This is a genomic window from Enterobacter cloacae complex sp. 2024EL-00227, assembly GCF_043945315.1.
GTDB classification, from domain to species: Bacteria; Pseudomonadota; Gammaproteobacteria; order Enterobacterales; family Enterobacteriaceae; genus Enterobacter; species Enterobacter roggenkampii.
In genome coordinates this window covers 57,018-285,583 of record NZ_JBIMQP010000006.1, presented here as the reverse complement: position 1 = coordinate 285,583, position 228,566 = coordinate 57,018, and the positions used below count along the sequence as shown (strand labels likewise).

Annotated in this window: 211 protein-coding genes, 1 tRNA gene, 1 other RNA gene, 2 pseudogenes and 1 other annotated feature (2 of these 216 cut by a window edge); of the genes and pseudogenes, 88 read left to right on the top strand and 127 right to left on the bottom strand. The window is 57.0% G+C overall.

Going from position 1 to position 228,566, the window contains the following annotated elements; genetic code table 11:
- From ACHH0Z_RS13330 to ACHH0Z_RS13310, 5 genes are all read left to right on the top strand, one after another.
- Positions 1-832: the 3' portion of an ABC transporter substrate-binding protein gene (locus ACHH0Z_RS13330; RefSeq protein WP_045407873.1), read on the top strand. 737 nt of this gene lie to the left of the window's left edge; 832 of the gene's 1,569 nt are visible here — the last part of the coding sequence; its start codon lies off the left edge, out of view; its stop codon occupies positions 830-832.
- Between the two features lie 98 nt (positions 833-930).
- Entirely contained in the window at positions 931-1,944 is a 1,014-nt protein-coding gene (locus tag ACHH0Z_RS13325; protein ID WP_045407876.1) for an ABC transporter permease, read from the top strand.
- On the top strand, positions 1,944-2,777 hold the full coding sequence (locus ACHH0Z_RS13320; protein WP_045407879.1) for an ABC transporter permease: 834 nt from the start codon (positions 1,944-1,946) through the stop codon (positions 2,775-2,777). Before ACHH0Z_RS13325 ends, ACHH0Z_RS13320 begins: the two co-directional genes overlap by 1 nt.
- On the top strand, positions 2,770-3,606 hold the full coding sequence (locus ACHH0Z_RS13315) for an ABC transporter ATP-binding protein (RefSeq protein WP_045407881.1): 837 nt from the start codon (positions 2,770-2,772) through the stop codon (positions 3,604-3,606). Before ACHH0Z_RS13320 ends, ACHH0Z_RS13315 begins: the two co-directional genes overlap by 8 nt.
- A complete protein-coding gene (locus ACHH0Z_RS13310; protein WP_031275270.1) occupies positions 3,593-4,297 on the top strand; it encodes an ABC transporter ATP-binding protein in 705 nt (234 codons plus the stop codon). The genes ACHH0Z_RS13315 and ACHH0Z_RS13310 overlap by 14 nt, the downstream gene beginning before the upstream one ends.
- Positions 4,298-4,404: 107 nt before the next feature.
- Here the strand turns inward: ACHH0Z_RS13310 and ACHH0Z_RS13305 are convergent, their stop codons facing one another.
- The 4 genes from ACHH0Z_RS13305 to budA all read right to left on the bottom strand — a co-directional run bounded on the left by ACHH0Z_RS13305 (position 4,405) and on the right by budA (position 8,273).
- Positions 4,405-4,878: a cold-shock protein gene (locus ACHH0Z_RS13305; protein WP_008499407.1), complete on the bottom strand. Its 474-nt coding sequence runs from the start codon at positions 4,876-4,878 to the stop codon at positions 4,405-4,407.
- Positions 4,879-5,009: 131 nt separating this feature from the next.
- Positions 5,010-5,780, bottom strand: coding sequence for a (S)-acetoin forming diacetyl reductase (locus tag ACHH0Z_RS13300; protein ID WP_008499406.1), 771 nt, complete (start codon positions 5,778-5,780; stop codon positions 5,010-5,012).
- Positions 5,781-5,800: 20 nt separating this feature from the next.
- Positions 5,801-7,522, bottom strand: coding sequence for an acetolactate synthase AlsS (gene alsS / locus ACHH0Z_RS13295; RefSeq protein ID WP_230861554.1), 1,722 nt, complete (start codon positions 7,520-7,522; stop codon positions 5,801-5,803).
- Positions 7,494-8,273 (bottom strand): acetolactate decarboxylase, encoded by a 780-nt coding sequence (gene budA / locus ACHH0Z_RS13290; protein ID WP_031275271.1) that lies wholly within the window; start codon positions 8,271-8,273, stop codon positions 7,494-7,496. The genes alsS and budA overlap by 29 nt, the downstream gene beginning before the upstream one ends.
- Positions 8,274-8,378: 105 nt before the next feature.
- Between budA and ACHH0Z_RS13285 the strand changes: the two genes are divergently transcribed.
- The 4 genes from ACHH0Z_RS13285 to ACHH0Z_RS13270 all read left to right on the top strand — a co-directional run bounded on the left by ACHH0Z_RS13285 (position 8,379) and on the right by ACHH0Z_RS13270 (position 11,461).
- Positions 8,379-9,260: a LysR family transcriptional regulator gene (locus tag ACHH0Z_RS13285; protein ID WP_021242639.1), complete on the top strand. Its 882-nt coding sequence runs from the start codon at positions 8,379-8,381 to the stop codon at positions 9,258-9,260.
- A gap of 229 nt (positions 9,261-9,489) precedes the next feature.
- Entirely contained in the window at positions 9,490-9,945 is a 456-nt protein-coding gene (locus tag ACHH0Z_RS13280; RefSeq protein WP_045407884.1) for a hypothetical protein, read from the top strand.
- A gap of 139 nt (positions 9,946-10,084) precedes the next feature.
- The gene (locus ACHH0Z_RS13275) at positions 10,085-10,675 is read left to right on the top strand and encodes a hypothetical protein (protein ID WP_045407886.1); all 591 of its coding nucleotides are present in this window, start codon (positions 10,085-10,087) and stop codon (positions 10,673-10,675) included.
- A 282-nt stretch (positions 10,676-10,957) separates the two neighbouring features.
- Positions 10,958-11,461, top strand: coding sequence for a DUF2569 family protein (locus tag ACHH0Z_RS13270; protein ID WP_023326851.1), 504 nt, complete (start codon positions 10,958-10,960; stop codon positions 11,459-11,461).
- 207 nt (positions 11,462-11,668) lie between these two features.
- Here ACHH0Z_RS13270 and ACHH0Z_RS13265 read toward each other — a convergent pair whose 3' ends face one another.
- The 3 genes and pseudogenes from ACHH0Z_RS13265 to ACHH0Z_RS13255 all read right to left on the bottom strand — a co-directional run bounded on the left by ACHH0Z_RS13265 (position 11,669) and on the right by ACHH0Z_RS13255 (position 12,985).
- Complete coding sequence (locus tag ACHH0Z_RS13265; protein WP_052672914.1) at positions 11,669-11,935, bottom strand: tetratricopeptide repeat protein; 267 nt, start codon at positions 11,933-11,935, stop codon at positions 11,669-11,671.
- Entirely contained in the window at positions 11,920-12,198 is a 279-nt protein-coding gene (locus ACHH0Z_RS13260; RefSeq protein WP_052672915.1) for a tetratricopeptide repeat protein, read from the bottom strand. Before ACHH0Z_RS13260 ends, ACHH0Z_RS13265 begins: the two co-directional genes overlap by 16 nt.
- 97 nt (positions 12,199-12,295) lie before the next feature.
- A pseudogene (locus ACHH0Z_RS13255) lies at positions 12,296-12,985 on the bottom strand (DUF2625 domain-containing protein).
- 625 nt (positions 12,986-13,610) lie between these two features.
- On the opposite strand from ACHH0Z_RS13255, the gene ACHH0Z_RS13250 reads away from it, so the two are divergent.
- On the top strand, positions 13,611-14,045 hold the full coding sequence (locus tag ACHH0Z_RS13250) for a hypothetical protein (RefSeq protein ID WP_239519677.1): 435 nt from the start codon (positions 13,611-13,613) through the stop codon (positions 14,043-14,045).
- A 716-nt stretch (positions 14,046-14,761) separates the two neighbouring features.
- On the opposite strand, the gene ACHH0Z_RS13245 is transcribed toward ACHH0Z_RS13250, so the two are convergent.
- A complete protein-coding gene (locus ACHH0Z_RS13245; RefSeq protein ID WP_008499397.1) occupies positions 14,762-15,652 on the bottom strand; it encodes an oxidoreductase in 891 nt (296 codons plus the stop codon).
- A gap of 104 nt (positions 15,653-15,756) precedes the next feature.
- On the opposite strand from ACHH0Z_RS13245, the gene ACHH0Z_RS13240 reads away from it, so the two are divergent.
- Positions 15,757-16,878 carry a YbdK family carboxylate-amine ligase gene (locus ACHH0Z_RS13240; protein WP_045407890.1) on the top strand — a complete coding sequence of 374 codons (1,122 nt, stop codon included), beginning with the start codon at positions 15,757-15,759 and terminating at the stop codon, positions 16,876-16,878.
- Here the strand turns inward: ACHH0Z_RS13240 and ACHH0Z_RS13235 are convergent.
- The 3 genes from ACHH0Z_RS13235 to ACHH0Z_RS13225 all read right to left on the bottom strand — a co-directional run bounded on the left by ACHH0Z_RS13235 (position 16,808) and on the right by ACHH0Z_RS13225 (position 23,819).
- Positions 16,808-19,963, bottom strand: a complete 3,156-nt coding sequence (locus ACHH0Z_RS13235) for an efflux RND transporter permease subunit (protein ID WP_045407892.1) — start codon at positions 19,961-19,963, stop codon at positions 16,808-16,810. The genes ACHH0Z_RS13240 and ACHH0Z_RS13235 overlap by 71 nt on opposite strands.
- A 9-nt stretch (positions 19,964-19,972) precedes the next feature.
- The gene (locus tag ACHH0Z_RS13230) at positions 19,973-21,037 is read right to left on the bottom strand and encodes an efflux RND transporter periplasmic adaptor subunit (protein WP_045407894.1); all 1,065 of its coding nucleotides are present in this window, start codon (positions 21,035-21,037) and stop codon (positions 19,973-19,975) included.
- A gap of 73 nt (positions 21,038-21,110) precedes the next feature.
- Complete coding sequence (locus ACHH0Z_RS13225; RefSeq protein WP_045407897.1) at positions 21,111-23,819, bottom strand: cation-transporting P-type ATPase; 2,709 nt, start codon at positions 23,817-23,819, stop codon at positions 21,111-21,113.
- Positions 23,820-24,307: 488 nt separating this feature from the next.
- Here ACHH0Z_RS13225 and ACHH0Z_RS13220 point away from each other — a divergent pair, with 488 nt between their 5' ends.
- A complete protein-coding gene (locus ACHH0Z_RS13220; RefSeq protein WP_013097677.1) occupies positions 24,308-24,556 on the top strand; it encodes a DUF1158 domain-containing protein in 249 nt (82 codons plus the stop codon).
- Positions 24,557-24,610: 54 nt separating this feature from the next.
- On the opposite strand, the gene ACHH0Z_RS13215 is transcribed toward ACHH0Z_RS13220, so the two are convergent.
- Together ACHH0Z_RS13215 and ACHH0Z_RS13210 are read right to left on the bottom strand one after the other, a co-directional pair.
- Positions 24,611-24,952, bottom strand: coding sequence for a RamA family antibiotic efflux transcriptional regulator (locus ACHH0Z_RS13215; RefSeq protein WP_010428317.1), 342 nt, complete (start codon positions 24,950-24,952; stop codon positions 24,611-24,613).
- Positions 24,953-24,984: 32 nt separating this feature from the next.
- Positions 24,985-26,088, bottom strand: coding sequence for an MBL fold metallo-hydrolase (locus ACHH0Z_RS13210; RefSeq protein ID WP_021241583.1), 1,104 nt, complete (start codon positions 26,086-26,088; stop codon positions 24,985-24,987).
- Between the two features lie 190 nt (positions 26,089-26,278).
- On the opposite strand from ACHH0Z_RS13210, the gene ACHH0Z_RS13205 reads away from it, so the two are divergent.
- The 3 genes from ACHH0Z_RS13205 to nfsB all read left to right on the top strand — a co-directional run bounded on the left by ACHH0Z_RS13205 (position 26,279) and on the right by nfsB (position 28,001).
- Entirely contained in the window at positions 26,279-26,869 is a 591-nt protein-coding gene (locus ACHH0Z_RS13205) for a TetR/AcrR family transcriptional regulator (RefSeq protein ID WP_008499387.1), read from the top strand.
- Positions 26,859-27,227, top strand: coding sequence for an MmcQ/YjbR family DNA-binding protein (locus ACHH0Z_RS13200; protein ID WP_045407899.1), 369 nt, complete (start codon positions 26,859-26,861; stop codon positions 27,225-27,227). The genes ACHH0Z_RS13205 and ACHH0Z_RS13200 overlap by 11 nt, the downstream gene beginning before the upstream one ends.
- 120 nt (positions 27,228-27,347) lie before the next feature.
- On the top strand, positions 27,348-28,001 hold the full coding sequence (gene nfsB / locus ACHH0Z_RS13195) for an oxygen-insensitive NAD(P)H nitroreductase (protein ID WP_045407902.1): 654 nt from the start codon (positions 27,348-27,350) through the stop codon (positions 27,999-28,001).
- Positions 28,002-28,028: 27 nt separating this feature from the next.
- Here the strand turns inward: nfsB and ACHH0Z_RS13190 are convergent, their stop codons facing one another.
- Entirely contained in the window at positions 28,029-28,631 is a 603-nt protein-coding gene (locus ACHH0Z_RS13190; protein ID WP_032663988.1) for a hypothetical protein, read from the bottom strand.
- A 149-nt stretch (positions 28,632-28,780) separates the two neighbouring features.
- The gene (locus ACHH0Z_RS13185) at positions 28,781-29,650 is read right to left on the bottom strand and encodes a helix-turn-helix transcriptional regulator (RefSeq protein ID WP_008499383.1); all 870 of its coding nucleotides are present in this window, start codon (positions 29,648-29,650) and stop codon (positions 28,781-28,783) included.
- Between the two features lie 107 nt (positions 29,651-29,757).
- Between ACHH0Z_RS13185 and ACHH0Z_RS13180 the strand changes: the two genes are divergently transcribed.
- Both ACHH0Z_RS13180 and ACHH0Z_RS13175 read left to right on the top strand, forming a co-directional pair.
- On the top strand, positions 29,758-31,194 hold the full coding sequence (locus ACHH0Z_RS13180) for an MFS transporter (protein WP_045407904.1): 1,437 nt from the start codon (positions 29,758-29,760) through the stop codon (positions 31,192-31,194).
- Between the two features lie 65 nt (positions 31,195-31,259).
- Complete coding sequence (locus tag ACHH0Z_RS13175) at positions 31,260-32,504, top strand: mechanosensitive ion channel family protein (RefSeq protein WP_021241588.1); 1,245 nt, start codon at positions 31,260-31,262, stop codon at positions 32,502-32,504.
- On the opposite strand, the gene ACHH0Z_RS13170 is transcribed toward ACHH0Z_RS13175, so the two are convergent.
- The 13 genes from ACHH0Z_RS13170 to ACHH0Z_RS13110 all read right to left on the bottom strand — a co-directional run bounded on the left by ACHH0Z_RS13170 (position 32,505) and on the right by ACHH0Z_RS13110 (position 48,610).
- Positions 32,505-33,476, bottom strand: coding sequence for a LacI family DNA-binding transcriptional regulator (locus ACHH0Z_RS13170; RefSeq protein ID WP_008499380.1), 972 nt, complete (start codon positions 33,474-33,476; stop codon positions 32,505-32,507).
- 75 nt (positions 33,477-33,551) lie between these two features.
- Complete coding sequence (locus ACHH0Z_RS13165) at positions 33,552-34,694, bottom strand: Gfo/Idh/MocA family protein (RefSeq protein WP_045407907.1); 1,143 nt, start codon at positions 34,692-34,694, stop codon at positions 33,552-33,554.
- The gene (locus ACHH0Z_RS13160) at positions 34,687-35,712 is read right to left on the bottom strand and encodes a sugar phosphate isomerase/epimerase (protein ID WP_045407910.1); all 1,026 of its coding nucleotides are present in this window, start codon (positions 35,710-35,712) and stop codon (positions 34,687-34,689) included. The genes ACHH0Z_RS13165 and ACHH0Z_RS13160 overlap by 8 nt, the downstream gene beginning before the upstream one ends.
- Before the next feature lie 15 nt (positions 35,713-35,727).
- Positions 35,728-36,963: an MFS transporter gene (locus ACHH0Z_RS13155; RefSeq protein ID WP_032663994.1), complete on the bottom strand. Its 1,236-nt coding sequence runs from the start codon at positions 36,961-36,963 to the stop codon at positions 35,728-35,730.
- Positions 36,964-37,207: 244 nt separating this feature from the next.
- Positions 37,208-38,596 carry a phenylalanine transporter gene (gene pheP / locus ACHH0Z_RS13150; protein WP_003858894.1) on the bottom strand — a complete coding sequence of 463 codons (1,389 nt, stop codon included), beginning with the start codon at positions 38,594-38,596 and terminating at the stop codon, positions 37,208-37,210.
- A 103-nt stretch (positions 38,597-38,699) separates the two neighbouring features.
- Positions 38,700-40,673 carry a PhoX family phosphatase gene (locus tag ACHH0Z_RS13145; protein ID WP_045407911.1) on the bottom strand — a complete coding sequence of 658 codons (1,974 nt, stop codon included), beginning with the start codon at positions 40,671-40,673 and terminating at the stop codon, positions 38,700-38,702.
- A 126-nt stretch (positions 40,674-40,799) separates the two neighbouring features.
- Complete coding sequence (locus ACHH0Z_RS13140; RefSeq protein WP_045407913.1) at positions 40,800-42,983, bottom strand: TonB-dependent siderophore receptor; 2,184 nt, start codon at positions 42,981-42,983, stop codon at positions 40,800-40,802.
- 185 nt (positions 42,984-43,168) lie between these two features.
- A complete protein-coding gene (gene yahO / locus ACHH0Z_RS13135; protein ID WP_021241596.1) occupies positions 43,169-43,444 on the bottom strand; it encodes a DUF1471 family periplasmic protein YahO in 276 nt (91 codons plus the stop codon).
- Positions 43,445-43,593: 149 nt separating this feature from the next.
- Positions 43,594-44,625, bottom strand: coding sequence for an ABC transporter ATP-binding protein (locus tag ACHH0Z_RS13130; protein ID WP_045407916.1), 1,032 nt, complete (start codon positions 44,623-44,625; stop codon positions 43,594-43,596).
- A gap of 1 nt (position 44,626) precedes the next feature.
- A complete protein-coding gene (locus tag ACHH0Z_RS13125; protein ID WP_021241598.1) occupies positions 44,627-46,201 on the bottom strand; it encodes an iron ABC transporter permease in 1,575 nt (524 codons plus the stop codon).
- A gap of 24 nt (positions 46,202-46,225) precedes the next feature.
- Positions 46,226-47,242: an iron ABC transporter substrate-binding protein gene (locus ACHH0Z_RS13120; protein WP_045407918.1), complete on the bottom strand. Its 1,017-nt coding sequence runs from the start codon at positions 47,240-47,242 to the stop codon at positions 46,226-46,228.
- Positions 47,243-47,600: 358 nt separating this feature from the next.
- Positions 47,601-48,431, bottom strand: a complete 831-nt coding sequence (locus ACHH0Z_RS13115; RefSeq protein WP_021241600.1) for a CPBP family intramembrane glutamic endopeptidase — start codon at positions 48,429-48,431, stop codon at positions 47,601-47,603.
- Between the two features lie 102 nt (positions 48,432-48,533).
- A tRNA-Arg gene (locus tag ACHH0Z_RS13110) sits at positions 48,534-48,610 on the bottom strand.
- 278 nt (positions 48,611-48,888) lie between these two features.
- On the opposite strand from ACHH0Z_RS13110, the gene ACHH0Z_RS13105 reads away from it, so the two are divergent.
- The 3 genes from ACHH0Z_RS13105 to fimZ all read left to right on the top strand — a co-directional run bounded on the left by ACHH0Z_RS13105 (position 48,889) and on the right by fimZ (position 51,773).
- Positions 48,889-49,587 carry an EAL domain-containing protein gene (locus ACHH0Z_RS13105; RefSeq protein WP_045407921.1) on the top strand — a complete coding sequence of 233 codons (699 nt, stop codon included), beginning with the start codon at positions 48,889-48,891 and terminating at the stop codon, positions 49,585-49,587.
- A 24-nt stretch (positions 49,588-49,611) separates the two neighbouring features.
- Positions 49,612-50,340, top strand: coding sequence for a response regulator transcription factor (locus ACHH0Z_RS13100; RefSeq protein ID WP_045407924.1), 729 nt, complete (start codon positions 49,612-49,614; stop codon positions 50,338-50,340).
- Positions 50,341-51,140: 800 nt separating this feature from the next.
- On the top strand, positions 51,141-51,773 hold the full coding sequence (gene fimZ / locus ACHH0Z_RS13095; protein WP_045407926.1) for a fimbria biosynthesis transcriptional regulator FimZ: 633 nt from the start codon (positions 51,141-51,143) through the stop codon (positions 51,771-51,773).
- A 51-nt stretch (positions 51,774-51,824) separates the two neighbouring features.
- On the opposite strand, the gene sfmF is transcribed toward fimZ, so the two are convergent.
- From sfmF to fimA, 6 genes are all read right to left on the bottom strand, one after another.
- Positions 51,825-52,346 (bottom strand): fimbria assembly protein, encoded by a 522-nt coding sequence (sfmF, locus tag ACHH0Z_RS13090; protein WP_008499338.1) that lies wholly within the window; start codon positions 52,344-52,346, stop codon positions 51,825-51,827.
- Positions 52,347-52,355: 9 nt separating this feature from the next.
- Entirely contained in the window at positions 52,356-53,363 is a 1,008-nt protein-coding gene (gene fimH / locus ACHH0Z_RS13085) for a type 1 fimbria D-mannose specific adhesin FimH (RefSeq protein ID WP_045407928.1), read from the bottom strand.
- Positions 53,356-55,917: a fimbrial biogenesis usher protein gene (locus ACHH0Z_RS13080; protein ID WP_045407931.1), complete on the bottom strand. Its 2,562-nt coding sequence runs from the start codon at positions 55,915-55,917 to the stop codon at positions 53,356-53,358. The genes fimH and ACHH0Z_RS13080 overlap by 8 nt, the downstream gene beginning before the upstream one ends.
- A gap of 14 nt (positions 55,918-55,931) precedes the next feature.
- Positions 55,932-56,624 carry a type 1 fimbria chaperone FimC gene (fimC, locus tag ACHH0Z_RS13075; protein WP_008499335.1) on the bottom strand — a complete coding sequence of 231 codons (693 nt, stop codon included), beginning with the start codon at positions 56,622-56,624 and terminating at the stop codon, positions 55,932-55,934.
- 34 nt (positions 56,625-56,658) lie between these two features.
- Positions 56,659-57,204, bottom strand: a complete 546-nt coding sequence (gene fimI / locus ACHH0Z_RS13070) for a type 1 fimbrial protein subunit FimI (RefSeq protein WP_008499334.1) — start codon at positions 57,202-57,204, stop codon at positions 56,659-56,661.
- 68 nt (positions 57,205-57,272) lie between these two features.
- Entirely contained in the window at positions 57,273-57,836 is a 564-nt protein-coding gene (fimA, locus tag ACHH0Z_RS13065) for a type 1 fimbrial major subunit FimA (protein ID WP_008499333.1), read from the bottom strand.
- A 309-nt stretch (positions 57,837-58,145) separates the two neighbouring features.
- Here fimA and folD point away from each other — a divergent pair, with 309 nt between their 5' ends.
- The 5 genes from folD (at position 58,146) to ACHH0Z_RS13040 (ending at position 62,704) form a co-directional block, all read left to right on the top strand.
- Positions 58,146-59,012 carry a bifunctional methylenetetrahydrofolate dehydrogenase/methenyltetrahydrofolate cyclohydrolase FolD gene (gene folD, locus ACHH0Z_RS13060; protein ID WP_008499332.1) on the top strand — a complete coding sequence of 289 codons (867 nt, stop codon included), beginning with the start codon at positions 58,146-58,148 and terminating at the stop codon, positions 59,010-59,012.
- Position 59,013: 1 nt separating this feature from the next.
- Positions 59,014-59,226, top strand: coding sequence for a ribosome-associated protein YbcJ (ybcJ, locus tag ACHH0Z_RS13055; protein ID WP_004143016.1), 213 nt, complete (start codon positions 59,014-59,016; stop codon positions 59,224-59,226).
- Between the two features lie 283 nt (positions 59,227-59,509).
- Positions 59,510-61,009 carry a PTS transporter subunit EIIC gene (locus tag ACHH0Z_RS13050; RefSeq protein WP_045407933.1) on the top strand — a complete coding sequence of 500 codons (1,500 nt, stop codon included), beginning with the start codon at positions 59,510-59,512 and terminating at the stop codon, positions 61,007-61,009.
- 83 nt (positions 61,010-61,092) lie between these two features.
- Positions 61,093-62,109, top strand: coding sequence for a Mal regulon transcriptional regulator MalI (gene malI, locus ACHH0Z_RS13045; protein ID WP_008499330.1), 1,017 nt, complete (start codon positions 61,093-61,095; stop codon positions 62,107-62,109).
- A gap of 73 nt (positions 62,110-62,182) precedes the next feature.
- A complete protein-coding gene (locus ACHH0Z_RS13040; protein WP_045407935.1) occupies positions 62,183-62,704 on the top strand; it encodes a metal-dependent hydrolase in 522 nt (173 codons plus the stop codon).
- A gap of 86 nt (positions 62,705-62,790) precedes the next feature.
- Here ACHH0Z_RS13040 and cysS read toward each other — a convergent pair whose 3' ends face one another.
- Entirely contained in the window at positions 62,791-64,176 is a 1,386-nt protein-coding gene (gene cysS / locus ACHH0Z_RS13035) for a cysteine--tRNA ligase (RefSeq protein WP_032674291.1), read from the bottom strand.
- Positions 64,177-64,350: 174 nt separating this feature from the next.
- On the opposite strand from cysS, the gene ppiB reads away from it, so the two are divergent.
- From ppiB to mnmH, 6 genes are all read left to right on the top strand, one after another.
- The gene (ppiB, locus tag ACHH0Z_RS13030) at positions 64,351-64,845 is read left to right on the top strand and encodes a peptidylprolyl isomerase B (RefSeq protein WP_008499327.1); all 495 of its coding nucleotides are present in this window, start codon (positions 64,351-64,353) and stop codon (positions 64,843-64,845) included.
- A gap of 3 nt (positions 64,846-64,848) precedes the next feature.
- Entirely contained in the window at positions 64,849-65,571 is a 723-nt protein-coding gene (gene lpxH / locus ACHH0Z_RS13025) for a UDP-2,3-diacylglucosamine diphosphatase (RefSeq protein WP_023293120.1), read from the top strand.
- Positions 65,572-65,706: 135 nt separating this feature from the next.
- Positions 65,707-65,916: a YdgH/BhsA/McbA-like domain containing protein gene (locus ACHH0Z_RS13020; RefSeq protein WP_045407937.1), complete on the top strand. Its 210-nt coding sequence runs from the start codon at positions 65,707-65,709 to the stop codon at positions 65,914-65,916.
- A gap of 171 nt (positions 65,917-66,087) precedes the next feature.
- Positions 66,088-66,597 (top strand): 5-(carboxyamino)imidazole ribonucleotide mutase, encoded by a 510-nt coding sequence (gene purE / locus ACHH0Z_RS13015; RefSeq protein WP_021241611.1) that lies wholly within the window; start codon positions 66,088-66,090, stop codon positions 66,595-66,597.
- Positions 66,594-67,661: a 5-(carboxyamino)imidazole ribonucleotide synthase gene (gene purK / locus ACHH0Z_RS13010; protein WP_039023762.1), complete on the top strand. Its 1,068-nt coding sequence runs from the start codon at positions 66,594-66,596 to the stop codon at positions 67,659-67,661. Before purE ends, purK begins: the two co-directional genes overlap by 4 nt.
- Positions 67,662-67,746: 85 nt before the next feature.
- Complete coding sequence (gene mnmH, locus ACHH0Z_RS13005) at positions 67,747-68,817, top strand: tRNA 2-selenouridine(34) synthase MnmH (protein WP_045407939.1); 1,071 nt, start codon at positions 67,747-67,749, stop codon at positions 68,815-68,817.
- 90 nt (positions 68,818-68,907) lie between these two features.
- On the opposite strand, the gene ACHH0Z_RS13000 is transcribed toward mnmH, so the two are convergent.
- From ACHH0Z_RS13000 to ybbA, 3 genes are all read right to left on the bottom strand, one after another.
- On the bottom strand, positions 68,908-70,053 hold the full coding sequence (locus ACHH0Z_RS13000) for a porin (protein WP_023293123.1): 1,146 nt from the start codon (positions 70,051-70,053) through the stop codon (positions 68,908-68,910).
- A 183-nt stretch (positions 70,054-70,236) separates the two neighbouring features.
- The gene (gene ybbP, locus ACHH0Z_RS12995; protein WP_045407941.1) at positions 70,237-72,651 is read right to left on the bottom strand and encodes a putative ABC transporter permease subunit YbbP; all 2,415 of its coding nucleotides are present in this window, start codon (positions 72,649-72,651) and stop codon (positions 70,237-70,239) included.
- Positions 72,648-73,334, bottom strand: coding sequence for a putative ABC transporter ATP-binding protein YbbA (gene ybbA / locus ACHH0Z_RS12990; protein WP_008499319.1), 687 nt, complete (start codon positions 73,332-73,334; stop codon positions 72,648-72,650). The genes ybbP and ybbA overlap by 4 nt, the downstream gene beginning before the upstream one ends.
- On the opposite strand from ybbA, the gene tesA reads away from it, so the two are divergent.
- From tesA to ACHH0Z_RS12975, 3 genes are read left to right on the top strand one after another with little or no spacing between them, the layout of a single operon-like run.
- Complete coding sequence (tesA, locus tag ACHH0Z_RS12985; RefSeq protein ID WP_122008371.1) at positions 73,302-73,928, top strand: multifunctional acyl-CoA thioesterase I/protease I/lysophospholipase L1; 627 nt, start codon at positions 73,302-73,304, stop codon at positions 73,926-73,928. The genes ybbA and tesA overlap by 33 nt on opposite strands.
- A gap of 28 nt (positions 73,929-73,956) precedes the next feature.
- Entirely contained in the window at positions 73,957-74,727 is a 771-nt protein-coding gene (locus ACHH0Z_RS12980; protein ID WP_008499317.1) for an SDR family oxidoreductase, read from the top strand.
- 58 nt (positions 74,728-74,785) lie between these two features.
- Complete coding sequence (locus tag ACHH0Z_RS12975; RefSeq protein ID WP_023293125.1) at positions 74,786-75,640, top strand: co-chaperone YbbN; 855 nt, start codon at positions 74,786-74,788, stop codon at positions 75,638-75,640.
- 49 nt (positions 75,641-75,689) lie between these two features.
- On the opposite strand, the gene fetB is transcribed toward ACHH0Z_RS12975, so the two are convergent.
- On the bottom strand, positions 75,690-76,472 hold the full coding sequence (fetB, locus tag ACHH0Z_RS12970) for an iron efflux ABC transporter permease subunit FetB (protein ID WP_023293126.1): 783 nt from the start codon (positions 76,470-76,472) through the stop codon (positions 75,690-75,692).
- Complete coding sequence (gene fetA, locus ACHH0Z_RS12965) at positions 76,465-77,136, bottom strand: iron efflux ABC transporter ATP-binding subunit FetA (protein ID WP_023343513.1); 672 nt, start codon at positions 77,134-77,136, stop codon at positions 76,465-76,467. The genes fetB and fetA overlap by 8 nt, the downstream gene beginning before the upstream one ends.
- 143 nt (positions 77,137-77,279) lie before the next feature.
- On the opposite strand from fetA, the gene ACHH0Z_RS12960 reads away from it, so the two are divergent.
- The 3 genes from ACHH0Z_RS12960 to ACHH0Z_RS12950 are packed head-to-tail and all read left to right on the top strand — an operon-like array spanning position 77,280 to position 79,539.
- On the top strand, positions 77,280-78,131 hold the full coding sequence (locus tag ACHH0Z_RS12960) for a hypothetical protein (RefSeq protein ID WP_045407944.1): 852 nt from the start codon (positions 77,280-77,282) through the stop codon (positions 78,129-78,131).
- A 44-nt stretch (positions 78,132-78,175) separates the two neighbouring features.
- Positions 78,176-79,090: an SPFH domain-containing protein gene (locus tag ACHH0Z_RS12955; protein ID WP_008499312.1), complete on the top strand. Its 915-nt coding sequence runs from the start codon at positions 78,176-78,178 to the stop codon at positions 79,088-79,090.
- Positions 79,087-79,539 carry an NfeD family protein gene (locus ACHH0Z_RS12950; protein WP_008499311.1) on the top strand — a complete coding sequence of 151 codons (453 nt, stop codon included), beginning with the start codon at positions 79,087-79,089 and terminating at the stop codon, positions 79,537-79,539. Before ACHH0Z_RS12955 ends, ACHH0Z_RS12950 begins: the two co-directional genes overlap by 4 nt.
- On the opposite strand, the gene cueR is transcribed toward ACHH0Z_RS12950, so the two are convergent.
- Entirely contained in the window at positions 79,536-79,946 is a 411-nt protein-coding gene (gene cueR / locus ACHH0Z_RS12945) for a Cu(I)-responsive transcriptional regulator (protein WP_008499310.1), read from the bottom strand. The genes ACHH0Z_RS12950 and cueR overlap by 4 nt on opposite strands.
- A gap of 108 nt (positions 79,947-80,054) precedes the next feature.
- Between cueR and copA the strand changes: the two genes are divergently transcribed.
- From copA to ybaK, 3 genes are all read left to right on the top strand, one after another.
- Positions 80,055-82,553, top strand: coding sequence for a copper-exporting P-type ATPase CopA (gene copA / locus ACHH0Z_RS12940; protein WP_045407946.1), 2,499 nt, complete (start codon positions 80,055-80,057; stop codon positions 82,551-82,553).
- Between the two features lie 50 nt (positions 82,554-82,603).
- Positions 82,604-83,398: a TraB/GumN family protein gene (locus ACHH0Z_RS12935; RefSeq protein ID WP_021241622.1), complete on the top strand. Its 795-nt coding sequence runs from the start codon at positions 82,604-82,606 to the stop codon at positions 83,396-83,398.
- Between the two features lie 198 nt (positions 83,399-83,596).
- A complete protein-coding gene (gene ybaK, locus ACHH0Z_RS12930) occupies positions 83,597-84,076 on the top strand; it encodes a Cys-tRNA(Pro)/Cys-tRNA(Cys) deacylase YbaK (protein ID WP_045407948.1) in 480 nt (159 codons plus the stop codon).
- 91 nt (positions 84,077-84,167) lie between these two features.
- Here the strand turns inward: ybaK and ushA are convergent, their stop codons facing one another.
- Positions 84,168-85,820: a bifunctional UDP-sugar hydrolase/5'-nucleotidase UshA gene (gene ushA, locus ACHH0Z_RS12925; RefSeq protein ID WP_045407950.1), complete on the bottom strand. Its 1,653-nt coding sequence runs from the start codon at positions 85,818-85,820 to the stop codon at positions 84,168-84,170.
- 169 nt (positions 85,821-85,989) lie between these two features.
- On the opposite strand from ushA, the gene ACHH0Z_RS12920 reads away from it, so the two are divergent.
- Both ACHH0Z_RS12920 and ybaL read left to right on the top strand, forming a co-directional pair.
- On the top strand, positions 85,990-87,198 hold the full coding sequence (locus ACHH0Z_RS12920; RefSeq protein WP_045407951.1) for an MFS transporter: 1,209 nt from the start codon (positions 85,990-85,992) through the stop codon (positions 87,196-87,198).
- A 232-nt stretch (positions 87,199-87,430) separates the two neighbouring features.
- Positions 87,431-89,107 carry a YbaL family putative K(+) efflux transporter gene (gene ybaL / locus ACHH0Z_RS12915; protein WP_008499303.1) on the top strand — a complete coding sequence of 559 codons (1,677 nt, stop codon included), beginning with the start codon at positions 87,431-87,433 and terminating at the stop codon, positions 89,105-89,107.
- 93 nt (positions 89,108-89,200) lie between these two features.
- Here ybaL and ACHH0Z_RS12910 read toward each other — a convergent pair whose 3' ends face one another.
- From ACHH0Z_RS12910 to ACHH0Z_RS12870, 9 genes are all read right to left on the bottom strand, one after another.
- The gene (locus ACHH0Z_RS12910) at positions 89,201-90,505 is read right to left on the bottom strand and encodes an inosine/guanosine kinase (protein ID WP_021241626.1); all 1,305 of its coding nucleotides are present in this window, start codon (positions 90,503-90,505) and stop codon (positions 89,201-89,203) included.
- Positions 90,506-90,567: 62 nt separating this feature from the next.
- Positions 90,568-91,530, bottom strand: coding sequence for a ferrochelatase (gene hemH, locus ACHH0Z_RS12905; protein ID WP_023343508.1), 963 nt, complete (start codon positions 91,528-91,530; stop codon positions 90,568-90,570).
- Positions 91,531-91,654: 124 nt separating this feature from the next.
- Positions 91,655-92,299: an adenylate kinase gene (gene adk / locus ACHH0Z_RS12900; RefSeq protein WP_006809841.1), complete on the bottom strand. Its 645-nt coding sequence runs from the start codon at positions 92,297-92,299 to the stop codon at positions 91,655-91,657.
- Positions 92,300-92,494: 195 nt separating this feature from the next.
- A complete protein-coding gene (gene htpG, locus ACHH0Z_RS12895) occupies positions 92,495-94,369 on the bottom strand; it encodes a molecular chaperone HtpG (protein ID WP_045407954.1) in 1,875 nt (624 codons plus the stop codon).
- Between the two features lie 110 nt (positions 94,370-94,479).
- Positions 94,480-95,085 carry a recombination mediator RecR gene (gene recR, locus ACHH0Z_RS12890; RefSeq protein WP_008499298.1) on the bottom strand — a complete coding sequence of 202 codons (606 nt, stop codon included), beginning with the start codon at positions 95,083-95,085 and terminating at the stop codon, positions 94,480-94,482.
- On the bottom strand, positions 95,085-95,417 hold the full coding sequence (locus ACHH0Z_RS12885) for a YbaB/EbfC family nucleoid-associated protein (protein ID WP_003858972.1): 333 nt from the start codon (positions 95,415-95,417) through the stop codon (positions 95,085-95,087). Before ACHH0Z_RS12885 ends, recR begins: the two co-directional genes overlap by 1 nt.
- Positions 95,418-95,471: 54 nt before the next feature.
- A complete protein-coding gene (dnaX, locus tag ACHH0Z_RS12880) occupies positions 95,472-97,400 on the bottom strand; it encodes a DNA polymerase III subunit gamma/tau (protein WP_045407956.1) in 1,929 nt (642 codons plus the stop codon).
- Positions 96,078-96,142: a sequence feature (DnaX frameshifting element), on the bottom strand. (Overlaps the previous gene by 65 nt.)
- Before the next feature lie 88 nt (positions 97,401-97,488).
- Entirely contained in the window at positions 97,489-98,040 is a 552-nt protein-coding gene (gene apt, locus ACHH0Z_RS12875) for an adenine phosphoribosyltransferase (RefSeq protein ID WP_000127359.1), read from the bottom strand.
- 151 nt (positions 98,041-98,191) lie between these two features.
- Positions 98,192-98,569 carry a DUF454 family protein gene (locus ACHH0Z_RS12870; RefSeq protein ID WP_008499296.1) on the bottom strand — a complete coding sequence of 126 codons (378 nt, stop codon included), beginning with the start codon at positions 98,567-98,569 and terminating at the stop codon, positions 98,192-98,194.
- Between the two features lie 50 nt (positions 98,570-98,619).
- Here ACHH0Z_RS12870 and priC point away from each other — a divergent pair, with 50 nt between their 5' ends.
- Both priC and rsmS read left to right on the top strand, forming a co-directional pair.
- Positions 98,620-99,147 (top strand): primosomal replication protein N'', encoded by a 528-nt coding sequence (gene priC / locus ACHH0Z_RS12865; protein ID WP_021241631.1) that lies wholly within the window; start codon positions 98,620-98,622, stop codon positions 99,145-99,147.
- Between the two features lie 14 nt (positions 99,148-99,161).
- Complete coding sequence (rsmS, locus tag ACHH0Z_RS12860; RefSeq protein ID WP_023326812.1) at positions 99,162-99,344, top strand: pleiotropic regulatory protein RsmS; 183 nt, start codon at positions 99,162-99,164, stop codon at positions 99,342-99,344.
- Here rsmS and mscK read toward each other — a convergent pair.
- On the bottom strand, positions 99,341-102,688 hold the full coding sequence (gene mscK, locus ACHH0Z_RS12855; protein ID WP_023293140.1) for a mechanosensitive channel MscK: 3,348 nt from the start codon (positions 102,686-102,688) through the stop codon (positions 99,341-99,343). The two genes, rsmS and mscK, sit on opposite strands and share 4 nt — an antisense overlap.
- Positions 102,689-102,801: 113 nt before the next feature.
- Positions 102,802-103,455, bottom strand: a complete 654-nt coding sequence (acrR, locus tag ACHH0Z_RS12850; RefSeq protein WP_008499291.1) for a multidrug efflux transporter transcriptional repressor AcrR — start codon at positions 103,453-103,455, stop codon at positions 102,802-102,804.
- A 140-nt stretch (positions 103,456-103,595) separates the two neighbouring features.
- Here acrR and acrA point away from each other — a divergent pair, with 140 nt between their 5' ends.
- From acrA to ACHH0Z_RS12820, 6 genes are all read left to right on the top strand, one after another.
- Positions 103,596-104,789 carry a multidrug efflux RND transporter periplasmic adaptor subunit AcrA gene (acrA, locus tag ACHH0Z_RS12845; RefSeq protein WP_021241633.1) on the top strand — a complete coding sequence of 398 codons (1,194 nt, stop codon included), beginning with the start codon at positions 103,596-103,598 and terminating at the stop codon, positions 104,787-104,789.
- Between the two features lie 22 nt (positions 104,790-104,811).
- The gene (gene acrB / locus ACHH0Z_RS12840) at positions 104,812-107,958 is read left to right on the top strand and encodes a multidrug efflux RND transporter permease subunit AcrB (protein WP_008499289.1); all 3,147 of its coding nucleotides are present in this window, start codon (positions 104,812-104,814) and stop codon (positions 107,956-107,958) included.
- Between the two features lie 509 nt (positions 107,959-108,467).
- Positions 108,468-108,842: an Hha toxicity modulator TomB gene (gene tomB, locus ACHH0Z_RS12835; RefSeq protein ID WP_008499288.1), complete on the top strand. Its 375-nt coding sequence runs from the start codon at positions 108,468-108,470 to the stop codon at positions 108,840-108,842.
- Between the two features lie 27 nt (positions 108,843-108,869).
- Complete coding sequence (locus ACHH0Z_RS12830; RefSeq protein WP_008499287.1) at positions 108,870-109,088, top strand: HHA domain-containing protein; 219 nt, start codon at positions 108,870-108,872, stop codon at positions 109,086-109,088.
- 206 nt (positions 109,089-109,294) lie between these two features.
- Positions 109,295-109,846 carry a maltose O-acetyltransferase gene (maa, locus tag ACHH0Z_RS12825; protein ID WP_045407958.1) on the top strand — a complete coding sequence of 184 codons (552 nt, stop codon included), beginning with the start codon at positions 109,295-109,297 and terminating at the stop codon, positions 109,844-109,846.
- 117 nt (positions 109,847-109,963) lie between these two features.
- The gene (locus tag ACHH0Z_RS12820) at positions 109,964-110,431 is read left to right on the top strand and encodes a YlaC family protein (protein WP_008499285.1); all 468 of its coding nucleotides are present in this window, start codon (positions 109,964-109,966) and stop codon (positions 110,429-110,431) included.
- Here ACHH0Z_RS12820 and ACHH0Z_RS12815 read toward each other — a convergent pair.
- Positions 110,403-111,863 (bottom strand): PLP-dependent aminotransferase family protein, encoded by a 1,461-nt coding sequence (locus ACHH0Z_RS12815; RefSeq protein ID WP_045407960.1) that lies wholly within the window; start codon positions 111,861-111,863, stop codon positions 110,403-110,405. The genes ACHH0Z_RS12820 and ACHH0Z_RS12815 overlap by 29 nt on opposite strands.
- Positions 111,864-111,964: 101 nt before the next feature.
- On the opposite strand from ACHH0Z_RS12815, the gene ACHH0Z_RS12810 reads away from it, so the two are divergent.
- Positions 111,965-112,675 carry a GNAT family N-acetyltransferase gene (locus tag ACHH0Z_RS12810; protein WP_032656573.1) on the top strand — a complete coding sequence of 237 codons (711 nt, stop codon included), beginning with the start codon at positions 111,965-111,967 and terminating at the stop codon, positions 112,673-112,675.
- On the opposite strand, the gene ykgO is transcribed toward ACHH0Z_RS12810, so the two are convergent.
- Positions 112,672-112,812 (bottom strand): type B 50S ribosomal protein L36, encoded by a 141-nt coding sequence (gene ykgO, locus ACHH0Z_RS12805; protein ID WP_003859006.1) that lies wholly within the window; start codon positions 112,810-112,812, stop codon positions 112,672-112,674. The genes ACHH0Z_RS12810 and ykgO overlap by 4 nt on opposite strands.
- 2 nt (positions 112,813-112,814) lie before the next feature.
- Positions 112,815-113,075, bottom strand: a complete 261-nt coding sequence (locus tag ACHH0Z_RS12800; protein ID WP_006176933.1) for a type B 50S ribosomal protein L31 — start codon at positions 113,073-113,075, stop codon at positions 112,815-112,817.
- A 219-nt stretch (positions 113,076-113,294) separates the two neighbouring features.
- On the opposite strand from ACHH0Z_RS12800, the gene ACHH0Z_RS12795 reads away from it, so the two are divergent.
- Positions 113,295-114,860, top strand: a complete 1,566-nt coding sequence (locus ACHH0Z_RS12795; RefSeq protein ID WP_008499281.1) for an EAL domain-containing protein — start codon at positions 113,295-113,297, stop codon at positions 114,858-114,860.
- On the opposite strand, the gene ACHH0Z_RS12790 is transcribed toward ACHH0Z_RS12795, so the two are convergent.
- Positions 114,853-115,125 (bottom strand): metal-sensing transcriptional repressor, encoded by a 273-nt coding sequence (locus tag ACHH0Z_RS12790; protein WP_008499280.1) that lies wholly within the window; start codon positions 115,123-115,125, stop codon positions 114,853-114,855. The two genes, ACHH0Z_RS12795 and ACHH0Z_RS12790, sit on opposite strands and share 8 nt — an antisense overlap.
- A gap of 132 nt (positions 115,126-115,257) precedes the next feature.
- Here ACHH0Z_RS12790 and ACHH0Z_RS12785 point away from each other — a divergent pair, with 132 nt between their 5' ends.
- Positions 115,258-116,091, top strand: coding sequence for a nickel/cobalt efflux protein RcnA (locus ACHH0Z_RS12785; protein WP_045407962.1), 834 nt, complete (start codon positions 115,258-115,260; stop codon positions 116,089-116,091).
- Between the two features lie 39 nt (positions 116,092-116,130).
- Here ACHH0Z_RS12785 and ACHH0Z_RS12780 read toward each other — a convergent pair whose 3' ends face one another.
- The 3 genes from ACHH0Z_RS12780 to ACHH0Z_RS12770 form a co-directional block, all read right to left on the bottom strand.
- Complete coding sequence (locus tag ACHH0Z_RS12780) at positions 116,131-119,220, bottom strand: beta-galactosidase (protein WP_045407964.1); 3,090 nt, start codon at positions 119,218-119,220, stop codon at positions 116,131-116,133.
- A gap of 103 nt (positions 119,221-119,323) precedes the next feature.
- Positions 119,324-120,394, bottom strand: a complete 1,071-nt coding sequence (locus ACHH0Z_RS12775; protein WP_032664019.1) for a LacI family DNA-binding transcriptional regulator — start codon at positions 120,392-120,394, stop codon at positions 119,324-119,326.
- 78 nt (positions 120,395-120,472) lie between these two features.
- On the bottom strand, positions 120,473-121,084 hold the full coding sequence (locus tag ACHH0Z_RS12770) for a YitT family protein (RefSeq protein ID WP_045407966.1): 612 nt from the start codon (positions 121,082-121,084) through the stop codon (positions 120,473-120,475).
- Between the two features lie 86 nt (positions 121,085-121,170).
- Between ACHH0Z_RS12770 and ACHH0Z_RS12765 the strand changes: the two genes are divergently transcribed.
- Positions 121,171-122,592 carry a PLP-dependent aminotransferase family protein gene (locus ACHH0Z_RS12765; RefSeq protein ID WP_045407968.1) on the top strand — a complete coding sequence of 474 codons (1,422 nt, stop codon included), beginning with the start codon at positions 121,171-121,173 and terminating at the stop codon, positions 122,590-122,592.
- Between the two features lie 83 nt (positions 122,593-122,675).
- On the opposite strand, the gene ACHH0Z_RS12760 is transcribed toward ACHH0Z_RS12765, so the two are convergent.
- The 3 genes from ACHH0Z_RS12760 to ffs form a co-directional block, all read right to left on the bottom strand.
- Complete coding sequence (locus ACHH0Z_RS12760) at positions 122,676-122,891, bottom strand: hypothetical protein (protein ID WP_008503298.1); 216 nt, start codon at positions 122,889-122,891, stop codon at positions 122,676-122,678.
- Positions 122,888-123,139, bottom strand: a complete 252-nt coding sequence (locus ACHH0Z_RS12755) for a hypothetical protein (RefSeq protein ID WP_021241644.1) — start codon at positions 123,137-123,139, stop codon at positions 122,888-122,890. Before ACHH0Z_RS12755 ends, ACHH0Z_RS12760 begins: the two co-directional genes overlap by 4 nt.
- Positions 123,140-123,401: 262 nt before the next feature.
- Positions 123,402-123,498, bottom strand: an RNA gene (gene ffs, locus ACHH0Z_RS12750) — signal recognition particle sRNA small type.
- An 84-nt stretch (positions 123,499-123,582) separates the two neighbouring features.
- Here ffs and ACHH0Z_RS12745 point away from each other — a divergent pair.
- Positions 123,583-123,980, top strand: a pseudogene (locus tag ACHH0Z_RS12745) (MGMT family protein).
- Between the two features lie 32 nt (positions 123,981-124,012).
- Here ACHH0Z_RS12745 and ACHH0Z_RS12740 read toward each other — a convergent pair.
- Positions 124,013-124,540 (bottom strand): YbaY family lipoprotein, encoded by a 528-nt coding sequence (locus tag ACHH0Z_RS12740; RefSeq protein ID WP_008503301.1) that lies wholly within the window; start codon positions 124,538-124,540, stop codon positions 124,013-124,015.
- A gap of 203 nt (positions 124,541-124,743) precedes the next feature.
- Between ACHH0Z_RS12740 and tesB the strand changes: the two genes are divergently transcribed.
- Complete coding sequence (gene tesB / locus ACHH0Z_RS12735; protein ID WP_023293157.1) at positions 124,744-125,604, top strand: acyl-CoA thioesterase II; 861 nt, start codon at positions 124,744-124,746, stop codon at positions 125,602-125,604.
- Positions 125,605-125,699: 95 nt separating this feature from the next.
- Here tesB and amtB read toward each other — a convergent pair whose 3' ends face one another.
- From amtB to ACHH0Z_RS12710, 5 genes are all read right to left on the bottom strand, one after another.
- Complete coding sequence (gene amtB / locus ACHH0Z_RS12730) at positions 125,700-126,989, bottom strand: ammonium transporter AmtB (protein WP_008503303.1); 1,290 nt, start codon at positions 126,987-126,989, stop codon at positions 125,700-125,702.
- A gap of 35 nt (positions 126,990-127,024) precedes the next feature.
- Positions 127,025-127,363 carry a P-II family nitrogen regulator gene (glnK, locus tag ACHH0Z_RS12725; RefSeq protein ID WP_008503304.1) on the bottom strand — a complete coding sequence of 113 codons (339 nt, stop codon included), beginning with the start codon at positions 127,361-127,363 and terminating at the stop codon, positions 127,025-127,027.
- Between the two features lie 220 nt (positions 127,364-127,583).
- Positions 127,584-129,365, bottom strand: coding sequence for a SmdB family multidrug efflux ABC transporter permease/ATP-binding protein (locus tag ACHH0Z_RS12720; protein ID WP_045407972.1), 1,782 nt, complete (start codon positions 129,363-129,365; stop codon positions 127,584-127,586).
- Entirely contained in the window at positions 129,358-131,130 is a 1,773-nt protein-coding gene (locus ACHH0Z_RS12715; protein WP_045407974.1) for a SmdA family multidrug ABC transporter permease/ATP-binding protein, read from the bottom strand. Before ACHH0Z_RS12715 ends, ACHH0Z_RS12720 begins: the two co-directional genes overlap by 8 nt.
- A gap of 30 nt (positions 131,131-131,160) precedes the next feature.
- Complete coding sequence (locus tag ACHH0Z_RS12710; RefSeq protein ID WP_008503307.1) at positions 131,161-131,619, bottom strand: Lrp/AsnC family transcriptional regulator; 459 nt, start codon at positions 131,617-131,619, stop codon at positions 131,161-131,163.
- Between the two features lie 115 nt (positions 131,620-131,734).
- Between ACHH0Z_RS12710 and ACHH0Z_RS12705 the strand changes: the two genes are divergently transcribed.
- Complete coding sequence (locus ACHH0Z_RS12705) at positions 131,735-132,781, top strand: PLP-dependent cysteine synthase family protein (RefSeq protein ID WP_008503308.1); 1,047 nt, start codon at positions 131,735-131,737, stop codon at positions 132,779-132,781.
- A gap of 40 nt (positions 132,782-132,821) precedes the next feature.
- Here ACHH0Z_RS12705 and cof read toward each other — a convergent pair whose 3' ends face one another.
- On the bottom strand, positions 132,822-133,640 hold the full coding sequence (gene cof, locus ACHH0Z_RS12700; RefSeq protein WP_008503309.1) for an HMP-PP phosphatase: 819 nt from the start codon (positions 133,638-133,640) through the stop codon (positions 132,822-132,824).
- Positions 133,641-133,741: 101 nt separating this feature from the next.
- Here cof and ACHH0Z_RS12695 point away from each other — a divergent pair, with 101 nt between their 5' ends.
- Positions 133,742-135,442: an SgrR family transcriptional regulator gene (locus tag ACHH0Z_RS12695; protein ID WP_045407976.1), complete on the top strand. Its 1,701-nt coding sequence runs from the start codon at positions 133,742-133,744 to the stop codon at positions 135,440-135,442.
- A 66-nt stretch (positions 135,443-135,508) separates the two neighbouring features.
- The gene (queC, locus tag ACHH0Z_RS12690) at positions 135,509-136,204 is read left to right on the top strand and encodes a 7-cyano-7-deazaguanine synthase QueC (protein WP_025912627.1); all 696 of its coding nucleotides are present in this window, start codon (positions 135,509-135,511) and stop codon (positions 136,202-136,204) included.
- Between the two features lie 61 nt (positions 136,205-136,265).
- Here the strand turns inward: queC and ACHH0Z_RS12685 are convergent, their stop codons facing one another.
- The 9 genes from ACHH0Z_RS12685 to bolA all read right to left on the bottom strand — a co-directional run bounded on the left by ACHH0Z_RS12685 (position 136,266) and on the right by bolA (position 146,628).
- Complete coding sequence (locus tag ACHH0Z_RS12685; RefSeq protein WP_021241651.1) at positions 136,266-136,664, bottom strand: YbgC/FadM family acyl-CoA thioesterase; 399 nt, start codon at positions 136,662-136,664, stop codon at positions 136,266-136,268.
- Positions 136,665-136,763: 99 nt separating this feature from the next.
- Positions 136,764-137,144: a helix-hairpin-helix domain-containing protein gene (locus tag ACHH0Z_RS12680; protein WP_045407977.1), complete on the bottom strand. Its 381-nt coding sequence runs from the start codon at positions 137,142-137,144 to the stop codon at positions 136,764-136,766.
- Between the two features lie 148 nt (positions 137,145-137,292).
- Entirely contained in the window at positions 137,293-139,164 is a 1,872-nt protein-coding gene (ppiD, locus tag ACHH0Z_RS12675; protein WP_023326792.1) for a peptidylprolyl isomerase, read from the bottom strand.
- A 212-nt stretch (positions 139,165-139,376) separates the two neighbouring features.
- A complete protein-coding gene (gene hupB / locus ACHH0Z_RS12670) occupies positions 139,377-139,649 on the bottom strand; it encodes a nucleoid-associated protein HU-beta (RefSeq protein ID WP_002444653.1) in 273 nt (90 codons plus the stop codon).
- Positions 139,650-139,859: 210 nt separating this feature from the next.
- Positions 139,860-142,214: an endopeptidase La gene (gene lon, locus ACHH0Z_RS12665; protein WP_045407979.1), complete on the bottom strand. Its 2,355-nt coding sequence runs from the start codon at positions 142,212-142,214 to the stop codon at positions 139,860-139,862.
- Positions 142,215-142,396: 182 nt separating this feature from the next.
- Positions 142,397-143,671 carry an ATP-dependent protease ATP-binding subunit ClpX gene (gene clpX, locus ACHH0Z_RS12660; protein ID WP_008503316.1) on the bottom strand — a complete coding sequence of 425 codons (1,275 nt, stop codon included), beginning with the start codon at positions 143,669-143,671 and terminating at the stop codon, positions 142,397-142,399.
- Between the two features lie 126 nt (positions 143,672-143,797).
- On the bottom strand, positions 143,798-144,421 hold the full coding sequence (clpP, locus tag ACHH0Z_RS12655) for an ATP-dependent Clp endopeptidase proteolytic subunit ClpP (RefSeq protein ID WP_008503317.1): 624 nt from the start codon (positions 144,419-144,421) through the stop codon (positions 143,798-143,800).
- A 260-nt stretch (positions 144,422-144,681) separates the two neighbouring features.
- Positions 144,682-145,980, bottom strand: a complete 1,299-nt coding sequence (gene tig, locus ACHH0Z_RS12650) for a trigger factor (protein WP_008503318.1) — start codon at positions 145,978-145,980, stop codon at positions 144,682-144,684.
- Positions 145,981-146,310: 330 nt separating this feature from the next.
- The gene (bolA, locus tag ACHH0Z_RS12645) at positions 146,311-146,628 is read right to left on the bottom strand and encodes a transcriptional regulator BolA (RefSeq protein WP_021241655.1); all 318 of its coding nucleotides are present in this window, start codon (positions 146,626-146,628) and stop codon (positions 146,311-146,313) included.
- Positions 146,629-146,933: 305 nt separating this feature from the next.
- Between bolA and ACHH0Z_RS12640 the strand changes: the two genes are divergently transcribed.
- The 8 genes from ACHH0Z_RS12640 to ACHH0Z_RS12605 all read left to right on the top strand — a co-directional run bounded on the left by ACHH0Z_RS12640 (position 146,934) and on the right by ACHH0Z_RS12605 (position 155,809).
- Positions 146,934-147,512, top strand: coding sequence for a lipoprotein (locus ACHH0Z_RS12640; RefSeq protein ID WP_023310568.1), 579 nt, complete (start codon positions 146,934-146,936; stop codon positions 147,510-147,512).
- Between the two features lie 46 nt (positions 147,513-147,558).
- Positions 147,559-149,034: a muropeptide MFS transporter AmpG gene (gene ampG / locus ACHH0Z_RS12635; protein ID WP_045407981.1), complete on the top strand. Its 1,476-nt coding sequence runs from the start codon at positions 147,559-147,561 to the stop codon at positions 149,032-149,034.
- Between the two features lie 479 nt (positions 149,035-149,513).
- Entirely contained in the window at positions 149,514-150,461 is a 948-nt protein-coding gene (gene cyoA / locus ACHH0Z_RS12630; protein WP_008503322.1) for a cytochrome o ubiquinol oxidase subunit II, read from the top strand.
- A gap of 16 nt (positions 150,462-150,477) precedes the next feature.
- Entirely contained in the window at positions 150,478-152,469 is a 1,992-nt protein-coding gene (gene cyoB / locus ACHH0Z_RS12625; RefSeq protein WP_023326790.1) for a cytochrome o ubiquinol oxidase subunit I, read from the top strand.
- Positions 152,459-153,073, top strand: a complete 615-nt coding sequence (locus ACHH0Z_RS12620) for a cytochrome o ubiquinol oxidase subunit III (protein ID WP_008503324.1) — start codon at positions 152,459-152,461, stop codon at positions 153,071-153,073. The genes cyoB and ACHH0Z_RS12620 overlap by 11 nt, the downstream gene beginning before the upstream one ends.
- Positions 153,073-153,399 carry a cytochrome o ubiquinol oxidase subunit IV gene (locus ACHH0Z_RS12615; RefSeq protein WP_006176899.1) on the top strand — a complete coding sequence of 109 codons (327 nt, stop codon included), beginning with the start codon at positions 153,073-153,075 and terminating at the stop codon, positions 153,397-153,399. The genes ACHH0Z_RS12620 and ACHH0Z_RS12615 overlap by 1 nt, the downstream gene beginning before the upstream one ends.
- An 11-nt stretch (positions 153,400-153,410) precedes the next feature.
- The gene (cyoE, locus tag ACHH0Z_RS12610) at positions 153,411-154,298 is read left to right on the top strand and encodes a heme o synthase (RefSeq protein ID WP_008503325.1); all 888 of its coding nucleotides are present in this window, start codon (positions 153,411-153,413) and stop codon (positions 154,296-154,298) included.
- Between the two features lie 149 nt (positions 154,299-154,447).
- On the top strand, positions 154,448-155,809 hold the full coding sequence (locus ACHH0Z_RS12605) for an MFS transporter (protein WP_008503326.1): 1,362 nt from the start codon (positions 154,448-154,450) through the stop codon (positions 155,807-155,809).
- 31 nt (positions 155,810-155,840) lie between these two features.
- Here ACHH0Z_RS12605 and ACHH0Z_RS12600 read toward each other — a convergent pair whose 3' ends face one another.
- A complete protein-coding gene (locus tag ACHH0Z_RS12600) occupies positions 155,841-156,332 on the bottom strand; it encodes a YajQ family cyclic di-GMP-binding protein (protein ID WP_023293165.1) in 492 nt (163 codons plus the stop codon).
- A 121-nt stretch (positions 156,333-156,453) separates the two neighbouring features.
- Between ACHH0Z_RS12600 and panE the strand changes: the two genes are divergently transcribed.
- Together panE and yajL are read left to right on the top strand one after the other, a co-directional pair.
- Entirely contained in the window at positions 156,454-157,365 is a 912-nt protein-coding gene (panE, locus tag ACHH0Z_RS12595; protein ID WP_008503328.1) for a 2-dehydropantoate 2-reductase, read from the top strand.
- The gene (yajL, locus tag ACHH0Z_RS12590) at positions 157,328-157,921 is read left to right on the top strand and encodes a protein deglycase YajL (protein ID WP_008503329.1); all 594 of its coding nucleotides are present in this window, start codon (positions 157,328-157,330) and stop codon (positions 157,919-157,921) included. Before panE ends, yajL begins: the two co-directional genes overlap by 38 nt.
- A gap of 94 nt (positions 157,922-158,015) precedes the next feature.
- On the opposite strand, the gene thiI is transcribed toward yajL, so the two are convergent.
- A complete protein-coding gene (gene thiI, locus ACHH0Z_RS12585; protein WP_023343485.1) occupies positions 158,016-159,464 on the bottom strand; it encodes a tRNA uracil 4-sulfurtransferase ThiI in 1,449 nt (482 codons plus the stop codon).
- Between the two features lie 191 nt (positions 159,465-159,655).
- On the opposite strand from thiI, the gene xseB reads away from it, so the two are divergent.
- From xseB to ACHH0Z_RS12565, 4 genes are all read left to right on the top strand, one after another.
- Positions 159,656-159,898 (top strand): exodeoxyribonuclease VII small subunit, encoded by a 243-nt coding sequence (gene xseB, locus ACHH0Z_RS12580; RefSeq protein ID WP_008503331.1) that lies wholly within the window; start codon positions 159,656-159,658, stop codon positions 159,896-159,898.
- The gene (gene ispA / locus ACHH0Z_RS12575) at positions 159,899-160,798 is read left to right on the top strand and encodes a (2E,6E)-farnesyl diphosphate synthase (RefSeq protein WP_008503332.1); all 900 of its coding nucleotides are present in this window, start codon (positions 159,899-159,901) and stop codon (positions 160,796-160,798) included.
- Positions 160,799-160,822: 24 nt separating this feature from the next.
- Positions 160,823-162,685, top strand: coding sequence for a 1-deoxy-D-xylulose-5-phosphate synthase (gene dxs / locus ACHH0Z_RS12570; RefSeq protein ID WP_395149539.1), 1,863 nt, complete (start codon positions 160,823-160,825; stop codon positions 162,683-162,685).
- Positions 162,686-162,749: 64 nt separating this feature from the next.
- Positions 162,750-163,724, top strand: coding sequence for an aldo/keto reductase (locus tag ACHH0Z_RS12565; RefSeq protein WP_045407984.1), 975 nt, complete (start codon positions 162,750-162,752; stop codon positions 163,722-163,724).
- A gap of 62 nt (positions 163,725-163,786) precedes the next feature.
- Here the strand turns inward: ACHH0Z_RS12565 and thiL are convergent, their stop codons facing one another.
- The 5 genes from thiL to nrdR all read right to left on the bottom strand — a co-directional run bounded on the left by thiL (position 163,787) and on the right by nrdR (position 167,392).
- Positions 163,787-164,758, bottom strand: coding sequence for a thiamine-phosphate kinase (thiL, locus tag ACHH0Z_RS12560; RefSeq protein ID WP_021241664.1), 972 nt, complete (start codon positions 164,756-164,758; stop codon positions 163,787-163,789).
- A gap of 77 nt (positions 164,759-164,835) precedes the next feature.
- A complete protein-coding gene (gene nusB / locus ACHH0Z_RS12555) occupies positions 164,836-165,255 on the bottom strand; it encodes a transcription antitermination factor NusB (RefSeq protein ID WP_006809908.1) in 420 nt (139 codons plus the stop codon).
- 21 nt (positions 165,256-165,276) lie between these two features.
- Positions 165,277-165,747 carry a 6,7-dimethyl-8-ribityllumazine synthase gene (ribE, locus tag ACHH0Z_RS12550; protein WP_003859098.1) on the bottom strand — a complete coding sequence of 157 codons (471 nt, stop codon included), beginning with the start codon at positions 165,745-165,747 and terminating at the stop codon, positions 165,277-165,279.
- Positions 165,748-165,834: 87 nt separating this feature from the next.
- Entirely contained in the window at positions 165,835-166,938 is a 1,104-nt protein-coding gene (gene ribD, locus ACHH0Z_RS12545; protein ID WP_008503336.1) for a bifunctional diaminohydroxyphosphoribosylaminopyrimidine deaminase/5-amino-6-(5-phosphoribosylamino)uracil reductase RibD, read from the bottom strand.
- 4 nt (positions 166,939-166,942) lie between these two features.
- Complete coding sequence (gene nrdR / locus ACHH0Z_RS12540; RefSeq protein ID WP_008503337.1) at positions 166,943-167,392, bottom strand: transcriptional regulator NrdR; 450 nt, start codon at positions 167,390-167,392, stop codon at positions 166,943-166,945.
- Between the two features lie 152 nt (positions 167,393-167,544).
- Between nrdR and ACHH0Z_RS12535 the strand changes: the two genes are divergently transcribed.
- Both ACHH0Z_RS12535 and ACHH0Z_RS12530 read left to right on the top strand, forming a co-directional pair.
- A complete protein-coding gene (locus tag ACHH0Z_RS12535) occupies positions 167,545-168,084 on the top strand; it encodes a DUF3251 domain-containing protein (RefSeq protein ID WP_008503338.1) in 540 nt (179 codons plus the stop codon).
- 270 nt (positions 168,085-168,354) lie between these two features.
- Positions 168,355-169,239, top strand: coding sequence for a nucleoside-specific channel-forming protein Tsx (locus ACHH0Z_RS12530; protein WP_031275068.1), 885 nt, complete (start codon positions 168,355-168,357; stop codon positions 169,237-169,239).
- Between the two features lie 88 nt (positions 169,240-169,327).
- Here ACHH0Z_RS12530 and ACHH0Z_RS12525 read toward each other — a convergent pair whose 3' ends face one another.
- The 7 genes from ACHH0Z_RS12525 to queA form a co-directional block, all read right to left on the bottom strand.
- Positions 169,328-170,008 carry a YafY family protein gene (locus ACHH0Z_RS12525; RefSeq protein WP_008503340.1) on the bottom strand — a complete coding sequence of 227 codons (681 nt, stop codon included), beginning with the start codon at positions 170,006-170,008 and terminating at the stop codon, positions 169,328-169,330.
- Positions 170,009-170,022: 14 nt separating this feature from the next.
- Complete coding sequence (locus ACHH0Z_RS12520) at positions 170,023-170,388, bottom strand: VOC family protein (protein WP_045407986.1); 366 nt, start codon at positions 170,386-170,388, stop codon at positions 170,023-170,025.
- A 141-nt stretch (positions 170,389-170,529) separates the two neighbouring features.
- Positions 170,530-171,501 (bottom strand): protein translocase subunit SecF, encoded by a 972-nt coding sequence (gene secF, locus ACHH0Z_RS12515; RefSeq protein ID WP_008503342.1) that lies wholly within the window; start codon positions 171,499-171,501, stop codon positions 170,530-170,532.
- Between the two features lie 10 nt (positions 171,502-171,511).
- Positions 171,512-173,359, bottom strand: coding sequence for a protein translocase subunit SecD (gene secD, locus ACHH0Z_RS12510; RefSeq protein WP_021241665.1), 1,848 nt, complete (start codon positions 173,357-173,359; stop codon positions 171,512-171,514).
- A gap of 27 nt (positions 173,360-173,386) precedes the next feature.
- The gene (gene yajC / locus ACHH0Z_RS12505; protein ID WP_000007630.1) at positions 173,387-173,719 is read right to left on the bottom strand and encodes a preprotein translocase subunit YajC; all 333 of its coding nucleotides are present in this window, start codon (positions 173,717-173,719) and stop codon (positions 173,387-173,389) included.
- Positions 173,720-173,741: 22 nt separating this feature from the next.
- Positions 173,742-174,869, bottom strand: a complete 1,128-nt coding sequence (gene tgt / locus ACHH0Z_RS12500) for a tRNA guanosine(34) transglycosylase Tgt (RefSeq protein WP_045407989.1) — start codon at positions 174,867-174,869, stop codon at positions 173,742-173,744.
- Between the two features lie 53 nt (positions 174,870-174,922).
- Entirely contained in the window at positions 174,923-175,993 is a 1,071-nt protein-coding gene (gene queA / locus ACHH0Z_RS12495; protein WP_023326778.1) for a tRNA preQ1(34) S-adenosylmethionine ribosyltransferase-isomerase QueA, read from the bottom strand.
- 92 nt (positions 175,994-176,085) lie between these two features.
- On the opposite strand from queA, the gene acpH reads away from it, so the two are divergent.
- Both acpH and ACHH0Z_RS12485 read left to right on the top strand, forming a co-directional pair.
- Positions 176,086-176,667, top strand: coding sequence for an ACP phosphodiesterase (gene acpH / locus ACHH0Z_RS12490; protein WP_021241667.1), 582 nt, complete (start codon positions 176,086-176,088; stop codon positions 176,665-176,667).
- A gap of 127 nt (positions 176,668-176,794) precedes the next feature.
- Positions 176,795-177,397 carry a peroxiredoxin gene (locus tag ACHH0Z_RS12485; RefSeq protein WP_008503347.1) on the top strand — a complete coding sequence of 201 codons (603 nt, stop codon included), beginning with the start codon at positions 176,795-176,797 and terminating at the stop codon, positions 177,395-177,397.
- A 43-nt stretch (positions 177,398-177,440) separates the two neighbouring features.
- On the opposite strand, the gene ACHH0Z_RS12480 is transcribed toward ACHH0Z_RS12485, so the two are convergent.
- The 7 genes from ACHH0Z_RS12480 to phoB form a co-directional block, all read right to left on the bottom strand.
- Complete coding sequence (locus ACHH0Z_RS12480) at positions 177,441-178,826, bottom strand: DUF3999 domain-containing protein (RefSeq protein WP_045407991.1); 1,386 nt, start codon at positions 178,824-178,826, stop codon at positions 177,441-177,443.
- The gene (locus tag ACHH0Z_RS12475) at positions 178,823-181,444 is read right to left on the bottom strand and encodes a DUF2339 domain-containing protein (RefSeq protein ID WP_045407993.1); all 2,622 of its coding nucleotides are present in this window, start codon (positions 181,442-181,444) and stop codon (positions 178,823-178,825) included. The genes ACHH0Z_RS12480 and ACHH0Z_RS12475 overlap by 4 nt, the downstream gene beginning before the upstream one ends.
- Before the next feature lie 85 nt (positions 181,445-181,529).
- Positions 181,530-183,347, bottom strand: coding sequence for a maltodextrin glucosidase (malZ, locus tag ACHH0Z_RS12470; protein ID WP_045407995.1), 1,818 nt, complete (start codon positions 183,345-183,347; stop codon positions 181,530-181,532).
- Positions 183,348-183,510: 163 nt separating this feature from the next.
- Positions 183,511-184,884 (bottom strand): proline-specific permease ProY, encoded by a 1,374-nt coding sequence (gene proY / locus ACHH0Z_RS12465; protein WP_008503261.1) that lies wholly within the window; start codon positions 184,882-184,884, stop codon positions 183,511-183,513.
- Between the two features lie 81 nt (positions 184,885-184,965).
- A complete protein-coding gene (gene brnQ, locus ACHH0Z_RS12460) occupies positions 184,966-186,285 on the bottom strand; it encodes a branched-chain amino acid transporter carrier protein BrnQ (protein WP_008503262.1) in 1,320 nt (439 codons plus the stop codon).
- A gap of 409 nt (positions 186,286-186,694) precedes the next feature.
- Positions 186,695-187,990 carry a phosphate regulon sensor histidine kinase PhoR gene (gene phoR, locus ACHH0Z_RS12455; RefSeq protein WP_045371764.1) on the bottom strand — a complete coding sequence of 432 codons (1,296 nt, stop codon included), beginning with the start codon at positions 187,988-187,990 and terminating at the stop codon, positions 186,695-186,697.
- 21 nt (positions 187,991-188,011) lie between these two features.
- Positions 188,012-188,701, bottom strand: coding sequence for a phosphate response regulator transcription factor PhoB (gene phoB / locus ACHH0Z_RS12450; protein ID WP_008503265.1), 690 nt, complete (start codon positions 188,699-188,701; stop codon positions 188,012-188,014).
- Between the two features lie 187 nt (positions 188,702-188,888).
- Between phoB and sbcD the strand changes: the two genes are divergently transcribed.
- Positions 188,889-190,094 carry an exonuclease subunit SbcD gene (gene sbcD / locus ACHH0Z_RS12445; RefSeq protein ID WP_039023723.1) on the top strand — a complete coding sequence of 402 codons (1,206 nt, stop codon included), beginning with the start codon at positions 188,889-188,891 and terminating at the stop codon, positions 190,092-190,094.
- Entirely contained in the window at positions 190,091-193,222 is a 3,132-nt protein-coding gene (gene sbcC / locus ACHH0Z_RS12440) for an exonuclease subunit SbcC (RefSeq protein ID WP_045407997.1), read from the top strand. Before sbcD ends, sbcC begins: the two co-directional genes overlap by 4 nt.
- A gap of 110 nt (positions 193,223-193,332) precedes the next feature.
- Here sbcC and mak read toward each other — a convergent pair whose 3' ends face one another.
- Positions 193,333-194,238, bottom strand: a complete 906-nt coding sequence (gene mak, locus ACHH0Z_RS12435) for a fructokinase (protein ID WP_045407998.1) — start codon at positions 194,236-194,238, stop codon at positions 193,333-193,335.
- A 123-nt stretch (positions 194,239-194,361) separates the two neighbouring features.
- Here mak and rdgC point away from each other — a divergent pair, with 123 nt between their 5' ends.
- On the top strand, positions 194,362-195,276 hold the full coding sequence (gene rdgC / locus ACHH0Z_RS12430; RefSeq protein WP_008503269.1) for a recombination-associated protein RdgC: 915 nt from the start codon (positions 194,362-194,364) through the stop codon (positions 195,274-195,276).
- 48 nt (positions 195,277-195,324) lie between these two features.
- Here rdgC and ppnP read toward each other — a convergent pair whose 3' ends face one another.
- From ppnP to ACHH0Z_RS12405, 5 genes are all read right to left on the bottom strand, one after another.
- Positions 195,325-195,612 carry a pyrimidine/purine nucleoside phosphorylase gene (gene ppnP, locus ACHH0Z_RS12425; RefSeq protein WP_008503270.1) on the bottom strand — a complete coding sequence of 96 codons (288 nt, stop codon included), beginning with the start codon at positions 195,610-195,612 and terminating at the stop codon, positions 195,325-195,327.
- Between the two features lie 71 nt (positions 195,613-195,683).
- Positions 195,684-196,361: an AroM family protein gene (locus ACHH0Z_RS12420; RefSeq protein WP_008503271.1), complete on the bottom strand. Its 678-nt coding sequence runs from the start codon at positions 196,359-196,361 to the stop codon at positions 195,684-195,686.
- Positions 196,362-196,598: 237 nt separating this feature from the next.
- Positions 196,599-196,790, bottom strand: a complete 192-nt coding sequence (gene yaiA / locus ACHH0Z_RS12415) for a protein YaiA (RefSeq protein WP_008503272.1) — start codon at positions 196,788-196,790, stop codon at positions 196,599-196,601.
- A 44-nt stretch (positions 196,791-196,834) separates the two neighbouring features.
- A complete protein-coding gene (gene aroL, locus ACHH0Z_RS12410) occupies positions 196,835-197,359 on the bottom strand; it encodes a shikimate kinase AroL (protein ID WP_008503273.1) in 525 nt (174 codons plus the stop codon).
- Positions 197,360-197,502: 143 nt separating this feature from the next.
- Complete coding sequence (locus ACHH0Z_RS12405) at positions 197,503-197,964, bottom strand: YaiI/YqxD family protein (RefSeq protein ID WP_021241674.1); 462 nt, start codon at positions 197,962-197,964, stop codon at positions 197,503-197,505.
- A 97-nt stretch (positions 197,965-198,061) separates the two neighbouring features.
- On the opposite strand from ACHH0Z_RS12405, the gene proC reads away from it, so the two are divergent.
- Positions 198,062-198,871, top strand: coding sequence for a pyrroline-5-carboxylate reductase (proC, locus tag ACHH0Z_RS12400; protein ID WP_021241675.1), 810 nt, complete (start codon positions 198,062-198,064; stop codon positions 198,869-198,871).
- Between the two features lie 16 nt (positions 198,872-198,887).
- Here proC and adrA read toward each other — a convergent pair whose 3' ends face one another.
- The 6 genes from adrA to ACHH0Z_RS12370 form a co-directional block, all read right to left on the bottom strand.
- Entirely contained in the window at positions 198,888-199,991 is a 1,104-nt protein-coding gene (adrA, locus tag ACHH0Z_RS12395) for a diguanylate cyclase AdrA (protein ID WP_045408000.1), read from the bottom strand.
- Between the two features lie 102 nt (positions 199,992-200,093).
- Positions 200,094-200,414, bottom strand: coding sequence for a phosphate starvation-inducible protein PsiF (gene psiF / locus ACHH0Z_RS12390; protein ID WP_008503278.1), 321 nt, complete (start codon positions 200,412-200,414; stop codon positions 200,094-200,096).
- 89 nt (positions 200,415-200,503) lie between these two features.
- A complete protein-coding gene (gene phoA / locus ACHH0Z_RS12385) occupies positions 200,504-201,919 on the bottom strand; it encodes an alkaline phosphatase (RefSeq protein WP_045408001.1) in 1,416 nt (471 codons plus the stop codon).
- A gap of 99 nt (positions 201,920-202,018) precedes the next feature.
- Entirely contained in the window at positions 202,019-202,279 is a 261-nt protein-coding gene (gene iraP / locus ACHH0Z_RS12380) for an anti-adapter protein IraP (RefSeq protein ID WP_023293178.1), read from the bottom strand.
- 209 nt (positions 202,280-202,488) lie between these two features.
- Complete coding sequence (locus tag ACHH0Z_RS12375) at positions 202,489-203,703, bottom strand: multidrug efflux MFS transporter (RefSeq protein WP_008503282.1); 1,215 nt, start codon at positions 203,701-203,703, stop codon at positions 202,489-202,491.
- A 167-nt stretch (positions 203,704-203,870) separates the two neighbouring features.
- On the bottom strand, positions 203,871-204,554 hold the full coding sequence (locus ACHH0Z_RS12370) for an extensin family protein (protein ID WP_045408003.1): 684 nt from the start codon (positions 204,552-204,554) through the stop codon (positions 203,871-203,873).
- 103 nt (positions 204,555-204,657) lie between these two features.
- Here ACHH0Z_RS12370 and ddlA point away from each other — a divergent pair, with 103 nt between their 5' ends.
- Positions 204,658-205,758 carry a D-alanine--D-alanine ligase gene (ddlA, locus tag ACHH0Z_RS12365; RefSeq protein WP_021241680.1) on the top strand — a complete coding sequence of 367 codons (1,101 nt, stop codon included), beginning with the start codon at positions 204,658-204,660 and terminating at the stop codon, positions 205,756-205,758.
- Here ddlA and ACHH0Z_RS12360 read toward each other — a convergent pair.
- A complete protein-coding gene (locus ACHH0Z_RS12360) occupies positions 205,755-205,991 on the bottom strand; it encodes a DUF2754 domain-containing protein (protein WP_008503286.1) in 237 nt (78 codons plus the stop codon). The two genes, ddlA and ACHH0Z_RS12360, sit on opposite strands and share 4 nt — an antisense overlap.
- A gap of 247 nt (positions 205,992-206,238) precedes the next feature.
- Here ACHH0Z_RS12360 and ACHH0Z_RS12355 point away from each other — a divergent pair, with 247 nt between their 5' ends.
- Positions 206,239-206,538, top strand: coding sequence for a DUF2755 family protein (locus tag ACHH0Z_RS12355; protein WP_008503287.1), 300 nt, complete (start codon positions 206,239-206,241; stop codon positions 206,536-206,538).
- Here the strand turns inward: ACHH0Z_RS12355 and ACHH0Z_RS12350 are convergent.
- From ACHH0Z_RS12350 to ACHH0Z_RS12340, 3 genes are all read right to left on the bottom strand, one after another.
- The gene (locus tag ACHH0Z_RS12350) at positions 206,535-207,632 is read right to left on the bottom strand and encodes a DUF1615 domain-containing protein (RefSeq protein ID WP_045408005.1); all 1,098 of its coding nucleotides are present in this window, start codon (positions 207,630-207,632) and stop codon (positions 206,535-206,537) included. The two genes, ACHH0Z_RS12355 and ACHH0Z_RS12350, sit on opposite strands and share 4 nt — an antisense overlap.
- 14 nt (positions 207,633-207,646) lie before the next feature.
- A complete protein-coding gene (sbmA, locus tag ACHH0Z_RS12345; RefSeq protein ID WP_021241683.1) occupies positions 207,647-208,867 on the bottom strand; it encodes a peptide antibiotic transporter SbmA in 1,221 nt (406 codons plus the stop codon).
- 114 nt (positions 208,868-208,981) lie between these two features.
- Positions 208,982-209,515, bottom strand: coding sequence for an isochorismatase family protein (locus tag ACHH0Z_RS12340; RefSeq protein WP_023343468.1), 534 nt, complete (start codon positions 209,513-209,515; stop codon positions 208,982-208,984).
- A gap of 203 nt (positions 209,516-209,718) precedes the next feature.
- Here ACHH0Z_RS12340 and ampH point away from each other — a divergent pair, with 203 nt between their 5' ends.
- Positions 209,719-210,879: a D-alanyl-D-alanine-carboxypeptidase/endopeptidase AmpH gene (ampH, locus tag ACHH0Z_RS12335; protein WP_008503291.1), complete on the top strand. Its 1,161-nt coding sequence runs from the start codon at positions 209,719-209,721 to the stop codon at positions 210,877-210,879.
- 2 nt (positions 210,880-210,881) lie between these two features.
- On the opposite strand, the gene ACHH0Z_RS12330 is transcribed toward ampH, so the two are convergent.
- Positions 210,882-211,505, bottom strand: a complete 624-nt coding sequence (locus tag ACHH0Z_RS12330; protein WP_008503292.1) for a helix-turn-helix domain-containing protein — start codon at positions 211,503-211,505, stop codon at positions 210,882-210,884.
- A gap of 93 nt (positions 211,506-211,598) precedes the next feature.
- Positions 211,599-214,373: an autotransporter outer membrane beta-barrel domain-containing protein gene (locus ACHH0Z_RS12325; protein ID WP_025912606.1), complete on the bottom strand. Its 2,775-nt coding sequence runs from the start codon at positions 214,371-214,373 to the stop codon at positions 211,599-211,601.
- 453 nt (positions 214,374-214,826) lie between these two features.
- On the opposite strand from ACHH0Z_RS12325, the gene hemB reads away from it, so the two are divergent.
- Positions 214,827-215,801: a porphobilinogen synthase gene (gene hemB / locus ACHH0Z_RS12320; RefSeq protein WP_021241687.1), complete on the top strand. Its 975-nt coding sequence runs from the start codon at positions 214,827-214,829 to the stop codon at positions 215,799-215,801.
- Positions 215,802-215,928: 127 nt separating this feature from the next.
- Positions 215,929-217,629: a lysophospholipid acyltransferase family protein gene (locus ACHH0Z_RS12315; protein WP_045408011.1), complete on the top strand. Its 1,701-nt coding sequence runs from the start codon at positions 215,929-215,931 to the stop codon at positions 217,627-217,629.
- A gap of 106 nt (positions 217,630-217,735) precedes the next feature.
- Here ACHH0Z_RS12315 and tauD read toward each other — a convergent pair whose 3' ends face one another.
- The 6 genes from tauD to mmuP all read right to left on the bottom strand — a co-directional run bounded on the left by tauD (position 217,736) and on the right by mmuP (position 223,688).
- Complete coding sequence (gene tauD, locus ACHH0Z_RS12310) at positions 217,736-218,584, bottom strand: taurine dioxygenase (protein ID WP_045408014.1); 849 nt, start codon at positions 218,582-218,584, stop codon at positions 217,736-217,738.
- The gene (gene tauC / locus ACHH0Z_RS12305; RefSeq protein ID WP_045408016.1) at positions 218,581-219,408 is read right to left on the bottom strand and encodes a taurine ABC transporter permease TauC; all 828 of its coding nucleotides are present in this window, start codon (positions 219,406-219,408) and stop codon (positions 218,581-218,583) included. The genes tauD and tauC overlap by 4 nt, the downstream gene beginning before the upstream one ends.
- Positions 219,405-220,172 carry a taurine ABC transporter ATP-binding subunit gene (gene tauB, locus ACHH0Z_RS12300; RefSeq protein ID WP_045408019.1) on the bottom strand — a complete coding sequence of 256 codons (768 nt, stop codon included), beginning with the start codon at positions 220,170-220,172 and terminating at the stop codon, positions 219,405-219,407. Before tauB ends, tauC begins: the two co-directional genes overlap by 4 nt.
- A gap of 10 nt (positions 220,173-220,182) precedes the next feature.
- Positions 220,183-221,145: a taurine ABC transporter substrate-binding protein gene (gene tauA, locus ACHH0Z_RS12295; RefSeq protein ID WP_023293188.1), complete on the bottom strand. Its 963-nt coding sequence runs from the start codon at positions 221,143-221,145 to the stop codon at positions 220,183-220,185.
- A 223-nt stretch (positions 221,146-221,368) separates the two neighbouring features.
- Positions 221,369-222,301: a homocysteine S-methyltransferase gene (gene mmuM / locus ACHH0Z_RS12290; RefSeq protein WP_045408022.1), complete on the bottom strand. Its 933-nt coding sequence runs from the start codon at positions 222,299-222,301 to the stop codon at positions 221,369-221,371.
- A complete protein-coding gene (gene mmuP, locus ACHH0Z_RS12285; protein WP_008503244.1) occupies positions 222,288-223,688 on the bottom strand; it encodes an S-methylmethionine permease in 1,401 nt (466 codons plus the stop codon). The genes mmuM and mmuP overlap by 14 nt, the downstream gene beginning before the upstream one ends.
- A gap of 363 nt (positions 223,689-224,051) precedes the next feature.
- Between mmuP and ACHH0Z_RS12280 the strand changes: the two genes are divergently transcribed.
- Both ACHH0Z_RS12280 and ACHH0Z_RS12275 read left to right on the top strand, forming a co-directional pair.
- Entirely contained in the window at positions 224,052-225,161 is a 1,110-nt protein-coding gene (locus tag ACHH0Z_RS12280; protein WP_008503245.1) for an AI-2E family transporter, read from the top strand.
- Positions 225,162-225,280: 119 nt separating this feature from the next.
- Positions 225,281-227,065 (top strand): diguanylate cyclase, encoded by a 1,785-nt coding sequence (locus ACHH0Z_RS12275; RefSeq protein WP_045408024.1) that lies wholly within the window; start codon positions 225,281-225,283, stop codon positions 227,063-227,065.
- A 32-nt stretch (positions 227,066-227,097) separates the two neighbouring features.
- On the opposite strand, the gene ACHH0Z_RS12270 is transcribed toward ACHH0Z_RS12275, so the two are convergent.
- From ACHH0Z_RS12270 to ACHH0Z_RS12260, 3 genes are all read right to left on the bottom strand, one after another.
- Positions 227,098-227,607: a hypothetical protein gene (locus ACHH0Z_RS12270; RefSeq protein WP_025912602.1), complete on the bottom strand. Its 510-nt coding sequence runs from the start codon at positions 227,605-227,607 to the stop codon at positions 227,098-227,100.
- Between the two features lie 200 nt (positions 227,608-227,807).
- Entirely contained in the window at positions 227,808-228,212 is a 405-nt protein-coding gene (locus tag ACHH0Z_RS12265; RefSeq protein ID WP_045408027.1) for an AraC family transcriptional regulator, read from the bottom strand.
- A gap of 124 nt (positions 228,213-228,336) precedes the next feature.
- Positions 228,337-228,566, bottom strand: the 3' end of a protein-coding gene (locus ACHH0Z_RS12260) for a TetR/AcrR family transcriptional regulator (protein ID WP_023343460.1). It continues 415 nt past the right edge of the window; 230 of the gene's 645 nt are visible here — the last part of the coding sequence; its start codon lies off the right edge, out of view; the stop codon is at positions 228,337-228,339.

Below are 228,566 nucleotides of genomic sequence, written 5' to 3'. Positions count from 1 at the left end.
GATCCAGCAGGGGGATGCGGACGTGGCGCGCGATCTGGGTGCAGATCAGATAAGCGCCCTGGACGGCAAGCCGGGCGTGAAGGTGCTGAGCATTCCGTCCGCCGAGCAGAATTACCTGGTGTTTAACACCGGCAACAGCGCCAATCCGCTGCTGAACAACCCGGCGTTCTGGGAAGCGTCGCGCTGGCTGGTCGACTATGACGGCATCACGAAGAACCTGCTGAAAGGCCAGTATTTTGTTCACCAGAGCTTCCTGCCGGTCGGCCTGCCGGGCGCGCTGGAAGACAATCCGTTTAAATTTGACCCGGCAAAAGCGAAGGCAATCCTCGCCAAAGCGGGCATTAAGGACGCGCACTTCACGCTGGACGTGGAGAACAAGCCGCCGTTTATCACCATCGCCCAGTCGATGCAGGCGAGCTTTGCGCAGGGTGGCGTGAAGGTGGATCTGCTGCCTGCCGCCGGGAGCCAGGTCTATGCCCGCGTGCGCGCGAAGCAGCATCAGGCGGCGATCCGTCTGTGGATCCCGGACTACTTCGACGCGCACTCCAACGCCAGCGCCTTCGCGTGGAACGACGGGAAGTCCAGCACCGTGGCCGGTCTGAACGGCTGGAAAATTCCGGAGCTGAACAAGGCCACGCTGGCGGCGGTTGCCGAACCGGATCCGGCGAAACGTCTGGATCTGTACAAGAAGATGCAGGAACAGCTGCAGCAGAGCTCGCCGTACGTCTTCGTCGATCAGGGCAAAACCCAGATCGTGGTGCGCGATAACGTGAAGGGGTATCAGCAGGGGCTGAACGCGGATATGGTCTGGTACGATCGCGTCACGAAGTAGCCCTTGTTGCCGGGTGGCGCTGCGCTTACCCGGCCTGTGTTCTCGGTTTTTGTAGGCCGGGTAAGGCGAAGCCGCCACCCGGCATGAAGAGATTTTCCATGCCACATCTTTCCACCCGCGTGCTTCAGGGTCTTCTGACCCTGCTGCTCACGCTCTTCGGGCTGCTGCTCGTCACGTTTGCGCTCTCGGCGTTTTCACCGGTCGATCGCGTGCTGCAGATCGTCGGCGATCACGCCAGCCAGTCAACGTACGATCAGGTTCGCCACCAGCTCGGGCTGGATCGTCCCCTGCCCGTGCAGTTCTGGCACTACCTGCAAAACCTTGCCCACGGAGATTTAGGCATCGCCAGCGCCACCGGGCAGCCGGTGCTGCAGGATCTGCTGCACGCCTTCCCCGCCACGCTGGAGCTGGCGACCCTGGCGTTAATCATCGGGTCCGTGCTCGGCGTGACGGCCGGGGTGCTGTGCGCCCGCTACGCCGGTTCGCCGCTCGATTTAGCGATCAGAACGCTCACCCTGCTCGGCAACTCGGTGCCGATTTTCTGGCTCGGCCTGCTGATGCTGGCTCTGTTCTACGCGAAGCTGCAGTGGAGCGCGGGCCCCGGCAGGCTGGACGATATCTGGCAGTTCACCGTCGAGCCGCGCACCGGCTTTGCGCTGATAGATACCTGGCTTTCCGGCGATCGCGAGGCATTCCGCAACGCCATCAGCCACCTGGTGCTGCCGGTGGTGCTGCTGGCCTACTACTCGCTGGCGAGCATTACCCGTCTGACCCGCTCCGCCTGCCTCAGCGAAATGAACAAGGAGTACATCCTGCTTGCCCGCGCCAAGGGTGCCGGGGAGATGGCCATTCTGCTGCGCCACGTGCTGCCGAACATTCGCAGCACCCTGCTGACGGTGATTGCCCTGGCCTATACCAGCATGCTGGAAGGTGCGGTATTAACCGAAACCGTCTTCTCGTGGCCGGGCATCGGACGCTATCTCACCACCGCCCTGTTCGCCGGAGACACCACCGCGGTCATGGGCGGCACGCTGCTGATCGGCGTCTGCTTTGTCCTGATCAATAACCTTACCGACCTGCTTGTGCGGGCGACCGATCCCAGGGTGCGCTGATGCCGTTTTATCTCTTCTTACGCCGCCTGCGCCGCTCCCCTGCCGCCGTTTGCGGGCTGATTGCCCTGGCGCTGCTGGTGTTTATTGCCCTGTTCGCGCCCTGGCTGGCACCGGTTGATCCGAACTGGCAGGACGCCGCCGCGCGCCTGCAGGCACCGAACGGCCAGCACTGGCTGGGCACCGACGGCTACGGGCGCGATCTGCTCTCGCGCCTGATTTACGGCACCCGTCCGGCGCTCGGGCTGGTGGCCCTGGTGACGGTCATTACCCTGCCCGCCGGGCTGCTGGTGGGGATCCTGTCCGGCTACTACGGCGGCTGGCTGGAGCGAGTCCTGATGCGCTTTACCGACGTGGTGATGTCGATGCCGCGCCTGATCCTCGCCTTCGCGTTTGTGGCGATGCTCGGCCCGGGGCTGGTCAACGGCGCGCTGGCGCTGGCCTTAACCAGCTGGCCCGCCTACGCGCGTCAGGCCCGGAGCGAGATTCAGCGTCTGCGCCACAGCGATTATCTGGCCGCCGCGGAGATGATGGGGATCCGCGGCCCGCGCCTGCTGGTCGGCCATATTCTGCCCCTGTGCCTGCCGTCCGCGATTGTGCGGCTGGCGCTGGATCTGGCGGGGATTATTCTGGCCGCCGCTGGTCTCGGCTTCCTCGGCCTTGGCGCACGGCCGCCCATGGCCGAATGGGGCGCGATGATTGCCGACGGCATGCAGGTGATTTTCGACCAGTGGTGGATTGCCGCTATTCCGGGCGGAGCGATTCTGTTTGCCAGCCTGGCGTTTAACCTGCTGGGCGATGGCCTGCGCGATGTACTGGAGCCACAGCATGACTGAACACCGCGTCATCGTCGATGCGCTGAATATCGACTACCCCGCCTCACGCGTGGTCAACAACCTGAGCTTTACGCTTGGCAACGAGCGGCTGGCGCTGGTGGGGGAATCCGGCTCCGGCAAGTCCATGTCCGCCCGCGCCCTGATGGGTCTGGTGCGTAAACCCGGTATCGTAAGCGCCAACCGGCTTAACGTGCTGGGCAACGATCTGCTGACCCTGAACGCCCGCCGCTGGCAGTCGCTGCGCGGCAACGGGATTGCGATGGTCCTGCAGGACCCGCGCTACGCCCTTAACCCTGTGAAAAGCGTCGCCGCGCAGCTTGATGAGGCGCTGACCCTGCATCAGCGCCTGCCGCGTCCGGAGCGTACGGCGCGTATTCACGACATCCTCCGCGCCGTCGGGCTGAGCGAGAACGTGCTGTCACGCTATCCCGGCGAACTTTCCGGAGGCATGGGCCAGCGGGTGATGATTGCGATGGCGCTGATCAACAACCCGCAGGTGCTGATTGCCGACGAACCGACCTCCGCGCTGGACGCCCGCCTGCGCAACCAGATCCTCGAGCTGCTGGTGCAGCAGTGCGAAGAACGCCAGATGGCGATGCTGCTCATCAGCCACGATCTGCCGCTGGTGGCGGAGCACTGCGACCGCGTGCTGGTGATGTATCAGGGCGAAAAGGTGGATGAGATGACAGCGAGCCAGCTCCCGCTGGCGACGCATCCGTACACGCGAACCCTGTGGACCTGTCGTCCAGACGCCCATACCTATGGGCAGATGCTGCCGACGCTCGACCGTTCGCAGCCGTGGAAGGAGGCCAGCGATGGCGATCGTTGAGGTTAACCAGGTGCAGGTCGCCTTCGGGGAAAAAACGGCGGTTTCGGCCGCCAGCTTTAGCATTGAGAAAGGCGAGACGTTCAGCCTGATCGGTGAATCCGGCTGCGGGAAATCGACTATTCTGCGCGTGCTGGCGGGGCTGCAGCGCGAGTGGCGCGGCAGTATTGCGATGCTGGGAGAAGCGTTAACGCCAGGGCGACGCTTTGAAGGCGAGCTTCGCCGCAACGTGCAGATGGTGTTTCAGGATCCGTGGGCGTCGCTGCATCCCAACCACACGATTTCTCGCACGCTGTCGGAGCCGTTGAACATTCGCGGCGAGACGCAGGTCGCGGAGAAGGTGGCCAATGCGCTGCACGAAGTGGGGCTCTCCGCCGACGCGGGCAGGCGCTATCCGCACCAGCTTTCCGGCGGCCAGCGTCAGCGCGTTGCCATTGCCCGCGCGCTGCTGCTGCGCCCGCAGCTACTGCTGCTGGACGAGCCGACCTCGGCGCTGGATATGTCGGTGCAGGCGGAAATCCTGAACCTGCTTAATCGCCTGAAGGCCGAGCATGAGATGACCTATCTGCTGGTGAGTCACGACGCGGACGTGATTGCCCATATGTCCGACCGGGCGGCATTGATGGCGCACGGGAAGATCCAGAAGGTGTTTGACCGTGAGGCGATGTTACGGGGCGAGCACAGGATGGGTTAAGTGCGTGCGGCGGTGCCCGGTGGCGCTGCGCTTACCGGGCCTACGTTTCGTGCCGCGTTGATGGTTCTTCGTAGGCCGGGTAAGGCGTGCCGCCACCCGGCAAACAATTACTTCAGCAGCTTCACCGTGGCATCGATGTCGATCTCATCTTCGGTGAAGATCAGCGTCGTATTCTGGAAGGTGGTGATCGCCAGCTTCTTCACCGTGCGCATTTCGCCCGGCTTTTTATCGGATTTTGGCTTGATGCTGTTCATCAGCAGGCCCACCGACAGCACCGCGTTCTCTTTGTCGATTTTGGTATCAACGGGCTCTTCTTCGCTGAACACCACGAAGGATTTGATCGAGGTGAGCTTTACGCGCTCGCCTGCGATATAGAGATGTTTGCTTTCGGGGATCACCTTCACCGCATAGGCGGAAAGGCCTTTGTTGTTGGTGGTAGGCTCGAAGGTCACCGCGGCATCTTTCTTAATCAGATCGGGGTTCGCGACCTTAATCACATGAAAATAGCGGTTGTCGCCGTTTTCATCTTTGATAAATCCAAAGCCTTTATCTTTAAACCACGTTGTGATTGTACCGTTCATCGCTGTTACCGCCTGTCAGATCGTAATGACTAAAGTTTTGCAGCGCGCAGTGTAATGCACAATGACGGAGGAGACAAAAAAAAGCCCCTGCACGGGGGCAGGGGAAAACTCATGTCAGAGCTTATTAGAATTTAGTTGAACACCATCCCACCATCGATGAGCAGAGACTGGCCTGTCATGTAGTCAGAGTCCGGTCCTGCCAGGTATGAGACGCAGGCGGCGACATCTTCCGGTTCGGACAGGCGGCCAAGCGTAATGCGTTTGGCAAAAGTCTCGGTTCCGTAGCCGAGCGGTTTACCCGCCGCCTCGGAGACCTGACGGTCGATCTCCGCCCACATCGGCGTTTTCACGATGCCCGGGCAGTAGGCGTTAACGGTGATCCCCAGCGGAGCAAGATCCCGCGCGGCGGTCTGGGTTAGGCCGCGCACCGCGAATTTACTGGAACTGTAGACGGCCAGCTCCGGGTTACCGGTGTGGCCCGCCTGGGAGCAGGCGTTGATGATTTTCCCGCCGTGCCCTTCTTTACGAAACGCGTCAATCGCGGCCTGAATGCCCCAGATCACCCCTTTCACGTTGATGTTGTAGACTTTGTCGACAATCTCCGGCGTGATGGATTCGATTGGCGTGGATGGCGCGACCCCGGCGTTATTGACGATCACGTGGAAACCGCCCAGCGCGGTGCGGGCTTTCTCCACCGCCGCAAATACCTGCTCGCGGTCAGAAACGTCTACCTTCACGGCGACGGCGTTACCGCCGTTACGGATAATTTCATCGGCCACGGCTCTGGCCGTTTCCGCGTTATAGTCGGCGATGGCGACGGCAAAGCCATCCTTCACCAGGCGAAGCGCAATCGCTTTACCAATCCCCTGGCCTGAGCCTGTTACGAGAGCAACTTTTTGCATTTCTCTGTCCTTATGTTGAGTCACAAAATCTGGCTGAGATGGAGCTGGCCCATCAGCAGCGGGTTATCGCTGTAGTCGACGGGAATGGCCACCACGGCCGGGCCATCCACATCCATTGCCGCGCGCAGCGTGGGTTCGAGCGCGTCGGCGCTCTCCACGGCAAAGCCTTTCGCGCCAAAGGCGTCGGCATAGACTTTGAAATCGACCGGGCCGAACTCGACGCCGGAAAGACGCTGGTATTTTTTCTCTTCCTGAATGGCAACCATGTTGTAGCCGTTATCCACCCAGATGATGTGCAGCACGTTAGCGTTGAGGCGCACCGCGGTTTCCAGTTCCATGCTCGACTGCAGGAAGCCGCCATCACCGGAGACCGACACCACCTTGCGGCCCGGGTTGACCAGCCACGCGCCAATGGCCCACGGCAGCGCGACGCCCATGGTCTGCTGGCCGTTAGAGATCATCACCTGACGCGCCCGGAAGCTGTAGAGGTAGCGGGCGATCCAGATGTGGAAGCTGCCCATGTCGACGGTCAGGGTCACGTCGTTATTCACGATGTCCTGCATGGCCCGCACGATACGCAGCGGATGCAGGGCGAACTGATTAAGCGAGGCGCCGCGGCGATCGAGCAGATCGCGCTGATGCTGGCGATCGACCAGAATTTCGGAGGCCCGCTGGCTCAGCTCCAGCTTGTGGTCGATCCGGTTCGCGAGCTGATTCAGCGTTTCGGCGATGTCCCCCACCAGCTCCAGATCCGGCACGTAGTTACGTTCTTCATAGGCAGGCAGCACGTCGATGTGCACCAGCGTGGCGTCGCCGCTGTTCCACATGGACGGCTCGTACTCCACCGGGCTGTAGCCGATGCAGATAATCAGGTCCGCCAGATGGAGCAGCCTGTCGCCCGCCTGGTTATTGAACAGACCGACGCGTCCGGCGAAGCGGGTGAAGTGCTCCTGGTTCACCGCCCCGGCGGCCTGATAGGTGCTGGTGACCGGAATACGGCTTTTCTCCAGCAGCTTGCGCAGCGCCGCGCTGTTGGCGGGCTGGCTCGCCATCAGCCCCAGCAGGATGACCGGGTTTTTGGCCTTTTCGATAAGCTTCGCCACATCGTTGATAGCGGATTCCGGTGCCGGGCCCATCAGCGCGGGACCGCTGGCGGGTAAAATCGCCCCCGTAGCGGGCTGGTCGACAATATCCTGCGGCAGGCTGACGAACGCGCCCCCCGGCCTGCCGTGCTCGGCGGCGCGAAACGCATTCGATACCACCTCGGCAATCGCGTCCGGCGCACTCACCTCCACGGCGTATTTGGTGACCGGGCTGAACATGGCGACGGTGTCCATGCTCTGGTGCACCAGCTTGGCTTTATCCGCCCGCTTCACCGCCCCGCCCAGCGCCACCACCGGGTCGCCTTCGCTGTTGGCGGTAGCAATGCCGGTGATCAGGTTCGAGCAGCCCGGCCCGGAAGTGACCAGCGCCACCCCGGCCTTGCCGGTCAACCGCCCTACCGCCGCCGCCATAAACGCCGCGTTCGCCTCGTGACGCACCGGGATGATCTCAATGGAGGAGTCCAGCAGAGAGTCAAAGACCTTGTCGATTTTCGCCCCCGGGATCCCGAACACCTGCTTCACGCCCTGCGCTTCCAGCTGGCCGACAACCAAATCGGCGCCGTGCGCCCACTGACGTGACTGTTTCTCACTGTTCACGGTAGTTCTCCTGTTAGTTTTCGACGGCACGGATAGCCGCATCCAGATTGCTGGGGTGAAGGTTGGCCTGTAAGAACGCGCTGTCGGCGGGCAGGTCAATCATCAGCTTGTGAATTTCACCGAAGGTGAGCACGCCGCTCTCCAGCTGGTAGTCAAGCAGATGGCCCCCGCCCTGACGGTCGTCGGTGATGAAGTGTTCGTGGTAACCCGCCACGTTGATCCCCTGCATATGCTGCGGCGTGCGGAACCCGACCAGCACCCCTTCGCGCTGGTTAAAGCGGAACACCGGCTGGTCGTCCAGCACGTCGGTCATCGCGCGGTACGGCGGCGTCTGGCGCGGTACGGTGCGGGTGTGGGCATGGCGGAAGTTGCCGTCAATGCGCAGCGCGCAGAACAGGTTATCGGAGGGGATCTGCTGGTCGATGACGTCGTGGATCTGCTGACGGCTGACCGGCGCGTCGAAGGTTTTACGGTACTGCGGCTGGAACCAGGTCATCACCGCGAACGGCGTTTTCTGCTCCGGCTTCGCGGCCCGGGCGCTGCCGTCGGCGCGCAGCTGGTACACCTGGCTGCTGAAGGCAATCATTTCGCCGTCCAGCTCGTTGAAGGTGCCCAGACCAAAATCACCGTGTGCCAGCAGATCGGCGATGGTGGTCTCTCCTTCATACACGCCGCTTAGCAGGGCGCTCATTAGCGATGTCTGATAGATCACGCTGTCAGGATGCTGGGCGGAGAACCCGCGCAGGGTCTCGCACAAGCTGGCTTCACAGTCGCAGGCAGATGAATGCACCATCATGCTCGTCCTCTTCAACTTTATTTAGAAAGGTTAAATAAATGTTGACCCGATTCAGCAGAGAGTTCCAATATAGAAACCATGCTGGTTTGAGACGTTTTAGATATGGAACTTCGTTATCTGCGGTATTTTGTCGCGGTTGCACGCGAGCGACACTTCACCAGGGCGGCCGAAGCGCTGGGTATTTCGCAGCCTCCTCTGAGTCAGCAGATCAAACGGCTCGAAGAGGAAGTGGGCACGCCGCTGTTCAGACGCCTGACGCGGGGCGTGGAGCTGACCGAAGCGGGAGAAGCCTTCTACGAGGACGCCTGCAAGATCCTGGCGCTGAGCGACGCCGCGCTGGAGAAAGCCCGCGGCATCGCGCGCGGGCTGAACGGTAATCTGTCGATTGGCATCACCAGCTCCGATGCTTTTCATCCCAAAATTTTCGCGCTGATTCGCCAGTTTCAGGTGCAGAACATGGCGGTGCAGGTTCACCAGGTGGAAGCCAATATGTCGTCGCTGACGACGATGCTGGCGGAGGGCGAACTGGATATCGCCTTCGTGCGCCTGCCGTGCGAGAGCAGCAAGGCGTTCGAGTTAACCATCCTCGATCGGGAGCCGATGGTGGTGGCGCTGCATCGCGACCATCCGCTGGCGGCGTGCGATTCGCTGGCGTTAGAGCAGCTTCGGGATACGCCGGTGGTGCTGTTCCCGCAGGAGGTCGCGCCCGGCCTGTACGACCGGGTTCACGGCTGCTGCGAGCGGGCCGGGATCGACGTGCAGCACGCGCTGCAGTCGTCACAGCTTTCATCCTCCCTGAGCATGGTTTCCGCGGGCGGCGGGTTTGCGCTGGTGCCGAAATCCATGGCGGCCATTTCTCCGCCTAATGTCACCTACCACGCGCTGAGCTCGCCCGAGCTTTACACCGATATCGCGCTCTGCTGGCGCCGTTTTGAACGCTCGCGGACGGTGAAGCGGTTTCTGGCGATGATGAGCGAGGGGTAGCGGCCGGTTTGGTTGGTGGTTTTTGTAGGCCGGGTAAGGCGTAGCCGCCACCCGGCAATGCCCTTCTGGAAGCCGCCTCGCAAACCTGCAAGCAACCTTATGTAATTCAGGGGCATCCCCTTTCCTTCCTTTTTTCACCGCCGTAAAGTGCCTGCGTTGCGGCCCATCCGTAACCGGGCGTAGGAACCCGTTAGCATAACGTGACATTTTTACCTAAAGAGGATGCTAAATGGCTACTGTCCCTGAGTTTTCTTATGCGCCCTCTGAAGAAAGCGCCGTTCACCACCTCATCGACCTTCAACTTTGCGATTCCGCAGATCTCTTCGAACTGGCTGACACCTGCGCCGCCTGCGTGAGCGTGCTGGTTGAAACTGACGATCCTGTGACATTTTCTATACTTTGCGAGCGCTTGCTGGCACTGCTTAAACGCCTGCGTGAATGTTGCGATACAGAACTTCCCCCGCATCTGGTTGAACGGCTTATCGCAGGAGAAAAGATCGTTTCCTGCGTGCCAGACTGCTGGCAGGAGACGACGTTGCAGGTGGATTATGCCGTGGCGTTAACGCTGGCGGTGATGGGCGGGACACTGCCTGCGCGCGTGGCGAAAGAACTCACCGGGCTACTGCATGATATGGTCTGGCTGTTGGCGGAGTTTGTGAAGGAGCCGTATATCGCGACGCACTGAGGCGGGTGATGGAAGGCCGGAATTCTGCTGCTGCGGACGGGGGACGATTTCGGCCAGATACCCCTCTCTTTTCCTGGTAATTGCTTGCGGAACGCCATCTGATACTCTGGCTGCACTCAAGGGATGACAAGGAAGAGAAATGCTGAATCCTGGATTCGTGACCCGCAAAGCGCTTGCTCAGTGGCAGGATGTCCCCGCTTTTTTACCTCAGTTCCAGTTTCATGAAAAACACCGAACGGTCATTCATACTGCGCATCCCGAACATATTCTGCCGTTGATTGCAAACTTTGACGTCCGGCAAGATGTCGTCATTCGGCGGCTGATGTTTTTACGGCAATTACCGCAGAAATTTCTGCATAATCAGCAGGCTAACTCCATCGGCAACTTTGGCCTGCACAGTTTTACCCTTTTGAAAAACTCAGCATCTGAGCTCTGCTATGGCTTGCGAGGACAGTTCTGGCGTTCAGATTTTGGTCTGGAAAAAGTACCGGATGTCAGCGCTTTTCAGACGTCAGTGACGCCGGGCAGCGCGACATTGTTGCTGCGCTATCAGGTAACGGAATTGGCCCCAGGCCAGCATGAACTCAGTACAGAAACGTTCGTCGATTGCCCGGACAGAAGCACCCGGCTCAGAATGGCGGCTTACTGGCTGATAATCCGGGCGGGCAGCGGCTGGATCCGCAGGAGAACGCTGAAAGCGGTTAGGTTGAATATCGAGAAGCTGGACTGAAGTGCAACAGATAACCTTATGGCGTTCAGCGTTAGCACTTCGCTTTAAATATCCGTTTCCGGACGAGAACTGCCGGGAAGAAATGTTTGAGGAGCGGTTATTAGCAAAAAGCGGTACCGATCAACCGCCTTTAAAATGAATACCTGCGCGGCGGATATTCACCCTTAACACAAATTTACGCGGAAAATTACCTGTACAGTACAATTATTTATCGGTCAGTTGTGTTTGTAATAGACTTCGTTTAATCTATTGTTAATTATAAAATTTACCAAAGGTCCATATATGGAATGGGGATGCATAAAGTGTGGGGTCGAAATACCTCAGGACAGAGAGTTTTGCGACAGTTGCGAAGATAAAAACTTCAGGAAAATTGGAGGCTTTCTTTTTCTCCCTCTTATAGGATTAGTGGTCACTGCTGCTTCCTATCTTTTTGCAATGACAGATGCATTTAAATTTACGATAGAAAACTATTCGCATTTGAATGCAAATGCAAAAATCTTCTTCATGCTTTCCCTGGTTATTTATATAGGCGAATTTCTTTTTACAGTCACCGTTCTTTCATTTTTCCTAAAAAAGAAGAAATCGCTACCAAAGCTTTATATTTTGTTTTTAATATCAATCGTGACGACAATGTCATTTAATACCTACTTGCTTTACATATTAATTCCTGGCGCTGAAATTGGCTATAATGAACTTGTGCCAATTTTTAGAAACGTGATAACAGCTTTGATTTGGATTCCTTATTTCATAACATCTGTTCGCGTAAAAAGAACGTTTATCCGATAAAAGCACGTGTGGCTTCATCATTTGATGCCTGTGCATGCAGAGCTCTATTGTTCAACGTCCCGACATCAAAACTGAGCGGAGGCTATCACCCTCCGCTCATGATAGGGAAAGGGCAGAAAAGCGGGCAAGGTCCGCTTTTAGCAAAGAAAGGACATACCTCAATAACTGAAACTATTTCCATCCAGGCAAACTGCATGGGGAAGCTTATCACTCTGGTAAATAAATATCAGTGTTTTTAATGCTTTCATACCACTCCATAGCTTTTGCATAATCTTGCGGCACTCCTTTCCCGTAGTAATAAAGATTTCCAATATTTTTTTTAGCATTGGCATTACCGTTACTGGCCGCTTTAAGATACCACTTCATAGCCTGAGCATAATCTTGCGGTATACCCTCTGCTTTTTCATACATGACGCCAATGTTATTTTGAGCTTCAGCATGGTTTTGTTGTGCGGCTTTTAAATACCACTGCATCGCTTTTGAATAATTTTTTTAACCCCTTGCCCAGAAACATAACAAAATGCCACATTATTTTGGGCTTGAGCATAATTTCGAAGAGCTGATTTCATATAAAATTCAAAAGCTTTATGGTAATCCACCTCAACACCTAGCCCTTTCGCGTACATAACTCCCATTTTATTTTGCAGTTCAGGGCTTATATCACTTTGGTTACTTTTCTCGACAGCGCAAGAAGTTAACACCAGAGTAATAAAAAGCATGCGAATTATTTTTCCCATTTCTGGTTCCGTTTAGGTTTAAATCAACTTACTCATTCAATAAAAATCATTTATATAAAAATTAGCTTATTCTCTAAACATTTATCACGTTGATTAATCAAGGAGGAGGTAAATCGTCGCTCTGCATGTTGGTTAATTGATGTTGTAAATCCAGGCAAAGTGCCCAGTGCTTTTCAACAGGTATCGTAACTCGCGAACGCTTTTCTACAGACAACTGCTGTTCAGTCCAGAGAAAAGGATAGAAAGAATAAACGAGATTACAATTCATTAAAGCCATCTCTTCGCGCCAACCCGTCCAGCGTACATTTTTATAGAATAAATCCAAATCTCCGCAAAGTGCCCAATGCAGAAAACCTGAATAGTGGGTATCGAGGCTCTCCCATTCAAGAGCATCCGGAGCAAAGTAATATATCCCACCGAGATCTTTACCTAATTCTCCCCCGTTAAGTGCAAAAAAACCTCCAGATGCATCATCAGCAATTAATAATGCCTGAAATGTCTGACCAGCAGTTACCAATTGCGTCCATGAAGCCAGACTTCTTGACAGTCTGGTGTGACCTGAGCCTAAAATTCGCAACCAACCATTATCAATGAGTATTCCTCCCGTTTCATATGAAATTGCCCCAAGCGGAGAGAAAGTAGTTATCTGAAGCTGATGTAAATCAGCGCGAGCTTGCGCAAGGTTACAAGGTAAGACTTCATAGCTATTGCTTGCTTCTTGCAGCCATTATTTCACTAAATGCCAGCCAGATCTCTTTTTATCAATTAATTCAGCTAGTTCCCTCATCCTTTTCCCTCATTCAAACTACGCTAGTTTACATTATTTATCGGACGCTAAACCGATAACATGAGCATGAAATCAGAGAATTTGGTCGGCAACGGCCGTTATGTTTGAAGAGCGGACACGATCACCAACTTCAGCTATTATGGTTTACGAAGTTTTATTTGAGGCGCTCTTTCCCCTTCAGGTAGAAGCTCGCAAGAAACATCAATTTTTTTCTTATCGCATCATGCCTGATTGGACAGCAATTTCGATTAAAGGAGGAATCAATGTCACATTCATCATCAAAAAGAAAAGTCTTAGACATAGAAGCTCCTCTTGCGCATAGAGCATCACACGCACGGAGTTGCGCAAACCACGTAGCGAATAGATTGGGAATCACCCGCAGCGAGCTACTGATGAAGGTTGAGAGTGATACAGGCGCAAGTCTGATATCGCCACTCACAGAAGATGAGTTAATGAATGCGTTTTATTATATGGAAAACCTTTAAGAGCGACAGCTTTGAGCGAAAAACGGTCCTTTAATCCATTCTGTATCAGATGCAGGACTAACACTAGCATGTGATAATCAACCGGGGATAGGTCATCGCATCCGGTTAGGTACTGGCGATGTGATTCTACGTTTTGAGAAATGAAAAAAGATATTTGGTGTAAAAAAATGACGGAAATGGACGATGACTTTTTAGAATATGATCTGGACTGGTTTTTGTCCAGCCAGGAAGGGTACTTAGCGCATTTTGCAACAGCAGGTCAGGGGCCGATTCCTGAAAGGATCAAGTCATCTGTCGAGGACTTTAATTTTATTCTTGATTATATTTACTCGCTGGAACCCTTGTCAGAGGTGTATGTGATAGAAGGCAATTTGCCTGCATTTTCAAATGACAATCAACGTTCTTCCTATCTGCGCTCATTTGTTGAGATGTCAAGTAAAGGATTGTTCAGCTACGACTATGAACAAGGTGGATATAAATTAATTTCGAAACCAAAAACACCATTGAAATATGAAATATTGCCAAATGAAGCGAAAGGCGTGATTTATGTTGCAGATAGAGAAATTGACTTATAGATATGATGTACTGATGCGACCTGTGCTCAATTTTTTTTACACAAAATAGCCATAGAAAGATCCGATTTTGTCACTGCGCGGATCGGCTCGAAGATCGATGTCCGCTGTGAGCGAAAAGCAGACATCAAAATTATGAGGTTGGGATGTTATGCCACACTAGAGATAACGTTTTTAGAAGCATTTTGCAGCCCGTTGTGTTTTAATTACAAAAAACAAAACTACGGGTACCAAAAATGACAACAATGCAAATTTTCTTCGCTACATGCTTACTCGCATTTATACCTTTAATTTTCAATTTCTTAGAAGCACGTAAAGCGAAAGAAACAAGCGTGTTTAGGATTGTTTCTATAATCTGCAATGGCGCTATCGGTATAGCTTCATTAGTACTTTTTGTTATAGGCCTAAATTAAACTCTTAATATTATCATAAGAGTTCTTTCCGGCACTGCCAGGGAGGCCCTCAACGCGTTTCTTCCGCGTGCGGGCCTTTTTCGGCACCATTCCCAGCCTAAATCTCTTAAAATACTCTTGATGATTTCTGCTCAATTGCATGGCTATGCAATGACAGCTCTTCTCCAAAAATTAATGCATTCAGATGTTGAAAGCGTCCGCTTTTGGCACAAAGCAGACATTCATATTCACATCTATCATCTTCCCCCTCTTTCGCCCCACAGCCACGCTTGCCCATTATTTTGCCGAACGGAAAAACAGTAACCGTTAACCCGGCCCCTCGCTCCCCGCCGCCAGCAGCGGCACCACCACGTCGCTGATGGGCACCGCAATCCCGTGTTTGCGGCCGTAGCGCTGGATCACGCCGTTGCGGATGTCCCACTCCATCGGGCGATCCGCCTGACGGTCAGCGAGAATCGACGTGCCGAGGTCCTCAGGCGCGCGCTGGAAGTTCGCCAGAATCTCCTGCGCAACGTCATCGGCCAGCTTCGCCCCCTCGGCGCGGGCGACAGTAAGCCCTTCCCGCAGATAGGCCAGCGAAAGTTCGCTGATATCCTCGCGCCTGAACATCCCGGCACGGCGGTTAGCGAGCACCATCAGCCCGGCGACCGCGTTTTGCAGCAGCTTGCGCCAGGCGACGGTGGGGAAATCAGCCGAGAGTTCAACTTCACAGTGCGTACCGCGAAGCGCCTCCACCACCCGCTGCGCCTGCGGCACGTCCGGCAGCGTCAGGCGCGGCTTCGCCCGTAGCCAGACGGAGGCATCCGGCTCGCGCTGCGCCGGGAACCAGACCACCGACGGCAGCACCGTTGCGCCACTGACCAAAGGCTCAAGCTGCGCCTTCTGCTCTACGCCATTTTGCAGCGCGCAGACCACGGTATTTTCATCGCAAAGGGCGCGCAGCCACCCGGCGCTGTCGGCATTTTGCGTCGTTTTTACCGCGATAAACACAAGGTCAACGGGGCGCGTGATGGCCGTCGGATCGGTGAATACCGGACCGGGCACCACCGTTTCACCCTCATCGTGACGCAGGCGTAATTCCGGATGCGCGGTGCGTCCGCAGAGCAGCGGCGTGCGGCCCGCGTCATGCAACACCGCGGCAATGGTGGTGCCAATCGCACCGGGACCAATCAGCGCAATGGTTGGATAGTCAGACATGAGTCACTCCCCTTTTGCTAAGCCTGCTATCAGTTATACCACCCTGAGACGAGCGCGCCACACCCGTTGTCTATACTCAACATTCACAGACAACGGAGTGCGCCATGCCTTTACCCGATTTTAAATCCTCTGAACCGTTCACCCTTGGCATCGAGCTCGAACTGCAGGTGGTTAACCCGCCGGGGTACGATCTCAGCCAGGACTCCTCCGCGCTCATCGCCGCCGTCAAAGACGACATCAAAGGCGGTGAAGTCAAACACGACATCACCGAAAGCATGCTCGAAATCGCCACCGGCGTGTGTCAGACCATCGACCAGGCGGCGGCGCAGTTCTCGGTGATGCAGCAGAGCATCCTGCGCGCGGCGGCGGAGCAGCACATTCAGATCTGCGGCGGCGGGACGCACCCGTTCCAGAAGTGGCAGCGTCAGGAGGTGTGCGACGACGAGCGCTATAACGTCACGCTGGAGCGCTTTGGCTATCTGATTTTGCAGGCGACGGTATTCGGCCAGCACGTGCACGTCGGCTGCCGGACCGGGGATGACGCCATTTACCTCCTGCACGGCCTGTCGCGCTTTGTACCGCACTTTATTGCCCTGGCGGCCGCCTCGCCGTACATGCAGGGCACCGACACGAAGTTCTCCTCGTCGCGGCTCAATATCTTCTCCGGGTTCCCGGATAACGGACAGATGCCGTGGGTCAACAGCTGGCAGGAGTTTGAAGGGCTGTTCCGCCGCCTGAGCGCCACCAGCATGATCGACAGCATCAAAGATCTGCACTGGGATATTCGCCCCAGCCCGCATTTTGGCACCGTGGAGGTGCGGGTGATGGATACGCCGCTGACGCTCGGCCACGCGATTAACATCGCCGGGCTGATTCAGGCCACGTCGCACTGGCTGCTGACCACGCGGCCGTATAAGCATCAGGGACGGGATTTTCTGCTCTACCGTTTTAACCGTTTTCAGGCGTGTCGCTACGGGCTGGAGGGGATCCTGACGGACGTGCACACCGGCGAGCACAAAACCGTGGCGGAAGATATCGCCTGGCTGCTGGAGCAGGTGGCGCCGTCGGCCGAGAAGCTCGGCGCGACAACCGCAATCAATGAAATTGCCCTGCTGTTAAAGCAGGGCAAGAGCGAGGCGCAGCGCATGCGGGACTTTATCGCCGACGGCGGCTCGCTGATTTCTCTGGTGCAGAAGCACTGCGAGCTGTGGGCGACGAGTCCGTAAGGCCGTGGCCCCACTCCCGCAGGCGCTGGAACAGCACGAACAGGGCCGGGATGAACAGAATCCCCACCACGGTCGCCACCAGCATGCCGCTGAAGACCGTGGTGCCGATGATGCGGCGGCTCTGGGCGCCCGCCCCGGTCGCCAGCATCATCGGCAATACGCCGATAATGAACGACACGGCGGTCATCATCACCGCCCGGAAGCGGCGCGAGGCCCCTTCCCGCGCGGCATCGACAATCGCCATTCCGTCCATGCGCCGCGCGCGGGCGAACTCGACGATAAGAATCGCGTTCTTGGCCGCTAACGCGATCAGCAATACCAGACCAATCTGCACGTACACGTCGTTGGCGTAGCCCGCCAGCCACAGCCAGACCAGCGCCCCACCGAGGGCGAACAGCACCGAGAGCATCACGCTTGCCGGGAGCGTCCAGCTCTCGTACTGGGCGACGAGGAACAGCCACGCCATCACCACCGCCGCCAGCACGATCCAGATCGCCTGATTGCCGGTCTGCTGTTCCTGGTACGACATGCCGCTCCAGGCGTAGTCGTAGCCGGCCGGCAGGCTCTGCGCCAGAATCTCGCCCATCGCCGCCATGGCGGTGCTGCTGCTCACCCCAGCGGCTGCCGAGCCGCTCACCGTCACCGAGGAAAACTGGTTGTACTGCTGCAGGAACGGCGCGCCGACGGTTGGCGTGATGGTGACGAGGTTGCTCAGGCGCACCCGCTCGCCGCTGTTGCTGCGCACGAACAGCTCGCCGATCTGCTCGGCGCGCTCGCGCCACGGCATCTCGTTCTGCATTACCACGTGATAGACGCGGTTGTTGATGCTGAAATCCCCGGCGCGGGTGCCGCCAAAGGCGGTTTGCAGGCTGCTGAAGATGCGCGATACCGGCACGTCGAGGCGGGCGGCGCGCTCGCGGTCAACGGTCAGCGTCAGCTGCGGCACGTTGCTGCTCCAGGTGGTGAACACGCGGGTCAGCTGCGGGTGCTGGTTGGCTTTCATCAGCACCTCGCGGGTGACGCGCTCCAGCTCCGCCGGGCTCTGCCCCGCCTGAGACTGGATACGCAGGTCGAAGCCCGAGGCGTTGCCCAGCCCCGGCAGCGTCGGCGGCGCGAAGGTCATGATGGTCGCCTCCGGCAGGGCCAGCAGCTGGCGCTGCAGGGTACCCATCACCTCATCCAGCGGCGGACGCTCGCTCCAGTCTTTGAGCATGATGGAGATAAACCCGCCGTTGGAGGCGCTGGTGCCGTTGAGGATGTTAAACCCGGAGACCTGAATCACGTCTTCCACCGCCGGATTTTGGGCGATCAGCTCCCGCGCGGTGGTCATCACCGCTTCGGTGCGCTCCAGCGAAGCCGCTTCCGGCAGCTGAACGCTGGCGAAGAAGTAGCCCTGGTCCTCCTGCGGCAGGAAGCCTTTTGGCATCGACATAAAGCTGAACAGCACGACTGCCGACGCGCCAGCGGTGGCCAGCAGCGCCAGCCACGGACGGAGGTTGAACACGCTCACGATCCGGGTGTAAAGCGTGCGCGTGGCGTCCAGCCCGCGGTTGAACCCACGGAAAACGGCGGCGGGCTGTGCCGGACGCGGGCGCAGCAGCAGCGCGCAGAGCGCGGGCGTCAGGGTCAGCGCCACCAGGCTTGAGAGCGTCACGGCCGTCGAGAGCGTCACCGCGAACTGGCGGTACAGCTCGCCGACAATCCCCGGCAGCAGCGCCACCGGCACAAACACCGCCAGCAGCACCAGCGTGGTGGCAATCACCGGCCCGGCAATCTGGCGCAGCGCCAGCGCGGTCGCCGCCGTGCGGCTCTGCCCTTCCGCCATCAGCGTTTCGACGCTTTCCACCACCACGATGGCGTCATCCACCACCATGGTCAGCGCCAGAATGATGGCGAACAGGCTCAGCGTGTTGGCGGAGTAGCCGAGCGCGTAGAGCACCGCGAAGGTGCCCACCAGCGACACCGGAATGGCAAGGGCGACAATCAGCGTCGCGCGCCAGCTTTGCAGGAACAGGGACACCACGACCACCACCGCCAGCATCGTCAGCGCCAGCGAGACGCCAATCTCTTTGATGGTGGCGGCCACAAACGAGGTGGTGTCGAATTTGACTTCATAGACCAGATCGTCCGGGAAGCGCGTGGATAACCGTTCCAGCTCCGCGCGCACCGCGTCGGCCACGCGCAGGGCGTTGGCGGACGGCGTCGGGTAGATACCCAAATAGGCGGAGTCGTGCCCGTTCAGCTGCGCGCCGGAGCTGTAGCTGCGCGAGCCGAGCTCGATGGTGGCGACGTCCTTCAGGCGCACCAGCTGGCCCATCTCCCCGGCGCGGATGATGATGTCGGCAAACTCGTCGGCCTGGCTTAAGCGCCCCAGCCCGTTGATGGTCAGGGTCTGCTGCTGGCCGTTAAACACCGGCGGCGTGCCCACCTGACCCGCCGCGCCCTGTACGTTCTGCTCGCGCAGCGCCTGCGCCACGTCATCGGTGGTGACGTTCAGGGCGTTCATGCGGTCCGGGCGCAGCCAGATGCGCATGCTGTAGTCGCGCGCGCCGAACATCTGCACCTGCCCCACGCCGGGCAGACGCGACAGCGCCTCGCGCACCTGGGTGCTGGCGTAGTTGCTGACGAACAGCGGCGTGTGGGTGTTATTCGGTGAGTAAAGACTTACCCCCATCATCAGGTTGGTGGCCCGCTTGCGCACCTGCACGCCGTTTTGCTGCGCCTCGGTCGGCAGCTGCGCCACGGCCTGGGCCACGCGGTTTTGCACGTCGATGGCCGCGAGATCCTGATCGGTGCCCGCCGCAAAGGTAATGTTCAGGCTGTAAGTGCCTTCGTCCGAACTGGTGGACTCCATGTAGAGCATATGGTCCACGCCGTTCAGCTGCGTCTCCAGCGGCGTGGCGATGGCCTCCGCCACGTCAGCGGAGCTGGCACCGGGCCAGCTGGCAGAGACGTTCACCACCGGCGGCGCGATCTGCGGGTACTGCTCCACCGGAATAATCCTCAGCGCAATGGCCCCCAGCAGGGTGATGACCAGCGCAATCACTATCGCGAAGCGCGGGCGTTTGATGAAAAACGTCAGCATGATGGCTCCTTAGTTGAGTATCTGGACGGCAGCGGCGGGCTGCACGCGCTGCGCGCCGTCAGTAATCGCTCGCTCGCCGGGCTTCACGCCGGAGGTAATCTGGAACTGCTGGCCAATCTGTCCGGCTATCTTCAGCGGGCGCATTTCGGCGTTGCCGTCGGCGTTAACCACCCAGGCAAAGAACCCGTCGCCGTTCTGCTGGACTGCGGCGGCGGGGAGGGTCAGCACCGGCTGCTCGCTTGCCGGGCGCAAAAACACGTTCACATTGCCGCCGGGCAGCAGCTGATGGCGCGGATTGGCAAACTCGGCGCGCAGCATCACGCTGGCGGTGCGCGGGTCAACGCGGTTATCCACTGACGTCAGCTCGCCGCTGACGCGCTGGCCGTTGCTGTCGATCAGCGCCTGCCAGGCACGCTTCATGGCGTTGATATCCGCATGCTGTCCGGCTTTGGCGGCAAACGCCCCCTCTTCCAGCGCAAAGGCGATGCGGATCGGGTCAAGCTGCACCACCTCCACCAAAACGCCGCTCGCCGGGTTGACCAGGCTACCCACGTGGAAGCTGCTGTGCCCCACGCGGCCGTCAATCGGCGAGGTGATGCGGGTGTAGCCCAGGGTGACACGGCGGGCGTCGAGCCGGGCCTTCGCCTGCTCGAGAGCGGCGCTGGCGACGTCGCGCTGCATGCGGGCGTTGTCCACGTCGTGACGGCTGATGGCGTTGCTGCTGCCGAGGCTTTCAAAGCGGGAAAGCTGCTGCTGCGCCTGGCGCAGCGTGGCTTCGGCGCTTTTCACTTCGGCCTGCGCCAGGCGCAGGGCGGCACGCGGCTCGGCGTCGTCCAGCTCAAACAGCACGTCGCCTTTTTTCACGTACTGCCCGTCGCGGAAATGGATTTTGGCGATCGCGCCCTCCGTGCGTGCGCGTAGCTCAACGGTGTGAATGGCTTCGATGCGGCCCGGGATCTGGCGCTCGGCGGCGTGGGCGGTTTGCTCCACGGTGGCGACGCGAACGGGAATGGCGGCAGCGAATGCGGGGTGCAGAGTGCAGGCGAGAAGCGCGAACAGGAGTGGGAGTTTCATGGGAGTACCTCAGGGTTGTTGCCCTCACCCCGGCCCTCTCCCAAAGGGAGAGGGTTAGGGTGAGGGCAAAAGGTTATGCAGCCTTACGGAACCTGCGGGTCAGCCGCTTCTCGATTTCGACGACGAAGAACATCACGCCTGCAACGGCCAGGGTCACAAACCAGTAACGCAGCGGCAGGGCTTCGGTACCGAACAGCATCTGCATAAACGGCAGGTAGATAATCGCCGCCTGGAGCAGGAACAGCACGCCCGTCACCAGCCAGATCCCTTTGTTCGCCAGCAGGCCACGGTTGAGGGAGAACCCTTCGGTGTTGCGGCAGTTAATCATGTATACCCACTGGGCGCAGACCAGCATCTGCAGCAGCACGGTGCGGATGAACTCCGCGCTGTGGCCGCGCGGGGCCAGCCAGGCTTCCAGCGCAAAGGCGGCGATGGCAATCATGGTGCCGACGAAGGCCACGCGCCAGACGGCGTAGGCGTCCATCACGTGCTGCCCGGTCTGACGCGGCGGACGGCGCATGATGTTGCGCTCGGCGGCTTCAAAGGCCAGGCCGAAGGAGAGCGTGGCGGAGGTCGCCATGTTCATCCACAGAATCAGCACCGGCGTCAGCGGAATGATGTTCCCCGCCAGCAGCGCAATCACAATCAGCAGCCCCTGCGCCAGGTTGGTCGGCATGATGAACAGGATGGTCTTCTTCAGGTTGTCGTAAACGCGACGCCCCTCTTTCACCGCGCTGGCGATGGTGGCGAAGTTATCGTCCGTCAGGACCATGTCCGCCGCCTCTTTGGTCACTTCCGTGCCCTTAATGCCCATCGCAATACCCACGTCCGCCTGACGCAGCGCCGGGGCATCGTTCACGCCGTCGCCGGTCATGCCGACGATTTCGCCTTTGTCCTGCAGCGCTTTCACCAGGCGCAGCTTATGCTCAGGGCTGGTACGGGCGAAGATGTCATACTTCACTGCCGCGTCCGCCAAGGCGGCATCGTCCATCTTCTCCAGCTCATAGCCGGTGACCGCCTGCTCGCTGTTGCTGATCCCCAGCATCTGCCCGATGCTCATTGCCGTCTGCGGGTGATCGCCGGTGATCATCTTCACGCGGATCCCCGCCTGCTGGCAGGCGTTAATCGCGTCAATCGCTTCCGGGCGCGGCGGATCCATCATCCCGGCGATGCCGAGGAAGATCAGGCCGTGGCTCAGGTCATCGTGCGTCAGTTCCTGCTCGCCGTTCGCCGGCTTGAACGCCGCGGCGACCATCCGCAGCCCCTGACGCGCATAGCGCTCCATCTCACTTTCCCAGTACGCGCGGTTGAAGGCTTCCGCACCGTGACGGGTCTGCTGCTCGGCGCACAGGGCGAAAATGACGTCCGGCGCCCCGGTGATCAGGATCTGCTCCTCACCGCCAATCTGGTAGTGGGTGCTCATGTACTTGTACTGCGAGTCGAACGGGATTTTGTTAACCAGCGTGGTCTTGACCGGCTCAAGGTTGGCCTTCGCCGCCAGCACCTTCAGCGCGCCCTCGGTCGGCCCACCGGTAATGCCCCACAGGCCGCGCTCGTCCTGAATCAGCTGGCTGTCGTTACACAGGTCGATGGTGCGCAGATACTGCTCCAGCACGGTGCCCGGCTGGATGTGGACCGGCTCGTCGCTGCCTTCCAGGTAGAGGTTACCCACCGGCTCGTAGCTGTTGCCGTCCACGCGGTAGCAGGCGTCGGCGGTGATGATGGCTTTGACCGTCATCTCGTTCATGGTCAGGGTGCCGGTTTTATCCGAGCAGACCACGGTCATCGCACCGAGCGTTTCCACCGTCGGCAGCTTGCGGATGATGGCCCGCTTGCGCGCCATTGCCTGCACGCCCAGGGAGAGGATGATGGAGATAATCGCCGGCAGACCTTCCGGTACGGAGGCGACCGCCAGGCTGATCAGGGAGAGCAGCAGCTCGCCCATCGGGATCTCGCGGAACGCCAGGCTGAAGACAAACAGCGCGGCCATCATCGCCAGAATAATCGCGAAGATCGCCTTACCCAGCTTGTCCATCTGCACCAGCAGCGGCGTACGGTGCTTCTCGATACCCGCCATCATCTGGTTGATGTGGCCGAGTTCCGTATCCTGACCGGTGGCGGTGACCACGCCGATGCCGCCGCCCGCGCTGACGGTCGTCCCGGAGAAGACCATATTGGTGCGATCGCCCAGCGGTAATTCGCCGCTCAGCGGATTAACGTGTTTATCCACCACGGTGGATTCACCGGTCAGAATCGCCTCTTCCACGCGTAAATTATGCGCTTCAATTAAACGCATATCCGCCGGAATACGATCTCCCGCGCGTAATACAATAATATCGCCCGGGACTATTTCAGTTGTGGGAATTGTTTCATGGTTGCCGTTACGAATAACGCGCGCCTCGCTGGCGAGCATATTACGAATACTCTTCAGGGATTTTTCCGCGTTGCTTTCCTGAATATGACCAATTAATGCATTGATTACCGCCACGCCCAAAATAACCAGCGTATCGACCCAGTGGCCCATTACTGCCGTTAATACGGCGGCGGCCAGCAGGACATAAATCAGGACATCATTAAAATGGGCCAGGAAACGCAGCCAGGCGGGTTTCCCTTTTTTCTCCGGCAGCGCGTTCGGCCCTGTTTTTTGCAGACGCGCCTGCGCCTCTGCACGGTCCAGACCGCTGGCCTGGCTCTGCGCGTGAGCAAGCACCTGCTCTACGGTCTGCTGGTATGCCAGCCCGCCGGAAGGCGGCACGTTCGGAATCACTTTTTTTTCAGTCATCGTATTTTTCCTTCAATTTCCGGTGAACAGAAGCCTGAATTCCTTTCGGGCTTAAATAAATTCATTTTAAAGTCTTGCGGGTAAAATTGATCTACCGCAATATAATGACTTCTCGGTTATTCAAAACTGATTAAAACTATTTCGATGATCTGATTTTTACAAAATATTTCTAAACCAAAACTAAACGAGGGGGAACCATGTGGGGTATTTATCGCGGGCGCAGACTGGTGTTATACGTTATCGCGGCCATTGTTATTGCCACGTTAATTGGTTATAGCACCTATACATTTGTAAAATTATTTTCCTGAGACGGACGTTTATTTACACTACGCGATAATTATTTAATCGCGTCTGGGATATTTATCTTTTTCTGTTAATTATTCACAGAATAGCGCATTCGTTTTATCCGTAAACGTGCGCCGGGTTTATATTGCTTTACGTTCCGGGATGCCGGACAATGACATTTTTAACTGACGATTAACATTACGATGAAACACCCGCTAGAGTCGCTGCTCACCGCAGGCGGCATTTTATTGCTGGCACTGCTTTCATGCCTGCTGCTCCCTGCGCCTTCGCTTGGGCTGGTACTGGCGCAGAAGCTGGTTCAGACCTTTCACATGGTCGATCTTAACCAGCTCTATACCATTCTGTTCTGCGTGTGGTTTTTACTGCTTGGGGCGATTGAATTCTTCGTGCTGCGTTTCGTCTGGCGACGCTGGTTTTCACTGGCGTCGTGAGCCCATAAAAAGGCCGGGTGGCGGCTACGCCTTACCCGGCCTACACGCGACAGGTTAATGTGTCTGGCTATGGTTCTCTTTACGGTACGCGCCAGGCGGCTGGTTGAACGTGCGGGTAAAGATGCGGGTAAACGTCTGCTGCGAGTCAAACCCGTAACGCAGGCAGATGTCGTACACCCGGGCGTCGGATTCACGCAGATCGCGCGCCGCCAGCAGCAGCTTGCGTTCACGGATATAGCGCCCCAGACTCTCCCCTTTGTACTGCATAAACAGCCGCTGCAGGTGCCACTTCGAGTAACCCGCGTGGCGGGCAATCTCTTCTATTCGTAATGGCTGGTGCAGATTGTCGTCGATCCATTCGACGATAGTGTCGATGACTTGAGCGGAAATGGTCATACTGCTGTCCCCCTCTGCTTCTCGCTTAAACATTATTCCCACCACGCACGAAAGGTTTGCGCGGTGTCGCTTACCCGGACGGGCTCGCCCAGTTCCGGCGTCAGCAACCGATAATTTTTATCCTGGCTGGCTTTTGCCAGCTGGATCAGCGGATCGTTCCAGGCGTGTTTCGCCAGCACGAAGCGTCCGTTATGCCCGGGCACCACGGCTTTCGCGTTCAGATCCGCCGAGGCCTGCGCCGTTTCCTCCGGCAGCATGTGGATGTACTTCCAGTCCTGGTCGTACTGGCCGTTTTCCATGATGGCGACGTCCACTTCGCCAAACTGTTCACCGATGGCCCTGAAGTGCGGGCCGTAACCGGAATCCCCGCTGTAGTAAACCTTCTGCTCTGGCGTGACGAACATGAAGCTGCCCCACAAGGTGCGATCGCGTTTGATGCCGCGGCCGGAGAAGTGACGCGCCGGCAGAACGTGCACCGTCAACGCATCGCTGATGCGCACCGACTGGTTCCAGTCACGCTCGTCAATAATCTCGGGCTTCATCCCCCAGTAACGCAGGTGGGAGCCGACGCCCAGCGGCGTCACCACCCGCTTCACCTTCGGCAGTAGCGCCCTGATGGTGGCGTAATCCAGATGATCGTAGTGATCGTGCGAGATAATCAGCAGGTCGATCGCCGGCATAATTTCTGCCCGCCACGGATACTCGCCGGCAAAAGCCTTATTGAGGAACGAGAACGGCGCGGCATAGTTGCCAAGAACCGGGTCAATGAGGATCCGTTTACCCGCGAGCTGCAGATACCACGAGGAGTGACCGAGCCACACCAGGGTGTCCTGCTCCAGCGGCAGGCTCGCAAGATCGGTTTTCACCAGCGGCAGCGGCTGGGCCGGGCGAGCGTTTTCGGTTTTTTTGGTCAGAAACTCCCACATCGCGACCAGCATATTTTTGTCACCGTTATAACCCGGCGTCGGCAGCGTATTGTGGAATTTCCCCTCGCGATACTGTGGAGAGGCCTCCACTTCAGTAAGCCGTTCACCCTGCGGCGGCTGGCCGAATCCGGCATTCAGAACAAACGGTAAACTCGCGGCTGAAGCAATAATCATGATTAACACCACGCAGATGAAGAGAGGTTTTTTCATATCCTGACCCGAAAACGCGCCCCATCCGATAGCGTGCGCAGGGTAAACTTGATTATGAGTGAGTAAGCACTCATTATAGATATGATGATAAAGTCGTCAAGACGTTTTCGATCTTTGACATTCCGCGTTGCAGCGTGTCAAAGCACGTGTTTCAATCAGGGTTTTTATAATTGACAGGAGGAAAAATTTAGTGGCACGTCCGAAGAGTGAAGATAAAAAACAGGCCTTACTGGACGCCGCAACCACGGCGTTTGCACAGTCAGGTATTGCCGCCTCAACGGCGCTCATTGCCCGTAAGGCGGGCGTCGCCGAAGGCACCCTGTTCCGCTACTTTGCTACGAAAGACGATCTGCTGAATGCCCTCTATCTGCACCTGAAGCAGGATCTCTGCCAGACCATGCTGGCGAACCTCGATCGCACCATCACGCTGCCCAAAGAACATACCCGCAATATCTGGAACAGCTATGTGGACTGGGGTATTCGTAACCCGGTTGCCCATGCGGCGATCCGCCAGATTGGCGTCAGTGAAAAGCTGAGCGCCGAAACGGAACAGGCGGTGAAAGAGATGTTCCCGGAGCTGCATGAGCTCTGCCGCCGCTCGGTGCGTCAGGTGTTTATGTCTGATGAATTTAAAACGTTTGGCGATGCGCTTTTCTTATCGCTGGCCGAAAGCACGATGGAATTTGCCACCCGCGATCCGTCCCGCGCCGTTGAGTTTAAAGCGCTCGGCTTTGAGGTAATGTGGCGCGGGCTTGCCCAGGAAGAGAGCGATGGACAGTAAAACGTTGCAGGAGCACGCAAAACGCGTGGCGCTGGAACTGCCGTTCACCGAACACTGCTGGCCGTTTGGGCCGGAGTTTGACGTGTTTAAAGTGGGCGGGAAAATTTTCATGATTGTGGCCGTCGCGCACGGGCGGCCGCACGTTAGCCTGAAGTCAGACCCGGAAAAATCGCTGTTAAATCAGCAGATTTATCGCGGCGTTGAACCGGGCTATCACCTCAACAAAAAGCACTGGATTTCCCTTTACGGTACGGACGACGTGACGCCGGAACTGGTTACCGATCTCATCAATGATTCCTGGCATCTGGTGGTGGATAAACTGCCGAAAAAAGACCAGAAGTTGATCCGGCCGGTCTGATTGTTCGTCTGAGACGAACAGATTAAGCGCTCGAATTGCCCTTATCTTTTTCCACGTCCCGCTGTAATCTGCTCACCTTTCGCGCCCGCACGCGGGCGAATTTCATCATCAGGAGTTGTTATGGATATCATTTCTGTTGCGCTGAAACGCCACTCCACCAAGGCGTTCGACGCAAGCAAAAAACTGACCGCTGAAGAAGCGGAAAAAATCAAAACCCTGCTGCAGTACAGCCCGTCCAGCACCAACTCCCAGCCGTGGCACTTTATTGTCGCCAGCACCGAGGAAGGAAAAGCGCGCGTGGCGAAATCCGCGGCGGGCACCTATGTGTTCAACGAACGCAAAATGCTGGATGCGTCTCACGTGGTGGTGTTCTGCGCGAAAACTGCGATGGACGACGCCTGGCTGGAGCGCGTTGTCGATCAGGAAGAGGCCGATGGTCGCTTTAATTCCCCGGAAGCGAAAGCGGCAAACCATAAGGGCCGTACCTACTTTGCCGACATGCACCGCGTGGATCTGAAAGACGACGACCAGTGGATGGCGAAGCAGGTTTACCTGAACGTCGGTAACTTCCTGCTGGGCGTGGCTGCGCTGGGCCTGGACGCGGTACCGATTGAAGGTTTCGACGCCGCGATCCTCGACGAAGAGTTTGGCCTGAAAGAGAAAGGCTTCACCAGCCTGGTGGTGGTGCCGGTTGGGCATCACAGCGTGGAAGATTTCAACGCCACGCTGCCGAAATCTCGCCTGCCGCTGAGCACGACTGTGACCGAGTGCTAAACAAAACGGGCCGCTCTGTGCGGCCCGTTACGCTTTACTGATGACTAACCTGCGATGTGGGTGCACATCACGATCGTGTCCCCAGGCAAACGCAATCCAGCGCTCTTCCAGCTCGGCATATGAGCTCACCGGCGTTAAGTGCCACTCTTCTCCTACCGTACCGTCAGCCACGCTTATCCGATAATTCATGCTGAACGCCCAGTCTATCATGCGTAACCAAAACCGCTGTCCGTCGCCGGTTTGTTCGCTGTCAGACACAACAATGTCGTATTCGCTTAGCACCCATTGAAAGAAGGATTGTGGTAAACCACTTATAACCCGCTGATGGACAGCGCGTGGCGTACGCCACACCATGACCTGTGTCGCAGCACCGTGGGGGAACGTAATTTCTTTATGAAACGTCAGCTTGACCGCATACGCCGTATAGGGTTTTCCGTCCTCGGTGGTCACGAGACGGTATTCATCGCCGTAGCGCGATTTTAACAAGCGATATCCCACAGGCAGCATAAATCCGGGCAGATGAAAATCCACCGTACCCCGCGCAAGAAACGCTTCGGTATGTTCGACGTTTCGGGAGATAAGGCCTAATTTTTGGCTGAAATCTGCGAAATCAATCATCAGTGGCGACATGGTGGTTTCTCATGGCGTGAGTATAGACGACTTAACACCCCGTCGAAATGATGTCGATTCAGTGATGGGTTTAAGTTAACCCCCACATTACGCCAGTCTTCTCCACTTAGCAGAGACGGCTCTTATTCCCTGAAAGCCCCTCGCAAAAATTATTTCCCCTGCGCCGCCAGCCACGCCATCGCCCGCTCTCCCGCCTCATCCACCGGCAGATACACCAGCAGCCGCGATCCGTTTCGCGGCGCGGAATACCAGTACATCTGCTGCAGCGTAAAATCCCCCAGCTCGGGATGGGTAAACAGCTTGAGCTGGTTCTCCACGCCGCGCACGTCGTTGCGCTGGTGCCACAGGGTTTTAAACTCTTCGGACACTGCAAAGAAGCGCGCCAGCTTGGCCTCCCACAGCGGATCGCCCCGGTGTTCGGCCATCGCCGCGCGGAAATAGGAGACAAAGATGGGCAGCACGTCGTCGCGTCTGCCGAGGCGCGCGCGCCACGCCGGATGCGTGAGGAACAGATAAATACAGTTGCGATCTTCGGGAGGGATGTCATTGAAATCGACACCCATCAGATGCCCGAAGCTGTCGTTCCACGCCACGATATCGAAGTTCGGTTTCTGAATGCTGGCGGGTTTCGGCATCAGCGTATCCAGCAGGCGTCGCGTGCCTTCGCTGATACCTTCGCAGCAGACCGCCTGCGGCGCTTCACCCGGCGGCAAACCCGCTAACACAAACAGGTGCCGGGCCTCGGTCGGGGTGCATTGCAGCGCTTTTGCCACGGCCGCCATCACCGCGCTGGACGGATTGACGTCCCTGCCCTGCTCAAGCCAGGTGTACCAGGTGACGCCTACATCAGCGAGCATCGCCACCTCTTCCCGGCGCAGGCCCGGCGTGCGGCGGCGACCGCTGCGCGGCAAACCTAAGCGCTGCGGATCGAGACTTTCCCGCCGGGCGCGTAAAAATGCCCCGAGCTGTTTTCGGGTGTCATCCTGACGTGAAACGACCGGTTCAGACATCAGCGCCATAAATCCCCCTGCATGGTAGTGCCAGTACCAGTATAAGCAAGAACTGGTACCCGTTTATCTGATGGTAGATGCTACGACCATCTGTTGAATGACGCAATGGAGTTACCATGAATACGTCAGTTGTTTCACCGGGTCGCGCTGGCCTGATACTGCTGTTGACCGGCCAGATGCTGCCGATGATTGATACCTCAATCACCAACGTGGCGCTGGACGCCATCACCCATTCACTGCATGCGACCGCTACCGAACTGGAGCTCATCGTCGCGCTCTACGGCGTGGCCTTTGCCGTCTGCCTTGCGCTCGGCAGCAAGCTGGGGGATAACTTTGGCCGTCGTCGTCTGTTCATGTGGGGTGTGGCGAGCTTTGGCCTGGCCTCGCTGCTGTGCGGAATGGCGGGGAACATTGAACAGCTGCTCGCCGCGCGCATCGTTCAGGGCGCGGGGGCCGCACTGATCGTGCCGCAAATTCTTGCCACGCTGCACGTCACGCTGAAAGGCACCGCCCACGCCAAAGCCATCAGCCTGTTCGGCGGCATCGGCGGGATTGCGTTTATCGTGGGACAAATGGGCGGCGGCTGGCTGGTATCGGCGGATATCGCCGGGCTGGGCTGGCGTAACGCCTTCTTTATCAACGTGCCGATTTGTCTGGTGGTGCTGGCGTTGAGCCGCCGCTTCGTACCGGAAACCCGTCGCGAGACGCCGTCACGCATCGACTGGCCGGGTACCGCGCTGCTGGCGGTCATGCTTTGCTGCCTGCTGTTCCCGATGGCGCTCGGCCCCCAGTGGCACTGGTCCTGGCCGCTGAAGGCGATGCTGCTCGCCCTTGTCCCGCTGGCCTGGCTGATGGCGCTGAACGCGCGCAAAAAAGAGCGTGAGAATGCCCACCCGCTGATCCCGCCGCGCCTGCTTGCGCTTCGCAGCGTGCGCTTTGGCGTCCTGATTGCGATGCTCTTTTTCAGCGCCTGGTCCGGGTTTATGTTCTGTATGGCACTGACCATGCAAACCGGTCTGGGGATGGCGCCGTGGCAGTCCGGGAACAGTTTTATCGCCCTGGGCGTGACCTACTTTGTTTCGGCCTGGTTCGCGCCGCGGCTGATTGCCCGCTACAGCACCAGCACAATCCTGCTGACGGGTCTGGCGATCCAGATTACCGGCCTGCTGGCGCTGATCGCCACGTTCCGCGTTTGGGGCATGGAGAATACCACCCTGACGCTGGCACCCGCGACCGGACTGGTGGGCTACGGGCAGGCGCTGATCGTGAACAGTTTCTACCGCATCGGGATGCGCGACATTCAGCCTGACGACGCGGGAGCCGCGAGCGCTATTTTAAGCACCCTGCAGCAGGCCGCGCTGGGCCTTGGCCCGGCCATTTTTGGCGCCATTTTGCTGCACGCGCTTCAAAACCATCACGGGGATTACACCCAGGCGGTGAACGTCTTCCTGATGGTGGAAACAGCTATGATGGGGGTACTTGCTCTGGCGACGCTGCGTATCCGCCATAGCCTGTGCCTGCCGGTGGCGAAGATCTGTCAGGCCGCCAAATAAGTTCGTGAATTTGCATAATAGATCCGCAGCCGCCATTATGGGGCTGCAAAAATACAGGAGACGTTATGCAGGAATTGATTGCTCAGGTTGAAGAGTTAGGCATTGAAATTAATCACACCACCTCTTTAGTGATTATCTTTGGTATTATTTTTCTTACCGCCATCATCGTTCATTTTATTCTGCACAAAGGGGTACTTCGCGCATTCGAAAAGCGCGCGCAGGCCAGCAGCCATTTATGGCTGCAGATCATCACCCAGAATAAATTATTTCACCGTCTGGCCTTTACCCTGCAGGGGATAATCGTCAACGTCCAGGCGGTACTGTGGCTGCAAAAAGGCAGCGAAGCGGCGGAAATACTCACCACCTGCGCGAAGCTGTGGGTGATGGTTTATGCCCTGCTCTCCTTCTTCTCGCTGCTGGACGTGATTTTCAATCTGTCGCAGAAAATGGCCACCGCGTCGCAGCTGCCGCTGAAGGGGATTTTCCAGGGCATCAAGCTGGTGAGCGCCATTCTGGTGGGGATATTGATTATCTCCCTGCTGATTGGCCAGTCTCCGGCGATTCTGATCAGCGGTCTGGGCGCCATGGCCGCCGTGCTGATGCTGGTGTTTAAAGATCCGATACTTGGACTTGTAGCGGGTATCCAGCTTTCCGCCAACGATATGCTCAAGCTCGGCGACTGGCTGGAGATGCCGAAATACGGTGCCAACGGCACGGTGACGGATATCGGCCTGACCACCGTGAAAGTGCGCAATTTCGATAATACGATTACAACCATTCCGACGTGGGCGCTGGTCTCCGACGCCTTTATCAACTGGAGCGGCATGTCGGCCTCCGGCGGGCGACGCATTAAGCGCAGCCTGAACATTGATACCACCAGCATTCATTTTCTCGACGAGCAGGAGCAGCAGAAACTCATTCAGGCGAAACTGCTGAAGCCTTATCTGGCCGCGCGCCATGAGGAAATTAGCCTGTGGAATCAGAAAAACGGTGAAGGGGAATCGGTATTAAACCTGCGCAAGATGACCAATATCGGCACCTTCCGCGCCTACCTGAACGAATATCTGCGCAACCACCCGCGCATTCGTAAAGATATGACGCTGATGGTGCGCCAGCTCGCGCCGGACGCCAACGGCCTGCCGATTGAAATATACGCCTTCACCAACACGGTGGTCTGGGCGGAATATGAGGAGATTCAGGCCGACATCTTCGACCATATTTTCGCGGTGGTGGATGAATTTGGTCTGCGCATTCACCAGTCGCCAACCGGGAACGATATTCGCTCCCTGGCTGGCGTCATCGCGCAATAATCAGGTGCTGGCGCGGGAAATAAAGCGCCAGTCCATCATCACCCTTTCCGTGGGCGCGTCCGGGTTGTCGATCTTATTTAAGAGAAGATCGACCGCCTTGCGCCCGATATCCCGCGACGGCTGTTCGATGGTGGTGAGCGAAATCATGTCCGCCAGCTCCGTACCGTCAAAGCCGACCACGGCAATATCCTCCGGCACCCGAAGACCTGCCTGCTGAATGGCGCGCAGCGCGCCCGCCGCCAGCGTATCGGAAACGGCAAATACCGCATCCGGCGGATTATTTTTTAACAGATTTTGCATCGCCGCCATGCCCGCCCCGGAGCTGAGATCGCTGGCATACTCCACCGCCTGATAGTCCAGATCCCGCAGGTGGATCACGCTCTTGTAGCCGCGTTCGCGCAGGCGGGCATATTTGTAGCTGAGATCGTGGTTGATCATCGCGATACGCTTGCGGCCGCCGTCGGCCAGCTGGCTGACGGCATGCTGTGAAGCGTCCACATCATTGATGCCGACGCAGGAGACCGCACCCGCATCGGCATATTCGGCGCACTGCACCCACGGTGCAGAACCAATCAGCGCGGCAAGTTCCGGCAGCTTCGAGAAGGCGTCCATGGTGATAATGCCGTCGACGATTTTGCCGGAGAGCAGGCTTAAGCCCGAGCGGGAGCGCTCGATGTCCGAGCCGGAGTTGCACAGCAGAATGCGGTAGCCGTTTTTCTCCGCCTCGGCTTCGATGCCCTTCACCACTTCGGCGCAGAATGGGTTGGCAATGTTGGACACCATCACCAGGATCATATAGCTGCGGGCGGTGCGCAGCTGACGGGCGAGCAGGTTTGGCTGGTAGTTGCTCTCCTGAATCGCCCGCAGAACGCGCTCGCGGTTTTTCGCCTTCACGGTGTCGCTGTTATTCAGCACGCGGGAGACCGTCGCCACGGAGACCCCGGCCAGCTGAGCGATTTTCTGAATTGACATAGCGACGACACATCCTGCGGTTAGCGTTTTGTGCAGGCTACCATAAATTTATTGCCCGGCGAACCGGGCAACGCGTTATTGTTCCACGCGCACCCAACGCTGCTGCTGATGGCTTTTCATAATGGCATCAATGATATACATCACGTTTGCGCCATCGTGAAACGTCGCAAACTGCGGCGTATCCGGCATCGCGCCCGCCTGCACGGCGCGGTAGAACTGCGCCATCATATTTTTGAAGGCGTCCGGCCAGCCTTCGATATGTCCGCCGGGGAAGTGGGCGCTGTCGGCCACGTCAGGGTTCATCAGCCCCGGATCGTCGGTGAGCGTCTGGTTGGCCTGCGCGCGATGGCCGATCCACAGCTGCTGCGGCACCTCCTGGTCCCACGCCAGCGAGCGCTCGCTGCCGTTGATCTCAAACGTCAGGCGGTTTTTACGCCCGGCGCTCACCTGCGAGATGCTAAAGCAGCCCTTGCTGCCGTCGTCAAAGCGGAACAGCACCGAGCCGAAGTCTTCGGTCGTGACCGGTTTGTCTACATACTCCGCCTGTTCGTCATGGGAGAAGGTTTGATTCCCGCCCTTGCTGGCCCTGCGCGTCGGCCAGACGATGGCGAGATCCGCCATCACCTCGGTAATGCGCCGCCCGGTGACGAACTGCACCGTGTCGCACCAGTGGGAGCCGATATCCGCCACCGCGCGCGATGCGCCGCCGAGCGCGGCATCCACCCGCCAGTTATAGTCGGTTTCCAGCAGCATCCAGTCCTGCAGATAGCTGCCGTGCGAGGCAAACAGCCGCCCGACGCTGCCCGCACGCATCATGCTCGCCGCCTGGCGCACCATCGCAAACTGGCGATAGACAAAGCTCACGCCGTGCACCACGCCCGTCTGATCCGCCAGCGCCACCAGCTCGCGCGCCTCGTCCGGGGTCATGCACAGCGGTTTTTCGGAAAACACGTGCTTGCCCGCGCGCAGGATCTGGCGGTTAATCTCCGCGTGCAGGTGGTTAGGCGTGCAGTTGTGCACCACGTGCAGATCGGGGTGTGCGAGCAGTTCCTCAACGCTGCCGTACGCGTGCGGTACGTTTAGCAGGCGCGCCTTTTCCTGCGCCTTAACGAGCGAGCCGTCGCACAGCGCGACCACCTGAACAAACCCAAGGCGCCTGAGCGCCTCGATATGTGCCGGGCCAATAAACCCGCTGCCGACGATCCCGACGTTAATCATGGCTGCCCCCTGCGGCGAAATCGTCAAACGCGCGCCCGGCAACCGGAATGATGTGGCGGCGGATAAATTCGCTGCCTTCACTCGCCCCGGTATCGCCATCCTTCAGGCAGCACTCCCACTCCAGCACCGCCCAGCCGTCGTAGTCGTACTGGGTCAGCTTGCTGAAAATGCCCTTAAAGTCGATCTGCCCGTCGCCGAGCGACCGGAAGCGTCCGGCGCGGTTGATCCACGGCTGGTAGCCGCCGTACACGCCGCTGCGCCCGTTCGGGCGGAACTCCGCATCCTTCACGTGGAACGCCCTGATGCGCGCGTGGTAGATGTCGATAAAGGCCAGGTAGTCCATCTGCTGCAGCAGCATGTGGCTCGGATCAAAGAGAATGTTGCAGCGCGGGTGGTTATCCACCAGCGCCAGAAAACGCTCGAAGGTGACGCCGTCGTGCAGATCTTCCCCCGGATGCAGCTCAAAGCAGACGTCCACGCCCTGCTCGTCGAAGGTATCCAGTATTGGCCGCCAGCGGGTCGCCAGCTCCCCGAACGCTTCCTGAAAACGCTGTTCGTTATGCGGCGGCCACGGGTAGAAAAACGGCCAGGCCAGCGAGCCGGAGAAGGTGGCGTGCGCTTTCAGGCCTAATCTGGCCGAGGCGACCGCCGCCTGTTTCAGCTTCTCCGTGGCCCACGCCCGGCGCGCCGCATCGTTACCGCGCACGGACGTGGGCGCGAAGTGATCAAACGCGTCGCTGTAAATCGGGTTTACCGCGACAAGCTGCCCTTCCAGATGGGTCGACAGTTCGCTGATAACCAGCCCGTGTGCGGCCAGCGTAGCGGTGATGTCATCGCAGTAGGCCTGGCTCTCAGCCGCTTTCTCGACGTCAAAAATATGCGGATGGTTGCAGGGGATCTGCACCGCTTTATAGCCCTTTGAAGCCGCCCACCCTGCAAGCCCGTCGAGCGTGTTGAACGGTGCTTCCTCGCCGATAAACTGCGAGAGAAAAATGCCGGGTCCTTTTATCGTCCTCATACCACCTCCTGAACATTACGCCTTGTCATCGTCATACTTAAACGTGAGAAGGAAAATCAGCGCGATCGCCGCGGCAGCCACCGCCGGGATCCACCAGAATGTCACCCACGCCTGCGGCACGGTCTGCCCGGCCACCAGGCGGTTATAGAGCGCACCGGAAATCTGCGAGCCGAGCAGCATGCCGATGCCGTAGGTGAACATCACGATCATGCTCTGGGCCTGGCCTTTCACCTTTTCGCCCGCCACGCGGTCGGTGTAGATAAAGCCGACGACAAAGAAGAAATCGTAGCAGACGCCGTGCAGCAGGATGCCGAGATACAGCAGAATGCGCCCCTCCTCGCTGACGCCCAGTGCGAACATGGCGTAACGCACAAACCACGCCAGCATGCCGATCAGCAGCATGACCTTCACGCCCAGACGGCGGAACAGCAGCGGAATAACCAGCATGAAGACGATCTCGGACATCTGCCCGAAGGACATGGCCGTGCTGACGTCGGCAATTCCCGCATCCGCCAGATACGAGGCGGTGTAGGCGTAATAGGTGCCGAGCGGGACGGAGATCAGCATCGCGCAGACGGAGAAGACGAAAAAGTGGCGGGTTTTGAGCAGCGCAAAGGCATCCGCGCAGAAGAGATCGCGCACCTTCACCGGCAGGCCTTTCGCCGGAGCAGGCGTGTGCGGCAGCGTCAGGCTGTAAAGCGCCAGCAGCACGGAGCTGGCCGCCGCCACCTGAAAGATGGTAACGCTTGCCGCCACGCCGGTGACGCCGATGAAAATGCCCGCCACGATCCAGCCGATGGTGCCGAACACGCGCACCACCGGGAAGGTTTTATCCACGTTTGCCAGGCTGTGAAACGCGATGTTGTTGGTCAGCGCCAGCGTCGGCATGTAGCAGAGCGTGTAGCCAAACAGCAGGCCAATCAGCAGCGCGCCGTTCTCGGCAATCAGCGCCCCCGGCACGAACCAGAGGATCGCCGCGCCCGCCAGGTGCATCACCGCCATCACCTTCTGCGAGGCGAAGAAGCGGTCCACCAGCATGCCGAGCACGAACGGCGAGAGAATGGAGGCGATAGGCCCGGCGGAGAACGCATCGCCAATCAGCAGAGACATGTTGTGCTGGGTCATCACCAGGCCGAGCGTAACCGACCAGCTACCCCAGATAAAAAACTGCAGAAACATCATCAGCGACAGCCGCGGCACCAGCAGCCGATGCTGCGCTATCGTCTTTTCACTACTTTCAGTTGACACCATAATAAGCCTCACCCGGAAAAAGTAATCGATTACAAAATGATTCAAATGAAAAGTAATCGATTACAAAATAAAGATCCTGTGGATCGAAACAGATTTGGGAGGGGGGTCACGATAAAGATGAAGCAGTGTTTTGTAGGCCCGGTAAGCGCAGCGCCACCGGGCGTGAAGGCAGGTGCGGTCTGGTTTGGTGCGGTCTGTTGCCCTCACTCCGGCCCTCTCCCACAGGGAGAGGGAGAAAAACGGGCTACTTTTTACGCGAGAGCTTAAATGCGATAAACAGGAACACCACCCACACCGGCAGCAGCATCGCCGAGAGGCGCATCTCATCCATGGTGCACATCAGCACCAGAATCAGCCCCAGGAACGCGATACAGAGGTAGTTCCCCGCCGGGTAAAGCAGCGCTTTGAACTGCGTTTCGCGCCCCTTGCGGCGCATCGCGGCGCGGAATCGCAGGTGCGCGAGGCAGATCATGATCCAGTTCAGCAGCAGCGTAGCGACAACCAGCGCCATCAGCAGGCCGAAGGCCTCTTTCGGTAGCAGATAGTTGATCAGCACCACCAGCGAGGTAATCGCCCCGGAAAGGAACAGCGAGTTCACCGGCACGCCGCGACGGCTGACGCGGGTGAGGAATTTCGGCGCGTTACCCTGCACGGAGAGACCAAACAGCATGCGGCTGTTGGAGTAAACGCCGCTGTTATAGACCGACAGCGACGCCACCAGAATGACGAAGTTCAGCGCAGAAGCCACCACGTTGCTGTTCAGATCGTGGAAAATCATCACGAATGGGCTGCTGTCTGACTTCACTTCCACCCACGGGTAGAGCGCCAGCAGCACCACCAGCGAGCCGATATAGAACAGCAGGATACGGTACACCACCTGGTTAACCGCTTTCGGAATGCTTTTATGCGGGTCGCGCGCTTCCGCGGCGGTGATGCCAATCAGCTCCAGCCCGCCGAAGGAGAACATAATCACCGCCAACGAGAGGATCAGCCCTTTCCAGCCGGTCGCCAGGAAGCCGCCGTGCTGCCACAGGTTGTCGATAGTGGCCCGCTCGCCGCCGTGGCCGGAGAACAGCAGCCACAGACCAAAGCCGATCATGCCGATAATTGCCAGCACCTTGATCAGCGCAAACCAGAACTCGGTTTCACCATACAGGCGCACGTTGACGAGGTTAACGGCGTTAATGATGATGAAGAAGGCCGCCGCCCAGATCCACGTCGGGACATCCGGCAGCCAGTACTGCATATAGATGCCTGCGGCAGTCAGCTCCGCCATCCCCACCAGCACGAACATCACCCAGTAGTTCCAGCCGGAGAGGAAGCCTGCGAACGGGCCCCAGTATTTATAGGCAAAATGCGCGAAGGAGCCTGACACCGGCTCTTCAACGACCATCTCGCCAAGCTGGCGCATGATCAGGAAGGCGATAATCCCGGCGATACCGTAACCCAGCAGCACCGCCGGACCGGCCATCTGAATAGCGGGGCCGATGCCGAGAAAGAGCCCGGTACCGATTGCGCCGCCAAGGGCAATTAACTGAATATGTCGATTTTGCAAACCACGTTGCAGCGTCGGATTCTGATCCGACGAGGCTTCAGCGCTACCATGGCCTGAAGCGGATGACGCGTCTTTCACGTCCTACCCCTGTCTCTTTTTTAGAAGGGGCACGTTTTAACACTTCATGCTGGCAGTAGCAAGTTTAACGCCGGGAGCACGGCATGCCCCCGGCGATGCAAGGTTATGAGCCGATGATCCCGCCGTCCGCTTTGACGATGACCACCGTTGAGGAACGCGGGCGTCCGTTCGGGTTCACGTCTGGCCAGTTGGAAACAGCGCGAGGGTTAGCAGGGTCGGTGATATCATCCCCGCCCTCCCCCGGATGCTGAATGTTGATGAACAGCGTCCGGTTATCCGGCGTAAACGCAATCCCGGTGATTTCACACCCGCGCGGTCCGGTCAGGAAACGACGGTACTCGTTGGTGCCCGGAATGGTGGCCACCATCTGGTTATTGCCCATCCCCTCGTAGGCTTTCTTATTGATGGTGCTGGAAGAGACGTCGGTCTGGATCCACAGCACGCCCTGATGATCGAACGACAGGCCATCGGGGCTGCCGAAAGCCGCCCCCTGCATGGAACCTTTAGCCTTCGGATCGTCGCTGTCGGTCCGCCCGCCCATCACCAGAATATCCCACTTAAAGCGAGCGGCAGCAGGATCGGCCCCCTCTTCGTGCCAGTGCATAATATGACCAAAGACGTTATTAGCGCGCGGGTTGGCGGCATCAACCGGTGCCTTACCCTCCTTCCCGCGATCGCTGTTGTTGGTGAGCGTACAGTAGACGCTGCCGCTGGCGTGCGGGTCGACCGCTATCCACTCGGGGCGATCCATCTTCGTTGCCCCCACCGCGTCTGCCGCCAGGCGGGTTTTAATCAGCAGATCGCCCTGGTTTTCAAACCCGTTGCTCTTATCCAGGCCATTTTGCCCGAAGATCAGCGGCAGCCAGTCGCCGCTCCCGTCTTCGTTGAAGCGGGCAACGTACAGCGTGCCGGACGTCAGCAGCTGCATATTGGCTTCACGGTTCGCGGGATCGTATTTTTTGTCCGAGACAAACTTATAGATGTACTCGAACTTCTGGTCGTCCCCCATATAGACCACCACGCGGTTATCGGCGGCAAGCGTGACGGCCGCCCCCTCATGCTTGAAGCGGCCCAGGGCGGTGTGCTTGCGCGGCGTGGAGGTCGGGTTGTAGGGATCGATCTCCACGACCCAGCCGAAGCGGTTAGGTTCGTTAGGGGTTTTATCAACGCTGAACCGCTCGTCCACCTCGTTCCAGCGGTAGGATTCATCGCTGTCGCTGATCCCGTAGCGTTTTTCCAGCGGGTTGAGATCGCTTTTTTTGACAAAAATATCCGACCAGTTCTCCTCGCAGGTGAGATAGGTGCCCCATGGCGTATGGCCGTTGGCGCAGTTCTGCATGGTGCCCAGCACGCGCTCCCCCTGCGGGTCGGCGGCGGTTTTCATTAAGTCCTGATGCCGCGCCGGGCCGGTAAGCTGCATCGGCGTATTGACGGTAATGCGGCGGGCATACGAAGACGGGCGAACCACCTGCCAGTCGCTGCCCGATTTTTTCACTTCCACCACCGACACGCCCATCGCGTTCTGCCCCTTGCGGGCCTTGTCGAGGCTCCAGTTCGCCGTACCGTCGATAAACAGCATCCCGTTGTCGATGTACTCATGGTTCATTGCCAGCAGGCCATGCTCCGGGTTTTGCTCCCCCTGCGGCAGGCTAAACCACGCCATGCCGTCATGATGCATGCCCGCCTGCGCAGCCTGTTCGTCCGCGGTGTTGCTGGCGTCCGGCTTAAAGGCCGGCATGTTGTTCTTGATCCCCGTCGGGTCACCCCAGCGATAAAACGGGCGGGCGATATAGCCTTCCGGCACCCTTACCGTATCTTCCGTGGAGACGTCGATGCTGGTAAAGCCCAGGGAAACCGCTTTTGCCAGTGCAGAAGGCTTTGATACCGCGGCAATCGCATTTTCGGGTTTGATCAGAAAGGGGAATGAAACGGCAGCGCCCGCCACGGCGCCCATCTGGAGAAAACGACGGCGGGAGAGGAACACCTCTGCAACCTCGGAGAATACCGGGTTCGCGCTGCGGTTAGCGATGTCGTCGCGATGTTCTTTTTTAAAAACGGATTTGAGGGGTCTGCCCATAGCGGCTTCCTGTCATTGGCCAAGAGGTAAGGAGTCGGCGACCAGTCTAAGAAGCTTTTATTACAATTTTATAACACAACGGCGGAGGTGTGGGGCGTCCCTGCCCCGGATAACGAGGTGGAACGCTTAGAACTCGTAGCCAACCGAGACCTTAAAGGTACGCGGCTCGCCCTGCGTGATGTAGGTGCCGGAATCGTCCACGCTGGCCCAGTAGTTTTCATTGGTCACGTTGTCGATGCCCGCGCGCACCGTCATCTGGTTTGCATTGTGGTTCACCGCGAAGCGATAGCGCATCCCCAGATCCAGCGTGGTGTAGCTGTCGATCTTTTTGGTGTTGGCAAGATCGGCGTACTGCGCGCCAGAGTGGTTGACGCGGGCGGTCGCCGTCAGGCCATCAATCGGCTTGATGTCATACTCTGCCCCCAGCACGGCGTAGACGTTCGGGACACCAATGGCATCGTTGCCCTGATTTACGCCGTTTTTGGTTTTGGTCAGCTCCGCCTGCAGCCAGGTGGCGCTGGCGTTGAGGCGCATCCCGAGCATCGGCTCGCCGAAGACGTTTAGCTCCACGCCGCGGTTACGCTGCTCGGCATCCAGGCCATAGTGATTGTTAGCATCGAGGATCGCCGACGGCATTTTGATCTCGAACAGCGCAAGCGATCCGCCCACGCGGCCAAAGTCCGCCTTCACGCCCACTTCGTTCTGCTTAGAGTGAACGATGCCGGTGCTCTGGCCGTAGTTGGTGGCGGTGTTAGGCGCGGTTTTGCCCGGCTGCAGCGCTTCGGTGTGGTTGGCGTAAAGGGAAATTTCTTCCCACGGTTTGTAAACCACGCCGTAGGTTGGCATCCAGCGGCTGCCGTCGAAGCCGTCTGCCGCGTTTTCCGCACCGGTAATTTTGTTATACCCGCGAATGACCACCTTCTGATGACGCGCGCCAGCGGTGAACAGCAGTTTGTCGTCCAGCACGCCCAGGGTATCGCTCAACAGCCAGCCCTGGGTGCGGGTGCGCCCGCTGGTCAGCGGATCGCTGTACTTCCCGCCTGAGCCGTTGAGGTTGGTGCTGTCCGGCATATCGACGCCGGTGTTGTGGTAGATGTTGGTGGTCGGGTTATCCTTCGTCGCCGACATTTTCCACGCGATCTTTTCATTTTTGGTCATCGCAGAATAGCCAACGTTGACCTTGTGCGAGACGAAGCCGGTGTTGAAGTTGCCGCGAATGCCCGCCATCCCGCTGACGGAATCGCTGATGCGGTTGGTATCCAGACGGCTGACCGTCGCCTTGCCGCTCTTGTCCACCAGCTTCGGCGCGCTGTAGATCCCTTCTTCATGCGCGTGCTGCGCGCCCAGGCCGGTATAGGCCGTCCAGTTATCGGTAATGTCGTACTCGCTGCGCCACATCCCGAACTCGTTTTCGATATCGCTGTAGGCCCACTTCTGCGAGAAGTTACGATCGTTTTTCGGCGGCTCGGGCACGAAATCCACCGCCGAAATATTGACGCTGGTCGGGCTGCCGTGGAAGGTTTTCTTCTGATAACCCAGATCCAGCGAGGTGCGGAAACGGTCGCCTTTGTAATCCAGACCGGTGGAGAGCAGCGTGGTGCGGCGGCGGTCGTTCGGTATGCCGGTTTCCCCTTCGCGGTGGACCAGGTTCACCCGCGCGCCAAACTGGTCGCTGTCGCCGTAGCGACGGCCCGCATCCAGCGTGGTGCCAATCTGAGAATCGGAGGTGTAGTCCAGACCCACTTTCGCCTGCGGGAGTTCGCCCGCGTGTTTTGGCTCAAGGTTGATCATCCCGCCCACTCCCGAGCTCGCCGCGCCGTTCATCAGAGCGTTTGCCCCTTTGAAGATCTCAATGCGCTCAACCATCTGCGTATCCACCACCTGACGCGGCAGCACGCCGGACAGTCCGCCAAAGGTCATGTCGTCACCGTCGAACTTCAGACCACGGATGCGGTAGGTTTCCGCGCTGTTGCCGTACCCCTGAACGAACTGTACGCCCGCGTCGTTGGCGACCACGTCAGCAATGGTTTTCGCCTGCTGATCTTCCACCAGCTTCGAGGTGTAGCTGATGATGTTGAACGGCACGTCCATGGCGTTCTGCTGACCGAGCATCCCCATACGCCCGCCGTTCGCCACCTGTCCGTCAAGGAAGGCCGGTACCAGCTGGTCGCCACCGGGTTTGAAATCGCTGACCGGTGCAGAGTGCACAACGAGGGTATCTTCTTTTTGATCGTCCGCCGCGAAGGCGGAATGCGTTACCGCGCCAACGGCAAGCGCCAGCAGCGTTTTGTGTATTCTGGTGTTGTTCATCGTTAACTCATTTGAAAGTGCGCGCAAAAATAGCCCATTGTCAGGCCTTAGAATGTATTGATAGCAATGCAAATGAGAACTATACGCATTATCCATGCGTTAGCAAGCGTAACCGCGAACAACAGGAAGAGGTGGGGAGACAGGATGAGGAACAACCACCCCAAAATGGGGTGGCTGCAGTAACGTTATTTTTTCTTGTAGATATTAGCCGTACCGTGAATTTTATTGTTGGTGTTCCCTGAGGTGAGCACCAGAACATCCGCGCCTTGCTTATCGGCTTTCTCAATCAGTTCTTTTTTTGCATCATCAACCGATACTTCATTTGAGGTGCTTACCGTACCGATTTTTTGATACTGAGACTCGACTTTCTTGAACTCATTTTTAGTCAGCAGTTGGGCAGCAAAAGCATTGGTCGTAAACAGTAACGCCGTTCCCAACAAAATAGCAGTCGTCTTTTTCATAACCTTTTTCCTTGAGATTAATCAGCAACTACGAAAAACCTCACGCATGATGGTGAGGTTTTATGAGCATGGTAGAGAATCTCAGGAAATGCCATATATTCTGGAAAATTCTTTTATAACAGTCCATTGCATGAAATTATTAATGAATATTAAGAATAGTCGAATACACGCGCGGTGCCAGCAATATCAATGCGAACCGCCGTGCCCGGGTTCCATCCTGGCTGGCTGACGGTCTTGAGGGTGACGGGCTGCGGCTGTCCGGTAAGCCCAAGGGTGAGCGTCGACAGGTGACCGGTAAAATCCACATCAAGAATGGAGATCGGGCTTTCATGTGAGGCGCATGCCACCACGCTCAGCTGCTCCGGGCGCAGCATCACTCTGCCCTGCCCTGTCGCCAGCGGGTTGTCTGTGGGCACCTCACCCAGGGCGCAGAGGGCGTAGCCCGCGGTGAGCTGCGCAGGCAGGATCAGCGCATCACCAAGAAACAGCGCCGTCTCTTCGTCAACGGGACGGGTGTAAACCTCATAAGGCGTCCCGACCTGCGTGAAGCGTCCGGAACGCATGACGGCAACCTGCGTGGCAAAGGAGAGCGCTTCGTTCTGATCGTGGGTAACCAGAATCGAGGCCACGCCCGCTTCGGCCAGCAGATCGGCCGTGGCCTTTCGCGTCATGGCGCGCAGGCCAGTATCCAGCGCCGAGAACGGTTCATCCAGCAGCATCAGTGAAGGACGCTGGGCCAGCGCACGGGCAAGGGCCACGCGCTGCTGCTGTCCGCCGGAAATCTCGTGAGGCCAGTGCGTGGCGAGCTGCCTGTCCAGCGAAACCATCTCCATCAGCGCCTCAACGCGCTGGCGTTTTTCGTGGCGGGTCCCGTCCAGCCCCCAGGCAATGTTGTCTGCCACGTTGAGGTGCGGGAACAGCGCGCCCTCCTGCGGCACAAAACCGATCCCGCGCTGGTGGGCAGGGACAAAACGGTTTTCATCAAACAGGGTTCTCCCCTGCATAACAATACGACCGGTGTCAGGCGTCTCAAACCCGGCAAGAATACGCAGCAGCGTGGTTTTACCTGACCCCGACGGCCCGACAATAGCCGTTCTGCTCCCCGGCGCAACGCTCAGGTTTAAGCTGTCGAGCACCTGCACATCAGCAAACGATTTAGAAATGGCGGTTAATTCAAGCATGTCATAGCCCTGCAATTTTCTTCGACTGCATATAGAGAATGGCGGTCAGCGGGAGGGAAATCAGGATCATCAGCATCGCGTAAGGCGCGGCGGCGACATAGTCAATTTCGCTGGTCAGCGCCCAGAATCCGGTAGAGAGCGTGCGCGTGCCCAGGGGAGAGAGTAACAGCGTGGCGGTCAACTCGTTGCTGACGCCGAGGAACACCAGCGCGGCCCCCGCCGCCGCACCCGGCGCGGCCAGCCGCATCGTGACGCTCCAGAGCGCCTTCGCGGGCGTGCTGCCAAGGCTGCGCGCCACGTTTTCCAGCTCAACCGGCGCCTGCGCAATTCCCGCCCGCAGGTTGATGAGCGCACGGGGCATAAACATCAGCAGATAGGCAAGGAACAGGGTAATTTCCGTCTGGTAAATGGGACGGGCGTAATGAATGGTAACGGTGACCAGCGCCAGCGCCGTGACAATGCCCGGCAGCGAACTGGTGATATAGATGCACCCTTCCAGCATCCGGAAGATACGGTGCGGGTAGCGGATACCGAGCCACGCGATGGGGATCACGCACGTCGTCGTCAGCAGCGCGCCGCCCACGCCGAGCATCAGCGTCTGGCGCAGCGAATGCCAGAGATCGGCGCTCATCCAGTTTTCCACCCCGCCGAGCCAAATCCAGCGACACAGAACAGCTAACGGCACGCCCAGCGCCAGGACGATCAGCACCATGAAAAACAGCTGCCCCAGCGCGGCAGCCGCAGGCTTCAGCGGCCAGCGTTTCTGCTCGCGCGCAGCCCCGGCGCCAATGCGCGCGTAGCGTGCTTTTCCACGCGTCACGCCTTCCAGCACCAGGATAGCGAGGCAGCACAAAGCCAGCACGCCCGCCAGCATGTTTGCTGCCGGGCCGCTGAAGGTAGACTGAAACTGGTCATAAATGGCCGTGGTGAAGGTATCAAAGCGGATCATCACGTACAGACCATATTCCGCCAGCAGGTGCAGCGCCACCAGCAGCGCGCCGCCGCAGATAGCCAGCTTGAGCTGGGGTAGCACCACGCGGAAAAAGACCTTCCACGGCGGGGTGCCGAGCGACGCGGCGACATCTTCGAGCGTCGGGTCAAGGCGGCGCAGCACCGCCGCAACCGGCATGTAGATAAAGGGATAGTAGGCAAGCACGGAGAGAAACACGCCCGCGGAGAGCCCGTGCATCGACGGAACCACGCTCACCCAGGCATAGCTTTGCACAAACGCGGGAATGGCCAGCGGGGCGACCGCCAGCGCGGACCAGATGCCCCGTCCGGCAAGCTGCGTGCGCTCGGTGAGCCAGGCAATCGCCACGCCCGTCACGATACACAGCGGAACCGCCAGGGCCGTCAGCCACAGCGTGTTGCTGAGCAGCTCAGCCACACGCGGGCGAAACACCAGCGCCTTAATGGTTTCCCAGCCCGTCTCAATGCCAATGGCAATGATAAAACCCAAAGGCAGAAGCGCCAGTAATGAAAACAAGACAGCTAACGCAACCATCGGCAGTGCAGGACGCCTGCGGGCAGGCTCCTGCACTCTGTTTTTTCCGATGTCGAGACTTAGACCAGACATAAGACCTTCACTTCACTCTCAGGATCACAGCAGGCCGGCTTGCGTCATCAGCTCGATAACTTTTTTACTGTTGAGCGTTGAAGGTTCAACTTTCGGTGCATCAAGATCTTTCAGCGGGACCAGTTTCGGGTTTGAGGCCGCGTTCACGCCCACGGCGTATTCAAAGGCGTTGTTGGTACGCAGGCTTTCCTGACCTTCTTTGCCGGTAATGTATTTGATGAAGGCCTGCGCCTGCGCTTTGTGCTTGCTGGACGCCAGCACGCCACCGCCGGAGAGGCTCACAAACGCGCCCGGGTCCTGGTGCTTGAAGTAGTAGAGCTGAGTGTTTTTGCTGTTCTCACCGGTTTTGGACTGATCGACAAAGCGGTAGTAATGGTAAATCACCCCGCCATCAATCTGACCCGCATTGACCGCTTTCATCACGGTGCTGTTGCCTTTATAGGCCACGAAGTTGGCTTTCATCGCCTTGAGCCACTCCAGGGTGGCCTGCTCGCCCTTCAGGGCCAGCATCGCGCTCACGATAGCCTGGAAATCCGCGCCTGACGGTGATGCCGCCCAGCGGCCTTTCCACTCGGGTTTCGCCAGATCCATCAGCGACTTAGGCAGCTGCTGCTCGCTCAGCTTCGCCGGGTTATAGACGAACACCGTGCTGCGGGCAGCAATGCCGATCCAGCGGCCATGCGCCGGACGATACTCTGCCGGTACCTGCTTCAGGGTGTCTGAATCCAGCGGGGCAAACAGGTTGGCGTTATCCACCAGCACCATGGACGGCGAGTTTTCCGTCAGGAACACGTCTGCCGGCGATGCGCTGCCTTCCTGCACCAGCTGGTTACCCAGCTCGCTGTCATCACCATTACGCAAAGTGACTTTAATCCCGGTTTCTTTGGTAAAACCGTCAACCCACGACTTCACCAGGTTTTCATGCTGCGCGTTATAAACAACGATACCGTCGTTGTTATCGGCGGCAACCGACTGTGTGGAAAGGAAAAGGGATGATGACAACAAGGCAAGCGAGAAGCAGGACAGCAGGCGAGAATTCATGAACATATCCTTAATAGACCAACGGGAGTAACCACTCATAGCTTTGTGGGACAGGATTAAAGCATACAACAACGCTAATGATAATTAGTATCAATCCAGTTTACGCGTAAAAGTGTAAAATTTCTTTTTAGCCGATTTTGTAATGATAAAAATCCAAATTTTAATGCGAGATAATTTCTAGATTAAGAAAACCTTAAGCCTGCCAACAACGAAATTCATTAGCCTTCTATTCATTATGGCGCGAAGGTAAATCTGTTATTCTCGCGCCCGGCAGAAATAAAAAAGCCCCGATACTGCGGGGGCTTTTTATGCTTATCCGGAGGTAGCTAAATTTATTTGGCTACTCATTTAAAAAGCATCACATAGCCGCATGAGGGGCATACACAGGATAGGTGAAGAACAATAAATGCACGCAGTTCAGCCCAAAATGGAATAACGTTGCAACCCAGAGCCTGCCGCTCCACATCCACGCCAGGCCGTAAATAATGCCGGAGAGGCTGGCAAAAATAATCAGCAGTAAACCGCCGCTATAATGCATCAGCCCAAAGAGGACTGAGGCCATCAACAACGCGACAACAGGATGAACGATCCGGGACAAGCGCTGCTGCAGGTAGCCTCTGAACAGGGCTTCCTCGGCCAAAGAGACGAAGAAAATATTCGCAAGGGCAAATTGCGCGAACCATTCTGGCGCATGTGGCTCAATTCTCAGCCCGCCCAACGCCACAGCCAGAAGTAACAGCGCGGGTACCGCAAGTACCAATATTACCCAGCCGAGCTTGCCAATTTTATAGAGGGGTTTTGCTACGAATAGCGTTGGCATGCACGTAATTAAAAAGAACGGCACCACCGCCTTGTCCATATTAAAGTACATACTGAACGGTATGCTTTGCGGACCAACGACGACAGCATCCAGCACTTTGGGATTATGGAAGCCCGGGAGTACATGCATAACCAGGGTAACGGCGATGATCACACACAGGCCTTCAATCAGATAAGTGTATTTATCATCCTTATTACGTAGCCATTCAACAACAGACCAGGCAATAACGATTGACGCAATAACCAGCAGCGCCGGGGCGTCAAGAATGCTCTGTTTCCAGCCGAGAAATGCCGTTAATCCCAGCAGCAGGTAAGCCAGGCTTTTATTAAGGGAAAGTGCGGCAAGCGAAATTGCGAGTAGATACCACATAAATGTCCTTCATGACCGATAAATTTTAGGGTCGATGTCCCAAATATGTCCCACAACGGAAATCAGGAGGATGTGAGTGAGGCGTAACTCTATGAAATGAAATGGCACGCCCTGTAGGATTCGAACCTACGACCTACGGCTTAGAAGGCCGTTGCTCTATCCAACTGAGCTAAGGGCGCACTGAGAAGCGTGTACTTCGCGGTGGTGAAACGCGAAGAATTATACGGTCAATGGCAGGTGAGTCAATGCCTTTTCCGTTTTCAGGGCCAATTACCGCTAGCCAATTGTAAATACGGCTATTTTCTCAACATTCCTCCCTGTTTTACCGTAAAATTTAGCGCTGCGAAAAGGCTTAGTTGCATTTAAGTAACGCCTGCTGTTTTCCTGAACGTCAGCTCGTCACACTAGAGCCAAGTATCCCGGCCGCCTGGAGGCTGACAGACAACAGGACAATGGAGTGACAGCGCAAAACCTGATCGATACGCCCCCCCGGTTACAGTACCTCTCTCAGGACATCGTCGGCATTAAGCTTGAGCCTATCGTCGCCCTCGCCTCTTTGCGTCAGGTTGGCGTCGAGGTCCTTAGCGTCCTGGCTGATACGCGGCACAGTGAGGATTTTTTTTGCGATCGGTCCGCTGGCTGGTCGCTAACGCTGCTTGAGGCGCAGCTTGCTGCGTTAAAAAATACGCCGCACAGTCATAACCTTTTTATTAATCTGCCGATAACCGTCCTGACAGAGCCTGCGTCCTTCCAGCGGCTCATCAGACTCCCCTGCGTGCCGCTCAATATTGAGTTTGTCGACCTTGCGGCTTTTTTGGCGCTGTCCGTCGCGCAGAAGCAGCGCGTGGTTCAGAATCTGCAGCAGCTGAGCAGACAGGGGCACGCTATCTGGCTGGATGACATTGATGATGTCTTAGTGCAGTCGTTTTTATCCTGTCGACTTCCGTTAAGCGGCATCAAAATAGATAAGGAAGCATTCTGGCGTTTACGCGACACCCCTGCGCTGAGGCAACTGGTTTCCCTTTGCTTTCAGCTTGCCGGGAAAGTGCTTATCGAAGGTATTGAGACTGAACGCGATCGTACCTGGGCACTGCAGGCAGGCGCAGACTTCGGCCAGGGATATTACTGGCCGTCCTGGACATGGCCGGAGGATTAAAACGCCATTTCCAGGAGGGAGACCATGCGAATGACAGTGCGCCGTTACCGGCGGCGGCGTACAGGAAGTGATGCACTGGGATTTACGCGCTCACCTTTTGCTCCCCCCTTTTTCGACCGGCTCGAATTTTTGAGCCAGTCCATCAGCCAGCCCCGCAAAACAGACGCCCCGTTTATTCTCCTGGTGACGGAGGATCATTTCCTGCGCACCGGTTTTCTCAACGGGCAGTTTCCCCTGAGCAGCTGCTGCGATTTCGCCACGCTGGACGACGCCCTTGTCGCACAGACGCAATGGCCCTCCGCCCGTCTGGTCGTGGATATTGAAAGCCGGTCAGCGGGGCTTCTGGAGAAACTGGATCAGTTGAGAAGGCATAGCCTGTTTCCTCCGTTCCTGACGCCCTGGCTGTTAGTCCGGGCCGATAATTACGACACCCGCCTTTTCTGCAAAGCGGCAGGTCCCTTTCATGTGCTTGAGCGCCAGCTGAACGCCGCGGCACTCCAGCACAGCCTGCTGGATGCCCGCCCGCCACAGGGCTCCGACAAAGACTGGTTCAACCGCAATGAATGGCCGATCCTGCAGGAACTTTCCCGGGGCAAGACGTTACGTCAGATTGCCCTTATGCAGAATCGTCCCTATAGCCGCATTATCTATCGTCTTAGCTGCATCCTGGTGAAGCTGGGACTGAGACATCGACAGGAATTGTTGCATCTTCTTAATAACCTCTCAGACTGCACGTTTTCACTCACGTCCTAACCCCTTATTTCCTAAAGCGCTTTAAGAATTTACTTACCATTCGTGTTTCAAAAATGTTAATTTTTAACAATAAAGTCGAAATTATAACTATTCCTAATTTATGGGCGAGAACCTTGTGAAATGCCACAAATTGAACGAACGGCAGCACTTTCCTCCATCCGTTAAGTGAATGCAGACAGCGTTAACAAGATGATAATGATGTAAAAACAAGCAGCTTAGCGACTGCGCCCTGGAGGGAAAAGCGAAGCAGATAGCATGTTCTCCTGTGCAGGAGTTGCGGAGCTGAAGGTCAACCTTCACGCTTTCAGATGAAGGTCTGACGGCCTGCGAGGGCAATTGTTCACCTCATCAGACCGGGCGAGTCCCCCAAAATGATGCGTATTTTTGTTAACAATTGATCAACATACAGAGATATCTGTTTTTTTTTGTTATTACATAAAGATGAAAATATGCGGTAAATGGGATAACAGGATATTTCCGCTAAATTTAAAAAAATAGCGATTCAGATCCAGAAGATAATACAAACCAATATCCTGTGATTAATTTACAGGGTTTTCGGAAAAAACTTACCCTGTATAATAAGAAGCGTACCAAATCTGAATAAGAAAAACCTTTTTGCCAACACCAGCCAAATGAGATGACCGCGCTGAGGCATAGTTCTTTTCATTACGTAAACAAGGATGCTTTCGCTCTTTCCAGGGAAATACTACGGTATAGGGATCTGCACATTATATCCTTCCGGCATTTCGAGAGTTTTACCAAACTCTGCATAACGCTTTTAACAATCTGAGGCATTAAAAATGAAACCGGCATCCGTTATCATTATGGACGAACATCCTATCGTCAGAATGTCGATAGAAGTCCTGCTACAGAAAAATAAGAATATCACAGTCAAGCTCAAGTCTGGCGATAGCCATGAAGTCCTTGACTGTATCCGTAATCACCCTATCGATCTGGTGATCCTTGACATTGAACTCACGGGCACGGATGCTTTCGCTTTACTTAAGAGAATCAGAAACTTAAACAAAGATATTAAGGTTCTGTTCCTCTCATCTAAATCAGAGTTATTTTACGCGAGTCGCGCCATTCGCGCCGGGGCAAATGGCTTCGTCAGTAAACGAAAAGACTTGGGTGAGATCTACAACGCCGTAGAAATGATCCTGATGGGCTATTCCTTTTTCCCATCGGAAACGCTGAACTTTATAAACCATTTGGGTTCAGGGAAAGGGATGGCAGTCGATATGCCATTATCAAATCGCGAGGTCACGGTATTACGCTATCTGGCGAATGGATTATCCAATAAGGAAATTGCTGAACAGCTACTATTAAGCAACAAAACCATTAGCGCGCATAAATCCAATATTTATTCCAAGCTGGGCGTGCAAAGCATCGTGGAATTAATTGATTACGCCAAAGCGCACGAGCTGCTTTAACCTGAATTCACTCCCTGCAGCTTATCTGAGCTGCAGGGAGTGCGGTCAGTGCTAATTATAGTTAATCATAAAGGTGGCATCCGCATCGGCTCGTCCGGGCTGAGGGTTATCTGCAGTGGCAATATAATTGGCATAAAACGACAATGTTGCATTCCCCTGCGCATCAACCGAGACCGGCTGGCTGGCCTGCTGGAGAGCCAGACGCGTTTTATCCGCATCCCTGATCTCTACCGCGACACGGCTCGCTGTACTGGCGTCGTTCAGCGCCAGCAAACCGTTATTGCTCCCGTCGGCTTTACCCGAAAACGTAATCGACGCCGCGCCCGGCGGACAGCCGGTCAGCTTCAGCGTAAACGGCATGGGCTGCGTGCGGCTCCCGGTGGTGCTGAGCTGTTTCGTGGGCCAGGTGCCCAGCGTGACGGTCTTGTCGCTGTCGCTGCCTTCCGCAACGCAGGTAAAATCGACAATATTGCCGTAGAGCCGAATGTTAATTTCACCCAACGCGGTGTCCGCCTGAGCCTGTGTGCAAAGCGCAAAGAGCGCCACGGTGAGAAAACGGATCCCGTTTCGCATATCGGCTCCTTAGTCGTAATCCACGCGCAAATACCCGCGCGAGGTGAAACGCCCTTCCGCTGGCTTGTTGCCCGTCACGCTCACTGGCCAGACGCGGATCCCCACCTTTGCCTGCGCGCTGTCGTCGAGGCGGAACGGAATTTTGCTTGTCAGGTTGTTAGGCGTTAGCGGCGCACCGCTCTCGTTGGCAATGATGAACCCGACGTCCGGGTTATCCGACACCAGCACATTATCAGAGACTTTCTCCGCCTCTACGCGCATCGTCAGCATGGCGTTCGCCTCGACGTTGGTGCATTTGATCGCAATGGTTTTGCTTTGCGATGAGACGCCCTCCGGTTTGTTACCTACGCCCGCCTTGCTGAACAAGGAGGCACCAATGTCGCCGAAATCAAACTCCACCACGTTACCGGCATTGATAGCGCAGCTTTGCGGCACCTGAATGGTACCGCTGTAGCTGATGGTATAGACCGGCGTGGTGAGCGGATCCGAGGAGGTGGTGGTGACGTAAACGCGGAACATGGTGGCGCGCGGGATCACGACCATATTAATAAAACGTCGGGTTACCTTAAGGCGGAACACAAGGCTGGAGTCCTGAACGCCAAACGGTCTGTTTTTGGAGACGTTAGGGTGGCTCCCCATCTGGATATAGTTTTTTGGCGGATAAAACACGCCAGCATAGCTGTCCGTGATTTTCATGGCCCCGTCCAGATAGTCGTTCAGCTTCAGATACTGATAGCCATCGCTCGTTCCTGTAACCTGATAATCGGTCACATAGCTACGCTTGGTGGTATTCCCGACCGTGCCCTTCGGGCAGACGGCATTGACCCCTACCCACTGCGACTTCTCGCTGAGCGTCACGACCTGTCCAATCTGGTTATTCGAGCTATTGAATTTGTCCGTCAGGTCGTAATGCACTTCCGTCGGCACGCCTTTTTCATTGACGCACACGGTGGCGAATGCGCTTGCCGCAGGCAGTAGCACCAGAAGCGACAAGCCTAAGATGTGGGTTTTATTCACAGCGAATCCCCTTCATTGTGATTGCCTGTTGCAGGCTCTTTTCAGGCAAGCTGTAAGGCGCGCGACACTGAGACTGCGCCCCGTCGCCCCACTGGATCAGCAGCTCGCCTTCCAGCGGCAGCCCGCTCAGGTAAATTTGCCCGTCATCCCCCACCATGCTGGTGACACCGCTCCGGGTCTCACGGACCACCGCACCAAACGGCACGGGCTGGTTGCCGCGTGTTACCGTCAGCAGGGCGCGCACGCCAATGCGGGTATCAAAGCTGGCGCGCACCAGCGCGCCTTTGGTCGGCACCACGCTGCTCACGTTGTTTTCGATGTCGGTGTTGTTGCTCATGGTGTTGGTATCCAGCGCCACGCGGTTGTAGCGGTAGACGGTGGCATACGGCATCACCGCATAGCCTCGCCAGTCGGTTCTCACGCCGGTCTGGTTTTCCACGCTGACGCCGGATGCCCCCGGCGCTTTGATCAGCACGTTGGTGTCACCCAGCGGCTGGCTGAAGGTCACGCCGTCGGCATGACCGACGACCCCGCCGGAGAGCTGCCAGTTGAGATCGTGCTGATCGTCGCTGTAGTTGTAGCCCACGCCCAATGTGCCGTAGGTCGCCTGCCAGTTGGCGCTGGCGCTTCCGCTTGACCCGTTGGTGCTGGTGTGTCCCTGCGTCACGCTGTAGTTCAGGTTGCGGTCTTCCAACAGCGTGCCGCTGACGCCGGTTTGCCAGCTCGTGTCGCCATCGCTGTTCCGACTGGCGGATGCCGTGGCGTAGGCCCTGTCGATGGCGCTGTCCCGGCGATAGCCCTGACGGGTAAAGATACTGAACGGCACGGAGACGTTAAACGACGCGATCCGGTCGGTGCCGTCGATCCCGACGGATTTATTCCACGACCACGAAACGGAGTAGTTGACCCCCTTCATGCCTCCCGCATACCCCAGCTGGTACCAGAGGTTCGACTCGTCGGTTCCCCAGTAGGTCTGCTCGCTGCCGGAGATATAGACCGAGCCGTAATCCCCCAGCGACTGAGAAACGTTAAGCTGGAAGCGGCCTTTTTTATTCCACGTCAGGTTGTGATAGCTCTGCACGTCCGGCACATCGTTATCGTCCTGGCTGTCGGCATACTGATAGCCTTCCATTGAGCGCCATGCCACATCGTCCAGGGTGTAAAACCCTTTTGTGGAATAGCGGTAGCCCAGCAGCTGGAAGTTGGTGCCAAAGCCGTTAAGGGATTTCGCATAGAGGAAGCGCAGGGACTGTCCTTCATGCTTGCTGTCGTCCGCGAGCTGGCTGCGGGCGTGGGTGATATCGAGCGAAACCGCGCCCCAGTCGCCCAGGTTTTTTCCGGCCCCGACGGCGACCGCGGTATAGCGTGACGCCAGCTGCGTCCCGCCGTAGAGCGTAAAGCCGTTGGCAAGCCCGGTAATCAGGGTGCCCTGGGTGAAGAACGGCGTATCCTGATCGCTGTTACCGCTGCGGTAATCCCCCGCGACGAGGTCATACTTCCAGCGCCCTTCACGCTGCAGAAGCGGCACGGTGGAGTACGGCACGGTATAGCGCTGCTGGGTACCGTCTTTCTCTTCTACCGTCACTTCCAGGTCACCGCTTGAGGAGGTGGGGTTGAGATCGGTAATCGCAAATGCGCCCGGCTGCACATAGCTTTGATAGATCACGTAGCCATTCTGACGCACCACCACTTTGGCGGGCGTCCGGGCGATCCCGCGCACGGTGGGCGCGTAGCCCTGCAGGCTGTCCGGATACATGCTGTCAGACGAGAAGAGCCTTCCGCCGCGGAACCCCATGCTGTCGAAGACGTCATTGCCGGTATTGCTGTCGCCCAGGACCAGTTCGCTTTTCAGCGGGATCACGGTGCGCTGCGCCCAGGTGCCAATATTCTGCCACTCGCTGTGCCGCTGCCCGTTGGTCTGCGTGTATCGCCATGCGCCGTTGTTACGTAAACGCCAGGCGCCGTAGTTCAGCCCGCTCTGCAGGTTGAGGTAATAGCTGTCGTCTTCGCTGCCCCGGTTGCCCGTAAAGCTGTAGTTCAGCAGCGCGGCGGGAATGCCTTCATCCCACTGTTCCGGCGGAATGTAGCCCCGGGCGCTGTTCTGCAATGCCACCTGCGGCAGGCTGACGTTCAGGCGCTGTGAGGCAAAGTTGAATACCGTTTCGCTACCGGGAATGGCCGTGGTCAACGGGACGCAGGCCTCACCCTGGACCTGAGCCAGCTCGGGAAACGCCGCGACGTTGACGCCAAAGCGGTCGAGCATCGCCCGCGTAATACACGGCGATAGCCCGCCCGCCACCGGCGGCGTGTTCTCTGCCTGCTCAAAACGCACGTCCTGAGTCCCGATAAATTCATCGTTACGCCAGATATCCACGCGATAAACGCCGGGTGCCTGCTGGTGTCCTTGTTCAAAACGCGACAAATCCGCCACGCTGGCGGTGTCGTCGGACAGGAAGGCCGGGTTGAAATAGCTTTCGCTCCAGCCAGCCTGCGGCCAGAGCGCAGCCATCAGCGCCAGTGCAACCGGGCAGTAACGTCCCTGATGGTTTTTCATCGCCCTGACTCTGCTCACAGGTTGACGCTACGCGCCGGCGTGATGGCACCGTAGTCATTCACGCTCTGCCAGGAGAGCGTGCCGCCGACACCGGCTGGCAGCACCTGCTGTGCCGCGCTTTTCGGCGCCACCATCAGGTTATCCAGCGTCTTCCCGCCCAGCTTCAGATTGACGAGGGTGATGTAATACGGAGACGCGTTGCTGACTTTGAGATGGTTACCCGCGCGCTCAAACCGCAGCTGGGAAAGCGCCTCTTCCGGCTGCATCGCCAGGTTGTTCGGGCGCACAAACAGCTTGATGCGCGAGAGGATAGCCAGCTGCAGCACGTTATTGTTTTCCGTTTTGGCTTTGTTCACTGACGGGATCGCTTTCACGTTCATGTAAAACAGCGATTCACGGTCGGCAGGCAGCGCAGGACCGGCGTAAATAATGCGCAGCGTGTTTTCACTGTCCGGCTCGCTAACAAACAGGGGCGGCGTGACGGCAAATGTTTTTTCTTTTTGCCCGTTCGCATTTTCGATCCACGCGTTAATTAAATAGCGCTCCTGTTTATTGCTGTTGGTGATCGCCAGCGACGTTTGCTTCGCGTCCGCCGGGTAAATAACGCGGGTGGCTCCCAGCGCAATACCGCCGGATGCATTCGCGCAGGCAGAAACCATCATTAAAATAAACGATAAAAAAAGTCCTGGTTTAATTAGGGTATTCATCACAACCGTACCTTTAATAATGTGTTCGCAGGTGTTATGGATAAATCAACGTAAACCAGACATCCGACTGAATTTTGCCTGGCTCGAGGTGTTCGGAAATAGCCCGATAGCGGGCGCTAAAATGGAACGCCAGCTCGCGGGTATCGATCGGCAGCCAGCTGACGGCCGTGGCGTTTGGGATAATCTGACGCTGCTGCTCGTCAAAGAGCGCCAGCCCAACGCCGCTGCTGACAGGCGTTTCACCTGGTCGCGATGTCGCCAGAAAGACCTGAGGATCTTCTGCGGGTGTGGCCCCCTGAAACTGGATCCCCACGGTGCGCGAAACATCAACGCTGCAGTCCAGCAGCCGTACGGTGAAAGGCACATTCACCGTGGAAAAACTGCCCACGCCGGAAAATGAATTGGTTCGGTACTGCCCCATATCGATGCGCATATTCTGGCTGTCGGGCGCCACGGCGCAGCCGCCGTTCACCAGTTCACCTCTGAGATGAACCTTGCCGCCTTCGATCACCACGGTATGCGCCGATGCCGGGCAAGCCATCGCAAGGGTTAACAGCAGTAGTGTTCCTGTCCTTGTCATCCTTTGTTCCTGGCAATAGCGTATGACGGGCCTCGTCCCTGAGGCCTGAACATCCCTGTGCGGAGGAATTATTCGTATTTCATTACGAAGGTGGCGTCAGCGTTCGCCTGGCCTGGCTCGGTAGTCGCAGCCGTGGATTTATAACGCGCGGTGAACTTCAGGGTGTTGGTCCCTTCGATCAGCGTCTGCGCAGCAGAGAAGGTCGCACCGTCTGGGGTCAGAACGCTGGATTTGCTGTCGAGGATCTCGATACCCACGCCTTTCGCGGTGTTGTCGTTGCTGCCGGAGGTGACGGCCAGCAGGGTTTTGTCGGTTGGGTCGATCTGACCGGTGAACGCAACAGCGGCAGTTTTGGCCACCAGCGGATCGCAATCGTTCAGTTCAATGTTGAACGGAATATTAGAGGTGGTGTCGCCCACTTTGGTGAATTTCGCGGTACGATACTGACCCAGATTAACGGTCTGCTCGGAAGAATCAGTATTTACTGAACAAGCCGCATTAACCAGCTCACCTTTAAAATGTACGGTACCGCCATTTACGGAAACCGGCGCAGCAGGATCCGCTGCATTTGCGGCACCCGCAACCAGGGCCAAAGTTGCAATAACAGTAGAAGCAATGTTGCTGAGTTTCATGTCTATTCCTTTAAAATGTAAATAACCCTTCCCGCGAAAAATCGGGAATAAGAAATACGTTCAATTGAGTAATTGAAAGCTTATTTCGGAGGAGACAAAGTAGCTCAGGAGGTGATTTTTAAATATGTCAAAACGCTGCCATTTTACCAGGTCACATCCTAATCCCGCCTAAGAAATTGACCATCCCTTAAGAAGGGTTTTTGCGTCTTGCGGATAAAAACGCGCAAAGGGTGACTGACAGCGGGGCTCGCTTCTGACAAAATACACGCATCCCCCCTTTCGAACGTTACAGACGGAATCTTCTCTCTGATGGCAGCAAAGATTATTGACGGTAAAACGATTGCGCAGCAGGTGCGCTCTGAGGTCGCGGAAAAAGTGAAGGCGCGTAAAGCGGCCGGAAAACGCGCCCCCGGGCTGGCCGTTGTGCTGGTTGGCAGTAACCCGGCATCGCAGATTTATGTCGGCAGCAAGCGCAAAGCGTGTGAAGAGGTGGGGTTCGTCTCCCGCTCTTACGATTTGCCGGAAACCACCAGCGAAGCAGAACTGCTGGAACTTATTGACACTCTGAATGCCGATAAAGAGATCGACGGTATTCTGGTTCAGCTGCCGCTGCCCGCCGGTATCGACAACGTGAAGGTGCTGGAGCGTATCGCACCGGATAAAGACGTGGACGGCTTCCATCCGTACAACGTTGGCCGCCTGTGCCAGCGCGCGCCGCGCCTGCGTCCGTGCACGCCGCGCGGTATCGTGACGCTGCTGGAGCGTTATAACATCGATACTTACGGCCTGAACGCCGTGGTCATCGGCGCGTCCAACATCGTGGGCCGCCCGATGAGCATGGAGCTGCTGCTGGCCGGCTGCACCACCACCGTAACCCACCGCTTCACCAAAAACCTGCGTCACCACGTTGAGAACGCCGATCTGCTGATCGTCGCGGTCGGTAAGCCGGGCTTTATTCCGGGCGAGTGGATTAAAGAGGGCGCAATTGTCGTGGACGTCGGGATTAACCGTCTGGAAAACGGCAAAGTGGTCGGCGACGTGGTGTATGAAGATGCCGCCGCGCGCGCCTCTTACATTACCCCCGTACCGGGCGGCGTAGGCCCGATGACCGTCGCAACGCTGATTCAGAATACCCTGCAGGCATGCGAAGAATATCACGACGTAGAGGACGCGTAAGATGGCCACATTTTCATTAGGCAAACACCCGCACGTTGAGCTGTGCGATCTGCTCAAGCTGGAAGGCTGGAGCGAAAGCGGCGCGCAGGCGAAAATTGCCATTGCCGACGGGCTTGTCAAAGTGGACGGTGCGGTGGAAACCCGCAAGCGCTGCAAGATTGTCGCGGGCCAGACCGTGAGCTTTGAAGGGCAGAGCGTGACCGTGACGGCGTAAGCCGTTTGATGCCCGGTGGCGCTGCGCTTACCGGGCCTACGTACTGTCTCCGTTTGTAGGCCGGGTAAGGCGAAGCCGCCACCCGGCAATTTCTTTCTCTATCCCCTCACACCCATCACGGTTATTTATCGATCCACTTCAAATAATCAGTATTTCGTCTGTTGAAAAGTGAAAATTCAGTTGCGCGTTTTTCACGCTTTGCCCACGATAAGTAGAACGTTCTACTAAAACGTTCTACTTACAATAACAGCGCCAAAAAAAGCGCTACTCGGGGGAAATCAGCATGAGTCTGATATCAGGGTTTATTAAATCGCTGTCTAAGTTATCGATGATTGGTCGCGCCTTAATGCTGCCAATTTCACTGCTTCCCGCTGCGGGCCTGCTGCTGGCCTTCGGCGATAAGTTCCATCTGCCGCTGATGATGAACGCGGGCGGGGTTATCTTTGATAACCTGCCGATGCTGTTTGCCATTGGCTCTGCCGTGGGCCTGGCGTCAGAATCCGGCATTGCGGCGCTGTCCGCGGCGGTGTCGGTGTTTGTCACCAATATCACCATCAGCACCGTGCTGAGCATCACGCCGGAAATGGCCTCCCAGGGCGGGAAATACGCCATGGTGGTGGGCATTCCGACGCTGCAGATGGGCGTCTTCGGCGGCCTGATCTGCGGTATTCTCGCGGCCTGGTGCTATAACCGCTTCCACACCATGCAGCTTCCGGAATTCCTTGGCTTCTTCTCCGGCAAGCGCTTCGTGGCGATTGCAACGGCGTTCCTCTCGTTCCTGATGGGGCTGCTGCTGCCGTACGTGTGGCAGCATATCCAGGCCGGTATCGACGCCCTCTCTGTGGTCGTTAACGGCGACAACCAGGCGGCCTCGACCTTTATCTTCGGTCTGGTGGAGCGCGCGCTGATCCCGCTCGGTCTGCACCATATCTGGTATCCGTCGTTCTGGTATTCGTTTGGGGATTACACCACCCAGGCAGGTCAGGTGATCCACGGCGACCAGACCATCTGGTTCAAGATGCTGGAAGAAGGGGTGAAATCCTTCAGCAGCGATACCTACCAGAACGCCGGTAAGTTCATGCAGGGTGAATTCCCGCTGATGCTGTTCGCGCTGCCTGCGGCGTGCCTGGCGATGTATCACGAAGCCCATACGAAGAATAAGAAAATCGCGGCCGGTATTCTGTTCTCCGCGGCGCTGACCTGCTTCCTGACGGGGATCACCGAACCGGTTGAGTTTACCTTTATCTTCGTGGCGCCGATTCTGTACGTCTTTAACGCCATCATGGCGGGTCTGGCCTACATGACCATGTACCTGCTGCATGCGCATATCGCCAAGTCGTTCTCTGCAGGCTTTATCGACTATCTGTCATTCGGGATCCTGCCGTCGTTTAACGGCTACCAGACCCACTTCCTGAGCGCCATTATCATCGGCATTCCAATGGGCCTGATTTATTACTTCACGTTCCGCTTTGTGATCCGTCGTTTCGACGTGAAAACCCCGGGCCGCACCGAAGTAACCGCCAACGCGGATGAAAAATCGGATTCCGAACTCGCAACCGAGATCATCACCCTGCTGGGCGGCGCGCATAACATTGACTCCGTCGGCGCCTGTATCACCCGCCTGCGTCTGGAAGTGGCAAAAAGCGACGCGGTGGATAAAGACGGTCTTAACGGACTCGGCGCGCGCGGCGTGGTGTTTGTCGGCGACAACGGCATTCAGGTGATTTTCGGTGCCAGAGCACAGTTTATCGCCCAGACCATGTCCACCATGATCGGCAAATAATAAGATGCCTGAACGACACGTCTCCTGTACGCTGGGAGGCGTGTTTTATCTGGCTGATAATCGGTAAATTTCAGGGAGCGGTTTTGAAGAAAGTCAGCATTATTGATGTCGCGAAGCACGCGGGCGTGTCGGTTTCCACCGTATCGCTGGTGCTGCGCCAGAAAGGGAAAATCTCAGAGGCAACGATCGAGAAGGTCAACGCTGCCATCAATACCCTGGGCTATGTTCATAACGTTGCCGCTGCCAACCTTCGCGCCAATACCTCTAATCTGATTGGCCTGATCCTCCGCGACTTTAGCGACAGCTTCTCCATCAAGGTGATGGCGAGCATTGTTCAGGATCTTGAAAAACAGGGATATATGGTTTTTCTCGGTCAGCCCCAGAACGACCATGACCAGCTTGAGCGCTGCCTGCTGTCGTTTAAGCAGCAGGGCGTCGCCGGGGTGATCTATCTGGCCTCGGATACCCGCACCTCTACCCTGCCGGAAAAGATTCGCCACTGCCCGCTGCCGCTGGTGGTGGTCTCTCAGTCGCTGCTGGATGAAAAATGCAATCTGGTGATGCGCGATAACCGACAGGCGGCCAGTCTGGCGGTGCGTTATCTTATCGAGCGCGGTCATCGTAATATCGCCTACATAGGCGGACGGGAAGGCTGCCTTATCCGCGAGCAGCGCCTGCTCGGCTTTCGCAGCGCGATGGCGCAAAACGGGCTGGTCTGGCGCGATGAATACTCGCCGGCCTGCAGCGATGACACGCTGGCAGCGGGTTTTGCCACCCGCCAGCTGCTGGAAAAAAACAATACCATCACCGCCCTGCTCTGCCACTCGCCGGATGCCATGATCGGCTCCATCTCCGGTATTCATCAGGTTGGGCGTACGGTGGGTAAAGATGTCTTTCTGACGCAGCAGGTCGCCCTGGTCGGTTTCGAAGATATGCTCCACGTGAACCTCACCTCTCCCTCGTTTACCTACGTTTCGTCCGCCAGCGAAGAGACGGGGCGTCAGGCGGCCGGGCTGATTATTCGCACGCTGAAGGAGCCGACGCTGCAAACCCAGCGCATTACGCTTTCCGGGCAGCTTATCGCACGCGAGTCGGCGTAAAATCAGAATTTCGCACAGGTTTTTTAGCGCGGAATGACTGCTATATTTCCATGATTTGCCATGGATAATCACAATGCCTACCGTTGTTACGCACGCTGCTGTTCCGCTTTGCCTGGGCTTAGGCCTGGGGACAAAAGTTATCCCACCCCGTCTGCTGTTTGCCGGCATTGTTCTCGCCATGCTGCCGGACGCCGACGTGCTGGCGTTCAAGTTCGGCGTCGCGTACGGCAACGTTTTCGGCCATCGCGGCTTTACCCACTCCCTGCTGTTTGCCTTCGTGGTGCCGATACTTTGCGTACTGACTGGACGACGATGGTTCCGGGCCAGCCTGACGCGGTGCTGGCTGTTTTTAACCGTGTCACTGCTGTCGCACAGCCTGCTGGATTCGATTACCACAGGCGGGAAAGGCGTCGGCTGGCTGTGGCCGTGGTCGGATGAACGCTTCTTTGCGCCGTGGCAGGTGATCAAGGTCGCGCCGTTTGCGCTCTCACGCTATACCACGCCGTACGGGCATCAGGTGATTATTTCAGAACTGCTGTGGGTGTGGCTGCCGGGTGTGGTGCTGATGGGGTTGCTGTGGTGGAAAAGAAGGTAAAAAAAAGCCGGGTGGCGGCTGCGCCTTACCCGGCCTACTTTTGCCCGTAGGCCCGGTAAGCGTAAGCGTCACCGGGCGTTACAGACTTACTTACGGCGCCAGGTCGTTCCCTGCGGGCCGTCTTCCAGAATGATGCCCATCTCGGTGAGACGGTTACGCGCCGCATCGGCCGCCGCCCAGTCCTTCGCCTGACGCGCTTCCAGACGCGCCTTGATCAACGCTTCAATTTCCGCCACTTCACCGTCGTCCGCCTGCGCACCGCTCTGCAGGAACGCGTCCGGCTCCTGCTCCAGCAGGCCGAGCACGGCAGAGAGCTTACGCAGATGGGACGCCAGCGCATTCGCGGCCGCCATATCCTCGGACTTCAGGCGGTTCACTTCGCGCGCCATGTCGAACAGCACGGAGTAGGCTTCCGGGGTGTTGAAGTCGTCGTTCATCACCTCAACGAAGCGTGCTTCGAACGCTTCGCCGCCTGCCGCCGGAACAGACTTGTCGGTTCCGCGCAGCGCGGTGTAGAGACGCTCCAGCGCCGAGCGCGCCTGCTTCAGGTTCTCTTCGCTGTAGTTCAGCTGGCTGCGATAGTGGCCGGACATCAGGAAGTAGCGCACGGTTTCCGCGTCGTAATACTTCAGCACGTCGCGCACGGTAAAGAAGTTACCCAGCGATTTCGACATCTTCTCGCGGTCAACCATTACCATCCCGGAGTGCATCCAGTAGTTCACGTACTCGCCGCCGTGGGCGCAGGTGGACTGCGCGATTTCGTTTTCGTGGTGCGGGAACATAAGGTCTGAACCGCCGCCGTGAATGTCGAAGTGCTTGCCCAGCTGCTTGCAGTTCATCGCAGAACATTCAATGTGCCAGCCCGGACGGCCGTCGCCCCACGGGGATGGCCAGCTTGGTTCACCCTCTTTAGACATCTTCCACAGCACGAAGTCCATCGGGTTACGCTTCACGTCAACCACGTCAACGCGGGCACCGGCCTGGAGCTGGTCCAGATCCTGACGGGAAAGCGCACCGTAGGTTGGGTCCGTCGGCACGGAGAACATCACGTCGCCGTTGTCGGCAACATACGCATGACCGCGGGCGATCAGCTTCTCTGTGATCTCGATGATTTCGTGAATATGGTGGGTCGCGCGCGGCTCGCTGTCCGGACGCAGAATATTCAGGGCGTCGAAGTCTTTGTGCATCTCAGCGATCATGCGATCCACCAGCGCGACAAAGCTTTCGCCGTTTTCATTCGCGCGCTTGATGATCTTATCGTCGATGTCGGTGATGTTGCGCACGTATTTCAGCTTGTACCCGAGAAAACGCAGGTAGCGTGACACCACGTCGAAGGCGACAAAGGTACGGCCATGGCCAATGTGACAGAGATCGTAAACCGTAATACCACACACGTACATGCCGACTTCCCCGGCATGGATAGGTTTAAATTCCTCTTTTTGGCGCGTCATTGTATTAAAGATTTTTAACATCGAAGATTCCATGTAAACACGTGTGTGGTTGAAAACCGGCTATTCTACCCGTAATTCAAACCCGAAGCAGCACACAATGCAAGGTGATCGCATCCTGTGGTTATGCTATAACAAGCCCCTATAGATGACCCGAAGGCGGGTCGACGTACCACAATAACGGAACAGGATGCAAAAATGGTTACTTTCCACACTAATCATGGCGATATCGTAATCAAAACCTTTGATGACAAAGCGCCTGAAACAGTTAAAAACTTCCTGGACTACTGCCGCGAAGGTTTCTACAACAACACCATTTTCCACCGCGTGATCAACGGTTTCATGATCCAGGGCGGCGGTTTCGAACCTGGCATGAACCAGAAAGCCACTAAAGAGCCGATCAAGAACGAAGCGAACAACGGCCTGAAAAACACCCGCGGCACGCTGGCGATGGCACGTACTCAGGCGCCTCACTCTGCTACTGCACAGTTCTTCATTAACGTGGCGGACAACGACTTCCTGAACTTCTCCGGCGAAAGCCTGCAGGGTTGGGGCTACTGCGTATTCGCAGAAGTGGTTGAAGGTATGGACGTGGTTGACAAGATCAAAGCCGTCTCTACTGGCCGCAGCGGTATGCACCAGGACGTTCCAAAAGAAGACGTTGTGATTACCAGCGTGACCGTCAGCGAGTAATTGGTGGCGACACTCTTTATTGCGGATCTTCATCTGCAAACAGAAGAACCGGCGATAACCGCCGGTTTTCTGCGTTTTTTACGCGGTGAAGCGAAAAGCGCCGATGCGCTGTACATCCTGGGCGACCTCTTTGAAGCCTGGATTGGCGACGACGATCCTAACCCGCTGCACCGTGAAATGGCCGCCGCCATTCACGCGCTGGTGGATTCGGGCGTCCCCTGCTACTTCATTCACGGCAACCGTGATTTCCTGATCGGCAAGCGCTACGCCCGTGAAAGCGGCATGACGCTGCTGCCGGAAGAACAGGTGCTCGACCTCTACGGCCGCAAGGTGCTGATCATGCACGGCGACACGCTCTGCACCGACGATACCGGCTACCTGGCGTTTCGCGCCAAAGTCCACACCCCGTGGATCCAGAAGGTGTTCCTTGCCCTGCCGCTCTTTATCCGCAACCGCATCGCCGCCAGAATGCGCGCAGGCAGTAAAGCCGCCAACAGCAGCAAATCCATGACCATCATGGACGTCAATCCGCAGGCGGTCGTGCGGGTGATGGAAAAGCATGACGTTCAGTGGCTGATCCACGGTCATACCCATCGTCCTGACGTGCATTCCCTCATCGCCAACGGCCAGCCCGCACACCGCGTGGTATTGGGTGCCTGGCACACCGAAGGTTCTATGGTCAAAGTCACGCCTGAGGGCGTGGAGCTGATCGCGTTTCCGTTTTAACCCCTCCACATCATTCTATTTTTTTGAACAATATCGGCAAATTGTTTCGATTTTAATCCGCCCGTGGTCGGCCTATTATTTATCACATCAGGGCAACACGCCCTATCCCAGACAAAACACTTAAGGAACACGACCATGAAATCCATCAAAACTTTCGTTGCAGTTTCGGCTCTCTCCCTGGTTTCTTTCGGTTCTTTCGCGCAGAGCGTGAGCGCAACCGCCTCTACCCTTGACCGCGCAGAAGCGAAAATCGCTGCACAGGCTGCTGAACAGGGTGCGTCTTATAAAATCACCAGCGCGAAGGTCGATAATCGCGTGTATATGACCGCAGAACTGACGAAATAATGATTGCCCCTCGACGAAAACAGACCGCCAGAAAGCGGTCTGTTTTGTTATGAACTGATGGCAACAACGGCTCAAGATTTAACCGCGCAACCGTTTTCCTTGCCCGTATAACATGCTATTCTCTGTGCCCTCGAAAGCAGTGTGTTTCGCACCACAGGAGTTTTAAGACGCATGTCTTCCCGCAATAATCCGGCGCGTGTCGCCATCGTGATGGGGTCCAAAAGCGACTGGGCTACCATGCAGTTCGCCGCCGAAATCTTTGACATCCTGAATGTTCCGCACCACGTTGAAGTGGTCTCTGCACACCGTACGCCGGACAAACTGTTCAGCTTCGCCGAAAGCGCCGAAGAGAACGGTTATGAGGTGATCATCGCCGGTGCGGGCGGCGCAGCACATCTGCCGGGCATGATTGCCGCCAAAACCCTGGTGCCGGTTCTGGGCGTACCGGTTCAGAGCGCCGCGTTAAGCGGTGTGGACAGCCTCTACTCCATCGTTCAGATGCCGCGCGGTATTCCTGTCGGCACGCTGGCGATTGGCAAAGCGGGTGCCGCAAACGCCGCCCTGCTGGCCGCGCAGATCCTGGCGACGCACGATAAAGACTTACATGAGCGTCTGGCGGCGTGGCGTAAAGCCCAGACCGACGAAGTGCTGGACAACCCGGACCCGCGGGGTGCGGCATGAAGCAGGTTTGCGTCCTTGGTAACGGCCAGTTAGGCCGCATGCTGCGTCAGGCCGGTGAGCCGCTGGGTATTGCCGTCTGGCCCGTCGGGCTGGACGCCGAGCCGGAAGCCGTCCCATTCCACCAGAGCGTGATCACCGCCGAGATTGAACGCTGGCCGGAGACCGCTCTGACCCGCGAGCTGGCGCGTCATAACGCCTTTGTTAACCGCGACGTGTTTCCGATCATTGCCGACCGCCTGACGCAAAAGCAGCTGTTCGACAAGCTCGGCCTCGCGACCGCGCCGTGGCAGCTCCTGTCCGATAAAAGCGAGTGGAACGACGTCTTCGCCATGCTGGGCGAGCTGGCGATCGTGAAGCGCCGCGTGGGTGGCTACGACGGCCGCGGCCAGTGGCGCCTGCGCGCAGGCGACACCGCCGAGCTGCCGGATGATTGCTACGGCGAGTGCATCGTTGAGCAGGGCATTAACTTCAGCGGTGAAGTCTCGCTGGTTGGCGCGCGCGGGCATGACGGGCACACCGTGTTTTATCCGCTGACGCATAACCTGCATCAGGACGGCATTCTGCGCACCAGCGTCGCCTTCCCGCACGCCAATGCCGACCAGCAGGCGCAGGCGGAAGAGATGCTCTCTGCCATCATGCACGAACTCGGTTATGTCGGCGTCATGGCGATGGAGTGCTTTATCACCCCGTCCGGTCTGCTGATCAATGAACTTGCGCCGCGCGTGCACAACAGCGGCCACTGGACGCAAAACGGCGCCTCCATCAGCCAGTTTGAGCTGCACCTGCGCGCCATTACCGACCTGCCGCTGCCGCAGCCGGTGGTGAACAGCCCGTCGGTGATGATCAACCTGATCGGGACCGATCTGAACTACGACTGGCTGAAGCTGCCGCTGGTGCATCTGCACTGGTATGACAAAGAGGTCCGCGAGGGGCGTAAAGTCGGCCACCTGAACCTGAACGACAGCGACACGGGCCGTCTGAGCGCCACGCTCGAAGCCATGATCCCGCTCCTGCCGCCGGAATACGCGAGCGGTATTGTCTGGGCACAATCTAAGCTTAAATAGTTCTCCCTCCGCCGGGGAGTTGACCTCCTCTTTCCCCGGCGTACAATTCCCGCCCATTGCTGCTTAGCTTTCTTCTGGAATAACCATGAACGATGGAACGGACTATCGCGCGATCCTCGCGTCCGATACCCCTTTAATCGACGTTCGCGCGCCGATCGAATTTGCCCAGGGCGCGATGCCAGCGGCAGTCAACCTGCCTTTAATGAACGATGACGAGCGCGCCGCCGTCGGCACCTGTTATAAACGTCAGGGACCGGACGCCGCGCTGGCGCTCGGCCATCGCCTGGTGAGCGGCGACACGCGTGAGGCCCGCATCAACGCCTGGCGTGAAGCCAGCCTTGCCCATCCTGAGGGCTTTCTCTGCTGCGCGCGCGGCGGCCAGCGCTCGCATATCTCGCAGGCCTGGCTGAAAGAGGCGGGTGTCGACTACCCGCTGATCCGCGGCGGCTATAAGGCCCTGCGCCAGACGGCGATTCAGGTGACCATTGAGCAGTCGCAAAAGCCGATGGTGCTTATCGGCGGCTGTACCGGGAACGGTAAAACCCTGCTGGTGAAGCAGCACGCGCAGGGTATCGATCTGGAAGGGCTGGCGCACCATCGCGGCTCGTCATTTGGCCGCACGCTCACGCCGCAGCTTTCTCAGGCCAGCTTTGAAAATCACCTTGCGGTTGAGCTATTGAAAAAAGACGCCGCGCGCTGGGTGCTGGAAGATGAAGGCCGGATGATTGGCTCTAACCACCTGCCGGCCTGCCTGCGCGACCGCATGGTTGAAGCCCCTATCGTGGTGGTAGAGGATCCGTTTGAGATCCGTCTTGAACGCCTGCGCGAAGAGTATTTCGACCATATGTGGGCGGATTTTTCTGCCGCCTACGGCGAGGAAGCGGGCTGGAAAGAATACAGCGAGTATCTGCATCACGGCCTGTTCGCCATACGCCGCCGTCTTGGGCTGCAGCGCTTTGCGGAATTCACCGCCTTACTGGACACCGCGCTTGTCGAACAACAACGTACTGGCCACACTGACGCGCACTTCAGCTGGCTTGTACCGCTCCTGAACGACTATTACGACCCGATGTACGGCTATCAGCTGGAGAAAAAGGCGGAAAAGATTGTGTATCGCGGGACGTACGAAGAAATTGCTGAGTGGCTTGATCGCTGAAAAATAAAGCCGGGTGGCGGCTACGCCTTACCCGGCCTACGCGTACTGTTGTGGCCCCGGTAAGCGCAGCGCCACCGGGGAACAGACGGCTTAGAAGTCGTAACGCAGACGCACCAGGTTCATGTCGCCCAGGTTGTCGGTGCTGGAGGTGAACACGTGTTCGTAATCCACGCGGAAACCGTAATCCAGCTGGAAGCTGATACCCACGCCGTTGTCGATGCGCTGGTAGTTGCGGCCGTTCACGTACTCAATGCGGTCCCCCATGAAGTAAGGCTGGATGGATTTCACCGCGTACTGACCGACTGGGAACTTGTACCCTGCGAAGTACTCAATACCCCACGCGTCGCCCGCAAAGTAGTCGTTAACAGACACTTTTTTGGTGGTCAGGAAGTTCTGGTACCAGCCGCCGCCTGCGGAGAAGGTCCAGTTGTCCGGGGTCCAGCTCAGCGCGGTACCGAGGATATTCTGGTCGTAGGTTTTGCTGTCGCCGTTGTCCGGGTTACGCATGTCGGCGCGGGTGTAGTTCCACGCGGCGCCCCAGGTCAGGTCGGTAGTCAGGTGGTAATCCAGACCCAGCGAGCCGCCGCCTTTACGCTTGTAGCGCAGGCCGTTGCCCGGCAGGAATTCGCTGTCTTCAAACAGGTAGGATGCGTAAATGTCAGCATCGCCCACGGTTTTCTTATATTTCAGCATCTGGCGTGAACGGTAAGAGCCGTCGTAATCGCCGTTGATCCCGTTACCCGGTGCCTGAGCGATCATGTCGTAGTCCCAGATATCGGTTTTCGCGCCAACCACATCATAGTAAACGCTGTTCTGTTGACCGAAGGTCAGCGTACCCCAGGTGTCGCTCTTCAGACCGGTATAGAGCATACGACGCGTGGTGTCGTGTGCGCCTTCGGCGTAGTGGTGATCCCAGTTAAACTGCGCAGGAATATTCACACCCAGCTCGTAGTAGCTGATCCAGCTGATGTCATCAAACAGGTAGTAATCTGCCGCGAAACGGAAGCGGGTGCCGCCGTCAAAGCCGTTACGCTTGTAGCTGTTTTTCCCGTCGTCGCCGGTCATGTTCTGGAACTGAGGACGAATACTGCCGCCAACGGTGAAGTTCAGGCGGCTCAGCGGGTTACCCGCCTGAGGATCCTGCTTAAGAACGGTGATTTCCGCCTGAGAAGCGAAGGTCGTTAATGCCACTGCCGCGCCAATCGTTGCCGCCAGCGCTGATTTTTTTATAGTCATTATTTTTCCTTAATAGACACGCTGCTAAATATTTAGCGGGTGAATATTAACTGGAAATAATCGGGCTGTGTGGACGGGTTTTTAATGTTTTGTGCTACTAAATGAGTGGGTATTATCACTTTGTGCTATTTAAACACTACGCACCGGCATAAAAATCCGGTGCGTAATTATCACTACACTAAATCAACTCGCAAACTGACGGAACAGGGCTTTGCCCTTTAGCAGCCGCGTGCCGAGCCAGCCTCCGCAGAGAGAAAGCAGCGCAGCGCCGCACAGAGGCAGAGTCAACCAAAGACGCCAGTCAGGCTCCCACGGGAAGTCGAACACCTTTGTCTGCAGCACCGCCAGCGCCGTCTCTGCGCCAATGGCGGCCACCAGACCGGCCACCAGCCCCAGCAGCGCAAACTCGCTCCAGAGCGTCATTCGCAGCAGCCGCTTACCGGCCCCCAGCGTGCGGTAAACCACCAGTTCCTGATGGCGCTGGCGCATGCCCACCTGCACCTGGGCCAGCAGCAACAGCACGCCGCAGATCGTCACCAGCACCACCATCACCTCCAGCGCGCGGCTCACCTGCTCCAGCACCTGCCCCACCTGTTTGAGGATCGCGCCGATATCCAGCAGGCTGACCGTCGGAAACTCCCGGTTGAGCTGGGTCAGCATGCCGTTGCCGTTTTCCCAGCGGAAGCTGGTCAGCCAGCTCTGTGGCTGCCCGTCCAGCGCCCCCGGCGGGAAGATAAAGAAGAAGTTGGGCCGCAGGCTTTCCCAGTCCACTTTACGCAGGCTGGTGACTTTCGCGGTGAAATCCTGGGTATCGCCGGTGAAGGTCACGCTGTCTCCCAGCTTCACCTTCAGGCGCGTCGCCAGCCCCTCCTCCATCGACACCTCCCCCGCTTTTGGCGGCCAGGTGCCGGCGGTTATCGGGTTGTGATCAGGGCGTTTATCCTGCCATGTCAGATTCAGCTCGCGGTTAAGCGACTCGTCCTTATTCCCCTCCGTTGGCTGGCCGTTGATCTGCGTCAGACGCGCGCGAACGATGGGATAGAACGATTCGGGGATGATGTGATGCTCCGACAGGAAGCCCTTCAGCGGCGTAACCTGCTCAGGCGCAATATTGATCAGGAAATAGTTCGGGCTTTCCGGTGGAAGCTGCTGCTGCCAGCGGTCGAGCAGATCGCCGCGCAGCACCAGCAGCAGCGCCAGCAGCATAAACGACAGCGAGAACGCCGACAGCTGGCTGAGCGTAGACCAGGGCTGGTGCAGCAGACGGTTGACCGCCAGGCGCACAGGCAGGGATTTTACCGTCACCCTTTTCAGGAGGTTGAGCAGTATCCAGCCCAGCACGCCGCACAGCAGCGCCAGCACAACCGCCCCGGCCAGCACCGCCCACAGCAGCGTGCTGCCGCCCATGAGCCACGCCAGCAGCCCCACCGCCACCGCAATAATCACCGGAAGGTAGAACTTCAGCGGCCAGACGTTCGCCACCACATCGTTGCGAAGCACGCGCAGCGGCTGCGTGGCGAGCAGCAGGCGGTAGGGCCGGAGCCCCACCAGCACCGAGATCACCGTCATCGCGCCCATCGCCCATAGCCACGGCCAGAGGCTAGCCGGCGGCAAGGCGGCCGGGAGCACCGGCTTCAGCATCACCATCAGCAGCTTTTCAAACAGCATCCCGATTATTCCGCCGGTCAGCGCCGACAGGACCAGCAGCATCAGCCACTGGCCGACAATGAGCTTGCGCAGCTGCGCCCGGCCCGCCCCCAGGGTTTTGAGGATCGCCACCAGGTCGTAGCGGCTGCGGCAGTAGTGCCCCATCGCCACGGCCACCGCCGCCACCGCCAGCAGCAGGGTCAACAGGGCCGACAGCAGCAGGAACTGCTGAGAGCGCTCCAGAGATTTACCGAGCGCCCCCTCGTCCTGCTCCAGCCCGTACCAGCGGTGTTCCGGTTTGAGCTGCGGCAGAAGCCATTTTTCATACGCAGCAAGCTGGGCGGGCGTGCCGCCAAACTTATAGCGCCAGGTGACGCGGCTGCCCGGCTGTACCGCATGGGTGGCCGCGACATCCGCGGTGTTCATCAGCAGACGCGGCGCAAGCTGGAACGGGTTAAATCCGCCGTCGGGCTCCTGCACCACTTCCCCGGCGATTTTCAGCGTGGCGTCGCCGACGTCGATACTGTCGCCGGGTTTGAGGTTCAGCAGCGCCATCAGACGCGATGCCAGCAGCACCGTACCGGGCGTCGGCTTTAACCCCGGTGGACTGGTCTGTAAGTCACCGTACATCGGGTAGATATCATCGACGGCCTTGACGCTCGCCAACTGCGGCATGTCGCCCGCGAAGGTCATGGTCTGGAAGGTGAGCTGCTCTCCTACCTTCAGCCCTTCTTTGCGCGCTGCTTCAATCCAGCCCGGCGGCACGGGGCGGGAGCTTTCCAGCGCCCTGTCACCCGCCATAAACTCCCGGCTCTGCTGGCTGAGCCCTTTTTCCATGCGGTCGCTGACGCTGCCGAGCGCCAGCACGCAGGCCACCGCCAGGCTGAGCGCCAGCCAGACAATCAGCAGCGAGGGCGAGCGCCACTCGCGCCAGAACCAGCGGGTAATCATGCTTCCTCCTGCAGAACACCGTTCACCAGCCGCAGGCGACGGTCGCAGCGCGCCGCGAGCTGCGGATCGTGGGTGACGAGGATCAACGTGGTGCCGTGCTCGCGGTTGAGCGAAAACAGCAGGTCGGCAATCCTGTCACCGGTTTTACGGTCAAGGTTGCCGGTAGGCTCATCGGCAAACAGCACCTCAGGGCGGCCGTTAAACGCGCGGGCCAGCGCCACGCGCTGCTGCTCACCGCCGGAAAGCTGGGCGGGAAGATGGTCGAGGCGCTTGCCCAGACCGAGCTGTTCCAGCAGCGCCTTCGCATGAGCGCGGCTTTCACGGCTGTTTTCACCGCGCAACAGCGCCGGGAGCTCGACGTTTTCCAGGGCGTTCAGGGTTGGGATCAGCATAAAGGACTGAAAGACAAAACCAACGTGACGCGCGCGCAGCGCGGCCCGCGCCTCTTCATCAAGCTGATGCAGCGGCTGCCCGACAAGGTGGACCTCGCCGCTGCTGCCGTCGTCCAGACCGGCTAAAATCGCCAGCAGCGTGGACTTACCGGAACCGGATTCGCCAATCAGCGCGATGGTTTCAGCGCGTTTGACAACGAGTTCAACTCCAGTAAGGATGGAAAGCTCGTGTTCCCCCTGACCGACGGACTTCTTAAGATGATGAACTTCAACACTGTTTTCCGCTGGCATTTGCCCTTCCTGTTTTTGATTCTGATGACCTTCCGCGCGGCGGCAGCGGACACGTTACTGGTTCTCGGCGACAGCCTGAGCGCAGGCTATCGCATGGCGGCTGGCGCGGCCTGGCCCGCTCTGCTCAATGACAAATGGCAGAGCAAAACGCCTGTAATCAACGCCAGCATCAGCGGCGATACCTCACAGCAAGGTTTATCGCGCCTGCCTGCGCTGCTCAAACAGCATCAGCCGCGCTGGGTGCTGGTTGAGCTCGGCGGTAATGATGGCCTGCGCGGTTTCCAGCCACAGCAAACGGAGGATACGCTGCGCACCATTTTGCAGGAGATCAAGGCGGCAAACGCCCAGCCGCTGCTGATGCAAATTCGCCTGCCCGCCAACTACGGTCGTCGGTATAATGAGGCCTTTAGCGCGATCTACCCCAAGCTTGCCAAAGAGTTTGATATTCCGCTGCTGCCATTTTTCATGGAAGAGGTCTATCTCAAACCCCAGTGGATGCAAGACGACGGGATCCACCCCAATCGCGATGCGCAGCCGTTTATTGCCGACTGGATGGCAACGCGGCTGGCTCCTTTAGTTAAACATGACTCCTGATTAAGCGGAGATCCTGACAGGTAAAGTTATGCAAAAATCGGTCTTAATTACAGGATGTTCCAGTGGAATCGGTCTGGAAAGCGCGCTCGAATTGAAGCGCCAGGGGTTTCGGGTTCTGGCGGCCTGTCGCAAACCCGACGATGTCGAACGCATGAACGGGCTGGGCTTTACCGGCGTGCTGCTGGATATGGACTCGCCTGAGAGCGTTGACCGCGCCGCCGATGAGGTGATCGCCCTGACCGGTAATCGTCTTTACGGCCTGTTTAATAATGCCGGTTACGGCGTGTATGGCCCGCTGGATACCCTCTCCCGCGAAACGCTGGAGAAGCAGTTTTCGACCAACTTTTTCGGCGTACATCAGCTCACCATGCGTCTGCTCCCCGCGATGCTGCCGCACGGTGAAGGGCGCATCGTGATGACGTCGTCGGTGATGGGGCTGATTTCCACCCCGGGCCGCGGCGCCTACGCCGCCAGTAAATATGCGCTGGAGGCCTGGTCCGACGCCCTGCGCATGGAGCTACGCCACAGCGGCATTAAGGTCAGCCTGATTGAACCCGGCCCGATCCGCACCCGCTTTACCGAAAACGTTAACCAGACGCAGGCGGATAAACCGGTTGAGAACCCCGGCATCGCCGCACGTTTTACCCTCGGGCCCGAGGCGGTGGTGGCCAAAGTGCGCCATGCTTTTGAGAGTGAACATCCCAAAATGCGCTATCCGGTGACGCTGGTCACCCATGCCGTCGGCTGGTTAAAACGCCTGCTGCCGGGCCGGATAATGGACAAAATTTTACACGGTTGAGTTGAAGCGCCGACGCGCATCCCCATGTAAAGAACAAACCGACAAAAGAGAAAGCCGCATGTCCGTACAGAATATCGTCAATATCACAGAAGCTAACCTGCAACAGACCCTTGAACAGTCGATGACCAAACCGGTCCTGTTCTACTTCTGGTCTGAACGTAGCCAACACTGTCTGCAGCTGACGCCGGTGCTGGAAAGCCTTGCCGCCCAGTACAACGGTCAGTTCATTCTCGCGAAGCTGGACTGTGACGCCGAGCCGATGGTCGCGTCTCAGTTTGGTCTGCGCGCCATTCCTACCGTCTATCTGTTCCAGAACGGCCAGCCTGTTGATGGCTTCCAGGGGCCGCAGCCGGAAGAGGCCATCCGCGCCCTGCTGGATAAGGTGCTGCCGCGCGAAGAAGAGCTGAAAGCGCAGGAAGGCATGGCGCTGATGCAGGAAGGCAAATACGACGAGGCGCTGCCGCTGCTGAAAGAGGCGTGGCAGCTGTCAAAACAGAACAGCCAGATTGGCCTGCTGCTGGCGGAGACGCAGATCGCCCTGCACCGCTCAGAAGACGCGGAGGCCGTACTCAAGACGGTTCCGCTGCAGGATCAGGACACCCGCTATCAGGGGCTGGTTGCACAGATTGAGCTGCTGAAGCAGGCGGCGGATACCCCGGAAATTCAACAGCTGCAGCAGCAGGTTGCCGACAACCCGGCGGATGCCGCGCTGGCAAGCCAGCTTGCGCTGCAGCTGCATCAGGTGGGGCGTAACGAAGAGGCGCTTGAGCTGCTCTTCAGCCATCTGCAAAAAGATTTAGCCGCCGCAGACGGTCAGGCGCGCAAGATGTTCCAGGAGATCCTGGCCGCGCTGGGCACCGGCGACGCGCTGGCGTCGAAGTATCGTCGTCAGCTGTACGCGCTGTTGTATTGATAAAAAAGCCCGGTGGCGGCTTCGCCTTACCGGGCCTACAAAGACGATGTTACCCCGTCTTTTTCAACTGCGTCACCACCAGCTGGTGGCGCGCGTTGTAGAACTTCCGATAGGTCAGGTAGCAGGCAATGATGGTCGACAGGCTTGCCGTGGAAAGCAGCATAAACGTCACCATGATCTGATACTTAATCGCTTTTACTGGATCGATACCGGCAAAAATCAGCCCCGACATCATGCCCGGCAGGCTCACCAGCCCCACCGTTTTGGCGGAATCTACCGTTGGAATCAGCGATGAACGAATGCTCTCGCGAATCAGCCGCGCCGAGGCCACTTTTGGCGTTGCCCCCAGGCTTAGTTTCTCCTGCAACTGCTGCTGTTCGCTGCTGAAACGCTGGCCGAGGTTGTTATAACAGAGCCCAACGGCCACCATCGCGTTCCCCGCAATCATCCCCGAGATAGGGATGACCTGCATCGGCGTAAACTCAATCGAGCCGGAGAGCACCAGCACCGCCAGCGTGAGCGCCGTTCCGGTGGTAATCGCAATAAACGATGAGACAAACGCCTTATCAATGTATTTACTGCGCTTTTGCGCATTCCACGCCGCGTTAAAGCAGATAAACAGCACCATCAGCAGCGTCAGCACCGCGTGGTTAACGTTGAAGATATACTTCAGCACATAGCCGACGATGATGAGCTGAATCACCGCGCGGCAGATACTCCACACGATATCTTTTTCCAGCCCCAGCTTTTCCCGGTAGCTGACCACAATCGCAATCAGCACCAGCACCATCGAAAAGGCCAGCGATTCGTTCGTAATGTTATGCTCACCCACGGTTTGCCTCCTGCATTTTCCCGCCGTGCGGCTGGAGCGTAATTACGTCATCCGCATGGGTTATTTCGTTAGCGTCGTGCGTCACCCACAGCACGGCAATGTTCTGCTCCCGGGCGTAACGATGAATAATCTCGTTAACGTTGCGCTTGTTGACGTCATCGAGCGCGCTGGTGATTTCGTCCAGCAACAACACCTTCGGTAAAAACTGCAGGTTGCGGATCAGCGAGACTCGCTGCTTTTCGCCGCCCGACAGCGCGTTGATGGATTTGCTCAGCGTCTCCTGCGCCAGGCCAAAGCGGGCCAGATCCTGGATAAACTTTTCCGGCTCCGGCGTTTTATTGCGGATTTGCCACGGAAAAATCAGGTTGTCATAGACCGTATCGCCAAAAAGCACGGGCGTTTGCACACAGTACGAGACCTGCTGGCGATAGCTTTCCGGGGAAAGCGAGGCGATATCTTCGCCTTCAAACAGAATGGCGCCCTCCGTCGGGCTGAGGAGTGACGCCACAATCTTCAGCAGCGTGCTTTTCCCACAGCCTGAGGGGCCCGTGATTAATTTAAACTCGCCCGGCGACAGGCGAAACCCGACGTGCTGCAGGATCGTGTTTTCCCCGACTCGAAATCCGACATCCCTGAGAAGTAATACGTTTTTTTTATCGTTCATTGCGCTTCCGTTGACCGCTTTTTGTCATAACCGTCTGTAGCATAATCCTTTCGCCCGCGCAGCGCGAATAGCCTCACGCTGAAGCAAGTGTTAAGCTTTTTGTTTGCAAATTGTCACCACCATCACTACAGGAAGTATGCAGCATGGCACATATTTTTTATGAGTTTCCCTCCCTGAAGCCTGGTGTTCCTGATGTCGAAACATTAATGGCCGTCATCAAATCGTCGGAACGCACGCGTTTTGTGATGGGTGAAGAGGTGGTCGATTTTGTTAAGAAGGCGCTCATCGTGAACACCACGATCGGCAGCTTCAAAAATTGCTATTTTGCCTTCGACAACGGGACACACTTCCTTGAATTTGACGGTAAAGGCAAATCAAAACGCTTCAATGAGGTGCCGGACTGGTTCGTCTCTCCGGCGGAATTTTCGCGCACCCAGTGGCTTATCAACCACAATCTTGCGGATGTGAAAGCCACCCAGTTCATTGACGTCCTGATGTCCTACCCGCTGAAAGCGCGCCGCGCGCACTGCAATTTGTTATTCGGGCTGGAGCTGGAAAAAGTCAACGCGGTTCCGGCCACGGCGTCAGCGGCAGGTAAAATCGGCAATAAAAACGGTAAAACCACCAAGCCCCGCGTCACCGATCTGGGCTCGTTCGAGCTGTTCAGCCAGTTCTTTGCGCGCATGAAAACCGCCGTGCAGGCCGATGAGTTCCCTACTCTGCAGATCCTGACGGGCATGGATAACCTGGCAAAAGCGCCGCATAATTTAAAGCAGGGCATCAGAACCTGGTTTAAAGCCATCGCGGGGGACCTTCCACCGAATAACAAACGCGTTGAGGCGGGAAATGCCGTTCTGTTCTGCGCCCCCCTTCGCGAACAGATCCAGCGTATCGAAGCGCGGGGGCTGGAGCATTACTACCAGGGATTATCCAAAGCCATTGCCGAAGCGGGTGATGGCTTCATCTCTGACTTTACCTATACTTACGAGCAATAAATACACACTTTCACTCATCACGGCATGCAAAACAGGAGGTTTTTATGCTTATCGTTGTTCCCGTCCTTATTTTCGTTGCGCTGGTTATCGTGGGCGCTGGCGTCAAAATTGTCCCTCAGGGTTATCAGTGGACCGTCGAGCGTTTCGGCCGTTACACCAACACGCTCCAGCCCGGCTTAAGCCTGATTGTCCCGTTCATGGACAGAATCGGCCGCAAGATCAACATGATGGAGCAGGTTCTGGACATTCCGTCCCAGGAAGTGATCTCCAAGGATAACGCCAACGTCACCATCGACGCCGTCTGTTTTATTCAGGTGATTGATGCGCCGAAAGCGGCCTATGAGGTCAGCAACCTGGAGCTGGCGATCGTCAACCTGACGATGACCAACATCCGTACCGTACTCGGCTCGATGGAGCTGGACGAGATGCTTTCCCAGCGCGACAGCATTAACACCCGCCTGCTGCACATTGTCGATGAGGCCACCAACCCGTGGGGGATCAAAGTCACCCGCATCGAGATCCGCGACGTGCGCCCGCCGGCGGAGCTGATCGCCTCCATGAACGCCCAGATGAAAGCCGAGCGAACCAAGCGCGCCTACATTCTGGAAGCCGAAGGGGTGCGCCAGGCGGAGATCCTCAAAGCGGAAGGGGAAAAACAGTCGCAGATCCTGAAAGCGGAAGGCGACCGTCAGTCCGCGTTCTTACAGGCGGAAGCGCGTGAACGTTCCGCCGAAGCGGAAGCCCGCGCGACCCAGATGGTGTCCGAGGCAATTGCCGCCGGTGATATTCAGGCCGTGAACTACTTCGTTGCGCAAAAATATACCGACGCGCTGAAAGAGATCGGCTCGGCGAACAACAGCAAAGTGGTGATGATGCCGCTGGATGCCAGCAGCCTGATGGGCTCTATCGCGGGGATCGCCGAACTGATCAAGGACAGCGGAAACGAGCGTAAAAAATGATTGAGCTCATCGTTGCACATCCTCATGCCTTCTGGCTAAGTCTCGGTGGCTTATTGCTGGCAGCGGAGATGCTGGGCGGCAACGGCTACCTGCTCTGGAGCGGTGTTGCCGCCGTCATTACCGGTCTTCTGGTCTGGATCCTTCCCCTGGACTGGGCGTGGCAGGGGGCGCTGTTTGCCGCGCTGACGCTGGTGGCCGCCTGGCTGTGGTGGCGCTGGCTTAACCGGCGGGTTAACGAGCAGAAACCGGTGGACGCCCACCTTAACCAGCGCGGACAGCAGATTGTCGGCAAGCGTTTTACCCTCGACACCGCGCTGGTGAACGGACGCGGGCACATGCGCGTAGGCGACAGCTCGTGGCCGGTGGTGGCCGACGATGACCTCAGCGCCGGCACGCGGGTTGAAGTCATTGCGGTGGAAGGTATTACCCTGCGGGTAAAAGCCTGTTAAGCGTGGGTTTTGCGGTGGCAGCAGCCGGCAAGATTATCAATAATCGGGCAGTCGGCGCTGTCATCCCCCGGACAGGAGTCCGCGAGCTGCAGCAGCTGTTCGCGCATCGACTGTAGCTCGACGATGTGGCGTTCAATTTCGGCTACCTTTTCCAGGGTGCGTTTTTTCACGTCGGCGCTGTGACGCTTAGGATCGTTGAACAGGTTAACCAGCTCGCCGCACTCTTCCAGATTAAACCCGACCTGTCTTGCCTGGCGCAGCAGCGTCAGCTCATCCAGATGCAGCTGCGTGTAGCTGCGGTAGCCGTTTTCACTGCGCAGCGGCGGCGTCACCAGCCCCTTCTCTTCATAAAAGCGGATCGCTTTGCTGGTTAAGCCGGTTTTTTTTGCCACGTCACTGATATTCACATTTCCCCCTTGACCTTCCCCTTGATGGAAGGTTTAACCTTCATAACAGTTAGCGAAAAGCGTTACTCCGGTCAACAACTGACCAATATATTATACGGGAGTTTTGTTATGTCTCACACTATCGACCTGACGCTGGACGGCCTCTCCTGCGGCCACTGCGTCAAACGCGTTAAAGAAAGCCTGGAACAGCGTCCTGACGTTGAAAGCGCTGAAGTGACTATCGACCATGCCGCCGTGACCGGCAGCGCCAGCGCGGACGCGCTGATCGATACCATCAAACAGGCCGGTTACGGGGCGGAGTTAAGCCACCCAAAGGCTAAACCGCTGGCAGAGTCATCATCCCCGTCGGAAGCACTGACAGCGGCCACTCCTGAGCTTCCGGCAGCGGATGATATTGATGACAGCCAACAGCTGCTGATCAACGGCATGAGCTGCGCCAGCTGCGTCTCCCGGGTACAAAACGCCCTGCAGGCGGTCCCGGGCGTCGCGCAGGCACGGGTCAATCTCGCGGAGCGCACTGCGCTGGTGATGGGCAGCGCCTCCGCCGCAGAGTTAGTGCAGGCCGTTGAAAAAGCGGGCTACGGCGCGGAGGCCATCGAAGATGATGCCGAACGCCGCGAGCGCCAGCAGGAAACGGCTATCGCCACCATGAAGCGCTTCCGCTGGCAGGCCATCGTTGCCCTGCTGGTGGGTATTCCGGTGATGGTGTGGGGCATGATGGGTGACAACATGATGGTCACCGACGACAACCGCACCCTGTGGCTGGTGATTGGTCTGATTACCCTTGCGGTGATGGTGTTTGCAGGCGGGCATTTCTATACCAGCGCCTGGAAGAGCCTGAAAAACCATACCGCGACGATGGATACCCTGGTCGCCCTCGGGACCGGCGCGGCGTGGCTCTATTCCATGAGCGTGAACGTCTGGCCCCAGTGGTTCCCGATGGAAGCGCGGCATCTCTATTATGAAGCGAGCGCGATGATTATCGGCCTGATCAACTTAGGCCATATGCTGGAAGCCCGCGCCCGTCAGCGTTCCTCGAAAGCGCTGGAAAGATTGCTTGATTTAACCCCGCCGACGGCCCGCGTGGTCACGGACGAGGGGGAAAAGAGCGTTCCATTGGCCGAGGTTCAGCCCGGCATGACGCTGCGTCTGACCACCGGCGATCGCGTTCCCGTTGACGGTAAGATAACCCAGGGCGAAGCCTGGCTGGATGAAGCGATGCTGACCGGGGAGCCTATCCCCCAGCAGAAATCAGACGGCGACGCCGTGCATGCCGGTACGGTCGTGCAGGACGGCAGCGTGCTGTTCACCGCCAGCGCCGTCGGCAGCCACACGACGCTGTCGCGTATTATCCGCATGGTACGCCAGGCGCAGAGCAGCAAGCCGGAGATTGGCCAGCTTGCTGACAAAATCTCGGCCATTTTTGTGCCTGTGGTGGTCGGCATTGCCCTGCTAAGCGCGGCGATCTGGTACTTCTTCGGCCCCGCGCCGCAGATTGTTTACACCCTTGTGATCGCTACCACGGTGCTGATCATCGCCTGTCCTTGCGCCCTTGGACTGGCGACGCCGATGTCGATTATCTCCGGCGTAGGGCGCGCGGCCGAATTTGGCGTACTGGTGCGGGACGCGGACGCGCTGCAGCGGGCCAGCACCCTCGACACGCTGGTGTTTGATAAAACCGGCACGCTGACGGAAGGTAAACCGCAGGTGGTCGCCGTCACGACCGCAGGCATTGCCGAAGAGGAGGCGCTGCGTCTCGCCGCCGCGCTGGAGCAAGGCTCAAGCCATCCGCTGGCGCGCGCTATTCTCGATAAAGCCAATGCGTCTGCCCTGCCGCAGGTGAGCAACTTCCGCACCCTGCGCGGGCTCGGCGTGAGCGGTGAGGCAGAAGGCCACGCGCTGCTGCTGGGCAACCAGGCGTTGCTCAATGAAAACGGTATTGATACCGCCGCGCTGGAAAACGAGCTGAAGGCGCAGGCGTCTCAGGGCGCTACCCCGGTTCTGCTGGCGGTGGACGGCAAAGCCGCCGCGCTGCTGGTCGTGCGAGATCCGCTTCGCCAGGACAGCGTGGACGCCTTACAGCGCCTGCACCGTGCGGGCTACCGTCTGGTGATGTTGACCGGGGATAACCCGACCACCGCCAACGCCATCGCGAAAGAAGCCGGTATTGATGAGGTGATTGCGGGCGTACTGCCGGACGGCAAAGCGGACGCCATTAAAAACCTGCAACGTCAGGGCCGTCAGGTGGCAATGGTCGGCGACGGCATCAACGATGCCCCGGCGCTGGCCCAGGCGGATGTGGGGATCGCGATGGGCGGCGGCAGCGACGTGGCCATCGAAACCGCGGCCATTACGCTGATGCGCCACAGCCTGATGGGCGTGGCCGATGCACTGGCCATTTCGAAAGCCACGCTGCGCAATATGAAGCAGAACCTGCTGGGGGCGTTCGTCTATAACACCCTCGGGATCCCAATCGCGGCCGGTATTTTGTGGCCGCTGACCGGTACGCTGCTGAACCCGGTGGTCGCGGGCGCGGCGATGGCGCTCTCCTCCATCACCGTGGTCAGCAACGCCAACCGGCTGTTGCGCTTTAAACCGAAGGATTGAACCTTGTACCCGTACGCGCTAGCATGAACCTTTCCGTTTATGGAGCGCGTATGGGTCTGTTTAATCGTATAAAAACATCGTTTCGCGCCCTTTTCCCTCGCCGTTACGCCTGGCCCGGTCTGGATATCTCGCTTCCCGGCGGGCAACACCTGCACCTGGTCGGCAGTATCCATATGGGCACGCAGGGTATGTCACCTCTGCCGCCCGGTCTGATAAAGCGCCTGAAGCGCGCCGACGCGCTGGTCGTCGAGGCGGACATCTCGGGCCATGAGTCACCGTTTGCCGGGCTTGAAAGCGATCTCCCGCTGGCGGAACGTCTGAATGAGGCCCAGCTCGCGGAACTGACGCGCGTCGCCGAGGAAACCGGCGTATCGCTCTCCATGATTGACACCCTGCCACTGTGGCAAATCGCAATGGTATTACAGGCCACGCAGGCCCAGCGTCTGGGGCTGCGGGGTGATTACGGCATTGATTACCAGCTGCTGAACGTGGCACGGGCGCGCCGTATGCCGATCATCGAACTGGAAGGTACGGACAGCCAGATTGCGCTCCTGCGACAGCTTCCGGACGATGGTCTGATGCTGCTGGATGATACCCTCACCCACTGGCACACCAACGCACGCCTGCTGCAGACCATGATTGGCTGGTGGCTGGATGCACCGCCCGCGGACGGCAGGCTGGCGCTACCGTCGACGTTCAGTGAATCGCTGTATGATGTGCTGATGAATGCGCGTAACAAAGCCTGGCGAGAGACGCTGCATGCTCTGCCAGCGGGGGAATACGTGGTGGCGGTTGGGGCGTTACATTTATACGGCGAAGGGAATTTGCCGTCGTTGCTGAAATAAAAAAATGGCCAATATCTCTATTGGCCCGTCAAAGAGGAATTTCATCGTTTTTATTATACCGAAGTGACCTTCGGCTGAGCCGATTGTCGCTCAAAGTGACCATCACTGCCAACACTATTGCGCAAGATGGTGCTATTTTTTAGACAAACGTCAGGCGTATGCTGGCTGCATGAATTGTCTGTCGTAAGAAGGATAGCTATGACTCCCGCCGTTAAATTACTTGAAAAAAACAACATTTCTTTCCGGATCCACACCTACGATCACGATCCGAATGAAACCAACTTTGGTGATGAAGTGGTGCGTAAGCTGGGGCTGAACGCGGACCAGGTCTATAAAACGCTGCTGGTGGCGGTGAATGGCGATATGAAGCATCTCGCCGTGGCGGTGACTCCCGTGGCGGGACAGCTGGATCTGAAGAAGGTCGCTAAAGCGCTGGGGGCGAAGAAGGTGGATATGGCGGATCCGATGGTGGCGCAGCGCTCCACGGGCTACCTGGTGGGCGGCATCAGCCCGCTCGGGCAGAAAAAACGCCTGCCGACGCTGATCGATGCCCCTTCACAGGAATTTGAGACCATCTATATTTCCGGCGGCAAGCGCGGGCTGGATATTGAGCTGGCCGCGGGCGACCTGGCGAAAATGCTGGACGCGAAGTTTGCGGATATTGCGCGCAGGGAGTAAAAAAAAGCCGGGTGGCGGCTACGCCTTACCCGGCCTACATTTTGCACCCGTAGGCCCGGTAAGCGCAGCGCCACCGGGCAACGCAGCTGCACTACTGCCAGCTCACCTCACCTTTCGGCTCATACGCATTCACGTCAATCGGCGAATTCTGCTCGATATACTGCTTCAGCACTTCTGCATCGATAAAGCCGGTGTTCACGTAGCCCGGTTTATTATCAATATGCGGATAGCCGTCGCCGCCGGTAGCGTTAAAGCTTAACGTCGCCAGACGGTAGGTTTTCGCCGGGTCAACCGGTTCACCTTTGATCTTCAGATCGTTAAGCTTGCCGTCTTTCGCTACGAAGCTCACGTTGGCAAACTGCGGATAGGCCCCGGAATCCGGCTTCATCTGCGCCACGGCGGTCAGGTACTCAACAACCTCTTTCCCGCTCATGTCGACATAAACCACCACGTTACCGAACGGCTGCACCTTCAGAACGTCTTTATAGGTGATGTTTCCGCCTTCGATGGAATCACGAATGCCGCCGCCGCTCATCACGCCAAAATCAGCCCCGGTGCGCGCCATTTGCGCCGCCAGCACCAGGTGGCCCATGTTGGTCTGCACGAAGCGAACTTTACTGCGATCCCCCTCCAGACGACCGTTCAGCGTACCGATTTTCACATCCAGCTGCGCCTTGCCTTTGTTCTGGAACGGCGTCAGCAGGGAGAGCATCTGCTGGTTTTCTGGAATCTCTGGGGTGTAAAGTACGCGCTCGCTTTTCCCGTCCGGGTAGGTGACCTTCTTCTTCAGGTTGACCGGAATGAGTTGGTAGTGGACCAGCTTCATCTCGCCGTTCCGGAACTCAAAGTCCGCCCGGCCTACGTATTTGCCCCACTCGTGCGCCTGCACAATCCAGATACCGTTTTGACGGTCTGGCGCACACGGCGTGCCCGGCACGTAGTCCACCTGCTTTTTATTCTCCGACGCCATGCAGACCGGATCCTGTGAGTGACCACCCACAATCATCGCCAGCGAGCCCGCCGGCAGGCTGCGCGCCATTTCCACGTCGCCCGGCGCGTTAGAGCCGTGCTCACCGTTGTCGTAGTGCCCCATGTGCGTGGTGGCGATAATCACGTCCGGCTTTTCGTTTTGCTGCAGCTCCTGAATCACCAGCTTCGCTTCGTCTGCCGGTTTGCGGAATTCGATATCGGTGAAGAACTCAGGGTTGCCAATTTTCGCCGTGTCGTCGGTGGTTAGGCCGATGACCGCGATCTTCAGATCCTGACGCTTAAACAGCGCCCACGGCTTGAACAGGCGCTCGCCGGTGCTTTTCTGGTAAATGTTGGCGGAGAGGAACGGGAATTTGGCCCACTTCTCCTGCTGACGCAGGACGCTCAGCGGATTATCAAACTCATGATTACCGACGGCCATCGCGTCGTAGCCAATCAGGTTCATGCCGCGGAAATCGGGCTCGGCGTCCTGTAAATCGGATTCCGGCACGCCGGTATTGATATCGCCTCCCGACAGCAGCAGCACGCTGCCGCCCTGGGCTGCCACCTCTTTACGAATGCCGTCCACCAGCGTTTTTTGCGCCGACAGGCCATATTCGCCGTATTCACTGCGCCAGAAATGACCGTGGTGATCGTTGGTATGCAGAATAGTGATTTTATAGGTTTTGTCTTTTTCATACGCCTGCACGGGCAGGCTTACCAGCCCCCACGCCGCGATGAGCGCCAGCGCGACGCCCCGCTTCATTAACTTCATCTTCTCTCTCCCTGACCAATAGACAAAGGCAGAAATTACAGTGACTAATAAGAATAGACAAATAAGTTTTCAGAATTGCGACTTTCTTCAAATGTCCCGGGCGGGTATGTTAGTCGGATAATAATTACACCCTGCATCGCTAATAACTCAAGACGTGGTAATTCTCTCTATGGCAATCAGTGACTCAACCCAGCCCGTTCCGGGTGCGCCGGCGTCGCGCACCTCCTTTAAAGTCTTAGGCGCAATCAGTCTCTCGCACCTGCTCAACGACATGATCCAGTCGTTGATTCTGGCTATTTATCCGCTGCTGCAGTCCGAGTTTTCACTCACCTTCGTGCAGATTGGGATGATCACCCTGACCTTCCAGCTGGCTTCCTCGCTGCTGCAGCCGGTGGTGGGCTACTGGACGGATAAATATCCTATGCCGTGGTCGCTGCCCATAGGCATGTGCTTTACCCTAAGCGGGCTGGTGCTGCTGGCCATGGCCGGAAGTTTTGAAGCCGTGCTGATTGCCGCCGCGCTGGTAGGCACCGGCTCGTCCGTTTTCCATCCGGAGTCTTCCCGCGTGGCGCGTATGGCGTCCGGCGGTCGTCATGGCCTGGCGCAGTCCCTGTTCCAGGTAGGGGGCAACTTCGGTAGCTCCCTCGGCCCGCTGCTGGCGGCAGTGATTATCGCCCCGTACGGCAAAGGCAACGTGGCGTGGTTTGTGCTGGCCGCGCTGCTGGCGATTATCGTGCTGGCGCAGATCAGCCGCTGGTATGCCGCTCAACATCGGGTGAATAAAGGAAAACCTAAAGCGAAGGTTATCAATCCCCTGCCGCGCAATAAGGTTATCCTCGCGGTTGCCGTCCTGCTGGTGCTGATTTTCTCGAAATACTTTTATATGGCGAGCATCAGCAGCTATTACACCTTTTATCTGATGCAAAAATTCGGATTATCGGTACAAAACGCGCAGATCCACCTGTTTGCCTTCCTGTTCGCGGTGGCCGCAGGGACGGTAATTGGCGGGCCGGTGGGCGATAAGATTGGCCGTAAATATGTCATTTGGGGCTCTATCCTCGGCGTAGCGCCTTTTACCCTCATTTTGCCGTACGCCAGCCTTGAATGGACGGGGATTTTGACCGTGATTATTGGTTTTATTCTCGCCTCCGCGTTTTCCGCCATTCTGGTCTATGCCCAGGAGCTGCTGCCCGGACGTATCGGTATGGTTTCCGGACTGTTTTTCGGTTTCGCCTTCGGCATGGGCGGGCTGGGTGCAGCGGTGTTAGGGATGGTTGCGGATCACACCAGCATCTTCCTGGTTTATAAAATCTGCGCTTTCCTGCCACTTCTTGGCATGTTAACCATATTCCTGCCTGATAACCGCCATAAAGCGTGAATTACGGGTAGCTAAAGTTATGCTTTAGCTACCTGATACCCTTATACCATAAGGGTTTCCTCTTCATCCCCGCGCTGAATTTATCAAAATGCGCTTTTTTACGTGCATATTGCTGTTTTATTCAAACTTCAACAATTATTCATAAACATAAGGGTAAAAATTGTCATAAACTATTACCTGGTTTTTTGGTATTCACGCCAAAAATGGAACACTCACCACGAAAGGAGACGGAATGCACCACGCCACACCGCTTATCACCACCATTGTTGGTGGACTTGTGCTCGCTTTTATTCTCGGCATGATTGCCAATAAGCTGCGTATTTCTCCTCTTGTCGGCTATCTGCTGGCAGGCGTGCTGGCGGGACCGTTTACGCCAGGTTTTGTTGCGGATACCAAACTGGCCCCTGAGCTGGCGGAATTGGGCGTGATTCTGCTGATGTTCGGCGTCGGCCTGCACTTCTCCCTGAAGGATTTGATGGCGGTAAAGTCGATTGCCATACCGGGAGCGATCGCCCAGATAGGGGTGGCGACGCTGCTTGGGATGGCGCTTTCGGCCGTGCTGGGCTGGTCGCTGATGACCGGTATCGTATTTGGGCTGTGTCTCTCAACCGCCAGTACCGTGGTGCTGCTGCGCGCGCTTGAGGAGAGACAGCTGATAGACAGCCAGCGCGGACAGATCGCGATAGGCTGGCTGATTGTGGAAGATCTGGTGATGGTCCTGACGCTGGTGCTGCTGCCCGCCGTCGCCGGCATGATGGAAAAAGACAATATCGGCTTCGCCTCGCTGGCGCTGGATATGAGCATCACCATCGGGAAGGTGGTGGCGTTTATCGCCATCATGATGCTGGTGGGTCGCCGTCTGGTGCCGTGGATCATGTCCCGCAGCGCGGCGACCGGATCCCGCGAGCTGTTTACCCTCTCCGTGCTGGCGCTGGCGCTCGGTATCGCCTTTGGCGCCGTTGAGCTGTTTGATGTCTCCTTCGCGCTGGGCGCGTTCTTTGCCGGGATGGTGCTGAACGAATCCGAGCTAAGCCACCGCGCCGCACACGACACCCTGCCGCTGCGCGACGCCTTTGCCGTGCTGTTCTTCGTCTCCGTCGGGATGCTGTTTGACCCGCTTATTCTGATCCAGCAGCCGCTGGCCGTGCTGGGCACGCTGGCGATCATTATCTTTGGTAAGTCGCTCGCCGCCTTCTTCCTGGTGCGAATGTTCGGCCACTCTCCGCGGACGGCGCTGACCATTGCCGCCAGCCTGGCGCAGATTGGCGAGTTCGCCTTTATTCTGGCCGGTCTGGGCATGGCCCTGAACCTGCTGCCGCAGGCCGGACAAAACCTGGTGCTGGCGGGGGCGATCCTGTCAATTATGCTGAACCCGGTGCTGTTTGCCCTGCTGGAAAAATACCTCGATAAAACCGAAACGCTGGAAGAGCAGACGCTGGAAGAGGCCATCGAAGAAGAGAAACAGATCCCGGTCGATATTTGCAATCACGCCCTGCTGGTCGGCTTTGGCCGCGTCGGCAGCCTGCTTGGCGAGAAGCTGATGGCGCAGGGCATTCCGCTGGTGGTAATTGAAACGTCACGCACCCGCGTTGACGAGCTGCGCGAGCGCGGTATTCGTGCGGTGCTGGGCAATGCGGCGAACGAAGAGATCATGGAGCTGGCGCATCTGGACTGCGCCCGCTGGCTGCTGCTGACCATTCCCAACGGCTATGAGGCGGGTGAGATTGTCGCGTCCGCGCGCGCGAAGTGTCCAAACATTGAGATTATCGCCCGGGCGCACTACGACGACGAGGTAGATTACATTACCGAGCGCGGTGCGGATAAGGTGGTGATGGGCGAGCGCGAGATTGCGAATACGATGCTGACGCTGCTGGAAAAACCGCCGGTTGAAGAGGCGGTGACGGGGTAAGTTTGGTGCGGCCTGATGCCCTCACCCTGGCCCTCTCCCACAGGGAGAGGGAACAAACACTAAAAACGGCAGCCACAGGTTGCCGTTTTGCTTTTACCTGTCCCAGTACGCCTCTTCGAGGCTGTCTTCACGTTCCGGCAGGCCACGCGTTAAGCGCGGTGAGTGCTGGTTCAGCACCTGATAGCTTACGCGGTTGGCGTACTTGCATACCTGCGCCAGCGACGAATAGGTCAGCCAGCTGAACTTGTGCTTGCTGGAATTTGGCACGTTGGTTTTGTGGTAGGCGTTAGCGGTGATGTCGTGCAGCAGCGCGGCCAGCGCGCCGTCGCCCGCGCCATTGGTGTTCATGATCTTCTCCGGCCCGCCCATATACGGGGCGATGTGCGAGTAGATACGCAGCGGATTAACACAGTCTTTAAAACGCATGCCGCGGCTGAACTCGTACTGGTTGAACTCGGCAATCGCGCCGGGCAGCAGCGGGTGCTGGGTTTTGCGTTTGCTCTCTTCTTCGGTGAAGCCAGCCATGTACAGCCCAACCGGACCCGCGGTGCAGAGCACCAGATCCACCCAGTCCAGCGCTTTGTCAGACGCCAGCAGCGGATCGCTTTCACCGGTCAGGGCTTCGGCTTCTTCTTCGTTCATCGCCAGAATCGAGACGTGCTCTTTCAGGAACGCCTGCCACCATTCCGGGTTATCGGCAATCACGAATTTGGTGCCCAGCGTTAACACCACCGGCACATCGTACTTTTTGGCGTACTCAATCGCCTTCATGGTCGCTTCCGGCATCGGCTCGCCCGGCTTGCAGCGCACCAGGTAGGAGGTCAGCACCAGCGCCGAGGCGCCCGCAATCACCTCTTCGGGAATGCTGTCCGCGCGCAGCTTGTTCATGTGGCCCGGGCTGATGGCAAAGGTCCGCTCGCCGGATTCGCCGATCAGCGTAAAGCAGCGGCCAATCGGGCCGTCGACGCCCTGGAGATAGTTCAGATCGGTACGGCTGGAGGTGTTGCACAGGTAACGGTAGGCGTAGCCACCGATTTCAATGTTGCTGCACATTACGCCGAGCAGGACAGAGCGGTCGTCCGCCAGCACGGAGTAGTTGTGCATGGTGTTGCCGATGGTGCCGCCGGCGAACTGATGGGTAATCAGGTTTTCGCGCACCAGCTCCTGGTACAGCGCTTCGGCAACGTCATCTTCAATCACCAGCGAGTGACCGGCGCTCAGACCGTAACGGGCGACAAACGCATCATCCACTTTCGCTTCAATGTCTACCAGCGTCTGGTCGATACCGACGACCCACGCCGCGCTGGTTTCATTTTCTGGCTGGATTTGCTGCAGGAGCGGATCGCGGGCATCCACGGGGAAGTAGTGTTTGGATTTGCGTTTACCGGGAAATTTCATGGTCTGAACTGTACGAAGAATATGGGCCGGGAATGGTAGCACAAACCCGGCCCGGAGTGCGATCAGCGACCGTTCGTTACCAGCGAGACCATCATGTCGATATGCTCAGGGGAGTCGTTAAGCGCCGGAATGTACTCGTACTTTTCGCCGCCAGCCTCCAGGAAAAATTCCCGGTTTTGCACCGCGATCTCCTCCAGCGTCTCCAGACAGTCTGCCGAGAAGCCCGGCGACATCACCTGAATATGCTTCACGCCCTTCTCGCCGAGCATTTTGAGGGTTTCATCGGTGTACGGCGTCAGCCACGGCTCGCGGCCGAAGCGCGACTGGAAGGTCATCATCACCTTCTCCGGCGGCAGGCCGAGGGCGGAAACCAGCTCGCGGGTGGTATCGCGGCAGCGCTGCGGGTAATCATCCCCTTCATTGGCGAAACGCTGCGGGATGCCGTGATAGGAGAGCAGCAGCAGATCCGGCTCGCCGTGTTTTTCAAACGACGCGCGCGCGCTGTTGGCGAGCGCCTTGATGTACAGCTCGTTATCCGCGTAGTCGCGAATAAAGGTCACGCCCGGAATGCGGCGGCGGGTCGCCAGAATGCGCGCCAGCTCGTCCCAGACGGCGGCCACCGTCGAGCAGGAGTACTGCGGGTAGAGCGCCAGCACCACGATATGGTCCACGCCCTGCGCCAGCAGCGAGTCCACCGCGCTTTCCAGTGACGGTTTGCCGTAGCTCATGCCGAGCGCGACGGGCATCTCCGGCAGGCGGGCGGCCAGCGCCTTCTCCTGACGACGGCTGTAGACCATCAGCGGCGAGCCCTCTTCCATCCAGACGGACTGATAGAGTTTGGCGACGCGCGGAGAACGGATCGGCAGAATGACGCCACGCAGCAGCGGCCACCACAGCAGTCGCGGAAAATCCACGACGCGCGTGTCGCTTAAAAATTGTCGCAGGTAGCGTTTTACCGCGTCTGATGTAGGTGCTTCTGGAGTGCCCAGATTGGCAAGCAGGATGCCGGTTTTCGCCTGACTCATTCACGCCTCTTAACCATTTGAATGGTTGTCAATTGTAGCGGAAATGCGTTTAAACGAAACCCATTGCTGTAATAGGTAAGATGAGAATTTTTCTCACCCGGTGGCCCGGGTGAGAGAGATGCGATTAGCCGAGGATTTTTTCCAGCTCAGCACGCACGTCAGCCACGGCTTTGGTGCCGTCAACTTTGGCGTATTTGGTGTTACCCGCCTGCGCTTCTTTGGTGTAGTAGCCGATCAGCGGCGCAGTCATCTGATGGTATTCCACCAGGCGCTTGCGCACGGTCTCTTCCTGATCGTCTTTACGGGTGGTCAGCTCTTCGCCGGTCACGTCGTCTTTGCCTTCAACCTTAGGTGGGTTGAATTTGATGTGGTAAACGCGGCCAGAGGCAGCGTGTACGCGACGGCCAACGATACGGTCAACGATCAGCTCGTCCGGTACGTCGAACTCCAGAACGTAGTCCACGTTGATGCCCGCTTCCTTCATGGCGTCAGCCTGAGGAATGGTACGTGGGAAGCCGTCCAGCAGGAAACCGTTACGGCAGTCTTCCTGAGCAATGCGCTCTTTGACCAGAGCAATCACCAGCTCGTCGGTCACCAGCTTGCCTGCGTCCATGATGTCTTTCGCCTGTTTACCCAGCTCGGAGCCAGATTTAACAGCGGCGCGCAGCATATCACCGGTGGAGATTTGCGGAATACCGTATTTCTCCATGATGAACTGAGCCTGAGTTCCTTTACCAGCGCCCGGAGCGCCAAGCAGAATAATACGCATTGCGAAAATCCCCTCAAAAGTCGTTTCAATTTTTCAAAAGCGCTAAACAATACCACCAGAACGGGCATCGCTCAAGGAAGGCAGGAAGGCTGAAACGGTTAATGGGGGGAGATAATTTGGGATAGTGCGGTCTGGTGCCCTCACCCTGGCCCTCTCCCTCGGGGAGAGGGAGAAGACCAGGAGAGGCGTGGTCAGTTACGCCAGCAGCAGCGCATTCACACGTTTAATGAAGAGGTTAGGATCTTCCAGCGTGCCGCGCTCGGCCAGCAGGGACTGATCCAGCAGCAGTTCAACCCACTCGGCAAAGCGGGCGTCGTCCTGGGTGTCCGCCGCGCGTTTCACCAGCGGGTGATCCGGATTAAGCTCAAAGATATATTTCACTTCCGGTACCGCCTGGCCCGCCGCGGCGAACAGCTTCGCCATCTGGGTGCTCATTTCGTCGGCATCGGTCGTGACGATGGCCGGAGTGTCGGTCAGACGATGCGTGAAGCGCACCTCTTTCACGCGGTCGCCCAGCAGGGTTTTCACGCGCTCAACGAACGGCTCCAGCGCCTTCTCGGCTTCTTTCGCATTTTCATCCACTTCATCTGCCAGCTTGTCGATGGACTCATCGGCTTTGGCAACGGACTGGAACGCCTTACCGTCGAACTCGGTCAGGTAGTTCATCATCCACTCGTCGATGCGGTCGGAAAGCAGCAGCACTTCGATGCCTTTCTTACGCAGCAGCTCCAGGTGCGGGCTGCTCTTCGCCGCGGCGTAGCTGTCGGCGGTGATGTAGTAGATCTTCTCCTGCCCTTCTTTCATGCGGGAGATGTACTCTTCCAGCGACACGGTCTGCGCGGAGGAGTCGGTGTGCGTAGAAGCAAAGCGCAGCAGTTTGGCGATGGTTTCAACGTTCGCCATGTCTTCAGCCGGGCCTTCTTTCAGCACCAGACCGAACTGTTTCCAGAAGGTCTGGTATTTTTCCGCATCGTCTTTCGCCAGTTTTTCCAGCATCTGCAGCGCACGTTTGGTCAGGGCGTTGCGCAGGTTACGGGTGACGGTGCTGTCCTGCAGAATTTCGCGGGAGACGTTCAGCGGCAGATCGTTGGAATCGATCAGGCCGCGCACAAAGCGCAGATAGTTCGGCATGAACTGCTCGGCGTCGTCCATGATGAACACGCGCTGCACGTACAGCTTCAGGCCATGCTTGTGATCGCGGTTCCACATGTCCCACGGCGCCTGTGCCGGGATGTACAGCAGGCTGGTGTACTCCTGCTTACCTTCCACACGGTTGTGGCTCCAGGTCAGCGGGTCGGTAAAGTCGTGGGCGATGTGCTTGTAGAATTCGTTGTACTCGTCGTCTTTAATCTCAGACTTGTTGCGCGTCCACAGCGCCTGCGCCTTGTTGATTTTCTCCCAGGAAACCACGGTTTCACCGTCTTTCTCTTCCTGTTTTTCAATCTCTACCGGCAGCGCGATGTGATCGGAGTACTTGCTGATGATGGAGCGCAAGCGCCAGTCGTTCAGGAAATCATCTTCCCCTTCACGCAGGTGCAGGGTGATTTCGGTGCCGCGGTCCGCTTTGGTGATGTCATCAACGGTGTATTCGCCTTCCCCTTTGGATTCCCACAGCACGCCGTTCTCGGCGCTGTCGCCTGCCGCACGGGTGCGCACGGTGACTTTGTCCGCCACGATGAACGCCGAGTAGAAACCGACGCCGAACTGGCCGATGAGCTGGCTGTCTTTCGCCTGGTCAGAGCCCATGGACTCCAGGAACGCCTTGGTGCCGGATTTCGCGATGGTCCCGAGGTGGTCGATCACCTCGTCGCGGTTCATCCCGATGCCGTTATCGGCGATGGTCAGGGTGCGGTTCTCTTTATTAAACGAGACGCGCACGCGCAGCTCGCCGTCGCCTTCGTACAGATCCGGGTTAGACAGCGCGCGGAAGCGCAGCTTGTCCGCCGCATCCGAGGCGTTGGAAATCAGCTCACGCAGGAAAATTTCTTTGTTGGAATACAGGGAATGGATCATCAGGTGCAGAAGCTGTTTTACTTCTGACTGGAAACCACGGGTTTCTTGTCCTTTCATCTATGTCGACCTCAACAATGCCATTTAATGGGGTTTTAAAACGTTGAGGGAGAGATGGGGATACGGGGGGAAATTTTCAAGCGGAGGCGGCTCGCGCAGCCTCCGTTTGGTCAGAAAATAATCTTGTGACGTCCGGCCAGAGAGTGCGACAGCGTGGTGCCGTCGACCATCTCCAGCTCGCCGCCGACCGGCACGCCGTGGGCGATGCGGCTGGCGTCAACGCCATACTGCGAGCACAGTTCGGCGATGTAGTTGGCGGTTGCCTCCCCTTCCACCGTGGGGTTGGTGGCGAGGATCACCTCTTTGATGGTTTCAGACTCGAGACGCTGTTCAAGGCGGTCAAGACCGATATCGTCCGGGCCGATGCCGTCCAGCGGGGAGAGATGCCCCATCAGCACGAAGTAGCGCCCGGAAAACTGCCCGGTTTGTTCGATGGCGTAGATGTCCGCCGGACTCTCCACCACGCAAATCTGACCGTTTTCCTGACGACGCGGGTTCGTACAGATGTTACACACGTCCTGCTCGGTAAAGGTGCGGCAATCCGCACAGTGACCAATTTCTGACATGGCGCGGGTCAGAGCCTGCGCCAGGCGCATCCCGCCGCTGCGGTCGCGCTGCAATAGCGTAAACGCCATGCGCTGCGCCGACTTCGGGCCAACGCCCGGCAGACAGCGCAGTGCTTCCATTAACTGCGTGAGCAGCGGACTGGTTTGCATCAGAATGGCATCTTGAAGCCAGGCGGCAGCTGCATGCCGCTGGAAACGGAGGCCATTTTCTCTTTCTGGGTTTCGTCGATACGGCGAGCGGCATCGTTAAACGCGGCTGCAACCAGATCTTCCAGCATCTCTTTGTCGTCTTCGAGCAGGCTCGGGTCGATTTCCACGCGACGGCAGTTGTGCGCACCGTTGATGGTCACCTTGACCAGACCGGCACCGGACTCACCCGTGACTTCCAGCTGAGCGATCTCTTCCTGCATCTTCTGCATTTTTTCCTGCATCTGCTGAGCCTGCTTCATCAGGCCACCCAGACCGCCTTTTCCACCAAACATAGGCTTCTCTCTTCTTTCACGTTTAAGGATTACAACCGTAAGTCAGACTCACGATCAAATGGGGCGAATACTCTCTTCATCCAGATCGGCGTCGAAGAACCGGCGCAGGGTCTGAATGTTGTTATCCGCAATAATCGCCTCGCGCGCCTGCGCGAGCTTCTCTTCATAAATGGCCTGGCGCCACTCGAGCGGCGTTTTCACTGCCGGATTATCATCTTCAATGATAGTCAATTCAACCGGCGCACCCTGTAATGTGGCGAGCGCCTCGGCCAGCGCCTTTTGCGCGCCAGGGGAATTCAGGTGCCGCTGGCCCGGACGCAGGTGCAGACGCACCTGATTGCCGTCCTGCTCTTTCCAGGCATTCAGCGCGACCTGCTCGACCAGCTTCGGCAGCTGGAGTTTGCTGACCTCGGCGGCCCAGGCGTCGCGCGCAATGGACTCTTCGGCAAGCTTCGCGGCCAGCTCCGGCGTTTTTTCATGCTCCAGCGCCTTTTTCAGCGCTTTCGGCGTGGCAACCTCTTCCTTCACCGTTTCGGTAATGGTGGTTGCCTTCCAGCGGTAAGCCTCTTCTTTCACCGGGGCTTTCTGCTCGAGCGCGGACGGTGCCGGACGCGACTGTACGCGCTCCGTTACCGAGGCCAGTCGTTCAAGCGCGGCGTTGTTCACCGGCCGCGCTCTTCCTGGCGCTGCCGGTTCACTCTTTTTTGGTTTGGTTACTCCCTGCGCACGCTGCAGCTGGCTGCGCGCGGCAAGCACCGAACTGGTGGCATCCGACAGCGGTACGTTCTGCTGCGGTGGCGGCGTCGGCTGCGGCGGCACCTGCTGCGGTGACATCACCGCCGTCGGCGCAACCGGGGCGAAAGACTGTCGGGGCACGTCCGGCTCCGGCAGCGGCATGCGCGGGTGGAACGCCAGCGCGCGCAGCAGCGTCATTTCAACGCCCATCCTCGGATCCGGCGCAAACGGTAGCTCTTTGCGACCAATCAGCAGCGTCTGGTAATAAAGCTGCACGTCGGCAGGCGGCACGGTGCGGGCAAGCTCACGCATCCGCTGTTCAATGGCGGCCATATCCGCACCAATGGCGGAGGGAGAAAGCTGCAGCATTGCCACCCGGTGCAGCAGGCTGAGCATCTCAACCAGCAGCCCTTCCCACTCAATACCGCGGGCAGCGGCCGCGTTCACCAGCGACATCACGCGTTCGCCGTTAGCGGCAATCATCGCTTCGATAAGCGACAGCGCCTGATCGTCATCCAGCGTGCCGAGCATGGTGCTGACCGCCTCGGTGGAGAGTTTGCCGTCACCGCTGGCAATCGCCTGATCGGTCAGACTGAGCGCATCGCGCAGGCTGCCGTCCGCCGCGCGGGCCAGCAGCTGCAGGGCGCGCGGTTCGTGGACAATCTTCTCTTCGTCAAGAATGTGCTCGAGCTGCGCGCGGATCTGCTCAACGTCCAGCGCCTTCAGGTGGAACTGCAGGCAGCGCGATAAAATCGTGACCGGCAGCTTTTGCGGATCGGTGGTCGCCAGCAGGAACTTCACGTGCGCGGGCGGCTCTTCCAGCGTCTTCAGCAGGGCGTTGAAGCTGTGGCGCGAGAGCATGTGCACTTCATCGATCAGGTAGACCTTGAAGCGGCCGCGCGCCGGGGCGTACTGGACGTTGTCCAGCAGGTCGCGGGTATCTTCCACTTTGGTGCGCGAAGCGGCGTCGATCTCGATCAGATCGACAAAACGCCCCTGCTCGATCTCCCGGCAGTTATCACACACGCCGCACGGCGTGGCGGTGATCCCGGTTTCGCAGTTGAGACCTTTTGCCAGCAAACGGGCAATAGAGGTCTTACCGACGCCGCGGGTGCCGGAAAAAAGATAGGCGTGATGGATGCGACCTAGCGACAAGCCGTTCGCCAGGGCCGTCAGCACATGTTCCTGACCGACAACGTCAGCAAAGGTTTGTGGTCGCCATTTACGGGCTAACACCTGATAACTCATGGGCAGGCTCTGCAACGCTGGAAGGTGAATTTATGGAGGGGAATGCTATCACAACCTCACCCATTGAGCGAGGTTGTGAAAACCGGGATTAGTGACCCGGGAAAGGTACCAGGCTGTAGCTGGTAATGCCCTGTTTTTCCAGGCGCTGTTCACCGCCGAGATCGAACAGGTTGATGATGAAGGCCGCGTCGGTCACTTCCCCACCCAGACGGCGGATCAGCTTCACGGTCGCTTCAATGGTGCCGCCGGTCGCCAGCAGATCGTCGACCACCAGCACTTTGTCGCCAGGCTTGATCGCGTCAACGTGGATCTCCAGCTGATCGGTGCCGTACTCCAGCTCGTAGCTTTCTGCGATGGTTTCACGCGGCAGTTTGCGCGGCTTACGCACCGGCACAAAACCCACGCCCATTGCCAGCGCAACCGGTGCGCCAAACAGGAAGCCACGGGCTTCGGTACCTACTACTTTGGTGATCCCGGCGTTTTTGTAACGCTCAACCAGCAGTTCAATGCTGAGTGCGTACGCTTTCGGGTCTTCCAGCAAGCTGGTGACATCACGGAAAAGAATGCCAGGCTTTGGGTAGTCCTGGATGCTTTTGATGCTGTTTTTCAGATATTCAAGCTGCTGTGCAGTTGCGGTCATCGGTTTGTGCCTAAATGAAACAGTGTTACTCACAGCGCGCAACGAGTCGGCCAAGGCAACAATTGTTTAACCTTTGACCAGGCGCACCTGTGCTCGAAAACGGTCGAATTTACTGGCTGCGCGTGATAATTGCAACAGCCATGATGAGGCTTCAGTGCTTTTGTTGCTTTTCATCAACCACGGGGATCCGCCACATAAAGATAAGCAGGCAGGAGAGAATGATCAGCAGCAGGATCCGCACCCACATCATTTTCACCAGCCATAATGAAATGGCGAAGGTGATGAGGATCACCGCGATCGCGCGCGGCTTCGCACCAGGCGGCATGGCACGGTGTTTTTGCCAGTGCCGCAGGTAGCCGCCAAACCATGAGCGGTAGAGCAGCCAGTGGTGAAAACGCGGCGACGAGCGGGCGAAGCACCAGGCCGCCAGCAGGATAAACGGCGTGGTCGGCAGCAGGGGTAATACTACACCCAGCGTGCCCAGCACTACCGCAAGCCAGCCAATGATGATTAAAATAGTACGCTGCATAATGCGAATCGTTATCAAACTGAACGGCTACTTTACCACTGGAGAGCGCCTTGAAAACAGCACTGCTTCTTGAGAGGCTGCAAAATCAGCTGATCGCTCTGCGGGCGCAGGCCACGCCGCTGATGGGGCACGCCACGCTGAAGCCGCGCTTTGACCGGCAGCTTTTTCGTACCCGCAGCACCGTCATTCAGGATTACCTGTCTGAAGCGCAGACGAACCTCGACGAGCTTCGCCATGCGGTTGAGAATGAACAACAGGAACAGGTGGCGTGGCTTGCAGAGCATCTCACCGAGCAGATCACCGCACTGCATCGCGAAATCGCCGCCTGGCCGCTGCGCGCCTGGGACAGCGCCTCGCCGGGGCTCGGCAAATGGCAGCGCAAGCGGCTCGAGAACCAGGAGTTTGAGCGCCGGCTGTTTGAGATGAAGCGTGAACGCGAGGTGCGTCTGAACAACAGCGAAACGCTGGAAGAGCAGCAGCTATTGATGCGCGAGATTAGCGCGCTGGAAGGACGCATCGTCCGCTGCCGTCAGGCGCTGGATGACATTGAACGCGTCATAGAACGTTTGACCCGTTAACAGGAGCCACACCCATGTCACTGGAAAATGCACCCGATGAGGTCAAGCTGGCCGTCGATTTGATTATGCTGCTGGAGAATCATGAGATCCCCGCCGAGACGGTGCTTAAGGCGCTGGAGATTGTGCGGCGGGATTTTGAGGGGAAACTTCCCCCTCACCCTGCCCTCTCCCGAGAGGGGAGAGGGAAAATAGATTAAGCCGGAGTCGGGTCGTCACCCTTAATGTCGCGCTTCACTTCCGTATGCTCATCACCTTTCTCGTTACGCAGGTGAACCTCAAGCTGGTTAAAGGCGATATTAATATCGTTTTCACGGCACAGACGATCGATAGAGCGGTTAAGCTCATCCACCGTATAGCTGCGGTCACGCAGTTCACGCACGTATAAACGCAGCTCGTGATCAAGCGTACTCGGCCCAAAGGTGGTGAAGAAGACCGCCGGGGCCGGATCGTGCATCACTTTCGGATGCTCAGACGCCGCCTTCAGCAACACCTCTTTCACCTTATCTAGATCCGATCCATAGGCCACGCCCAGGCGGATCACCACGCGCGTCACCGTATCGGAAAGCGACCAGTTGATCAGACGCTCGGTCACGAACGCTTTGTTCGGGATGATCACCTCTTTGCGATCGAAGTCGGTGATGGTGGTCGCACGAATGCGGATCTTGCTGACCGTTCCCGAGAACGTGCCGATGGTGACGGTATCGCCGATACGTACCGGACGTTCAAACAGGATGATCAGGCCGGAGACAAAGTTACCGAAGATCTCCTGCAGGCCAAAACCAAGACCGACCGAGAGGGCGGCCGCCAGCCACTGCAGTTTATCCCACGAGACGCCAAGCGAGCCAAAGACCGTCATCGCTCCAACAATAATGATGACGTAGTTGAGGATCGTGGTGATGGCGTAGGACGCCCCCTGGCGAAGATTCAGACGTGACAGGAGCAGCACTTCGAGCAGGCCTGGCAGGTTGCGGATCAGCGCCCAGGCCACCACCGACGACACCAGCGCAAACAGCAGGCTGCCCATGGTCACGCTTTTCATGACCGCCGCGCCGGCTTCGGTTCCGTTGTATTGCCAGAGGGTAATACTGTCGAGATAGGCGAAAACGGTAATAAGATCGGACCAGATAGCCCAGAACATCACCGCAAACAGGGCGATCATCACCAGCATGGTGATGCGCAGCGTCTGCTGGTTAACCTGCTCCAGCGCGATGGTCGGCTCTTCCTGCGGCTCAGCGCCTTCGGCCCCCTCTTTCACCTGATGCTGACGACGCGCGATGGCGCGGCGATAGGCAATACGGCGTGCCGCCACGCTCAGGCCACGCAGTACGGTCTGATAGAGCAGGTTCCAGACGATCACCAGATAGACCGTTTCAATCCAGCGCCCGGACAGGCGCAGCGTGGTATAGAAGTAGCCCGTCGCCGTTAGCACCATCAGCGCCAGCGGAATGATCGCCAGCACCGTCACGGTGGCCAGACGAATATTGTGGGACTCTTTATCACGCCAGCTGTCGCGACACATCGGCCACATCAGGATCGCAATCAGCAGCAGGTTCAGCAGGATGACCAGCTGGCCCAGCACGTCATCCATCAGATGCAGCGGGGAAAGCTCAGAGACAACCGACCAGAAGTGCAGCGGCAGCAGCGCCAGGCTGATGCGCACGATCTGACGACGCCAGTGGCTGGTCAGCTGCGCTGGCATGTTGAAATGACGCACCGCCACGCCGTCTTTTTCCAGTACCTTCCAGCACAGGCCAAACACCAGCCAGAACAGCGCCAGTTTTTTACTGAACGCCCACAGCAGATCGCTGACGTTGAGCTGCATAGTGAGCAGAATCAGACCCACGGCCAGAATAATCAGGCACACCGGCAGGGCGCGAATAAGGTCAATCAGAATCGCTTTTGGCGTATGGAGCTGGCTATCGTTGCGCAGCTGCCCTACTTCGGAGGCCAGCTTCGCCTGGTATTTTTTCAGCCAGCCCAGACGCCAGCGGATGAGACCGGCAATCAGCAGCAGCGGCAAACCGGCCAGAAAAGCAATCATTACCGCAGGCCAGGCTTTCTCCCAGTTTACGGTGATCTTCATGCTCTTAATCTGCGTTTTCAGCGTCTCAGGGAAGGATTTAACCCAGTCCCAGTCCATCGGCTTGTTGCTGTTTACCCAGAAAATCTGCTGGGTCAGGATCTCCTGCAGACTTTTCGAGACGCTCACCAGCTGCTGCTGGTTGATTTGCAGGTTAATGGCCATCATCAGCTGGTTACCCAGCTGTTTATTGAGCTGGTCCAGCAGCTCGCGACGCATATCCACGACCTGGAGCAGCGCGTCGTGCACTTCCGGGTTCACGTCGCTGGAATGCCCCTCTTCAATTTTGGCGACAAAGGTATCGCTCTGGAAAAGGGCATCGCGCTGCTGGTTGACGTCAAACTGCTCCAGACGTAAATCCGCAATGCGGTTGGTCATGTCCTCCAACTCGTCGGCGGACGGAAGCGTCTGCTGCTGCTGGTAGAGAATACGCGACAGCAGGAGGCTGCCCTTCAGGACCGCGATCTGCTCTTTGATGTTGCGTTCCGCCTGCAGGGCGCGATCCAGCCAGTTCTTCACCTTGATATTTTGCTGAACCAGCGAGTTGCCGTTTTCCGTCGCCAGTATCAGGCGCTGACTGAGCTGATGGTTAGCCTCAAGCTCCTGTTTTACCAGCGGGTTGGCCTGAATACGGGCGGTTTCGTCAGGGGATACGGCCTCCTGGGCGGTTTTTTCCGTCAGGGTCAGGCGTTTGCTGTTAACCGCCTCCTGCAATAGCTGAAGCTGATGCTCCAGACGATTAATGTTCGCGGTGACGTAATCACGCTGTTTCTGCAGAGTGTCCTGCAGCACCGTATTCCCTTCCAGGCTTTTACGCTGCTGTTCGATCTGCGCATTGAGCAATGACTGCTGAACCAGCAGCAGGGTTTGCTGCGTCGGGCGCAGCGTGCCTTCGCCCACCGTCGTGCCGTTCAGGCGGTTGCGGATCTGCTGCAGCTGCTGAGATGCGGTATACATCGCATTTTGCACGCGCTCGGGCTGGGTTTGCAGGGAGACAAGCTGGCTGTTGTAGGTCGCGAGATCGGACTGCGCGGTTTGCAGATCGTCGAGCAACTGGGCAACGCGCGATTCCAGCTGGCGTAAGGAGAGCGTGGCGAGCGTTTTGCGCGTTTCGTTGTCGTTATCAACGTCACTCAGGGCATTCAGCGACTCCGTCGCTTTGCGCATGTTTTCAGGGGCCTGCGCCACCTTCTGACGAAGCTGGGCGGTTTCAGCCTTAACGCGTTCAATTTTATCCAGCGTTTCCAGCGTTTCCGTCAGATCCTGCTGCGTCAGTTTTTCCTGAGGAGAGAGTTCTTTTTGTTTGTTCAGCGTGTCGAGCTGCGACTGAACGTCAGCACGCGTGGGAATATCGTTGCTGTTATCGGCGCGGGCCCAGGTCAGCGGCGCCGTGGCGAAGAAAAACAGCATCGCAAAGAGCAATGCAAAAACAGGATGTTGCGAGCGATTGATGGGCAGCATAGTTGTGAATGATGTCAGAAGATGACCGAAAATAGTCCGGCGTGAAGAATATCACGCTCGTCAGATGCAGAATAGCGCGAACGTAAGCCTCTGAGATAAATCCTGGAAAGGGGTCAGGCCGTTAGCGAAGGCGCGTCGCTGCGCAGCGTCGGGCTAAGCTGTAGCATTTCCAGTAAAATCGCCACGTAGCTGCGAGCTTCCGCTTTAAGATCAAACGATTGCGGTGCAAAAAGCCAGTTTTCCATCAGACCAGAAATGTAGCTGCGCATCAGAATCGCCGCCCGACGGGTCAACAGATTGGCAGGTAGCAGTTTTGCCTCCATACAGAGGTTCAGGTTGTGCTCAATACGGTCATAGCTTTCCAGACTGAGGCTTCGTTGCGCCTGCTGCACGACCGCCATCTCGCCCACGAACTCGCATTTATGAAAAATAATCTCCATCATTAATCTGCGACGTTCTTCAACTACCGTTGCTTCAAGGATATATACTAATATTTCTCTCAATACTGAGAGTGGATCGTCTGGGAATTTTGCCCGATACTCACTCTCGAGATCGCTAATGCTGGACTCTGAAAGCTCCCAGATTTCACTGAACAGATCTGACTTGTTTTTAAAATGCCAGTAAATCGCTCCTCGCGTCACACCGGCGGCCTGAGCAATTTGCGCCAGCGAGGTTGCTGAAACACCTTGCTGCGAGAACAAACGTATCGCCACATCCAGAATATGTTGTCGGGTTTCCAGCGCTTGTTGTTTAGTTTTTCGTGCCATAGGTGAGTGAATTTACAGGAGTCAGATTTACATACATTTGTGAATGTATGTACCATAGCATGACGATAATATAAACGCAGCAATGGGTTTTAGACTCAGGACCCTTGATCAATTTGAAATCGGACACTCGAGGTTTACATATGAACAAAAACAGAGGGTTAACGCCTCTGGCGGTCGTTCTGATGCTTTCAGGCAGCTTAGCGCTAACAGGATGTGACGACAAACCGGCTCAACAAGGAGCTCAGCAGGCGCCAGAAGTAGGCGTTGTGACGCTCAAATCTGAACCTCTACAAATCACCACCGAATTACCCGGCCGTACAAATGCTTACCGCATTGCGGAAGTGCGTCCTCAGGTTAGCGGCATTATCCTGAAACGCAACTTCACCGAAGGCGGTGATGTGCAGGCCGGTGAGTCTCTGTATCAGATTGATCCCGCAACCTATCAGGCGTCTTATGAAAGCGCGAAAGGCGATCTGGCTAAAGCACAGGCCGCGGCTAAAATTGCCCAGCTGACGCTGAACCGCTATCAAAAACTGCTCGGTACCAAGTACATCAGTCAGCAGGATTACGATACCGCCCTGGCAGATGCCCAGCAGGCTAACGCCGCCGTGGTGGCAGCCAAAGCGGCCGTCGAAACCGCGCGCATTAACCTGGCCTATACCAAAGTGACCTCCCCTATCAGCGGTCGTATTGGTAAATCTTCCGTCACGGAAGGGGCTCTGGTGCAAAACGGTCAGACCACTGCGCTGGCGACCGTGCAGCAGCTCGATCCGATCTACGTTGACGTCACGCAGTCCAGCAATGATTTCCTGCGCCTGAAACAGGAGCTGGCTAACGGCACCCTGAAACAGGAAAACGGCAAAGCCAAAGTGGAGCTGATTACCAACGACGGTATCAAGTTCCCGCAGGAAGGGACGCTGGAATTCTCTGACGTGACGGTCGACCAGACCACCGGTTCCATCACCTTACGTGCGATTTTCCCGAACCCTGACAAAAATCTGCTGCCAGGTATGTTCGTTCGCGCACGTCTGGAAGAAGGAACGAATCCAACCGCCCTTCTGGTTCCACAGCAGGGTGTGACCCGTACGCCACGCGGCGATGCGAGCGCACTGGTTGTTGGGGCTGATAACAAAGTCGAAATGCGCAATATCACCGCCACCCAGGCGATTGGCGATAAATGGCTGGTGACGGAAGGTCTGAAAGATGGCGATCGCGTGATTGTTACTGGTTTGCAAAAAGTTCGTCCTGGCGCGCAGGTTAAAGCACAGGAAGTGAAATCTGACGATAAACAACAAGCTTCGGCCGCTGGCCAGTCAGAACAAACCAAGTCTTAACTTAAACAGGAGCCGTTAAGACATGCCTAATTTCTTTATCGATCGCCCCATATTTGCGTGGGTGATCGCCATTATCATCATGCTGGCCGGGGGACTTGCGATCCTGAAGCTGCCTGTCGCGCAATATCCAACGATTGCGCCACCGGCGGTGACGATTTCCGCAACCTACCCAGGGGCTGATGCAAAAACGGTGCAGGACACCGTCACTCAGGTTATCGAACAGAACATGAACGGTATCGATAACCTGATGTACATGTCCTCAAACAGTGACTCTACCGGTACAGTTCAGATCACCCTGACCTTCGAGTCAGGTACGGATGCTGACATTGCGCAGGTTCAGGTGCAGAACAAACTGCAGCTGGCGATGCCGCTGCTGCCGCAGGAAGTACAACAGCAGGGCGTGAGCGTCGAGAAATCGTCCAGTAGCTTCCTGATGGTTGTCGGCGTTATCAACACCAACGGCACCATGACGCAGGAGGATATTTCCGACTACGTGGGCGCCAACATGAAGGACGCCATCAGCCGTACGTCCGGTGTGGGTGACGTGCAGCTGTTCGGTTCTCAGTACGCAATGCGTATCTGGATGGATCCGAACAAGCTGAACAACTTCCAGCTGACGCCGGTTGACGTGATTAACGCCATTAAAGCGCAGAACGCCCAGGTGGCAGCCGGTCAGTTAGGCGGTACGCCGCCGGTGAAGGGCCAGCAGCTTAACGCCTCGATCATCGCGCAAACCCGTCTGACCTCCGCGGATGAGTTCAGCAAAATTCTGCTGAAAGTGAATCAGGACGGCTCGCAGGTTCGCCTGCGCGACGTGGCGAAAGTCGAGCTGGGCGGTGAGAACTACGACATCATCGCGAAGTTCAACGGTAAACCGGCTTCCGGTCTGGGTATCAAACTGGCGACAGGCGCGAACGCCCTGGATACCGCCACGGCGATCCGTGCAGAACTGAAGAAAATGGAACCGTACTTCCCGTCAGGCCTGAAGATCGTTTATCCGTACGACACCACGCCATTCGTTAAAATTTCGATTCACGAAGTGGTTAAAACGCTGGCAGAAGCGATCATCCTGGTGTTCCTGGTCATGTATTTGTTCCTGCAAAACTTCCGCGCGACGCTGATCCCAACCATCGCCGTTCCGGTCGTTCTGCTGGGGACCTTTGCCATCCTCGCGGCCTTTGGCTTCTCGATAAACACCCTGACGATGTTCGGGATGGTGCTTGCCATCGGCCTGCTGGTGGATGACGCCATCGTCGTGGTAGAGAACGTCGAGCGCGTCATGGCGGAAGAAGGTCTGCCGCCGAAGGAAGCCACCCGTAAATCAATGGGTCAGATCCAGGGCGCGCTGGTTGGTATCGCGATGGTACTGTCTGCGGTATTTATCCCGATGGCCTTCTTCGGCGGCTCTACCGGTGCGATTTACCGTCAGTTCTCGATTACCATCGTTTCCGCGATGGCGCTGTCAGTACTGGTCGCATTGATCCTGACGCCTGCGCTGTGTGCCACCATGCTGAAGCCGATTCAGAAAGGCGGTCATGGCGAGCATAAAGGGTTCTTCGGCTGGTTTAACCGCATGTTTGATAAGAGCACGCATCACTACACCGACAGCGTGGGCAACATCCTGCGCAGCACCGGTCGTTACCTGCTGCTCTATATCATCATCGTGGCGGGGATGGCGATCCTGTTCGTTCGTCTGCCAAGCTCGTTCCTGCCGGATGAAGACCAGGGCGTGTTCCTGACGATGGCACAGCTTCCTGCGGGTGCGTCGCAAGAGCGTACCCAGAAAGTGCTGGACGAAGTGACGGACTACTACCTCACCAAAGAGAAAGACAACGTTGAATCCGTGTTTGCGGTTAACGGCTTTGGCTTTGCGGGTCGTGGTCAGAACACCGGTATCGCCTTCGTTTCTCTGAAAGACTGGTCTGAACGTCCGGGCAAAGAGAACAAGGTTGAAGCCATTACCGGCCGTGCGATGGGCACCTTCTCGCAGATTAAAGATGCGATGGTGTTCGCCTTCAACCTGCCGGCGATTGTTGAACTGGGTACCGCGACCGGCTTCGACTTCCAGCTGATTGACCAGGGCGGTCTGGGTCACGAAAAACTGACGCAGGCGCGTAACCAGCTGTTTGGCGAAGTGGCTAAGCACCCTGACCTGCTGGTCGGCGTGCGTCCAAACGGCCTGGAAGATACGCCGCAGTACAAAATCGACATCGACCAGGAGAAAGCTCAGGCGCTGGGCGTGTCCATCAGTGACATCAATACCACGCTGGGCGCCGCCTGGGGCGGTAGCTACGTTAACGACTTCATCGACCGCGGTCGCGTGAAGAAAGTGTACGTGATGTCCGAGGCGCAGTACCGTATGTTGCCAAACGATATCAACAGCTGGTTCGTGCGCGGCAGCAATGGTCAGATGGTACCGTTCTCGGCATTCTCAACGTCACGCTGGGAATACGGTTCGCCGCGTCTGGAACGCTATAACGGTCTGCCATCAATGGAGATCCTGGGTCAGGCTGCGCCGGGCCGAAGCACCGGTGAAGCCATGAACCTGATGGAAGAGCTGGCGAGCAAACTGCCTTCGGGTGTTGGCTACGACTGGACCGGGATGTCCTATCAGGAACGTCTGTCCGGTAACCAGGCCCCTGCCCTGTACGCGATTTCACTGATCGTCGTCTTCCTGTGTCTGGCAGCGCTGTACGAGAGTTGGTCAATTCCGTTCTCCGTTATGCTGGTGGTACCGCTCGGGGTTATCGGTGCGCTGCTTGCGGCAACGTTCCGCGGACTGACCAACGACGTGTACTTCCAGGTAGGCCTGCTGACAACCATTGGCTTGTCGGCGAAGAACGCGATACTTATCGTTGAATTCGCCAAAGATCTGATGGAGAAAGAAGGCAAAGGTCTTATTGAGGCGACGCTTGAGGCTGTTCGTATGCGTCTGCGCCCAATCCTGATGACGTCACTGGCGTTTATCCTCGGCGTACTGCCGCTGGTTATCAGCTCCGGTGCGGGCTCCGGTGCGCAGAACGCGGTCGGTACGGGCGTTATGGGGGGTATGATCACCGCAACCGTACTCGCTATCTTCTTCGTACCGGTGTTCTTCGTGGTGGTTCGCCGCCGCTTCAGCCGTAAGAATGAAGATGTTGAACACGCGCATTCGGTAGAACCTCACTGATACCGGTTTCACATGATAAAAAGGCCGCATTAGCGGCCTTTTTCATTTTCAGAAAAAATCATAAATTACGCTTATTGTGATTCAATTTATTTTCTGCCATCTTAATTAGACATATCATAATTAACTGATAACTTAATCGGTGAATTCAGGATTTTTTTAATTTCATTTCCCCGCTTAAGCTATTAGGAATATTCCTAATAAGAAGTTCTGACAACGTGAAGTTCGAATCTGAACTTTTCTCGCCATTTTTGCTAAGCCAATGAAACGTAAGGAAGCGATAAAACAGCGCGTTAATTTGGATAAAAAAGGGGTGTCCAGGGTGGAACATTGCGTACATGCTCGCAGTCTACGGTTTTATTTGTAATTTTTCGTAATAGCGCGATGAAATCCAGGAAGGAGTGGCTTATAGTTAGGTTATCAGGAACACAGCACTCATGTAGCTAAGTCAGTTGTATCCATCCCGACAATGATGTTCGGTGAGTAAGAAATCACTCAGAAGGGGATGCGCTATGGACGAGTACTCGCCAAAAAGGCATGATATCGCGCAGTTGAAATTTCTCTGCGAATCCTTGTACCATGACTGCCTTGCCAACCTTGATGAAAGCAACCATGGCTGGGTAAACGACCCAACGTCTGCCATCAATTTACAGTTGAATGAGCTGATAGAGCATATCGCAACCTTCGCACTTAATTATAAAATTAAGTACAATGAAGATAATAAGCTCATTGAGCAAATTGATGAATACCTGGACGACACCTTTATGTTGTTCAGTAGTTACGGCATTAACGCCCAGGATTTGCAAAAATGGCGTAAATCGGGAAACCGGCTATTCCGCTGTTTCGTCAACGTGAGCAGAGCTAACCCGGTTAGCCTTTCCTGTTAAAATTATTACAATTACTAAGGTGAATTTATGTCTGATAAACCACTCACAAAAATCGATTATTTGATGCGCTTACGACGTTGTCAGTCAATTGACACCCTCGAACGCGTGATTGAAAAGAATAAATACGAGCTTTCTGATAATGAACTGGCCGTATTTTATTCAGCCGCTGACCATCGTCTTGCTGAGCTGACCATGAATAAGTTGTATGACAAAATCCCTACTTCTGTATGGAAATTTGTCCGTTAATCTTTGAAGGGTGTCTGTAGAGTTCTACGCCACGTTCTGAGTTTTTTACCTATCCCGTTATGTTCCCTGTGCCCAGGCCAGGTCTCCGTGTAAAACGTGTTCATCAGCAACAATGTTGTGACGACAGTCACATCGGCTTTTCGGGAACGTTCCCCTCTCGACCTGTTCCGATTACCCTGCGGTAATCATTTCCAGAGAGGTTTCCTATGAGCGCAGAAAAACAGAAGATGATTGCCGGTGAACATTATCGCCCCGGCGATGAGACGTTACGGGCCGACCGACTGCGGGCCCGCCATCTGGTTTACCGCTATAACCACACCGCGCCCGATGAAAAGACAGAACGCCAGAACATCCTGGCGGAACTTCTGGGGCAAAGCGAAGGCGCTTATATAGAACCGAGCTTCCGCTGCGACTACGGATACAATATTTATCTGGGCAAAAACTTTTACGCGAACTTCGACTGCGTGATGCTGGATGTCTGCCCTGTTCGCATCGGCGATAACTGCATGCTCGCGCCGGGTGTGCACATTTATACGGCCACCCACCCGCTGGATGCAGAGGAACGGAACAGCGGCGTGGAGTTTGGGAAACCGGTCAACATTGGGAATAATGTCTGGATTGGTGGCCGGGCGGTCATTAATCCTGGCGTCACGATCGGTGATAATGTGGTGGTGGCCTCCGGCGCCGTGGTGACAAAAAACGTCCCGGCTAACGTCGTCGTGGGCGGTAATCCGGCAAAAATCATCAAAACTTTATAAGGGCGCGGGGAGCCAACTGTTATGGTCTTTTAGCGCCGGACTGTTACTTTTTTCAGCCCGATGGCTCCCCTAAAATTGGCAGACACCCTGTATTGTCAACTCTTATGAAGGCAAAAAATGACCGAGATACAGCGCCTGCTTACCGCCACCATCGACGATCTTAACCTCCGCGAAAAGCGCGACAATCGCCCGCGCTTTAGCATTAGCTTTATTCGCAAACATCCTGGACTGTTTGTCGCCATGTATGCCGCCTGGCTGGCGACGCTGATTGTGATGCTGAAGTCCGAAACGCTGGTGGACTCCGTCTGGCTGCTGGTTGTGCTGTTTGTGGTCTTTAACGCCTTTTTCTTTTTCGACGTGAATCCGCGCTACCGTTACGAAGATATCGACGTTCTCGATTTCCGGGTCTGCTACAACGGTGAATGGTATAACACACGTTTCGTGCCCACGGAGCTGATCGACAGCATCATGCACTCTCCGGCCGTTGAAACAGCGCAAAAAGAGAAGCTGCAGAAAATGGTCTCCACCAAAGGCCAGCTCTCTTTCTATGATGTCTTTACCCTTTCGCGCCCTGCTGCTGCGTAATTAACGCCTGCAGACGCCGGATCCCCGGCGCAAACTGCGAAGCAGAGGTGTTGCCGTAACCTAAAACCAGACCGGTTTGCCCCTGCTTCGCCTCCAGGTAATACCCGCTCAGTGCAGCGGGTGCCAGCTGAAACGCCCTCGCCTGCGCCACCAGCGTCTGGTCGTCAATATCGTCTATCGCCAGCGTCAGATGCATCCCGCCTTCACCGGCCAGTATACGGTGCGGCGTGTGAAGCTCTGCCCCCAGCACCTCCCGCAGCTGGCGGTATCGCTTACGATAGAGCCGACGCATGGCGGCAAGATGACGGGCATAGTGGCCTTCTTCAATGAACAGCGCCAGCGTACGCTGTTCGGCACGATGCCCGCCCCGCAACAGCGAGCCGATGGCCGGGCGAGCCGCTTTCGCCAGCGCTGGCGGCAAGACCATGAAGCCCATTCTGAGCGACGGAAACAGCGTTTTACTGAACGTTCCCAGATAAACCACGGGCGCGTTGTTGACCATCCCCAGCATCGCCGGAACAGGCTCACCGGCATAACGGAATTCGCTGTCGTAATCGTCTTCAATGATCCACGCGTTCTGCTGCCGGGCGAGCTCCAGCAGCGCCAGACGTCGCCGGGCACTGAGCACGCTTCCGTAGGGGAACTGGTGTGAAGGTGAGGTAAAAATCAGCGAGGGAGCAGGCGCATCCCGTCCTTCCCAGCACATTCCCTCGTCATCAACAGGGATTCCCGTCATGGTCAGGCCTGTTTTAACAAACGCGCTCTTTGCCCCGCTATAGCCGGGGTTTTCCACCCACGCGACATCGCCAGGCTCACTCAACAGCATGGTGCACAGGTTAACCCCCTCAAGCGCCCCTTCCGTTATCACTATCTGGCCGGCGTCGCAGTCGATACCGCGGGACAGGGCGAGGTGTCGGGCAATTGCTGCCCGCAGCGACGGTTCACCGGCCGGGTCGCCATACCCTAGCAGGGCACTTCCCTCCTCGCGCATCACGCGATCGTACAATCGCCGCCACAGCGGTAGCGGAAAATAGTTTATAGCCGGGGTTCCCGGGGTAAACGCCAGCACCGGCGTGTCCCGGTGCACGGGCGCTGGCAGCAGGCCGACCCGCCGGGCGAGCCTGATGGCAGGGTCCGGCAATGTCCGGGCGACAGAGCGGTGAGCGAGTTGTGCCACCCGCGTTCCCTGGCGGTTACGCTGCAAATACCCTTCCAGCGTGAGCTGGTCCAGCGCCGCATTGACGGTATTGCGGGAAAGGGAGAGCTGCTGAGCCAGCGTTCGCGAACCGGGAAGCTGGCTGCCGGACAGTAGCCTTCCGCACAGTATGGCCTCCCGTAAAGCAAGATAAAGCGCGCGCTGGCGCGTCTCTTCCCCACGTTTTTGCAGGGCAGCATTGAGCAAGGTATAAAATTCATCACCCGGTATATTCATCTCGCCTCCTCGTGGCACCATCAAAACATAGCGCAGTGGTTCTTTTTAAGGAACCAGCAATTCACTAGTCTGGAACTCTTTTCAACGTCACGGAAATTAAGATGAAGACATTCAATCAGTTCGGACAGCCAGTAGGCGAAGCGCTTAGCGACTGGCAGCCTCGTCAGCACCCGTCCCGGGTCGTGCTTCAGGGACGCTATTGTCGGCTTGAACCGCTGCGCGTGGAGCATGCCAACGCGCTGTTCTCTGCGTATTCCCTGGCCGAAGATACCCGCAGCTGGACGTGGCTACTGCGTGAACCCGATGCCACCGCAGAGGAGTTTGCCGAATGGGTGGCGAGCGTAAGTGAGTTATCCGATCCCATCCACTTTACCGTGATGGATAACCGGACTCAGTCCCCCGTTGGGACGCTGTCCCTGATGCGGATCGATCCTAAAAATGGGGTCGTGGAGGTGGGGCACGTTCACTTCTCGCCTCTTTTAAGCCGCACGCCCATGTCAACAGAGGCGCAATATCTGCTGATGCGGTATGTGTTCGATACCCTGGGCTACCGGCGTTATGAGTGGAAGTGCAATAGTTTGAACGAGCCTTCCCGCAAAGCGGCACTGCGTCTGGGTTTTCAGTTTGAGGGGCGTTTTCGTCAGGCGCTGGTCATAAAAGGTCATAACCGGGATACCGACTGGTTTTCGATTCTCGACAAAGAGTGGCCGGCGCTGGCAAATGCCTTTGAAAGCTGGCTTGCCACCGACAATTTTACTGCCGATGGCAAACAGAAAAGATCCCTGGAAAGCTGGCGAGAAACGCGCGTTTAGCGTCTTTTTTTACGGCCCTGCACCGCCTTAAAGCGCGGATTGGATTTGCAAATCACGTACAGGCGTCCCTTGCGTTTGACTATCTGGCAATCCGGGTGACGCTGTTTTGCACTGCGCAATGAGTTAAGTACCTGCATGGTTAGCCCCGCTTCGCATTGAGAAAACCGCCAAAACGCTTGCGGAAGCGCGCTGCGCTGCCGTCCGTGGAGAACGTTTTCTGCTTACCGGTATAAAACGGGTGCGATTTTGAAGAAACCTCGATGGTGATGTATGGATACGTTTCACCGTCGAGTTCAATTTCGCGGTCGGTCTTAATGGTTGAACCCACTTTGAAGTATTCATTCGCGCTGGTGTCGTGGAATACCACGGTGCGATACGCTGGATGGATGTTTGGTTTCATCGTAAATCCTTTGTGTTTTGTTATAACATAACAAAATAATATCCAGGCCAGGTTAAAAAAACAACCCCTTCCTTCTGACGATATTTTCTGGTTTACCTGAGATAAAATGAAAACCACGCCACCCACGTGCTATAACTATATCATTTCGCGGTAAAATCTTTCTCTTCAGGCAGGGAACTCAGTGCTCAGGAACGGGTATACGAGGAAGGAAACGACAGCATGAAAACCCGACATCTGGTCAGTCTGGTGACTGGCATACTTATCTTTTCCGTGCTGGTCCCCATTTGCCTGAGCATCTGGCTGGCTCATCGTCAGGCGGAAGATAAATTTGTCGATGCGCTGGATAACTATGCCTCACGCGTGCTGATACGTACCGACAAGGTCGTGGATCAGGCGAAGGAAGCGCTCAATCATCTGCAGGCCTTTGAGGGCGTGCCGTGCAGCCCCCTGCAGTTAAGGGAGATGCGACGGGTCGCTTTCTCGTGGCGATATGTGCAGGAAGTGATTTATATCGACAACCTCAGGCCACTCTGCTCCTCTCTTGAACAAACCAGCCATGCCGCCCCTTTCCCCCCGCCGATGCGCGTTACCGAAGATGGTTACAGCGCATGGCTGACCACGCAAAACGATCTGGGGTTTCATCGCTACATGGCCGTACTGGGGCAAGGTCACTATCTTGTCCTGGTCGATCCGGCCTCGCTTGTGGATGTGATCCCCTTCGGCGAGATAGCGATTGATGCTGCCCTGGTAGGAAATACCACACGCCGCATCTTTGCCAGCAGCAATACGCTCGATCCGCATATCCGTGACATGATCATGGGTCAGGAGATGACCAGCATACAGTACGACGGTTCAATGTACGTTATGAAGCCCGTCCCTGAACTGGGGTTTACCGTCGTTGCATGGGCTACGCTCAAACCGCTGGCTGAAACCTGGCACCGGCAGCTGCTTTTGTGGCTGCCCTTCGGCATCCTGATAAGCCTGCTTGCCGCGCTCTTTGTCCTGCGGATACTGCGTCGCATCCAGTCGCCGCGCAACCGCCTGCTCGACGCCATTAACAGCCGCGATTTTGTGGTTCACTATCAGCCCATCGTGGCGCTGTGTAGCGGAAAAATTGTCGGCGCAGAGGCGCTGACCCGCTGGCCGCAGCCGGACGGAAGCAGCCTCTCGCCTGATATTTTTATCCCTCTTGCTGAACAAACCGGGCTTATCTCCCAGCTGACGCAGCTCGTTATCGAAAAGGTGTTCGAGGATATGGGCAGCTGGCTGCATCTTCACCCCGATCAGCATATCTCCATCAACCTCGCGCCCGCCGATTTGACCTCCGGCACGCTGCCGCCGCTGCTGAGTCACTTGCTGAACAAATGGAAGGTCCACCCAGGCCAAATCGCCCTTGAGGTCACCGAGCGCGGCTTTGCCGATCCCAAAATCAGCGCGCCGGCTATCGCCGCATTCCGCCGTTCGGGGCACCCTGTCTATATTGATGATTTTGGTACGGGCTATTCCAGCCTGAGCTATCTGCAGGATCTGGATGTCGACACGCTAAAAATTGATAAATCGTTCGTGGATGCGCTGGAGTATAAAAACGTGACGCCGCACATTATTGAAATGGCGAAGTCTCTGAAGCTGGCGATGGTGGCGGAGGGCGTCGAGACCGCCGGGCAGCTCGCCTGGCTGCACCAGCACGGCGTGCAGTACGGACAGGGCTGGTATTACAGCAAAGCGCTACCAAAGACGGAATTTATTCTTTGGGCAGAGAATAACCTCGGCACGCACGCTACTTAAGGTAGGATTTCATCACCTGCAGCACCACGCCAAGATCGGCTTCACGCTGCGCCTCTTCGGGCTCTTTCACCACGTGATCGGTAAGATGCCCTTCAATCACCTGCATCATCATGCCGTTGACCGCTCCACGGATCGCCGCCAGCTGCTGTAACACCTCGGCGCATTCGTGTTCGCTGTTGAGCATTTTTTCGAGCGCGGTGCTCTGCCCCTGAATTTTCTTCAGGCGAGTCAGTAACATCTTCTTGTCGCGAACGGTATGTGACATCTCTGTCTCCCTCAGTTTTGGCTTTTAGAGCATATCACGCTCTACTCCCCCTGAGTATTTTTCTACTGGGGGGTAGTATTAAGCTACTGGGGGGGAGTACTATTTGCGCACGCTTCCATTTCGGAAATTTCAATGAACGATTTCGCCTCACTTCTGCAGCAGGGTAATGCCTGGCTGTTTGTTCCCAGCGCTATCCTGCTCGGTGCACTACATGGCCTGGAGCCGGGTCACTCAAAAACCATGATGGCCGCCTTTATCGTGGCTATCCGCGGCACGCTGAAACAGGCAGTCCTGCTCGGCCTGGCAGCCACGCTTTCGCATACGGCAGTAGTCTGGATTATCGCCATGGCGGGTTTATGGTTTGGGCGGGGATGGGATGCGCATACGTCTGAACCCTGGTTCCAGCTGATCTCAGGGGTATTGATCGTTGCGATCGCCCTGTGGATGGCGTGGCGAACCTGGAAAGAAAGCCAGCCACACGATCATCATCACGACCATGATCATCACCACCATCATGACCATGACCATGACCATGACCACCATCATGAACATCACCACCACGAACACCCGCTGGTTGAAGAAGAGTGGCAGGACGCCCACCAGCGCGCGCACGCGCAGGATATTAACCGGCGCTTCAGCGGCCAAAACGTCACCACCGGACAGATCGTGATGTTTGGCCTGACCGGCGGGCTTATCCCCTGCCCGGCGTCCATTACCGTTCTGCTGATCTGCCTGCAGCTGAAGCATTTCGCCCTCGGCGCAACGCTGGTGTTCAGCTTTAGCATTGGTCTGGCGTTAACGCTTGTCGCTTCCGGCGCGATTGCCGCCTTGAGCCTCAAGCACGCGACCAAACGCTGGCCCGGGTTTAGCGAATTCTCCCGTAAAGCACCGTGGATCTCCGCTGCGCTGATTACCGTGGTAGGGATTTATATGAGCCTGCATGGCCTGAGCGGCATTCTGGCGTAAGCCTGCGGCCACACTCTGCGGCCGCATCTCCAGGGTCAGTTAAGGGTTCTGCTGCCAGCAAAAGGCGTAGCGAAGCTGGCGTGTCTGCAGGAGGAATTCCGGCGAGACGCTGGGGCTCCAGGAGTCGTCGCCGCCCACGCCCATATGGAACGCATCGAGATTGAGCCAGCATCCCGGCTCTTCGCGCAGCAGATGGTGATGGGTTGTCTCCCGCAGCTGCTGCTGGCCGTAGCGGCTCACCGAGAAATGGAACCGGCCGTTCAGCTGATGCGTTCCCAGCGCCAGCTCCCGCGTATCACAGCGCAAACCATTTTCCGTCGGGAAGATATACGGCGTATGCATCTCCGCCAGGGGTAATGTCCAGCGCCCCTGCTGTGCCGCCAGCGTTCTGTCCGGATAGTTTTCATGCGGCCCCAGCCCCAGCCAGGACACGTTTTCCGGCGTTTCGGCGAGATGAACGCTCAGGCCAACGCGCGCGGGTTCCGGGATATCAGACGCAATATCCACCTGAATATCGCCGTGGAGTACTCCCCGATCGTCCACCCGCCAGGTTTTACGACTCAGAAACAGCGCGTTGCCGCGATACTCAAGGACGTGCTGGGTTGTGACCACCACCTCGTCTGCGTGCTGCGCTGCCTCACAGTACAGAACGCGCGAGGTAAGATCGTACATGCCCGCCGCTTTCCAGCGCTCAACCCAGGCATTCGGATCGATCTTCGTCGCTTCACTCACCCCAATATCATTGTCCAGCGGCGCACGGCTGACGTTATCCGTCAGAGGCGACATCAGCGTTTCCACGCCATTTCGCCACCATTGAGCCAGGTTTCCGGTTGCGCGATCGAACTGCCAGCGCTGTTGACCATGCGCGATCGCCAGGATGCGGTCGTTTTGCGTCAAAACCGGCGGCTCGCCCGCAGAGGCTGACGGTGTGACAAACAGCGGAGACGGAAGCAGCCACTGTTCCCACGCGCAGCGATGGTCAGCCGGTGACCACGGTGTTGCCCGCGGCTGGCGCACTTCAACATTCAGCCAGACTTCTCCCGGCGCGGCTTTCAATTCCGGCAGAGCGATCTCCAGACGCTGAACACCTTCAGGGGCTATCGCCAGCGTAACCTCGCCCGAAGCCAGTACCTTCCCATCCCGGGCAACCGTCCAGCTCAGCACTTCGTTATCGGTATGGCGGAACAGGTACCCGCTTTGCACCTCAATCACCAGCGGAGAGGTGCTGACCCGCGTAAAGCTGAAGAACTGCTGCGCGCGCTGCGCCTCGAACAGCGCCGGGTGCGGCGTGCGATCGGGGAAGACCAGGCCGTTAAGGCAGAACTGCCGATCGTTTGGCTTATCGCCAAAGTCCCCGCCGTACGCCCAGAACGCGTTGCCATTTTCGTCTTTCTTCGTTAATGCCTGATCGACCCAGTCCCAGACAAATCCCCCCTGCAGGCGAGGATGGCTGCGAAACGCCTGCCAGTATTTCGCGAATCCGCCGAAGCTGTTTCCCATCGCGTGGGCGTATTCGCAGAGGATCAGCGGACGCGTTTCATCCGGCATGCCGATCCATTTCTTGATTGACCATTTAGGCACCGCCGGGAAGGGCTGATCCTGATCGACCCGGGCATACATCGGACAGACAATATCGGTCGCCGCCGTGTTCGCGCCGCCGCCTTCATACTGCACCGGACGCGTCGGATCCGTGGATTTCACCCAGCGGTACAGTGCGTCGTGGTTTGCACCGTGCCCGGACTCATTGCCCAGCGACCAGATGATGATTGAGGGATGATGACGATCGCGCTGCACCATGCGGGTCACGCGCTCGCTCATGGCGGGCAGCCAGCGCGGATCGTCAGCAAGGCGGCTCATCGGCACCATGCCATGGGTTTCGATATTGGCTTCGTCAACAACGTACAGCCCATAGCGATCGCAAAGCCGGTACCACAGCGGATGGTTCGGATAGTGCGAGCAGCGAACGGCGTTGAAGTTGTGCTGCTTCATGATCTCGATATCGCGGCGCATCGTCGCTTCGTCCATCACCTGGCCGTTTTCCGGGTGATGCTCGTGCCGGTTAACCCCGCGGATCAGCAGCGGTTTACCGTTGAGCTTCAGCAGGCCGTTGCTGATTTCAATCCGGCGGAAGCCGACATCGCAGGCCTCCGTCTCCAGCACGTTGCCCTGCGCATCCAAAAGCGCGATCGTCAGACGATAGAGTTCCGGGGTTTCTGCGCTCCATAACGCGGGGGCTGTAACCGGGATCGCCGCCGTTAACCGCTCGGCCCAGTTGCCGCGCTCGTCCACAATGGCAGATCCGGGCCGTTGGGTGGTACTGCCACACCGCTCACCGTTGCGCCACAGCGTGATCGCCACCTCGCATTCCGTGTAGTCTGCGCCTGCCAGCGCGACCTCAACGTTCAACACCGCGCGGTCCAGCTCCGCATTCAGATCGGTGACCATGTGATAATCCGCAATGTGCGTCTCCGGCTTATGCAGCAGGGAGACATCGCGGAAAATGCCGCTCATGCGCCACATGTCCTGATCTTCCAGATAGCTGCCGTCGCACCAGCGCAAGACCATGACCGCCAGGCGGTTCTGCCCGGGGCGTAATGCCGCCGAGAGGTCAAACTCGGCGGGCAATCGACTGTCCTGGGAATAGCCTATCCACTGCCCGTTGCACCACAGATGGAACGCCGAGTTCACGCCGTCAAAAATAATTCGGGTTTGCCCGCGCTGAAGCCAGGCGTCATCCACGTCAAATGTGAGCGAGTAACAACCTGTCGGGTTTTCCTGCGGCACAAAAGGTGGGTTAACGGGAATGGGATAGGTGACATTGGTATAGATGGGCGTGTCGAACCCCTGCATCTGCCAGTTCGACGGCACGGGCATCGCGACGGCATCCGCGCAATCTTCGCTGACCCATGCCTCAGGAACCCGCTCGGGAGCAGAAAAGTAGCTAAATCGCCACATCCCGTTAAGAGAGCGCCTGCTGACAGATCCAGCGTCATCTCTGGCGGAAGATTCATTACGCCAGCTGTCTAACGGCGCGTGTGCGGGCAGGCGGTTCCACTGGGTAACGCCGGGGTTTTCCCAGTCCCGACGGGCCAGGATGTCGCTGAGGGTCAGCGAGGATGTGTTGGACATAGTAACCTCTTTGCGAAGCGCTCACAATTTTGGTTAACATGCCCTGGCATTCTGCGACGGTAAAGCATTCAATCGCAGGGTAGCGAGTCCGATCACAAAAGTCTTATTTGCGGACAAGCTGCTCGGCCAGGAGAGCCAGGCTTCTGAGCTGCTGCGCCAGATCCTCGCGTTCAGCCTGCTGCGGCGCGCGGCGCGCGCTGGAATGGCGGGTAACCAGCGTCACCGGCAGCTGAACCTGCCAGCACGTCTCGCCTTCGGTGGGGGCCAGCAGCCACTCCACGCTGCGCTCGCCCGCCTCGCGAAATGCCTGGCGAATGGTCGTCAGCGGCGGGGAAAACCAGGCGCTGTCAGCCGTATCGTCGAACCCGACCACCGACATCTGGCCCGGGATCGCGATCCCCTTTTCCGCGCAGGCGCGCATCACCCCGAGCGCCATTTGATCGTTCGCCACCAGAATGGCATCCGGCAATGCGGTACCCGACAGCAGCACATGTCCTTTCTCATAACCGCTGGCCGCGCTCCAGTCTCCGTAGGCCACCGCAGCGGCTTCATGCCCCGCGCGGGCCAGAGCCGCTTTCCACCCCGCCAGACGCGCCCGAGCAGAGACCGAGCTTTCCGGCCCGCTCAGCAGAGCAATATGCTGATGCCCCAGCGACAGCAGATGCTCAACGCCCAGATGCGCGCCCTGCCCGGCGTTAAACACGAGGCTGTTTACCTGTGCTGAAGGCGAGACATCAAGAAAAAGCACCGGTACGGGCGACGCCAGCGCCCTCAGCTGTTCGGCGTGTTCATCATCAAGCGGAACATTCACCAGCAGCGCGTCCACCCGCTGTGCCAGCAGCGCCTGTAGCGCGGCCTGACACTGCTGCGGTTGCTCCACCATGGAGATAAGGACGCTCGCCCCCTGTTCCGCCGCGCGGGATTTTACCGCCGACACAATCTGCGAGGGCGCATGCAGGGCCAGATCGGTGGTGATGAGTCCCAGCGTGCGGGTGCGTTTACCCGCCAGCTGCTGTGCCCGCAGGTTAGGCACGTAGTGCAGCTCCGCCATCGCCTGCTGAACCTTTTCCCGGGTACGGGCAGACACATGCTCCGCGTCGTTAATGACGCGAGAGACGGTCTGATAAGAAACCCCCGCAAGGAGGGCGACATCATAGAGAGTGATAGCTTTCATGCATTGTGGCATCGTGTGAGTCGGGGCCCACTATTGTGGCACAGCGACGCCGTTAAAACATGTGAGCGCTTCGCACAATTAAACAACCCGCTCCGGCTGCGCGATTTCAGCAACGCTCGGCTTCTGGCGGAACCAGGGCAGACAGAGCTGGATAAGTGGGCCAATGGTCAGGGCGTACACTACCGTTCCCACCCCAAACGTGCCGCCAAGCACGCACCCAATCAGCAGGACGGACACCTCAATAGAGGTACGCACGCTGCGAATGGACCACCCCAGCCGGGCATGAATGCCGGTCATCAGGCCGTCGCGCGGGCCAGGCCCAAAACCGGCACCGATGTACATGCTGGTCGCAATCGCGTTCGTCACGATGCCCGACACCAGGAAAGCGATGCGCACAGGTAACGAGTCCAGTTCCGGGATCAGCGCCATGCTGGCATCCGCCGCCAGACCGATACAAATCACGTTGCTGATGGTGCCCAGGCCCGGCATCTGGCGCAGGGGGATCCACAGCAGCAGCACCGCAGCACCGGTTAAAATGATCACCATTCCGATAGTCATCCCCAGCTGTATCCCCACCCCAAGGTGAAAAACATCCCAGGGATCGACACCCAAATCGGAACGAATAAACATCGCGGTGGACAGGCCATACAGCCCTAAACCGACATAGAGTTGTAGCAGACGACGTACCATTTTTATCTTCTCCAGTGAACCAGACTTTCATCCTGGCCTAAAATGGCACTATGATTAACGTCCAGTTTTCAAATAGTGGACTGCACATGTCGTCACGTCGCTTCGGAAGCCAGTCTCTGGTACGCATTTTAGGCCACTGGCAGCAAACCTCATCCCGCACGCCGCTCTGGCGACAGCTGGCCGATGCGCTGCGCCTGTTAATCCTTGACGGACGTCTGGCATTGAATACACGGCTACCGGGGGAGCGCGAGCTGGCCACGGCGCTGGACGTGAGCCGGACCACCATCAGCAGCGCCCTCGCCCATCTGCGCGAGGAGGGATATCTTGAAAGCCGCCACGGCAGCGGGTCACGCGTGATCCTCCCGGATACGCGCGCCGTTCCCACGCTTTCCGCGGCGAGTGCCGCACTGGATCTCTCCACTGCCGCCCTCAATGCCGGGCCGGAAATCCACCAGGCGTATACCCACGCGCTCACGGCCATTACGCAGCACCTCGCGCTGACGGGTTACGATCAGCTAGGGCTGCCGACGCTGCGGGAGGCCATCGCTGCGCGCTACACCGCGCGGGGCCTTCCCACCCGCGCGGACGAAGTAATGGTGGTCAATGGCGCCGTCAGCGGCTTCGCGCTGGTCCTGCGGATGATGACCGGGCCCGGGGATCGCGTCGTGGTCGATCATCCCACCTATCCGCTGGCGATTGCCGCCATTCAGGGCGCGCAGTGTCGGCCCGTGGGGGTGTCGCTGCCGGAAACGGGCTGGGATACGGACGGCTTCGCCGCCACGCTTGCCCAAACCGCGCCGCGCCTGGCGTACCTGATGCCTGATTTTCATAACCCCACCGGGCGCTGCATGGATGTCGCGACCCGTCAGGCCATTACCGACATTGCTGCGCAAACCCGTACGACGCTGGTGGTGGATGAAACGATGGTGGATCTCTGGTTTGACGCCCCTCCTCCGCCCCCGCTGGCCTCCTTTAACCCGCAGGCCACCGTCATCACCTTAGGTTCTGCCGGAAAAAGCTTCTGGGGCGGGCTGCGTCTCGGCTGGATCCGCGCGTCCTCGCGCACGATCGCCACGCTTGCCCAGACGCGCGATACGCTGGATTTAGGCTCGCCGCTGCTGGAACAGCTGGCGGCGCTGTGGCTCATCAACAACAGCGAGACGTTTCTACCCGCACGCCGCAAAATGCTGGCGGAACGACGCGATCGATGCGGTGAACTGCTGCGTGAACATTTCCCGGAGTGGACATTCCATGAAGCAGAGGGCGGGCTCTCATACTGGATTGAGCTCCCCGGTATGCTGGCGACGCAGCTTGCCGCGCGGGCTGAGATTCTGGGGATAAATCTGGGGACCGGTACGCGGTTTGGTTTATCGGGTGCGTTTGACCGCTATTTGCGGATGCCCTTCTCGCTCGAGCCGACAGAGCTTGAACAGGCGCTGCTGGGGATTAAACCGTTATGGCTCGCCCTGAATAAAAACGTGCCAGCCGTTAAACGCAGCGTGATTTAATAGCAAAAAGTTTGAAGCCGATCATAAAAAATAAAAACTGCTGACTGTCATGGATACAGTCAGCAGTTTTCACCAGTCCGGAATTAATGCTGAGCAGGAATAGGAAACCCTTTCAGTGAAATAACGAAGTTTTCACCGTCTTTCTTTATTTTTGCGCCAGTATCACACCAGTCAGACGCAATACGAAAGAACTCATCACTTCCGACATTCCAGCCAAGACGTACATGCTTCACGTAGCCTGAACGCAACAAATCGCAGGCCTCTTTGTAGTCACTGGCAGTAGACAGTTGTTGTTTCATTTTCTCTTCTTCAGAAGTTTACGTAGAGCCTTGATTTCTTTAGGAGTAAATGGAGAAACATTCTCTTCTTCCGTATGCTGATTATCAATATCCTCTTCCGATACTCCCGCCTCTTCTACTGCCTCGAACGCCAGCAGCAGCAGTTTCTCTGTCGTCACGCTTAAATTCTCGTTATTCACTTCCGCATAGTGGCGAAGCCTTTCTTTTAGCGCGTCATCAATCTTAACGTTTAATACCGCTGTAGCCATGTTTATCACTTCCCTTCGGAATAAGTACTTTATTTAATACACGAAGTTAACAATGTTATCCAGATATATATTTTTTTGAGTTTTGCCAGAAAATAGACGGCCAAGGATAAAATGCCCGACTATTATTACAAGTTTATGACATTAATATTTCAGCGCGATGAAATATATATTACATGCTATAGGCATAATCTTATTAGGGAATAACGTCCAGGGAAGAGGCAAAAATCAGGGAAGAACGCAGAGGCTCAGAAATGGGTGGGGGCCCTGCCAGCTACATCCCGGCACACACGTCGTCTGCCCTGGCTGCTTCCTTCCGGACCTGACCTGGTGAACAGAGTAGCGTTGCGGGAGAACCAACAGAGCCCCCATTGAGAGCGTTGATAACCAACGCGCTGGCGCATTATCCCTGTGCAAAGGCCCAATTGCAAGCCGCCAGGAACCGGATGCTGGTTTCTTGCGCAAACAGGCGCAGCAATCAGGGCGATCTTCGTTTACCATGGCTCTCCAGAAACTCCCCGCAGGTGAAGGTATGGACGAGCAGGACTCTTTTCCACAGCGCGTATGGCAAATCGTGGCTTCAATCCCGGAAGGCTATGTCACCACCTATGGTGATGTCGCGCGCCTGGCCGGTTCCCCGCGCGCGGCGCGACAGGTTGGAGGCGTCCTGAAACGGCTGCCGGAAGGCAGTACGTTGCCCTGGCATCGGGTGGTGAACCGTCATGGCGCCATCTCACTCACCGGGCCGAATCTCCAGCGTCAGCGTCAGGCGTTACTTTCAGAAGGGGTGCAGGTGTCAGGGTCGGGTCAGATCGATTTACAGAAGTACCGGTGGGTGTACTGACCCCTCTCCCGAAGGAGAGGGGAATAACCACATTACATCTGCGTCGGTGGGGTTGGCAGAGACGGCTGATTGGTTTGCGGTGCGACCGGCACTTCGGTCTGCTGTACTGGCACCAGGTTCAGGTCGATTTTGGTTCCACCGTTGTTAATCGCTTCCTGGACCGTATCGGTGATAAACACCAGCTTACCGTTGATGGTGACCGCTGCGCTCAGCAGAATACGGGCATTAGGCTGCACGTCCGACGGGTTATACGGCAACACGAAGCTAAACGGCGCCTGCTTGCCTTCAGTACGGACGGCACGCTGGGCCACGACTTTCGACGGCGCGTCGGCCAGGGAAGCATCAGATAGCGTCACCGTTAATACCGCATCCGGCGGCAACGCAACTTTCTGTTTAATCCAGATGGTACCGGAAACGTTAGGCTGCTGAATGGACTGCTGCGAAAGGGTATTAATCCCGTTCGGGTCAGCTGCTGGCACTGGCACCTGGGCGCTCTTACCGGCACAGGCGGACAACGCCACCGCAATCGCTACACCACTTAGCATAGGCACGAGTTTCATTGAAGTCTCCTTATCATCAATGCACCAGCGGGATCGATCCCATCCGATGTCGTTTCAATCACATAACGTTTTTAAGTGTGGCACAACTCACTGATTAATGCCTGAAATCATCCCGATATTCAGATTATTCTACCCATCGGACCACTTTCATTTCTGCGTTATACTCTGCCTATCTTTCGCTACGGCGTTTATTGAGGACAACTATGAGTCAGGCACTGAACAATCTGCTGACATTACTGAATCTGGAAAAAATTGAGGAAGGACTCTTTCGCGGACAGAGCGAAGATTTAGGCTTACGCCAGGTCTTCGGTGGGCAAGTCGTTGGACAAGCGCTGTACGCTGCAAAGGAGACTGTCCCGGCAGACCGTCTGGTGCATTCATTCCACAGCTACTTTTTACGCCCTGGCGATAGCGCGAAACCCATCGTGTATGACGTTGAAGTTCTGCGAGACGGCAACAGCTTCAGCGCGCGCCGCGTCGCGGCCATCCAGAACGGTAAGCCGATCTTTTACATGACCGCCTCTTTCCAGGCACCGGAGCCGGGCTACGAGCATCAGAAGGTCATGCCCCCTGCCCCCTCGCCGGACGATCTTAAATCGGAAACGGATATCGCTCGCGCATTGGCGCATCTGCTGCCGCCGCAGGTTAAAGAGAAGTTTCTTTGCGATAAGCCGCTTGAGATCCGCCCCGTCGAGTTCCACAACCCGATGAAGGGCCACACCGCCGAGCCAAAGCGCCAGGTGTGGATCCGCGCCAACGGCACCGTGCCGGAAGATTTCCGCGTCCATCAGTATCTGCTGGGCTATGCGTCTGACTTCAATTTCCTGCCGGTGGCGCTGCAGCCGCACGGCGTCGGCTTCCTCGAAAAAGGGATGCAGGTCGCAACGATCGATCACTCGATGTGGTTCCACCGTCCCTTCAACATGAATGAGTGGCTGCTCTACAGCGTGGAGAGTACGTCGGCATCCAGCGCCCGCGGGTTTGTGCGTGGGGAGTTTTATACTCAGGACGGCGTGCTGGTCGCTTCAACGGTGCAGGAAGGGGTGATGCGTAACAGAGGTTGATGTAAAAAGCCCGGTGGCGCGACGCTTACCGGGCCTACGTTTTGTGCTGTTGTAGGCCGGGTAAGGCGAAGCCGCCACCCGGCAAGACACTCAGATCATGCGTTATACGCATTCTCGCCGTGGCTGTTAACGTCCAGACCTTCGCGCTCCTGCTCTTCCGGTACGCGCAGACCCACCGTCATGTCCGCCAGCTTGTAGCCGATGAAAGCGACGACTGCAGACCACACCACGGTGATAGCGATACTTTCCAGTTGCACCAGCACCTGATGAACCATAGTGACGCCTTCTGCGTAGCCCACGCCACCGAGCGATTTCGCCGCGAAGATACCGGTCATGATACAGCCGACAATCCCGCACACGCCGTGCACGCCGAACACATCGCAAGGGTCATCCACGCGCAGAACTCGTTTCAGTGCGGTGACGCCCCACAGACCCGCCAGACCCGACACCAGGCCGACCAGCAGCGCGCCGCCGACACCGACATAACCACACGCAGGGGTGATACCAACCAGACCGGCAATCGCACCTGAACAGGCACCCAGCAGAGAAGGTTTCCCGCGCACCGCCCACTCGCCAAACACCCAGGAGAGGATTGCACCCGCCGTGGCTACAACGGTGTTCACGAAGGCCAGCGCGGCGATTTCGTTGGCCGCACTTGCTGAGCCGGCGTTGAAGCCAAACCAGCCAAAGTAGAGGATCGCAGTACCGGTAAAGACCATCGGCAGGTTGTGCGGTTTGAACGCCTCTTTACCGAAGCCGACGCGTTTGCCAATCAGATAAGCGCCCACCAGACCCGCGACCGCGGCGTTAATGTGGACAACGGTACCGCCCGCGAAGTCCAGCGCGCCGTGCGTGGCCAGCAGACCACCGCCCCAGACCATGTGCGCAATCGGCACATAGGAGAGCGTCAGCCAGACCACCACGAAGATCAGGACCGCAGAGAAACGAATGCGCTCGGCGAGCGCGCCCACAATCAGCCCGACGGTAATGCAGGCGAACGAGCCCTGGAACGCCACGTGAATATACTGATAGAAGCTGCCCATCAGCGCGGTCAGTTCAATGTTTTTCAGCATCACCCAGTCGAAGTTACCAAAGAACGCGTTACCCGTGCCGAACGCCAGAGAGTAACCGTAAACCACCCAAAGCACGCAGACCAGTGCAAACGTCACGGCAACCTGCGTCAGCATGGAGAGAACGTTTTTGCCACGGATCAGACCGCCGTAGAACAGCGCAATGCCCGGAATGGACATGAACAGCACCAGCGCGGTGCTGATCATCATAAAGGCGTTATCGGCTTTGTCGGCCACCGCAGGGGCTGCAGCCAGCGCCAGGCCCGGCAGAAGCGCCAGCGAACCCAGACCCGTTTTAAGTGTTGCTATCTTCATTTTCTCGATCCCTATCACTGTGTGCCAGGCGTTAATTACAGTGCCGCTTCGTCAGATTCGCCGGTACGGATGCGAATGACGCGCTGCAGTTCGGCAACGAAAATTTTGCCGTCGCCAATTTTGCCGGTGTAGGCCGCTTTGCTAATGACATCAATGACTTCATCAAGCTGATCGTCAGCAATCGCGACATCAATTTTTACTTTTGGCAGAAAGTTAACGCTGTATTCCGCCCCGCGATAAAGCTCGGCATGACCCTTCTGACGACCAAAGCCTTTCACTTCGGTGACAGTCAGTCCCTGAATACCCATTGAAGACAATGCTTCACGCACGTCTTCGAGTTTGAATGGTTTGATTACAACCGTAACCAGCTTCATAGATCCCCTCCAGTCAGAATTCGGTAATGGCCGCAGCTTACCCGGAAGGTATTGCAAGGGATGTGCCAGAAATGAAAACGTGAGGGAATCGCGGCGCGATGTGCGTTACACGGTTCTGATAAATGAACCGGTGAAAAAAAACGCACCATGCCGGTGCAGGGTGCGTTTCAGTTTTGCACCAACAGGAATGACTGTTAGCGCGGCGCCTCATTTTAGTGCATCAGGCGCTAAGGGACTCTTCATCACGCACGCTGGCGGCCAGCTCTTCGCCCGCCAGCTGCAGCTGGTACATCTGCCAGTAGCGCCCTTTTGCTTCCAGCAGCTCGCGGTGCGTACCGCGCTCCACGGCCTGTCCGCGATGCAGCACCAGAATCGTGTCCGCGTCGACGATGGTGGAGAGCCGGTGAGCAATCACCACCAGCGTCGTGTGGTCGCGTACGGCGGCCAGCGCCTGCTGAATCGCCTGCTCGGTTCCAGAATCTATGCTGGCCGTGGCTTCGTCCAGAATCAGCACCTGCGGCGTTTCAATCAGGACGCGCGCCAGCGCCAGGAGCTGTTTTTGCCCCACGGAGAGATTGTTGCCCTGCTCGCCCAGTTTCGTGTTGATCCCGTCGCTAAACCCGCGCGCCAGGTCTGCCAACTGCACCGCTTCCAGTACCGCCCAAACCTGCGCTTCTGAATAGTCCCGTCCCAGGGTTACGTTGGCGTAGAAGGTATCGGCCAGCACGACCGGATCCTGCTGCACCATCGCAACGCCTTTGCGTAACACCGTGTGGCTGAGCGACGCGAGCGGACGTCCGTCGAGGCGGATTTCGCCTTGCGTGACCGGATAGTAGCCCATCAGCAGGCTGGCGAGCGTGCTTTTACCGCTGCCGGTGTGGCCCACCAGCGCGACGAAACCGCGTGACGGCACATCGAGCGTAATGTCCTGCAGCACCAGACGGTCTTCGCGATAGGCAAACGAGACGTTATCAAAGGTGATAGCCCCGCTTTGCAGAGGTCGCTCGTCATTGCCGTAGGCCTGGCGCGGCCTGTCCATCAGCTCAAAGACGCGCTCACCGGCGACAACCGCCTGTTGCAGCATCGATTGCTGCGTAGTGAGTTCGATCAGCGGCTCGTTAAGGCGTCCAAGATAGCTAATGAAAGCGTACAGCACGCCCACTTCAATCGTACCGTTTGCGCTCAGGCCAAAGAGCATCAGCAGCCCGCAAAGCACCAGCGCCGAGAACAGGCTCAGCAGCGGTCGCAGCAGGAAACCGTCCAGGCGCAGCGTCTGCATACGCGCCATATAGTGCGAACGGCTGGCTTCGCCCATGCGCTCGCCAAAGCGCGCCTGCTGGCGGAACTGCTGGATGACGCTCATGCCGTTGATCACTTCGTTGAAGCCATCGTTGATATCGGCCAGATAGGCGCGCACCCGACGCACAATCGGCGTGCTGTAACGCTGGTAAATCACCATGACGATCAGCACCGCCGGGAAGATAGTGATCGCCACCAGCGCCATGCGCCAGTCGAGGCTGAACATCGCCACCAGCATCGCGCCAATCAGCGCCGCGCTGCGTAATACCGTCGCGACTACGGTGACGTACAGATCGCGGATCACCTCGGTATCGTTGGTTACGCGCGAAATCACCTGCCCGACCGGCTGGATATCAAACTCGCTGAGCGGCTGGCGAAGCGCCGCGTCCATGACATCGGTACGCAACTGCTGAACAACGCCCACGGCGGCCCGGTTAAACAGCAGCGATTGAGCATAGTGTAATCCTGCCGCCGTCAGCTGTAAGCCAACGTAGGCCACGCCTAACCCCGCCACTAGCCCGAGCGGCAGGTAGCTTTTGGCGACCATATTGTCGATGAAATAGCTGATGAGCAGCGGTCCGCTCACTTCGGCAATCGCCGCAATCCAGAGTAAAAGCACAGCAACGGAGAGCGGTTTACGCCACGGCGAGCCGTAGGCCAGCAGACGTTTGAGCGTCGGCCACATCGTTCCGAGCTTACGCATTGGCGGCCTCCTGATCCTGTTCCGGCGCATCGTCCAGCGCCGCCTCAAGCTGCTGATAGCGGTACATATCGCGATACCAACCCGGTTGCTCTGCCAGCGCGTCATGCTGCCCGCGCTGGGCAATATGGCCGTGCTGCAAGACCAGAATTTCGCTGGCTTCGGTGAGCGCTGACAAACGGTGGGCACTGATAATTATCGTGCGTCCGTCGCCCCACTGGCGCAGGTTATGCAGGATCTGATGCTCGGTACGGCCGTCCACGGCGGAGAGCGCATCGTCCAGAATCAGGATTTCCGCATTGAGCAGCAGGGCGCGGGCAATAGAGATACGCTGTTTTTGCCCGCCGGAAAGCATGACGCCGCGTTCCCCGACTTCGGTGTCGTAGCCCTGCGGCAGGCGCAAAATATCATCATGCACGCTGGCCAAACGTGCCACATGCTCGATCTCTTCCTGCGTTGCCGCAGGGCACCCAAGCGCGATGTTGTTCGCCACGGTGTCAGAAAAAAGAAACGGCGTCTGGCTGACGACCGCCAGGCGACCACGCCACTCATCCAGCAGCAGGCTGGTCAGCGGAATATCATGGAAGCGAATATCGCCCTCGGTGACGTCAAAGTGGCGCTGGAGCAGCGACAGCACGGTGCTTTTACCGGATCCCGTCGGGCCGCAGATGCCGAGCATCTGGCCCGGCTGAAGGGTAAAACTGACGTTCTCCAGTACCGGATGTTCCGTTTGCGGATAGATAAACTTGCGGACGTCGACTTTCATGACGCCGCGTCCTTCCGGCAACGCTTCGCTGCCGTCATTGACCACCGGCGCTTCGGCCAGCATGGCGCGAATACGGCTGTAGGCGGCGCTGCCGCGCTCCACGATGTTAAACATCCAGGCCAGCGCCAGCATCGGCCAGATCATCAGCCCCAGATACATGGCAAAGCTGGTCAACTGGCCCAGGGTGAGCGTGCCCTGCACCACCATCCAGCTCCCGCCGCCAATCGCCAGCATATTTGCCATGCCGATTGCGATATAAATCGTTGGATCAAATCGCGCGTCGATACGCGCGACGCGCATGTTTTTCGCCCCCGTGTCGGCCGCATCGGCGGCAAACAGCGCGGACTGCCGGTCTTCCAGACCAAACGCTTTGATCATGCGGATGCTGGTCATGCTCTCCTGGGTGCGATCGTTCAGCGACGAAAACGCCGCCTGCGCCAGCTTGAAGCGCTCGTGCAGTTGTTCGCCGTAGCGATTGATCGCCAGCGCCATGAGCGGCATCGGCAGCAGCGCCAGCAGGGTCAGCTGCCAGCTGATCTGCGTTGACATGACGATCAGCACCGCGCAGCCCATTACCAGCGAGTCCACCAGCGTCAGCACCCCTTCCCCGGCGGCAAAGACCACGCGATCGACGTCGTTAGTCGCGCGCGCGATAAGATCCCCGGTGCGATGGCGCAGATAAAATTCGGGATGCTGTCGACTCAGCTGGCGATAAAAATCTTCACGCAGCTCAACGGCCAGCTGATAGGACGCACCAAACAGCAGCACGCGCCAGACGTAGCGCAGCAGATAAACAATGACCGCCGTCAGCACCAGCGTGCCAACCCACATCAACACCCGTGCGGTGGTGTAATGCTGTTCGGTGACGCCATCCACGACGTAGCCCACCACTTTCGGCGGGATCAGCTGCAGGATAGCAATGATAATAAGCAGGGCGACTGCACCGAGGTAGCGTTGCCACTCCCGACGAAAGTACCAGCTTAATTGGGCAAATAATCGCACGCGGTTTGTTCCTGAAGGTATTTTACGAAGTTATTCAATGGGTAATGCTGTGGTGTATTTAATCTGTTCCATAGCGAAGCTTGAGGTGACGTCCGATAACCCCGGCACGCTGTTCACCAGCCGCTTGTAGAAGTCATCATAACGCTTCATGTCGGCCACCTGGACGCGCATCAGGTAATCGTACTCGCCGGCCATACGCCAGAAACCGAGCACTTCGGGCATCTCAGACACCTGGGTAACGAAGCGGCAATACCACTCGCTGCTGTGATGCTGGGTTTTTATCAGCACAAATGCCGTCAACCCAAGCCCCAGTTTTTCAGGATCTAACAGCGCGACGCGCCCCAGAAGAATACCGTCATCTTCCAGCTTCTTAAGCCGCTTCCAGCACGGGGTGGTGGTCAGATTAACGGCATCTGCCAGCGCCTGCAAAGAGAGGGTACAGTCACTTTGCAGCAATGAAAGGAGCTTGCGGTCAATTTTATCTAGCATACCCACCTCACAGAGAAAATTTTTCTCCCTTAATTCTATTTTAAAGGCCAGATAGCAACAATTTTTTCTGTGCTTTTCGCTATGCTAGGCACAAAATGACAAACGGATAACGACGATGAATAGCACCTGGGTTAAACATGCGATCAGCGAAATCAATGCCGACTATCAGCGCTCGGCGGATACGCACCTGATTCGCCTTTCCCTGCCGGGATTTGACGGCATTCAGCTCTATCTGAAAGATGAAAGCACCCATCCTACCGGCAGCCTGAAGCATCGCCTGGCGCGCTCGCTGTTTTTATACGGTTTATGTAACGGCTGGATTAAAGAAGGCACCACCATCATTGAATCCTCTTCCGGTTCAACGGCGGTGTCCGAAGCCTATTTCGCCCGCCTGCTGGGCCTGCCGTTTATTGCGGTGATGCCCTCCTGCACCGCAAAACGCAAAATCGAACAGATCGAATTTTACGGCGGTCGCTGCCACTTTGTGGAAAGCGCCTGCGAAATCTACGCCGCCTCCGAAATGCTGGCCCGTGAGCTGAACGGCCACTATATGGACCAGTTCACCTTCGCCGAGCGCGCGACGGACTGGCGCGGTAATAACAACATTGCCGACAGTATTTTCCGCCAGATGACCCACGAACCGCATCCGGTTCCGTCCTACATTGTGATGAGCGCCGGTACCGGCGGTACGTCAGCCACGATCGGACGCTATATCCGCTGTCAGGGTTACGATACCCAGCTGATGGTAGTTGACCCGCAGAACTCCGTGTTCCTCGACTACTGGCAAAACCGCGATGCCGGTCTGCGCAGCCCGGTGGGGAGTAAAATTGAAGGGATTGGCCGTCCGCGCGTTGAGCCCTCTTTCATCCCCGACGTTGTGGACGAGATGATGCGCGTGCCGGATGCCGCCAGCGTGGCAACGGCGCACTGGCTGGAAACGCAGCTGGGCCGCAAAGTGGGCGCCTCGACGGGCACCAATATGTGGGGCGCGCTGCAGCTTGCCGCACGTATGCGCGAAGCGGGACGCACCGGTTCCATCGTCACGCTGCTGTGCGACAGCGGAGAGCGTTATCTCGAGACCTACTACAATGCGGAGTGGGTGCAGGCCAACATCGGTGATATCGCCCCCTGGAAGGCGCAGATTGCTCAACTGCTGAAATAAAAAAAGCCAGACCGAAGTCTGGCTTGCTGGAAGGGTCTCACTATTCGGGGGAATAGGGGAGGTTGTTATTGTCCAGCCAATGCGTCAAAAAATGGGACACTGCTTCATTACGGCAGTGACCGATAACCGGCAGATGGGGAAGTTCTGCTTTCAGCTGCGCCATCGCATTCCCCATGATCAGACCGCGACCTACGCTACCCAGCATTTCGCGGTCGTTCATGGCGTCACCGAACGCCATACACTCCTGCAGCGTTAATCCCAGGTGGTCGCTCAGCACCGCCAGAGCGGAACCTTTGTTACAGCCCACCGGCAGCACTTCCAGGCAATCCACCGCCGAGAAGGTCAGGTGCGCCCGGTCGCCCAGCGCCTCATTCAGTTGGATCCGTAAGCGACAGAGATCGTCGTGATCGCCGCAGAAGCAGATCTTGGTCACCGCATGGGCGGGGATCCGACGCAGATCGATAAGCTGGTATTTAAAACCGCTATACACATGCGCGTGCAATAATTCCGGGATGTCGCTTCCGGTAAACCAGCCCCGATCGTTAAAGACGTGGATGCTGGCCTGCGTGTCCCAGGTACTGTGCAGCACGATATCCGCCACTTCCGGGTTGAGATCCTGTCGGTACAGCACATCGCCTTCTACAGAGTGAATTCGCGTCCCGTTACCGGTGATCAGAAAGGCATCGAGGGCAAACGCGCCCAGCAAATGGCGCATTTCCAGAACATGACGCCCGGTGGCAAACGTCAGAGTGACATTACGCTCGTGCAGGCGCTTCAGCGTGTTAAGGGTTTTCTCCCCTAAACGGTGATCCGGCATTAACAGCGTACCGTCCATATCAAATGCAGCGAGCCGAGCCATGATTACTCCCGAAATGTGATGCGGTTAACTTGTGCATCAGTATCGTGTGAGATATACGGAAGTAATAGTGAATAGATGAAAATTATTGTTCCGGGTTTCTTATGCGCCAGCTTAACCGTCTTAACCAGTATCAACGCCTGTGGCAACCTTCCGCTGGCGCGCCGCAGCAGGTAACCGTAAATGAACTTGCCAGCCGCTGCTTTTGTAGCGAGCGACATGTCCGTACTCTGCTGCGTCAGGCCCAGGATGCGGGCTGGCTGACCTGGCGCGCGCAGTCCGGGCGTGGAAGGCGCGGTGCGCTGACGTTTCACGTCACTCCGGAATCACTGCGCAATACGATGATGGAAGAAGCGCTAAAAAGCGGGCAGCAACATAACGCCCTCGAGCTGGCGCAGCTTGCTCCCGAAGATTTGCGTGCCCTGCTGCACCCGTTTTTGGGTGGGCAGTGGCAAAACGACACGCCGACGCTGCGCATTCCCTACTACCGCTCACTGGAGCCGCTTCAGCCGGGCTTTTTACCGGGTCGGGCAGAGCAGCATCTGGCAGGGCAAGTCTTCTCAGGTTTGACGCGATTTCACGGCAACAGCAGTGAGCCGACGGGCGATCTGGCGCATCACTGGGATGTGTCGGATGATGGCCTGCGCTGGCATTTCTACATTCGCTCCACGCTGCACTGGCATAACGGCGATAAAATTGAAACGGCGCATCTCCAGCGGAGCCTGACCGCGCTGTTGACGCTTCCCGCCCTGCGCACCCTGTTTCAGAGCGTCCTCTGTATCGAAACAACGCATCCGCAGTGCCTGACGTTTACGCTGCATCATCCGGACTACTGGCTGCCGCACAGGCTGGCAACCTACTGTAGCCGTCTGGCGCATCCCGACCATTCGACGATTGGCAGCGGCCCCTTTCGGCTGGTCGCCTTTGAACCCGACCTGGTTCGTCTGGAAAGCCATGAGCAGTACCACCTGAGCCATCCGCTGCTCAAAGCCATCGAATACTGGATCACACCCCAGCTTTTTGATCACAGGTTGGGTACCAGCTGCCGTCACCCGGTGCAAATCGCGATTGGTGAGGCCGACGAGCTGGAAAGTCTGCGGCTGGTAAGCAGCAGCACCAGCCTGGGGTTCTGTTACCTCACGCTAAAACAGAGCGCACGCCTGAGTGAGAACCAGGCAAAGCGGCTGATTAATATCATTCATCACTCCAGGCTTCTCCACACGCTTCCGCTAAACGAGGGGCTCATCACCCCCACCGGGGAACTGTTTCCCGGCTGGACAATCCCCGAATGGACTGATTTAACCGATGTTGCCCTGCCTGAAGCACTGACGCTGGTTTACCATCTTCCCGTTGAGCTTCACACCATGGCCAGCCAGTTGAAGACGTACCTGGCGCTACAGGGTTGTGAGCTGACCGTCATCTTTCATGACGCCAAGACGTGGGACGGATGCCAGCAGCTTGCCGAAGCAGACATCATGATGGGCGACAGGCTGATTGGCGAAGCGCCAGCGTATACGCTTGAGCAGTGGCTGCGCTGCGATACGCTTTGGCCACACGTGTTAAGCGCACCGGCGTACGCCCATTTGCAAGCCACGCTGGATGCGGTACAGACTCAGGCCGAAGCTCGGGATCGGCACGCGGGCCTGAAGGCCATTTTTAGCCGATTAATGGAAAATGCAGTGCTGACGCCGCTCTTTAATTATCAGTATCAGATCAGCGCGCCGCCGGGCGTGAATGGGATTCGCCTCAACACCCGCGGCTGGTTTGATTTTACCGAAGCCTGGCTGCCCGCCCCCAAATCGTGAAGAAGCTGGTCGCCGCCACAGGCAGACGGTAACATAACGTTTTTACCGTAACAGTCGAGATGATTTATGAAACGTGCCGTCGTCGTGTTCAGCGGAGGACAAGACTCTACTACCTGCCTGGTCCAGGCTCTTCATCAGTACGATGAGGTTCACTGTGTCACTTTCGATTATGGTCAGCGTCATCGCGCTGAGATCGACGTTGCCCGTGAACTGGCCCTGAAACTGGGCGCACGCGCGCACAAGGTGCTGGACGTTACGCTGTTAAATGAACTGGCCGTGAGTAGCCTCACCCGGGACAGTATTCCCGTCCCGGACTACGAACCCGATGCCAGCGGCATTCCGAATACCTTCGTGCCGGGCCGCAATATTCTGTTCCTCACCCTGACGGCAATTTATGCCTACCAGGTAAAAGCCGAAGCGGTGATCACGGGCGTGTGTGAAACAGACTTCTCCGGCTACCCGGACTGTCGTGATGAGTTCGTGAAGGCGTTAAATCACGCCGTCAATCTGGGGATGGCGAAAGAGACGCGCTTTGAAACCCCGCTGATGTGGCTGGATAAAGCCGAAACCTGGGCGCTGGCCGACTACTGGGGCAAGCTGGACCTGGTTCGCAGCGAAACCCTCACCTGCTACAACGGCATTAAAGGCGACGGTTGCGGCCAGTGCGCCGCCTGTAATCTGCGCGCTAACGGGCTGAACCACTATCTTGCCAATAAAGCCGGCGTGATGGCCGCAATGCAGAAAAAAACCGGGCTTAAATAGGGCGACCTGACCGTGCTGTCGCATAACAGGTGTCGACAGCACGGGTAAGCCTGAACCTGTGTTACACGATCATCAGTTCCAGCTTTTCGCGCAATTCCCCTTCCAGCGGCAGCGCTTTCTGCGTTTTCAGATCGATACAGACAAAGGTGATCAACGCATCAGCCACCACCTGCCCTTCGGGATCGAGCGTAACCACCTGGCTTAACACGCCGCTTTTGCCATTGATCTGCTGCACCTGGCTGGTCACCGTGAGCACATCGCCCAACACGGCAGGGCGACGGTAGTTGATATTGATATTGACGACCACGAACGCGATGTTGTGCGCGGTCATCCACTGAAAGCTTTCGCTGTTTTCCAGCCCGTCCCAGCGCGCTTCCTCAAGAAACTCCAGGTAGCGGGCATTGTTCACATGCTGGTAAACGTCGAGGTGAAAACCGCGTACTTTTATTTTTGTCTGCATAGCGCAATAGCCTTTACTGTTATTGTAGGATAAGAGGTCATAACTGGTATGACCTCTTTATCCTGGCAAAATTTTGCCGCTGTGCAAGTAATTGTGAGATTACAACGTCAGGTGTGCGAGGTTGCGCTCAACCAGCGCGCTCCCCATGCCCGGAACCTGCTTGAGGTCGTCGACCGTTTTGAAAGGACCATACTCTTCACGATAGCTTACGATGGCCTGCGCTTTTTTCAGCCCGACGCCATTCATCACGCGGGCCAGCTCTTCCGCAGAGGCCGAATTGATGCTGACTCGCGTACCGTCATCATCCACATTTTTACCAACGTCAGTCGCTTTGGTTTGCCCCTGCCCCGGCGCTGCGGCGTCGGTCTTACTCTGTACCGCCTGTGGTTTAGCGGCAGGTGTCGCCGCCAGTGCGCCCGCGCTCAGCCCGGTGGTGGCAATAGCCAGCGTAATTAACAGTGCTTTGATTCCACATTTCATGCTGTTATCTCCTTGTTTGTAGACAGCCACGTCACGATAGCCGCCCGATAAAAGAGGCACAAACAGCAGAGTGCAGAAATGGAAAAGGCCGCGAAAGCGGCCTTTAGTTATTGCAGAGCGTTGCGAAAATCTGCGAGCAGATACGTAATTATTGCTGCTGAGTAATGATATCGCCCAGCTTAATTTTGGCCTCTTTACGCAGGTTGCTCATCATGGCTTCGAAGGCAATCTGGGCATTGTTCTGGGTAATCCCCTGAACCATCGCCTTCTTCTGCGCGTCTGGCAGAGTGCCGGCTTTCACTTCATCCAGCGCCAGCAGAACAACGTTACCCTGCATATCGGTAGTGGTGCCGAAGCTTGGCTTGTCTTTCGCCGGCAGAGTCAGGCCAAACGCGGCCTGGCTGATAGGGTCCTGACCAGTACGGCTCAGCGTTTTCGCTTCACCGAAGCTCAGGCCAGCCGCTTTCAGCGCGTCCTGTTTACCCGCTTTCAGATCGGCCAGAATCTTCTCAGCATCCAGTTTCGCCTGCTGTTCCGCTTTGTTGTGCTTAACCTGAGCGACGACCTGATCCTTAACTTCCGCCAGCGGTTTGACCGCTTCTGGCTTGTGCTCGCTGACGCGAAGCACAAACGCACGATCGCCATCGACGGTAATGATGTCTGAGTTACTGCCCGGCGTGCCGTTCTCACCAACCAGACCACCGTTGAAGATGGCATCAGAAACCGGTTTGAAGTTCAGCTCTTCCGGCAGGTTGTCACGACCAAACCAGCCCGTCTCAACCGCTTTCACCCCAGCCGCCTGCTCGGCACCCGCCAGAGATTCGTTGTCGTTGCTGGCAGCATCACTCACTTTCTGCTGCAGCGCATAGTAGGCATCCAGCGCTTTTTCCTGCTTCACTTTTGCCGCGATATCGTCACGAACCTCAGCCAGCGGCTTGGTTTTCGCCGCGGTGATGTCATCCAGACGCACGACCAGGAAACCTACGGAGGATTTAATGACGCCAGACAGTTGGCCTTTCTCTTTCAGACCCGCATTTTTCAGCTCGTCCGGCGTGGTCGCGTCTTCCAGCCAGCCCATATCGCCGCCGTTTTTCGCAGAGATAATGTCGGTGGATTTCGCTTTCGCGACGGTCGCAAAATCAGCGCCTTTGTTCAGCTCATCCAGTACCGCTTTGGCATCCGCCTCGGTTTTGGTCTGAATCACGCTGTAGCGGTTACGCTGCGGCTGTGTGAACTGATCCTGATGCTGGTCGTAGTAAGACTGGATTTCCGCGTCAGACGCGCTTTCCTGCAGTGCAGCCGCATCCAGCTTGATGTAGCTCACGCGGAACTGTTCAGGAGAAACAAAGGTATTCTTGTTCTGCTCGTACCAGGCGTTAATGTCAGCGTCGCTCACCTGCTGTTTCGCCGCCAGGGCGTTAACATCAATGGTCGCTTCACGTACAACGCGCTGCTGCGCCACCAGCGCAGCCAGTTCATCCGTTTCGCCTTTGAGCATGAAATCGGTGCCAACAACGGCATTGATGAGCTGCTGGGTGGTCAGTTGGTTACGCAGCGCCTGCGCGTACTGATCGGCCGTCATCCCCATCTGGTTGACGATGCTGTTGTAACGCGCGTTGTCGAATTTACCGTTAGACTGGAAGGCTTGCGTGGAGAAGATGGCTTTTTTCACCTGCTCATCGCTAATGCCAAGGCCGAGTTTTTTGGCATACTGATCCAGCAGCGCTTCGTCGATAAGACGGTTCAGCGTCTGCTGACGCAGGGTCTTCATATACCCTTCGTTTGCTGCCAGTTCAGAGAATTGGTCGCCCAGCTGTTGCTGCATACGGTTACGTTCACCGGCAAAAGCATTCTCGAACTGGCCGCGGCTGATCTCCTGGCCATTCACTTTTGCGGCATAGTTCGCGCCACCGCCAATAAGGTAACTGCTCACGCCGGTCAATATGAACGACACGATAATGATACCGAAAATAATCTTGAGCACGAGACTGTTAGCAGCCGTGCGTAAGCTGTCCATCATGGTGTAACAACACTCCGCTGTAGGTGACTGGTTACCTGACGCTGACGGAAAATCCTGCCCGTCGCGCGTAAAGTCGTATTGTGACAAGAAAACGGGGCGATTGTCAGCCCACAACTCGCATAAACTCGCACAAATCAGGTCTGGACAAACAAAAAAGGCACATCAAAAGATGCGCCCTTGTACTATCCGGCTTCCCTGAAACGGGAAAGCAATCAGTTTACTGCGTCTTTCAGCGCTTTACCTGCACGGAAACCCGGCACTTTAGCGGCAGCAATGGTGATCTCTTTACCGGTCTGAGGGTTGCGGCCAGTACGGGCAGCACGCTCTTTAACAGCAAAAGTACCGAAGCCTACCAGTGCAACGTCGTCCCCAGCCTGCAGAGATTCAGTAACAGAAGCAATTAATGCATCTAACGCACGTCCAGCTGCAGCTTTAGAAATATCAGCACCAGCAGCAATTTTGTCAATCAGTTGAGATTTATTCACTGTTCTCTTCCTCTCTTTATAATTTATATCGCGCCTGAATCCTTCACAACGCGACCGCGCAGCAGTTATATCAGGCCTGCCATGACCTTACAACACCCGTTGTTGATGGCTGACCTAATCAGCAATCTAAATTAGCTATACAAAAAAAGGCTGGCAAGTGCGAAATGACTTACCAGCCTTGTTTTTATTGACGCTCTTTGCGCGAGGTCACTATTTTGCGGTTACAACCTGCATTCCGGACGGTTCATTCTGCAATGCGAGACTAAGTACTTCCTCAATTCGCTTAACAGGATGGATCTGCAGGTCGGCAATCACGTTGTCCGGAATCTCTTCCAGATCGCGTTTGTTTTCGTAAGGGATCAATACGGTTTTGATCCCACCACGATGCGCCGCCAGCAGTTTTTCTTTTAAGCCACCGATTGGCAGAACCTGACCGCGCAGGGTAATTTCACCGGTCATTGCCACATCAGCACGCACCGGGTTACCTGTCAGGCAAGAAACCAGAGCGGTACACATGGCAATACCCGCGCTTGGACCATCTTTCGGCGTCGCCCCTTCAGGTACGTGTACGTGGATGTCGCGTTTTTCGTAGAAATCCGGGTTGATACCCAGTTTCTCCGCGCGCGCGCGCACCACGGTCAGCGCCGCCTGAATGGACTCCTGCATCACTTCACCCAGCGAGCCGGTATAGGTCAGCTTGCCTTTACCCGGTACACAGGCGGTTTCGATGGTCAGCAGATCGCCGCCCACTTCCGTCCATGCCAGACCGGTGACCTGGCCAACGCGGTTTTCGTTATCCGCGCGACCATAGTCGAAGCGCTGAACGCCGAGATAGGCATGCAGGTTATCACCATTAATCGTGATGTGTTTCAGGCTCTTATCCAGCAGCAGCTGTTTCACCGCCTTACGGCACAGTTTAGAGATTTCACGCTCAAGGCTACGCACGCCCGCTTCACGGGTATAGTAGCGGATGATGCCAATAATCGCGCTGTCCTCGACGGTCAGCTCGTTGGCTTTCAGCGCGTTACGCTCAATCTGTTTCGGCAGCAGGTGCTGTTTCGCGATGTTCAGCTTCTCGTCTTCGGTATAGCCGGAGAGACGGATCACTTCCATACGGTCCAGCAGCGGCGCCGGAATGTTCATGGAGTTCGACGTCGCCACGAACATCACGTCGCTCAGGTCGTAGTCCACTTCCAGGTAGTGATCGCTGAACGCCACGTTCTGTTCTGGATCAAGCACTTCCAGCAGCGCCGAGGCCGGATCGCCACGCATGTCCGAGGACATTTTGTCGATCTCATCGAGCAGGAACAGCGGGTTTTTAACGCCCACTTTCGCCATCTTCTGGATCAGTTTACCCGGCATAGAACCGATGTAGGTACGGCGGTGACCGCGGATTTCCGCTTCATCGCGTACGCCGCCCAGCGCCATACGGATATACTTACGTCCGGTCGCTTTAGCGATGGACTGGCCCAGAGAGGTTTTACCCACCCCCGGCGGTCCTACCAGGCACAGAATTGGGCCTTTGATTTTGTTTACACGGCTCTGTACCGCGAGGTACTCAAGAATGCGGTCTTTCACGCGTTCCAGGCCGTAGTGGTCGGTATCCAGGATCTCCTGCGCCTGACGCAGGTCTTTTTTGACCTTGCTGCGGGCGTTCCACGGAACCTGCACCATCCACTCAATGTAGCCACGTACGACGGTCGCTTCAGCCGACATCGGAGACATCATTTTCAGCTTCTGCAGTTCTGCTTCGGCTTTCTCTTTCGCCTCTTTCGGCATCTTCGCCGCGTCGATCTTACGCTTCAGCGCTTCGTTTTCGTCCGGCGCGTCGTCCATCTCGCCCAGCTCTTTCTGAATAGCCTTCATTTGCTCATTCAGATAGTACTCACGCTGAGATTTCTCCATCTGCTTTTTGACGCGGTTGCGAATACGCTTCTCAACCTGCAGCAGATCGATTTCGGACTCCATCATCGCCATCAGGTATTCCAGACGTTCGTTAACGTCGGACATTTCCAGCACGGACTGTTTGTCAGCCAACTTCAGCGGCATATGGGCAGCGATGGTGTCCGCCAGACGTGCAGGATCGTCGATGCTATTCAGCGACGTCAGCACTTCTGGTGGGATTTTCTTGTTCAGCTTGATATAGCCTTCAAACTGGCTAATCGCGGTGCGAACCAGCACTTCCTGTTCGCGCTCATCAAGTTCAGGCGAATCAAGGTACTCTGCCTTCGCAGAGAAGTGTTCGCCGTCGTCTGACAGAGTGGTAATACGCGCACGCTGCAGGCCTTCTACCAGCACCTTCACGGTGCCGTCAGGCAGCTTCAGCATCTGCAAAATAGAGGCCACGGTCCCGACGGTGAAAAGATCGTTTACACCCGGCTCATCCGTTGATGCTTCTTTCTGCGCCACCAGCATGATTTTTTTATCATGATCCATAGCGGCTTCGAGGCAACGGATAGATTTGTCCCGCCCTACAAATAAGGGTATGACCATGTGCGGATAAACCACCACATCGCGCAACGGCAATACGGGGATTTCAATGCGTTCAGAACGCTCAGGATTCATAGAGCTCTCTCTTAGTTAGTGTCCGCCAGGTAAGCTGGTCATGTCACTGTGCTTCACATAACCATTAACATGTATCCAGTATATGGGGATGTTTCCCACACATTCAACGCTATGAATACGGAAAAAGTAAAGGGGAGATAAAATCCCCCCTTTTTGATTAACTGCTTGTATGATTTGGTGAATTATTCGCCAGATGCCTGCTGGGCTTCCGGTTTGCCGTAAATCAGCAGCGGTTTGGTTTGACCGCTGATGACCGACTCGTCAATCACCACTTTCTCAACGTCTTCCATCGACGGCAGATCGTACATGGTGTCGAGCAGTGCCGCTTCAACGATAGAACGCAGGCCACGCGCGCCGGTTTTGCGGCTCATTGCTTTTTTGGCAATCGCATCCAGCGCTTCGTCGCGGAATTCCAGATCAACCCCTTCCAGATTGAACAGCGCCTGATACTGCTTGGTCAGCGCATTTTTCGGCTCTTTCAGGATCTGGATCAGCGCCTCTTCACTCAGCTCATTCAGCGTAGCCACAACCGGCAGACGACCGATGAATTCAGGGATCAGACCGAATTTGATCAGATCTTCTGGTTCAACCTGTGCCAGGAGCTCGCCTTCGTTCGGTTTTTCGGATGTGGATTTCACCGTTGCGCCAAAACCAATGCCGGAGCCGGTTTCAACACGGTGGGAGATGACTTTATCCAGACCAGCAAAGGCACCGCCACAGATGAACAGGATCTTGGAGGTATCAACCTGCAGGAACTCCTGCTGCGGATGTTTACGACCACCCTGTGGCGGAACGGCGGCAACCGTACCTTCGATCAGCTTCAGCAGTGCCTGCTGTACGCCTTCACCCGATACGTCACGAGTGATGGACGGGTTGTCGGATTTACGGGAGATCTTGTCGATCTCATCGATGTAAACAATCCCGCGCTGGGCTTTCTGTACGTCGTAATCGCACTTCTGCAGCAGTTTCTGGATGATGTTTTCGACGTCCTCACCCACATAACCGGCTTCGGTCAGGGTGGTGGCATCCGCCATGGTGAACGGAACATCAAGCAGACGCGCCAGGGTTTCAGCCAGCAGCGTTTTACCGGAACCGGTTGGGCCGATCAGCAGAATGTTACTTTTACCCAGTTCCACGCCATTGCTGGTATCGCCGTTACGCAGGCGTTTGTAGTGGTTATAGACCGCTACCGCCAGCACTTTCTTGGCCTGCTCCTGGCCGATGACGTAGTCGTCAAGGTGATGACGAATTTCATGCGGCGTTGGCAGCGCGCTGCGCTCACGGTGCGGTGCGACTTCTTTAATCTCTTCGCGAATGATGTCGTTACATAAATCGACGCATTCGTCGCAGATATACACGGACGGCCCGGCAATCAGTTTACGCACTTCATGCTGGCTTTTGCCGCAAAAAGAGCAGTACAGCAGTTTGCCCGAACCATCTTTGCGTTTATCTGTCATGAGTCCAAACCTCTTTTTAAGTTCTTTGTGCCGCACATGACGACGCAAATGCCATTCTAAGACGCAAGCTGCATCAAGCAGCGTGCCGCCCTACCTTAGTATAGCGGCACACTCGCGTCGCGGGCATCAATTACGATGGGTCAACACGGAGTCGACTAAGCCGTACTCAACTGCCTCTGAAGCAGAGAGGAAGCGATCGCGCTCGGTATCGCGCTCGATCTGCTCGAGAGGTTGACCCGTATGCTGCGCCATAAGTTCATTCATGCGCGCTTTTACTTTCAGGATTTCGCGGGCGTGGATTTCGATATCCGTCGCCTGCCCCTGGTAACCGCCCAGCGGCTGGTGAATCATCACGCGGGAATTCGGCAAGCAGAAACGCTTACCCTTCGCCCCTGCGGTTAACAGGAACGCACCCATAGATGCGGCCTGACCCATACAGATCGTGCTGACATCCGGTTTGATGAATTGCATGGTGTCATAAATGGACATCCCTGCGGTAATCACGCCACCCGGGGAGTTAATGTACAGGTAAATGTCTTTTTCCGGGTTTTCCGCTTCCAGAAACAGCATCTGCGCCACGATCAGGTTAGCCATGTGGTCTTCCACCTGGCCGGTCAGAAAGATAACGCGTTCCTTGAGCAGACGGGAATAGATATCAAAAGAACGCTCACCACGTGAGGTCTGTTCAATAACCATTGGCACCAGAGCCATATGGGGTGCAAAGTTATCTCGTTCGCCACTGTATGACATTTCCGTCTCCTGGATCAAAATTGAAAACACCTGCTGTACTGATTGTAACCTTACGGACGGATTATCAGCCAGTCTCATTCATCATGATTACGTACTTATGGGGTTCACAGTGCCCTATTTCAAGCATAACAACCTTTTGTTGTTACGCTAACACCGAAAGGGCGTTTTAGCACTCTTCCTGGGCTCTGGCTGCGATAAAAAAAACCCGCTGCCGCAAGGCAACGGGTTTTCTGTTCAAACTTTAAACCGTTGGGGCGAAATTACGCCTGCTGGTTCATCAGTTCGTTGAAAGAGGTCGCTTTTTCGGTCACTTTCGCTTTCGCCAGTACCGCTTCAACCGCCTGCTCTTCCAGGGCAACGTTGCGCATGTTGTCCATCAGCTCTTTGTTCTTACCGTAGAACTCGATCACTTCTGATGGATCTTCGTATGCAGAAGCCATCTCTTCGATCAGGCCTTTCACACGCTCTTCGTCAGCTTTCAGCTCGTGGGTACGAATCACTTCGCCCAGCAGCAGGCCAACCACAACGCGGCGTTTTGCCTGCTCTTCGAACAGCTCGCGCGGCAGTTCCATCGCTTGCTGCTGGTTGCCACCGAAACGCTGTGCAGCCTGACGGCGCAGAACGTCGATTTCGCTGTCGATCAGTGCAGCAGGAACGTCGATTTCGTTGGCTTTCACCAGGCCTTCGATCGCCTGAGACTTCACGCGGTTACGCACAGCACCGTTCAGCTCGCGCTCCATGTTTTTACGCACTTCGGTACGCAGGCCAGCAACAGAACCGTCTTCCACGCCGAAACGTTTGATGAACTCTTCAGTCAGTTCTGGCAGTTCGCGCTCTTCCACTTTCTTCAGGTTGATGACGAACTTCGCTGCTTTACCTTTCAGGTTTTCAGCGTGGTACTCTTCCGGGAAGGTCACGTCGATGGTGAACTCTTCGCCAGCCTTGTGGCCTTTGATACCGTCTTCGAAGCCTGGGATCATACGACCCTGGCCCATTGCCAGTACGAAGTCAGACGCTTTGCCGCCTTCGAACTCTTCGCCGTCTACAGAACCGGTGAAGTCGATGGTTACGCGGTCTTCCGCGTCAACAGCGCCTTCTTTCTCTTTCCAGTTCGCCTGCTGCTTACGCAGGGTGTCCAGCATGCCGTCAACGTCTTCGTCAGTCACGGAGACAATCGGTTTTTCAACTTCGATAGATTCCAGACCTTTCAGCTCAACTTCCGGATACACTTCAAACTCTACGGAGTAGGTGAAGTCTTCGCCCAGTTTGTATTCGCCTGGAACGTAGTTTGGCGCACCGGCCGGATTGATTTTTTCTTTGATGATCGCATCGATAAAGTTGCGGCTCATCAGTTCACCCAGCACATCCTGACGCACGGAAGCGCCATAACGCTGAGCAACAACATTCATTGGTACTTTGCCCTTACGGAAGCCGTCAATACGTACTTTTTTTGCTACGTTGACCAGCTCGCTTTTCACAGCAGTTTCGATGCTGTCAGCAGCGATAGTAATCGTTACACGGCGGCCAAGGCCTTGAGTGGTTTCAACTGAAACTTGCATCTTGTTACCTCAAAAAAATCACAGTGCTCGGTCAACTCTGAATCTGTCTGTTATACCGGGATGCTCTCTTAGTGCAGATTCACATTCCCTGTCGCCAGAATCATCCCGAAGACATTCAATAAGACGCGGCATTATAGCGGCATCACTTAGGTGAGTCGAGAACGGTTGGGGCATGTTGCTGCGGCTTTTTTCACACTTTAAGGCTATTTTTAGCCTTAAAATCGCACCATCCGCTCAAAACTCAGACAAAACAAAACGGCCCGAAGGCCGTTTTGAGGAAATCTGTAAGCAACATACTGGAAAAGCTCCAGCCGTTGCAAATCCGATTTATCAGGCGATAGTGCCTGCACCGCGACAGGGCGGCGATGCGAAAACCGTATCCTGCAAGCCTTCCCATTCCTTAATGGTGTAGGTATGCAGTGCCAGCGCATGCACGGTCGTGGAGAGCTCTTCCGTCAAGGTGCTGTAGATCAAGCGATGTCGGTTCAGGAAACGTTCTCCCGTGAAGCGATCGCTAACCAGAACCACTTTAAAGTGGCTTTCAGAACCTGCCGGTACGTTATGACGATAGCTTTCGTCGACGACTTCGAGGAACACAGGGTTGAACGCTGCCCTTAATTTATCTTCTATATGCTCACGTATCATCATGAAATTACTCCTCCGACAACGCCAGGATGTCACCCATCCCTTTAAATATTAGCCGCTTTTACCGTTTCCATTACACATTGACAACAAATATTTAGCTTTCGTCCGATTTTCTCATTCAAACGAATGAAGTTAACTGTGAGGCTCATACCTTTTATCATCCGTGAAAGGAGAAAATGAGTGAGCTGGTCAGTTTTCAGACAAGACGATGAATTTACATGCGTTGACCACTTCCCCTGACCGTTGGCGATGTTATGATGGCGGCAATTTTTCTCTCTATTATGCTTACGATTCGTGAGAACTTAAAAATGTTAAAAAAACTCTTCTTTCCATTGGTAGCCCTTTTTATGCTGGCAGGCTGTGCTACCCCGCCTACCACCATTGATGTCTCACCAAAAATCACCCTGCCTCAGCAGGACCCAAGCCTGATGGGCGTCACCGTGAGCATTAACGGTGCCGATCAGCGTCAGGATCAGGCGCTGGCAAAAGTGACCCGCGATAACCAGCAGGTGACGCTCACCGCGTCACGTGACCTGCGCTTCCTGCTGCAGGAAGTGCTGGAGAAACAAATGACCGCTCGCGGCTATATGATCGGCCCAAGCGGTGCGGTTGATCTGCAGATCATCGTTAACAACCTGTACGCTGACGTGTCACAGGGCAACGTGCGCTACAATATCGCCACCAAAGCGGATATCGCCATCATTGCCACCGCGAAGAATGGCAACAAGATGACCAAAAACTACCGCGCGAGCTACTCTGTTGAAGGTGCGTTCCAGGCATCCAACCAGAACATTGCTAACGCCGTTAACAGCGTGCTGACCGATACCATCGCCGATATGGCGCAGGACACCAGCATCCACGACTTTATCAAGCAGAACGCACGTTAATCCTGCTCACTGACCCGGTGTAACACCGGGTCAGTCTTAAAAGAACATGTCCAGCCATTACTTACGCATTTTCCAGCAACCGAAATCAGCGATTCTGCTGATCCTCGGCTTTGCCTCGGGTTTACCCCTCGCGCTCACCTCCGGCACGCTTCAGGCGTGGATGACGGTCGAGAACATCGATCTCAAAACCATTGGTTTCTTCTCGCTTGTCGGTCAGGCCTATGTTTTCAAGTTCCTGTGGTCGCCGGTGATGGATCGCTATACGCCGCCGTTCCTCGGGCGTCGCCGCGGCTGGCTGGTGATGACGCAGGTCCTGCTGCTGCTGGCCATCGCGGCGATGGGGTTTCTTGAGCCCACCACGCAGCTGCGCTGGATGGCCGCGCTTGCGGTGGTGATTGCCTTCTGTTCCGCCTCTCAGGATATCGTGTTCGACGCCTGGAAGACGGACGTGTTACCTGCGGAAGAACGCGGTGCCGGTGCGGCCATCAGCGTGCTGGGCTATCGCCTCGGGATGCTGGTCTCTGGCGGGCTGGCGCTGTGGCTGGCCGACCGTTACCTCGGCTGGCAGGGCATGTACTGGCTGATGGCCGCCCTGCTTATCCCCTGCATTATCGCCACGTTCTTTGCCCCCGAACCGAGCGACGTTATTCCGGTTCCCCGCTCGCTGGAGCAGGCCGTGGCCGAACCGCTGCGCGACTTCTTTGGCCGCAACAACGCCTGGCTGATCCTGCTGCTGATCGTCCTTTATAAGCTTGGCGACGCCTTTGCCATGAGCCTGACCACCACCTTCCTGATCCGCGGTGTCGGTTTTGATGCCGGTGAAGTGGGGGTAGTGAATAAAACGCTGGGGCTGTTTGCGACCATTGTCGGGGCACTTTACGGTGGCGTGCTGATGCAGCGCCTGACGCTGTTCCGCGCACTGCTGATCTTCGGCATTCTTCAGGGCGCCTCTAACGCAGGCTACTGGCTGCTGTCGATTACCGACAAACATATGATCAGCATGGCCGCTGCGGTGTTCTTCGAAAATCTCTGCGGCGGTATGGGGACAGCAGCCTTTGTCGCCCTGCTGATGACCCTGTGCAACAAGTCATTTTCCGCCACGCAGTTCGCGCTGCTCTCGGCGCTCTCTGCCGTTGGCCGCGTTTACGTAGGTCCGATTGCCGGCTGGTTTGTGGAAGCCCACGGTTGGCCAACGTTTTATCTTTTCTCCGTCGTGGCTGCCGTGCCGGGGATTTTATTGTTGCTGGTCTGTCGCCAGACGCTGGAATATACCCAGCGGACCGAACACTTTATGCCACGAACGGAATATCACCGCGCCTACCGTTTTGCGTTACGTCTGTTAATGATGGGCTGCGTTGCGCTGGCACTCTGGCTTATCGTGCTCATTATTAATGCCAGCACACCACTGGCGCTCCCCTTTGAGGCCCTTCTGCTGGACGCCGGAGCCCTGCTGGCCATCGTTGGGATCCTGACGGGCGGTCTGCTCGATTTCATGGCGTTGCGTAAAACGCAGCTGACCTGAAGAAAAATGCGAAAGGTTATTTCCCGTTGTAATCACCAACCGAAATTATAACGGTGAAATAGCCACCATCGACTAAAAAAAATATTTGTTGTTTTGTGCGGGATAGGATTTGGAAATTATTGGCTCTGGTTCCAAAACGCTATTTTTCATTAAACGATTCAGCATGCGATAGTTTGATTTTTCGTTTTTTAGATGTCTTTTTATTGATAATTAATTGTTAATTTTTTGTTTATTTTTAACAATGGTTATACCAATTGTCCCTTTTAGGGTATGCTTGGGGGTCCTTTCGTTATAAAGCCCATCTCATGCGGCTTCGGTCATAAAAACCGACATAATTTGCAACACTTGTGACACGTGCGGCAGAACCCGGTAACACCTTCCTGACACAGGCCTAATGATGTTTACAGTAATGTAACCTTCCCGTAAAATGCCCGCACACTTTAAACGCCACCAGACTCCCGTGGAATTGAGGTCGTTAAATGAGACTCAGGAAATACAATAAAAGTTTGGGATGGTTGTCATTATTCGCAGGCACTGTATTACTCAGTGGCTGTGATTCTGCACTACTAGACCCCAAAGGACAGATTGGACTGGAACAACGTTCACTGATATTGACGGCTTTTGGCCTGATGTTGATTGTGGTTATTCCAGCCATTTTGATGGCTGTTGGTTTCGCCTGGAAGTATCGTGCGAGCAATAAAGATGCGAAGTATAGCCCGAACTGGTCACACTCCAACAAAGTGGAAGCTGTGGTCTGGACGGTACCTATCCTGATCATCCTGTTCCTTGCCGTACTGACCTGGAAAACCACTCACGCACTTGAGCCAAGCAAGCCGCTGGTTCACGATGAAAAACCGATTACCATTGAAGTGGTCTCCATGGACTGGAAATGGTTCTTCATCTATCCAGAGCAGGGCATTGCTACCGTGAATGAAATCGCCTTCCCGGCGAACACTCCGGTTCAGTTCAAAGTGACCTCCAACTCCGTAATGAACTCCTTCTTCATCCCGCGTCTGGGTAGCCAGATTTACGCGATGGCCGGTATGCAGACTAACCTGCATCTGATCGCGAATGAAGCAGGCACCTACGATGGTATCTCCGCCAGCTATAGCGGCCCGGGCTTCTCAGGTATGAAGTTCAAAGCTATTGCAACGCCAGACCGTGCCGCTTTCGACCAGTGGGTTGAAAAAGCGAAACAGTCTCCAAACACCATGTCTGACATGGCGGCGTTCGAAAAAGTGGCTGCACCTAGCGAATACAACAAGGTGGAGTACTTCTCTAACGTGAAGCCTGATTTGTTCAAAGACGTTATTGGCAAATTTATGGATCACGGCAAGAGCATGGACATGACCCAGCCAGAAGGCGAGCACAGCGCGCACGAAGGTATGGAAGGCATGGACATGAGCCACGCGGAAACCGCTCACTAAGGGGCCGAGGAAGAAAATGTTCGGAAAATTGACACTGGATGCAGTGCCCTACCATGAACCGATTATCATGGTTACGGTGGCTGCAATTATCATCGGTGGCGCGGCCTTAGTTGGCCTGATCACTTACTTCGGTAAGTGGAGCTACCTGTGGAATGAGTGGCTGACTTCGGTTGACCACAAAAAACTCGGTATCATGTACTGCATCGTCGGTATCGTCATGTTAATTCGTGGCTTTGCGGATGCGATCATGATGCGTAGCCAGCAGGCGCTCGCGTCTGCGGGTGAAGCCGGCTTCCTGCCACCGCACCACTACGATCAGATCTTTACCGCCCACGGCGTTATCATGATCTTCTTCGTGGCGATGCCGCTGGTTATCGGTCTGATGAACGTGGTCGTTCCGCTGCAAATCGGCGCGCGCGACGTTGCGTTCCCGTTCCTGAACAACCTGAGCTTCTGGTTCACCGTTGTCGGCGTTATTCTGGTTAACCTGTCACTGGGCGTGGGCGAATTCGCGCAGACCGGCTGGCTGGCTTACCCACCGCTGTCAGGAATTGAGTACAGCCCGGGCGTTGGCGTCGACTACTGGATTTGGGCGCTTCAGCTCTCCGGTGTCGGTACGACCCTGACCGGTATCAACTTCTTCGTGACCATTATCAAGATGCGTGCCCCTGGCATGACCATGTTCAAGATGCCGGTATTTACCTGGGCATCTCTGTGCGCCAACATCCTGATTATTGCGTCCTTCCCAATTCTGACTGTTACCATCGCGCTGCTGACCCTGGACCGCTACCTGGGCACCCATTTCTTCACGAACGATATGGGTGGCAACATGATGATGTACATCAACCTGATTTGGGCATGGGGTCACCCGGAAGTTTACATCCTGGTTCTGCCTGTCTTCGGTGTGTTCTCCGAAATCGCGGCAACCTTCTCGCGTAAACGTCTGTTTGGTTACACCTCTCTGGTGTGGGCAACCGTGTGTATTACCGTTCTGTCGTTCATCGTTTGGCTGCACCACTTCTTCACCATGGGTGCGGGCGCGAACGTAAACGCCTTCTTCGGTATTACCACCATGATTATCGCCATCCCGACCGGGGTGAAGATCTTCAACTGGCTGTTCACCATGTATCAGGGCCGTATCGTGTTCCACTCAGCAATGCTGTGGACCATCGGCTTCATCGTGACCTTCTCCGTAGGTGGGATGACCGGCGTACTGCTGGCGGTACCGGGTGCTGACTTCGTTCTGCACAACAGCCTGTTCCTGATTGCGCACTTCCATAACGTTATCATCGGTGGCGTGGTCTTCGGCTGCTTCGCTGGCGTAACCTACTGGTGGCCAAAAGCGTTCGGCTTCACGCTGAACGAAAAATGGGGTAAACGCGCGTTCTGGTTCTGGATCATCGGCTTCTTCGTCGCCTTTATGCCGCTGTACGTGCTGGGCTTCATGGGTATGACCCGTCGTCTGAGCCAGCAGATTGATCCGCAGTTCCACCCAATGCTGATGATTGCAGCGGGCGGTGCCGTGCTGATTGCCTGTGGTATCGCGTCTCAGCTGATTCAGTTCTACGTGTCTATTCGCGACCGCGACCAGAACCGTGACCTGACTGGTGACCCATGGGGTGGCCGTACGCTGGAGTGGGCGACCTCTTCTCCACCGCCTTTCTATAACTTTGCCATCGTGCCTCAGGTTCATGAACGTGACGCATTCTGGGAAATGAAAGAAAAAGGTGAAGCGTACAAGCAACCTGCTCATTACGAAGAGATCCATATGCCGAAAAACAGCGGTGCGGGCATTGTCATTGCCGCCTTCGCAACGGTATTTGGTTTCGCAATGATCTGGCACATCTGGTGGATGGCGATTGTTGGCTTTGCTGGCATCGTAATCAGCTGGATTGTGAAGAGCTTTGACGAGGACGTGGACTACTACGTACCAGTCCGTGAAGTTGAAAAGCTGGAAAATCAGCATTTCGACGAGATTTCTAAAGCGGGGCTGAAAAATGGCAACTGATACTCTGGCGCACTCAACTGCCCACGCGCATGAACATGCGCACCACGATACAGGACCGACCAAAGTCTTCGGTTTCTGGATCTACCTGATGAGCGACTGCATTCTGTTCTGCTGTCTGTTCGCGACCTATGCCGTTCTGGTGAACGGCACAGCGGGCGGCCCGACCGGCAAGGACATCTTTGAACTGCCGTTCGTTCTGGTTGAAACCGCACTGCTGTTATTCAGCTCCATCACCTACGGCATGGCGGCTATCGCCATGTACAAAAACAACAAGAGCCAGGTTGTCTCCTGGCTGGCGTTGACCTGGTTGTTTGGTGCTGGATTTATCGGGATGGAAATCTATGAATTCCATCACCTGATCATGGAAGGCTTCGGCCCGGATCGCAGTGGCTTCCTGTCCGCGTTCTTCGCGCTGGTTGGCACCCACGGTCTGCACGTGACCTCCGGTCTGATCTGGATGGCAGTCCTGATGTTCCAGATTTCCCGTCGCGGCCTGACCAGTACTAACCGTACCCGTATCCTGTGCCTGAGCCTATTCTGGCACTTCCTGGACGTGGTGTGGATCTGTGTGTTCTCTGTTGTCTATCTGATGGGGGCGATGTAATGAGTCATTCTAACGATCATGGCGCTTCCCACGGCAGCGTAAAAACCTACATGACAGGTTTCATCCTGTCGATCATCCTGACGGTGATCCCGTTCTGGATGGTGATGAGCGGTTCTGCGTCTAAGCCGGTTATCCTGGGTGCAATCCTGGTGACCGCGGTGATTCAGATTCTGGTGCATCTGGTTTGCTTCCTGCACATGAACACCAAGTCCGATGAAGGCTGGAACATGACCGCCTTTATCTTTACCGTGATTATCATCGCTATCCTGGTAGTCGGTTCCATCTGGATTATGTGGAACCTCAACTACAACATGATGGTTCACTAAGAGCGGCGAGTATGTTTAAGCAATACCTGCAAGTAACGAAACCAGGCATCATCTTTGGCAACCTGATCTCCGTGATCGGAGGGTTCCTGCTGGCCTCTAAGGGCAGCATTGATTACGCCCTCTTTATCTACACGCTGGTCGGTGTGTCACTGGTTGTTGCGTCCGGTTGTGTATTTAACAACTACATCGACATGGATATCGACAAGAAGATGGAAAGGACCAAAAATCGGGTGCTGGTGAAAGGCCTGATCGCCCCTTCCGTCTCGCTGGTGTACGCCACCTTGCTGGGTATTGCTGGCTTTATGCTGCTGTGGTTTGGTGCTAACCCGCTGGCCTGCTGGCTGGGGGTGATGGGGTTCGTGGTGTATGTGGGCATCTATAGCCTGTATATGAAACGTCACTCCGTCTACGGCACGCTGATTGGTTCTCTCTCCGGCGCTGCGCCGCCGGTGATTGGCTACTGCGCGGTCACGAACGAGTTCGACAGCGGTGCGCTGATCCTGCTGGCTATCTTTAGCCTGTGGCAGATGCCGCACTCCTATGCCATCGCGATTTTCCGCTTTAAGGATTATCAGGCAGCGAACATCCCGGTTCTGCCGGTCGTGAAGGGCATCTCCGTTGCCAAGAACCACATCACGCTGTACATCATCGCCTTTGCCGTGGCAACGCTGATGCTCTCTCTGGGTGGTTACGCCGGATACAAATATCTGGCGGTAGCGGCTGCGGTGAGCGTCTGGTGGCTCGGCATGGCGCTGCGCGGTTACAAAGTGGAAGATGACAAAGTCTGGGCGCGCAAGCTGTTTGTGTTCTCGATTGTGGCCATCACCTCGCTGTCCGTGATGATGTCCGTGGATTTCATGGTGCCAGATTCACATAACCTGCTGACTTACGTCTGGTAAGCCACAACAGGTGAATAAAGGGGTGCTTCGGCACCCTTTTTTATTCATAAAATCCATTAATAACGCATGTAATATTTGTTAAATAACCCTTTATTTACCCCGCCCCTTCCCCGCACTACACTATGGCCTGCTTTTGAACTGAGGTGGTAATGAACGATTATAAAATGACGCCAGGCGAGCTACGCGCGACCTGGGGCTTAGGGACTGTCTTCTCGCTACGGATGCTTGGCATGTTTATGGTCCTGCCTGTTCTGACCACATACGGTATGGCGCTGCAGGGGGCCAGCGAGGCGCTGATTGGCCTCGCCATTGGCATTTATGGTCTGGCGCAGGCGGTGTTCCAGATCCCGTTTGGCCTGCTCTCTGACCGGGTGGGCCGCAAACCGCTGATTGTCGGCGGGCTGCTGGTCTTTGTGCTCGGAAGCGTCATTGCCGCCCTCTCCCACTCCATCTGGGGGATTATTCTTGGCCGCGCCCTGCAGGGCTCCGGCGCGATTGCCGCCGCGGTGATGGCGCTGCTGTCAGACTTAACCCGCGAGCAGAACCGCACCAAAGCCATGGCCTTTATCGGCGTCAGCTTTGGCGTGACGTTTGCGATTGCGATGGTGCTGGGCCCGATAATCACCCATGCGCTCGGCCTGCACGCCCTGTTCTGGATGATTGCCGTGCTGGCGACCCTCGGCATTGCCTTAACCCTGTGGGTGGTGCCGGACAGCAAAAACCACGTCCTCAACCGTGAGTCGGGGATGGTTAAAGGCTGCTTCAGCAAGGTGATTGTCGAGCCGCGCCTGCTTAAGCTGAATTTTGGCATTATGTGCCTGCACATTCTGCTGATGTCGACCTTTGTCGCCCTTCCCGGCCAGCTTGCCGCAGCGGGTTTCCCGGCGGCTGAGCACTGGAAAATCTATCTGGTCACGATGTTGATTTCGTTTGTCTCCGTCGTGCCGTTCATCATCTACGCCGAAGTGAAGCGCAAAATGAAGCGCGTCTTCGTGGGGTGCGTGGCGCTCCTGCTGATTGCCGAGATCGTGCTCTGGGGCGCCGGCCCGCACTTCTGGGAACTGATCGCCGGGGTACAGCTGTTCTTCCTGGCGTTTAACCTGATGGAAGCCCTGCTGCCGTCGCTGATCAGCAAAGAGTCCCCCGCCGGTTACAAAGGCACGGCGATGGGTATTTACTCCACCAGCCAGTTCCTCGGCGTGGCAATCGGCGGCTCGCTTGGCGGCTGGGTGGACGGCCTGTTTGATTCGCAAACCGTGTTTCTCGCGGGCGCGCTGCTGGCGACAGTCTGGCTGCTGGTCGCCGGTACCATGAAGGAGCCGCGCTACGTGAGCAGCCTGCGCGTAGAAATCCCGGATGATGTGGAGATTAGCGATGCGCTGAAACAGCGTCTGGAAGCAAAAGAAGGGGTCACGGAGGTGCTAATTGTTCCCGAAGAGCGCAGCGCTTACGTCAAAATTGACAGCAAGGTGACCAACCGCTTCGAGGTCGAGCAGGCGCTGAAAGCCTGAAAAAAAGCCCGGTTAAACCGGGCTTTTTATATTAATCGCGGAAGTTTTTAAACTGGAACGGTTGCCCCAGGTCGCCGCCGCGCACCAGCGCCATCACGGACTGCAGGTCGTCGCGGGATTTACCGGTGACGCGAATTTCCTCGCCCTGGATCTGCGCCTGCACCTTCAGCTTGCTGTCTTTGATGAGCTTAACGATCTTCTTCTGCACCGCGCTCTCGATGCCCTGCTTCAGCTTCGCTTCAACAAACCAGTTCTTACCGCTGTGCACAAACTCGTCCGGCACGTCCAGTGAGGTCCCTTCGATGCCGCGCTTCAACAGCTTGGCGCGCAGAATGTCGAGCAGCTGATTCACCTGGAAATCAGACTCGCTCAGCACCTTAATGGTCTTATTTGCATCGTTCAGCTCAAACGACGCCTCAACGCCACGAAAATCGAAACGTGACTCAACTTCGCGGGTTGCGTTCTCAACGCCGTTGCGAACTTCCTGGATATCAACTTCGGAAACAATATCGAAAGATGGCATCTTTTCTTCTCCCTTCACTTTTGTTGCGTTGCATAATACCCGCTACGAGGCATAACTCAACAGAAGCTTAGCTGTATAATTAAGCTGTAACACCTGGCGCAGTTGCAGGTGAGGAGGAACAATGAAAATTACGGTGCTCGGATGCGGAGCGCTTGGTCAGCTGTGGCTGACCGCACTGTGCAAGCACGGACATGAGGTTCAGGGCTGGCTGCGCGTGCCCCAGCCTTATTGCAGTGTAAACCTGATTGGTGAAGACGGAAGCATCTTTAACGAATCCCTCACCGCGAACGATCCTGATTTCCTGGCGCAAAGCGACCTTTTACTGGTGACGCTTAAAGCCTGGCAGGTCTCAGACGCGGTAAAAACGCTGGCCGCGCAGCTCCCCCCCACTTCGCCCATACTGCTGCTGCATAACGGCATGGGAACCCTGGATGAGCTGAAAAGCGTTCCGCAGCCCCTGCTGATGGCAACGACCACCCACGCTGCGCGCCGCGACGGCAACATCATCGTGCATGTCGCCAGCGGCGTGACGCACATCGGGCCTGCCAGAACGCAGGATGGGGACTACAGCTATCTTGCCGATGTGCTGCAGAAGGTGCTCCCGGACGTGGCCTGGCATAACCACATTCGCCCTCAACTCTGGCGCAAGCTGGCCGTTAACTGTGTGATCAACCCGCTGACGGCGCTGTGGAACTGCCCGAACGGTGAACTGAAAAACCATCCGCAGGAGGTGGCGTCCCTCTGTGCAGAAGTCGCGGCGGTCGTTGAGCGGGAAGGGCTGCATACCTCGGCAGACGATTTGCGCTGTTATGTCGAGCAGGTTATTGAGAGTACAGCTGAGAACATCTCCTCGATGCTGCAGGATGTTCGGGCATTACGCCACACGGAGATCGACTACATTACGGGATATCTGCTAAAACGCGCCCGCGCACACGGCATCGCGGTGCCGGAAAACGCCCGTCTGTATGACCTGGTTAAACGTAAGGAGAGTGAATATGAGCGCGTCGGCACTGATCTGCCTCGCCCCTGGTAGCGAAGAGATGGAAGCGGTCACCACCATTGATCTGATGGTGCGCGGCGGCATTAAGGTCACCACCGCCAGCGTCGCCAGCGACGGTAATCTGGCAATCACCTGTTCACGCGGGGTAAAAATCCTTGCAGATGCACCGTTGGTACAGGTGGCTGACGGAGATTACGACATCATCGTGCTGCCCGGCGGGCTGAAGGGCGCGGAATGTTTTCGTGACAGCCCGCTGCTGGTTGAGACCGTGCGTCAGTTCCATTTATCCGGCCGCATCGTCGCCGCCATTTGTGCCGCCGCCGGCACGGTGCTGGTTCCCCATGACATCTTCCCCATCGGCAATATGACCGGCTTCCCGGGGCTGAAAGACACCATTCCGGAAGATCAATGGGTGGACAAGCGCGTCGTCTGGGATCCCCGCGTCAACCTGCTCACAAGCCAGGGCCCAGGCACCGCGATTGATTTTGGCTTAAAAATTATCGACCTGCTGGTCGGGCGCGAGAAGGCGTACGAAGTGGCGTCATCGCTGGTGATGCCAGCGGGGATTTATAATTACTATGAAGAGTAGTGCATAAAAAAAGCCGGGTGGCGGCTACGCCTTACCCGGCCTACAAATGCACGGTACCGTAGGCCCGGTAAGCGAAGCGCCACCGGGCGAGAAACTACGGACGATACACCTTCACATTGGCAAAGCCCTGCTCGCGCAGATACAGCGCCTGCAGGCGGCTCATCACCCCGCGCTCACACCACAGCAGGTACGTTTTGCTCTGGTCGAGGTCGCCAAACTTCGTGCTCAGCTTGTAGAACGGCAGAGAAACCACTTCGACGCCGTCAACCTGCAGCGGCTTGTCATCCTGCTCGTCAATGGAGCGGATATCCAGAATCGCGTCGTTGGCGCCGAAACCGCTCACGGTCTCCACTTCTACCACTTCCTGCTCGGTCTGCTGGGCGATCTCGCGGATATCAATGTTGGACGCTTCTTCCACCACTTTATCCAGAATGCTGAAATCGAAGTTCTCTTCTTCCGCTTCGATCTTCGCCTTCACCGCTTTCACCGTTGGGCTTTTTGAGATCACGCCGCAGTATTCCGGCATGGTGCGGGCAAAATCTTCGGTACCGATTTCGCGCGCCAGATCGATGATGTGCTCTTTATCATGGGAGATCAGCGGACGCAGGATCAGGGTATCAGACACGTTGTCGATCAGGCGCAGGTTGGTCAGCGTCTGGCTGGAGACCTGCCCCAGCGCTTCGCCTGTGACCAGCGCCTGCACGCCGTAGCGTTCAGCCACTTTGGATGCCGCACGCACCATCATGCGCTTCAGTATGACGCCCATCTGGCCGTCGTCCACTTTCTCCAGAATCTCGCCGACCACCGGTTCGAAATTGATTGCCACGAAACGCACGCGGTGGGAGCTGCCGAAGCGGTTCCACAGGTAATGCGCCACCTGACGAACGCCGATTTCGTGCGCCGCGCCGCCCAGGTTGAAGAAGCAGTAGTGTACGCGGCAGCCGCGGCGCATCAGCATATAGCTGGACACGCCGGAGTCGAAGCCGCCGGAGATCAGGGACAGAACATCTTCCTGAGTCCCGATCGGGAAGCCGCCGATACCTTCATAGCGGCCTTTCACCAACAGCAGGCGATCGTTTTCGATCTCCAGATTAACGGTCACGTCCGGGTTGGTCAGACGCACGCGCGCCGTCTCAACGTGCTGGTTCAAACCGCCGCCAACGTAACGTTCCACTTCAATGGAGCTGAATTCGTGCTTACCGCGACGCTTCACGCGCACGCAAAAGGTTTTGCCTTCGATCCGATCGCGGTACTGAACCAGCGCTTTTTCGAAGATGTCGTGCATATCGCTGAACGGGACATCTTCCACTTCCAGAATATGGTGGATCCCTGGAATACGGGTCAGCGCGTCGCGAATATCCTGACGTTTGTTTTCGTCTTTCGCACGAACCTCAACGTGGTCCCAGTGGCGCACTACGGCGAGGGTTTCGTCGTAGTGCTTTAAAACGTTACGAATGTTCCCGGTGAGAATTTTAATAAAGCGCAAACGCACAGATTGGCTTTTGATGGTGATTTCAGGGAACAATTTAATGATAAACTTCATGGCGGCAATGTTTCTTAGGCAAGCGTATTAAGGCTTGTAATGGAAAAGAGTACAGCAGCCCACACCCGTGGCTGCATCCAGGCGCGCAAGTATACCACCATCGCGCCGCTCCTGTGCACATTGCGCGTTATTTGATAATTGCCCTGAGTCCGTTACCATGTCGGGGCTGAGAATATAAGAGTCAATTCACTATGCCGAAGAAGAACGACGCACCGGCCAGTTTCGAAACTGCGCTGAGTGAACTGGAGCAAATCGTTACCCGTCTTGAGAGCGGCGATCTCCCGCTGGAAGAGGCGCTCAACGAATTCGAGCGCGGCGTGCAGCTGGCGCGCCAGGGGCAGGTCAAACTGCAGCAGGCCGAGCAGCGCGTGCAGATCCTGCTTTCCGACAGCGAAGACGCGAAAACCACGCCTTTCACACCGGACGCCGAGTAAATGGATTTTGCCAACGAGCTTCAGGCGCGCGTTGTGCGCGCCAACGACGCCCTGCGCCGATTTATTGCGCCACAGCCTTTTCAGAACACTCCTCTGGTTGAAGCCATGCACTATGGCGCACTCTTGGGTGGAAAGCGCCTGCGCCCGTTCCTGGTGTACGCCACCGGCAACATGTTTGGCATCAGCGATAACACGCTGGACGCCCCGGCAGCCGCCGTTGAGTGCATCCATGCCTACTCGCTGATCCACGACGATCTCCCGGCGATGGACGACGACGATTTGCGTCGGGGTCAACCCACCTGCCACATCAAGTTTGGCGAGGCGAATGCTATTCTGGCGGGTGATGCCCTGCAGACGCTGGCGTTCTCGATTCTGAGCGACGCGCCAATGGCCGAAGTGGCTGACCGTGACCGTCTGGCTATGATTTCCGAACTGGCCATGGCCAGCGGCGTGGCCGGCATGTGCGGCGGTCAGGCGCTGGATCTTGAAGCGGAAGGACGTCAGGTTAATCTGGAACAGCTGGAGCGTATTCATCGCCATAAAACCGGGGCATTGATTCGTTCCGCCGTTCGCCTGGGCGCGCTGAGCGCGGGTGAGCAAGGGCGCAAAGCCCTGCCGATTCTGGACAGATACGCAGAAAGTATCGGTCTGGCATTCCAGGTTCAGGATGACATTCTGGATGTGGTGGGCGATACTGCAACATTGGGTAAACGTCAGGGTGCGGACCAGCAGCTTGGCAAAAGTACCTACCCCGCCCTGCTGGGTCTTGAGCAAGCCCAACGTAAAGCCCGGGATCTGATTGACGATGCCCGCCAGTCACTGAATGAACTGGCTGCGCAATCGCTGGATACCTCGGCACTGGAAGCGCTAGCGGACTATATAATCCAGCGTGATAAATAAACTATATATCTCGATGAGCCTTTGATGAGTTTTGATATTGCCAAATACCCGACACTGGCGTTAGTTGACTCCACCCAGGAGTTACGTCTGTTGCCGAAAGAGAGCCTGCCGAAGCTGTGCGACGAGCTGCGTCGCTACCTGCTCGACAGCGTAAGCCGCTCCAGCGGCCATTTCGCCTCCGGGCTTGGCACGGTAGAGCTGACCGTGGCGCTGCACTACGTCTATAACACGCCGTTCGATCAGCTCATCTGGGACGTGGGCCACCAGGCCTATCCGCACAAAATTCTGACCGGACGTCGCGATAAAATTGGCACTATTCGTCAGAAAGGTGGCCTGCATCCGTTCCCGTGGCGCGGTGAGAGCGAGTATGACGTGCTGAGCGTCGGCCATTCCTCCACCTCCATTTCTGCGGGCATCGGTATTGCCGTCGCCGCCGAGAAAGAGAACAAGCAGCGCCGCACCGTCTGCGTGATTGGCGACGGCGCCATCACCGCGGGTATGGCCTTCGAAGCCATGAACCATGCGGGCGACATCAAGCCGGACATGCTGGTTATCCTCAACGATAACGAAATGTCGATCTCCGAGAACGTTGGCGCGCTGAACAACCATCTGGCACAGCTGCTCTCCGGCAAGCTTTACTCCTCGCTGCGTGAAGGCGGTAAAAAAGTCTTCTCCGGCGTACCGCCGATCAAAGAGCTGCTTAAGCGTACCGAAGAGCACATCAAAGGCATGGTCGTGCCGGGTACCCTGTTTGAGGAGCTGGGCTTTAACTATATTGGCCCGGTTGACGGCCACGACGTACTGGGGCTGGTCACCACGCTCAAGAACATGCGCGACCTGAAAGGCCCGCAGTTCCTGCACATCATGACCAAAAAAGGGCGTGGCTACGAACCAGCGGAAAAAGATCCGATTACCTTCCACGCAGTACCGAAATTTGACCCGTCCAGCGGCTGTCTGCCGAAAAGCAGCGGCGGCATGCCGAGCTATTCAAAAATCTTCGGCGACTGGCTGTGCGAAACCGCCGCAAAAGACAACAAGCTGATGGCGATCACCCCGGCCATGCGCGAAGGCTCCGGCATGGTAGATTTCTCTAAAAAATACCCTGACCAGTATTTCGACGTGGCCATTGCCGAGCAGCACGCGGTGACATTTGCAGCGGGCCTGGCGATCGGCGGCTACAAACCGGTTGTCGCTATCTATTCCACCTTCCTGCAGCGCGCCTACGATCAGGTGATCCACGACGTGGCGATCCAGAAGCTGCCGGTGCTGTTTGCTATCGATCGTGCGGGCATCGTCGGTGCCGACGGCCAGACGCACCAGGGCGCGTTTGACCTGTCGTTCCTGCGCTGCATTCCGGATATGGTGATCATGACGCCAAGCGACGAGAACGAATGTCGGCAGATGCTGTTTACCGGCTACCACTATCAGGATGGCCCAAGCGCCGTTCGCTATCCGCGCGGCAATGCGGTGGGCGTTGAGCTGCAGCCGCTGGAGAAGCTGGCGATCGGTAAAGGTCTGGTTAAACGTCGCGGTGAGAAAGTGGCGATCCTGAACTTCGGCACGCTGATGCCAGAGGCGGCTAAAGTAGCTGAAACGCTGAATGCCACCCTCGTGGATATGCGCTTTGTGAAGCCGCTCGACGAATCCCTGATCCTGAGTATTGCTGAGGCGCACGACGTGCTGGTCACGCTGGAAGAGAACGCGATTATGGGCGGTGCGGGCAGCGGCGTGAACGAGGTGCTGATGGCAAACCGTAAAGCCGTTCCGGTGCTGAACCTCGGCCTGCCGGACTATTTCATCCCGCAAGGTACCCAGGACGAAGCCCGCGCGGCGATTGGCCTGGACGCTGCCGGTATCGAAGCTAAAATCCGCGCCTGGCTGGACTGATCCCTCCCCCCTTTTCCGCTCCTGCTATGCTTAAACGTATTGTTTAAACAGCAGGAGCGGAACCGTGCAATACACAACATTAGGAAAAACGGACCTTAAGGTTTCCCGACTTTGTCTGGGATGCATGACCTTTGGCGAGCCCGATCGGGGGAACCACGCCTGGACGCTGCCGGAAGAGAGCAGCCGTCCGATCATCAAACGCGCCATCGAGGGCGGCATTAACTTCTTTGACACCGCCAACAGCTACTCCGACGGCAGCAGCGAGGAGATTGTCGGCCGCGCCCTGCGCGATTTTGCCCGTCGGGATGACATCGTCGTTGCCACCAAGGTCTACTACCCGGTGGGAGACCTGCCGCAGGGCCTTTCTCGCGCGCAGATCCTGCGCTCCATTGACGACAGCCTCAGGCGCCTGAACATGGATTACGTCGACCTGCTGCAAATTCACCGCTGGGATTACAACACGCCGATCGAGGAGACGCTTGAGGCGCTCAACGACGTCGTCAAAGCCGGTAAAGCACGCTACATCGGCGCATCGTCGATGCACGCGTCGCAGTTCGCTCAGGCGCTGGATCTGCAGGCGCAGCACGGCTGGGCGCGCTTTGTCAGCATGCAGGATCACTACAATCTGATCTATCGTGAAGAAGAGCGTGAGATGTTGCCGCTGTGCCATCAGGAGGGCGTGGCGGTCATCCCCTGGAGCCCGCTGGCGCGCGGACGTCTGACCCGTCCGTGGGGGGAAACCACGGCCCGGCTGGTATCCGATGAGGTGGGGAAAAATCTGTACGGCGGAACAGAAGCCAGCGATGCGCTGATTGCCGAACGCCTGGCCGGGATTGCCGACGATACCGGCGCAACCCGCGCCCAGGTAGCGCTGGCATGGCTGCTGGGTAAACGCGGCGTCGCGGCTCCCATTATCGGCACGTCCCGGGAAGAGCAGTTGGACGAACTGTTAAACGCGGTGGATATCACGCTGACGCCGGAACAGGTTGCCGAGCTGGAGACGCCGTATCAGCAGCATCCGGTGGTGGGGTTTAAATAAGCCCCATCTTTTGTAGGCCGGGTAAGGCGGAGCCGCCACCCGGCAATACAGAGCGTACAACATCACGCGAAGTGATCGTACCCTTTCCAGTCCAGCGTAACCGGCGCACCGTCTTTCACAAACTTCAGCCCTTCACTCTCCGGCATGATCTGCCCGATACAGGTGAATTTCGCGCCAAGATGCGCTAACGCCACGTCGAGCGTTCCACGGTTCAGCTCCGGAACGGTAAAGCACAGTTCATAATCTTCACCACCGGACAGCGCCCAGCGCAGTGCCTGTTCAGGTTCAACATGACGAAGCAGTTCCTCTGACAGCGGGAACAGATCCAGGTCAACGCGCGCGCCGACACCGCTCGCCTTCAGGATATGGCCAAGATCTGAGATCAGCCCGTCAGAGAGATCGATAGCCGAGCTTGCCCGCTCGCGCAGCGCCTGACCGTGCAGAATACGCGGCGTCGGGCGCAGATGGCGTTTCACCAGATACGCCGCATCGTCAGCGTTCTTCACGGTTAAGCGATCCTGAAGAATCGCCAGGCCCGCGGCGCTGTCGCCCGGTGTACCGGTCACGTAGATCCAGTCGCCGGGTTTTGCACCCGAACGCTTCAGCGCGCGACCAAGCGGTACATAGCCGTGGATCGCCAGCGTCATCGACAGCGGCCCGGCAGTGGTATCACCGCCAATCAGCTGCATATCGTAGTAGTTAAGCTGCTCAAACAGCGCATCGCTGAATGCTTCAAGCCAGGCTTCGTCTACCTCAGGCAGCGTCAGCGCCAGGGTTAACCACGCGGGATCGGCCCCCATCGCCGCCAGATCGCTGACGTTAACCGCCAGCGCCTTATACGCCAGATCGGCAGGATCGATATCCGGTAAAAAATGACGTCCGCACACTAAGGTGTCGGTGCTGATTGCCAGCGTCTGTTTTTCGGGAATATTGAGAAGTGCACAGTCATCGCCGATGCCGGTTTCAACATCAAGACGAGAGGTTCTGACACGGTCGAAATAACGGGCAATCAGGGAAAATTCGCCGCATGCCATACGTTATGCCTCAGCAAATAAAAGAAAAAACCGGAGCCGCACTGCCCGTCAGGCAATGCAAAACTCCGGTTTGCGGATCACTTTTTGTGGGGACGGATCGCAGGTGCTGCTTTATCAAGTACGCCGTTTACAAACTTGTGGCTGTCTTCAGCGCCGAAGGTTTTCGCCAGTTCGATCGCTTCGTTGATGGCCACTTTGTACGGCACATCATCACGTTTAGACAGCTCAAACAGCGCAATGCGCAACACTGCTTTTTCTACCTGACCCAGCTCTTCGAGCAGACGGGACAGGTAAGGTTTCATCAGACCATCGAGATACGCGCTATTAGTCGCCACTCCCGACAGCAGTTCACGGAAGTACAGAACGTCAACGTCTTTCACGTCCTGTTCTGACAGGAACTGGTATTCAACATCAGCGATGTCGTTCTGGGACAACTGCCAGGAGTAAAGTGCCTGGACGGCACATTCACGGGCGCGGCGACGAGCAGCAGGTTTCACGGAATTCCCCTTACAAAAAAATCAGGCCTTGATGGCTTTCAATACATTGATCATTTCAAGCGCGGTCAGTGCAGCTTCTGCACCTTTGTTACCGGCTTTGGTGCCAGCACGTTCGATGGCTTGTTCAATACTTTCGGTGGTCAGCACGCCGAACGCGACAGGAATTTCAGCATCCTGCGCAACGTGTGCCAGACCGTTGCTTGCACCGCCCGCAACGTATTCGAAGTGCGCAGTGCCGCCACGAATAACGGTACCCAGCGCAATCACCGCGTCATATTTACCGGTTTTCGCCAGCGCGCCCGCCGCCAGTGGCAGTTCGTAAGCGCCTGGAACCCAAACAACGGTAATGTTGTCATCTTTAACCTGGCCGATACGTTTCAGGGCGTCAACCGCACCTTCCAGCAGGCTGTCGTTGATGAAGTTGTTGAAACGCGCAATGGTGATGGCGACGCGAGCGTCCGGGGTAGCTACAGCAGCTTCAATAATGTTCATACTCTTCCTTTACGGGTTCATTTGGCCCCGCAGGGGGGCGGATTTTATCATAATACTTTGCGCACTGCTTCCCTATTTCGGGAGCAATTACGCTGTCGTTAAGTGGAGGCAGACATCCGGACCTACCGGACGAATCTCGCTAAATTTGAGTTGTGGTGCATCGGCCAGTTTTTCAAGGCCGGGCAGCACAAACAGGCCGCGCGCGTCACTGCCCAACAGTTTAGGCGCAACGTAGACGAGAAGCTCATCCACCAGCCCCGCCTGAAGCAGCGCGCCGGCAAGCGTCGGGCCCGCTTCGACCCAGATGCTGTTCACCTGCTGCTTGCCGAGCAGCATCATCAGCACCACCAGATCCAGATGCCCGTTATGTTCCGGCACCGTAATGCTGCGTACGCCTTCCGGCCATGCGCGCGTATCTTCTTTGGTGCGCGCAATCCAGGTTTCCCCTGGCTGCTGGACGATGCGGTGCTCCGGCGTCACGCGGTTCTGGCTATCAATGACAATACGCAGCGGCTGACGCAGGTTCTCCTGCGGATACAGAGCCTGGGTATCGGCATTCAGCTCGTCCCAGCGCACGGTCATGGCCGGATCGTCAGCCAGAACGGTTTCACTGCTGGTGAGGATAGCATGGCTTTGCGCACGCAGACGTTGCACATCGCGCCTTGCCTGCGGAGATGTTATCCACTGGCTCTCGCCGTTTGCCATCGCCGTACGACCGTCCAGCGAGGCACCCAGCTTAAGCTGGATATACGGGAACCCGGTACGCATGCGCTTCAGGAAACCTTTGTTGAGCGCTTCCGCGTCCTGCATCATCAGGCCATGGCTGACGTCAATGCCTTCCTGCTGCAGACGATACAGACCTCGTCCCGCCACCTGCGGATTCGGGTCCTGCATCGATGCAACCACGCGCGACACCCCCGCGGCAATCAGCGCGTCGCAGCACGGTGGCGTACGCCCGTGATGGCTGCAGGGCTCCAGCGTAACGTAGGCCGTCGCACCGCGCGCCTTCTCGCCGGCCATGCGCAGGGCATGAACCTCAGCATGAGGCTCACCCGCGCGGTAGTGAAAACCTTCCCCCACGATCTCGCCATCTTTCACGATAACGCACCCGACGTTCGGGTTGGGATGGGTGGTAAAACGACCGCGCTGCGCCAGCTTCATGGCGCGCGCCATGTACATCTCATCGTGCATGAGCTTAATCCTGTAAGCGGGCGATCTCTTCGCCAAACTCTTTGATGTCTTCGAAACTGCGGTAGACCGAGGCAAAGCGGATATAGGCGACCTTATCGAGCTTTTTCAGCTGCTCCATTACCAGGTTGCCGATCATCTTGCTGGGCACTTCACGCTCACCCAAACCACGAAGGTAAGATTTTATGTGGTTTAGCGCCATCTCCACGTCGTCCGCGCTGACGGGACGTTTTTCAAGGGCCTTCAGCATTCCGCTGCGCAGTTTCTCTTCGTTAAACGGCTCACGCACGTCGTTACTTTTAACCACGCGCGGCATGACCAGCTCTGCCACCTCAAAGGTCGTGAAACGCTCGTTACACACCAGACACTGCCGACGACGGCGCACTGAAGACCCTTCGCCCACAAGGCGAGAGTCGATGACTTTGGTATCCACAGCGGAGCAGAATGGGCAATGCATACGGTATCCCTGTTATCTGGTTAACTGATTTTCATTTTACCCTGAACTGGCCTGACAACAAAGGAAGAGCTTTTTGAGAAAAAGGATCTATGTCCGACACAATGATGCTGGCTACCATTAGGACGATCCGTTATTTCAAGGAAATAAACGCAATGACAAGACGTTACCTGAAAATATTGCTGGTGGGGAGCCTCTTCACCCTTAGCGCCTGTGCACAGCAAACCGAAGTCCGTCAGATGAAACAGAGCGTCAATACGCTCAATACGGCGATGGACAAGCTAAACAAAGAAACGGTGAAGATCACCCAGCAAAACGCGCTGAACGCGAAATCTACCAGCGGGGTGTACCTGCTGCCGGGGGCGAATACGCCTGCCCTGCTGAACAGCCAGATTGGCACGCTAAAAATGTCTCTGGTGAATGTGGCGGCGAATGCCGATGGTACTCGCGCAACATTACGCATCAAGGGAGAGTCCAACGATCCGCTTCCGGCCTTCAGCGGCACCGTCGAGTGGGGCCAGATCCAGGGCACCACGGAGAACTACCAGGAGGTGAACGTGAAGAATCAGCTCTTCACCGCCCCGGCCAGTGTTTTAGCACCCAGTGATGTGGATATTCCGCTTCAGTTAAGCGGCCTTACGCCGGAACAGTTAGGCTTTATCCGCATTCACGACATTCAACCCGCCGCGCAGTAATCCTCTCTTTTTTAGCGGAGTGAAATGTCACTCCGCTAACATTTACATTTCGTATGGATTGGCAACATAAATGATTGCCGCTACAATCCCGGCCGTTTAAAGTACGCAAACGTGAACGCAATCGATTACGCGTATGAGAGATATGTGAAACAACACATATTTTTGTGAGCAGGGATTCCTATAATAGGCACCGCAGAAACACGAAATATTTAGAAACGCAATTCGCGCATTTTTCACTCCCGGAAGGGAATTTCAATCAGTGGCATGATTATGAAAAAAACATTACTCGCAGCTGGCGCCGTGCTGGCACTGTCCTCTTCTTTCACTGTTAACGCAGCGGAAAACGACAAACCACAATACCTCTCCGACTGGTGGCACCAGAGCGTTAACGTGGTCGGCAGCTACCACACGCGTTTCGGACCTCAGATTCGTAACGATACCTACCTGGAATATGAAGCGTTCGCCAAGAAAGACTGGTTTGATTTCTACGGCTACGTCGATCTGCCAGTATTCTTTGGTGGTAACACCGATGCGAAAGGTATCTGGAACAACGGCTCTCCGCTGTTTATGGAAATCGAACCACGCTTCTCTATCGATAAGCTGACCGGCACCGACCTAAGCTTCGGGCCGTTCAAAGAGTGGTACTTCGCGAATAACTACATTTACGACATGGGCCGCAACGATTCTCAGGAACAAAGCACCTGGTACATGGGTCTGGGTACGGACATCGACACCGGTCTGCCAATGAGCCTGTCTCTGAACGTGTACGCTAAGTATCAGTGGCAGAACTACGGTGCCGCGAACGAAAACGAGTGGGATGGCTACCGTTTCAAAGTGAAATACTTTGTGCCAATTACCCAACTGTGGGGCGGTAACCTGAGCTATATCGGCTTCACCAACTTTGACTGGGGCTCAGACCTGGGTGACAACGATTTCCGTGACCTGAACGGTAAGAAAGCGCGTACCAATAACTCCATCGCCTCCAGCCACATTCTGGCGCTGAACTACGATCACTGGCACTACTCTGTTGTGGCACGTTACTGGCACAACGGTGGTCAGTGGAACGACGACGCCAGCCTGAACTTCGGCAACGGCGACTTCAGCGTCCGTTCTACCGGTTGGGGTGGTTACCTGGTTGTAGGTTACAACTTCTAATCAGTGCGGGTTTCGCCCGGTGGCGCTACGCTTACCGGGCCTACGACCCAAATGTAGGCCGGGTAAGGCGTAGCCGCCACCCGGCTTTTTACTGCCTCACCTTGCGCAAAAAATCCGCCAAAGACCTGTCCGCACTTTCGCTAAACCGCCTTTCCGTAGCCACAATATTGAGGCATCTGTCGAGCCGGAAACAGCGATAGTCATCGCGCCGTTCACACCACGCCGCCAGCAGCCAGCGCTCTCCCCAGAAGAACAGCCCCAGCGGCTGAACCTCACGTTTAGACAACTGTCCTGCTTCATCACGGTAATGCAGCGCCAGCACCTGCTGGGCGGAAATTGCCTGATGGATCCTGTCAAAATCGCTGCGGGAGTGGCTTTGCATGCAAAAATCCGGGGCGTAGATCCGCGTCTGCTCCGCCTTTCGACGACTCTCCTCGGGCAGAATCGCCAGCACCTTTTCCTGAGCCGACTCCAGCTCGCGCGACAGCGATTCCCCGCCCCAGGTTTTGAGCAGGCGAATCGCGACGATCAGCGCCTCGGACTCCTTATTTGTCAGCATCAGCGGCGGCAGGTCAAAGCCCGACATCAGCCGATATCCGCTCCCCGCCTCGCCTTCCACCGGCACGCCGGAAAGCGACAGGTCGCGGATATCGCGGTAGACCGTACGCTCGGACACGCCAAGCCGGTCCGCCAGATGCGCTGCCGTTGTCAGACGCCTGCCCCGCAGGATCTGCACAATCTGAAACAAACGGTCAGCGCGTCGGGTCATTTCTTAGTTCGCTCTCAGGCAGGTTGATGGAGGCCGACGCGGTTACCCTCGCTGTCGGTAAACAAGGCGATAGTGCCAATGCCATGCGGCAGTTCCAGCGGGCCAAACACGCACTCGCCGCCCGCAGAGGCGATGCGATCGAGCGTTGCCGCCAGATTGTCAGTATGCAGGTAAATAATAGCGCCCTGCAAAGACGGTGTAACGCCGTCAAATTTTGCCAGGGCACCTCCGATGGCGGGATCCTCATGCGGGAAAACGGCCAGCTCCGCACAGTCCATTTTTTCGCGACGCAGCGCAAGCTGCATCACCGGCTCATAAAATTTAATCGCGCGATCCATATCCGAGACCGGAATTTCAAACCAGTTAATGACGCTTTTCATACATCCTCCTGCCTGTTGTTTGGGTTCAGAAGGAGTCTACGACAGGGCTCCTGACAGCATACTGTCAGGAGTGGTTGTCAGGAGCAGATAAAAAAAATCCCGGTCAACAGACCGGGATTTTGATACGCAGTAAACGTCGCCTTACGGCAGAATGGACGGCTGATCCGCCCCTTCTTTTTCGACTTTCTGCTGGAGCAGGTGCTCGCGCTTCATGCCGAGTTTCAGTGCCAGGGCGGACGCAACGTAGATAGACGACGCCGTACCGATGGTGACACCAATCAACATGGTCAGCGAGAAGCCTTCCAGAACCGGACCACCGAACAGGAACAGCATCAGGATCACCATCAGGGTGGTACCGGAGGTGATCAAGGTACGGTGTAGCGTCTGGGTCAACGACACGTTAAAGATTTCGTACGGCGTACCGCGACGGATCTTACGGAAGTTTTCACGGATACGGTCAGATACCACGATACTGTCGTTCAGTGAGTAACCGATGACGGACATCAGGGATGCCACAATCGTCAGGTCAATCTCAATGTGGAACAGCGACAGTATGCCCATGGTGATCACCACGTCGTGCGCCAGAGCGATAACCACACCGGCCGCCAGTCGCCACTCAAAGCGGAAACCGACGTACACCAGGATGGAGATCAACGCCACCAGCAGCGCCATCGCACCGGTCTGCGCCAGGTCAGCACCCACGCTTGGGCCGACGAACTCAATACGCTTAACCGCCGCGTTCTGGCTGGTTGTTTCGTTAATCACGCTAACAACCTTACTGCCCAGCTCCTGGCTGCCGTTGGCATCGTGCACCGGCGGCATACGCACCATGATGTCGCGGCTGCTGCCGAAGTTCTGCAGCAGCGGCTCTTCAAAGCCCGCTTTCTGCAGCGATTCGCGCATCTGGTCCATATCGACCGGTTTTTCCAGGGAGATTTCAATTACCGTACCACCGGTAAAATCGAGACCCCAGTTAAAGCCTTTCACGCCCATAATGACGATGGACAGAATCAGCAGGAAACCTGAAATGCCGAAGGCCCAGTAGTCCCAGCGCATAAAGTCCCAGACTTTACGGCCGTGGTTCAATTGTTCAACAGTATATTCCTGTGCCACAACGCACTCCTCAGATAGACAGCTTTTTGACGCGCTTGCCGCCGTACAGCAGGTTCACGATGGCACGGGTGCCGACAATAGCGGTAAACATTGACGTTGCGACACCGATACCGGTTGTAATCGCAAAGCCTTTGATCGCGCCAGTACCCACTGCATACAGGATAAGAACCTTAATCAGTGTTGTTACGTTCGCATCGAAGATAGAGCTGAACGCGCCTTTATAACCTTCATCAATCGCCTGCTGAACAGAGCGACCGTTGCTCAACTCTTCTTTGATACGTTCGTTAATCAGTACGTTGGCGTCGACCGCCACCGCAAGGGTCAGAACGATACCCGCAATCCCCGGCATGGTCAGCGTCGCTCCCGGCAGCAGGGACATGATGCCGATAATCAGCACCAGGTTCGCGATCAGCGCGGAGGTCGCAATCAGACCAAACTTCTTATAGAAGAAGATCATGAACAGGATAGAGACCACCAGACCGGCCAGACACGCTTCCAGGCCCTGCTGGATGTTTTGCATACCCAGAGTTGGACCAATGGTACGTTCTTCAACAATCTGAATTGGCGCTATCAGCGCACCGGCACGCAGCAGCAGGGAGAGCTGACGCGCTTCGTTCGGGTTGTTAATACCGGTAATACGGAAGCTGTTACCCAGACGAGACTGGATATTGGCGATGTTAATCACCTCTTCCTCTTTCACCAGCACAGCACGGCCGTTTGCATCTTTCTTACCGCTGTCTTTGTACTCCACGAACAGGGTCGCCATCGGTTTACCGATGTTGTCCTTGGTGAAGTTAGACATGATGTTACCACCCGCGCTATCCAGCGAGATGTTAACCTGCGGCTGGTTGTATTCATCCTGGCTCGACGTGGAGTCGGTGATGTGGTCACCGGTCAGAATCACGCGTTTGTACAGCACAACTGGCTGACCTTCGCGGGTCTGTTTCACTTCGGAGTCACCCGGAATACGGCCAGAAGCGGCAGCAGACTGGTCAACGTTGGTATTCACCAGGCGGAATTCCAGCGTTGCGGTCGCACCGAGAATCTCTTTCGCACGCGCGGTGTCCTGGATACCCGGCAGTTCAACCACGATACGGTCAGCACCCTGACGCTGTACCAGCGGCTCGGCCACGCCCAGTTGGTTTACACGGTTACGCAGAATGTTGATGTTCTGCTGAACGGCATATTCACGCGCTTCTTTCAGGCGCGCATCGGTCATCACCGCGCGCAGCTGGTTGCTGCCCTGCGAGGAGATCACCAGGTCACGGTGACGTTGGGTCAGGTAATCTACAGCCTGATCGCGCGCCGCGCTGTCGCGGAACGTGATGCTCATGCCGTAGTTATCTTCTTTACGCACGGTGGTGTAAGCGATGCCTTTATCACGCAGATCGCTGCGCAGGCTGTCGATATTCTGTTCCTGCAGCTTGCCGAGCGCGGTATCCATATCCACTTCCATCAGGAAGTGAACGCCACCACGCAGGTCAAGACCGAGTTTCATTGGCTCTGCATTCATCGCAGCCAGCCAACGCGGGGTTGCAGGGGCAAGGTTAAGCGCCACGACGTATTTATCACCCAGCACGCCCATCAGCGCTTCACGTGCGCGGAGCTGCGTGTCGGTGGTGTCGAAGCGAGCAAGAATTGCGCCCTCTTCCAGTGCCACAGACTTAGCGGTAATTTTTTCTTCTTGTAACGTTTTCTGGACCTGGATCAGCGTTTGCTCACTGGCGGCGACACCGCGCGCGCCAGTGATTTGAACAGCCGGATCCTCACCATACAGGTTGGGAAGCGCGTACAGCAGGCCGACGAGAATCACGACGACCAGCATGATGTACTTCCACAAAGGATAACGGTTTAACACGGCAGTTCCCTTTGGGAAAAGTTGGGATTACAGCGCCTTCATGGTGCCTTTCGGCAGAACGGCAGCTACGAAGTCACGTTTGATGACCACTTCAGTGGTGTCGTTCAGGGCGATTGCAATGTAGCCACTTTCAGCCACTTTGGTTACGCGACCGACCAGACCACCGTTGGTCAGCACTTCATCGCCTTTCGCGATGGAGTCCATCAGCTTTTTGTGCTCTTTGGTGCGCTTCTGCTGTGGGCGCAGGATCATGAAATAGAAGATCAGACCGAACACAACCAGCATCAGAATCAGAGACATTGGGCTGCCCTGCGCTGGAGCGCCTGTTGCTGCTACCGCATCAGAAATAAAAAAGCTCATTCAAATTCCCTCATTATTAAAATTAATCAACGTTCAACGGTGGAACATCCCGCCCCTGACGTTGGTAGAAATCGGTCACGAAGCTCTCTAATTTACCCTCTTCGATAGCCTTACGTAAACCAGCCATTAAGCGCTGATAATAACGAAGATTATGAATGGTATTGAGACGCGCGCCCAAAATCTCGTTGCAACGATCGAGATGATGCAGGTACGCGCGAGAATAATTGCGACAGGTATAGCAATCGCACTCGGAATCGAGCGGGCTGGTGTCACTCTTATGCTTCGCGTTACGGATTTTCACCACGCCATCGGTAACGAACAGATGGCCGTTACGCGCGTTGCGGGTTGGCATGACGCAGTCGAACATATCAATGCCGCGGCGTACGCCTTCAACCAGATCTTCCGGTTTGCCCACGCCCATCAGGTATCGTGGTTTATCCGCCGGGATTTGCGGGCAGACGTGCTCCAGAATGCGGTGCATGTCTTCCTTCGGCTCACCCACAGCCAAACCGCCGACAGCGTAGCCATCAAAACCTATCTCTACCAGACCTTTAACAGAGATATTGCGTAAATCTTCGTAAACGCTGCCCTGGATAATGCCGAACAGCGCATTTTTGTTCTGCAGGGAGTCAAAACGGTCACGGCTACGCTTCGCCCAGCGCAGAGACATCTCCATGGAACGCTTGGCGTAGTCCCAGTCGGCCGGATACGGCGTACATTCGTCGAAGATCATCACGATGTCAGAGCCGAGATCGTACTGAATCTCCATTGATTTTTCGGGATCGAGGAAAATCGGATCGCCGTTGATCGGGTTACGGAAGTGAACGCCCTGCTCGGTGATCTTGCGGATATCGCCCAGGCTGAAGACCTGGAAACCGCCGGAGTCGGTCAGGATAGGGCCTTTCCACTGCATGAAGTCGTGCAGGTCGCCGTGGAGCTTCATGATCTCCTGACCCGGACGCAGCCACAGGTGGAAGGTATTGCCGAGGATAATCTGCGCGCCAGTGGCTTCAACTTCTTCCGGCGTCATCCCTTTTACGGTGCCGTACGTGCCCACAGGCATAAACGCGGGGGTTTCCACCACGCCGCGATCAAACACCAGGCGACCGCGGCGCGCGCGACCGTCGGTGGTATCGAGTTCAAATTTCATTTTTTCTCCGACGTCAGAAAAACAGTCCAACGTTGTAAAACGGTGCCGCGGACTTATTCCCCGACACGCTCATTCAAAGCCTGCGGATTGTACGTGATAAACATCGCGTCCCCGTAGCTAAAAAAGCGATATTTTTGTTCTACCGCAGACTTGTAGGCATTCATCGTATGCTGATACCCCGCGAACGCAGAGACCAGCATAATCAGCGTCGATTCAGGCAGATGGAAGTTGGTCACCAGCGCGTCAATCACTTTGTACTGGTAACCCGGGTAGATAAAGATCTGCGTATCGCCAAAGAACGGCTCAATCAACTCGCTTTTCGCGGCCTGCGCGGCGCTCTCCAGCGAGCGCACCGACGTCGTACCGACCGCCACGACGCGGCTACCGCGCGCTTTCGCCGCCAGCACCGCGTCCACGACATCCTGCGGCACTTCAGCATACTCAGAGTGCATGATGTGGTCTTCAATGCTGTCCACGCGCACCGGCTGGAAGGTTCCCGCCCCGACGTGCAGCGTAACAAACGCCATCTCAACGCCTTTCGCGCGCAGTTTTTCCAGCAGCGGTTCATCAAAGTGCAGGCCTGCCGTCGGGGCCGCGACCGCGCCAGGCTTCTGGCTGTAGACGGTCTGGTACAGCTCGCGGTCAGCCTCTTCGTCCGGACGCTCAATGTACGGCGGCAGCGGCATGTGGCCGATGGCGTTCAGGATATCAAGCACCGTGCGCTCGTCGTTGAACTCCACCTCGAACAGCGCGTCGTGGCGCGCGGTCATGGTCGCCTTGATGCTCTCGTCATCGCCCAGCAGCAGCTCCGCGCCCGGCTTTGGCGCTTTGGATGCGCGAATATGTGCCAGAATACGTTTATCATCGAGCATACGTTCGACCAGCACTTCAATCTTGCCGCCGCTGGCCTTACGGCCGAACAGGCGCGCCGGGATCACGCGGGTATTGTTAAAGACCAGCAGATCGCCAGGGTTGAGCTTGTCGAGCAAATCGGTGAAAGTACCGTGCGTCAGCTCGCCCGTTGGCCCATCCAGTGACAGTAAACGACAGCTGCTGCGCTCAGGCATGGGATAGTGAGCAATCAGGGATTCAGGTAGTTCAAAGGAGAAATCGGCGACGCGCATGACGTATACTCGTGACTTAAAAACAGGCGGCATAGTCTAGTGCTCACACCCTTTTGCTGCAACAACTAGCCGCCCCCGGACAAATAAAACGCATGAATTTTCTCGCTCACCTGCATCTCGCTCACCTCGCTGACAGCTCCCTGTCCGGCAATTTGCTGGCCGATTTCGTACGCGGCAACCCCGCGGAAGCGTACGCCCCTGAGGTTGTCGACGGGATTTTTATGCACCGCCGCATCGACGTGCTGACGGATAAGCTGCCGGAAGTGACGGAAGCCAAAGCGTGGTTTCGGCCGGAAACGCGACGCGTCGCACCGATCACGCTTGATGTGATGTGGGACCATTTCCTGTCGCGCCACTGGGCACAGCTCTCGCCGGAGCTTCCCCTGCCGGAATTTGTGCGTTATGCCCATCAGCAGGTGTCGATCATTCTGCCCGACTCGCCGCCGCGCTTTGTGAATCTGAATAACTACCTGTGGTCAGAGCGCTGGCTGGAGCGCTATCGCGAGATGGATTTCATTCAGAACGTGTTGAATGGGATGGCGAGCCGTCGCCCGCGCCTGGATGCGCTGCGGGATTCCTGGTATGACCTGGATGAACATTACGATGCGCTGGAGACCCGCTTCTGGCAGTTTTACCCGCGCATGATGGCGCAGGCGAAAAACAAACAGCTCTGACAGAATTCGTATTGATAGGTAAAAGCTGGCGGAACGATTGTCACCACCTCTTTGTCTTATCCATGAACACTCTCTATACTGGCTCGCGTTGCGTTCCAAATAACCTTAGTATCTACAGGAGAATCATATGGTTCTGGTAACTCGTCCGGCTCCGGATTTTACAGCTGCAGCAGTTCTGGGCAACGGTGAAATCGTTGAAAACTTCAACTTCAAACAGCACACCAACGGTAAAGCGACCGTTCTGTTCTTCTGGCCAATGGACTTCACTTTCGTTTGCCCGTCTGAGCTGATCGCGTTCGACAAACGTTATGAAGAATTCCAGAAGCGTGGCGTGGAAGTGGTTGGCGTCTCCTTCGACTCTGAGTTTGTACACAACGCATGGCGTAACACCCCTGTCGACAAAGGCGGCATCGGTGCGGTGAAATACGCAATGGTTGCGGACATCAAACGCGAAATCCAGCAGGCTTACGGTATCGAACATCCGGACGCTGGCGTTGCACTGCGCGGTTCCTTCCTGATCGACGCGAACGGCATCGTTCGTCACCAGGTGGTGAACGATCTGCCGCTGGGTCGTAATATCGACGAAATGCTGCGCATGGTTGACGCGCTGCAGTTCCACGAAGAGCACGGCGAAGTGTGCCCGGCTCAGTGGGAAAAAGGTAAAGAAGGTATGGCTGCTTCCCCAGACGGCGTAGCTAAATACCTGTCTGAGAACGTATCCAGCCTGTAATCGGCACGGTTTACGAGAAAGGCCCGCTTATGCGGGCCTTTTTTTATGCCTTGCGCTGCGTTTCCCGCCAGATGCGCCAGGCCATGCCCGCCAGCAGGAGCACGCCCGCGATCAGCACGCCCCACACCAGCAGGGCGTTCATCCAGCTCGCCCGCTCGCCTGCAGAGGTGGCGTTTAGCCGCCCCTCACCGCCCAACGCGACATCATCCAGAATATCGGCCTGCGGCAGGTTCGGCATATCATAGGTCTTGCGCAGATCGGCTGGGATCAGCATGTCAGGTTCCACCTGTGCAGGCTTTGCGGCGCCGTTGCCCCAGGCGAGCACGTACGGCGCTTTACCCTGCGCGTTGAACACCAGGTCATAGCGGTCGCGATGCCCCGTGACGCTCGGCAGGTATTCTGGCAGACGCGCATTCAGCGTCGTGATTTTCACGGCCTGCACCAGGTCCCCGTTAAGCGAAACCGGTCCGGATGTTTTCCCCTCCAGGCGGTAAATCACCTCTTTTTTCAGGGGATGCCATGTGTCTTTTTCCGTACGCCGCCACGCGATCTCCACGGGAAGGACGCCATCGCCGTTCAGCGAGATGCTAACAGCGCTCAGCGGCTGCGGACGCGTCCAGCGCCACTGCGCTTCGGTTGTCGATAACAGCTCCCCTTTCCCCTCAAGATTGATCTCTTCCGGGGCCGCCTGCGCAGGTACGCTGATTGCGTTTACGCCGGTCAACGTTACCCCCTGGCTCTGCGTATTCAGCACCACCATGAGATAGCGATTCGCCTCGGGAGATAAAACCGTATCGGTATCGATCCGATCGAGCTTAAGGCGATCCTGGCCGCTGGCGACGTCCAGCAGCGGCATATCTTCGCGAAGGGTATACCAGCGCTTAAGATCCTCGCTGTAATAGACCGACGCCGTTCCCTGCCACGGCGTCTGCGGGGTATTCCAGAGCAGCTGCAGCTGGGATATGGCCAGCTCACCCGACGTCTGCTCCGGCAAGCTCAGCAGGTAATGTTGCCCGGCTGCGGCGGCTTTTTGCCCCTCCAGCACAATCTCAACGCCGTTTCGGGAACGGAGCCGGATCTTATCGCTGTCACCGGCGTCTGAGGCAGCCGCGAGCGGCGAGGCATCCAGCGGAAAGAGGCGCAGCGCCGTGGATTGCGCTGTGGCCTGCGGGCGCGTCGCGGCGATCAGGCTAAAGGGAACCGGCTCACCCGACTGGTTAAAGACGCGAACATCATGCAGATCCGCGGATGTGCTCTGCTCATAGACGGCAAGCGGCAGCATCACTCGATACCACCGGGAAGGAACGGACGTGTCGAGTGAACGACCAAAGGCGTAGTCCCGTGGCGATTCCGTTGGTACTTCGTCGCAGAACGCCGGGCCGGAAAGCGCCAGCAGCGCGGTACACGCTACCGCTTTCATCCATTTCATTTTTCATCTCCTGTTTTTGGCGGTAGCGGCGAGAAATAGCCCACTATCAGTACCAGTATCGCCACGCCGATAAACGCCACCGCGCGCGACAGACCGCCTCCGCCCGCGCTGTCCACCAGCATCAGTTTAACCATCACCACACCCAGCAGCGCGGCCCCGCAGAGCCACTCCTGCCGGGAAGCCCGACGGGTGGCATGGATCATGACCACCAGCGCACTCAGCATCCAGAACAGGGCAAAACTGGTCTGGATAAGCCGCGAATCCCACAGCGATGCCATATTCCAGGCCACGTCGCCGTACCAGGCCAGGGCGCGCATCAGCGCACCGTTCAGCCACCAGAAGCCAAACGCCATGAGCGCGACGCCAGGCCACGGACGCGCTTGCGCAAGCAATGCCGGGTAGTAGCGGTCCACCGCCCGATAAAAGACCACCAGCCCCAGCAACGCGAACGCTGCGCCTTCCTCAAGCGGGTTTACCAGCGGGAGCCAGGTCTGGCGATAGACCACGCCGTCCTGGAAATTGGTCACCACCAGCAATACCAGCAGCGCCACGACGGCAGGGATCGGAGCCAGACACGCATAGAGCGCAGGCCATTCCCGGAACGGCCACGCGCGACGCCGTACCGCAGCAGAGAGCGCCATAATCACCCCGCCGCCTGCGGCCATCGCTAATCCGCTGCCCCAGGCCGCCATGCCCCACGGCAGAGACCGGGCAAACCAGTAAAGCTCGGCGGCCAGCGCCAGTAAAATCATCCAGCACAGAGACAGATGCAGCCCCGTCGCGATACGTGGCAGAACCCTTTCACCATCGCGCCGCAACAGCATCAGCGCGGCAGGAAGCGCAACGCACCAGGCCAGGTTTGACCAGCCGGCGGCAACGATCTGCTGATGCCAGATCTGATACCCCACCATCAGCAGCATAACCGGCCACAGCAGCCATTTGCTGGCGTCCAGCTCTCGCCACGCCAGTTGAGCGGCCACCTGCCGCCAGCCCCAGGCCGACGCCGCCGTCAGCGCCAGCACGCCCGCCAGAACCGGTAATTCTTTCGTGAGTACAAGCTGCGACGCACCCAGCTGCGCTACCAGCCAGAACAGCAGCCCGCCTGCCAGCAGCGCCCAGCTGACCGGCAGAAAAAGAGTCCGCCACAGCCAGGCCGCTGCCAGCCAGCAAAGGCTGAGGATGGCGAAGATAAGGAGCAGGCTCAGCGACGTAACGCCGTCCGTTTGCGCCCACAGCGCGCTGCCGAGGGCCAGCACCAGCAGCGCCGTCCCGCTATAGCTCATGCGCCGCTGGTGCTGCTGCACGCCCAGCCAGAGAATACCCAGCCCCTCCAGCGCCCAGGCCATTGCCGTCCAGCGCGCCGACAGCGCCAGCGGAATGGCGAGCGTGGCGAACCCGCCGCCGATCGCCAGTGCAGCCATGACCAGCGGCCGTCCGAGGGAGGGATAGCGCCGCAGCGCGAGGTATGCGAGGGTGAGATAAAATGCGCCGTATCCCAGCGCGCTCAGCGCCGGACCATAGTCCCAGTGCTGCGTCATACCATACTGCATCCCGAAGCCGATCAGCGGCGGGGCAAACAGCAGCACGCCGTCAACGATCTGCTTCCCTTTCTCCTGCGCCCGCAGCGACAGCGCCACGCTCAGCACGCCGAAAATCAGCGTATTGGCAATCAGGAACAGCTGGCAGATCCAATAGTCTTCAGGCTGGTAGTCATTCAGCCCCCACAGGCCGCCCACGCCGAACGTGAACAGCAGCCCGAGCAGGTTCAGCTCGCGCCAGTGCTGCCAGATGCTGATAGCAAGAATGCCGATGGACAGCAGGAGATAGAAAGAGAACAGCGCGACAAAGCTGCCGCCCCCGGTAGACAACAGCAGCGGCGCAAGGTAGCCGCCGAGGCTCGCCAGCATGGCAAGGCTCAGGGCCTTCTGCAGCACCGCCAGCCCGACGCTCGCCGCGCAGATCACCACCAGCAGCGCAAAAGCCAGCGTCATCGGCAGCATTTGCCAGAGCCGGAAGGCGCCAAATACCGTCAGGTAAAGCACCCCGGTCGCCCCGCCCTGGAGGATCAGCGCATAGACCCGCTGCCTGTGCCGCAGCCGCCACCCAATCGCCAGCAGAACAACGGCAAACAGCGCCGCTGCCACGAGGCGCAGCTCAAGCGGGAACAGGGAATGTTCGACGGTATAGCGCAGCAGGAAAGAGAGGCCGAGGAAGAGCAGCAGAATGCCCAGCTTCGCCAGCGGATTGCCCTGCATGAACCAGCGCGCCAGCGACGTCAGGATGCCGCCAAAGGCTGAAGGCTGTTTTGCCGCAGGGGTCGGGGCCTGGGAAGAAGCGGGTTCTGCCACCGCTGCGGGAGTATCGGGTCGCCAGGGGTCGACAGGCGCGGGAGCGTCCTCCACCACTGGTGCGGTAATTGCCTCCGGCGCGGCGGTCTGCACCGGTTCCGACGCGTTCTCAGGCACGCCGCGCTGCTCAAGCGCCTCTATGCGCTGGCGTAGCCGGGCGATCTCCTGCTGCGCCGCCGTACTGCGATTAAACCCGATAACCGCAAGCACGGGCGCAACCAGCAGCGCAAAAACCAGGAATAAACAGCCAAGGATGTAAAGCTCGTCCATGTTTCCACCTTCACCGTAAACGATCTGTTAAGATTGACACAAATCGTTGCATTTGCGCCATCTTAAAGGTGGAAACAATCGCGTATTAGCTGCCGAACCAGATCGTCGCGGATATTGCAGGCAGCGCCAGCACGCCGTCCTGTATTGTCGCCTTGCCCTCTTTGCTCTTCCACGCAGCGACATTCAGCAGCGGTGAATCATCCAGCACCACTTCGCAGGCCTCGCCCCGGTTGATCGCCACCAGCACGCGCTGCTGGTTATAAACGCGGGCAAAGACCACGACGTTATCATGAGCGTATACCACCTGGCAGCCGCCGTAGCGCAGGGCAAGACTCTGCTTACGCAGCTTCGCCAGCCGCTGATACAGGCTGAACAGCACTTTGTCCTGTTTCTCTGGTGCCCACGGAAAGGTTTTGCGGCAGAACGGATCGTTGTTGCCGTCCAGCCCCACCTCGTCTCCGTAGTAGATGCACGGCACGCCCGGCCAGGTGAAGAGCCAGGTCACCGCCAGCGGCAGACGCGCGACATCCTTGCCCAGCAGGGATTTAAAACGCGCGGTATCGTGGCTATCGAGCTGGTTAAACATCCGCAGCTGCTGCTGATGCGACAGCCCGGCGCGATAGTTCTCCATCCACGCCATGCAGGTTTCCGCGTCGATATGATTTGGATCGTAGGAGATATCGGTGTTGGCGAGGAATCCCCACAGCGGGAAGGTAAAGCCGCGATAGTTCATCGCCGCATCTTCCGCATCATTCTGCAGCCACTGGCGCGCGTCACCAAAGTGCTCGCCAAAAACGAACGCTTCCGGCTGTGCGGCTTTTGCCGAGCGCGTTATGCCGGCGGCGTGCTGAAGGTTATTCCGCGCCCCGCCCGCTTCGCCGAGCATATGCACCACGTCCAGACGCCAGCCGTCCATATTCCACGGCGCCTTCAGCCAGTGTCGGACGATGCTGTCTTCGCCGCCGTAGATTTCATTAACGAGCGTTGGCGACTGGAAATCCAGCTTCGGCAGGCTCGGGTAGCCCAGCCAGTCCAGCGCGCGGCCCTCCTCGTTAAAGCTGTACCAGTCGCGCTGCGGCGAATCCGGGTTATGACATGCCCCGCCCATCGACTGGTTATGCCGATCAAACCACGCATGCGAATCGCCGCTGTGGTTGAACACGCCGTCCAGGATCAGGCGCATCCCCTCTTTTTGCGTATTCTTACGCAAGCGCAGCAGCGCCTCATCGCCGCCAAACTGCGCGTCAACGTGGCGATAATCTTCGGTATCGTATTTGTGTACGCTCGGGGCTTTAAACACCGGGTTGAGGTATAGCGCCGTCACGCCCAGTTTTTTCAGGTACGGCAGCTTTTCGCTGATACCGTCGAGATCGCCGCCGTAGAACGTCGAGCCGCCCGCCTGCGCGGTTAACGGCTCATCCCACGCTTTCAGGATAATGTCGTGGCCCGCTGCATGGTGGTAATAGATCTTATCCTGGTCGGCAGTGCGCTTTTCGCTGCGCGCAAAACGGTCCGGGAAAATCTGGTAAAAGACCTGATCGTTAACCCACTGCGGGCCGTTATCCGGATAATCGACCGCAAACTGCTCCAGCCGTGCAGGCGGGAAACGGCTAAACCCCTGCGGGGTAAACCACAGCTGGCGGTTGTTCCACAAAAGCTTAAAGCTGTAGCGGCGGCGCGGCTGTCCGCTGTTCAGATCGATATTCGCCCGCCAGGCGGTAATACCCGGCTGCGGCTGGCTGCGCAGCTTGTGCATTTTCAACCCGGTCTCTTCGTTATCGATTTCGGCGCGGAGCGTCACGCGATCGGGCTGGTTTTCCCCCGCCAGCCAGAGCGTAATCACAAGGTTGTCTTTGTTTTGCTTAACAAATGGGGCAACCGGAAGGTGCCAGGCGTTTAACATCACGAATCCCCTCTGATGAAATTGACGTCACCTTGCCACAGGGTGGTTAAGGATAGCTCACCATGATGGGATTTATTGGGGGAGGAGGACGGGGGAGGAGTTTTTTTCGGGGGCAAAAGGGAGTGTAGGCCGGGTAAGCGCAGCGCCACCCGGCATTTTTACCTTACTGCGCTTCCGCCAGCTGACGGTCGCGGCGGCATTTGAACACCCAGCCCACCAGCAGCAGCACGATCCACGCGCAGCCCACGTAGAGCGAAATGCGGGTGTCCGGATGGTAGCCAATCAGGCCAATGATAAACACCAGGAAGATCAGCCCGACGACGGTCGTCGCCACCCCGCCAGGTACTTTGAACTTCAGCGCTTTCGCCTCATCCGGCGACAGGCGACGGCGGAAGGCAATCTGCGACAGCAGGATCATGATCCACACCCACACCGTCGCGAAGGTCGCCAGGGACGCAATCACCAGGAAGACGTTCTCCGGCATGATGTAGTTCAGATAAACCGAGAACAGCAGCGCCACGGTCATCACCACAACGGTCACCCACGGCGTGCCGCGGCGCGAGGTTTTGGCGAACACCTTCGGCGCGCTGCCCTGCTCTGCCATGCCGTGCAGCATACGCCCCACGCCAAAGACGTCACTGTTGATGGCCGAAAGCGACGCGGTCAGCACCACAAAGTTCAGAATGCTGGCAGCAAAGGCAATGCCCATATGCTGGAAGGTCAGGACAAACGGGCTACCGTTAGTGCCCACCTGGTTCCACGGGTAGATGGACATGATCACGAACAGCGTACCCACGTAGAACACCAGAATACGCATCGGCACCGAGTTGATGGCGCGCGGAATGGATTTCTCCGGGTCTTTCGCTTCACCAGCGGTAATACCGATAATCTCGATACCGCCGTAGGCGAACATCACCATCTGCAGGGACATCACCATGCCGAGCCAGCCGTTGCTGAAGAAGCCACCGTTGCTCCAGAGGTTATGGATCCCGGTCGGCTGCCCGCCGTTGCCAATCCCCCAGATGATGATCCCGAAACCGGCCACAATCATGATGATAATGGTGGCGACCTTGAAGAAGGAGAACCAGAACTCCAGCTCGCCGAACACCTTCACGCTCATCAGGTTGACGGCGCAAATGATCAGCACCACGCTCAGCACCCAAATCCAGTGCGGCACCGCCGGGAACCAGACGCCCATATAGATGCCAAACGCCGTCACGTCGGCTATTGCCACGATCAGGATTTCGAAGCAGTAGGTCCAGCCGGTGATAAACCCGGCCAGCGGGCCGAGGTTTTCCTGCGCGTAGCGCGAGAAGGAGCTGGCGGAGGGGTTATGAACCGACATTTCGCCGAGGGCGCGCATGATGATATACGCCGCCACGCCGCCGATGATGTACGCCAGCAGCACGCTTGGACCGGCCATTTTGATGGCATCTGCCGAGCCATAAAAAAGACCGGTGCCAATAGCAGAGCCCAGCGCCATAAAGCGGATGTGGCGCGTGCTCAATCCACGTTTAAGTTTGTTAGTGCTTTCCATTTAAATCTTGCCATTCAACACGAAAAAAACAAAAAACCACGGGGCCTTAAGCCCCGTGGTTAAACAGTTTGTTGCCGTTGATTAATGGGCGTTCGATGCGACCTGACGCCCTGCAGCACGGTCCCAGATAACCGCCAGAACCAGTGCAACAACGGTAGGCATCAGCCAGGCCAGGCCCTGCTCGGACAGCGGCAGACGCTGTGTCCAGGCTGGCAGAATTTCAGCGAACGCTGATGCTTTAATCCCGTCAAGGATACCAAAAATCAGGCTGATAAACATGGCTGGCGCAATAATTCGTGAGGAGTTGTTCCACCACGGGCGGGTGAAGCTCAGCACCACCAGCACGATGCACGGCGGATAGATCGCCGTCAGTACCGGAATAGAGACCTGAATCAGGTGGCTCAGACCGAGGTTGGATACCGCCATGGAGAAGATACCGAGGATAAACACCAGGGTGCGGTAAGAGAGCGGCAGGTACTGCGCAAAGAACTCAGCACAGGCGCAGGTCAGGCCAACCGCGGTAACCAGGCAGGCCAGGAAGATGAGCGCCGCCAGCAGCATACTGCCCGCACCACCGAAGGTGTGCTGGACGTAGGCGTGCAGGATAGCCGCACCATTCGCGTTCTGATCGACCAGCATCGCGCTATCGGAGCCCAGGCGGAACAGCGCCAGATACAGCAGCGTCAGGCCTACACCGGCCATCAGGCCAGCCCAGATGGTGTAGCGAGTCAGCAGACGCGCTTCGGTCACCCCGCGGGAACGCGCGGCGTTAACGATAACGATACCAAACACCATCGCGCCAAGCGTATCCATCGTCAGGTAGCCGTTCACAAAGCCGTTAGAGAACGCGGCGTTTTTATAGGCGTCCATCGCGTCGCTAATCGGGCCTGCAGGCCAGACGATAGCCGCCACCGCCAGGACAATCAGCGCCACAATTTTCAGCGGAGCCAGGAAGTTACCCACGGTATCCAGCAGCTTGCCCGGATAGAGGGAAACCAGAATCACGATAGCGAAGTAGATCAGGCTGTAGATGAACAGCGGCATCGCGCCGTCACCGGTCAGCGGAGCAATACCCACTTCAAAGGAAACGGTCGCGGTACGCGGGGTGGCAAACAGCGGACCCACGGCCAGATAGCATACGGTTGCCAGCAGAACGCCCGCCACTTTGCCAATCGGGGTGCTGAGGCTATCCACACCGCCGCCGACCTTCGCCAGCGCGATGACGGTCAGCACCGGCAGACCCACGGCAGTAATCAGGAAACCAAACGCGGCGGTCCAGACGTGTTCACCCGCCTGTAAGCCAACCATTGGAGGGAAAATGATGTTGCCTGCGCCAACGAACAGCGCAAATGTCATAAAGCCCAGCGCGATGATGTCACGCGATTTTAAGTGATGGGTCATAAAACCTTACTGCCTGTGGATGTGGTGTTGAAAACATTGAGATTTTCGCTGCCCCTGACGGGACGATACAGCCGAAAATTTGCTCAATTTTAGCGGGATATGCTCCCGTCCTGGCGTGGAGAAGAATAGTTTTTCGATTTACCACGCAAATACAGTCGGTCTGACAGTATCTGGGGGGCAATTTAAACGCTTATAACGTTTAAAGGCAAGGTGGGATCGTAAAACCAGAACAATATGCCAGCATGAAAATACACTCCAGCACAATACGCTAATTATAAGAAAAACCCATGGCTAATCATGCGAACAAAAAACAGCCAGCCGTATAAAATTCACACGCGTTTCGCTTGACTGCAAAGCAAACGGGCCAGCGATGGCTGACCCGTGGAAAGGTAAAATGACACACCTGCCGTCAGGCGATCTTTTTGGCAATTAATCGTTCCGGGATCACGAAGCTGAAGCGGGTTCCTTTACCCAGGGTACTCTGAATATCGAGACGGCTTTCATGGTGATTCACCGCGTGTTTCACAATCGCCAGCCCCAGGCCGCTTCCGCCCGTCTGCCGCGATCGCGCTTTATCCACGCGATAGAAGCGCTCGGTCAGACGCGGAATATGCTCCGGCGCGATCCCCGGCCCGTTGTCCTCCACGCTAAACTCGGCCCCCGTTGGGATATGCTGCCAGCGCACCACGATCTCCGTTCCTTCCGGCGTATGGTTTACCGCGTTATACACCAGGTTTGAGATAGCGCTACGCAGTTCATCTTCGCTGCCCAGCACCTTTAGCGTGTTGTCGACCTCAAAGGTCAGGTGATGCTTTTTGTGGCTTAACGTCTGCGCTTCACGCTCCACGACTCGCAGCATCATCGGCACATCGATGGTGTCATTCAGCGCGAGCGTGGGTGCCGCTTCAATCTTCGAGAGCGTCAGCAGCTGCTTCACCAGGCCTTCCATCCGGTGCGTTTGCTCGCGCATGGTGTGCAGCGCTTTTTCACGCGGCGCACCTTCCAGCGTTTGCTCCTGCATCATCTCCAGGTAGCCCTGAAGCACGGTCAGCGGGGTACGCAATTCGTGACTGACGTTGGCGAAGAAGTTGCGGCGCGCCCCTTCCAGCTGGTGCATCTGGGTGACATCGCGCGCCACCATCAGCCACTGCTTATCGCTGTAGGGCATCACGCGGATCTCCAGATGGCGACCGTTATTGAGCTTGAGATTGTGCGGACGGGTAAAATCACGCTTTTTCAGGTACAGCGTAAACTCGGGATAACGCAGAAGGTTGAGGATATTCTGGCCATTATCGTCCGGCCAGCGCAGGCCCAGCAGCTGCTGCGCCAGGCCGTTACACCAGAAGATCGTCCCTTCTTCGGTGGTCAGAATGACCGCATCCGGTAGCGACTCCGCACCGCTGCGAAAACGCTTAATCAGGCTTCCCAGCTCGCGGCGGCGCTTTTTATTTCGCATCTGCATCTGGTGCAGACCGTACAGCAGCGGCTCCCAGCTGCCGCTTCCGGGCGGCGGCGTCATGCTTCGGTCAACCCACAGCCACCAGGAGAGGCGCAGCAGGTTCCAGAAATGCCAGATCAGCAGCCCGGTGACCGACGCCAGCAGAAACCACGGCAGATGTCCAAGAAAGGCCCCCAGAATGAAGGCCGGAATACAGCATAAGATCAGTTCAAAGACGAGCCTTTTCCATGACAGACGTTCCAGCACGCGTCACACTCCTGTCATTGTTCAGAAACGGGTAGAAAAACGATAACCCGTGCCGCGGACCGTCTGCACCATGCGATCGTGGCCGCTCAGTTCCAGCGCTTTTCGCAGGCGGCGGATATGTACGTCAACCGTCCGGTCTTCGACATACACGTTAGTTCCCCAGACGTTATTCAGCAACTGCTCGCGGCTGTACACGCGTTCCGGGTGGGTCATAAAGAAGTGCAGAAGTTTAAATTCGGTAGGCCCCATGTCGAGGGGATTTTCACCGGTCATCACGCGGTGAGAAGTCGGATCAAGGCTCAGCCCCTGCATCTCAATCACCTCTTCCACCGCCATCGGCGAAATACGGCGCATCACGGCTTTAATGCGGGCCACCAGCTCTTTGGGGGAGAACGGTTTGGTAATGTAATCGTCCGCGCCGGTCTCCAGACCGCGCACACGATCCTCTTCTTCTCCGCGCGCCGTAAGCATCACAACCGGGATGTCGCGGGTCAGCGCTTCACGCTTCAGGTGTTTGATAAACTGCAGTCCGGAGCCGCCGGGCAGCATCCAGTCCAGCAGAATCAGATCGGGCCAGGGTTCATTCAGCTGGTTCACTGCGCTGTCATAATCTTCCGCTTCAACCGGCTGGAAGCCGTTTTGCTCGAGCACGAAGCACACCATTTCACGAATTGGAGCTTCATCTTCTACGACCAGAATACGTCTCGCCATACTTTGCCCTGTCTTATCTTATTTACGTTACAAGTTTGTAATTCGGCGCCATTATGCGTCAGATTTATGACAGATTTATGAAAAACAGTACCACTATAAATGGCAAACTGTTGTTTTATTACAGCGGTTATTTTCCCTTCTCTGAACGTTTATAATCCTGCTTTCTCTTTTTTGCCACGGATCAGCTATGCGCATACTTCACACCTCGGACTGGCATCTGGGTCAAAATTTTTACAGCAAAAGCCGTGCGGCTGAACATGAAGCGTTCCTGAACTGGCTGCTGGAAACGGCCCGGACGCATGAGGTGGACGCGATTATCGTGGCGGGAGATATTTTTGATACCGGCTCGCCGCCGAGCTATGCCCGTGAGCTGTACAACCGCTTCGTGGTGAATCTGCAGCAAACCGGCTGTCATCTGGTGATTGTCGCCGGCAACCATGATTCCGTCGCGACGCTTAACGAATCCCGCGACATCCTGGCGTTTCTCAATACCACCGTCGTCGCCAGCGCCGGGCACGCCCCGCAGATCCTGAAAAAGCGCGACGGGTCGCCCGGGGCGGTACTGTGTCCGATTCCCTTTTTGCGTCCGCGCGACATCGTGCAAAGCCAGGCGGGGCTGTCGGGCGCGGAAAAGCAGCAGCATTTGTTACAGGCGATCGCCGACTATTACCGCCAGCAGCACGCCGAAGCCTGTGCCCTGCGCGGTGACCAGCCGATTCCGGTGATTGCGACCGGGCACCTCACCACCGTCGGGGCCAGTAAAAGTGACGCCGTGCGTGACATCTATATCGGCACGCTGGATGCCTTTCCGGCGCAGCACTTCCCGCCAGCCGACTACATTGCGCTCGGACACATCCACCGGGCGCAGATCGTCGGCGGCTGCGAGCACATCCGCTACTGCGGCTCGCCTCTTTCGCTCAGCTTTGACGAAACGGGCAAAGCCAAATCCGTGCATCTGGTGAGCTTTCGCGAGGGCAAACTCAGCGCCGTCGACACGCTGGAGGTGCCCGTAACTCAACCGCTGGCGGTGCTGAAAGGCGATCTCGATGCCATCACCGCCCAGCTGGAGCAGTGGCGCGGCGTCGAGCAAGATCCCCCCATCTGGCTGGACATCGAAATCACCACCGACGACTACCTGCACGATATGCAGCGGAAAATCCAGGCGCTGACCGAAGACCTGCCGGTAGAGGTCTTGCTGGTGCGCCGCAGCCGCGAGCAGCGCGAGAAAATTCTGCTAAGCGCTCAACGCGAAACGCTCAGTGAACTGGGGGTCGAAGAGGTATTTGAACGCAGGCTCTCACAGGAGGAGATTGACGATGCGAAGCGTGCAAGGCTCAGCGAACTGTTCAGCCATACCCTGCATGCGCTCAATGATGAGGAAGAAAACGCGTGAAAATTCTGAGCCTGCGCCTGAAAAATCTCAACTCCCTCAAGGGCGAGTGGAAAATTGACTTTACCGCTGAGCCGTTTGCCAGCAACGGGCTGTTTGCCATCACCGGCGCGACCGGGGCAGGTAAAACCACCCTGCTCGACGCCATCTGTCTGGCGCTTTATCACGAAACGCCGCGCCTGAATAAAGTCTCCCAGGCGCAAAATGACCTGATGACCCGCGACACCGCCGAGTGTCTGGCGGAAGTGGAGTTCGAGGTAAAAGGCACCGCCTATCGCGCCTTCTGGAGCCAGAACCGGGCGCGCAACCAGCCGGACGGCAACCTGCAGGCGCCGCGCGTGGAGCTGGCGCGCTGCGAAGATGGCAAAATCCTGGCCGACAAAGTGACGGATAAGCTGGAGCAAACCGCCGCACTCACCGGGCTGGACTACGGACGCTTTACCCGCTCGATGCTGCTCTCTCAGGGGCAGTTTGCCGCCTTCCTTAATGCCAAACCGAGCGATCGCGCCGAGCTGCTGGAAGAGCTGACCGGCACCGAAATCTACGGTCAGATTTCCGCCATGGTGTTTGAGAAACACAAAGCGGCCCGCAGCGTGCTTGAAAAGTGCGAGGCGCAGGCGGCGGGCGTCGTGCTGTTGAGCGAAGAACAACAGCAGCAGTTACAGCAAAGTTTGCAGGCACTTACTGACGCAGAGAAAACCCTGCTGGAACAGCAGCAAAACCAACAGAAACATTTTCAGTGGCTTACGCGCCATGATGAGCTTGCGCGCGAGCAACAGCGCGTCGCCGCAATGCAGCAGCAGGCGCAACAGGCGCTGACGGACGCTGCGCCTGAGCTGGCAAAACTGCAGCTTGCTCTGCCCGCCGCCCAGCTTCGACCACTCTGGGAACATCAGCAGGAGCAAACCGCGCGTCTGGCACAAACGCAACAGCGAATTATCGAAGTAAATACTCGCTTACAAGCCAGAACCGCGCTGCGTTCACGTATTCGCAATACCGCCCTGCGTAACCACGAGCAGCTTCAGACCGAACTGACGGCGCTGGCGCAGTGGCTGGCGGAGCACGAGCGCTATCGTCTGTTAGGCCAGGAGATTGCAGGCTGGCGCGCCCAGTTCTCGCAGCTTGACCGCGATAAAACGCAGTTAGCCTCGCTTGCTGCGCGGATAGGTGAATTACGCAACAGGCTGGCTGCGATGCCGGAAAACGCGCTGACGCTAACGGCGGATGAGGTCAGCGCGGCCATGGAGCAGCAGTCCAGGTCCCGCACGCTGCGCCAGCAGCTGACGTCGCTGCATGCCCGCTATCAGCCGCTGCAAAAGCGCCTGCGCCAGACCAGTGAAAGCGTGCAGAAGGCGCAGGCCGAACAAAATAAACTCAATGAAACCCTGACGCTGCGCCGCCAGCAGTACAAAGAAAAAAACCAGCACTATCTCGACCTGAAAGCCCTGTGCGAAACCGAAGCAACAATCAAGAAGCTGGAGCATTACCGTTCGCAGCTTGAGGCGGGTAAACCCTGCCCGCTGTGCGGTTCCTGCGAACATCCCGCCGTTGAGCAATATCAGTCGCTTGAGCTGACGGATAACCAGCGCCGCCGTGATGCCCTGGAAAAAGAGGTCGTCGCCCTTAAAGAGGAAGGCCTGCTGGTGCTGGGACAGGTCAATGCCCTGACTCAGCAGATCCAGCGCGAGACAGACGACGCGAAGACGCTTTCTCAGGAAGAGCAAGCGCTCACTAAAGAGTGGGTGGCAGCCTGCACGTCCCTGAACATTACCTTGAATATTCAGGACGATATCGCGCCATGGCTGAACGAACAGGAACATTACGAGCGCCAGCTTTATCAGCTCAGTCAGCGTCTCACCCTGCAGAACCAGCTCAACGAACAGGACGCGCAGGAGCGGCAGTATCAGCAGCAGCTGGCGGCCACGCGGCAGGCGCTGGGACATGCCCTGCTCGCGCTCTCGCTTAACGCACCTGAAGAAGGTCAGGAAGCCGCCTGGCTTCAGGCCCGTGAAGCTGAATTCGCGCAGTGGCAGGAGAAGCAAACGCAGCACGGCGTGCTTCAGGAACGCATAAACGCCCTGAAGCCGCTGCTCGACGCGCTTCCGGCAGCGAACAGCAAAGACGCCGAACCGGTTATTCCTGATAACTGGCGCGCCATCCACGACGAGTGCGTGTCGCTGCAAAGCCAGCTGACCGCGCAACAGCAACAGGAAGCGCTGGAGCGAGAGCGCCTGCAGCAGTCGCAGACGCAGTTCACCGCGGCGCGCTCGGCGAGCTGCTTTGCCGACCAGGACGCGTTTCTTGCCGCGCTGCTGGATGACGATGCTATTCGCCACCTTGAACAGCTGAAACAGTCGCTGGAAAACCAGATCCAGCAGGCCGCGGCGCTGTGCGGGCAAGCGAACCAGCAGCTGCAGTCTCATCTGGCGCTGCGCCCGGAAGGGCTCGACGCCGATGCCGCCACGCTGCAAAGCCAGCTGCAGCAGCTGGCGCAACAGCTGCGCGAGAACACCACGCATCAGGGCGAGATCCGCCAGCAGCTTAAGCAGGACAGCGATAACCGGCAGCACCAGCTGGCGTTGATGCAACAAATTGAAGAGGCCGCGCGCCAGGCGGATGACTGGGGTTATCTGAACGCGCTGATCGGCTCCAGCACCGGCGACAAGTTCCGTAAGTTCGCCCAGGGGCTGACGCTGGACAATCTCGTCTGGCTCGCAAACCAGCAGCTTAACCGCCTGCACGGGCGTTATTTATTGCAGCGTAAGGCCAGTGACGCGCTGGAGCTGGAAGTGGTGGATACGTGGCAGGCGGATGCGGTCCGCGATACCCGTACCCTCTCCGGCGGCGAGAGCTTCCTGGTCAGCCTGGCGCTGGCGCTGGCGCTTTCCGATCTGGTGAGTCATAAAACGCGGATCGATTCCCTGTTCCTGGATGAAGGGTTCGGCACGCTCGACAGTGAGACGCTGGATACGGCGCTGGATGCGCTCGACGCGCTGAACGCCACCGGGAAAACCATCGGCGTGATCAGCCACGTCGAGGCGATGAAAGAGCGTATTCCGGTGCAGATCAAAGTGAAGAAGATTAACGGGCTGGGGTATAGCAAGCTGGATAAAGAATTTGCCGTGCAGTAAAGGTCCACTCCACATGTAGGCCGGGTAAGGCGTAGCCGCCACCCGGCTTTTTTATTGTGGCTGCCTGAATTCGCCCGGTGGCGCTTCGCTTACCGGGCTTACAGAGCCGTTTATTCTGGCCACAGCCACGCCGCGCCGCGCACGCCGCTGGAGTCCCCGTGGACGGCTTTGCGAATCGGCGTTTCACACTCCCCGCCGAAGACCCACTGCTTCACCTGGTTCGGCACCGTGGCGTACAGCCGGTCGACGTTGCTCATGCCGCCGCCCAGCACAATTACGTCCGGATCGAGAATATTCACCACGTGCGCCAGGGATTTCGCCAGCCGCATTTCATAGCGGCTCAGGGCCAGCTCCGCCACCGGATCCTGCGCTTCGACCAGACGCATGATCTCATTTCCCTTGAGCGGCTGGCCGCTCAGGCGGTGGTAATCGGTTGCAAAACCGGTACCGGAGATAAAGGTCTCAATACAGCCCTGTTTTCCGCAGTAGCACGGCACTTCGGTGCGGTATTTGAGTTCGTCTTCATCCATCCACGGCAGCGGGTTGTGCCCCCACTCGCCCGCGGTGCCGTTACCGCCGGTATGGGCGCGCCCGCCGAACGCTACGCCCGCACCGCAGCCGGTGCCGACGATCACGGCAAACACGGTCTGGGCACCGGCCGCCGCGCCGTCGATGGCCTCAGAGACCGCCAGGCAGTTGGCGTCGTTGGCCAGACGCACTTCCCGCTTCAGGCGCGCGCTTAAATCTTTATCAAACGGCTGACCGTTGAGCCAGGTGGAGTTGGCATTTTTAACCACGCCGGTATACGGCGAGATCGACCCCGGTATCCCCATCCCGACGCTGCCGGTTTGCCCTGTCGCCTGCTCGGCCATCTCGACCAGCCTGGCAATCGTCTCGATAGTCTGGTGATAATCATCGCGCGGCGTTGGCAGACGATGGCGGAACAGCTGCTCCCCCTGCTCGCTCAGTGCGATGACTTCTGTTTTGGTGCCGCCCAAATCGATCCCAATACGCACAAGACTCTCCTCATTATTTTGATTATCAACAGAGTAGAAGCACGCTTCCCGATTAGCAATGCAAGCGATGCGACAATTCGTTATCATGCCCGCTGATTTAACGACAAGGCCGTGGAAATTATCATGCTGTGGTTCAAAAATTTGATGGTTTACCGTCTCAGCCGCGACGTTTCGCTGCGTGCAGAAGAGATGGAAAAACAGTTAGCCGCTTATACCTTTTCCCCTTGCGGTAGCCAGGATATGGCGAAAACCGGTTGGGTTCCGCCAATGGGTTCACAAAGCGATGCACTGACCCACGCCAGCAGCACGGGTCAAATCATCGTCTGCGCCCGTAAGGAAGAGAAAATACTGCCGACGCCGGTGGTTAAGCAGGCACTCGAAGCGAAAATTCTCAAGCTGGAAGCCGAACAGGGCCGCAAGCTGAAAAAGACCGAAAAAGATTCGCTGAAAGATGAAGTACTGCACTCCCTGCTGCCGCGCGCCTTCAGCCGCTTCAGCCAGACCATGATGTGGATCGACACCGTTAACGGGCTGATCATGGTGGACTGCGCCAGCGCCAAGAAAGCAGAAGATACGCTGGCCTTGCTGCGTAAGAGCATCGGCTCGTTACCGGTCGTTCCGCTGGCGCTGGAAACGCCGATCGAGCTGACGCTGACCGAATGGGTACGCAGCGGTGCTGCGGCTCAGGGTTTCCAGATCCTTGATGAAGCCGAGCTGAAAGCCCTGCTGGAAGATGGCGGCGTGATCCGCGCGAAGAAGCAGGATCTGGTGAGCGACGAAATCGCCGTCCACATCGAAGCGGGTAAAGTGGTCACTAAACTGGCGCTCGACTGGCAGCAGCGTATTCAGTTCGTGATGTGCGACGACGGCTCCGTGAAGCGTCTGAAGTTCTGCGACGAGCTGCGCGATCAGAACGAAGATATCGACAGGGAAGATTACGCCCAGCGTTTCGACGCGGACTTCATCCTGATGACCGGCGAGCTGGCCGCGTTGATTCAGAATCTGGTGGAAGGTCTCGGCGGCGAAGCGCAGAGATAACGGGCAAACCGTAGGCCGGGTAAGCGTTAGCGCCACCCGGCTAATTTTTTATTTCAGGTAGCGGCACAGATAAGAGGTAGGTTCAGCCACCTGCAGATGGAACTCACTGTGGCCAGGGACGTTGAAAACCTGTCCGGCTGCGTAAACTTTCCATTCCGTTTCACCCGGCAGCAGGACGTTCAGCGCGCCGCTGACGACCGTCATCTCTTCCGCTTCCGCCGTGCCAAAGGTGTATTCCCCTTCCGCCATGACGCCAACGCTGGCGCGGCCAGTGCTGCTGCTGGTAAAACCAATGGATTTCACTTTACCGGAAAAGTATTCGTTACTCTGAAGCATGAACTGGCCCTTATATTTTTAGATAAAAATTCACTATAGGGGCCATGCTCATCACCTGTCACGCAAAATCATTACATGAGCAGTTCCGAGGCCAGGCGAGCCATCAGAACGTTGGATAACAGCACCGGCACATCCAGCGCTTTTTGCAGTAAATCACGATGATGCTGGTGGAACCCCAGGCAGTCCAGAATCAGGACATCGGCCCCTCTTTCCAGCAGTTCCTTCCCGGCCGCAATGAGTTTGGCCTCGCTGTCCCAGAACGGATTGGCCAGCGCGTACAAGGGCACTTTTTCCAGCACGTGCCATTTTGCCTCCTGGTTATCCATGAGCTCCTCGATGGGGACAATCACCCCCACCTGATGACCATCCACGATGGAGGCCACCAGCGGCGGAATGATGCGCATCGGTTCCAGCAAAATCGCATTGCGCGCCGTAAGTCCCTTTATGGGGGCGGTGCTCATCAGCAAAATAACGTCATAGCCCTGATTATCGAGCACTTCTATTACGCCCTGCAGTGAGCGCTCGATCTTCTGGCGGGAAACATGCGCCAGTTTACCGTCACTTAATAACGTCGCCAGGGGATCCTCCCCCGCCTCGACAGCGTAGTCTTCCATGACCTCTTCCCGACTCATCTTGCCCAGCAGGCTGAGATGCGTAATCTGTTGTTCAGATACATGCTCGGTTAAGAGCGGTAACACTTCGCTTACAGGGACCACACCAATGGTGAGGATCGCCAACGTTGCCTTCATCTTTATCGCCTTCCATTACTCCAACATCGTGCACACAGGTACAGGCTCACTACGCTGCACAGTTCGTTTTTTCAACAAAACAGCACCAAGCGTAGCAGGTGATCCCGACACCGAAATGTAAAGATCGCCTGCCGATACCAGAGTTACTTGTATTAACTAAATATTAACTCCTGCTTAACTTTTACGATGAGTAAAAAGTGTGATTCAGGCACGATCCTGGAGCGTTTAGGAAACCGCTCAGGTTATGTCGGGATCTTCATAGCGCCGCTTCGCATCCAGCGCTTCCTGTTCCGTCTCGTGTTCACTGATCAGCGAGTCGGGTTTGGGGTGATCGGCACGCAGTTGATACCAGGTCACAGTGTGACCTGTCTGGCCTTTTTCAACGGTCACAATGCGCGCTTCACGCGGATAGGGAGGTCTTGTTGGCATAGCTCATCCTTTTTTTATGTCTGAGCTATAAGTATAGACGCCGCTTAGCTGGCACACGCCAAACGCAGGGCGGTAATAATCTGAATCACAACGTCTTCGGGAGAGGCGGACGCATCCACCACGTGGTGAGCCGCTTCGCGGTATAACGCATCGCGTTCGGCCAGCACTTCACTCACCTCTTCGTTCAGCGGCCTGGAGGTCAGCGCAGGGCGTTGCCCCTCTTCCGGAAAGGCTTCCAGACGCCCAACCAGGGCCGACACCGGCGCGCTGAGGTAAATCACAATCCCCTTTTCGCGCATAAAGTGACGATTACACTCCGCCAGAACAATGCCACCGCCGGTGGCGATCACCGCGGACGGGGTCGTGACCGCTTTCAGCGCGGCCGTTTCGCGTGCGCGAAAGCTCTCCCAGCCTTCCTGCTCAACAATGTCGGCGATAGTTTTTCCGGCCTCGGTTTGCAGCCAGTGGTCGGTATCCACAAACTGGCGATGACACACGCGTGCCAGCTCCAGGCCAACGGTGGTTTTCCCACAGCCGCGGGGGCCAACTAAAAAGATGGGTTGGGTCATAGCCAGGTGTTCCCCTTGATGCCGGAAGGCTGAAGAGTGTAAAGAAATAATTGCAGAAGATGTTGCGATTACTTTACTGCAAAGCGGTACGGGATGACAACCCTGTGGAGGCCACACTGTACCACACACATTGACAATAATTATCATTTCGCTGTACGGCGCTTCACTTCCAGCAGCCATTTATCCAGCTCGGCAGCAAACTGCTGGCGATCGCGCTGTGACAGGCTGTCCGGCCCACCGGTCTGCACGCCGCTGGCCCGCATGGTATCCATAAAATCGCGCATCGTAAGCTTCTCGCGGATGGTCGACGGCGAGTAGCGCTCACCGCGCGGATTGAGCGCCGCCGCCCCTTTCTCCAGCACGTCGGCCGCCAGCGGAATGTCCGCCGTGATCACCAGATCTTCCGCGCTGCACAGGCGGACAATTTCGTTGTCTGCCACGTCGAATCCGGCAGGCACGCGCAAAGAACGAATGAAGCGCGAAGGCGGCACGCGAATGTTCTGGTTCGCCACCAGCGTCAGCGGCATCTGAACGCGCTCGGCGGCGCGAAATAAAATCTCTTTAATCACGTTCGGACACGCGTCCGCATCAACCCAAATCGCCATATTGTCTCCCCATAATGACTCTGCCGACTATTGTCGCCTGCATTTCGTTGTTAAGCTATCAATCAGAGAAAACAACGCATAATGACGGAGGATCGTGATGGACAAGAAAATCGGGTTTATCGGCTGCGGTAACATGGGCAAAGCCATTCTGGGCGGCCTGATCGCCAGCGGGCAGGTACTGCCGGGTCAGATTTGGGTCTATACCCCGTCACCGGACAAGGTCGCCGCGCTGCGCGATCAATACGGGATTAACGCCGCCGAAAGCGCGCAGGAAGTGGCCCAGGTCGCCGATATCGTCTTTGGCGCCGTCAAGCCGAACATCATGATCAAAGTGCTGAGCGACATCACCTCCAGCCTGAATAAAGAGACGCTGGTGGTGTCGATTGCCGCGGGCGTGACGCTTGACCAGCTGGCGCGCGCGCTGGGCCATGACCGCAAAATTGTTCGCGCAATGCCCAATACCCCCTCGCTGGTGAACGCCGGCATGACCTCCGTCACGCCTAACGCGCTGGTGACCCCGGAAGACGTAGCCGATGTGCTGAACATTTTCCGCTGCTTCGGCGAAGCGGAAGTGATTGCCGAATCGATGATCCACCCGGTGGTGGGCGTGAGTGGTTCTGCGCCTGCGTATGTCTTCATGTTCCTGGAAGCGATGGCCGATGCCGCCGTGCTTGGCGGAATGCCGCGCGCCCAGGCGTATAAGTTCGCCGCGCAGGCCGTCATGGGCTCCGCCAAAATGGTGCTGGAAACCGGCAAACACCCGGGTGAACTGAAAGATATGGTTTGCTCCCCGGGCGGTACCACCATCGAAGCGGTGCGGGTGCTGGAGGAGCGTGGATTCCGCTCGGCCGTCATTGAAGCAATGGCAAAATGCATGGAAAAATCAGAGAAGCTGAGTAAATCCTGATCGTTTCAGTCGGGCGTCAGGCGGCCACTTCGGTGCGGCTGCGCCCGGCATTTTTCGCCCTGTACAGCGCCACATCAGCCGCCTTTAGCCATTCCCGATAATGTGCAAACTGCGGCCCCCAGGGGGCAACGCCCACGCTGATGCGCAGCGCCTCTTTTGGCGCGCACGGTAGCGACAGCGTTTCCAGCCGCTCATGCACCCGGGACATGACGGCGATGGCGCTTTCCGCTGCGGTCTGCGACATAATCACCGCAAACTCATCTCCGCCAAACCGGCCGATGGCATCACCTGACCGCACCGACATCTGAAGCTGGCGCGTGATGGCAATGATCGCCTCGTCGCCCACGGCGTGCCCCCAGGTATCGTTGATATTTTTAAAGTGGTCGATATCAATCAGTAAAATCGTGGCTGTGCAGCGATCGCGGCGGCAATGCTCAAATTCATTTCGCAGCAGCATTTCCCAGTGTCGGCGATTATAGACCCCGGTCATGCCGTCGCGGGTGCTCATCATTTCCAGCCGCTGCTTGTGCTCAGCAAGCCTGACGGCGGTGCGGTGGCTGAGCCAGGCAAACAGCATGGGATAAAGTACCAGTACGGGAAGCGTTAAGCTCCACTCCACGAGGTCGGGGTTGAAGACGGCCACGCGCCCAACAATCGGCAGCGTCACCAGCGTGGAGAGCAGAGTCAGCAGGATCCCCGGGATAAACAGACGACAGCCCCCGGAGCCCATCATATTCATCCCGACCATCATCACCAGCGCTGCCGTGGGTAACGCGCTCATCCCCATCACGCCGATCCAGAGCCCGGCAATGATGGCATCGATCTTAAGATTGAACTCTTCCTGCTGATGAGGTGACGCGGCCCGGCAGGATAACTGCCAGGCGAAATGGGGCCAGACGAACGCCCAACCGACCAGTAAAAGCCACCAGCCGCCGGGTAAAAAATGGGTGACCAGCATGCCCGCAACCGGGAAAAACATCGCCGCCAGCCCCACGGCGCGCGCCAGCCGAACCCGCCGGGCAAACTGAATGCCGGCGCGGTGAGGGTCATCCTGAGAAAGGGTTAAATTCCACTCTTCCCGAATGCGCTTTGTGTTGTAATACGTTTCATCATTCATCATTTTTGGGAATATTCTGAAACATTTTCCCAAATTATAGAGAGGGGGTCTGCGGGGAAAGTATGAAATTTCGGGTGAGCCGCCGGAGCCGCTCACCCGTTCGAACTACACTTTTTTCTTCAGGCAGGCACTCATGAACTTGCTGCGGTCATCCCCTTTCAGGGACTGCTCGGTGGCCTTGGCATTACACTCGCGCATCTTTTGCTGCTGAGGCGTCAGGCTTTTTTCAGCTGGCTTTGAAGCGCCGTTTTTGAGGCAGTCGCTCATGTAGGTCTTGCGGGCATCGCCCTTCAGACTCTGAGACGTCGCCTGTTGATTACAGGTGGTCATACGCTGCTGCTGCGGCGTTAATGTTTTCTCTTCCGCGTTCGCCGATGCGACCAGGAACAGGCCGGAGAGCAGAGTAACCAGTAATGTTGTTTTCATTGCACCATCCTTTTGTGAACATTCCCTGTAAGTCTGGTTCGTGACAGGAAAAAAACCACCCGGCAGATGTGATTTCCGCCGGGAATTTATCATTTCAGACCCAGCGCCGCCTTCATGGTGTAGAACAGATCCGTTTGATCGGTCAGGCCTACCACATTGGCCGCGTGCGGGCCGTAGGCGGCAATGCGCAGCTGGGTGCCGGTGTGCTCCATAGACTCTTCTTCAGAGTTGCCGTAGCTCATCACCATGACGGCGCCATCTTTGGTGTTGAGCGCCTGCGTCAGGCCAGGGGCTTTGGTATCTGGCGGAACGATCTGGCTGGCGTGCGCGTGATCCGCAGTGACGATCACCAGGGTGTTACCGTCTTTTTTCGCGAACGCGAGCGCCTTCTGCACCGCTTCGTCCAGATCGACGGTTTCGCCAATCTGACCGCACGGATTTGCCGCATGATCCTGCTTATCGATCGACGCCCCCTCAACCTGCAGGAAGAACCCTTTTTCGCTCTTGCTCAGCAGATCGATCGCTTTATCGGTCATCGCCGCCAGCGTCGGTAGGCTGTCCGTGCGTTTAGGGTTAGGCGTACAGGTCACTGCTGGGTTATCGATATTGCCGTGATATGAGGCTTTTGGACCTTCCCAGCGCACGGGCATGTTGCCGTCAGAGAACAGCCCCAGCAGCGGTTTGTCCTGGTTCGCCTCGGTTATCGCCGCCAGCGAATTTGCGTCACTCACCAGCTGATAGCCGCGCGCCTGCGCCTGCTCGCGCAGCGTTTTGCCCTGCCACTCGCCCGCCGTCGCGGTTTCCGCGAAGGTTTTCGCGCCGCCGCCCAGCGTCACGTCAGGACGCGCATTCAGAAGCTGTTCCGTAATCGAGCCTTTGCCACCTTTTTCCAGCGCGTTCGTTGGGCATTTTTCGCTGGTCACTGACGGGCCGTAGCATTTACGCGAGGTCACGTGTGCCACCAGCGCCGCAGGCGTCGCATCCTGAAGTTCAGCGGTGGAGACGTTACCGGTCGCCAGGCCCGCCGCTTTTGCCATCTCCAGAAGGGTTTGACGATCTTTTTCGTGAATATCCACGCCCAGCGCGCCATTATAGGTTTTCACGCCGGTGGACCACGCCGTGGCCGAGGCCGCAGAGTCCGTTACGTAATCCGGTTTACCGGTTTTTTTATCCAGCGCGTAGTGGGTATATTGTCCGGTCAGCGGTAATGCGTCGATACCTTTAAAAAAGCCGCCCGCCCCCTCGGCATAATTTCGCGCCGCCGTGATTTCGGAATCACCCATTCCATCGCCAATCAGCAGAATAATATTTTTCGCCGGTTTTTCATTAAGCGAAGCGCGAATGGCGGCGGTTTGATCTTCCGACAATCGGCGCGCGCCGCCGGGCTGGGTGATATCCCCTTTTGCCGCACGATTATCCAGGACGCTGGTTTGCGTCGTGTCAGCATAAATGGCAGGGGTAATTAACAGAGGAAGTAATGCGATGAAAAGTGCGCTCTGTTTCAATTTATTTTCTCCATGTAAAAATACATAAAAATAAAAACAGAGCGACTATAGGCATCCTGCATGACAATTCTATGACACGTCGTTACGTCCTGTGACGGTTTAGCTGCGCGGATGCCTTAACAGCTTCTTTACGTACTGGTGGAGCATCTCAGCATCTTCAACCGGTACCTGCGATTCAGGCCTGACGCTCTCCAGCGCGCCTTCCACGCTCTCAATCAACGCCTGCTGATCGGTTTTCGCCATTTGTCGCAGCAGCGCGGTGACCACAATTTCAAGCGCTTCGACCTGGGCCACCAGCTCTTTTGACTCTTCTTCCTTTTGTGCCAGCTTGACCAGCAATTCAGCAATGAGGTTTTTCATCGTGCCAGTTCCTTTTCAGTTTTATCTGACGTTATCACTCTGAATCCATAATGCAAAGAGAAGAAATTAATTATGGTATGCAAAAGTGATACAGAAACGGAAATAAAGAGACCTCGCCGTGAGCGAAACGTTTTTCTATAAAAAGACGCCGCATTTTGTTATATAAAAATGCGGCTACCATAAGAATATATAATACATCTGCGAAAGCGTTATCTCGCCGATTTCGCCTCCGCCATTTGTCTGCGGCGTCGCAGCGCAATAGCCAGCTGGATAATATTGATTAAAACAACAATCGCTGTCGCCGCAAATACCCAACGAAAACCGGCCATCGCGGAAACGGAGGCGCCAATAAGCGGACCGGCAACATTGCCCAGATACATAAATGACTGGTTATATCCAAAAATACGCCCCGTCACCTGGTCGCTGGAATATTTGACCAGCAGGGTCTGTACCGCAGGCAACATGGCACCATCGGCAAAGCCGAGCAGAAATCGCAGTACGCCAAGCTGAAGCGGAGAGGTGACGAACGACATCGCAAAGAAGAGCACCACCGCAAAGATCAGCGTCGCCATCAGGATGCGCGCCGTACCGATCCTGTCACCCAGTTTTCCGAGACGCGGCGCGGAAATCAGGGCGGATACGCCCGGCACGGCGGCAATCATGCCGCTTAAAAAAGCGATGTTCGTGCTCTCCGGCTCCATTGACTTGATAAACAGCGCCAGTATCGGCCCCACCGAACCGTTACAGAGCTGGATCACCATGGTGGTGACAAACAGGCTGATCATCAGCCCCGGATAAGGCAGCGAGGCGAAAACGGCCTTGCCGCTCAGGCGTTCAGATTTACTGATAACCGGGCGGCCTCCCTCTTTAATCAGAAAGAGCGTGACCAGAAAACTGACCACCAGCAGAACCGCAGTGATGATAAATACCGCGCGCAGTCCGACGTGGTCCGCCAGAAAGCCCCCCAGCAGCGGGCCACCGATGACGCCGCTGATCTGCGCCGTGGAGAGCGTGCTCAGCGCCCAGCCGCTCCGCTCGCGCGGCACCTGAGAGGCGACCAGCGCCATGGCGTTTGGAATATACCCGGACGTCAGCCCCATCACCGCCCGCAGGAAGAACAGCTGCCAGACGTTGGTGGCGAAGGCCTGCAGCAGAATGGCTATCGCCATCCCGAGCGAGGCGCGCAGCAGCATCAGTTTTCTGCCTTTTCGATCGGCCAGGCTGCCCCACATGGGTGACACAATCGCGGAAACCAGAAAGGTGACGCTGAACGTCAGGCCGGACCACATAGAGAGCGCTTCGTGCGAGGTGACCCCCAGCTGCGAGACGTACAGCGGCAGGAACGGCAAAATCTGGCTGATGGCCAGCCCGGTGAAGAAGCAACCGAACCAGACCGAGATGAGATTAACTTTCCAGGATTCCATACAGAATAGTCTTCATTTTTAGGCGAATTCGCCGTCAGATTAGCAAGTTACGCGTGTTAACGTCGCACCAGAGATGCGGCCTGACCGACTTTGGTGTTTTATCTTCCCAGTCATCATATTTGTGAAATAAGTCACAATTCATCCATTTTCTGGCGGAATATTATGCTTCACCGGCACAGGCCAAAACCGCGCATTCCGAGATGAAAATGGTTGGCATGCGCCGCGTTGTACTCTGGCCCCAGACCGTTCCCGTAGTACCCGCAGCTTGCCGCCAGCATCGCCTTCAGCCAGGGCTGCGTCGTGGCCGCCTTCCAGCCGTTCAGCACCGTGACGCGGTCGCCGTTCGCCAGACGAAAAGCGGCAATATCCAGCGCCTCCGCCGTGGCATGTTCACTGCGGCGCGCGTCAGGGCGGTGGTAAATATTGCGGCAGGCAAAGCTGCCGAGGTGATCGATACGCGCGAGGTCGCTGCCCGTATAGCGTTTTGTCAGCGGCCGGGCTTGCTGGCTGATAAAGAGGGCTGAGCTGAGCGCCAGCGGACAGCTGGCAAGAAAACTGCCGTTCAGGCCGACCGGGCCGAAGTTGCGCACGCGCACGACGTTGCTCAGCGGGCATTCCCCGGCGCTGTCAGCGACCGGCTGGGTGCGGATGAGATCGCGTTGATTAGCCTGCGCAAGCAGGCTTGCGCAGGCCTCGGGCGTTAAGCGCCGAAGCTTATACTGGGTGATTCGGCCTGGCGGATCGTCAAGCTCCAGCGGTATGAAAGGGTTGTAGTAAGGCGGCAACCAGCGGTAACCCACCGTTGCGACGGCGATAAGAATCAAAACGGTCAGCAGCGTTTTTCCTTTCACTCGCCCCCCTGAACATTCCCCCAAACATTATGGCAGAAGGTCGCGAAACCCGCCGGGCATCGTGGTATGTTATTGGCTTTTCGTCAGACTGGAAGAGAGTGAGATGGCTAAGCAGCGCGTAGGTATTGTCTTTGGGGGAAAATCAGCGGAACACGAAGTGTCATTGCAATCGGCTAAAAATATCGTTGATGCGATCGATAAAAGCCGTTTCGACGTGGTGCTGCTGGGCATTGATAAACAGGGCCAGTGGCACGTTAACGATGCCAGCCAGTATTTGCTGAATGCTCACGATCCGGCCCATATCGCCCTGAATCCTTCAGAAATTAGCGTCGCCACCGTACCCGGCGTCGCGAAGGGGCAGCTTATCGATGCAGGCAATGCACAGGCTCTCGCTCAGATCGACGTCGTCTTCCCTATCGTGCACGGCACGCTGGGGGAAGATGGTTCCCTGCAGGGGATGCTGCGCATGGCCAACCTGCCGTTCGTCGGCTCGGACGTACTCGGCTCCGCCGCGTGCATGGACAAAGACGTCACCAAACGCCTGCTGCGCGACGCCGGGCTGAATATCGCGCCGTTCGTCACGCTCACCCGCGCCAACCGCGACAAGCACAGCTTCGCGCAGATTAGCGCTGAATTGGGTCTGCCGCTGTTTGTGAAGCCAGCAAACCAGGGCTCCTCCGTGGGCGTCAGCAAAGTGACCAGCGAAGCTGAGTTCACCCAGGCCGTCCGCCTGGCGTTTGAGTTCGACCATAAAGTGGTGGTTGAGCAGGGCATCAAAGGCCGTGAAATTGAGTGCGCCGTGCTGGGCAACGATTTTCCACAGGCGAGCACCTGCGGCGAAGTGGTCTTAAACAGCGACTTCTACTCGTACGACACCAAATACATTGATGATAAAGGCGCGCAGGTTGTCGTGCCTGCGGATCTCGATCCGGCGGTTAATGATAAGATCCGGGCGATCGCCATTCGCGCTTATCAGACGCTCGGCTGCTGCGGCATGGCGCGCGTGGATGTGTTCCTGACGGCGGAAAACGAGGTGGTGATCAATGAAATCAACACGCTGCCGGGGTTCACTAACATCAGCATGTATCCGAAGCTGTGGCAGGCGAGCGGCCTCAGCTATCCGGAACTGATCACCCGCCTGATCGAACTGGCGCTGGAGCGTCACGCCGCCGACAGCGCGCTTAAAAGTTCCGTAAACGGTTAATCGGCGCGCTTCGCCGACGCTGCCTCATCCGCTGTCGTCTCTTCAGGACGGCGGCGGATAATCAACCCCGCCAGCCAGAAACTGATAACCCAGGTCACCAGCCCAACGGCATAGGTTTGCCAGCCTTTTGCCTCAAACCCCAACAGGCCCACGACACCGTTAAGAATAAAGATCAGCCCGATAGCGAAGGCGTAGTAGTGCCAGTCACGGCGTAGTTTGGACGTGAGCTTCATAACAACTCCGGCAGGAAAAAAAGACATCCTCTCACAGTTTTACGGCCAGGTCTGTGGCAGATACGGAAATTCTGAAACGCGACGCAATTTCACTTAAGTTAATAAATTGTGACGTGCTGCAGAAATCAACAATCCAGGAGGATTCCGGCGCGTAAATTACCACGATTCTGATATTGACAAATGCGATGACCTGTCAAACTCACCCTGTACGAAGCGTATTAACAGAGCGATTTATCCGGAGGTCATCATGGCTGACTTTACATTGTCGAAACCGATTTTTGGCGGAAAACCAAAAACCTCCACGGCGGGTAATATCGCGTATGCCCTGTTTGTTCTGTTCTGCTTCTGGGCTGGCTCGCAGCTGCTCAATATGCTGGTCCATGCGCCTGGCGTTTATGAACATCTCATGCAGGTACAGGATAACGGACGCCCGCGAGTTGAGATTGGCTTTGGCGTCAGCACCCTGTTCGGCCTGATCCCCTTCCTCGCGGGATGTATGATTCTGGGCGTTGTGGCATTAGTGCTGCGCTTTCGCCGCCGCCGTTAAAGCCCCATACAGCGAGCCCGGCGATCGTCCACGCGTTTTGCGAACCACGCGGTGGTCAGGTTACGCGTAATCTTCGGGCTTTCCAGCTGAATACCCGGCAGGATAGCCCTCGGTAACGTTTTCCCGCTTTTCTGCTCGGCAAGCGCAAACACCTTCTTGTACAGATCCGTTTTCTCAAAGGCCAGGCTATCGCCTTTCTCAAGCTGGCGGCGAATGTCGCTATTGCTCAGGCCAAGCGTTGTCGATAATTTCCGTACGGCAAGCTCGGTGCTCCCTGCTTCGCTGCTGCCGTAGGCGATAAGATCGCCGTCCAGCGCCAGCTTAACGCCGCTTGCGCGGCTGACCGCACTCTGGAATGCCGCATTACGGCTGGCATACCAGCCTGCGTTAAAGTCGGCAAAGCGGTACAGCGGCTCATCGTAGTTCGCCGGGTAGTTCAGCAGGTGATACGTGCCGAACCACAGTCCGCCGCGCAGGGAGAAGACCTCCTGGCGCACCGTACCGTCGATTTTCCACGGATAGCCGTCGGTGTGTTTCTCCGCGAACGCGATGCTTACCTGCATTGGGCCACCGGTGTGGACCGGGTTCAGTGAGCCAAACAGCTTCTGACCCATCGGCACCATGTTGATGAAATCATCGAAAATAGCGCTAAGCTGTTTTTCGGTTTTCACCGTATCCAGCCGTTCGCTGTAGCTTTTGCCGTTCGGCGAGGTGATTTTAAGCGCGGTATGCACGAGGAACACCGGGATATGCATGGACTCCGCGCGGCGGTCGATCTCTTTCCATGCGATTTTATTCAGCCCCGGCACAGCCGGGTCTGACTGGTACATCGACTCCTGCTGTGCCACCGCCAGCACCGAACAGATGTTCTCCTCGGTCGGCGCAATCTTTTGGCTCTCAAAGGTTTTTGCCAGCGCGTCTGCCCACGCATTGCGATCTTTCACGCTGGCGGGCATTTTCTGCCGCACAACACTCGCCACATCAACGGGCTTCTCGCCCTTTTTGAGCGGAGCGGCCCCCTTTTCGGCACAGCCTGCCAGCACAAAAGCGGCCAGTATGGTCAACGGTAACGCGCGCGGTACGGCAAAAGGCATAGCAACGTCCTGTATTAGCTAAATGTGTTGGTGACTTCCTGCAGGTCACGATCGTCCAGCTCGCGTTCAAAGCTGCGCAGACGTTTGTAGATGGACATCAGTTCCACCAGCGTGGTCCAGGAGCTGATCAGGTACTGGAATGAACTTCTGACCTGATCGAAAACGTTAGTAATTTGGGTCATCAGTCCCAGGGTAATTGTCCCTGCAACAATTGACGGGAACAACAGGACTATTCCAAAAACAGTATCGGCCTGAAGATATAAAATACGAGCTATGTTGAAATACATGTAGTGGAAGTAGAGCTTAAAGTAGTTAAAACGGACGTTCTGAAATAACTCTTTTACCGTTGGTGGCGCAGCTCGTGATGGGTCATCCTCACCGTAAACGAGTTCTTTGCGGTAAGCCGCTTCCACGCGCTGATTTTTAAATTGTAACCCCGGCAATTTGATCCCCACCACAGCAAGAAGCCCCGTTCCCATAAGAGACCAGACCAGTGCGGCAATAACCAAACCATAGGGTAAATGACCAACAATTGGAAGTTCAGGCACATGGGGTGAAAGTGCAATCAGAATCGGTAAAAAAGCGATAAGTTTCATCACAGCATTAAGCAAGCTGACCCCCATGTCCTCCAGCGTTGAGGCAAAACGCATGGTGTCTTCCTGCACACGCTGTGCAGCACCTTCGATGTGCCGCAGTCGTTGCCAATTTGCCATGTAATATTCGTTCATAGCAGTACGCCAACGGAAAACGTAATGGCTAACGAAGAAATTGTTCAGCACTGCCACTGTTACTGCAATCATGGCAATGCCGGTAAAACTGACGAGACTGGCATAGAGTTCACCAATCGGAACCTTATTCGGGGCGCTTAGTGCTTTTTGGATCAAATCGTAGAAGGGTGCATACCATGCATTAATTGCAACGCTCACTTCCACCATGAACCAGGTAACGAAAATGATCAGCGCAGATCCCAAAATCGACCAAACCTGCCAACGATGCGGAGAATACTTGAACCAGAAGAGTGCAAACAGCCCCACACATACCGTGTAGTAGGCATAAAATACGATAAAGCTGAGCGACCAGAAGCGCGCCGCGCTAATCGGCACCTCACCTGTCGCCCCCGTGATGCGCGTCAGCCATGCGCCGCCGCCCGCCTGCCAGAAAATGACAGCGATCAGTGCCCAAATAAATGCCGACAGGAAAAAAGGCCCCGGCTTTGGGAAAAAAGACTTAAACATAATGCTTCCTTCTTGTTGTTATGGCTGTTGCTGTGTACAACACGTCACCACACGAAAACCTGCCCGAGCCAGCCTCCCGGCTCCGGCAAAAAGGTCAGACCCGAGCGTTAATTATTAGTTCGCTTTCCAGTTTTCAAGAATTGTTTCGGTGCGTTTCACCGCGAGAGGATTCGCTGGCGCAATGAAGTTACGCCAGACGTCGTTGTGATGGTTAATCAGGATCTGTGCGTCAGCAGCCGGACGGTTGGCGGTGGTATGGGCATCTTCGGCAACGGTGATGTGATAACCCCGGCTAACGCCGTTCTTGATCGTCGCATCGACGCAGTAATCGGTGGCGCAGCCGCAGATGACAAACTCACGAATGCCCTGCTCCCGCAGCAGCGCCTCAAGCCCGGTGTTGTAGAAGGCATCGCAGGCGGTTTTGGTCACGTAAAGCGCACCAGCAGGCTGATGGAGTTCAGGCAGTAGCGCAAACCCTTCGCTTCCCTCTTCCAACCCCCCGGCCTCGGTATGCTGTATAAAAATCACCGTGTCGGCTGCCTGCGTAAGCTGGTTGATCAGAGAGACACACTTTTCGCGCTGATGACGAGGGGTTTCAAACACCCCGTTCTGCATATCGACAACCATAACCACACGCTTCTCAGACATACCTTCTCCGTAAGATTGAGTGACACTGGTGCCTATCATAAGCCCGATGTCACAAAATGGGAGATGGCTCGCAAGTAAATTGTTCATATTTACCCATGGTTACGTTTTTCTCGCTATCGTTATGCAATTCGGGGCATTGCACGGTACCGATTAGTAGTATAAATACCCATTACTTTCCTCATTCACTTCATGGATGCTTTTCGTTGAAACGTTGTCTGCTCTCTTTTGCCGCGCTGTGTGCGGTGAGCTTTTCTACCGCCCAGGCAGCCCAACCGCTGACGGCTCCCGTTTTAGCTTCAGATATTGCCGATCGCTACGCGAACCTTATCTATTACGGCAGCGGCGCGACCGGTATGGCGATGGTCGTTATCGACGGAAACCAGCGTGTATTTCGCAGCTTTGGCGAAACGCGCCCGGGCAATAACGTTCACCCGCAGCTGGATTCCGTTATCCGCATCGCATCCTTAACCAAGCTGATGACCAGCGAAATGCTGGTGAAACTGCTCGACCAGGGCGTGGTGAAGCTCGACGATCCGCTCAGCAAATACGCGCCGCCAGGCGCCCGGGTCCCCACGTATCAGGGGACGCCGATCCGGCTTGTGAACCTTGCTACCCACACCAGCGCCCTGCCGCGTGAACAGCCAGGCGGCGCGGCGCATCGTGACGTGTTTGTCTGGCCAACGCGCGACCAGCGCTGGAGCTATCTGAGTACCGCCACGCTGAAGGCGGCGCCGGGCTCGCAGGCCTCTTATTCAAACCTTGCGTTCGACCTGCTGGCGGATGCCCTTTCAACGGCGGCTGGCAAACCCTACACCCAGCTGTTTGAAGAGCAGATCACCCGTCCGCTCGGCATGAAAGACACCACGTTTACCCCGTCCCCGGACCAGTGCCGTCGCCTGATGGTGGCGGAGAAAGGCGCCAGCCCCTGTAATAACACGCTGGCGGCCGTGGGCAGCGGCGGGGTTTACTCCACGCCTGGCGACATGATGCGCTGGATGCAGCAGTTCCTTTCTTCGGATTTCTACTCTCGCAGCAGCCAGGCCGACCGTATGCAGACCCTGATTTATCAGCGTACTCAGCTGCATCGGGTCATCGGGATGGACGTGCCGGGTAAAGCCGATGCGCTCGGCATGGGCTGGGTCTATATGGCACCGAAAAATGGCCGGCCGGGGATTATTCAGAAAACCGGCGGCGGCGGCGGATTCATCACCTATATGGCTATGATTCCGCAGTCGAACGTGGGCGCGTTTGTGGTGGTCACTCGCTCCCCACATACGCGTTTCGTCAATATGAGCGACGGTGTTAATAACCTGGTGGCGGAATTGAGTGCCAATAAAGCCCAGGTGCTTACCGCATCCAACTGAGATTAATATTCCGTGGGCAAGCGGTTGATGCTGACCAGCTTGCCCCGGCTCATATTGATATAATTTCCCTGTCGCAGGGCGGCCAGAACTTCGGCAACAACAGAACGTGAAATGCGTGTGCTTTGCTGAATATGATTCATCACACCGATTTTTGAACGCAGCGTTTCATCCCACTCGGCCATATTAAGCAGCATCGCGCGGATCTGGTGATAGGAGTTATTGCCAACCAGCTGCTTATCGCGCTTCTCAAGAATGTAATTTATCCAGGATAACCAGCTGAAGGCCTCTTTCCACAGTGAAAATTGCTGGATTTGTTGTCGGGTCGTTTCTGTGGATAAATAAAAACCGGTACAGGCCGTTTTAGCAATCACTCTGTATTCCTGTGAATGATTAATCATCACCGTAGCCAGACCAAAAATAAAGGGGGCAGTCGCAATCCCCACCAGAAGTTCATCAGAAGGGCGATAGATCTCAATAACGCCGGTTTGTAATACGATCGTGCGAGGCTCATTCGATTCGCCCGACGTAATTAATTGTTGGGGTGCACATGTAAAAGGGGTACTGGCTGCTATTAACCCCTGTTCGAGCCGGCGTAATTCAGAAAGTGGTTTCGCATTAACGTTCATGCAGACCTCAAGTCATCCGTATTTGTCGGTTCAATATTATTTTTATTGCTTCGCTAAAAAGCGGAGGAGATACCCCCTCCCCCGCTTTATTCATTACCAGGTATATTTCACACCCAGGTTTGCGCCCCAGTTCTGGTCAACGTCGCCGCCGCCAAGATATGTGGCATCCGTGTAAGCGCTGAAGTTCTTCGTGAAGCTGAACTGGGTGCCCAGCCCAACACGAACAGCTGAACCTTTCACGCCGTTATCAATGCTGTCACCGTTAATATCGGCATTGTTATCGGCGTCGTCATAAACCCAGGCCAGTTTGAAGTAAGGGGTCAGAGCCTGATCGCCGCCATAGTTGAAGGTGTAACCCGTATCAACACCGAGTTCATAACGCAGGCTATCGTATGATTGTCCATCCATGCGCATGTCATTGCTGAGGCGATAATCATCGCCTGACTGGAACAGACCCGATACGGCTGCGTATGGCGTTACGTAGCCAGAGAGGTTTGGCTTCCAGTCATAGCCCAGCTTCAGACCAAAGCCAACAGCGTCACTGGTGGTATTGCCGTCAACATACTGACCGTTGCTCATGTTAGCGGAGAGATCGTTGTTGAAGCGGGTGTAGCTCAGGGAGCTGTCGAGGAAAAGATCGTTCATGAACTTCGCTGACGCGTAGATCATCGCCGTCTGGCTATCCTGATCGACCTGACCGGTACGATCGCTGATATCGCCCTTCGCGAAACCTGCCGCACCACCGACGATCCACTTCGCGTTATTACCGTCAATCTGGGTATCCAGACCCACCATAATACCGCTCACGTCCTGATCGTAGCTGATAACGCCGTTGTCACCGTCGAAGTTGCCGCCGAAGTAGCTCACCCACGCCCCGCCGTTATCCGCCAGGCCGTGACGGCTGTTGGTCAGACGCGCACCTACGGTATCCTGCTGCAGATTCCAGATATTGGTATTAGCAGAAGGGATGCTCAGCGCCATATTGGCATAGTCGGTCAGTTCTTTCTGCTGCAGAACGACGGTGTCACCCTGCTGCTGCGCCTGGTAGGTATAAGCACCTAAATCGGCTTTGTTTGCGGCAGTAAAGCTGGCCGCCGTATCCGCGTTATTGTCATAGACACGGACAATCTCTTTATTTTTGTAATCAGCGACGGAACCTGCTCCGGTCGCGTCGTCGATACGGACTTTATAGTTGCCTGCGACGTCACCGTTCACCGCCAGATGGCCGTCAGAGTGAATGGCCACTACGCCGTAGTCATAATCGGCGCTGCGCTTGTCGTTAGTGATATAGCGTGCGTTGTTCAGATCGCTGTTCAGCACGTAATCGCGGCTGGCAACATTCAGCACGCCGCCATCGGTCAGAACCATAGTGTGCGTATCAACCTGGCCCAGACCCAGCGCCAGCTCTGCACCGTTATCCACGGTGATGGTGTTGGCATACAGCTCGGCCGTTTCTTCCGTCAGTGCCGCACGGCTATCGCTGTCCAGATACAGATGGTCGGTGGCCACGCCGCCGTTGTCGCCGATGTTCAATGAGGAAGCATTGGTCAGAGTGATGGTATCCGCCAGCAGGCCTGAGTTTTCAACATTGACCTGAGACTGGTTGTTTACCGTCAGCGTGTCAATGTTTGACATCTTGCGGGTATCCCACTCGGAGCCGTTATCCAGCGCAATGTTAAACAGACCGCTCTGATACACCGCTTCACCCGCAACATGTGCGTTGCTGTCATAGGTGGAATCCGGCCAAATGCTGTTCGGGGACAGCGTGCGCCAGTCTACGTTGCTGTAGCCCTGGCCATACATCTGCGTCGTGCCGATAGCCTCAACGCTGGACTGCGCAGCACCGACCCATTTGCTGCCGTTGGTCAGGGTGACATCCAGCTTATCGGTGCCGTCCCAGCCGTTGGTGGTAGGGTTATAGACGCCGTCTTCGGTGGTATCGGTTGCCGGATCGCCGTTCGGGTAGAAGTTGTTGTCGAAGGTGCTGGAGAACAGGATGTCGCCCGTAACGGTGGAGTGATCGAACGTGGCAGCGGTCTGCATCGCGTTATCAGACGCGCTGGCGGTAACAATCAGCGCGGCATCATCTGCCCCTGTCGCGTCGGTTTCACTATAGTCGCTCGGCTTCGCGGTCTGACCGTAGAATCCGCTGGTACCTAAATCGCGGTACGCACCGGAAGTCAGTACCGAATCTTTTACCAGTAGCGTGTCGGTAAAGACCTTGCTGCTGTTGGCTACGCCTTCAACGCCGTCGTACGGGGTATTATCCCGTTCCTGATACCCCTGCGTCAGGGTAATCCCCGCGACGTGAGAATTATTCTGGATAACAATATCTGATTCCACATCCAGGGTAATCGCATTACCCATATCATAGGTATCCAGATAGTGTCTTTCCGTATTTTCCCCATTCACGACATCATACGCATAATGTTCATACGTATCGTTAATGGTGGAATTATCAACGGTCAGGCTAAACCGATCGTATTGAGCATGTTGGGTGCCGTCGGCATCCAGACCATCAGCACAGGTGGCGGTCATACACTGAGAGGTAATCATGCCATTAATGGTGCTGTTGGAAATACTCAACGCATTCGCCCGACCATTGATGCCATCATCGAGATAGTACGTTGAAATAACACCATTCACGGTGGATTTATTAATCACCGGGTAAATATCACCATCGTGGATGGCATCTGAGAAATCCCAGTCGGCATAGCCATAATACCAGGGAGTGGTCGCTGTATTATCGTATCCGAAGGTATTATATGTCGTACCGGAAATATCCTTCGCATTGGCCTGAGAAGCGATAGCCAGGGTGCAGGCTAATGCAAGTTGAGATACAACGAGTTTCTTTTTCCATGTTTGCATTGGGTCATCCCTCCTCAGGGACGTAAGCAAGTTTGTCCATCAATGAATTTGCAATATTTAATTGCGGAGGGAATTATGCAGTTTCATTTCGAAAAGGTTCAATGAATGTTTCCATTAAGTCCGCATTCAGACAAAAAACAGATTCAGACCACAACGCACAGGGCGTCATAAAATAAATATTATAAAAACAAAATGTTAATGCACGGGCAAAGCAATCAGGGAAATATCATAAAAAATAATAAATCATTTTTAATGATACATTCATTTCCATATAGAAATAACACAAATATCTCATTCTTCTCTCAGCGTTATACTGTCCTGCATTATATATTATTGGTAACAGGCAAACTCTTCTGCTGCATTTCGCAAAAGCAAAATGCCCACTTTAGTAAAACACCCGTCGCCACTTTGAGGTACACTAGCCCTCTTTGTTCCACAAACATCAGGCATACCATGACCGATTTAATTGCACGTCCCCGCCGTCTGCGTAAGTCACCTGCACTGCGCGCTATGTTTGAAGAGACAACCCTGACCTTAAACGATCTGGTGTTGCCGATTTTTGTTGAAGAAGAGATCGATGACTACAAAGCCATCGAGGCCATGCCGGGCGTCATGCGCATTCCGGAGAAATATCTGGCGCGTGAGATCGAACGTATCGCCAACGCGGGGATCCGCTCGGTGATGACCTTCGGCATCTCCCATCATACCGACGCCACCGGCAGCGACGCGTGGAAGGAAGATGGCCTCGTCGCCCGCATGTCCCGCATCTGCAAAGAGACGGTGCCGGAAATGGTGGTGATGTCCGACACCTGTTTCTGTGAATATACCTCTCACGGCCACTGCGGCGTGCTGTGCGATCACGGCGTGGATAACGATGCCACCCTGCTGAACCTCGGCAAGCAGGCGGTCGTCGCGGCCGCTGCGGGTGCGGACTTCATCGCACCGTCTGCGGCGATGGACGGACAGGTTCAGGCGATTCGTCAGGCGCTGGACGCGGCCGGTTTCACCGACACCGCCATCATGTCCTACTCCACCAAATTTGCCTCCTCCTTCTACGGCCCGTTCCGTGAAGCAGCCGGCACGGCGCTGAAGGGCGATCGTAAAACCTATCAGATGAACCCGCTGAACCGCCGCGAAGCGATTCGTGAATCCCTGCTCGATGAAGCCCAGGGCGCAGACTGCCTGATGGTAAAACCGGCTGGCGCATACCTTGATATCCTGCGCGACATCCGCGAACGCACCGAGCTGCCGCTGGGCGCTTACCAGGTGAGCGGCGAGTACGCAATGATCAAGTTCGCCGCGCTGGCAGGGGCGATCGACGAAGAGAAAGTGATCCTTGAAAGCCTGGGTGCGATCAAACGCGCCGGCGCGGATCTGATCTTCAGCTACTTCGCCCTGGATCTGGCCGAGAAGAAAATTCTGCGTTAATCCGCTTTAGCGCCGGGTGGCGGCTTCGCCTTACCCGGCCTGCTCTCTGCTCAAATCTTCACCCAACTGCAATACAATCGACATCTGCGCCTTCTACTGTCTTCGCAAGACGGCAGGAGGAGTGACCATGTTTAGCCTCGATAGCGTTCTCGACGATCTTTGGCCTCAGGCGAGGCCCGCACCCTGGCAAAAAAGTCTGTTAAAAAGACTGTTCTACGAAGACGAGTTTCAGCAGTTTGCCGCCGCCCACCGCCATCTAAAAGGACTGGATATGGTGGAGCAGGTTCTGGAACACCTTGATATTCTCTGCACCGTTTCCGCCCGCGATCTCGAACAAATCCCCGAACATGGCCCGCTGGTCATTATTGCCAACCACCCGACGGGTACGCTGGACGGTCTGGCGTTGCTGTACGCCGTCTCCCGCGTGCGGCGCGACGTTAAAGTCGTGACCAACCGGATGCTGACCCACCTTGAGCCCCTCAGCTCGCTGTTTATTCCGGTGGACAATATGGGTGGCAGGACGGCGAAGTCGTCGCTGGTGCAGATGGAACAGCACCTGCAAAACGCGGGCGTACTGATCTTCTTCCCGGCAGGCGAAGTGTCCCGCCCCACGCGCAAAGGCATTCGCGATAAGAAATGGCACTCTGGCTTTATCAAACTCGCCGGCAAGCTGCGCGTCCCGCTGCTGCCGGTGCATATTCAGGCGCACAACAGCCTGCTCTTTTACGCCAGCACGCTGGTCTCTCCGACGCTGTCGATGCTGCTGCTGATGCAGCAGATGTTCCGCCGCCGTCACAGCCAGCTGCCGATTAAAATCGGCCAGCAGATTGCGTGGCATCACTGGCACAGCGCCACCCTTTCGTCGCGTGAGATGGCCGAGCAGTGCCGTCAGCACGTGATGCGTCTTGGCAAGGGAGTGCCCGGCGTCTTTAAAACCCAGTGCGCGATTGCCCGTCCGGAAGACCGGGCCACTTTGAAGCGCGCGCTGGCGCAGGCCGAATCTCTGGGCAAAACCAGCGACGGTAAAACCATCTATCTTTGGCAGCGCAACGGTCAGGAAGACGCCCCGCTGCTGCGCGAGCTGGGCCGCCTGCGCGAGATTGCTTTTCGCGCGGTGGAGGAAGGGAGCGGCAAACGCCGGGACACCGACAGCTACGACGATGATTATCTGCACCTGATCCTGTGGGATGAGGACGATCTGGAGATCGTCGGCGCGTATCGCTTTATGCCGACGGCCATGCAGATCGAAAAGCGCGGCGTTGAGGGGTTGTACAGCTATAGCCTGTTCCACTACGACGACAAAATGCAGGACGTGCTGGAACACGGCATTGAGCTGGGGCGCAGCTTTATTCAGCCGCGCTACTGGGGACGCCGCGGCCTGGACTATTTATGGTCCGGCATTGGGGCGTATCTGGCGCGTTATCCGCACTACCGCTACCTGTTTGGCCCGGTCTCGATTTCCGGCGGCTTACCGCCTGCCGCGCGGGATCTGCTGGTCGCCTTTTACCGCCTGTGGTTCCCGGCGACGCATCCGCTCGCCGCCTCGCGCCAGCCCTATCCCGCATCCCTGCCGGACGTGCTGGCGCAGTTTGGCGGCGTGGATTACGTGGACGATCTGACGAAGCTGAAATCCATGCTCGGCAATCTTGGCTGCGGCATTCCGCCGCTTTACAAGCAATATTCCGAGCTGTGCGAGCCCGGCGGCGTGCAGTTTATTGATTTTGGCAGCGACCCGGCGTTCAACAACTGCGTTGACGGCCTGGTGCTGGTGGATTTGTGTTACCTGAAGGCGAACCGCTATCAGCGGTATATTGAGGCGCACCTTTAAATGTGCGGTATTTTGTAGGCCGGGTAAGGCGTAGCCGCCACCCGGCAATTGTGCACCGTTTTCGCCGGGTGGCGCTGCGCTTACCCGGCCTACAGATACTACAGGATCAGGGGCGGTAAAACGGCTTATCGCCCAAAATTGTCGCCCGCTGCATAATCCGGCGCTGCGGCAGATAGTCCGCATTGGCATAATGCTGCGTCACGCGGTTATCCCAGATCGCCAGATCGTTTTCCTGCCAGCGCCAGCGCACCTGAAACTCCGGCTTGGTGATATGCGCGAACAGGAAACCTAACAGCGCCTCACTCTCTTTTTCCGTCACGTCCACGATGCGCGTGGTGAACCCTTCGTTGACGAACAGCGCCTGCTTGCCCGTCACCGGATGGGTCCGCACCACCGGGTGCAGCAGCGGAGGATGTTTCGCCACCGCCTCCTGCCAGCGCTGATGCTCCTCTTCCGTTTTACGGTACTTGTACTCCTGGAACGATTTTTTGAAGTCGTGCTCCGCCCGTAGCCCGCTCAGGAGCACCCGGAGCGGTGCGGAAAGCGCCTCATATGCCGCAATCCCGCTGGCCCACAGCGTATCCCCGCCCGTCTCCGGCAGCCGTTTCGCCGCCAGAATCGCCCCGGCGGGAGGCGTCTCGATAAAGGTCACGTCGGTGTGCCAGTTGTCGTTATCCGGTGGGTTATCGTTGTGGGTGTCGAGGACGATAATCTCCTCCACCCCTTCCGCATGCGGATAGACCGGGTGGATATGCAGATCGCCAAACCGCAGGGCCAGCGCGCGCTGCTGCTGCGGGGTGATCGCCTGTTCGCGCAGGAACACCACCTGATGACGCAGCACCGCGTGGTACAGCTGCTCGAACTGGTTATCGCTCAGCGGACGGGTCACATCCAGGCCCGATACCTGTGCGCCAATGTACGGCCCCAGCGGGGTAATGGTCAGACGTTCACTCATTGTATTTCTCCATGCCAGGGCGTCAGGCGGCGCTGTAACGCGCGCAGCCCCAGTTCTAATCCGAAGGCGATCGCGGCAATGACCGCAATCCCTGCCAGCACCACGTCAGTCGCCAGGAACTCACCCGCCGACTGCACCATAAACCCTAACCCTCGCGTGGCGGCAATCAGCTCAGCCGCCACCAGCGTGGACCAGCCCACGCCGAGGCCGATGCGCAGCCCGGTTAAAATCTCCGGCAGTGCGCCCGGTAAAATCACGAACAGCAGCACCTGCGTGCGGCTGGCTCCCAGCGACTGCGCCGCGCGGATCCGCACCTGCTGGGCGCTCTTCACGCCCGCCAGCGCCGACATGGCAACCGGGGCGAAAATCGCCAGATAAATCAGCAGGATTTTTGACGTTTCACCGATGCCGAACCAGATCACCATCAGCGGCAGATAGGCAAGCGGCGGGACCGGGCGGTAAAGCTCAATCAGCGGGTCGAGGATGCCTCGCACCGTCGGGCTCAGCCCCATCGCAATCCCCACGGGAATGCCGATAATCACCGCCGCCAGCAGCGCCACCAGAATGCGCGCCAGGCTGGCACCTAAGTGCTGCCAGAGCGTGGCATCCATAAAGCCCTGCGGCCCGGCGATGGTAATGAGTTTGGCCAGCACCTGTCCCGGCGGCGGCAGAAACAGCGGGCTGACCCACTGCAGGGCAGCAACTGCCCACCACACCGCCAGCAGCATCAGCAGCGTACCGACGCTCAACGTGATTTGACGTGAGAAAGGCCAGCGCAGCGCCAGACGCGTGCGGCGCGTTTTTTCACTGAAGACGATGCTCATGAGAAGGCCTCCCGCTGTTCAAACACGCGGCTTAAAACGTACTCACGCTGTTCGATAAACAGCGGATCGGATTTGATGCTGCGTACGGGTTCCCCCGCGACGTAGCGGCGGGCGAAATCCAGCGGCAAACGCTCCAGTACGCGGCCCGGCCCCGGCGAGAGCAGCACCAGCTCGGTGGCCATAAACACCGCCTCTTCGATATCGTGGGTAATCAACAGCACCTGCTTGCCCGTCTCATGCCACAGGCGCAGCAGCAGGGTTTGCATCTGCTCGCGGGTGAAGGCATCCAGCGCCCCGAACGGCTCGTCCAGCAGCAACAGCTGCGGATTCGCGGCCAGCGCGCGGGCAATCCCGACACGCTGCCGTTGGCCGCCGGAAAGCTGCCAGATATAGCGTTTTTCCGCGCCTTCCAGCCCCACTTTTTTCAGCATCGCCCGCGCGGTTTCCAGCCGCTGTTCACGATGGATGCCCGCAAGCTGCAGCCCAAACGCCACGTTTTCCTGCACGTTGCGCCAGGGGAGCAGGCCTTCATTCTGGAAGACCACGCCGCGCTCGGCGCCGGGGCCCTCCACCTTTTTGCCTTCCAGTTGAATGGTGCCATGCTGATAAGGGACAAACCCGGCGATGAGATTCAGCAGCGTGGTTTTTCCGCACCCGGACGGCCCCAGCACAACCAGCAGCTCACCGTTGTCCAGCGTCAGGTTGATGTCCTGTAAGGCGGGTTTACCACCGTAATCGGCAGACAGATTTGTAATATTCAGCATGACGAACTCCTTATTTCACAAAACGATCGGTCACGTACTGGCTGTAATCCGCCGCTACCGCGGGCACTTTGCCCTGCTCCTTCAGGAAGGTGGCGGTATCCACAATCGCTTTGTTTACCGGCCCGGTCAGCTGCTGCACCTGCTGCGCGGGCGTCAGATAGGTATTGCCCTTCACCAGCCCCGGCACGTCCGCTTCCGGCACGCCGCTCAGGCGGGAGAGTTTTTCCAGGTTGGCGGGCTGCTTCAGCCATTCATCCGGGTTACTGATGTACGGCTGCTGGGCGTCAATCGCGCTTTTCGCGAAGGCTTTCACCACCTCAGGATGTTTCTCGGCGAAGTCTTTGCGCACGACCCACACGTCGAGGGTCGGCGCGCCCCACTGGCCCACTTTTTCGGAGTCGGTCAGCACGGTGCCGTCTTTTTCCAGCTCGTTCACCGCAGGCGCCCACACATAGGCCCCGTCAATGTCGCCGCGCTGCCAGGCCGCGATAATCGCCGGCGGCTGGAGGTTGATGATTTGAACCTGACCCGGCTTGATGCCCCAGTGTTTCAGCGCCGCCAGCAGGCTGTAGTGGGTGGTGGAGATAAACGGCACGGCGATGCGTTTGCCGATCAGGTCTTCCGGTTTGGTGATGTTTTTCTTCACCACCAGCGCTTCAGAGTTACCGAGCTGCGAGGCGAGCAGGAACACCTCAATCGGCACCTGCTGGCTGGCCGCAACCGCCAGCGGGCTGGAACCGATATTGCCGATCTGCACGTCGCCGGAGGCTAACGCACGCACCACGGACGCGCCGCTGTCGAACTTGCGCCAGTCGACCTTCGCGCCGCTCTCTTTGGCAAAGGTGTTATCCGCCTGCGCGACTTTCGCCGGTTCCGCAGAAGTTTGATACGCGACGGTGACGTCCACCGCCTGCGCCTGAAATGCCCACAGCGCCAGTGCGCCGAGTAGTGTGATTCGCGATGAAATTGCCATAGTGCCTGCTCCCCTTGTTGTTATGAGGGCAGTATTTCCAACGCGGGAATTTTGATAAAGGAATAAAAATGAATCGCTCATAACGATTCGTTTTTAGATAAAAAGCGGGAAAGGATAGTTGGTTTTGTGCGTTTGTTTATGCCGGGTGGCGCTGCGCTTATCCGGCCTACACATTGTGCGATCCGTAGGCCGGGTAAGGCGCAGCCGCCACCCGGCAAAAAACTCAGCGCTTCGCGTTAAGCTCAGCAATATCCTTCGGCGTGGTGCGACAGCAGCCACCAATCAGCTTCGCTCCGGCGTCCAGCCACTGGGGCAGATAGCCCGCCAGCGTCTCGCACGCTTCGCCGTGGTGGTGCCAGGTTTTGGTCACCGCATCATAATGCTCGCCTGAGTTCGGGTAGACCACCAGCGGCAGCGACGTCAGGCTCTGCAGGTGCTTAAGCGCCGCCGTGGTATTTTCCAGCGCGATGCAGTTAATGCCCAGCGCGACGATATGCGGAGAGTCGGCCAGCACGCTGACCACGTCACGCAGCGGCGTGCCGTCGCTCAGGTGCTCGCTATCCCGCAGGGTAAAGGAGAACCACGCCCGGGCGCGGGGATACACGGCCAGAAGGGCCGCCAGCGCCTTAATCTCGGCAAAAGACGGCAGCGTTTCGCAGGCCAGCAGGTCAGCGCCCGCATCCAGCAGCGCTTCCACGCGCGGGCGGTGGAAGGCAGTAAACTCCTCAGCGCTGCGCACGTAGTCACCGCGATACTCTGAGCCATCCGCCAGATAGGCACCATACGGCCCAACGGAGCCCGCCACCAGCAGCGTGCCCGCATGCGGGTTTTCGGCCAGATACGCTTCACGCGCCTTTCGCGCCAGCTCCACGCTTCTGCCAATTAGCGTTCGGGACTGCGCCTCGTCCAGGCCGCGCGCCGCAAAGCCCGCAGGCGTGGCCTGGTAACTGGCGGTGATCGCCACCTGCGCGCCCGCGCGGTAGTAATCAAGGTGCACTTCACGGATAAGCTCCGGGTTTTCCATCAGCACTTTGGCAGACCAGAGGCTGTCTGCCAGGTTACAGCCGCGCGCTTCCAGCTCCGTCGCCATCGCGCCATCCAGCACCACAAACGGCTGCTTTTCAAGGAGGGCGGTAAGCGGATTATTCTGCGACATGTTCAGGCTCCTGCGATGTCATATTTCGGGTCAGGTAGTAGGCACCATAACACAGGGCGACAAACGGGATCCCGCAATAAAGGGCAATGCGCTGGCTTGGGTCAAACCACAGGCCGACGCAGGCCACCACGCAGAGGATAAAACCGAGCACCGGCACCAGCGGATACCACGGCGCGCGGTACTGCAGCGCAGAGAGCGGCTGGCCGGACTGCAGATGGCGACGACGGAAGACGAAGTGCGACGCACAGATGCTGATCCAGACGGCTACCACCGCAAAGCCAGAAATCGCCGAGAGCGCGACAAATACCGTGTCCGGTGCCACGACGCTTGAGAACAGCGCCAGCACGCCGCCGAGCATAGAAACCGAGAGCGCCGTCAGCGGCACGCCGTTTTTGTTCACGCGGGCAAAGCAGCGCGGGAGCGTTTTCTCGTTAGAGAGCGACCACAGCATGCGCCCGGAGGCGTACAGCCCGGAGTTCGCCGCCGAAAGGATCGCCGTCAGGATCACGAAGTTAAAAATATCCGCCGCGTAAGGAATACCGACCTTTTCAAACACCAGCACGAACGGGCTCTTTTCCACGCCCGCCTGCTGCATCGGGATCAGCGCCGCCAGCACAAACACGGTGCCGATAAAGAAGATGATCAGGCGCGCAATGGTAGTGCGGATCGCGACCGGAATCACCTTGTGCGGATTTTCAGTTTCCCCCGCCGCAATACCGATGAGTTCGGTCCCGGAGAAGGCAAAGTTCACCGCCACCATGGTCATCAGGATCGGCAGGCCGCCGTGCGGGAACCAGCCCTCGGCGGTGATGTTGCTTAAGCCCGGCGCGGGGGAACCGTCCTGCATCGGGATAAAGCCAAAGACCGCCGCGCCGCCAAGAATAATAAAGGCGATGATGGTGATGACCTTCACCAGGGAGAACCAGAACTCACCTTCCGCAAAGAAGCGCGTGGAAATGACGTTCAGGCCAAAAATCACCACGCAGAAGACCACGCACCACGCCCAGACGGGCACCTGCGGGAACCAGTACTGCATGCAGAAGCCCGCGGCGGTAAAGCTCGAACCGAGCGCCACCGTCCAGGTGAGCCAGTAGAGCCACGCCACGGTGTAGCCCGTCGCCGGGCCAAGATAACGCGCGGCATAGACGTGGAACGCGCCGGTTTCCGGCATCGCCACGGAGAGTTCGCCCAGACACTGCATCACCAGCCAGACCACCAGCGCACCTATGAGGTACGCCAGCAGCGTGCCCGCCGCCCCGGTCGTGGAAATGATGTAGCCGGTATTGAAGAATAACCCTGTCCCAATCACGCCACCCAGCGAGAGCATGATCAGGTGGCGTGTTTTCATGGTGCGCTTAAGCTGCCCATTTTCTTGTTGTGTTTGCATATTACCTTCTATACGTATGGACATCTAAACATCCAAAGAAGGTGTGTTATACCGCGATTGTTAATAAAAAGCTAGATGACCAGACGCAAACGGGCGCGCCGCGCGCTGAGTCTGGGGTGGGTTGTGAGGATCACATAGAGAATCGGACGCCAGGCCATAAGCACCTCCGCAAGCAGATACTTACAGCATGGTGCGGGAAAAGTCGATCTTCGGTCAGTCGAAAGTGGTATCCGTAAAGCGCGAAGTCATACCGTAACACTCCCCGTAGGACGGGTAAGGCGCAGCCGCCACCCGGCGCAAGGTTGGTAATTCTCACAATCAGTTCTATAGTCGTCACAGTTTCTAAGTAACCAGGACTGACTGATGCGCTTTAACGGACTGACTAAAGGTTTCTTTATTTTCATTCTCGCCCTTGTGACCTGGGCCTTCTTCGACGTGCTGTCGCCCTACTTCTCCGCGATACTGTGGGCCGCCATTCTGACCGTTATCTTCAATCCGGTAAAAAACAAGCTGCGCGCCGCGCTGGGGGATCGCAACGGGCTGGCCTCGCTGTTGACCATCGGTATTATCTGTCTGATCGTCTTTATTCCGCTGATGGTGATCCTCTCCTCGCTCGCCATTGAGCTGAACGTGGTTTACACCAAACTGCAGGAGAACAATACCCAGTTCCCGGAAGTGGTGGCGAGCATCTTCAACCACCTGCCTGACTGGGCCAGCGGCTTCCTCGCGGATCACAACCTGACCAACGCGGCGCAGATCCAGAAAAAACTCTCCGACGTCGCGCTGCAGGGCGGACAGTATCTGGCGGGCAGCGCGTTCCTGATCGGCAAAGGCACGTTTGGCTTTGCGATTAGCTTCGGCATCATGCTGTATCTGCTGTTCTTCCTGCTGAAAGACGGCCCGTATCTGGTACGCCAGATCCTCGACTCCCTGCCCCTGTCCGATTTTGCCAAGCAGCATCTGTTCGCCAAATTCGTCGGCGTGTCGCGCGCCACGGTAAAAGGGACGGCGGCGGTGGCCGTTGTTCAGGGCATCCTCGGCGGGATTGCCTTTGCCATTGCCGGTATCGACGGCAGCGTGCTCTGGGGCGCACTGATGGCGTTCCTTTCCCTCGTGCCCGCCATCGGCTCGGCGATTGTCTGGGTGCCTGCAGCTATCTTCCTGTTCGCCACGCACCAGATCTGGCAGGGGCTGTTTATTGTCGGCTTCTTCGTGATCGTCGTCGGGCTGGTGGACAACATCCTGCGCCCGCTGCTGGTGGGGAAAGACACCAAAATGCCGGACTACCTGATTCTGATCTCCACCCTCGGCGGCATGGAGCTGTACGGCATTAACGGCTTTGTGATTGGGCCGCTCATCGCCGCGCTGTTTATCGCCTGCTGGAACCTCTTCTCCGGACGCGATCACGAAGGTAACGCCGAAGAGCTGGACGCGGATTTCATCGAAGAAGGAAAAAATCCTCCAGATTTGTAAGGACGTGACGATAAAGACCACACCAGGCGGCGCCGTGCCGCCTTTTTTTTCGCCTTAAATCAGACGTTTTCTATAATTTGAAGAACGCCATCCTACTCATGTCGTAAAAGGATCATCTGGTGCGAATCGCGACGATAACAAACTGGGCCTATGGGGCCACGGTCTGCCTGACCATCGCCTCCGGCATCATCATGCTGATGGCGTCCAGTGCGGATACCCTCGAGCGTCAGGCCGTTGAACAACGGCAGAAATTTGATCAGCTGACGGAAGATATCGAAACCGATATCTGGGCGCAGTCTGATTTAGCGCGGCTGTACGCCATTAAAAAAGATCCTCAGGTGCTCAAGGAATATAACCAGACAGAAAACAGCCTGAAGCGCATCGAGCTTCGGCTGGAAAAGCTGCAGGATAACGGCGCATCGGATGAAGAACTGGCCCTGCTGCATGAAGGAATAAAGATCGTCGATGAGCTGCAGGACGAGCAGCAAACCGCCCTCGAAAGCCTGGAACGCGGTGAAGACGCCCAGGCCGTAGCCTTGCTCTATGGCCAGCCCTATGAGCAGGAGCTTGAGCGCGCGCAGAATCAGCTCGATCACTTCCGCCAGATACTCGACAAGCGCGTCATCGCAGCCGTTCAGGAGGCGACCAAAAAATCGAAAGCGCTGCGTACCGCCTCTGAGCTGACGGTCGGCCTGACCGCCCTGCTGTTCCTGTTTGTGCTCGGCTTTATATTAAAACGCCGCGTGCTGCGCCCCGTGGTCCGCCTGAGCGACGTGGTGCACCGCCTGGCATCCCAGGATTACGCGGTTGAAACGCCCAATTTCAACCAGATCGATGAGATAGGCGATATGGCTCAGGCCATCAGCATCTTCCGTGAAAACGGCCTGGCGCGTCAGCGTCTGGAAAAAGAGCGCGATGCCGACTGGGCCATCCGCGAGCTGCTGGCGCGCATGACCCAGCGGCTGCAGGGGTGTGAGAACTTTAACGATGTGATTAACGTGGCGGAGCTGTTTGCCCCCAATATCGCGCCGGGGATCGCGGGCCGGCTCTACGTCCTTGACCGCGAGCCGTGGCAGATGCGCTGCGTCGCGCAATGGCTTTCGCCGGTGGGTGAAGAGACGACGTTCCACCCGGACGAGTGCTGGGCCGTGCGTCGCGGGCAGAGTCACCCGCCGGTGAACGGCGAGCCGGATATTGCCTGCTACCATCTTCCGGCATCCCAGGCGGAAAGCGCGCTTTGCGTGCCGCTTATCGCTCAGGGTGAGGCCATTGGCCTGCTCTCCTTCCAGAATATTACAGCGGACAATGCACCTTCCCGCGCGTATCTGGAGCTGATGGCCGAGGCGCTCGGGCTGGCGCTGGCCAACCAGCGTCTGCGCGACGCGTTGCTGGAAAAAGCGTTGTTTGACCCGCTCACCGGCCTGCGTAACCGTCATCATCTGGAAGATACGCTGCAAACCCAAACGGCACAGGCGATACGCACCAGCGTGCCGTTAAGCTGCATGATGATTGATATCGACCACTTCAAGAGCATTAATGACCGTTTCGGCCATGAAGCGGGCGATCTGGTGATCAAAAGCGTGGCGTCAATTGTTCAGCGCGCCGCACATGACAACGGGCTGGCATTCCGCTACGGGGGCGAGGAGTTTCTGGTGCTGCTTTCAGGTGCCGATGAAGCAGAAGCGTACGCCTGCGCGCAGAAGATTTACACCGGCGTGCATGAGCTGTCGCTTCGCTACGGGCTGACCGAGATTGGGCCGGTGGACGTGTCGATTGGGATTGCCAGCTACCCGCAACATGCCCAGACCGACAACCTGCTGCGCGCTGCGGATGTGGCGCTATACCGGGCAAAAGAGCTGGGACGGGCGCGGATTGTGAGTTTTGGGATGCTGGAGGCGGGGTGACGCTGATTCTCGCGCCCTGACTTTCCCCCGGTTCAGGCGCGCGTGATAGCCCAGAGCACGACAATCCCCAGGGCATTGCTCCGCTTTTCCACATACAGGGTGGTATCGGAATAAACGTTCCCCTGAGGGTTACAGATGCGGATCTCCTTCTTTAATTCCGGCTCGTAGACTTCCGCACCCGAGCAGGTGTGGCGGGTACTGGACTCATACCGGTAAGGTTTGCTCCAGGCCGAATAGTCCCCCTCCAGCAGCCAGGCCGTTGTAAAGACCGCGAACATGGCAACCGGCAGGCTGCAAATAAAGAAGCCGAGGTAGATTTTGACCGCGTCAGCAAGGCGCTTACCTTTCAGTCTCCCCTTTCTGATGAAATAGACCATCGGCACCAGCGCCAGCAGCAACGCCCCACAGGCAAGGTACTGCTCCCCGCGGATCGAAAGGTATGTCACGCGGTAAATGTTGACTGACCAGACCACAAAAGCCGATATCAGTGCTATCCCGCCCGCGATGAGAGGGATCCAAAAGGAAAAACGCGCTTTTTTCATGGTGGACTCGTCCTTGTCATTCTTGTCGGGTCAGAAGGTCAATCATTGCCCGGGTGGCTGCTGTGTATGACCGGATACATAGGTGACAGATCAGACCGGGAACATAGGTAACACTTTTAGTCTATCCGGAGCACACTCTGGGTTTTTCGGTCGTAGTACGCAAGCGTTTTTATGCCGCTTGCGTCTCGATCTTTCAAGGATTAGTCGCGCGTCACCTCAGTAATCAATATCGACAAGCCATTCATGTCATGACTTTTTTTAGCCATCTCACGGTATTTGGTTGGGGAGAGTCCATATTGGTTTGAGAACGCTCTGCTGAAGGTAGACGGCTCTTCATAGCCTAGCATTGTAAATATATGTGAAACAGAGAGCTGCGTGTGTCTGAGCATATGCGCGGCTTTTTCAAGTTTCCGGCTGCGGATATAGAGACCTATACTTATGCCACACTCCTGGCGAAAGTTTCGTTGAATATAAGCCAATGAATAACCGGATTTTCGCGCCACATCCAGAACGGTAATGGGTCTGTATAAATTCGAGTCAATCCAGTGAGTCAGGGACTTAATTACAGTTTCACGATCTTTTAAGAGAGTAAACTTTATACACATAAGTATCCACGAAATTTTATTTACAAGAAGGCCGCTGGCAATGTCATCCAATGACAATTGAAAATAATATTTCCAAAAAGAAAAAATCACCCTAATAATAGGGTGAGAGAATGCTTACTGTATTTTAATGAGATGTCTTTGCAACATCCTCATTTTGTTCAGGACCATACAACTTCATAAACGCATTAACGGAGGCCTGCGCTTTCATGACAATTTCACTTTCGTCAGGCTGATCCTTTCGTGCTTTTAAAAGCAAGGGTTCAAGGATACCGGCCTGGAGAAGAGAGCGAAAATACTCAGCGGCCAGCACTGGGTCATCTTTTCTTAAAATATTTTGATTCATTAAATCGGTGA

Coding starts and splice junctions, on each gene's coding strand:
- nrdR (WP_008503337.1), bottom strand. CDS start 167,392: ATGCATTGCCCATTCTGCTCCGCTGTGGATACCAAAGTCATCGACTCT.
- ACHH0Z_RS13315 (WP_045407881.1), top strand. CDS start 2,770: ATGACTGAACACCGCGTCATCGTCGATGCGCTGAATATCGACTACCCC.
- phoB (WP_008503265.1), bottom strand. CDS start 188,701: ATGGCGAGACGTATTCTGGTCGTAGAAGATGAAGCTCCAATTCGTGAA.
- cof (WP_008503309.1), bottom strand. CDS start 133,640: ATGGCTCGGCTCGCTGCATTTGATATGGACGGTACGCTGTTAATGCCG.
- ACHH0Z_RS13190 (WP_032663988.1), bottom strand. CDS start 28,631: ATGTCGCCACTGATGATTGATTTCGCAGATTTCAGCCAAAAATTAGGC.
- yajC (WP_000007630.1), bottom strand. CDS start 173,719: ATGAGCTTTTTTATTTCTGATGCGGTAGCAGCAACAGGCGCTCCAGCG.
- clpX (WP_008503316.1), bottom strand. CDS start 143,671: ATGACAGATAAACGCAAAGATGGTTCGGGCAAACTGCTGTACTGCTCT.
- dxs (WP_395149539.1), top strand. CDS start 160,823: ATGAGTTTTGATATTGCCAAATACCCGACACTGGCGTTAGTTGACTCC.
- sfmF (WP_008499338.1), bottom strand. CDS start 52,346: ATGCGAAACGGGATCCGTTTTCTCACCGTGGCGCTCTTTGCGCTTTGC.
- ACHH0Z_RS13285 (WP_021242639.1), top strand. CDS start 8,379: ATGGAACTTCGTTATCTGCGGTATTTTGTCGCGGTTGCACGCGAGCGA.
- ybaK (WP_045407948.1), top strand. CDS start 83,597: ATGACTCCCGCCGTTAAATTACTTGAAAAAAACAACATTTCTTTCCGG.
- ACHH0Z_RS12350 (WP_045408005.1), bottom strand. CDS start 207,632: ATGCCTTTTGCCGTACCGCGCGCGTTACCGTTGACCATACTGGCCGCT.
- ACHH0Z_RS12720 (WP_045407972.1), bottom strand. CDS start 129,365: ATGCGTAAGCTCGGAACGATGTGGCCGACGCTCAAACGTCTGCTGGCC.
- ACHH0Z_RS12480 (WP_045407991.1), bottom strand. CDS start 178,826: ATGAAATGGATGAAAGCGGTAGCGTGTACCGCGCTGCTGGCGCTTTCC.
- ACHH0Z_RS12885 (WP_003858972.1), bottom strand. CDS start 95,417: ATGTTTGGTGGAAAAGGCGGTCTGGGTGGCCTGATGAAGCAGGCTCAG.
- panE (WP_008503328.1), top strand. CDS start 156,454: ATGAAAATTACGGTGCTCGGATGCGGAGCGCTTGGTCAGCTGTGGCTG.
- ACHH0Z_RS13265 (WP_052672914.1), bottom strand. CDS start 11,935: ATGCAGTGGTATTTAAAAGCCGCACAACAAAACCATGCTGAAGCTCAA.
- alsS (WP_230861554.1), bottom strand. CDS start 7,522: ATGCGGCTATCCGTGCCGTCGAAAACTAACAGGAGAACTACCGTGAAC.
- ACHH0Z_RS12795 (WP_008499281.1), top strand. CDS start 113,295: ATGAAAACCCGACATCTGGTCAGTCTGGTGACTGGCATACTTATCTTT.
- ACHH0Z_RS12910 (WP_021241626.1), bottom strand. CDS start 90,505: ATGAAATTTCCCGGTAAACGCAAATCCAAACACTACTTCCCCGTGGAT.
- mmuM (WP_045408022.1), bottom strand. CDS start 222,301: ATGTCGCAGAATAATCCGCTTACCGCCCTCCTTGAAAAGCAGCCGTTT.
- ribD (WP_008503336.1), bottom strand. CDS start 166,938: ATGCACGATGAGATGTACATGGCGCGCGCCATGAAGCTGGCGCAGCGC.
- ybbA (WP_008499319.1), bottom strand. CDS start 73,334: ATGCCAGCGGAAAACAGTGTTGAAGTTCATCATCTTAAGAAGTCCGTC.
- cyoB (WP_023326790.1), top strand. CDS start 150,478: ATGTTCGGAAAATTGACACTGGATGCAGTGCCCTACCATGAACCGATT.
- ACHH0Z_RS12535 (WP_008503338.1), top strand. CDS start 167,545: ATGACAAGACGTTACCTGAAAATATTGCTGGTGGGGAGCCTCTTCACC.
- xseB (WP_008503331.1), top strand. CDS start 159,656: ATGCCGAAGAAGAACGACGCACCGGCCAGTTTCGAAACTGCGCTGAGT.
- bolA (WP_021241655.1), bottom strand. CDS start 146,628: ATGATGATACGTGAGCATATAGAAGATAAATTAAGGGCAGCGTTCAAC.
- ACHH0Z_RS12770 (WP_045407966.1), bottom strand. CDS start 121,084: ATGGTACGTCGTCTGCTACAACTCTATGTCGGTTTAGGGCTGTATGGC.
- fetA (WP_023343513.1), bottom strand. CDS start 77,136: ATGAACGATAAAAAAAACGTATTACTTCTCAGGGATGTCGGATTTCGA.
- mmuP (WP_008503244.1), bottom strand. CDS start 223,688: ATGCAAACACAACAAGAAAATGGGCAGCTTAAGCGCACCATGAAAACA.
- proY (WP_008503261.1), bottom strand. CDS start 184,884: ATGGAAAGCACTAACAAACTTAAACGTGGATTGAGCACGCGCCACATC.
- fimC (WP_008499335.1), bottom strand. CDS start 56,624: ATGAATACCCTAATTAAACCAGGACTTTTTTTATCGTTTATTTTAATG.
- ACHH0Z_RS13165 (WP_045407907.1), bottom strand. CDS start 34,694: ATGATTAACGTCGGGATCGTCGGCAGCGGGTTTATTGGCCCGGCACAT.
- ACHH0Z_RS13175 (WP_021241588.1), top strand. CDS start 31,260: ATGCAGGAATTGATTGCTCAGGTTGAAGAGTTAGGCATTGAAATTAAT.
- ACHH0Z_RS13200 (WP_045407899.1), top strand. CDS start 26,859: ATGGACAGTAAAACGTTGCAGGAGCACGCAAAACGCGTGGCGCTGGAA.
- brnQ (WP_008503262.1), bottom strand. CDS start 186,285: ATGACCCATCACTTAAAATCGCGTGACATCATCGCGCTGGGCTTTATG.
- adrA (WP_045408000.1), bottom strand. CDS start 199,991: ATGATGAATGATGAAACGTATTACAACACAAAGCGCATTCGGGAAGAG.
- lon (WP_045407979.1), bottom strand. CDS start 142,214: ATGAATCCTGAGCGTTCTGAACGCATTGAAATCCCCGTATTGCCGTTG.
- ACHH0Z_RS12830 (WP_008499287.1), top strand. CDS start 108,870: ATGTCTGATAAACCACTCACAAAAATCGATTATTTGATGCGCTTACGA.
- ACHH0Z_RS13310 (WP_031275270.1), top strand. CDS start 3,593: ATGGCGATCGTTGAGGTTAACCAGGTGCAGGTCGCCTTCGGGGAAAAA.
- ACHH0Z_RS12980 (WP_008499317.1), top strand. CDS start 73,957: ATGCAAAAATCGGTCTTAATTACAGGATGTTCCAGTGGAATCGGTCTG.
- maa (WP_045407958.1), top strand. CDS start 109,295: ATGAGCGCAGAAAAACAGAAGATGATTGCCGGTGAACATTATCGCCCC.
- mnmH (WP_045407939.1), top strand. CDS start 67,747: ATGAACGATGGAACGGACTATCGCGCGATCCTCGCGTCCGATACCCCT.
- ACHH0Z_RS12775 (WP_032664019.1), bottom strand. CDS start 120,394: ATGAAAGCTATCACTCTCTATGATGTCGCCCTCCTTGCGGGGGTTTCT.
- queC (WP_025912627.1), top strand. CDS start 135,509: ATGAAACGTGCCGTCGTCGTGTTCAGCGGAGGACAAGACTCTACTACC.
- ACHH0Z_RS12790 (WP_008499280.1), bottom strand. CDS start 115,125: ATGTCACATACCGTTCGCGACAAGAAGATGTTACTGACTCGCCTGAAG.
- ispA (WP_008503332.1), top strand. CDS start 159,899: ATGGATTTTGCCAACGAGCTTCAGGCGCGCGTTGTGCGCGCCAACGAC.
- cysS (WP_032674291.1), bottom strand. CDS start 64,176: ATGTTAAAAATCTTTAATACAATGACGCGCCAAAAAGAGGAATTTAAA.
- ACHH0Z_RS12950 (WP_008499311.1), top strand. CDS start 79,087: ATGATTGAGCTCATCGTTGCACATCCTCATGCCTTCTGGCTAAGTCTC.
- fimA (WP_008499333.1), bottom strand. CDS start 57,836: ATGAAACTCAGCAACATTGCTTCTACTGTTATTGCAACTTTGGCCCTG.
- ppiB (WP_008499327.1), top strand. CDS start 64,351: ATGGTTACTTTCCACACTAATCATGGCGATATCGTAATCAAAACCTTT.
- fimZ (WP_045407926.1), top strand. CDS start 51,141: ATGAAACCGGCATCCGTTATCATTATGGACGAACATCCTATCGTCAGA.
- ACHH0Z_RS12620 (WP_008503324.1), top strand. CDS start 152,459: ATGGCAACTGATACTCTGGCGCACTCAACTGCCCACGCGCATGAACAT.
- ACHH0Z_RS12810 (WP_032656573.1), top strand. CDS start 111,965: ATGAAGACATTCAATCAGTTCGGACAGCCAGTAGGCGAAGCGCTTAGC.
- ACHH0Z_RS13275 (WP_045407886.1), top strand. CDS start 10,085: ATGCTGAATCCTGGATTCGTGACCCGCAAAGCGCTTGCTCAGTGGCAG.
- ACHH0Z_RS13240 (WP_045407890.1), top strand. CDS start 15,757: ATGCCTTTACCCGATTTTAAATCCTCTGAACCGTTCACCCTTGGCATC.
- ACHH0Z_RS12815 (WP_045407960.1), bottom strand. CDS start 111,863: ATGAATATACCGGGTGATGAATTTTATACCTTGCTCAATGCTGCCCTG.
- ampG (WP_045407981.1), top strand. CDS start 147,559: ATGTCCAGCCATTACTTACGCATTTTCCAGCAACCGAAATCAGCGATT.
- ACHH0Z_RS13230 (WP_045407894.1), bottom strand. CDS start 21,037: ATGAAACTCCCACTCCTGTTCGCGCTTCTCGCCTGCACTCTGCACCCC.
- acpH (WP_021241667.1), top strand. CDS start 176,086: ATGAATTTTCTCGCTCACCTGCATCTCGCTCACCTCGCTGACAGCTCC.
- tauD (WP_045408014.1), bottom strand. CDS start 218,584: ATGAGTGAACGTCTGACCATTACCCCGCTGGGGCCGTACATTGGCGCA.
- ACHH0Z_RS12600 (WP_023293165.1), bottom strand. CDS start 156,332: ATGCCATCTTTCGATATTGTTTCCGAAGTTGATATCCAGGAAGTTCGC.
- tesB (WP_023293157.1), top strand. CDS start 124,744: ATGAGTCAGGCACTGAACAATCTGCTGACATTACTGAATCTGGAAAAA.
- glnK (WP_008503304.1), bottom strand. CDS start 127,363: ATGAAGCTGGTTACGGTTGTAATCAAACCATTCAAACTCGAAGACGTG.
- hemB (WP_021241687.1), top strand. CDS start 214,827: ATGACCGATTTAATTGCACGTCCCCGCCGTCTGCGTAAGTCACCTGCA.
- ACHH0Z_RS13120 (WP_045407918.1), bottom strand. CDS start 47,242: ATGAATTCTCGCCTGCTGTCCTGCTTCTCGCTTGCCTTGTTGTCATCA.
- malZ (WP_045407995.1), bottom strand. CDS start 183,347: ATGTTAAACGCCTGGCACCTTCCGGTTGCCCCATTTGTTAAGCAAAAC.
- acrB (WP_008499289.1), top strand. CDS start 104,812: ATGCCTAATTTCTTTATCGATCGCCCCATATTTGCGTGGGTGATCGCC.
- sbcD (WP_039023723.1), top strand. CDS start 188,889: ATGCGCATACTTCACACCTCGGACTGGCATCTGGGTCAAAATTTTTAC.
- ACHH0Z_RS12280 (WP_008503245.1), top strand. CDS start 224,052: ATGCGCTTTAACGGACTGACTAAAGGTTTCTTTATTTTCATTCTCGCC.
- ACHH0Z_RS13325 (WP_045407876.1), top strand. CDS start 931: ATGCCACATCTTTCCACCCGCGTGCTTCAGGGTCTTCTGACCCTGCTG.
- ACHH0Z_RS12375 (WP_008503282.1), bottom strand. CDS start 203,703: ATGGAATCCTGGAAAGTTAATCTCATCTCGGTCTGGTTCGGTTGCTTC.
- ACHH0Z_RS12270 (WP_025912602.1), bottom strand. CDS start 227,607: ATGAAAAAAGCGCGTTTTTCCTTTTGGATCCCTCTCATCGCGGGCGGG.
- ACHH0Z_RS12640 (WP_023310568.1), top strand. CDS start 146,934: ATGTTAAAAAAACTCTTCTTTCCATTGGTAGCCCTTTTTATGCTGGCA.
- ACHH0Z_RS13305 (WP_008499407.1), bottom strand. CDS start 4,878: ATGAACGGTACAATCACAACGTGGTTTAAAGATAAAGGCTTTGGATTT.
- ACHH0Z_RS12325 (WP_025912606.1), bottom strand. CDS start 214,373: ATGCAAACATGGAAAAAGAAACTCGTTGTATCTCAACTTGCATTAGCC.
- recR (WP_008499298.1), bottom strand. CDS start 95,085: ATGCAAACCAGTCCGCTGCTCACGCAGTTAATGGAAGCACTGCGCTGT.
- ACHH0Z_RS12800 (WP_006176933.1), bottom strand. CDS start 113,075: ATGAAACCAAACATCCATCCAGCGTATCGCACCGTGGTATTCCACGAC.
- ACHH0Z_RS13300 (WP_008499406.1), bottom strand. CDS start 5,780: ATGCAAAAAGTTGCTCTCGTAACAGGCTCAGGCCAGGGGATTGGTAAA.
- yahO (WP_021241596.1), bottom strand. CDS start 43,444: ATGAAAAAGACGACTGCTATTTTGTTGGGAACGGCGTTACTGTTTACG.
- ACHH0Z_RS13050 (WP_045407933.1), top strand. CDS start 59,510: ATGAGTCTGATATCAGGGTTTATTAAATCGCTGTCTAAGTTATCGATG.
- tauA (WP_023293188.1), bottom strand. CDS start 221,145: ATGGCAATTTCATCGCGAATCACACTACTCGGCGCACTGGCGCTGTGG.
- copA (WP_045407946.1), top strand. CDS start 80,055: ATGTCTCACACTATCGACCTGACGCTGGACGGCCTCTCCTGCGGCCAC.
- ppnP (WP_008503270.1), bottom strand. CDS start 195,612: ATGCTTCAGAGTAACGAATACTTTTCCGGTAAAGTGAAATCCATTGGT.
- tgt (WP_045407989.1), bottom strand. CDS start 174,869: ATGAAATTTGAACTCGATACCACCGACGGTCGCGCGCGCCGCGGTCGC.
- dnaX (WP_045407956.1), bottom strand. CDS start 97,400: ATGAGTTATCAGGTGTTAGCCCGTAAATGGCGACCACAAACCTTTGCT.
- cyoE (WP_008503325.1), top strand. CDS start 153,411: ATGTTTAAGCAATACCTGCAAGTAACGAAACCAGGCATCATCTTTGGC.
- ACHH0Z_RS13140 (WP_045407913.1), bottom strand. CDS start 42,983: ATGAACAACACCAGAATACACAAAACGCTGCTGGCGCTTGCCGTTGGC.
- ACHH0Z_RS12820 (WP_008499285.1), top strand. CDS start 109,964: ATGACCGAGATACAGCGCCTGCTTACCGCCACCATCGACGATCTTAAC.
- budA (WP_031275271.1), bottom strand. CDS start 8,273: ATGGTGCATTCATCTGCCTGCGACTGTGAAGCCAGCTTGTGCGAGACC.
- ACHH0Z_RS13130 (WP_045407916.1), bottom strand. CDS start 44,625: ATGCTTGAATTAACCGCCATTTCTAAATCGTTTGCTGATGTGCAGGTG.
- ACHH0Z_RS12960 (WP_045407944.1), top strand. CDS start 77,280: ATGGCACATATTTTTTATGAGTTTCCCTCCCTGAAGCCTGGTGTTCCT.
- thiL (WP_021241664.1), bottom strand. CDS start 164,758: ATGGCATGCGGCGAATTTTCCCTGATTGCCCGTTATTTCGACCGTGTC.
- ACHH0Z_RS12785 (WP_045407962.1), top strand. CDS start 115,258: ATGAACGATTTCGCCTCACTTCTGCAGCAGGGTAATGCCTGGCTGTTT.
- ACHH0Z_RS12705 (WP_008503308.1), top strand. CDS start 131,735: ATGAATAGCACCTGGGTTAAACATGCGATCAGCGAAATCAATGCCGAC.
- ACHH0Z_RS13215 (WP_010428317.1), bottom strand. CDS start 24,952: ATGACCATTTCCGCTCAAGTCATCGACACTATCGTCGAATGGATCGAC.
- ACHH0Z_RS13000 (WP_023293123.1), bottom strand. CDS start 70,053: ATGACTATAAAAAAATCAGCGCTGGCGGCAACGATTGGCGCGGCAGTG.
- tesA (WP_122008371.1), top strand. CDS start 73,302: ATGATGAACTTCAACACTGTTTTCCGCTGGCATTTGCCCTTCCTGTTT.
- ACHH0Z_RS12530 (WP_031275068.1), top strand. CDS start 168,355: ATGAAAAAAACATTACTCGCAGCTGGCGCCGTGCTGGCACTGTCCTCT.
- ACHH0Z_RS12695 (WP_045407976.1), top strand. CDS start 133,742: ATGCGCCAGCTTAACCGTCTTAACCAGTATCAACGCCTGTGGCAACCT.
- adk (WP_006809841.1), bottom strand. CDS start 92,299: ATGCGTATTATTCTGCTTGGCGCTCCGGGCGCTGGTAAAGGAACTCAG.
- ACHH0Z_RS12330 (WP_008503292.1), bottom strand. CDS start 211,505: ATGAACGTTAATGCGAAACCACTTTCTGAATTACGCCGGCTCGAACAG.
- ACHH0Z_RS12935 (WP_021241622.1), top strand. CDS start 82,604: ATGGGTCTGTTTAATCGTATAAAAACATCGTTTCGCGCCCTTTTCCCT.
- ACHH0Z_RS13040 (WP_045407935.1), top strand. CDS start 62,183: ATGCCTACCGTTGTTACGCACGCTGCTGTTCCGCTTTGCCTGGGCTTA.
- proC (WP_021241675.1), top strand. CDS start 198,062: ATGGACAAGAAAATCGGGTTTATCGGCTGCGGTAACATGGGCAAAGCC.
- ACHH0Z_RS13080 (WP_045407931.1), bottom strand. CDS start 55,917: ATGAAAAACCATCAGGGACGTTACTGCCCGGTTGCACTGGCGCTGATG.
- hemH (WP_023343508.1), bottom strand. CDS start 91,530: ATGAGTCAGGCGAAAACCGGCATCCTGCTTGCCAATCTGGGCACTCCA.
- tig (WP_008503318.1), bottom strand. CDS start 145,980: ATGCAAGTTTCAGTTGAAACCACTCAAGGCCTTGGCCGCCGTGTAACG.
- ACHH0Z_RS12755 (WP_021241644.1), bottom strand. CDS start 123,139: ATGGCTACAGCGGTATTAAACGTTAAGATTGATGACGCGCTAAAAGAA.
- ACHH0Z_RS13185 (WP_008499383.1), bottom strand. CDS start 29,650: ATGGCGCTGATGTCTGAACCGGTCGTTTCACGTCAGGATGACACCCGA.
- ACHH0Z_RS13220 (WP_013097677.1), top strand. CDS start 24,308: ATGAAACACCCGCTAGAGTCGCTGCTCACCGCAGGCGGCATTTTATTG.
- purE (WP_021241611.1), top strand. CDS start 66,088: ATGTCTTCCCGCAATAATCCGGCGCGTGTCGCCATCGTGATGGGGTCC.
- thiI (WP_023343485.1), bottom strand. CDS start 159,464: ATGAAGTTTATCATTAAATTGTTCCCTGAAATCACCATCAAAAGCCAA.
- mscK (WP_023293140.1), bottom strand. CDS start 102,688: ATGCTGCCCATCAATCGCTCGCAACATCCTGTTTTTGCATTGCTCTTT.
- rdgC (WP_008503269.1), top strand. CDS start 194,362: ATGCTGTGGTTCAAAAATTTGATGGTTTACCGTCTCAGCCGCGACGTT.
- ACHH0Z_RS13260 (WP_052672915.1), bottom strand. CDS start 12,198: ATGGGAAAAATAATTCGCATGCTTTTTATTACTCTGGTGTTAACTTCT.
- fimI (WP_008499334.1), bottom strand. CDS start 57,204: ATGACAAGGACAGGAACACTACTGCTGTTAACCCTTGCGATGGCTTGC.
- ACHH0Z_RS13145 (WP_045407911.1), bottom strand. CDS start 40,673: ATGGGCAGACCCCTCAAATCCGTTTTTAAAAAAGAACATCGCGACGAC.
- htpG (WP_045407954.1), bottom strand. CDS start 94,369: ATGAAAGGACAAGAAACCCGTGGTTTCCAGTCAGAAGTAAAACAGCTT.
- ppiD (WP_023326792.1), bottom strand. CDS start 139,164: ATGATGGACAGCTTACGCACGGCTGCTAACAGTCTCGTGCTCAAGATT.
- ybaL (WP_008499303.1), top strand. CDS start 87,431: ATGCACCACGCCACACCGCTTATCACCACCATTGTTGGTGGACTTGTG.
- ACHH0Z_RS13250 (WP_239519677.1), top strand. CDS start 13,611: ATGAAAAAAGATATTTGGTGTAAAAAAATGACGGAAATGGACGATGAC.
- ybcJ (WP_004143016.1), top strand. CDS start 59,014: ATGGCCACATTTTCATTAGGCAAACACCCGCACGTTGAGCTGTGCGAT.
- ACHH0Z_RS13020 (WP_045407937.1), top strand. CDS start 65,707: ATGAAATCCATCAAAACTTTCGTTGCAGTTTCGGCTCTCTCCCTGGTT.
- apt (WP_000127359.1), bottom strand. CDS start 98,040: ATGACCGCAACTGCACAGCAGCTTGAATATCTGAAAAACAGCATCAAA.
- ACHH0Z_RS13320 (WP_045407879.1), top strand. CDS start 1,944: ATGCCGTTTTATCTCTTCTTACGCCGCCTGCGCCGCTCCCCTGCCGCC.
- yajL (WP_008503329.1), top strand. CDS start 157,328: ATGAGCGCGTCGGCACTGATCTGCCTCGCCCCTGGTAGCGAAGAGATG.
- acrR (WP_008499291.1), bottom strand. CDS start 103,455: ATGGCACGAAAAACTAAACAACAAGCGCTGGAAACCCGACAACATATT.
- ACHH0Z_RS12975 (WP_023293125.1), top strand. CDS start 74,786: ATGTCCGTACAGAATATCGTCAATATCACAGAAGCTAACCTGCAACAG.
- ACHH0Z_RS12780 (WP_045407964.1), bottom strand. CDS start 119,220: ATGTCCAACACATCCTCGCTGACCCTCAGCGACATCCTGGCCCGTCGG.
- yaiA (WP_008503272.1), bottom strand. CDS start 196,790: ATGCCAACAAGACCTCCCTATCCGCGTGAAGCGCGCATTGTGACCGTT.
- clpP (WP_008503317.1), bottom strand. CDS start 144,421: ATGTCATACAGTGGCGAACGAGATAACTTTGCACCCCATATGGCTCTG.
- ACHH0Z_RS13180 (WP_045407904.1), top strand. CDS start 29,758: ATGAATACGTCAGTTGTTTCACCGGGTCGCGCTGGCCTGATACTGCTG.
- ACHH0Z_RS12685 (WP_021241651.1), bottom strand. CDS start 136,664: ATGCAGACAAAAATAAAAGTACGCGGTTTTCACCTCGACGTTTACCAG.
- ddlA (WP_021241680.1), top strand. CDS start 204,658: ATGGCTAAGCAGCGCGTAGGTATTGTCTTTGGGGGAAAATCAGCGGAA.
- queA (WP_023326778.1), bottom strand. CDS start 175,993: ATGCGCGTCGCCGATTTCTCCTTTGAACTACCTGAATCCCTGATTGCT.
- tauC (WP_045408016.1), bottom strand. CDS start 219,408: ATGAGCATCGTCTTCAGTGAAAAAACGCGCCGCACGCGTCTGGCGCTG.
- cyoA (WP_008503322.1), top strand. CDS start 149,514: ATGAGACTCAGGAAATACAATAAAAGTTTGGGATGGTTGTCATTATTC.
- ACHH0Z_RS12405 (WP_021241674.1), bottom strand. CDS start 197,964: ATGGCGATTTGGGTTGATGCGGACGCGTGTCCGAACGTGATTAAAGAG.
- ACHH0Z_RS13100 (WP_045407924.1), top strand. CDS start 49,612: ATGCGAATGACAGTGCGCCGTTACCGGCGGCGGCGTACAGGAAGTGAT.
- ACHH0Z_RS12475 (WP_045407993.1), bottom strand. CDS start 181,444: ATGGACGAGCTTTACATCCTTGGCTGTTTATTCCTGGTTTTTGCGCTG.
- ACHH0Z_RS12520 (WP_045407986.1), bottom strand. CDS start 170,388: ATGAAAAGCGTCATTAACTGGTTTGAAATTCCGGTCTCGGATATGGAT.
- ACHH0Z_RS12710 (WP_008503307.1), bottom strand. CDS start 131,619: ATGCTAGATAAAATTGACCGCAAGCTCCTTTCATTGCTGCAAAGTGAC.
- ACHH0Z_RS12525 (WP_008503340.1), bottom strand. CDS start 170,008: ATGACCCGACGCGCTGACCGTTTGTTTCAGATTGTGCAGATCCTGCGG.
- ACHH0Z_RS12360 (WP_008503286.1), bottom strand. CDS start 205,991: ATGAAGCTCACGTCCAAACTACGCCGTGACTGGCACTACTACGCCTTC.
- ACHH0Z_RS12340 (WP_023343468.1), bottom strand. CDS start 209,515: ATGTCTGAGAAGCGTGTGGTTATGGTTGTCGATATGCAGAACGGGGTG.
- ACHH0Z_RS13155 (WP_032663994.1), bottom strand. CDS start 36,963: ATGGTGTCAACTGAAAGTAGTGAAAAGACGATAGCGCAGCATCGGCTG.
- ACHH0Z_RS13225 (WP_045407897.1), bottom strand. CDS start 23,819: ATGACTGAAAAAAAAGTGATTCCGAACGTGCCGCCTTCCGGCGGGCTG.
- ACHH0Z_RS12265 (WP_045408027.1), bottom strand. CDS start 228,212: ATGTGTATAAAGTTTACTCTCTTAAAAGATCGTGAAACTGTAATTAAG.
- ACHH0Z_RS12765 (WP_045407968.1), top strand. CDS start 121,171: ATGTCGTCACGTCGCTTCGGAAGCCAGTCTCTGGTACGCATTTTAGGC.
- tomB (WP_008499288.1), top strand. CDS start 108,468: ATGGACGAGTACTCGCCAAAAAGGCATGATATCGCGCAGTTGAAATTT.
- ACHH0Z_RS12870 (WP_008499296.1), bottom strand. CDS start 98,569: ATGCAGCGTACTATTTTAATCATCATTGGCTGGCTTGCGGTAGTGCTG.
- ybbP (WP_045407941.1), bottom strand. CDS start 72,651: ATGATTACCCGCTGGTTCTGGCGCGAGTGGCGCTCGCCCTCGCTGCTG.
- ACHH0Z_RS12355 (WP_008503287.1), top strand. CDS start 206,239: ATGGCTGACTTTACATTGTCGAAACCGATTTTTGGCGGAAAACCAAAA.
- iraP (WP_023293178.1), bottom strand. CDS start 202,279: ATGAAAAACCTCATTGCTGAATTGCTGGTCAAGCTGGCACAAAAGGAA.
- ACHH0Z_RS12760 (WP_008503298.1), bottom strand. CDS start 122,891: ATGAAACAACAACTGTCTACTGCCAGTGACTACAAAGAGGCCTGCGAT.
- ACHH0Z_RS13125 (WP_021241598.1), bottom strand. CDS start 46,201: ATGTCTGGTCTAAGTCTCGACATCGGAAAAAACAGAGTGCAGGAGCCT.
- ACHH0Z_RS12680 (WP_045407977.1), bottom strand. CDS start 137,144: ATGAAATGTGGAATCAAAGCACTGTTAATTACGCTGGCTATTGCCACC.
- acrA (WP_021241633.1), top strand. CDS start 103,596: ATGAACAAAAACAGAGGGTTAACGCCTCTGGCGGTCGTTCTGATGCTT.
- ACHH0Z_RS13115 (WP_021241600.1), bottom strand. CDS start 48,431: ATGTGGTATCTACTCGCAATTTCGCTTGCCGCACTTTCCCTTAATAAA.
- sbmA (WP_021241683.1), bottom strand. CDS start 208,867: ATGTTTAAGTCTTTTTTCCCAAAGCCGGGGCCTTTTTTCCTGTCGGCA.
- ACHH0Z_RS13235 (WP_045407892.1), bottom strand. CDS start 19,963: ATGCTGACGTTTTTCATCAAACGCCCGCGCTTCGCGATAGTGATTGCG.
- ACHH0Z_RS12605 (WP_008503326.1), top strand. CDS start 154,448: ATGAACGATTATAAAATGACGCCAGGCGAGCTACGCGCGACCTGGGGC.
- ACHH0Z_RS12740 (WP_008503301.1), bottom strand. CDS start 124,540: ATGAAACTCGTGCCTATGCTAAGTGGTGTAGCGATTGCGGTGGCGTTG.
- rsmS (WP_023326812.1), top strand. CDS start 99,162: ATGTCACTGGAAAATGCACCCGATGAGGTCAAGCTGGCCGTCGATTTG.
- ACHH0Z_RS13160 (WP_045407910.1), bottom strand. CDS start 35,712: ATGAGGACGATAAAAGGACCCGGCATTTTTCTCTCGCAGTTTATCGGC.
- ACHH0Z_RS13210 (WP_021241583.1), bottom strand. CDS start 26,088: ATGAAAAAACCTCTCTTCATCTGCGTGGTGTTAATCATGATTATTGCT.
- purK (WP_039023762.1), top strand. CDS start 66,594: ATGAAGCAGGTTTGCGTCCTTGGTAACGGCCAGTTAGGCCGCATGCTG.
- psiF (WP_008503278.1), bottom strand. CDS start 200,414: ATGAAAACAACATTACTGGTTACTCTGCTCTCCGGCCTGTTCCTGGTC.
- ACHH0Z_RS13170 (WP_008499380.1), bottom strand. CDS start 33,476: ATGTCAATTCAGAAAATCGCTCAGCTGGCCGGGGTCTCCGTGGCGACG.
- ACHH0Z_RS12955 (WP_008499312.1), top strand. CDS start 78,176: ATGCTTATCGTTGTTCCCGTCCTTATTTTCGTTGCGCTGGTTATCGTG.
- tauB (WP_045408019.1), bottom strand. CDS start 220,172: ATGCTGAATATTACAAATCTGTCTGCCGATTACGGTGGTAAACCCGCC.
- ykgO (WP_003859006.1), bottom strand. CDS start 112,812: ATGCAGGTACTTAACTCATTGCGCAGTGCAAAACAGCGTCACCCGGAT.
- ACHH0Z_RS12420 (WP_008503271.1), bottom strand. CDS start 196,361: ATGAAGGCAACGTTGGCGATCCTCACCATTGGTGTGGTCCCTGTAAGC.
- amtB (WP_008503303.1), bottom strand. CDS start 126,989: ATGAAGATAGCAACACTTAAAACGGGTCTGGGTTCGCTGGCGCTTCTG.
- ACHH0Z_RS12315 (WP_045408011.1), top strand. CDS start 215,929: ATGTTTAGCCTCGATAGCGTTCTCGACGATCTTTGGCCTCAGGCGAGG.
- ACHH0Z_RS12615 (WP_006176899.1), top strand. CDS start 153,073: ATGAGTCATTCTAACGATCATGGCGCTTCCCACGGCAGCGTAAAAACC.
- ACHH0Z_RS13245 (WP_008499397.1), bottom strand. CDS start 15,652: ATGTCTGACTATCCAACCATTGCGCTGATTGGTCCCGGTGCGATTGGC.
- aroL (WP_008503273.1), bottom strand. CDS start 197,359: ATGACCCAACCCATCTTTTTAGTTGGCCCCCGCGGCTGTGGGAAAACC.
- ACHH0Z_RS13270 (WP_023326851.1), top strand. CDS start 10,958: ATGGAATGGGGATGCATAAAGTGTGGGGTCGAAATACCTCAGGACAGA.
- ribE (WP_003859098.1), bottom strand. CDS start 165,747: ATGAACATTATTGAAGCTGCTGTAGCTACCCCGGACGCTCGCGTCGCC.
- ACHH0Z_RS12485 (WP_008503347.1), top strand. CDS start 176,795: ATGGTTCTGGTAACTCGTCCGGCTCCGGATTTTACAGCTGCAGCAGTT.
- ACHH0Z_RS13280 (WP_045407884.1), top strand. CDS start 9,490: ATGGCTACTGTCCCTGAGTTTTCTTATGCGCCCTCTGAAGAAAGCGCC.
- folD (WP_008499332.1), top strand. CDS start 58,146: ATGGCAGCAAAGATTATTGACGGTAAAACGATTGCGCAGCAGGTGCGC.
- ACHH0Z_RS12920 (WP_045407951.1), top strand. CDS start 85,990: ATGGCAATCAGTGACTCAACCCAGCCCGTTCCGGGTGCGCCGGCGTCG.
- nfsB (WP_045407902.1), top strand. CDS start 27,348: ATGGATATCATTTCTGTTGCGCTGAAACGCCACTCCACCAAGGCGTTC.
- ushA (WP_045407950.1), bottom strand. CDS start 85,820: ATGAAGTTAATGAAGCGGGGCGTCGCGCTGGCGCTCATCGCGGCGTGG.